173 protein-coding genes, 5 tRNA genes, 1 pseudogene and 1 riboswitch are annotated in these 187928 nt (G+C 60.6%); of the genes and pseudogenes, 49 read left to right on the forward strand and 130 right to left on the reverse strand.

Annotated features, from left to right (window positions below):
• Nucleotides 1-150: 150 nt before the first annotated feature.
• Nucleotides 151-1071 carry a class I SAM-dependent methyltransferase gene (locus AC07OF_RS21195; RefSeq protein WP_495073411.1) on the reverse strand — a complete coding sequence of 307 codons (921 nt, stop codon included), beginning with the start codon at nt 1069-1071 and terminating at the stop codon, nt 151-153.
• 133 nt (nt 1072-1204) lie between these two features.
• On the opposite strand from AC07OF_RS21195, the gene AC07OF_RS21200 reads away from it, so the two are divergent.
• Nucleotides 1205-1897, forward strand: a complete 693-nt coding sequence (locus AC07OF_RS21200) for an alpha/beta hydrolase (RefSeq protein ID WP_157193451.1) — start codon at nt 1205-1207, stop codon at nt 1895-1897.
• On the opposite strand, the gene AC07OF_RS21205 is transcribed toward AC07OF_RS21200, so the two are convergent.
• Nucleotides 1884-2789, reverse strand: coding sequence for a DMT family transporter (locus tag AC07OF_RS21205; RefSeq protein WP_476445798.1), 906 nt, complete (start codon nt 2787-2789; stop codon nt 1884-1886). The two genes, AC07OF_RS21200 and AC07OF_RS21205, sit on opposite strands and share 14 nt — an antisense overlap.
• 130 nt (nt 2790-2919) lie before the next feature.
• Here AC07OF_RS21205 and AC07OF_RS21210 point away from each other — a divergent pair, with 130 nt between their 5' ends.
• Nucleotides 2920-3357: an Lrp/AsnC family transcriptional regulator gene (locus AC07OF_RS21210; RefSeq protein ID WP_157193453.1), complete on the forward strand. Its 438-nt coding sequence runs from the start codon at nt 2920-2922 to the stop codon at nt 3355-3357.
• Between the two features lie 84 nt (nt 3358-3441).
• On the opposite strand, the gene AC07OF_RS21215 is transcribed toward AC07OF_RS21210, so the two are convergent.
• From AC07OF_RS21215 to AC07OF_RS21225, 3 genes are read right to left on the reverse strand one after another with little or no spacing between them, the layout of a single operon-like run.
• Nucleotides 3442-4338, reverse strand: a complete 897-nt coding sequence (locus tag AC07OF_RS21215; protein WP_495073412.1) for a transporter substrate-binding domain-containing protein — start codon at nt 4336-4338, stop codon at nt 3442-3444.
• Between the two features lie 9 nt (nt 4339-4347).
• Nucleotides 4348-4698: a RidA family protein gene (locus tag AC07OF_RS21220; protein WP_157193455.1), complete on the reverse strand. Its 351-nt coding sequence runs from the start codon at nt 4696-4698 to the stop codon at nt 4348-4350.
• Between the two features lie 35 nt (nt 4699-4733).
• Complete coding sequence (locus AC07OF_RS21225) at nt 4734-5975, reverse strand: D-amino acid dehydrogenase (protein ID WP_157193456.1); 1242 nt, start codon at nt 5973-5975, stop codon at nt 4734-4736.
• A 105-nt stretch (nt 5976-6080) separates the two neighbouring features.
• Between AC07OF_RS21225 and AC07OF_RS21230 the strand changes: the two genes are divergently transcribed.
• Complete coding sequence (locus AC07OF_RS21230) at nt 6081-7025, forward strand: LysR family transcriptional regulator (protein WP_157193457.1); 945 nt, start codon at nt 6081-6083, stop codon at nt 7023-7025.
• Nucleotides 7026-7064: 39 nt separating this feature from the next.
• On the opposite strand, the gene AC07OF_RS21235 is transcribed toward AC07OF_RS21230, so the two are convergent.
• The 4 genes from AC07OF_RS21235 to AC07OF_RS21250 form a co-directional block, all read right to left on the reverse strand.
• The gene (locus AC07OF_RS21235) at nt 7065-7331 is read right to left on the reverse strand and encodes an immunity protein (protein ID WP_157193458.1); all 267 of its coding nucleotides are present in this window, start codon (nt 7329-7331) and stop codon (nt 7065-7067) included.
• A gap of 248 nt (nt 7332-7579) precedes the next feature.
• Nucleotides 7580-8242: a histidine phosphatase family protein gene (locus AC07OF_RS21240; protein ID WP_157193459.1), complete on the reverse strand. Its 663-nt coding sequence runs from the start codon at nt 8240-8242 to the stop codon at nt 7580-7582.
• A gap of 210 nt (nt 8243-8452) precedes the next feature.
• Complete coding sequence (locus AC07OF_RS21245; protein ID WP_157193460.1) at nt 8453-8791, reverse strand: FKBP-type peptidyl-prolyl cis-trans isomerase; 339 nt, start codon at nt 8789-8791, stop codon at nt 8453-8455.
• Nucleotides 8792-8830: 39 nt separating this feature from the next.
• On the reverse strand, nt 8831-9772 hold the full coding sequence (locus AC07OF_RS21250; protein WP_157193461.1) for a DMT family transporter: 942 nt from the start codon (nt 9770-9772) through the stop codon (nt 8831-8833).
• Between the two features lie 154 nt (nt 9773-9926).
• Here AC07OF_RS21250 and AC07OF_RS21255 point away from each other — a divergent pair, with 154 nt between their 5' ends.
• Complete coding sequence (locus AC07OF_RS21255; protein WP_157193462.1) at nt 9927-10820, forward strand: LysR substrate-binding domain-containing protein; 894 nt, start codon at nt 9927-9929, stop codon at nt 10818-10820.
• Here the strand turns inward: AC07OF_RS21255 and AC07OF_RS21260 are convergent.
• Entirely contained in the window at nt 10813-11220 is a 408-nt protein-coding gene (locus tag AC07OF_RS21260) for a GFA family protein (RefSeq protein WP_157193463.1), read from the reverse strand. The two genes, AC07OF_RS21255 and AC07OF_RS21260, sit on opposite strands and share 8 nt — an antisense overlap.
• A 243-nt stretch (nt 11221-11463) precedes the next feature.
• Here AC07OF_RS21260 and AC07OF_RS21265 point away from each other — a divergent pair, with 243 nt between their 5' ends.
• The 5 genes from AC07OF_RS21265 to AC07OF_RS21285 all read left to right on the forward strand — a co-directional run bounded on the left by AC07OF_RS21265 (nt 11464) and on the right by AC07OF_RS21285 (nt 21526).
• A complete protein-coding gene (locus tag AC07OF_RS21265) occupies nt 11464-14196 on the forward strand; it encodes a hypothetical protein (protein WP_495073413.1) in 2733 nt (910 codons plus the stop codon).
• 314 nt (nt 14197-14510) lie between these two features.
• The gene (locus tag AC07OF_RS21270) at nt 14511-16769 is read left to right on the forward strand and encodes an autotransporter outer membrane beta-barrel domain-containing protein (RefSeq protein WP_157193465.1); all 2259 of its coding nucleotides are present in this window, start codon (nt 14511-14513) and stop codon (nt 16767-16769) included.
• A gap of 251 nt (nt 16770-17020) precedes the next feature.
• Nucleotides 17021-19066 (forward strand): hypothetical protein, encoded by a 2046-nt coding sequence (locus AC07OF_RS21275; protein ID WP_157193466.1) that lies wholly within the window; start codon nt 17021-17023, stop codon nt 19064-19066.
• A 158-nt stretch (nt 19067-19224) separates the two neighbouring features.
• On the forward strand, nt 19225-19953 hold the full coding sequence (locus AC07OF_RS21280) for a hypothetical protein (RefSeq protein WP_157193467.1): 729 nt from the start codon (nt 19225-19227) through the stop codon (nt 19951-19953).
• A gap of 133 nt (nt 19954-20086) precedes the next feature.
• Nucleotides 20087-21526 (forward strand): immunoglobulin-like domain-containing protein, encoded by a 1440-nt coding sequence (locus AC07OF_RS21285; protein ID WP_157193468.1) that lies wholly within the window; start codon nt 20087-20089, stop codon nt 21524-21526.
• A gap of 42 nt (nt 21527-21568) precedes the next feature.
• On the opposite strand, the gene AC07OF_RS21290 is transcribed toward AC07OF_RS21285, so the two are convergent.
• The 11 genes from AC07OF_RS21290 to ccmA are packed head-to-tail and all read right to left on the reverse strand — an operon-like array spanning nt 21569 to nt 29905.
• The gene (locus AC07OF_RS21290) at nt 21569-22501 is read right to left on the reverse strand and encodes a 2-hydroxyacid dehydrogenase (protein ID WP_157193469.1); all 933 of its coding nucleotides are present in this window, start codon (nt 22499-22501) and stop codon (nt 21569-21571) included.
• A 45-nt stretch (nt 22502-22546) separates the two neighbouring features.
• Nucleotides 22547-22963, reverse strand: a complete 417-nt coding sequence (locus AC07OF_RS21295; RefSeq protein ID WP_157193470.1) for a superantigen-like protein SSL4 — start codon at nt 22961-22963, stop codon at nt 22547-22549.
• Between the two features lie 10 nt (nt 22964-22973).
• A complete protein-coding gene (gene ccmI / locus AC07OF_RS21300; protein ID WP_157193471.1) occupies nt 22974-24179 on the reverse strand; it encodes a c-type cytochrome biogenesis protein CcmI in 1206 nt (401 codons plus the stop codon).
• Nucleotides 24172-24648, reverse strand: coding sequence for a cytochrome c-type biogenesis protein (locus AC07OF_RS21305; protein WP_157193472.1), 477 nt, complete (start codon nt 24646-24648; stop codon nt 24172-24174). The genes ccmI and AC07OF_RS21305 overlap by 8 nt, the downstream gene beginning before the upstream one ends.
• Complete coding sequence (locus AC07OF_RS21310) at nt 24645-25181, reverse strand: DsbE family thiol:disulfide interchange protein (RefSeq protein WP_038613304.1); 537 nt, start codon at nt 25179-25181, stop codon at nt 24645-24647. Before AC07OF_RS21310 ends, AC07OF_RS21305 begins: the two co-directional genes overlap by 4 nt.
• Entirely contained in the window at nt 25178-27151 is a 1974-nt protein-coding gene (locus AC07OF_RS21315; RefSeq protein WP_198325438.1) for a heme lyase CcmF/NrfE family subunit, read from the reverse strand. Before AC07OF_RS21315 ends, AC07OF_RS21310 begins: the two co-directional genes overlap by 4 nt.
• A gap of 11 nt (nt 27152-27162) precedes the next feature.
• Entirely contained in the window at nt 27163-27618 is a 456-nt protein-coding gene (ccmE, locus tag AC07OF_RS21320; RefSeq protein WP_038613308.1) for a cytochrome c maturation protein CcmE, read from the reverse strand.
• Nucleotides 27615-27791, reverse strand: a complete 177-nt coding sequence (ccmD, locus tag AC07OF_RS21325) for a heme exporter protein CcmD (RefSeq protein ID WP_157193474.1) — start codon at nt 27789-27791, stop codon at nt 27615-27617. Before ccmD ends, ccmE begins: the two co-directional genes overlap by 4 nt.
• Nucleotides 27788-28564: a heme ABC transporter permease gene (locus AC07OF_RS21330; protein ID WP_157193475.1), complete on the reverse strand. Its 777-nt coding sequence runs from the start codon at nt 28562-28564 to the stop codon at nt 27788-27790. Before AC07OF_RS21330 ends, ccmD begins: the two co-directional genes overlap by 4 nt.
• Nucleotides 28565-28607: 43 nt before the next feature.
• Nucleotides 28608-29276, reverse strand: a complete 669-nt coding sequence (ccmB, locus tag AC07OF_RS21335; RefSeq protein ID WP_038616869.1) for a heme exporter protein CcmB — start codon at nt 29274-29276, stop codon at nt 28608-28610.
• Entirely contained in the window at nt 29273-29905 is a 633-nt protein-coding gene (ccmA, locus tag AC07OF_RS21340; RefSeq protein WP_038613313.1) for a cytochrome c biogenesis heme-transporting ATPase CcmA, read from the reverse strand. The genes ccmB and ccmA overlap by 4 nt, the downstream gene beginning before the upstream one ends.
• A gap of 163 nt (nt 29906-30068) precedes the next feature.
• Here ccmA and fliK point away from each other — a divergent pair, with 163 nt between their 5' ends.
• The 3 genes from fliK to AC07OF_RS21355 are packed head-to-tail and all read left to right on the forward strand — an operon-like array spanning nt 30069 to nt 34787.
• The gene (fliK, locus tag AC07OF_RS21345) at nt 30069-31637 is read left to right on the forward strand and encodes a flagellar hook-length control protein FliK (protein ID WP_157193476.1); all 1569 of its coding nucleotides are present in this window, start codon (nt 30069-30071) and stop codon (nt 31635-31637) included.
• Nucleotides 31634-31963: an EscU/YscU/HrcU family type III secretion system export apparatus switch protein gene (locus AC07OF_RS21350; RefSeq protein WP_157193477.1), complete on the forward strand. Its 330-nt coding sequence runs from the start codon at nt 31634-31636 to the stop codon at nt 31961-31963. The genes fliK and AC07OF_RS21350 overlap by 4 nt, the downstream gene beginning before the upstream one ends.
• Before the next feature lie 52 nt (nt 31964-32015).
• Nucleotides 32016-34787 carry a dermonecrotic toxin domain-containing protein gene (locus AC07OF_RS21355; RefSeq protein WP_157193478.1) on the forward strand — a complete coding sequence of 924 codons (2772 nt, stop codon included), beginning with the start codon at nt 32016-32018 and terminating at the stop codon, nt 34785-34787.
• A gap of 39 nt (nt 34788-34826) precedes the next feature.
• Here AC07OF_RS21355 and AC07OF_RS21360 read toward each other — a convergent pair whose 3' ends face one another.
• From AC07OF_RS21360 to AC07OF_RS21685, 66 genes and pseudogenes are all read right to left on the reverse strand, one after another.
• A complete protein-coding gene (locus AC07OF_RS21360; RefSeq protein WP_038613318.1) occupies nt 34827-35222 on the reverse strand; it encodes a DUF2802 domain-containing protein in 396 nt (131 codons plus the stop codon).
• Between the two features lies 1 nt (nt 35223).
• Nucleotides 35224-35703 carry a chemotaxis protein CheW gene (locus tag AC07OF_RS21365; protein ID WP_028945467.1) on the reverse strand — a complete coding sequence of 160 codons (480 nt, stop codon included), beginning with the start codon at nt 35701-35703 and terminating at the stop codon, nt 35224-35226.
• Nucleotides 35704-35764: 61 nt separating this feature from the next.
• Entirely contained in the window at nt 35765-36637 is an 873-nt protein-coding gene (locus tag AC07OF_RS21370) for a CheW domain-containing protein (RefSeq protein WP_495073414.1), read from the reverse strand.
• The gene (locus AC07OF_RS21375; protein ID WP_157193480.1) at nt 36637-37425 is read right to left on the reverse strand and encodes a ParA family protein; all 789 of its coding nucleotides are present in this window, start codon (nt 37423-37425) and stop codon (nt 36637-36639) included. The genes AC07OF_RS21370 and AC07OF_RS21375 overlap by 1 nt, the downstream gene beginning before the upstream one ends.
• A gap of 44 nt (nt 37426-37469) precedes the next feature.
• A complete protein-coding gene (gene motD / locus AC07OF_RS21380) occupies nt 37470-38357 on the reverse strand; it encodes a flagellar motor protein MotD (protein WP_157193481.1) in 888 nt (295 codons plus the stop codon).
• A gap of 3 nt (nt 38358-38360) precedes the next feature.
• Nucleotides 38361-39101: a flagellar motor protein gene (locus AC07OF_RS21385; protein ID WP_038613323.1), complete on the reverse strand. Its 741-nt coding sequence runs from the start codon at nt 39099-39101 to the stop codon at nt 38361-38363.
• Nucleotides 39101-40211, reverse strand: a pseudogene (locus AC07OF_RS21390) (protein-glutamate methylesterase/protein-glutamine glutaminase). The gene AC07OF_RS21385 and the pseudogene AC07OF_RS21390 overlap by 1 nt, the downstream one beginning before the upstream one ends.
• Nucleotides 40212-40256: 45 nt before the next feature.
• Nucleotides 40257-42470 carry a chemotaxis protein CheA gene (locus AC07OF_RS21395; RefSeq protein ID WP_157193483.1) on the reverse strand — a complete coding sequence of 738 codons (2214 nt, stop codon included), beginning with the start codon at nt 42468-42470 and terminating at the stop codon, nt 40257-40259.
• A 12-nt stretch (nt 42471-42482) separates the two neighbouring features.
• Nucleotides 42483-43271 (reverse strand): protein phosphatase CheZ, encoded by a 789-nt coding sequence (locus AC07OF_RS21400; protein ID WP_157193484.1) that lies wholly within the window; start codon nt 43269-43271, stop codon nt 42483-42485.
• Between the two features lie 19 nt (nt 43272-43290).
• Nucleotides 43291-43665 carry a chemotaxis response regulator CheY gene (locus AC07OF_RS21405; RefSeq protein WP_036990294.1) on the reverse strand — a complete coding sequence of 125 codons (375 nt, stop codon included), beginning with the start codon at nt 43663-43665 and terminating at the stop codon, nt 43291-43293.
• A gap of 104 nt (nt 43666-43769) precedes the next feature.
• On the reverse strand, nt 43770-44510 hold the full coding sequence (gene fliA / locus AC07OF_RS21410) for an RNA polymerase sigma factor FliA (RefSeq protein WP_157193485.1): 741 nt from the start codon (nt 44508-44510) through the stop codon (nt 43770-43772).
• Complete coding sequence (gene fleN, locus AC07OF_RS21415; protein ID WP_038613333.1) at nt 44507-45340, reverse strand: flagellar synthesis regulator FleN; 834 nt, start codon at nt 45338-45340, stop codon at nt 44507-44509. Before fleN ends, fliA begins: the two co-directional genes overlap by 4 nt.
• 119 nt (nt 45341-45459) lie before the next feature.
• A complete protein-coding gene (flhF, locus tag AC07OF_RS21420) occupies nt 45460-46770 on the reverse strand; it encodes a flagellar biosynthesis GTPase FlhF (RefSeq protein ID WP_157193486.1) in 1311 nt (436 codons plus the stop codon).
• 11 nt (nt 46771-46781) lie between these two features.
• Nucleotides 46782-48911, reverse strand: a complete 2130-nt coding sequence (gene flhA, locus AC07OF_RS21425; protein WP_157193487.1) for a flagellar biosynthesis protein FlhA — start codon at nt 48909-48911, stop codon at nt 46782-46784.
• A gap of 197 nt (nt 48912-49108) precedes the next feature.
• On the reverse strand, nt 49109-50242 hold the full coding sequence (gene flhB / locus AC07OF_RS21430) for a flagellar biosynthesis protein FlhB (protein WP_157193488.1): 1134 nt from the start codon (nt 50240-50242) through the stop codon (nt 49109-49111).
• Nucleotides 50243-50244: 2 nt separating this feature from the next.
• Nucleotides 50245-51021 carry a flagellar biosynthetic protein FliR gene (gene fliR / locus AC07OF_RS21435; protein WP_157193489.1) on the reverse strand — a complete coding sequence of 259 codons (777 nt, stop codon included), beginning with the start codon at nt 51019-51021 and terminating at the stop codon, nt 50245-50247.
• A gap of 7 nt (nt 51022-51028) precedes the next feature.
• Entirely contained in the window at nt 51029-51298 is a 270-nt protein-coding gene (fliQ, locus tag AC07OF_RS21440) for a flagellar biosynthesis protein FliQ (protein ID WP_038613343.1), read from the reverse strand.
• 21 nt (nt 51299-51319) lie between these two features.
• Nucleotides 51320-52072 carry a flagellar type III secretion system pore protein FliP gene (fliP, locus tag AC07OF_RS21445; protein WP_157193490.1) on the reverse strand — a complete coding sequence of 251 codons (753 nt, stop codon included), beginning with the start codon at nt 52070-52072 and terminating at the stop codon, nt 51320-51322.
• Nucleotides 52072-52524 (reverse strand): flagellar biosynthetic protein FliO, encoded by a 453-nt coding sequence (gene fliO, locus AC07OF_RS21450; RefSeq protein WP_157193491.1) that lies wholly within the window; start codon nt 52522-52524, stop codon nt 52072-52074. Before fliO ends, fliP begins: the two co-directional genes overlap by 1 nt.
• Complete coding sequence (fliN, locus tag AC07OF_RS21455) at nt 52525-52992, reverse strand: flagellar motor switch protein FliN (RefSeq protein ID WP_476445813.1); 468 nt, start codon at nt 52990-52992, stop codon at nt 52525-52527.
• Nucleotides 52993-53040: 48 nt separating this feature from the next.
• Entirely contained in the window at nt 53041-54009 is a 969-nt protein-coding gene (gene fliM / locus AC07OF_RS21460) for a flagellar motor switch protein FliM (RefSeq protein ID WP_038613349.1), read from the reverse strand.
• Between the two features lie 9 nt (nt 54010-54018).
• Nucleotides 54019-54516: a flagellar basal body-associated protein FliL gene (gene fliL / locus AC07OF_RS21465; protein WP_157193493.1), complete on the reverse strand. Its 498-nt coding sequence runs from the start codon at nt 54514-54516 to the stop codon at nt 54019-54021.
• Nucleotides 54517-54700: 184 nt separating this feature from the next.
• Complete coding sequence (locus tag AC07OF_RS21470) at nt 54701-55999, reverse strand: flagellar hook-length control protein FliK (protein WP_476445814.1); 1299 nt, start codon at nt 55997-55999, stop codon at nt 54701-54703.
• A gap of 82 nt (nt 56000-56081) precedes the next feature.
• Nucleotides 56082-56429: an Hpt domain-containing protein gene (locus tag AC07OF_RS21475; protein ID WP_198325374.1), complete on the reverse strand. Its 348-nt coding sequence runs from the start codon at nt 56427-56429 to the stop codon at nt 56082-56084.
• A gap of 25 nt (nt 56430-56454) precedes the next feature.
• Nucleotides 56455-58155 carry a fused response regulator/phosphatase gene (locus tag AC07OF_RS21480; RefSeq protein ID WP_476445815.1) on the reverse strand — a complete coding sequence of 567 codons (1701 nt, stop codon included), beginning with the start codon at nt 58153-58155 and terminating at the stop codon, nt 56455-56457.
• Nucleotides 58156-58163: 8 nt separating this feature from the next.
• Nucleotides 58164-58463: an STAS domain-containing protein gene (locus AC07OF_RS21485; RefSeq protein WP_203475747.1), complete on the reverse strand. Its 300-nt coding sequence runs from the start codon at nt 58461-58463 to the stop codon at nt 58164-58166.
• Nucleotides 58464-58556: 93 nt separating this feature from the next.
• Complete coding sequence (gene fliJ, locus AC07OF_RS21490) at nt 58557-59009, reverse strand: flagellar export protein FliJ (RefSeq protein WP_038613361.1); 453 nt, start codon at nt 59007-59009, stop codon at nt 58557-58559.
• A 6-nt stretch (nt 59010-59015) separates the two neighbouring features.
• Complete coding sequence (fliI, locus tag AC07OF_RS21495) at nt 59016-60380, reverse strand: flagellar protein export ATPase FliI (RefSeq protein WP_157193496.1); 1365 nt, start codon at nt 60378-60380, stop codon at nt 59016-59018.
• Nucleotides 60370-61131 (reverse strand): flagellar assembly protein FliH, encoded by a 762-nt coding sequence (gene fliH / locus AC07OF_RS21500; RefSeq protein WP_476445816.1) that lies wholly within the window; start codon nt 61129-61131, stop codon nt 60370-60372. The genes fliI and fliH overlap by 11 nt, the downstream gene beginning before the upstream one ends.
• An 89-nt stretch (nt 61132-61220) precedes the next feature.
• The gene (gene fliG / locus AC07OF_RS21505) at nt 61221-62240 is read right to left on the reverse strand and encodes a flagellar motor switch protein FliG (RefSeq protein ID WP_038613367.1); all 1020 of its coding nucleotides are present in this window, start codon (nt 62238-62240) and stop codon (nt 61221-61223) included.
• A complete protein-coding gene (gene fliF, locus AC07OF_RS21510; protein WP_157193498.1) occupies nt 62233-64011 on the reverse strand; it encodes a flagellar basal-body MS-ring/collar protein FliF in 1779 nt (592 codons plus the stop codon). The genes fliG and fliF overlap by 8 nt, the downstream gene beginning before the upstream one ends.
• 15 nt (nt 64012-64026) lie before the next feature.
• Entirely contained in the window at nt 64027-64353 is a 327-nt protein-coding gene (gene fliE, locus AC07OF_RS21515) for a flagellar hook-basal body complex protein FliE (RefSeq protein WP_010224994.1), read from the reverse strand.
• Nucleotides 64354-64473: 120 nt separating this feature from the next.
• A complete protein-coding gene (locus AC07OF_RS21520) occupies nt 64474-65853 on the reverse strand; it encodes a sigma-54-dependent transcriptional regulator (RefSeq protein WP_495073415.1) in 1380 nt (459 codons plus the stop codon).
• Nucleotides 65850-67064: a sensor histidine kinase gene (locus AC07OF_RS21525; protein ID WP_495073416.1), complete on the reverse strand. Its 1215-nt coding sequence runs from the start codon at nt 67062-67064 to the stop codon at nt 65850-65852. Before AC07OF_RS21525 ends, AC07OF_RS21520 begins: the two co-directional genes overlap by 4 nt.
• A 204-nt stretch (nt 67065-67268) precedes the next feature.
• Nucleotides 67269-68744 (reverse strand): sigma-54 dependent transcriptional regulator, encoded by a 1476-nt coding sequence (locus AC07OF_RS21530; protein ID WP_495073417.1) that lies wholly within the window; start codon nt 68742-68744, stop codon nt 67269-67271.
• A gap of 170 nt (nt 68745-68914) precedes the next feature.
• Nucleotides 68915-69211, reverse strand: a complete 297-nt coding sequence (gene fliT, locus AC07OF_RS21535; RefSeq protein ID WP_495073418.1) for a flagellar protein FliT — start codon at nt 69209-69211, stop codon at nt 68915-68917.
• A 9-nt stretch (nt 69212-69220) separates the two neighbouring features.
• A complete protein-coding gene (gene fliS / locus AC07OF_RS21540) occupies nt 69221-69616 on the reverse strand; it encodes a flagellar export chaperone FliS (RefSeq protein WP_495073419.1) in 396 nt (131 codons plus the stop codon).
• Between the two features lie 126 nt (nt 69617-69742).
• Nucleotides 69743-71128, reverse strand: a complete 1386-nt coding sequence (fliD, locus tag AC07OF_RS21545) for a flagellar filament capping protein FliD (protein WP_157193503.1) — start codon at nt 71126-71128, stop codon at nt 69743-69745.
• Nucleotides 71129-71197: 69 nt separating this feature from the next.
• Nucleotides 71198-71554, reverse strand: coding sequence for a flagellar protein FlaG (locus AC07OF_RS21550; protein ID WP_157193504.1), 357 nt, complete (start codon nt 71552-71554; stop codon nt 71198-71200).
• A 72-nt stretch (nt 71555-71626) separates the two neighbouring features.
• Nucleotides 71627-72475, reverse strand: coding sequence for a flagellin domain-containing protein (locus AC07OF_RS21555; RefSeq protein ID WP_157193505.1), 849 nt, complete (start codon nt 72473-72475; stop codon nt 71627-71629).
• A gap of 256 nt (nt 72476-72731) precedes the next feature.
• Nucleotides 72732-73667, reverse strand: coding sequence for a ketoacyl-ACP synthase III (locus AC07OF_RS21560; RefSeq protein ID WP_495073420.1), 936 nt, complete (start codon nt 73665-73667; stop codon nt 72732-72734).
• Nucleotides 73668-73901: 234 nt separating this feature from the next.
• Complete coding sequence (locus tag AC07OF_RS21565) at nt 73902-74819, reverse strand: class I SAM-dependent methyltransferase (protein WP_495073421.1); 918 nt, start codon at nt 74817-74819, stop codon at nt 73902-73904.
• Nucleotides 74820-74879: 60 nt separating this feature from the next.
• Nucleotides 74880-75851 carry an NAD-dependent epimerase/dehydratase family protein gene (locus AC07OF_RS21570; RefSeq protein ID WP_495073422.1) on the reverse strand — a complete coding sequence of 324 codons (972 nt, stop codon included), beginning with the start codon at nt 75849-75851 and terminating at the stop codon, nt 74880-74882.
• Complete coding sequence (locus AC07OF_RS21575) at nt 75848-76984, reverse strand: FkbM family methyltransferase (protein ID WP_157193509.1); 1137 nt, start codon at nt 76982-76984, stop codon at nt 75848-75850. The genes AC07OF_RS21570 and AC07OF_RS21575 overlap by 4 nt, the downstream gene beginning before the upstream one ends.
• A complete protein-coding gene (locus AC07OF_RS21580) occupies nt 76977-78821 on the reverse strand; it encodes a thiamine pyrophosphate-binding protein (protein ID WP_495073423.1) in 1845 nt (614 codons plus the stop codon). The genes AC07OF_RS21575 and AC07OF_RS21580 overlap by 8 nt, the downstream gene beginning before the upstream one ends.
• 2 nt (nt 78822-78823) lie before the next feature.
• Nucleotides 78824-79933, reverse strand: a complete 1110-nt coding sequence (locus AC07OF_RS21585) for an N-acetylneuraminate synthase family protein (protein WP_157193511.1) — start codon at nt 79931-79933, stop codon at nt 78824-78826.
• Nucleotides 79934-80104: 171 nt separating this feature from the next.
• Nucleotides 80105-83554, reverse strand: a complete 3450-nt coding sequence (locus tag AC07OF_RS21590) for a glycosyltransferase (protein ID WP_232478201.1) — start codon at nt 83552-83554, stop codon at nt 80105-80107.
• A gap of 244 nt (nt 83555-83798) precedes the next feature.
• A complete protein-coding gene (gene rfbH, locus AC07OF_RS21595; protein ID WP_157193513.1) occupies nt 83799-85121 on the reverse strand; it encodes a lipopolysaccharide biosynthesis protein RfbH in 1323 nt (440 codons plus the stop codon).
• Entirely contained in the window at nt 85118-86182 is a 1065-nt protein-coding gene (rfbG, locus tag AC07OF_RS21600; protein WP_157193514.1) for a CDP-glucose 4,6-dehydratase, read from the reverse strand. Before rfbG ends, rfbH begins: the two co-directional genes overlap by 4 nt.
• Nucleotides 86173-86943: a glucose-1-phosphate cytidylyltransferase gene (gene rfbF / locus AC07OF_RS21605; protein ID WP_157193515.1), complete on the reverse strand. Its 771-nt coding sequence runs from the start codon at nt 86941-86943 to the stop codon at nt 86173-86175. The genes rfbG and rfbF overlap by 10 nt, the downstream gene beginning before the upstream one ends.
• Nucleotides 86944-87146: 203 nt before the next feature.
• The gene (locus AC07OF_RS21610) at nt 87147-89930 is read right to left on the reverse strand and encodes a glycosyltransferase (RefSeq protein ID WP_495073424.1); all 2784 of its coding nucleotides are present in this window, start codon (nt 89928-89930) and stop codon (nt 87147-87149) included.
• A gap of 82 nt (nt 89931-90012) precedes the next feature.
• A complete protein-coding gene (locus tag AC07OF_RS21615) occupies nt 90013-93588 on the reverse strand; it encodes a glycosyltransferase (RefSeq protein ID WP_157193516.1) in 3576 nt (1191 codons plus the stop codon).
• Nucleotides 93589-93653: 65 nt separating this feature from the next.
• Nucleotides 93654-95222, reverse strand: a complete 1569-nt coding sequence (locus AC07OF_RS21620) for a flagellar hook-associated protein 3 (protein WP_495073425.1) — start codon at nt 95220-95222, stop codon at nt 93654-93656.
• 13 nt (nt 95223-95235) lie between these two features.
• Entirely contained in the window at nt 95236-97272 is a 2037-nt protein-coding gene (flgK, locus tag AC07OF_RS21625) for a flagellar hook-associated protein FlgK (RefSeq protein ID WP_495073426.1), read from the reverse strand.
• A 10-nt stretch (nt 97273-97282) separates the two neighbouring features.
• Nucleotides 97283-98488 (reverse strand): flagellar assembly peptidoglycan hydrolase FlgJ, encoded by a 1206-nt coding sequence (gene flgJ, locus AC07OF_RS21630; RefSeq protein ID WP_476445830.1) that lies wholly within the window; start codon nt 98486-98488, stop codon nt 97283-97285.
• Nucleotides 98489-98498: 10 nt separating this feature from the next.
• Nucleotides 98499-99608 carry a flagellar basal body P-ring protein FlgI gene (locus tag AC07OF_RS21635; RefSeq protein WP_495073427.1) on the reverse strand — a complete coding sequence of 370 codons (1110 nt, stop codon included), beginning with the start codon at nt 99606-99608 and terminating at the stop codon, nt 98499-98501.
• A gap of 12 nt (nt 99609-99620) precedes the next feature.
• Nucleotides 99621-100316 (reverse strand): flagellar basal body L-ring protein FlgH, encoded by a 696-nt coding sequence (gene flgH / locus AC07OF_RS21640; protein WP_038613403.1) that lies wholly within the window; start codon nt 100314-100316, stop codon nt 99621-99623.
• Between the two features lie 54 nt (nt 100317-100370).
• The gene (gene flgG, locus AC07OF_RS21645) at nt 100371-101156 is read right to left on the reverse strand and encodes a flagellar basal-body rod protein FlgG (protein ID WP_157193521.1); all 786 of its coding nucleotides are present in this window, start codon (nt 101154-101156) and stop codon (nt 100371-100373) included.
• A 45-nt stretch (nt 101157-101201) separates the two neighbouring features.
• Entirely contained in the window at nt 101202-101942 is a 741-nt protein-coding gene (locus AC07OF_RS21650) for a flagellar basal body rod protein FlgF (RefSeq protein WP_157193522.1), read from the reverse strand.
• 190 nt (nt 101943-102132) lie between these two features.
• Nucleotides 102133-102321, reverse strand: coding sequence for a hypothetical protein (locus AC07OF_RS21655; RefSeq protein ID WP_495073438.1), 189 nt, complete (start codon nt 102319-102321; stop codon nt 102133-102135).
• Nucleotides 102322-102393: 72 nt separating this feature from the next.
• Entirely contained in the window at nt 102394-103719 is a 1326-nt protein-coding gene (flgE, locus tag AC07OF_RS21660) for a flagellar hook protein FlgE (RefSeq protein WP_157193523.1), read from the reverse strand.
• A gap of 30 nt (nt 103720-103749) precedes the next feature.
• Nucleotides 103750-104478 carry a flagellar hook assembly protein FlgD gene (flgD, locus tag AC07OF_RS21665; RefSeq protein ID WP_157193524.1) on the reverse strand — a complete coding sequence of 243 codons (729 nt, stop codon included), beginning with the start codon at nt 104476-104478 and terminating at the stop codon, nt 103750-103752.
• A 15-nt stretch (nt 104479-104493) separates the two neighbouring features.
• Nucleotides 104494-104937, reverse strand: coding sequence for a flagellar basal body rod protein FlgC (gene flgC / locus AC07OF_RS21670; RefSeq protein WP_028945514.1), 444 nt, complete (start codon nt 104935-104937; stop codon nt 104494-104496).
• Between the two features lie 3 nt (nt 104938-104940).
• Nucleotides 104941-105348: a flagellar basal body rod protein FlgB gene (gene flgB, locus AC07OF_RS21675; protein ID WP_495073428.1), complete on the reverse strand. Its 408-nt coding sequence runs from the start codon at nt 105346-105348 to the stop codon at nt 104941-104943.
• Nucleotides 105349-105520: 172 nt separating this feature from the next.
• Nucleotides 105521-106348 carry a protein-glutamate O-methyltransferase CheR gene (gene cheR / locus AC07OF_RS21680; protein ID WP_107025153.1) on the reverse strand — a complete coding sequence of 276 codons (828 nt, stop codon included), beginning with the start codon at nt 106346-106348 and terminating at the stop codon, nt 105521-105523.
• Between the two features lie 51 nt (nt 106349-106399).
• Nucleotides 106400-107329: a chemotaxis protein CheV gene (locus AC07OF_RS21685; RefSeq protein ID WP_038613417.1), complete on the reverse strand. Its 930-nt coding sequence runs from the start codon at nt 107327-107329 to the stop codon at nt 106400-106402.
• A 71-nt stretch (nt 107330-107400) separates the two neighbouring features.
• On the opposite strand from AC07OF_RS21685, the gene flgA reads away from it, so the two are divergent.
• From flgA to AC07OF_RS21705, 4 genes are all read left to right on the forward strand, one after another.
• On the forward strand, nt 107401-108153 hold the full coding sequence (gene flgA, locus AC07OF_RS21690; protein WP_495073429.1) for a flagellar basal body P-ring formation chaperone FlgA: 753 nt from the start codon (nt 107401-107403) through the stop codon (nt 108151-108153).
• 168 nt (nt 108154-108321) lie between these two features.
• Nucleotides 108322-108636 carry a flagellar biosynthesis anti-sigma factor FlgM gene (flgM, locus tag AC07OF_RS21695; RefSeq protein ID WP_157193527.1) on the forward strand — a complete coding sequence of 105 codons (315 nt, stop codon included), beginning with the start codon at nt 108322-108324 and terminating at the stop codon, nt 108634-108636.
• Nucleotides 108637-108681: 45 nt separating this feature from the next.
• Entirely contained in the window at nt 108682-109149 is a 468-nt protein-coding gene (locus tag AC07OF_RS21700) for a flagella synthesis protein FlgN (RefSeq protein WP_038613423.1), read from the forward strand.
• An 80-nt stretch (nt 109150-109229) separates the two neighbouring features.
• Nucleotides 109230-109973 carry a flagellar brake protein gene (locus tag AC07OF_RS21705; protein ID WP_038613425.1) on the forward strand — a complete coding sequence of 248 codons (744 nt, stop codon included), beginning with the start codon at nt 109230-109232 and terminating at the stop codon, nt 109971-109973.
• A gap of 70 nt (nt 109974-110043) precedes the next feature.
• Here AC07OF_RS21705 and AC07OF_RS21710 read toward each other — a convergent pair whose 3' ends face one another.
• From AC07OF_RS21710 to bkdR, 3 genes are all read right to left on the reverse strand, one after another.
• Entirely contained in the window at nt 110044-111375 is a 1332-nt protein-coding gene (locus tag AC07OF_RS21710) for an MFS transporter (RefSeq protein ID WP_476445832.1), read from the reverse strand.
• Between the two features lie 93 nt (nt 111376-111468).
• Nucleotides 111469-112710: a glutamine synthetase family protein gene (locus AC07OF_RS21715; protein WP_476447497.1), complete on the reverse strand. Its 1242-nt coding sequence runs from the start codon at nt 112708-112710 to the stop codon at nt 111469-111471.
• A gap of 228 nt (nt 112711-112938) precedes the next feature.
• On the reverse strand, nt 112939-113424 hold the full coding sequence (gene bkdR, locus AC07OF_RS21720; RefSeq protein WP_038613431.1) for a Bkd operon transcriptional regulator BkdR: 486 nt from the start codon (nt 113422-113424) through the stop codon (nt 112939-112941).
• A gap of 202 nt (nt 113425-113626) precedes the next feature.
• Here bkdR and AC07OF_RS21725 point away from each other — a divergent pair, with 202 nt between their 5' ends.
• The 7 genes from AC07OF_RS21725 (at nt 113627) to AC07OF_RS21755 (ending at nt 124616) form a co-directional block, all read left to right on the forward strand.
• Nucleotides 113627-114859, forward strand: coding sequence for a 3-methyl-2-oxobutanoate dehydrogenase (2-methylpropanoyl-transferring) subunit alpha (locus AC07OF_RS21725; protein WP_038613433.1), 1233 nt, complete (start codon nt 113627-113629; stop codon nt 114857-114859).
• Between the two features lies 1 nt (nt 114860).
• Complete coding sequence (locus AC07OF_RS21730) at nt 114861-115919, forward strand: alpha-ketoacid dehydrogenase subunit beta (protein WP_191833297.1); 1059 nt, start codon at nt 114861-114863, stop codon at nt 115917-115919.
• Complete coding sequence (locus tag AC07OF_RS21735) at nt 115920-117203, forward strand: dihydrolipoamide acetyltransferase family protein (RefSeq protein ID WP_495073430.1); 1284 nt, start codon at nt 115920-115922, stop codon at nt 117201-117203.
• A gap of 2 nt (nt 117204-117205) precedes the next feature.
• The gene (lpdA, locus tag AC07OF_RS21740; protein ID WP_495073431.1) at nt 117206-118591 is read left to right on the forward strand and encodes a dihydrolipoyl dehydrogenase; all 1386 of its coding nucleotides are present in this window, start codon (nt 117206-117208) and stop codon (nt 118589-118591) included.
• A 230-nt stretch (nt 118592-118821) separates the two neighbouring features.
• Entirely contained in the window at nt 118822-119964 is a 1143-nt protein-coding gene (locus AC07OF_RS21745; RefSeq protein ID WP_157193533.1) for an efflux RND transporter periplasmic adaptor subunit, read from the forward strand.
• A 6-nt stretch (nt 119965-119970) separates the two neighbouring features.
• Nucleotides 119971-123051: an efflux RND transporter permease subunit gene (locus tag AC07OF_RS21750; RefSeq protein ID WP_157193534.1), complete on the forward strand. Its 3081-nt coding sequence runs from the start codon at nt 119971-119973 to the stop codon at nt 123049-123051.
• Between the two features lie 38 nt (nt 123052-123089).
• On the forward strand, nt 123090-124616 hold the full coding sequence (locus AC07OF_RS21755) for an efflux transporter outer membrane subunit (RefSeq protein WP_157193535.1): 1527 nt from the start codon (nt 123090-123092) through the stop codon (nt 124614-124616).
• 39 nt (nt 124617-124655) lie between these two features.
• Here AC07OF_RS21755 and AC07OF_RS21760 read toward each other — a convergent pair whose 3' ends face one another.
• Complete coding sequence (locus AC07OF_RS21760) at nt 124656-125561, reverse strand: LysR substrate-binding domain-containing protein (protein WP_157193536.1); 906 nt, start codon at nt 125559-125561, stop codon at nt 124656-124658.
• A gap of 132 nt (nt 125562-125693) precedes the next feature.
• On the opposite strand from AC07OF_RS21760, the gene AC07OF_RS21765 reads away from it, so the two are divergent.
• From AC07OF_RS21765 to AC07OF_RS21775, 3 genes are all read left to right on the forward strand, one after another.
• The gene (locus AC07OF_RS21765) at nt 125694-126329 is read left to right on the forward strand and encodes a glutathione S-transferase family protein (RefSeq protein ID WP_495073432.1); all 636 of its coding nucleotides are present in this window, start codon (nt 125694-125696) and stop codon (nt 126327-126329) included.
• Between the two features lie 24 nt (nt 126330-126353).
• Nucleotides 126354-127400, forward strand: coding sequence for an LLM class oxidoreductase (locus AC07OF_RS21770; RefSeq protein WP_476445839.1), 1047 nt, complete (start codon nt 126354-126356; stop codon nt 127398-127400).
• A gap of 80 nt (nt 127401-127480) precedes the next feature.
• Nucleotides 127481-128020 (forward strand): methylated-DNA--[protein]-cysteine S-methyltransferase, encoded by a 540-nt coding sequence (locus AC07OF_RS21775; RefSeq protein ID WP_157193539.1) that lies wholly within the window; start codon nt 127481-127483, stop codon nt 128018-128020.
• 78 nt (nt 128021-128098) lie between these two features.
• Here AC07OF_RS21775 and AC07OF_RS21780 read toward each other — a convergent pair whose 3' ends face one another.
• Complete coding sequence (locus tag AC07OF_RS21780; RefSeq protein WP_495073433.1) at nt 128099-129112, reverse strand: diguanylate cyclase domain-containing protein; 1014 nt, start codon at nt 129110-129112, stop codon at nt 128099-128101.
• Nucleotides 129113-129349: 237 nt separating this feature from the next.
• Between AC07OF_RS21780 and AC07OF_RS21785 the strand changes: the two genes are divergently transcribed.
• Nucleotides 129350-129931 carry a hypothetical protein gene (locus AC07OF_RS21785; protein ID WP_157193541.1) on the forward strand — a complete coding sequence of 194 codons (582 nt, stop codon included), beginning with the start codon at nt 129350-129352 and terminating at the stop codon, nt 129929-129931.
• Nucleotides 129932-130002: 71 nt separating this feature from the next.
• On the opposite strand, the gene AC07OF_RS21790 is transcribed toward AC07OF_RS21785, so the two are convergent.
• Nucleotides 130003-130079: transfer RNA gene (locus AC07OF_RS21790), tRNA-Arg, on the reverse strand.
• A 301-nt stretch (nt 130080-130380) separates the two neighbouring features.
• Between AC07OF_RS21790 and AC07OF_RS21795 the strand changes: the two genes are divergently transcribed.
• Complete coding sequence (locus AC07OF_RS21795; RefSeq protein ID WP_157193542.1) at nt 130381-130596, forward strand: hypothetical protein; 216 nt, start codon at nt 130381-130383, stop codon at nt 130594-130596.
• A 3-nt stretch (nt 130597-130599) separates the two neighbouring features.
• Here the strand turns inward: AC07OF_RS21795 and phnN are convergent, their stop codons facing one another.
• Nucleotides 130600-131196: a phosphonate metabolism protein/1,5-bisphosphokinase (PRPP-forming) PhnN gene (phnN, locus tag AC07OF_RS21800; protein WP_495073437.1), complete on the reverse strand. Its 597-nt coding sequence runs from the start codon at nt 131194-131196 to the stop codon at nt 130600-130602.
• 344 nt (nt 131197-131540) lie between these two features.
• Here phnN and AC07OF_RS21805 point away from each other — a divergent pair, with 344 nt between their 5' ends.
• The gene (locus tag AC07OF_RS21805) at nt 131541-131867 is read left to right on the forward strand and encodes an Arc family DNA-binding protein (RefSeq protein WP_038616878.1); all 327 of its coding nucleotides are present in this window, start codon (nt 131541-131543) and stop codon (nt 131865-131867) included.
• Nucleotides 131868-131935: 68 nt separating this feature from the next.
• On the opposite strand, the gene mgtE is transcribed toward AC07OF_RS21805, so the two are convergent.
• The 8 genes from mgtE to alaS form a co-directional block, all read right to left on the reverse strand.
• Nucleotides 131936-133378 carry a magnesium transporter gene (gene mgtE, locus AC07OF_RS21810; RefSeq protein ID WP_157193543.1) on the reverse strand — a complete coding sequence of 481 codons (1443 nt, stop codon included), beginning with the start codon at nt 133376-133378 and terminating at the stop codon, nt 131936-131938.
• A gap of 332 nt (nt 133379-133710) precedes the next feature.
• Nucleotides 133711-133787: transfer RNA gene (locus AC07OF_RS21815), tRNA-Arg, on the reverse strand.
• A 77-nt stretch (nt 133788-133864) separates the two neighbouring features.
• Nucleotides 133865-133941: transfer RNA gene (locus AC07OF_RS21820), tRNA-Arg, on the reverse strand.
• Nucleotides 133942-134018: 77 nt separating this feature from the next.
• Nucleotides 134019-134095, reverse strand: a tRNA-Arg gene (locus tag AC07OF_RS21825).
• Nucleotides 134096-134203: 108 nt separating this feature from the next.
• Nucleotides 134204-134294 (reverse strand) — tRNA-Ser (locus AC07OF_RS21830).
• Between the two features lie 72 nt (nt 134295-134366).
• Complete coding sequence (gene csrA / locus AC07OF_RS21835) at nt 134367-134555, reverse strand: carbon storage regulator CsrA (protein ID WP_002554426.1); 189 nt, start codon at nt 134553-134555, stop codon at nt 134367-134369.
• Nucleotides 134556-134739: 184 nt separating this feature from the next.
• Entirely contained in the window at nt 134740-135975 is a 1236-nt protein-coding gene (locus tag AC07OF_RS21840; protein ID WP_157193544.1) for an aspartate kinase, read from the reverse strand.
• Between the two features lie 88 nt (nt 135976-136063).
• Nucleotides 136064-138682 carry an alanine--tRNA ligase gene (alaS, locus tag AC07OF_RS21845; protein ID WP_157193545.1) on the reverse strand — a complete coding sequence of 873 codons (2619 nt, stop codon included), beginning with the start codon at nt 138680-138682 and terminating at the stop codon, nt 136064-136066.
• A 294-nt stretch (nt 138683-138976) separates the two neighbouring features.
• A riboswitch (FMN riboswitch) is annotated at nt 138977-139129 on the forward strand.
• A 93-nt stretch (nt 139130-139222) separates the two neighbouring features.
• Here alaS and AC07OF_RS21850 point away from each other — a divergent pair.
• Nucleotides 139223-139729: a 6,7-dimethyl-8-ribityllumazine synthase gene (locus tag AC07OF_RS21850; protein ID WP_157193546.1), complete on the forward strand. Its 507-nt coding sequence runs from the start codon at nt 139223-139225 to the stop codon at nt 139727-139729.
• Between the two features lie 85 nt (nt 139730-139814).
• Here the strand turns inward: AC07OF_RS21850 and astE are convergent, their stop codons facing one another.
• From astE to acs, 13 genes are all read right to left on the reverse strand, one after another.
• A complete protein-coding gene (gene astE, locus AC07OF_RS21855; protein ID WP_157193547.1) occupies nt 139815-140822 on the reverse strand; it encodes a succinylglutamate desuccinylase in 1008 nt (335 codons plus the stop codon).
• Nucleotides 140823-140832: 10 nt separating this feature from the next.
• Entirely contained in the window at nt 140833-141123 is a 291-nt protein-coding gene (locus AC07OF_RS21860; protein WP_038613463.1) for a hypothetical protein, read from the reverse strand.
• 14 nt (nt 141124-141137) lie between these two features.
• A complete protein-coding gene (gene astB / locus AC07OF_RS21865) occupies nt 141138-142487 on the reverse strand; it encodes an N-succinylarginine dihydrolase (RefSeq protein ID WP_495073434.1) in 1350 nt (449 codons plus the stop codon).
• A gap of 24 nt (nt 142488-142511) precedes the next feature.
• Nucleotides 142512-143978: a succinylglutamate-semialdehyde dehydrogenase gene (gene astD, locus AC07OF_RS21870; protein WP_198325442.1), complete on the reverse strand. Its 1467-nt coding sequence runs from the start codon at nt 143976-143978 to the stop codon at nt 142512-142514.
• Nucleotides 143975-145000 carry an arginine N-succinyltransferase gene (gene astA, locus AC07OF_RS21875; RefSeq protein ID WP_157193550.1) on the reverse strand — a complete coding sequence of 342 codons (1026 nt, stop codon included), beginning with the start codon at nt 144998-145000 and terminating at the stop codon, nt 143975-143977. The genes astD and astA overlap by 4 nt, the downstream gene beginning before the upstream one ends.
• 74 nt (nt 145001-145074) lie before the next feature.
• Nucleotides 145075-146094, reverse strand: coding sequence for an arginine/ornithine succinyltransferase subunit alpha (aruF, locus tag AC07OF_RS21880; RefSeq protein ID WP_157193551.1), 1020 nt, complete (start codon nt 146092-146094; stop codon nt 145075-145077).
• A 133-nt stretch (nt 146095-146227) separates the two neighbouring features.
• Entirely contained in the window at nt 146228-147448 is a 1221-nt protein-coding gene (locus AC07OF_RS21885) for an aspartate aminotransferase family protein (protein WP_476445858.1), read from the reverse strand.
• 281 nt (nt 147449-147729) lie between these two features.
• A complete protein-coding gene (gene argR / locus AC07OF_RS21890; RefSeq protein ID WP_157193553.1) occupies nt 147730-148710 on the reverse strand; it encodes a transcriptional regulator ArgR in 981 nt (326 codons plus the stop codon).
• A gap of 98 nt (nt 148711-148808) precedes the next feature.
• The gene (locus tag AC07OF_RS21895; protein ID WP_045189755.1) at nt 148809-149573 is read right to left on the reverse strand and encodes an ABC transporter ATP-binding protein; all 765 of its coding nucleotides are present in this window, start codon (nt 149571-149573) and stop codon (nt 148809-148811) included.
• A 66-nt stretch (nt 149574-149639) separates the two neighbouring features.
• Nucleotides 149640-150338: an ABC transporter permease gene (locus AC07OF_RS21900; protein WP_038613479.1), complete on the reverse strand. Its 699-nt coding sequence runs from the start codon at nt 150336-150338 to the stop codon at nt 149640-149642.
• On the reverse strand, nt 150335-151024 hold the full coding sequence (locus AC07OF_RS21905; protein ID WP_038613481.1) for an ABC transporter permease: 690 nt from the start codon (nt 151022-151024) through the stop codon (nt 150335-150337). Before AC07OF_RS21905 ends, AC07OF_RS21900 begins: the two co-directional genes overlap by 4 nt.
• 90 nt (nt 151025-151114) lie before the next feature.
• Nucleotides 151115-151900: an ABC transporter substrate-binding protein gene (locus AC07OF_RS21910; protein ID WP_038613483.1), complete on the reverse strand. Its 786-nt coding sequence runs from the start codon at nt 151898-151900 to the stop codon at nt 151115-151117.
• Between the two features lie 565 nt (nt 151901-152465).
• The gene (gene acs, locus AC07OF_RS21915) at nt 152466-154427 is read right to left on the reverse strand and encodes an acetate--CoA ligase (RefSeq protein WP_495073435.1); all 1962 of its coding nucleotides are present in this window, start codon (nt 154425-154427) and stop codon (nt 152466-152468) included.
• A gap of 405 nt (nt 154428-154832) precedes the next feature.
• Here acs and AC07OF_RS21920 point away from each other — a divergent pair, with 405 nt between their 5' ends.
• Entirely contained in the window at nt 154833-155093 is a 261-nt protein-coding gene (locus AC07OF_RS21920) for a DUF2790 domain-containing protein (protein ID WP_038613487.1), read from the forward strand.
• Nucleotides 155094-155215: 122 nt separating this feature from the next.
• Here AC07OF_RS21920 and AC07OF_RS21925 read toward each other — a convergent pair whose 3' ends face one another.
• Nucleotides 155216-156775 carry a sigma-54-dependent transcriptional regulator gene (locus tag AC07OF_RS21925; RefSeq protein WP_157193555.1) on the reverse strand — a complete coding sequence of 520 codons (1560 nt, stop codon included), beginning with the start codon at nt 156773-156775 and terminating at the stop codon, nt 155216-155218.
• 292 nt (nt 156776-157067) lie between these two features.
• Between AC07OF_RS21925 and phhA the strand changes: the two genes are divergently transcribed.
• The 4 genes from phhA (at nt 157068) to AC07OF_RS21945 (ending at nt 159798) form a co-directional block, all read left to right on the forward strand.
• The gene (gene phhA / locus AC07OF_RS21930) at nt 157068-157856 is read left to right on the forward strand and encodes a phenylalanine 4-monooxygenase (protein WP_038613490.1); all 789 of its coding nucleotides are present in this window, start codon (nt 157068-157070) and stop codon (nt 157854-157856) included.
• 42 nt (nt 157857-157898) lie between these two features.
• Nucleotides 157899-158255 (forward strand): 4a-hydroxytetrahydrobiopterin dehydratase, encoded by a 357-nt coding sequence (locus AC07OF_RS21935; protein WP_038613492.1) that lies wholly within the window; start codon nt 157899-157901, stop codon nt 158253-158255.
• Nucleotides 158255-159448 carry an amino acid aminotransferase gene (locus AC07OF_RS21940; protein ID WP_157193556.1) on the forward strand — a complete coding sequence of 398 codons (1194 nt, stop codon included), beginning with the start codon at nt 158255-158257 and terminating at the stop codon, nt 159446-159448. Before AC07OF_RS21935 ends, AC07OF_RS21940 begins: the two co-directional genes overlap by 1 nt.
• A 221-nt stretch (nt 159449-159669) precedes the next feature.
• On the forward strand, nt 159670-159798 hold the full coding sequence (locus AC07OF_RS21945; RefSeq protein ID WP_256584467.1) for a hypothetical protein: 129 nt from the start codon (nt 159670-159672) through the stop codon (nt 159796-159798).
• Between the two features lie 100 nt (nt 159799-159898).
• On the opposite strand, the gene arfB is transcribed toward AC07OF_RS21945, so the two are convergent.
• From arfB to AC07OF_RS21980, 7 genes are all read right to left on the reverse strand, one after another.
• Nucleotides 159899-160312 carry an alternative ribosome rescue aminoacyl-tRNA hydrolase ArfB gene (gene arfB / locus AC07OF_RS21950; RefSeq protein WP_157193557.1) on the reverse strand — a complete coding sequence of 138 codons (414 nt, stop codon included), beginning with the start codon at nt 160310-160312 and terminating at the stop codon, nt 159899-159901.
• Nucleotides 160313-160396: 84 nt separating this feature from the next.
• A complete protein-coding gene (locus AC07OF_RS21955) occupies nt 160397-161815 on the reverse strand; it encodes an amino acid permease (protein WP_157193558.1) in 1419 nt (472 codons plus the stop codon).
• Between the two features lie 628 nt (nt 161816-162443).
• Entirely contained in the window at nt 162444-163583 is a 1140-nt protein-coding gene (gene rluB / locus AC07OF_RS21960) for a 23S rRNA pseudouridine(2605) synthase RluB (protein ID WP_157193559.1), read from the reverse strand.
• A gap of 150 nt (nt 163584-163733) precedes the next feature.
• Nucleotides 163734-164507 carry an SMC-Scp complex subunit ScpB gene (scpB, locus tag AC07OF_RS21965; RefSeq protein ID WP_157193560.1) on the reverse strand — a complete coding sequence of 258 codons (774 nt, stop codon included), beginning with the start codon at nt 164505-164507 and terminating at the stop codon, nt 163734-163736.
• Nucleotides 164508-164521: 14 nt separating this feature from the next.
• Nucleotides 164522-165352 (reverse strand): segregation and condensation protein A, encoded by an 831-nt coding sequence (locus tag AC07OF_RS21970; protein ID WP_157193561.1) that lies wholly within the window; start codon nt 165350-165352, stop codon nt 164522-164524.
• Nucleotides 165349-165978, reverse strand: coding sequence for an L-threonylcarbamoyladenylate synthase (locus AC07OF_RS21975; RefSeq protein ID WP_157193562.1), 630 nt, complete (start codon nt 165976-165978; stop codon nt 165349-165351). The genes AC07OF_RS21970 and AC07OF_RS21975 overlap by 4 nt, the downstream gene beginning before the upstream one ends.
• Nucleotides 165979-165991: 13 nt before the next feature.
• Nucleotides 165992-166855, reverse strand: coding sequence for a PHP domain-containing protein (locus tag AC07OF_RS21980; protein ID WP_157193563.1), 864 nt, complete (start codon nt 166853-166855; stop codon nt 165992-165994).
• 66 nt (nt 166856-166921) lie between these two features.
• Between AC07OF_RS21980 and AC07OF_RS21985 the strand changes: the two genes are divergently transcribed.
• The 6 genes from AC07OF_RS21985 to AC07OF_RS22010 all read left to right on the forward strand — a co-directional run bounded on the left by AC07OF_RS21985 (nt 166922) and on the right by AC07OF_RS22010 (nt 170947).
• Nucleotides 166922-167518, forward strand: a complete 597-nt coding sequence (locus tag AC07OF_RS21985) for a septation protein A (RefSeq protein WP_157193564.1) — start codon at nt 166922-166924, stop codon at nt 167516-167518.
• Nucleotide 167519: 1 nt separating this feature from the next.
• The gene (locus tag AC07OF_RS21990) at nt 167520-167819 is read left to right on the forward strand and encodes a YciI family protein (RefSeq protein ID WP_038613510.1); all 300 of its coding nucleotides are present in this window, start codon (nt 167520-167522) and stop codon (nt 167817-167819) included.
• A 119-nt stretch (nt 167820-167938) separates the two neighbouring features.
• A complete protein-coding gene (locus AC07OF_RS21995; RefSeq protein WP_157193565.1) occupies nt 167939-168343 on the forward strand; it encodes an SH3 domain-containing protein in 405 nt (134 codons plus the stop codon).
• Nucleotides 168344-168350: 7 nt separating this feature from the next.
• Complete coding sequence (locus tag AC07OF_RS22000) at nt 168351-169028, forward strand: response regulator transcription factor (protein WP_157193566.1); 678 nt, start codon at nt 168351-168353, stop codon at nt 169026-169028.
• 119 nt (nt 169029-169147) lie between these two features.
• The gene (locus AC07OF_RS22005; RefSeq protein ID WP_157193567.1) at nt 169148-169561 is read left to right on the forward strand and encodes a Spy/CpxP family protein refolding chaperone; all 414 of its coding nucleotides are present in this window, start codon (nt 169148-169150) and stop codon (nt 169559-169561) included.
• 66 nt (nt 169562-169627) lie between these two features.
• Nucleotides 169628-170947 carry a sensor histidine kinase gene (locus tag AC07OF_RS22010; protein ID WP_157193568.1) on the forward strand — a complete coding sequence of 440 codons (1320 nt, stop codon included), beginning with the start codon at nt 169628-169630 and terminating at the stop codon, nt 170945-170947.
• An 84-nt stretch (nt 170948-171031) separates the two neighbouring features.
• Here the strand turns inward: AC07OF_RS22010 and AC07OF_RS22015 are convergent, their stop codons facing one another.
• Nucleotides 171032-171586 (reverse strand): nitroreductase family protein, encoded by a 555-nt coding sequence (locus AC07OF_RS22015; RefSeq protein WP_157193569.1) that lies wholly within the window; start codon nt 171584-171586, stop codon nt 171032-171034.
• Nucleotides 171587-171686: 100 nt separating this feature from the next.
• Here AC07OF_RS22015 and AC07OF_RS22020 point away from each other — a divergent pair, with 100 nt between their 5' ends.
• Nucleotides 171687-173141 carry a TrkH family potassium uptake protein gene (locus AC07OF_RS22020; protein WP_157193570.1) on the forward strand — a complete coding sequence of 485 codons (1455 nt, stop codon included), beginning with the start codon at nt 171687-171689 and terminating at the stop codon, nt 173139-173141.
• Here the strand turns inward: AC07OF_RS22020 and AC07OF_RS22025 are convergent.
• The gene (locus AC07OF_RS22025; protein WP_157193571.1) at nt 173098-174189 is read right to left on the reverse strand and encodes an AraC family transcriptional regulator; all 1092 of its coding nucleotides are present in this window, start codon (nt 174187-174189) and stop codon (nt 173098-173100) included. The genes AC07OF_RS22020 and AC07OF_RS22025 overlap by 44 nt on opposite strands.
• Nucleotides 174190-174349: 160 nt before the next feature.
• Here AC07OF_RS22025 and AC07OF_RS22030 point away from each other — a divergent pair, with 160 nt between their 5' ends.
• The gene (locus AC07OF_RS22030) at nt 174350-174661 is read left to right on the forward strand and encodes an Mpo1-like protein (RefSeq protein WP_038613526.1); all 312 of its coding nucleotides are present in this window, start codon (nt 174350-174352) and stop codon (nt 174659-174661) included.
• A 98-nt stretch (nt 174662-174759) separates the two neighbouring features.
• Complete coding sequence (locus AC07OF_RS22035; protein ID WP_038613528.1) at nt 174760-175353, forward strand: HD domain-containing protein; 594 nt, start codon at nt 174760-174762, stop codon at nt 175351-175353.
• A 1-nt stretch (nt 175354) separates the two neighbouring features.
• Here AC07OF_RS22035 and AC07OF_RS22040 read toward each other — a convergent pair whose 3' ends face one another.
• A complete protein-coding gene (locus AC07OF_RS22040; RefSeq protein ID WP_157193572.1) occupies nt 175355-176173 on the reverse strand; it encodes a UDP-2,3-diacylglucosamine diphosphatase in 819 nt (272 codons plus the stop codon).
• 137 nt (nt 176174-176310) lie between these two features.
• On the opposite strand from AC07OF_RS22040, the gene AC07OF_RS22045 reads away from it, so the two are divergent.
• Both AC07OF_RS22045 and AC07OF_RS22050 read left to right on the forward strand, forming a co-directional pair.
• Nucleotides 176311-177075: a helix-turn-helix transcriptional regulator gene (locus AC07OF_RS22045; RefSeq protein WP_157193573.1), complete on the forward strand. Its 765-nt coding sequence runs from the start codon at nt 176311-176313 to the stop codon at nt 177073-177075.
• A 134-nt stretch (nt 177076-177209) separates the two neighbouring features.
• Entirely contained in the window at nt 177210-178094 is an 885-nt protein-coding gene (locus AC07OF_RS22050; RefSeq protein ID WP_157193574.1) for a DMT family transporter, read from the forward strand.
• A 6-nt stretch (nt 178095-178100) separates the two neighbouring features.
• Here the strand turns inward: AC07OF_RS22050 and AC07OF_RS22055 are convergent, their stop codons facing one another.
• Entirely contained in the window at nt 178101-178385 is a 285-nt protein-coding gene (locus tag AC07OF_RS22055) for an Rdx family protein (protein WP_157193575.1), read from the reverse strand.
• Nucleotides 178386-178454: 69 nt separating this feature from the next.
• On the opposite strand from AC07OF_RS22055, the gene AC07OF_RS22060 reads away from it, so the two are divergent.
• A complete protein-coding gene (locus AC07OF_RS22060) occupies nt 178455-180644 on the forward strand; it encodes a patatin-like phospholipase family protein (RefSeq protein ID WP_157193576.1) in 2190 nt (729 codons plus the stop codon).
• A gap of 6 nt (nt 180645-180650) precedes the next feature.
• On the opposite strand, the gene AC07OF_RS22065 is transcribed toward AC07OF_RS22060, so the two are convergent.
• Both AC07OF_RS22065 and recQ read right to left on the reverse strand, forming a co-directional pair.
• Complete coding sequence (locus AC07OF_RS22065; RefSeq protein ID WP_157193577.1) at nt 180651-181085, reverse strand: MarR family transcriptional regulator; 435 nt, start codon at nt 181083-181085, stop codon at nt 180651-180653.
• A 117-nt stretch (nt 181086-181202) separates the two neighbouring features.
• Entirely contained in the window at nt 181203-183338 is a 2136-nt protein-coding gene (gene recQ, locus AC07OF_RS22070; protein WP_157193578.1) for a DNA helicase RecQ, read from the reverse strand.
• 245 nt (nt 183339-183583) lie between these two features.
• On the opposite strand from recQ, the gene AC07OF_RS22075 reads away from it, so the two are divergent.
• Both AC07OF_RS22075 and AC07OF_RS22080 read left to right on the forward strand, forming a co-directional pair.
• Nucleotides 183584-184177, forward strand: coding sequence for a UPF0149 family protein (locus tag AC07OF_RS22075; protein ID WP_157193579.1), 594 nt, complete (start codon nt 183584-183586; stop codon nt 184175-184177).
• A 10-nt stretch (nt 184178-184187) separates the two neighbouring features.
• The gene (locus AC07OF_RS22080) at nt 184188-184553 is read left to right on the forward strand and encodes a YbaN family protein (RefSeq protein WP_157193580.1); all 366 of its coding nucleotides are present in this window, start codon (nt 184188-184190) and stop codon (nt 184551-184553) included.
• Between the two features lie 12 nt (nt 184554-184565).
• Here AC07OF_RS22080 and AC07OF_RS22085 read toward each other — a convergent pair.
• Nucleotides 184566-187928: cadherin-like domain-containing protein (locus tag AC07OF_RS22085; protein WP_495073436.1), on the reverse strand; the 3363-nt coding region annotated here is incomplete at its 5' end.

Raw genomic sequence — 187928 nt, forward strand, 5'->3', positions numbered from 1 at the left:
CTGGTGGGGCGAGAATTTTTTGCTTACTTTTTTTTTCGACTGAAAAAAAGTAAGCCGCCGTAAGGGCGGAAAGGTGACTCAGCGCCACCACTGCCAATGGATATGCCCACAAACCGAGGGGCCTCATCGCGGGACAAGCCCGCTCCCACCCTAGCGGAACACCAGCGCCTTGAGCCCACCCTCGGGATCGTTATCGGGAAACTCCGGCGGGTTGGCCAAACGCTCGACAAACGCCAACCCCGGCGCCTCCTCAGCCATACCGTCAATCAAAAACCCAGGCCCGATGGCCGGATCATTGACACACGCCAACACCGTCCCACCCTCAGTCAACAACTCAGGCAACCGGCGCAAAATCTTGCGGTAATCCTGGGTCAACACAAAGCTGCCTTTCTGAAAGGTCGGCGGATCGATAATGATCAGATCATAAGGCCCGGACTTACGCACCTTGCCCCACGACTTGAACAACTCATGCCCGAGAAAACTCACCCGCCCCAGGTCATGACCATTGAGCCGATGATTATCCCGCCCGCGGCTCAACGCCGAACGCGCCATATCCAGATTGACCACCTGCTCGGCCCCACCGGCAATCGCTGCCACCGAAAACCCACAGGTATAGGCAAACAGATTCAGCACCCGCTTGCCCGCCGCCTGCTCCCGCACCCAGCGCCGCCCGTAGCGCATATCGAGAAACAACCCGGTGTTCTGCTTCAAACCAAGATCCAGCTGATAGCGCAAACCGTCTTCATCAATCAGCCAGTGCTCACTCGGTGAGCCCAGCAGCCACTGCCCGGGACTGTCGGGCAGGTAGCGATGCTGGATCAGCATGGCCTGCCCACTCCAGCATGGCGCCTCGGCCAGCGCCAACAGCATCTGCTCCAGCTCCGGCAATTGACCTTCCGGTGGCTCGCGAAACAGCGACACCAGCAGCACACCCTGCAACCAGTCCACGGTGATCTGCTCAAGCCCCGGCCAGCAGCGCCCGCGGCCATGAAACAGCCGACGGGTTTCGGCCGGCGCCGGGTCAAGCGCCGCAAGCAGGTGTTGCTGGAGAGTGTCGATCACAGAAGTCATGGCCAGGTTCAATACAGGAAAGCCGCCTATTCTACCCTGACCAGGCCCGCTCGGTAGCGCAACCGGTACGCCACCCGAAACCACCGGGAGCATCTACACTGCCTATCCCACCCTCATCTGCTGGACAACCACCATGAGCGAAAAACCTAGCATTGTCCTGGTCCACGGCTTCTGGGGCGGCGCCGCCCACTGGAGCAAAGTCATTCTTGAATTGTCGCGCCTGGGTTACCGCGACCTGCATGCGGTGGAAATGCCCCTGACCTCGCTGGCCGATGATGCCGAACGCACACGCAAAATGGTCGCGTCCATTCCCGGCAAGGTCCTGCTGGTTGGTCACTCCTATGGCGGCGCGGTAATAACCCAGATGGGCAATCTGCCCAATGTCACCGGCCTGGTGTACATCGCCGCCTTCGCCCCAGACGACGGCGAAAGCCCAGGCAGCATTACCGGACAAAACCCGCCTGAGGCAGCCGCCAACCTGCAGCCGGATGCGGACGGCTACCTGTGGATCAAACCGGACAAACTCCACGAAAGCTTCTGCCAGGACCTGAGCAAGGACGAAGGGCTGGTCATGAGCGTGACCCAGAAAGCCCCGCTGGCCAGTACCTTCGGTGACACCATCAGCAACCCGGCGTGGAAGCACAAACCTACCTGGTATCAGCTCTCCACCCATGACCGGATGATCGCCCCGGCCAATCAGGAAATGATGTCCAAACGCATGAACCCGAAAGAAGTGCTGCGTCTGGACGCCAGCCACGCCTCGCTGGCCTCCCGGGCTGCCGAAGTGGCAGCGCTGATCGACCGCGCGGCGCTCAGTCCGGCTTGACCGCCGCAACCTTGACCGCTGGTTTGAACCACCAGCCTTGCTGCATACCGGCGGCGGCCAGCAGGATCGTCGCCACTCCCAGCCACTGCAGCGGCGCCAAGCGGTGGTCGAAGGCGAACCAGTCAACGAAGATCGCCGCGATCGGGTAGATGAACGACAACGCCCCGGTCAATGCGGTCGGCAGTTTCTGAATGGCACCATACAGCAGCACATACATCACCCCGGTGTGAACAATCCCCAGCGTGACCAGCGAAGCCAGCGCACCGGCCTCGCTGGGCAGGCCCGAGGTATTGGCCCAGGGCGCCAGCAAGAGGATGCCGGTGCACACCTGGATCAACGCGATCAGGTGCGGTGGCGTGCCGCTCAAACGCTTGATGATCAACGCCGCCACCGCATACAGGAACGCCGCACCCAGGGCCAGGCCGATCCCCAACAGATAGTCATTGCCGCTGCCGCCCTGGCTGCCGTGAGCGCTGACAATCGCCAGCATCCCGGCAAACGACAGCACCAGCCAGAACAGCTTCTGCACGGTGATCTTCTCACCGAGAAACACTGCTGCCAGCCCGACCAGCATGAACGGCTGGACGTTGTACACCGCCGTACCGATGGCAATCGAAGCCCGCGAGTAGGAGGCGAACAACAACACCCAGTTGCCGACGATCGCCACACCGCTGAGCACCGCCAGGGCGAAGGTGGCCAAGGTCAGAATGCCGGGCTTGAGAAAGCCCATGGCCAGGCAGATCAACAGCAAGGTGCCAGCGCCAAACACACAGCGCCAGAACACCACATCCAGCACCGGTTGCCCGGACACCAGCACAAACCAGCCAATAGTCCCCGAGATCAGCATCGCGGCGACCATTTCCAGCGAACCACGGCGTATTGAACTGTCCATCACTCACCTCCTGAACGATGGCTAAATTATGCGAGCCTGGCGCTGTCTGCTCCAGTGGATTAAACAGGCTAAACTGCAAAGACACCTTTACTATCAAGGCAGATTCCGCAATCTGCCTAACGAGGCTGTGATGACCGACGATATCGACCAGTTGTTGATAAAGGCGCTGATGGAAGACTCGCGCCGCTCGCTCAAGGCCCTGGCGCAGCTCAGCGGTTTGTCTGCACCCAGCGTCAGCGAACGCCTGCGCCGCCTTGAGGAACGAGGAGTGCTCAAAGGCTATACGGTCGAAATCGACCCGCGCTGCTTTGGCTATCAGCTGCAGGCAATCGTGCGGGTGCGACCGTTGCCGGGGCAGTTGCAGGAAGTGGAGCGGCAGATCATGGCGATCCCCCAGTTCACCGAGTGCGACAAGGTCACCGGTGATGACTGCTTTATCGCCCGCCTCCACGTGCGCTCGATGGAAGAGCTGGATACGGTGCTGGACAAGCTCAATAGCCATGCCGAGACCAACACCGCAATCGTGAAAAAAACGCCGGTCAAACGCCGATTACCCCCTATGGCGTGATTCCCCCGGTGGGAGCGGGCTTGCCCCGCGATGCGATTTGTCTGACACACCGCAATCGCGGGGCAAGCCCGCTCCCACTCGTTTTTACTGCACTGGCTCACTCGACGGCTTGGCAATCAAACCCTTCAGTTCACTGGTCATCGGAAACTCCAGGTTCAACCCCTTGGGTGGGATCGGCTGCTCGAACCAGCGCTTGTAGATGCCGTCAATCCTGCCGCTGCGGTAGACATCCGCCAGCGCCTCGTTGACCGCTGCCAGCAGCTGGTCATCACCCTTGCGCACCATGCAGCTGTAGATCTCTTTCGACTGCGCTTCACCGACCACCACCCAGTCATGCGGATCGCGCGCCTTGGCCCGCTCGCCATAGAGCAGCGCGTCATCCATGTAGAACGCGGCGGCCCGACCGGACTGAAGCATCATGAACGCCTCGCCATGATCCTTGGCACTGATCACAAAGGCACCGAGGTTGTGCTCCAGGTTGTAGTTCTTCAGGTACTTCTCATTGGTGGTGCCGGCAGTGCTGACCACGTTCTTGCCCTTCAGATCATCCAGCCCCTTGATGCCGCTGCCCTTCCTGGTCAACAGCTGGCCCTTGACGAAAATGAAGCCATAGGAGAAGTCCACCTGCTTCTGCCGCTCGGCGGTGACTCCGGTGGTTCCGCACTCCAGGTCGACCGTGCCGTTCTGCACCAGTGGAATCCGCGTCTGCGAGGTGACCAGGTTGTAGCGCACCTTCAACTGCGGCACCGCCAGCTTGCTCTGCAGATGCTTGACGATTTCGCCAGCGAGATCCACCGAATAGCCCATGGGCTTGCCGCTATGGTCGCCGATATAAGAAAAAGGAATGGAGGAATCCCGATAACCCAGGGTGATGCTGCCTGAGTCGGCGATTTTCTTCAGGGTGCCGGAGAGAGGCGGCGTATCGGCCAATGTCGAATGAGCGAACAGCAGCGCCAGGGCAACCAGTGTGGGTTTGAACATGACGAGCTCCTAGCCGCGCACGGCAATGACAGTGATTTCCACACGCACGCCGGGACGCGCCAGTTCAGCCTGCAAGGTGGTTCGGGTCGGTACGTGGCCCGGTACAAGCCAGGCCGACCAGACCTCATTCATCGCCTCGAAATCCGCGGCGATGTCCTTGAGATAAATGGTCGCGCTGAGCAGCTGGCTTTTGTCGCTGCCCGCCTCGGCCAGCAAGGCATCGATCTTGCCCAGCACCTCGCGGGTCTGTTCACGGATATCGCGGGCCAGGGTCGGCACCTGGCCAGACAGGAACAGCAGTTGCCCGAACAGGGCGGCAGCACTCAAGCGCTCATTACTGTGCAAACGGGTTATCGACATCGGGACACTCCTTGCGGTTGTTGTTTTTGTGAAGGTCAGGCGGCCCGGGGGGACAGCCCGTGCAAGTCGATCGACGGCGCACGGCCGGCGAGCAGTTCGGCCAGCAGTGCAGCGCTGGCACAAGCCAGGGTAAAGCCGAGGGCGCCATGACCGAGGTTGAGCCAGAGGTTGCGGTAGCGTGTCGCGCCCAGCAGGGGAACACCGCTGGGCGTCGCCGGACGCATACCGGCCCACTCCCGGGCCTGTGCGTAATCGGCGGCATCGGGCAAGGTTGCGACCGCCAGCTGGCGCATACTGGCCAGCCGCAGCGGGTCCAGGGACTCGTCGAAGCCGACAATATCGACCATGGCGGCAACCCGCAGTTGATCCTCAAGGCGCGCATAGACGATCTTGCGGTCGTAGTCGGTGATGCTCACCTGCGGCGCCTGCTGCCCCGCCAGGATCGGCGCGGTGAGGCTGTAGCCCTTGAGCGGATAGACCGGCAGTTGCAGGCCCGGCAGACCAAGACTGGCGCTGCGGTGCCCGGCGCACAGCACCAGGCGCTCCACTGCCAGGTGCTGCTCACCCATCTCCAACCCCTGGATCATGCCGTCAGCATGGCGGATGGCGGTGACACGCTGACCGAGCATCAGCCGGCAGCGCCCGGAGGCCTGCAAGCGCTCGGCCAGGGCCAGGCAGAAGCGATGGCAATCGGCGACTTCTTCATCGGCGGTAAACACACCGCCAATGAACGGCGCATTGGCCAGTGCCGGCTCCAGTGCGGTGATTTCAGCGGCATCGAGCACCTGCTGCCCCTGCGGATCGAGGAGATGGCGGCGAGCCTGGGCGAAACTGGCCGGGTTACGGAAAGTCACCAGCTTGCCATTGCGCCGCCAGGCGAAATCATCCAGCCGGTCGACCTCACGCCACTGCGTCAGAATGCTCTGGCTGTGCAGGGCCAGGCGCAACAAGTGGGCGGCATTGCTGCGGTTGACCGAAGTCCGGCAGGCAGCCATGAAGGCCCCCAACCAGCGCCACTGAGCCAGGTCCAGGCGTGGCCGCAGCTTCAGTGGCGACTCGCTGCGCAGCAACCAGCCCAGGGCCTGCAGCGGTACACCGGCATCGGCCAGCGGCGACACATAGCGGTAGGACAATTGCCCGCCATTGGCAAAGCTGGTGCCCTCGGCCAGGCGCTCGCGCGCTTCGATCAGGTCTACTGCAAAGCCTTCGCGCACCAGGGCATAGGCTGTTGCCAGACCGATGACGCCCCCACCAATGACCGTTACCCGCTGTGCCATGTGCTTTCATCCGCAAATCCGAAGGCGTTCAGGTTAGGACCGATGACAGCCGCCGGATAATGAATAAAAATGCACCGGCCATAAACAAAGGTTATGGGGTCAAGCATGCGTTTGCGTCACATCGAAGTGTTCCAGGCCATCCGCCAGACCGGCTCGATCAGCGGTGCGGCGCAGTTGCTGCACGTCACCCAGCCTGCGGTGTCGAAGATTCTCCAGCACGCTGAAGCCCAACTGGGTTTCCCGCTGTTCCTGCGGGTGCGCGGCAAATTGCAGATCACCCCGGAGGCCCTGGCCCTGGAGCGCGAGGTGGACAAAGTCAGCGACAGCGTCGAAGGCGTACGCCGCCTGGCCGCCAGCCTGCGCCGCCAGCCGGGCATCACCCTGCGCATCGGTGCCACGCCGGCACTGGCCCTGTCGTTGTTCCCAGCGGTGATCAGCCAGTGGGCGGAGCGTCATCCGCAGTCAGAATGCGAGCTGTCCAGTTACCACAGCCGCGAACTGGTGCAGCAGTTGTTGATGCGCGAAATCGATGTTGCCCTGACCTTGCGCCACCCCGAGCACCCCGGTCTGAATGTCCAGCCATTGGCCCATGGTGTGTTGGTGGCGCTGGCGCCGACAGGCTACTGGCGCGAAGAAAGCCAGGGGCTGCCGCTGACGGTCGACGCCCTGGCCGGTGCGACATTGATCGGCCTGAGCAGCAGCGACCCACTGGCGGCGCAGGTGAACAACTATCTGAAAAACCTTGAGCCGGCACCGCGCATCGGCATTCGGGTGCAGACCTACTCCCTGGCGCGGGCCATGGTCGAGGCAGGTGCCGGGCTGGCATTGATCGACCCGTTTACCGCCCTGGGTTCACAACACACCGTAGTGCGCCCCTTGAGTCCGCCACTGCCGATCACGTTGTATGCGCTGACCCGTGCCAACGAAAGTCATCCGCATGCGATGGAGGAGTTGCTGGGGCATTTCGCTACGCGTGCGCGGGAGCGGATCGCATCAGTCAGCAAGGGAGTGGGGCTCGAAAAGGCCCAGCCTAAGCAGGGCCTCATGTAGGCGCGGGAATCCAGGAGGGGCTTCTAATAGTGCGTCAGGTCACTCTTCTGTCGCATATTTTTTGCTGGTCACGAAGCTAGGTTCTCTCCAATTCGGACCTTTGATGGTATGACCGTTCTCCCCTGTGGCAAATACTCCATCTTCATAAAGCTTTTGAAACGTACTCACCAACTCACCATTGGCGATGACATCGAATTTATAGTCAACGTACAGCCGGTCAATACGTGGATAGGATGAATTCGGAATGAGTGCCGTCAGCACATCAGCTACCGACTCATTGAGGATAATGTCCTTGATGGTACTCATTGCGGTCTCTCCATTGCTTCTCTGTACTCCTGCTTGTCGCCAGCCTCTTTTGCCTCCGGAGTATAGAGGTGGCTTGACCGAACATATTTAGGTCTGAGAAAGTCCATGCAACCAGCCCTGATGAGTGCCCACCATTGGAAATGGTTGTTAAATGAAATTACTCGGACCAGGCAAGGGTTCGGCTATGCGCTTTCAATGGTTCTTTTCAAAGTCCAAGGAACGGTGCGAGGCGCCGGTGTGACTCAATATCAACTCGGGCAGGTGTGCGCGCCGTTATCCAGGCCTTGCTTGTAGTTGCGGCTAAGCAGACTGGCCTTGCCGTCGTGCCAGGTCAGGGTCAGGACATACAGCGAGTCAAAATCGCCGCCATCCCAATCCTCTGTAATCACTCGCTTCTCACCCAGGGCCTTGCCGGCCACGGTATTGATCAGTTCGGGCAGGTAACCGTGAGACCAGGCGGTGTAGACGGTGGCGTTGCGGTATTTGTCCTGCAGCAACTCGTCGGCCAGTGCGCCGGTGTCGTTGGCGCCAAAGTCGATGTTCACCGGCAGGCCAAGCTTGATGGCGCTCGGGCTGATGGTCATCAACGGACGGATGTAGCTGTAGGCGTCGTCCTTGCTGCCTTCTTCAACGTGACGAGACGGATTGGCGGCGAACACATAGTCGGCCTTGCCGAACTTCTCAGGGAGCAAAGTGGCCAGGTCAAGAGCGCGATTCAGGCCTTGGCAGTTAAGCTGGCCCAGACCTTCCCCCGGTTTTTCCGCATGGCGCAGGAACACCAGGGTCTGGATGCCGTCCACTGGCTCGGCGCGGCTTTCGACGGCCTCCACGGCCAGCAGCGTGACACCACCGAGCAGGGCCATAGAACACAAGGCATGGCGGTGGCGTTTGAACAGGGTCGACAACTTCATGGTGCGGGCTCTTTACGGCAAAAAGGGATAACGCTGGCCCGCGTATGACACGCCGCGGCCGAGGCCGCGGGTGATCCCTGTCTTTTGTTCCATCCGTGGAGCGGGCTAACTGAGAGTGCGAGAATCCCGTTTGGTTCGATCCCTGATTGCTCAACCCTGAGCACGAGTGACTTTAGTGCCGTGATGTTGCCGGATTAAGACAGGCGCCTGTCACTCGTCGCGGGTCAGGACTTGCAGCAACTCGATCTCGAACGTCAGGTTCGAATGTGGCGTGATCGCCCCCATGCTGCGCTCGCCATAAGCCAGGTGAGACGGCACCACCAGCTTGCGCTTGCCGCCGACCTTCATGCCCATCAGGCCCTGATCCCAGCCCTTGATGACCCGGCCGGTGCCGATCACACACTGGAACGGTTTGCCGCGATCGTAGGACGAGTCGAATTTCGTGCCGTCTTCCAGCCAGCCGGTGTACTGGGTGGTAATCAGCGCGCCCTTGACCGCTTCCTTGCCTTCGCCCAGCTGGATATCGATGATTTGCAGTTCGCTGCTCATGCGTGACCTCGTTGATGCATGTTTCGAGGCTGCCTTTTCTCAGGAATGCACGGGTTTGGCAAGGTTTGTCGGGGTGCCATGCTGACGCATCGACCAGCAAACGCCGCCGATCACCAGGAGGATTGCCGCAGCCTCCAGCAGGCTCGGCCCGCTTTGCCGCCAGATGAAGGCATAGAGCAAGGCAAACAGGGTTTCGAAGACGATCAGTTGGCCGCTCAAGGTCAACGGCATGCGTTTGGACGCGGCATTCCACAGCAGCGCCGCCAGCCACGAGCCAAAAACCGCGCAGCCCAGACTGTAGAGCCAGAACAGCCACCAGCGCTCGGCCGACGCCTGCACCTGCAGCTGTGACGGCTGCCACAAAGCGATTACCGCCACCAACACCAGGCTGAACACCCCGGTCATCACGCCGCACAACACCGACCACTGATGGCTGTCGAAATGCCCGCACTGTTTCAGATAACGGCTGTTGTTAACCGCGTACCAGGTCCAGCAGGCCAGAGCTGCCAGGGCGTAGAGCACACCCGCGACTTTGTCGCCCACCGCGCCCGGCTCAACGGCAAAGGTCTGCAGGTTGATACACAGCATCCCGGCAAGAATCAGCAACAGCGGCGCGAACAGTTGTTTGAGCGCTACCCCGCCGCTGTCATGGCGACCATAGAGGGTGATGGTCAGCGGCAACACACCGACAATCAGCGAAGCGGGCGCCACCCCGAGGCGCTGGATAGCCGCCACCAGGCAGATGAAATACAGCAGGTTGCCGACCAGGGCCAAACGCCCCAGCATCCACAGGTCGGCCAGGGTCAACTTTCCGAGGGCCTTGCGCATCGGCAGCGCGAGCACCAGCGTCACCATCCCGAACAGCACAAAGCGCGCACAACTGAGCAACACCGGACTGAACTCTGGCAACAACTGCGGCACCATCAGCACCAGCCCCCACATCGCCCCGGCTACCCCGGCGTAGGCCACACCCTGTTTCACTTGCACGCTCCTGTTCAAAGAAGTGCGCAGGCTACCGTTTGGCCGTCGTCCGGACAAAAGATCATTAGGCATGCAGGCATTCCTGTGGGGAATGTCTTTCAGCCTGAAAGCATCGACTTTATGATGCAGCCATTCCTCAGAATGGATTGCCAGCATGAGTCGTTTCAGCCGCCACCTGCCCCCGCTGGACACCCTGATCGCTTTTGAAGCAGTGGTGCGCACCGGCAGTTTCACCCGTGCCGCCAGCGAGCTTTACCTGACGCAAAGCGCGGTGAGCAAACAGATCAAGCTGCTGGAACAACACCTCGGCGCCGTGCTGTTCGAACGCCGGGCCCGCGGCATTGCCCTGACCTCGGCCGGAGAAGGCTTCAACGCGATTGTCGAACCTATGCTGGAAAGCCTGCTGGCCAACGTGCTGCGCCTGAAGGCCGGCCATAGCAGTCGCAACGTCAGTGTCATCTGCACTCATGCCGTTGCTCAGTACTGGCTGTTTCCGCGCCTGCTGCGCTTCAACGAGCAACACCCTGAACTGACCGTGAACATTCACGCCAGTAACGAGATCAGTGAAAGCGATATCGCCCACTACGATTTCGGCATTCTCTATGGCCACGGCCACTGGAGTTCACTCAAGGCCGACAAGCTGTTCGACGAAACCATCTACCCGATCGCCAGCGTCAAGCGCGCCCTGCCGGCGATCGACTCGCTGCAGGCGCTGCAAACCTTGCCGCTGATACAACTGGATGCTTCGGCCTGGAACTGCCTGGACTGGCAGGACTGGTTCAGCCACCAAGGGCTGCGCTACCGGGCGCCCGCCGATGCGGTGACTTTCAACCAGGTCAATCTGGTGTTCGAAGCGGTATTGCAAGGCATGGGGGTGGGGCTTGGCTGGGAGTTCATGGCCCGTGAGCGCATCGAGCAGGGTTCGATCCGCCAGGTATCGGCGTTTGTCGTGCACACCGGGCAAGCCGACTATCTGGTGCACGACAAACAGGCCCCCTGCTCGCCATCGGCGCAGGTGTTTGCAGACTGGTTGCTGGCGCTCAGCTGAACAGCGCTTCGACTTCGGCCCGGGTCATGGTTTTCGTCTGGTTGGCAAAGCAGTAGTACGCCGGCTTCTCGTCGATGTACACCTGCAGGTCGAACACCCAGTCGGTGTCGCCCTCCAGTACACCCACCGATAGCGAATCGAATTTGCCGTTTTTCAGGCGATACAGCAGATGCGTGCCGCACTTGCCACAAAAGCCGCGCTCAGCCCACGCGGAAGACTCATAGAACACCGGCTGCCCGGCCGTGAACGTTACCGGCTCGGCGCAGATCACCGATAACAAGGGCCCACCGCCCCATTTGCGGCACATGCTGCAATGGCAGGCGTCGACGCTGGCTTTCTCCAGGCGGACACTGAGTTTGACAGCGCCACACAGGCAGCTGCCGTGTTTTTCCAGGGACATGGTCAAGGCTCCTTGCGGGGATGGTAGGCGACCAGTCTAGCAGCATCGCGGGGCAAGCCCGCGCCCACAGATCCTGAAGCTACCTAGCATTTTTGTCAGTTGTTACCTACCCCGCGCTTTCCTAAGCTGGCGCAGTATTCCTGACCCGCTCACTCCTGCTGACTCACCGCGCCGAGCATTCAGACCTGGCGGTATCAACTGGATTGGCTGCCTGAAGCGCCCCCTCCAATGGAGAGTTGAATCATGCCACGTGACACAGAAAGCACTGCAAGCCAGCCGTCCACTCTCGACAAACTGCCTGCCCCCACGATTGCAGCAGCGCGCGACGGTAGTCTCAGCTATGACGATACTGAGCGGGACCTCGAGGATATAGTGGCCATCACGGCAGATCCCCGCGTGGAGATGAAGCCTGGGAATCTCATCGAATTTTTCTGGGGCAAACATCGAGTCGGGTCAAAAAGCGTGCTGCCTGGCGATACCGGGGCCGTCACCATTCATGTGAGCAAGTACCGCATCAAGAAATTGGGCGATGGCGATCAAGCCGTTACATACACCATAACCACTCCGAGACCCCATAAAAAAATTGACTCCTTGCCCACGAAGATTCGGGTCAAAAAAGATACACCGCTCCTCCGCAACGAGGAACTACCTTTCCCCTCGATTGCAGCGGCACGCGACGGTGGGCTCGGCTATGAGGATATCGAACGCGACCCTGAGGGCATGGTGACCATCACGGTAGGCCCCTACCCCCGTATTGCGTCAGGAGACCTCTTCGAAGTCTTCTTCGGCGATCCCCAAAAACCCGAAAATCGTGTCGGTTTCAAGAACGCGGAGTCTGGCGATACCGGAATCGTCAACATTTACGTGGGCAATGCCACCATCAGCAAATTCAGCGATGGCGTCCATGCTGTCAGCTACACCATTTTCACCTCCATAGGCCAGGAAACGATTTACTCCTTGGCCACCAACGTTGAGATCAAGCGCTCAGTGCCTGGCGGCCCGGACCCCAGGCCAGACACACCCTATTTGAACGAGAACCTGGCCCCGCCTGGCGTGACCCCCTATCCCGTCCCGGCGGACGCGCAGTTCGCCAAAGTCACGGTCCCAGCCTGGCTCAACATGGCCGTGGGAGATGTACTGACAGTCATCTGGGCGGGACACAGAATACCCCCCCTCACCGTGGCGGACGGACAGGTCGGGCAGTCACTGGTGGTAACCGTCGATCGCGCGACACTCGAAGCGGCTGGCGGCGGCAGGATACCGGTGACCTACGAAATCCGTGACCGGGTCTTCAACTGGTCTCTCCTGGCCCCTTACACAGACGTTGATGTAGAAATCGAGGACCCGAATGCGCCTGATGCACCGCAGGTCGTGGACAACGGCACGCCGCTCTCGCAGATCGATCTGGCCACGCTCGGTACCCGGGATGCCACCGTATGGGTGCCCCGCTATGCCGGTATCCAGCCTGGTCATTCGGTGGTGGTGGAATGGCGCGGTCTTACTGCATCAGGCCAATCGGTTGAATATATCTCCCCCCCACTGCAAGTGCCCAATCCAGTGCCATTCGTCCTGGTATTCACAATTCCGAACAACCAGGTCACCCCGTTGGGCCAGGGTTCGGTGCGCGTGGCCTATCTCGCCAATGGACGCTTGTCGAGAAGAACACAGCTAGCCGTGATAGGCGAACCGTTGGCGCTAAGCGCTCCACAAGTGCCGGACGCGGTCGCTGGCGTGCTCGATCCCGCCAACGTACCCAATGGTGCCCGCTTCATTGTGCCGTTCTGGCCGGGGATCAAGATTGGCGACAGGGTCGACATCTTCTGGGACGGTTTGACGTCCACGGGACAGCCTCACAGGTACACCGCTTTCCTTATGGTGACGAATACAACAACCCCGCTGAACTTCACGATTGCGCTGAGCGACATCACAGCGATTGCCGGTGGCAGCGCCGAGGCCCATTACACGGTCACCACGACTACCGGCACCGTGCTTCCCTCGCCGAAACTCCCGCTGCAAATCAGGGCGGTCCCCACACAGCCCTTGCCCGCACCTACAGTGGATGGTGTGCGCAACGGTGTGATCGACGCGTCGCTGTCATCGACTAACGTCCAGATCCCTCATTTTGCCAGCATGGCCTTGAACGACCTGATCCGGATGATCTGGAACGCCCCGCTTCCAACGTTTGCCGAGGTGACAGTTTCCACGCTGGGACCGCAGACATTGCCAGTGGCCGGTACCTTCATCGCTGGCAACCTGAACGCCTCGGTATCGGTCAGTTTCTCGGTAACGTCATCAACGGGCCAGGACAAAGGAACCTCCCCTTCGTTGACCTTCCGGGTGGAGGCTGCAGCGATCATTCCCGGCCTGCTGCGCATTCCGAAAGCGCCTGCGGGCCGCCTGAACGTTCATAACGACTTCTACCGCGACGAGTATCTCATCATCGAGATCCCGCAATTCCCCGGCATGGCAAGCGGGCAGTCCATCGTGGTGGAGTGGGCCGGGCCCTATTTCACCTGGTCAAGCCAGCCACAGCAGGTCACGACGCCCGGCCTCCTGCAGTTTCAGGTACCGCGGCTCGAGGTCATCGACGCCATCGGCCGCTCCGTCCAGGTGCGCTACAGCGTCAATGGCACAATCCTCTCCCCCACCTTTGTCCTGAATATCGACAGCCAGGGCATAGAGATGCCGCCACCGCGGTTCTTCTATCAGAATGGTGCGACCGATGCGGTTTCGATTCTGTCTCCAGGCCAGCAGACCGGCCACACCGGCCGTGTGCGCTGGAGCGGCGTAGTGACCCGCGACTCAAGTGATCAACATCTTGAGGCTGGCAGGGCGGAGTACTTCCAGATTCCGAAACACTGGAGCGACGAAAACAAAGGCCGTGAAGTGTTGATCAACCACACCATCCATCGCCAAGGCATCGACGACCCTGAAACTCCTCTGAGGTTCTCGCGCGTACTCAGGCTGCGATTCTAAGAAGCAGGCAATAGATTGCCCTGCCCCCTCTGGGCAATCCATTGTGTTTTGCTATCACGAAACGTCATCAAAATCCGTGAAGTAATTGCGAAACAACATAAAAAACTATCATTTTTGTCAGGTTACCGTTTCAACGCCGTCGTTCAAGCTCAGACCTGAAACCTGAGCCTGAGCCTGCCACCTTTGAGCACTTCATCCTCATACTTTTCCTGCGCCCTATCAGTTTATTCCTACAGTCGCGCCTCCCGCCTTACTGCATCCTCCCGCCATTGTGAAATTCAGCACTCGCTGCATGATCTAATTCAGGAGAAACCATGGACAAGCCGATCAACGTCCTGACGCGCAGGCAACGCTGCGCCTGCATACTATTGCTCACCTGCTCGGTGCCGGCTGCATTTGCCGCAAGGCTGGACGGCCCTGACGCGCAAGCCGTCGTTGAAAAAAACGACCCTGTCGAACTCTGGGAAGTGCGCAATGGCGCCACCCTCACCCTGCGCCCAGGCGGCCAGGCCACCAACACCACGCCGAATCGCGCGGCTATTACCCTGTTCAACGGCGCGACCCTTAACGCCGAGGGCGCAACCGTCAGTGCAACAGGACGCGGCATCCTCAACAACCGAAGCACCATGAACCTTACCGGCAGCAGGGTTACTGCAACCGACCCTGGCGATACGGGTCGCTTCGCCGAGTACACCTCGGGAGTGGCCCTGCATATCCTGGGAGGCACATCCAGCGTGACAGGCTCGGTGCTTGACGGTGAACGCCATGCCATCGCCATTGCTTCCGACAGGGTAAGCACTCTGGACTACACCTCTACCCTCGATATCGCTGGCAGCCAGTTGATATCCGGCAGCGGTAGCGCCATTTATGTCGGCAACCCGGAGACCGCCATTCCGGAAACTCACATTACCTTGCGCGACGGCACGACCGTGATTGCCGGTAACGGCAATCTCCTCGAAGTGCATGACAATGCCAGGGCATTTCTGACCGTCGCCAACAGCGACATCACCGGCAACATTATCGTCGAGGACACTGCACACGCTGAAGTCAACCTGCAGAACCAGGCGATTTTGCGCGGCCGTATGCAAGGCGTGCAAAGTGTCTCGGTCGGTGACAGCGCCAGCTGGATCATCAATGGCGATTCCAGCATCGGCCAGCTCAGCAACAACGGCACTGTAGCGTTTTCCGACGGCGCGGCGGGTCGTACCCTCACCGTCGAAGGCAACTATGTCGGCAATGGCGGAACCCTGGTGTTCAACTCGGTGCTGGCGGGCGATGACTCGTTGACCGACCGCTTGGTCGTCCAGGGCGACACCAGCGGTTCGACCGGGGTGCGGGTCAACAACCTCGGTGGCTCGGGTGCCAAGACCTTGAACGGCATCGAGCTGATTCGTGTCGAAGGCGACTCGGCCGGCGAATTCAAGCAGTCAGGGCGGATTGTCGCCGGAGCCTACGATTACCATCTCGCCCGGGGACAGGGCGCCAACAGCGACAACTGGTACCTGAGCAACGAACTGACCCCGGTTGACCCTGTCGATCCAGTTGACCCAGTTGATCCGGTTGACCCAGGCCCCGGTCCTGGCCCTGGTCCAGCACCGCTGCTCATCGTCCGTCCCGAAGGCGGCGCTTACGCAGCCAACCTGTACGCCATGAACACCCTGTTCGACACCAGCATCAGTCAACGCACCGGGGAAACCGAACTCACCGATACACTGACAGGCGATGGTCACTCCACCAACCTGTGGATGAAACACAGTGGCGGCCACACCCGCAGCACAGACAACAGCGGTCAACTGAACACCCACGCCAGCCGCTACTCGCTGCTGCTGGGCAGCGACCTCGCAGGTGGCCTGACCGAGCATGGCGGTTCCTGGCGTGCGGGCGCATTTGCCGGCTACGGCTACAACCATGGCACTACCACTTCGCAAATCACCGATCACAAGGCAAGCAGCCAGGTGAAGGGCTACACCACCGGCGTGTACGGCACCTGGTATGCGTCCGGTAGCAGTGAGCGAGGCTTGTATGCCGATGCCGTGCTGCAATACAGCTGGTTCCATAACGAGGTGAGCGGCGAAGGGATTGCCAAAGAGACCTACAATGCCCAGGGCGTTTCCACCTCATTCGAGACGGGCTATGTTTTCCGTAATGCGCTGAATGCGCGCGACGCCTGGTACCTGCAACCCAAGGTCAAGGTCTTCTGGTCCGGGGTCACACCTGACGACCACAGGGAAGACAACGGCTCGATCGTCTCCACCGATGGCAGCGATACGCTAAGCACCAGTATCGGCGCCAGGGCCTTTCTCAAGCTGAACTACGCCAACGATGATGGCATCGTCGACAGTTTCAAACCCTTTATCGAGGCGAACTGGATTCATAACAGCCGCCAGGCCGGCGTCACCCTCGATGGTGTCAGCGTCAGCCAGGTGGGTACCCGCAACATCGCCGAAGTAAAAGCCGGCGCCGAAGGCCGGATCTACAACAACCTGACTGTCACCGCGGCTATTGCCCAGCAGTCAGGGGGAAATGACTTCTCCGATACCGCCGCCTCGCTCGGCCTGCGCTGGTCCTTCTGAACCCTTGCCGCGCGTGGCAATGCCACCGCGCGGCACCTCGCTTTCCCCTCTCCCCCTCCTCTCCCTGACTGTCGGGCCGAGTCGGCCTCGACTGCGCAACATCAGTGCAACCTAGCATTTTTGTCAGGTTACAGAAGCGCTCGAGTCGTTAATCATACCCCTGGCGATTCGAACAGACTCAAAGCAAGCGCCGCCATTTTAAACAGGACTGTGTTGTTTCCATCCCGCACTACTTGCCATTGGAAAAAATCATGTCGAAAAATAACTCACGCGCCACCCCCCTTTCACCCAGTACACCTTCGATCAACTCTATTGCGTCTATTACGAAGAACCGCTGCAGTTGCCTGCACCCTGCCTATCAGGCAACTGTCACCAGAAAGGACGACAGAAAGCTCCCCACCAACCCACTGGTCTTCCCCCCTTCAGCCCTGGCCCCAGCGCCGGCGCCCCCGGCCCTCGCTGACAACCTGCTGTTGGCGAGCGTCAGCAATGACGATCTCACGCTGACGTTTGTCGTCAACGACAACCTTAACCCCAGGGATGTGGCGATACTCGTCATCGATGGCGTGGAGGTTGGTGACGCAGTCGCAATTGGTGATACCGCCCCCGGCGCAAACTTCAACATTGTCCTGAAAGCCAGCGACCGCGTTGAAGGTGCCCACCAGATCAGCTACCGGATTTACTACTACCCGGGTGCAGGGGAAGACGATGGCCCAAGCATCCCCTTCAGAGTCGACCTCACTCCAGCGGGCCAACCTTTCCTGGCAGAGTTGACAGTAGATCCAGCGATCAGGGAAAAGGGACTGACGGCCGATAAGCTCCTGGGCCCAGACGGAGCGCAATACATGCTCAGTTTGGTGGCAAGCTATAAAAACCCAGAGCTTGGCGACATCATCCAAGGCTTTATCAACAACAAACCGGCACCCAATAGTTTTACTGTAGTCACCAATCCTGATTTTACCCTGAATGTAGAGCTGCGCTTCACCCGTGAAGACATTGAAGAGCCAGGCGATGGTACGCAGGAGTACAGCTATCAAATCACAGACCGCGCTGGTAACGTCTCGCTGATGTCCCTCCCGCTCACACTCAGCGTCCTCCTGGAAGGGGAACTGACTGATCTGCTCCCCCCTGAAGTACCCGCCAATGCTGATGACGGCATTATCAGCGAATTCGATGCTCGCGGCCCGGCGCTTGTGATCATTCCCGGCAATATGAGGCTGATGCCGGGTGACACTGTCATGGTCGACTGGGGAGGCATCAGGTTCACAGAAGTGGCCATTCCAGTGGGCGGGGTGACAATACAGGCGCCCTATGCGGCACTCTATGACGCCTGGAAAGCCGTGACCGGTGGCGCCAACAGGGTTGCCGACATTGATGTGCGCTACTACATCCTCCGTAATGGCCTGTCTGCCGGACAATCACCCGCTACACCAGTAAGAATCAACCTGTTCCAGGCTGGTGGCGATCCTGATCCGGAGGTCCCTGTCCACCCGAATTTGAGAGAAGCTACACTGATCGCTAACAGTGGCGCCGAGAACGCTATCATTGGCGAAGATTACTTTGAAAATGCATCAATCAGGGTGTCATGGTTTTCCAGGAACGACCCGGCCGCAGCCGTATTCCTGCTGGACGACATACTGAATGTGAAGTACGGAGCGACCGATCTCGCGCCATACACGATCACCGCTACAGATGTAGCCAACCAGAGGGATCTGGTACGTGTATTGACAGCTGCACAGATCGCTGAAGAGCTTTCAGGCACCAAGGTTCTGCAGTACACCATCACCCGCAAAGTTGCTGGCGACATTGAAAACACGTCCTTTGCGCCTGGGCAAAATGTCCAGGTCGTAGGCAACGACCTGTTGCCTGGCCAAGGCCATCTTGAAGTAGGTCGCTTCTATCCATTGAACCGCTTCGATGCCATTGGACCACAGCAGATCAAGGATGGCGTCACATTCGAAACGCCATACTATGAAAACAAATCGCTTGGCGACCGCATTACCATCAGTATCGTCCAGGTGCTAGGCATTCCACACACGCCGAATGACCCGCCTATCGAGGGGTCACGTATTGAAATGAGTAGTATTGTCGGCGGGAACGATGTGGGCGGCGTAACCAGTTTCACTCTGCCACGCGACAAACTCTCGTTCCCGGTCGCGGTTTGCCACGCCGATGTAATTTGGACAGCGACAAATAGCCATGGGCCCGCCAACAACATAGAAACCACAGTCATCATCGACAGTCGCGGCACTGTCAAAACTGTCAACAGTGAGGGGGACAAGGAAAACAAGGAATAACCCCCCATCTACTGAGCGGTAACCGGGGCGTCCCAAGGACGCCCCGGCTTTCTAATTAGCAGAATTGACCACAACGCAACCGCATCAACTTTAAGCTATCACCATTACCCAGCACACCTGACTACCAAGGTATCTGCCACATCACCTAGAGGTGAATCATGGGAAACATCGAGATGACAAAACTGGCGTGGTCTGCGCCACGCCTGAGAGAGGCATCAGAAGACACAAGTAATCCATCAGGCCAATATCTGACAATTGACAGAATATATGGCATCAGCGGCGAAACGCTCATTTGTGATGTTTCCATTTCAAGTGGCATGGAGGCCGGCGACATCGTTCGGGTACGAGGTCAATACGGTGGTGTCATCTATGATGCGCCTACATTCAGGTTAGCTTCGCCCCCCCGCAACTTTACGATACCCTTCCCAAAGTTCATGCTTTACGGCAGCTCGGGTGCTTCACTAAACCTGAACTTTGCCTTACGCAGGCAGGGTGCTGGTGACTGGCTGATTTCCCAAAGCCGTTTAATCCGTATCCAGGCGCAACCTCTAGAACCACAAGCCCCCGTCCTGCCTCGTGGCAGCAGGAGACTGGTGATCCAGTACACTGGCATGGCGTCCGGGCATACAGTACGTGCCCGACTGTACTCATCCGCTACCCAGTTTACTGATACCGCGGAAGTAACAGTCAGTGGCGGAACAGCCTATATCGATATTCCTTACTCATGGTTCGTAGCCAATAGCGGTAGAACCGTCTGGATAAACTACGCGGTAAACAGGCGTGGCGATACCCGACGAATATTTTCCCGCCTGCTCTACATTGAACGACTAGAAGTCCCGTCCCTGTGGCGCTGGCTATCTAAAAAATTAGCGTATTTTTTTAGATAACTTATCACTGAACTTTACAGCTCAATTTTCTTACTTCTGATCCGATAAGCATACCGCCAACCCAAACATCTGGCCCTCACGCGAACAAGAGGACCGGGCACTCACACGCCCATGAAACTACAAGGAACGTAACATGAGAAAGTACCTGCTCCTGATGCTTTCAGTATTTCTGGCCTCGTGTACAACAACACCGGAACCGCCGCCTCCAACAGCCCCGCCAGCCAGCCGGTCAGTTCTAACCATTATCGATGGTCCCGCAACAGCAGCAGCATTGAACACGCGCTACCAGGACACCCGGCAAAATTGTGGGTCCGCCAGTACACCCGCATTTTTATGCAGCGGGGTTATTGTTCGGGTGACAACTTATTCACCCGACTATGATTCCTGGGACCCCAGTGACACCGCCATCGCAAAGAAAGGCCTGTCCTTCTCCTATCTGCGCAAAGACAGCAAATTCTCTCGCATGCCATGGGGAGGGGAAAATGGATTCCTCCTCTATCCCATCTTCAGTGCTCCGCCAGACAAGATGGACCCAGACGTACTCTGCAACTACCCCATTGATGGCCATACCGACGACCGAGATGAAAAGTGTGGCAGCTTTGCCATTAACCCGACCAGCCGTCCTTGTGAGCTTCAGGGCATCACCACTGCTGCCCAATGGCTGAGCCTTTACCAACAGCAAGCTGGCAGCAACCGACATCTTTGTGCTTTTAATGTTCGCGACGATACGAATCACCTTGCCGGACCTGCCTTCTATGCAAGCCTGGTTGCCAAAAGCCAAGGCGCCCCCACCGATCAACGGTTTACCCAACACAACGAATTGGTCCTTGGGGTATGGGCGAAAGGTCTGGCCAGGACACTCCCCATCCAGGCGTTTTTCTACACAACCGCTGCCGGACTGGCGAGTGCTAAAAAGGACAGGGCTAATTTTCTGCAACAAACCCAGGTCACCCTCCCCCTGATAAAAATCACCTTACCGACAAGCCAAGCGCAGGAGGCCTCATTCCAATACATTGAAAGCGACAACGCAGAGTCTGGCTTTGAGTTTGATACCTCGACGGCGAGTCTGGCTGGCAGGACCTACATTCTCCCCGGCTACCCCAACGTACTCCCCACTTACAATTCGGGTAACGCCCTCACTCGCCAGGCCAGTGGAGGTCAGCCGCCCTACGCTTATACAAGCGCCAACAGCGCTATCGCGGCGGTGGATAACAATGGTTGGGTAACCGCGCGTGGAAATGGTTCGACCCAGATAACGGCGACTGACTCAACGGGACAATCAAAAAGCTTCACCGTCAATGTATCGAACGTCGTACAGGCCCATGGCTTCGGAAATTCGACATGGAACCAGGCATCGAGCACGGTGGCCGCATCAGGCGCTCGCTTACCCAGCATGGCCGAATTGGCCGAGCTGGAAGTCAGCTACGGCAGCAGATGGCCCATGGGTCTTCACCATTACTGGAGCACGGAGTCATGCGGGCTGAACCAACGCAGGTCACGTTACATCCATAATGGTGGCCACTACTGCTATCGCCAAACTGGACAATACGCCAATGTCGTTGGCTTTAAATAAACCCTCTCGAGAGTGGCCTGAACAGTACACGCACATACCACACTAGACCGGCGTCAACACCGGCTCACCGGCAAAGTACGCCTGCAGGTTGCGTAGCACCAAGGCCACGGTGTCTTGCGCAGCTTGCGGCGACTGACCGGCGACGTGGGGGGTAAGCACAGTGTTGCCCAAGGCTTTGAAGGCGTCCGGGACCTTGGGTTCGTCGTCGAATACATCCAGTGCGGCACCGGCGATGCGGCCCTGCTGCAGCGCCCGAGCCAGCGCATCGGTATCGACCACACTGGCGCGGGCGATATTGACCAGGTAACCCTCACGACCCAAGGCATCAAGCACCTGCGCATCCACCAGGTGCTGGGTGCCAGCCCCGCCCGGGGTCGCGACCACCAGGATATCCACAGCTTCAGCCAACTGCAGCGGGCTGCCGCAATAGGTGTAGGGCACACCGTCACGCGGGTTGCGGCTGTGATAGCTGACGCTCATGTCGAACCCTTGCGCCGCCCGTTTGGCAATCGCCAGACCGACCGCACCAAGGCCGATGATGCCCATGCGCTTGCCCGACACCGACGGGCTGATCACCCGGTTCCATTCACCGCGACGGGTACTGGCGTCGGCGCGGGGGATGTCGCGCAGCAGCGCAAGCAGCATGGCCATGGCGTGGTCGGCGACTGCCGTGGCGTTGGCGCCGGCACCGTTGGTCACGGTGATGCCACGGGCGGCGGCGGCGGCCAGATCGACCTGCTCATAACCGGCGCCAATCACGCAGATGATTTTCAGATTCGGCAATACCGCGATTTCATCGGCGGTCAAGCCCAATGGCCCGCGAGTCAGCACTGCGTCGATTTCGTTGGCGTGGTGAGTGATGGCCTCGGCGCGCCGTTGTGGCGTTTGCGCGCGGATCAGGCGATAACCCGCCTGTTCCAGCAACGGCAGGTAATCGTCAACGGTTTCCACCAGTACCAGGACTGTCTTGCTCATGCCACCCTCCGGCTCAATGCGAGGGGGCATTATGCGCAGCTTGGGCTATTGCGCGAAAGCCCGGCCCAGACCGCCTGGCACACCGCTGCTGTCGGTTTCCTGCCAGGGGCCGTTGAGGTTGGTCGACCAGCTCCAGCCGTTGTTCCAGCGATAGTAGGTACGCTGGCGGTAGAAGGTGTTGGTCTGGCCTTCGAGCACGTATACGCCCAGGCGCGGATCCCAGTGGCTGGCACCACCGGGTGGCGGTGCGAAGCTGGCAGAAGTGCGCGGCATGGGTTTGGGCGCCGGGGTGCTTACCGCCGGTTTGCTCGGCACCGTGCTCGGGCGCGGCGCCGGCTTGGTGCCTGGCCCCGGCGGCAGGCTTTCGATCGGTGGCGCCGTCGGTTCGGAGGGCTGATGAACAGTACACGCGCTCAGGCCCACGGCCAGGGAAAGAAGGGCAAGGCGTGCGATGCTGTTCATAGTGATTCTCTTACTGGTCCGGGCTGTCGATGGTCAGGTGCTGCGCGGCAGTGGTGCTGCTGGCCAGCGGGCTGCTGTGACCGATCCACTCGCCCTGGGTCGGCTTGCCAGCACGCGAGACGCGCGCAACCAGTTGGACTTCAGGAAAGCTCGACAGTTTCATGCTCGGCATCATCGCATCGCTGTCGCTCAGTTCCACTTCGATCGGCAACTGCGCCACGGTCACGCGCTTGGCCGCCAGCGGCATGGGCGGGCCGGAGCTGGCGCGAGCGAAGATGAACACCGTGTCGTCAGGCTTGACCTTATCTTTGAGCGCTGGCGCCAGTTCTACCCGCACTTTCAAGCGGGCACCCGCTGCAGCCACTGCCGGCGCAGACGCGACCTTGCCTTCGCCCGCCTTGAGTTTTTCCTGGGCGCGTTCGATACCGCCCTGCAGCGCAGCCCGAGAGGCATCGCCCTCAGGCAGTTGCACCAACAGACGGTTCCAGTAGTCGATGGCTTGCTGGTAAAGCTCGCCCTCGAAGGCCGCGATACCCAGCAGTCCCAGGCTGGTGACCTCGTTAGGGTCGGCCTTGAGTGCCTCGTCGGTCAGCGACTGCAGCTGCGCAGTCCACTGCTTGCCGTTGGCGAAGTACAGCGCCTGGGCCCATTGCCCGAGCAGCTCCGGCTGCCGATCAGCCAGGCCGGCGGCCCGTTCGAAGACCTTGGCGGCATCGGCTGGGCGCTCCTGGGCCATATAGGCGCGCCCGAGGAAGTACAGGCCTTCGGCCGAATCCGGTTGCGCTTCGACGGCACGCTCAAGGCGCGTGGTCATCTCTTCCATGGACTGCGGCGCCTTGGCGAACTGCTGGGTCAGCTCGACCTGCTCGCTGGCACCGAAATGCAGGTACAGACCCAGGCCCATCAGCGGCACCAAGACGGCGGCCAGCAACGGCAGCGGCTTGCCCAGACGGCCCAGGCGCTGAGGTTCGGCGTTTTCGGTGTCGGCCAACAACTCGCGGGCAGCTTCATCCCGGCCCTTGGCCAGTTGCGCCTGATCAAGCACGCCAGCCGCCTGTTGGGCAGTCAGCTCGGCAACGCGTTCCTGGTACAGGGCGACGTTCAGTGCGGTGCGGTCTTCTTCCAGTTGCGCACGACGGCCGCGCAACACCGGGATCAGCAAAAAGCTCAGGGCCACCAGCAACAGCAGGCCTGCAGCAAGCCAGAAATCAGTCATGGGTCTGTTCTTTGTCCAGCAATTTGGCGAGGCGCTCGCGCTCCTCGGGGGAAAGGTCGACAGGGCCACCAGTGCTCTGCGCCCGACGCTTGCGCACGATCAGCGCGAGCAGGCCGAAGCCGCCCACCAACAACACGCCAGGGCCGAACCACAGCAACCAGGTGCGGGCGCTCAGCTCGGGCTTGTAGCGCACGAAATCACCGTAGCGATCGACCATGAAGTCGATGATCTGCTGGTTGCTCTTGCCTTCGCCGAGCATCCGGAAGATCTCCCGGCGCAGGTCGGCGGCAATCGGCGCGTTGGAGTCGGCAATGTCCTGGTTCTGGCACTTGGGGCAGCGCAGTTCCTTGGTCAGGTCGTGATAACGCTCGCGTTCGGCGTCATCGGCGAACTGATAGGTATCGATCGCCGCCTGGGTCACCCCGGCCAGGCTCAGGCCGAGCACAGCGGCTGCTAGCCAGCGCTTCATGGTTTGGCCTCATCGACCAGGCCCTGGTACAGCGGCGCCAGCTGTTCACGCCAGACCGTAGCATCGACCACACCGACGTGCTTGTAACGGATGATGCCCTTGGCGTCGACCAGGAAGGTTTCCGGCGCGCCATAGACACCCAGGTTCAGGCCCAGGCTGCCTTGGTCGTCGCTGATATTGAGCTGATAAGGATTATGGAACTCGGCCAGCCACTTGATCGCGGCCGCGTTGTCATCCTTGTAATTGACCCCATGGATGACCACGCCCTGCTCGGCCAGCTTGTTCAGGTACGGGTGCTCGACCTTGCACGACGGGCACCAGGTGGCCCAGACGTTGACCAGCGCCGGCTTGCCGATCAGGTCGGCCTGGGTCAGGGGCTTGCCGTCCTGCACCGTTTTCAGCGCAAAGGCCGGGAACGGCTTGCCGATCATTGCCGAGGGCAGCTCGGTGGGGTCGAGGAACAGACCGCGGTAGAGAAACACCGCCACCAGCAGAAACACCGCCAGCGGCAGCACCATGATCCAACGCTTCATGCAGTTGCTCCAGACATGCCCAGTACTTCACGCACCCGGGCTTTGACCTTGACTCGATAACGCCCGTCCATGGCCGCCAGCAGGCCGCCCAGGCCGGTCAGCAGACCGCCCAGCCAGATCCAGCGCACGAAGGGTTTGACGTGTACGCGCACAGCCCAGGCGCCGTTGTCCAGCGGCTCGCCGAGGGCAACGTAGAGGTCGCGGGTGAAACCGGCGTCGATGCCGGCCTCGGTCATCATCGACTGCTGCACGGTGTACAGGCGTTTTTCCGGATGCAGCACGCTGATTTCGCGGCCGTCTTCAACGACCCGCACGGTGCCTTTGTCAGAGGTGAAGTTCGGCCCTTCGAAGTGCTTGGCGCCTTCGAAGATGAACTGGTAACCGGCCAGCTCAACCGACTCGCCCGGCGCCAGGCGCAGGTCGCGCTCGGCACTGTTGTTGCTCGACAGCACCACGCCCAGGGCACAGACCGCCAGCCCCAGGTGCGCGACGTGCATGCCCCAGTAGCTGCGATTGAGACCGCGCAGGCCTTTGAACAGCCCCTTGTGGCGGGTCTTGTCGAAGATGTCGCGCACACCGGCCAGCACGATCCACGCAGCCAGGGCGAAGGTGGTCAGCACTTGCCAGTCGAAGTCGTCGACCAGCAGGCCGCCGATCGGTGCCAGCACGGCACTGGCGATCAGCACCGGGGTCAGCATGCCCAGCAACCATTTGCTCGGCGTGTCTTTCCAGCGCACCAGCACGCCGATCGCCATCACCGCCATGAGCAAGGCCATCAGCGGGATGAACAGCGCGTCGAAGTACGGTGGACCGACCGACAGTTTGGCACCGGTCAGGGCATCGAGGATCAGCGGGTACAAGGTACCGAGGAGGATCATCGAGGCGGCGACCACCAGCACGATGTTATTGGCCAGCAGCAGCGTTTCACGCGACCACAGGGCAAAACCGACCTGGCTCTTGACCACCGGTGCGCGCAGGGCGAACAGGGTCAGCGAGCCACCGACGACAAACAACAGGAAGATCAGGATGAACACGCCGCGCTCCGGATCGGAAGCGAAGGCGTGCACCGAGGTCAGCACCCCGGAACGAACCAGGAAGGTACCGAGCAGGCTCAGCGAGAACGCGGCGATCGCCAGCAGCACGGTCCAGCTCTTGAACACACCGCGCTTTTCAGTAACCGCCAGCGAGTGAATCAGTGCGGTGCCTACCAGCCAGGGCATGAACGAGGCGTTTTCCACCGGGTCCCAGAACCACCAGCCGCCCCAGCCCAGTTCGTAGTAAGCCCACCACGAGCCGAGGGTGATACCGATACCCAGAAAGGCCCAGGCAACCAGGGTCCAGGGCCGCGACCAGCGCGCCCAGGCGGCGTCCAGACGACCACCGAGCAAGGCGGCGATAGCGAAGGCAAAGGCCACCGAGAAGCCCACATAGCCCATGTACAGCATCGGCGGGTGAACGATCAGGCCGATGTCCTGCAGCAGTGGATTGAGGTCGGCGCCGTCAGTCGGCACCTGCGGCAGCAGGCGCGTGAACGGGTTGGAGGTGACGATCAGGAACGACAGGAAGCCGACGCTGATCATGCCCATCACCGCCAGCACACGGGCCAGCATCACCTGTGGCAGTTGTCGGGAAAACACCGATACCGCGAAGGTCCAGCCGCCGAGGATCATCGCCCAGAGCAGCAAGGAGCCCTCGTGCGCGCCCCATACCGCGCTGAACTTGAAGTACCAGGGCAAGGCGCTGTTGGAGTTGTTGGCGACATAGGCGACCGAGAAATTGTCGGTCATGAACGCATGGGTCAGGCAGGCAAACGCAAACGCCAGGAAGGCGAACTGCCCCCAGGCTGCAGGCCGTGCCAGGCTCATCCACAGGCTGTCGCCGCGCCAGGCGCCAAGCAGCGGCACCGAGGCCTGTACGGCGGCAAAGCAGATCGCCAGGATCATGGCCAGCTGGCCGAGTTCGGGAATGATCAGCGCGGCGTTCATGGCTTGGCTCCCGCATCGGTGGCAACCTGACCGCTTTCCTTGAGGGCTTTGGTTACCTCTGGCGGCATGTACTTCTCGTCGTGCTTGGCCAGCACTTCATCGGCCACCACCACGCCCTCGGCATTGAGTTTGCCCAGGGCGACGATGCCCTGCCCTTCACGGAACAGGTCGGGGAGGATGCCGCGGTAAGTGATCGGCACCGACTTGTTGAAGTCGGTGACCACAAAGCGTACGTCGAGCGAGTCGCCGGAACGCTGCAACGAGCCCTTCTCAACCATGCCGCCGGCGCGAATGCGGGTATCGAGCGGGGCTTCGCCGTTGGCGATCTGGGTCGGGGTGTAGAACAGGTTGATGTTCTGCTGCAGGGCGCTCAAGGCCAGGCCTACGGCAATGCCAACCCCGGCCAGCAGGCCGAGGATGATGAACAGGCGCTTCTTGCGTTGCGGATTCACTGGTTGTTCTCCCGGCGCAGACGACGCGCCTCTTCTTGCAGGTAACGGCGCCGGGCCAGCAGCGGCGAGGCAACGTTGACGGCCAGCACCAGCAGGCAGATGCCGTAGGCCGACCAGACGTACAGGCCGTGATGGCCCATGGCGAGAAAATCACTGAAAGAGGCAAAACTCATCGTGCCATCTCCCGACCCAGGCTGCTCAATACCTCCTCCCTGACCCAACTGGTGCGCGCTTCGCGCTTGAGCACTTCAAGGCGCATGCGCAGCAACAGCACGGCACCGAAGAAGCAATAGAACCCCAGCACCGTCAGCAACAACGGCAGCCACATCTCTGCCGGCATGGCGGGCTTTTCGGTAAGGGTGAAGGTGGCGCCCTGGTGCAGGGTGTTCCACCACTCCACCGAATATTTGATGATCGGAATGTTGATCACCCCGACAATCGCCAGCACCGCGCAGGCCTTGGCCGCGCTCTCGCGATTGCTGATGGCCTGGCCCAGGGCGATGAGACCGAAATACAGGAACAGCAGGATCAGCATCGACGTCAGGCGCGCATCCCAGACCCACCAGCTGCCCCAGGTCGGCTTGCCCCAGATCGCCCCGGTGACCAGCGCCACGGCGGTCATCCAGGCGCCAATGGGCGCCGCACACTGCAAAGCGACGTCGGCAATTTTCATCTTCCACACCAGCCCGACCACCCCGGCCACGGCCAGCATCACGTAGCAGGACTGCGCCAGCATGGCGGCCGGTACGTGAATGTAGATGATGCGAAAACTGTTGCCCTGTTGATAATCCTGAGGGGCGAAGGCCAGGCCCCAGATCACGCCGATGCCGATCAACAGGATCGCGGCCACCGTCAGCCACGGCAGCATGCGCCCGCTGATGGCATAGAACCACTTGGGCGAACCCAGTTTATGAAACCACGTCCAGCTGATTACGCTGCTTTTCATCACGGTACATCCAGGGTCTTTGCTGGGCAGGGCCCAGACCTCATTATTCGCCGACGCTGATCTTCAGGCCAGCCGCTATTGCAAAGGGTGCCAGAGTTACTGCCAGGGCGGTCAGGCTACCAAGCCAAAGCAGATAACCGGTCGCCGGCATAGCTTGCAATGCCGCCTGCAAGGCGCCACTGCCCAGGATCAATACCGGGATATATAACGGCAGAATCAGTAACGCCAGCAGCAGGCCGCCACGTTTCAGACCGACTGTCAGGGCTGCACCCACAGCGCCGAGCAGGCTCAGTACCGGAGTACCGAGCAACAACGATGCCAGCAGCACCGGCAGGCAGGCCGAAGGCAAACCTAGCATCAGTGCCAGCAAGGGTGCCAACAATACCAGTGCCAGGCCGGAAAAGGCCCAGTGTGCCAGTACTTTTGCCAGTACCAGAAGAGGCAGGGGGTGCGACGAAAGGACCCACTGCTCCAGCGATCCATCCTCGAAATCACTGCGGAAAAGCCCGTCCAGCGAGAGCAGAACCGATAAAAGCGCCGCTACCCAGACCAGTCCCGGAGACAAGGTTTGCAACAATTGAGTCTCGGGACCGACTGCCAACGGGAACAGCGCAATGACAATGGCGAAGAACACCAGCGGGTTGGCCAGCTCCGCCGGACGGCGGCACAACAGACGTGCTTCACGACGCAACAACAGGACAAAGACACTCATGCGGCCCACTGCCCCAGGTTCAGTTCACGGTAACCGGACGGTTTGCGTTCCAGCGTGTGGTGGGTGGTCAGCACGACCATCCCGCCCTGCTCGCAGTGGGCCGCCAGGTGCGCCTCAAGCTGGGCCACGCCCTGCTTGTCGAGGGCGGTAAAGGGTTCGTCGAGGATCCACAACGGCGGACTGTCCAGATACAGGCGGGCCAGCGCCACCCGGCGCTGCTGGCCAGCCGACAGGGTATGACAGGGAACATCCTCGAAACCGCGCAGGCCGACCGCCTCAAGGGCTTTCCAGATCGCTTCAGGTTCGGCCGGGCGATGCAGGGCGCAGAGCCAGGCGAGGTTCTCTTCGGCGCTGAGCAGGTCTTTGATACCGGCGGCATGGCCGATCCACAGGAGGATTTTCGCCAGCTCGTGGCGCTGTTCAACCAGGGGTTTACCGTCGAGGCGAATCTGCCCGGCAGTCGGGCTCATGAGCCCGGCCAACAGGCGCAACAAGCTGGTTTTGCCACTGCCATTGGGGCCGCTGATCTGCAGCATGTCGCCTGCAGCCAGGTGCAGTTCGAGGTTTTCGAACAGCATTCGCCAGTCGCGCTCGCAGGCCAGGCCCACGGCTTCGAGATGAGGGGTCACAGTTTCGCCTTATGCTTGGGATGCCTGTCTCAAGTCGGCCCCGGCGCTGCCGTTATACTGGCAGTGCAGATACAGCCCGGCCGCTCTGATCGCGAAAGATCGGGCGGCATTATACATGTGATGTCCTACTGCAAAGAGGGCTATTTCAACAGGTTGCCAGCTGATGACAGGCGAAATTAACAACCTTGGCGCACAGATTCCTGCCGCCCCCCAGTTGCGTTCGGCGATGACCGGCGAACTGTTGCGTCTGCTGCAACCGCAACAAGCCTTGCTGGCCCCCGGAGAAACCGCCAAGGCCGAAGTGCTGGCGCTGCGTCAGGTTGGCCAGGACTTCCAGATGCTGCTCAAACTGACCCAGGACAACGGCAAGCAGACCAACGTCCAGGCCAGCAGCAACCAGCCACTGGCGCAAGGCAGCCAGCTGGCGGTGAGCCAGAGCAGCAGCTCGAACCTGACCATCAGCGTGCAACAGGCGATCGCCAGCAACGTTGCCAGCCTGACCCGTATCGATACCCGGGAAATGCCCGTCGGCACCTTGCTGCAAGGCAAGGTCCTGACCAGTCAGACGCTGCCTCAGGTGGTCGGCCAACTCGCCCAGTTCCGCTCGCTGGTGAGCCTGCTCAGCGGCCCTCAGGCAGGCGCCACCCTGACCATCGACAGCCCGCGCCCGCTGCCGGTGGGCAGCCTGCTCAGTGCCCGGGTGCAGGGCGATCAGTCGTTGACGTTCGTGCCGTTGAGCGGGCGCCAGGAGCAGCTGGCTATCACCCAGCACTTGAGCACCCAGCAGAGTCGCCAGGCGTCGCTGCAAGGCTTGCTCAGCGCCCTGCAGCAGGTGCGCGACGACAACAGCTCGTCCAGTGAATTGCGCGCCACGGTGGACAAGCTGCTGGCCAGCCTGCCGGACGTGCGCCAGCTCAGCGACGCCAAGGGTGTTGCCCAGGCCTTGAGCAACAGTGGCGTGTTCCTGGAGGCCAAGCTGGTTGCCGGCCTGCCCGCCAACCTCGCCCCCGACCTCAAGGCGCAGGTGGTGCGCCTGGTAGCCCAGCTGTTGCCGGGGTTGCCTGGTAACGCCCAGTTCAACCCGAGCGCCGCCGCCAGCACCCTGGCCCAGGTGATGCCCGGTATGGTCCGCAACGCCCTCGGCATGCTCGGCCAGGTCAGCCCGCGCCCGCAGCCCGGCGGCTTTCCCCTGCCCTCGCGGCTGCTGCAGAGCCAGGACGGCGAAGGCGACCTGGAGCACCTGCTGCGCCTGGCCGCTGCGGCAATTTCCCGCCTGCAAAGCCATCAACTGGCCAGCCTGGAACAAACCGGCACCACCGCCGATGGCAACCTGCAGACCACCTGGCAATTGGAAATCCCCCTGCGTAGCGGCCAGGATTTCCTGCCCCTGCAAGTCAAACTGCAACGCGAAGAAACCCCGGAGCAGCAAGCCGACCCTGAGCGCGAACGCCGCGACCCGCTGGAAATGCTCTGGCGCGTCGAGCTGTCCTTCGACCTGCACCCACTGGGGCCGCTACAGGTTCAGGCGCAGGTCAGCCAGGGCGCCTTGTCCAGCCAGCTGTGGGCAGAACTGCCGAGTACCGCGCAACTGATCGAAGGTCAGCTGGGTAACTTGCGCGAACGCCTGCTGGCACGCGGCCTTAACGTGACCGAACTGCATTGCCATCACGGTACCCCGCCGCAAGGCACAGGTACCCGATTGGAACAACGCTGGGTAGATGAAACCGCATGATCGATAAGAACCCTCGCCAGGCCATTGCCTTGAGCTACGACGGTCAACAGGCCCCGATCCTGAGTGCCAAAGGTGACGACGAGCTGGCCGAAGCCATTCTGGCCATTGCCCGCGAACACGAAGTACCGATCTACGAGAATGCCGAACTGGTGCGCCTGCTCGCGCGCATGGAGCTGGGCGAGCGGATTCCCGAAGCGCTGTATCTGACCATCGCCGAGATCATCGCCTTTGCCTGGCAGCTGCGCGGCAAGGTACCCGAGGGCTTCACCGACACGCCCGCGCCAGAGCGCGACATCACCCCGTCACAGCATTATCTACCACCCTGAGTACGGCACGGCGGGCAAGTCTGTCGGTTCCATTCGCATCACGGTGACCGACATGCCCACAACCTGTATCAACACCGCCGGCGTGCAATACGTACGCAAGCATCTGGCCAACTTTCCCCGCCCTGACCGCGAAGCCACCCGGGCCATCCGTGGCTGGGCAGCGACACACAATCTGACGCTCGATCCCGACCAGGTCGATGTGGTGACCCTGCATTACCACCCCGATGGCGCCTATGGCTATCAGGCCGTGGTCATCAGCCGCATGAGCCTGACCCAGGCCGTGCTGTCCAACTGGCAAGGCGAGTCCAATAACGATCTGTTTGGCGACTTGTTTTCGGCGCCCTGGGCCGGGACGTTCCCCGATGGACCGGTCAAAATCGTCGAGCGCCTGCCCGCACCTGAGCTGATCCAGTACGGCGCGTCCTTTCAGGTCTTCAACGGGCTGTTTCGCCGCACCGAGCCTGCCCGCTATGACCATTCGACGCACCTGCAGATCCCGGCCGAAGGCTTCCAGCGCTTCATCGAACAGCTGGACTTTCACAGCCGCTACAAAGCCCTGCTCGACAGCTACTGGCGCGACCACCTGGATGGTCACCGCATGTCCGCCAAGCTCGGCTTTGTCGCGGCCTGTAACAAGCAGGTGGCCGAAGGCAGCCTCAGCGATGCGGCAAGGAAACTGGCCTGGCAAGCGGCCGGCCTGATGCCGCGCAGTTCCAGATTGCGCCTGAGCACCCTGAGTATCTATGGCTATGCCGCCACCGACCTGCTGTACATCAACGACGCCGACAGTGACCTGACCTTGCTCTATATGCCTGGCAACAGCTCACCGCTGCTGGAGTTCGCCAGCGCAGTCCAGCTCAAGGACTGGGTCGGCCGCCAATGCCAGGACCCGCTCAAACGTGAGGCGCTGAAGCAACACTTCAACCTCGCCGATGCGCCCGATGGCCTCGACTTCAGCGGCCTGGATACCGCCCTCGCAGGATTGGGGGAATACCCTGCGGTACACCGGTTGTCCTCGAATCGCCCCGGCTTCACCACCGACGGCCGCTGGTCGCCGCGCGACTACGTCAACTATCGACCGAAAAAATACAACCCGCGGCTCAGCGGTGATGTGTTCCAGGCCCTGGCAGAACGTCAGCGTCAACGCAGCTACGCCGACGCTGACTTCATCATCACCAGCAACAGCGAAGTGACCAAGGCCAAGTGGCGCGGTTACCTGACCTCGGCACTCAACCTGCTGACCCCGCTGGCCTTCGTGGTACCTGGGCTGGCGCCGCTGCTCGCAGTCGGCGGGATCGCGCAGCTGGGCCTGGGCCTGGACCAGGCGATCAACGGCAAAACCCTGCAGGACAAGGCTGACGGTGTCGGCAACATTGCCTATGGCCTGTTCAATGCCACGCCTCTGGTTGTAGAAGGCCTGGCCAAAGGGAGTGCATTGTTCCGGGTCAAGAGCGACGGCTTCGTCTTGCCTAGCCGGGTCAACGACCAGCTGGGCTACCCGCTCGGCCCGGTCGACCCGCCACGCCTGCCGGAAGTGGAGGTTGCCCCCTACTTTCACCGTCCAGAGCGTATTGCCCCACTGGATAATGGCAATGCCGCCGTCACCAGCTCAGTGCACCGCTACCCTCGATACACTGGCCAGCCAGATCATCTGGCCGGTTATTTCCTGCCCCATCCAGACTACGTGGAGGAGCTCGATCTGGCCTACGACATGGAATTTGACCTGTTTCTCAAAACCGATAGCCTGAACAACGTAGACCCCACCTACTATCAAGCCCAGGCCGGCAGCGACGCCCTTGTGCCCACCGATCCCTATGCCCGCGCAGTCACCGATCAGATGCGTTCGTCCACCCTGCGTGCCTTGGGCATCGACCTTCCCCTACCGGTCGAACTGCCCGTCCCCACGCGAGGCGTCCGCCCGATTCCAAAAACGATTACCGCCCTCTGGGTCGGTGACAAGGCCATCAGTGCCGAACTGGTGGAAAACCTCGGTAAAAACGCGAACAAGTTGAAGAACAGTCAATACCAGTACCGTTTGTTCCTGTCCCGCAGCAACCCATCGATGTACGCGCAAAACTTGCGTCAATTGCAGCTGAAGGCACCCGGACTGACCGTGCTGCCGCTGGAGGAACAGCCGTTCTTCAGGGCATTCGAGCAAAGCAGGTACTTCGACCAGTACCAGGCTGCCCTGGACGGCAATGGCGGCGTGGCCACCAACTACGCCTCGGCCTCGGACGTGTTGCGCTATCCGATGCTGCATCATGAAGGCGGCTTGTACATCGACGTCGACGACGAGTTGCTCGCGCCGGGCAGCAACCGCTCCGGCTGTATCGGTTGGTTGACGCCGTGCGGGGCACAGGGTGTCGATGAGGTGGAACTTGCTGCCAGCGAGGATGGCCTGCTGCTGCACCCGGCCATGTCCAATGAAAAACTGAGCATGGACCAGCAGTACAACACCAGCATGATCGGCAGCCACCCTGGCAACCCGACGCTGATCGCCATTTCCGAGGAAATGCACGGGCGCTATCAGGCCGAACCGGACTTTTACCAATCCAGGCCGGACAAAGACGACGACCCGGCAGGTTTCTACGCTTATGCCAGCCGACTGAACCGGCTTACCGGCCCGGGCATGCTGACCGCCGTGGTCGACCGCCTGCTACCGGACCTGTACCGCTTGCGCCAACTCAGAAACCTTTACGCCATACCGCGAACCAAAAGCTGGCTGTACGTCGACCTGCAAGCCTGGAGTGCGGTCGAGCGCGAGCTGCTGCCCCTCGGCCGTTTCGCCAAGGTTGGTGGCCAGCATTCGTGGGCGCATACCTGAGCCACGAAAAAGGCGACCTGATGGTCGCCTTTTCTTCTCTCACTCGCTGCGGTGCACCTTGCTCATCAGCTCCGCCTCAGCCTGGGTCAGGCCGCAGGACTGGGTGAGTTCGTCAACGCTGGCACCCATGCCCACCAGCCGCGCCGCCTGGGCGAACGACAGGCTGTTGGGGTCGCGCTGCTCCAGTTGCAGGAGCTTGTCCGGCAAGGGCGCCACCGTCGCGCGCAATTCGTGCAGGGCTTCGCCCATGCGCACGCTGCCGTTCTGGTAGTCGTCCAGACGTTTGGCCAGGTCTTTGATGCGTTGATCACGCAGCGCATCACCCTGGGCCTGCTGGGCGGCCAGCTCGCGCTGACGCTTGCTGTAGTTGAGGAAAAACCACAGGCTCAGCGCCCAGAGCAGCGCCAGAAATATGACTGCAACCTCAAAGATCAACTCAGATGTTCTCCAGCTCGGACCACTCTTCCTCGGTCATCATCTTGTCCAGCTCGACCAGGATCAGCAGTTCGTTGTTCTTGTTGCACACGCCCTGGATGAACTTGGCCGACTCTTCGTTACCGACATTCGGTGCGGTCTCGATTTCCGACTGACGCAGGTAAACCACTTCGGCAACGCTGTCGACCAGGATGCCGACCACTTGCTTATCGGCTTCGATGATGACGATGCGGCTGTTGTCGGTGATTTCACTCGACATCAGGCCGAAGCGCTGACGGGTATCGATCACGGTGACCACGTTGCCACGCAGGTTGATGATACCCAGCACGTAGCTCGGCGCACCCGGGACCGGGGCGATCTCGGTGTAACGCAGGACTTCCTGCACCTGCATCACATTGATGCCGTAGGACTCGTTGTCCAGCTTGAAGGTTACCCACTGCAGGATCGGATCTTCGGAACCTTGTGCAGACGACTTTTTCATTCCCCTATCCCTCAAAATCCGCCTTTGGCGGAGTGCTCAGTGCGATCGCAAGCGCGACCGATTAGTTATGCTTGGCGTGCAGTTGCTTGACCGCGCCACTGGCGATCAACTCGGCCAGTTCGGCAACGTCGAGCAACGCGCACATGTGTTCGATAACGGTACCGGCCAGCCACGGGCGTTGACCGCGCTGGCTGCGCCATTTGATCTCGTTGGGGTCCAGGCGCAGCGAACGGCTGACCTGATGCACCGCCAGGCCCCACTCATAGCCCTGAACCGAAATCACGTATTGCAGGCCCTGGCGAAAGTCCTCGCGGTAGCGGTCGGGCATGACCCAACGCGCAGTGTCCAGCACCTTGAGGTTGCCGCTCTGGCTCGGCAGAAGGCCCAGGAACCAGTCTGGCTGGCCGAACAGCGGCGTCAGCTCGTGACCCGCCAGCGAATAGATCGAACCCAGGCACACCAGTGGCACCGCCAGGGTCAACCCGGCGACGTCGAACAACAGGCATTCGAACGGCTCGGCAGCCCAGGCCGGGCGCCCGTCAACGGTGGCCGGCGGTACCGGCTGGTTGGGCGCTGGAGGCAGGTGGACTTGCACCAGCGGCTCGACCGGTGCAGGCAGGTCAGCAGCAACTTCGATACTGACCGATTCAGGTTCGGGCTCAGGCGCGGGCGCTACAACCGGCATGACCGCCGGGAGCACCACGGGCGCAGGTTCGGCGAAAGGCAAAGGCGCTGCCTGGACTGCCACCGGCTTGTGCAGACGCGCAACCTGGGCATCACGTGCCTGTTCCTCAAGCACCGCCGCCTGGAACTCATCGATCTCAACCAGCGGTTCGGCCAGTTCAAGCACTTCGGTGGCTTCGTGCAGCAAACCGTCAAGGTACGACTGCAGCGCCAGTTGCGGGCCGGTAGCAAGCTTTTGCGGACGATTCATCAGGCCACCTGCTGGGCGATGTTGTGCGTCAGCAGGTGCTTGAGCAGCGCCCGGTAGGCCACCACCCCACGGCTCTTGCCATCGAACTGCGACGGCGTCAGCCCGGCGCGGCTGGCATCACGCAGGCGGGTATCGACCGGGATGTAACCTTGCCAGATGTTCTCCGGGTAAGCGTCGCGCAACACCCGCAAGGTGCCCATGGAGGCCTGGGTGCGGCGGTCGAACAGGGTTGGCACGATGTGGTAGGGCAAGGCCTGCTTGCGCGAACGGTTGACCATCGCCAGGGTGCTGACCATGCGCTCCAGGCCCTTGACCGCCAGGTACTCGGTTTGCACCGGGATCACCAGTTGCTGGCTGGCCGCCAGCGCGTTGACCATCAGCACGCCAAGCAAGGGCGGGCTGTCGATAATGGCGTAGTCGAAATCCTGCCACAGCTGCGCCAGAGACTTGGCGATCACCAGGCCCAGGCCGCTTTGCCCCGGCGACTGGCGTTCGAGCACCGCCAGCGCGGTACTGGACGGCAGCAGGGATATTTTTTCGTCACTGGTCGGCAGCAGCAGTTGCCCGGGCAAGCCTTCGGGAACCGTACCCTTGTGCAGGAACAGGTCGTAGCAACTGTGCTCCAGCGCGTCCGGGTTGTGTCCGAAGTAGCTGGTCATCGACCCATGGGGGTCGAGGTCGACCACGACCACGCGCTTGCCCGCCTCGGCCAGCAAGCCGGCCAGGGCGATGGACGTGGTGGTCTTGCCGACACCACCTTTTTGATTGGCTACTGCCCAGACTCTCATTCGTTGCTTCCTCCCGGTACGGCAACCTGCCCTGCCGGGAACGGTTATAGGGTCGGTGACGGAGGATTGACGCGATTGCCCCCCACCGTCGGTGATAGCGCTGGCGGTGCAGTTTGTGTGCCAGCCCGCTTCATTGCCGCATCTGGCGTGGCGTTGGCGCTGCCGGTACCGGTCAGGCTGCGGCGCACTTCGAGATTGCGTGAAATCACCAGTACCACCCGACGGTTGCGCGCGCGGCCCTCGGCGGTGTCGTTGCTGGCAATCGGCTGGAACTCGCCATAGCCGACCGAGGCCATGCGCGCCGGGTTGACCCCTTCCATCGCCAGCAGGCGGACAATACTGGCGGCACGTGCCGAGGACAGCTCCCAGTTGGTCGGGTACTGCGCCGTGCGGATCGGCAGGTCATCGGTGAAACCTTCGACATGCACCGGGTTGGCGAAGGGCTTGAGGATCTTCGCCACCTTTTCGATGATGTTGAACGCAACATCGCTGGGCATGGCATCACCACTGCCGAACAGCAGCGAAGAGTTGAGCTCGATCTCGACCCACAGCTCGTTACCGCGCACGGTCATCTGGTCGGACTTGATCAGGTCGCCAAAGGCGTCGCGCACGTCATCGGTGATGGTTTTCAGCGGATCGCTGCTGGTTTGCGCCAGGCCGGCATCGACCTGGTCACTGTCCTTGATCAGCGGCTCGGCCGGTTTTACGGTCAGCGGCCGCTCATCGCCGATGGGGATCGGGCGCATGCTCTTCTCGGGGTCATTGAACACCCCGATCAGCGCCTGGGAGAGGATCTTGTACTTGCCCTCGTTGATCGAGGAAATCGAGTACATGACCACGAAAAAAGCGAACAGCAAGGTGATGAAGTCCGCGTAGGACACCAGCCAGCGTTCGTGGTTTTCGTGTTCCTCAGGTTGTCGACGGCGTGCCATGTGTTACTCCATGAAGCCCTGAAGCTTCAGCTCGATCGAGCGCGGGTTCTCGCCCTCGGCAATCGACAGCAGGCCTTCCAGGAGCATTTCCCGGTAGCGCGACTGACGCATGGCCAGCGCCTTGAGCTTGTTGGCAATCGGCAGCAGGATCAGGTTGGCACTCGCCACACCGTAGATGGTGGCGACAAAGGCGACGGCAATACCGTTACCCAGTTGCGAAGGGTCGGCCAGGTTGCCCATGACGTGAATCAGGCCCATGACCGCACCGATGATACCGATGGTCGGCGCATAGCCGCCCATGCACTCGAACACCTTGGCAGCCTGGATATCGCGGCTTTCCTGGGTGTAGAAATCCACTTCGAGGATGCTGCGGATGGCTTCAGGTTCGGCACCGTCGACCAGCAGCTGCAAACCCTTGCGCGCGTAAGGATCGGGCTCGGCATCGGCCACGCCTTCCAGGCCCAGCAGGCCTTCCTTGCGTGCGGTCATACTCCAGTTGACCACCCGGTCGATACCGCCAGCCAGGTCGATACGCGGCGGAAAAAGAATCCAGCGCACGATCTGCAGCGCCCGCTTGAAGGCACTCATGGGTGACTGCAGCAGCGCCGCAGCCAAGGTGCCGCCGAGCACGATCAAGGCCGCAGGACCGTTGATCAGCGCCGAGAGATGACCACCCTCGAGGTAATTGCCGCCGACAATCGCGACAAACGCCAGGATGATCCCGATAAGGCTCAAGACATCCATCAGACGCACGCCTCGACCAGGTGCTTGCCGATCTCGTCCAGGCTATAGACCGCGTCGGCCAGGTTGGCTTTGACGATGGCCATGGGCATGCCGTAGATCACGCAGCTGGCTTCATCCTGGGCCCACACCGTGCTGCCACCCTGCTTGAGCAGGCGTGCACCTTCACGGCCATCGGCGCCCATACCGGTTAGTACCACCGACAGCACCTTGTCGCCGTAGGATTTGGCCGCCGAGCCAAAGGTGATGTCCACACACGGTTTGTAGTTCAGGCGCTCGTCACCCGGCAGGATCTTCACCGCACCGCGGCCGTCGATCATCATCTGCTTGCCCCCCCGGGGCCAGCAAGGCCAGGCCTGGACGCAGCATGTCGCCGTCTTCGGCTTCCTTGACGCTGATCTTGCACAGCTTGTCGAGGCGCTCGGCAAATGCCTTGGTGAAAGCAGCGGGCATATGCTGGATCAGCACGATCGGCGCCGGGAAATTGGCTGGCAGCTGGGTCAGGACCCGCTGCAGCGCCACCGGGCCGCCGGTGGAGGTACCGATGGCCACCAGTTTGTAAGGCTTGCGCTTGGGTGCAGGCGAGGCAGCGGATGCCGCCGCCCGTACCGGTGCCGCAGCCCGTGGTGCCGGGCTGCTGCCCAGGCTGCTGACACTTGGCTGGGTGTGGCTGGCCGGTTGCGGCACTGGCGCGGCATAGCTGATTGAACGGCGGTTACTGCGGGAAATGGTATGCACCTTTTCACACAGCATCTGCTTGACCTTCTCCGGGTTGCGCGAGATGTCTTCGAAGTTTTTCGGCAGGTAGTCGACGGCACCGGCATCCAGGGCATCGAGGGTCACCCGCGCGCCTTCGTGGGTCAGCGAGGAGAACATCAACACCGGGGTTGGGCAGCGCTGCATGATGTGACGTACAGCGGTGATGCCATCCATCATGGGCATTTCGTAGTCCATGGTGATGACATCGGGCTTGAGCGACAGTGCCTGGTCGATCGCTTCCTTGCCGTTGGTCGCGGTACCGACGACCTGGATAGTCGGGTCCGCTGAAAGAATTTCCGAGACTCGGCGGCGGAAGAAACCGGAATCATCCACCACCAGGACCTTGACTGCCATAAACACTCCATTAGGGGGCGCGGCGTGCGGGCCGCGCCACCAGAATCAAATACGCCGGGCGGCGTAACGCTTGAGCATGCTCGGAACGTCGAGGATCAGCGCGATGCGCCCGTCACCGGTAATGGTGGCGCCCGACATGCCCGGCGTGCCCTGGAGCATCTTGCCCAGCGGTTTGATGACCACTTCTTCCTGGCCGACCAACTGATCGACGACGAAGCCGATCCGCTGGGTGCCGACCGAAAGGATCACCACGTGCCCTTCGCGTTGCTCTTCATGAGCGGCGGAACTGACCAGCCAGCGCTTGAGGTAGAACAGCGGCAAGGCTTTGTCGCGAACGATGACCACTTCCTGGCCGTCGACCACGTTGGTGCGCGACAGGTCCAGGTGGAAGATCTCGTTGACGTTGACCAGCGGGAAGGCGAACGCCTGATTGCCGAGCATGACCATCAGGGTCGGCATGATCGCCAGGGTCAGCGGTACCTTGATGACGATCTTCGAACCCAGGCCCTTGGTCGAGTAGATATTGATCGAGCCATTGAGCTGGGAGATCTTGGTTTTCACCACGTCCATGCCCACGCCACGCCCGGAGACGTCGGAGATCTCGGTCTTGGTCGAGAAACCCGGGGCGAAGATCAGGTTGTAGCACTCGGTTTCGCTCAGGCGGTCGGCGGCATCCTTGTCCATCACCCCGCGCTTGACCGCAATGGCGCGCAGGACGTTGGCGTCCATGCCCTTGCCGTCATCGGAGATCGACAGCAGGATGTGATCGCCTTCCTGCTCGGCCGACAGCACCACTTTGCCGCCGCGGGATTTACCCGCCGCTTCGCGCTCTTCCGGGGTTTCGATGCCGTGGTCGACGGCGTTGCGCACCAAGTGCACCAACGGGTCGGCCAAGGCCTCGACGAGGTTCTTGTCGAGGTCGGTTTCTTCACCGACCAGCTCCAGGTTGATCTCTTTCTTCAACTGCCGGGCCAGGTCGCGAACCAGGCGCGGGAAGCGCCCGAAGACCTTCTTGATCGGCTGCATGCGGGTTTTCATCACCGCGGTCTGCAGATCGGCGGTCACCACGTCGAGGTTCGACACCGCCTTGGACATGGCTTCATCGCCGCTGTTCAGGCCCAGGCGCACCAGGCGGTTACGCACCAGCACCAGTTCGCCGACCATGTTCATGATCTCGTCCAGGCGCGCGGTATCGACCCGCACGGTGGTTTCCGTTTCGCTGGCGGCCTTGTCGGCAGCTGGCGCGGCCTGGCGCGCCGGGGCTGGCGCCGCGGCTTTGGCCGGTGCGGCGGCAGCGGGGGCGGCGGCAGGTTTGGCGACAGCTGGCGCTGGCGCTGCAGCAGGCTTGGCGGCAACCGCGGCAGCTGGCGCAGCGGCCGTTGCAACGCTGTCCGCGGCGAACTTGCCCTTGCCGTGCAGCTCATCGAGCAAGGCTTCGAATTCATGCTCGGAAATATGATCGCCCGACGCCGCAGCGGCCGGCTCTGCAGCGGGTGCTACAGCACCCGGCAAGGCATCGACGGCGAAGCTGCCTTTGCCGTGCAACTGGTCAAGCAACGCCTCGAACTCGTCATCAGTGATTTCGTCGCTGGCGCTCTGGGAGGATTGCGCCACCGGCGCAGGTGCGCTGACGCTGTCGGGAGCAAACTGGCCCTTGCCGTGCAACTGATCGAGCAGCGACTCGAACTCGGCATCGGTGATTTCGTCGCTGGCCGCAGCCGGTGCCTGCACCTGGGCTTCGGCCTCTGCCTTGACCGCATTGAGCGAGTCAAGCAGCTGTTCGAATTCGGTATCGGTAATGTCCGCTTCGGCGGGCGCTTGCGGCGCCTGTTCCAGCACCGGCTCAGGTGCGGCAACCGGCTCGTCAGCGGCAGGCTCGGCCAGACGCGACAAGGCCGCCAGCAGCTCAGGCGTGGCCGGCGTGATATCGCTGCGCTCGCGCACCTGGCCGAACATGCTGTTGACCGTGTCCAGGGCTTCCAGAACCACGTCCATCAGTTCGGCATCGACGCGTCGCTCACCCTTGCGCAGGATGTCGAAGACGTTTTCGGCGATGTGGCAGCACTCCACCAGCTCGTTGAGCTGGAGGAAGCCGGCGCCCCCTTTTACAGTGTGAAAACCGCGAAAGATCGCATTGAGCAGATCGGCATCATCCGGACGGCTTTCCAGCTCGACCAGTTGCTCGGACAGTTGCTCAAGAATCTCGCCGGCTTCTACCAGGAAATCCTGAAGGATTTCTTCATCGGCGCCGAAGCTCATTAAACGTGCTCCCTAAAAACCCAGACTGGACAGCAGATCGTCGACATCGTCCTGACCGGACACAACGTCTTCACGTTTATCGGCATGAATCTGTGGACCTTCACCCCGAGTCGGATGTTTTTCTTGATCTTTTTCAGCGCGCAGCTGCTGGTGGTCATGTTCGATACCGGCAAAGCGGTCGACCTGACTTGCCATCAGCACGAGCTTGAGCAGATTGCTTTCTACTTCGGTGACCAGTGCCGTGACACGTTTGATCACCTGACCGGTCAGGTCCTGATAGTCCTGAGCCAGGAGAATGTCGTTGAGGTGGCCGGCGACCTTGCGGCTGCCTTCCTCACTACGTTCCAGGAAGCGGTCGATGCGGTGCATCAGCTCGCGGAACTCCGGCGCAGCCACTTCACGGCGCAAGAAGCGCTGCCAGTCGGCGCGCAGATCGCGGGCTTCGTCACTCAGCTCGTGGAGGACCGGGGTGCTCTCCTCGACCAGATCCATGGTCCGGTTCGCCGCGCCCTCGGTCAGCTTGACCACATAGGACAGGCGCTCGGTCGCATCGGTGATCTGCGAGACTTCCTCGGCCTGCGGCATTTGCGGATCGATCTGGAAACTGACGATCGCACTGTGCAGCTCACGCGTAAGCTTGCCGACTTCCTGGTACAGGCCACGGTCACGGGTCTGGTTCAGCTGATGGATCAGTTGCACCGCGTCGCCGAATTTGCCCCGCTCGAGACTGTCGACCAGTTCGTGGGCATGCTTCTTCAGTGTCGACTCGAAGCCGTCCAACGATGAATGTGTTTGCTCCATAGCGCCCCCGTGGCGTGTCTTAGCTGTTGACGCGCTCGAAGATCTTCTCGATCTTTTCTTTCAGCACCTGGGCAGTAAACGGCTTGACCACATAGCCGTTGACGCCGGCCTGGGCCGCTTCGATGATCTGCTCGCGCTTGGCTTCGGCAGTTACCATCAGCACCGGCAGGTGCTTGAGGCGCTCGTCGGCACGCACTTTGCGCAGCAGGTCGATACCGGACATGCCCGGCATGTTCCAGTCGGTCACGAGAAAATCGAAATGACCGCTTTCGAGCATCGGCAGCGCCGTGTTGCCGTCATCGGCTTCCTGGGTATTGGTGAAGCCCAGGTCACGCAGCAGGTTCTTGATGATCCGCCGCATCGTCGAAAAGTCGTCGACGATGAGGATTTTCATGTCTTTGTTCAATTAGACCTCCAAGCAGTCTTTAACGCGCTCAGCGCTGAACGCGCATTCAATCAATTCGGGCACTACATTTCGCGACTGCATTGAACCTGCGTTCAACGCGCCCGCCATTCCCCCAGGCGACCACGCAAACGCGCCGCGCACTGGCTGTGCAACTGGCTGACGCGCGACTCGCTGACACCCAGGACCTCACCGATTTCCTTGAGGTTCAGCTCTTCGTCGTAGTACAGCGCCAGGACCAGACGCTCGCGTTCAGGCAGGTTGGCGATGGCATCGGCCAGGGCTGCCTGAAAACGCTCGTCTTCCAGATCGCGCGAAGGCTCGAGCTGGGCACTGGCGCCGTCCTCGTGCAGGCCTTCATGTTCGCCGTCCTGTAACAGGTCGTCGAAACTGAACAGGCGGCTGCCCAGGGTGTCATTCAAAATCCCGTAGTAATCATCGAGACTCAATTGAAGTTCGGCAGCAACCTCGTGATCTTTAGCGTCACGGCCGGTTTTTGCTTCAATTGCACGAATCGCGTCACTGACCATGCGGGTATTGCGGTGGACCGAGCGCGGTGCCCAGTCCCCTTTACGTACTTCGTCAAGCATTGCCCCACGGATACGGATACCGGCGTAGGTCTCGAAACTGGCACCCTTGCTCGCGTCATACTTGTTGCTGACTTCGAGCAGGCCGATCATGCCGGCCTGGATCAGGTCCTCGACCTGGACACTGGCCGGCAAACGCGCCAGCAAGTGATAGGCGATACGCTTGACCAACGGCGCGTAGCGCTCGATCAACTCGTACTGACCATTGCGAGACGCGTTGCTGTACATCCGGTATCCGCTGGCGTTCATAGCACAGGTCCCGCGCTCGTCGGCTGCACCAGGCGCTCGACAAAAAACTCCAGGTGACCACGCGGGTTGGCAGGCAACGGCCAGGTGTCGACCTTCTGGGCAATGGCCTTGAATGCCAGCGCGCACTTGGAACGCGGAAAGGCTTCATAGACCGCTCGCTGCTTTTGCACCGCCTTGCGCACACATTCGTCGTAAGGCACCGCGCCGACGTATTGTAGGGCGACGTCGAGGAAGCGATCAGTGACCTTGGTCAACTTGGCGAACAGGTTGCGCCCTTCCTGCGGGCTTTGCGCCATGTTGGCCAGGACCCGGAAGCGGTTCATGCCGTAATCGCGGTTGAGCAGCTTGATCAGCGCGTAGGCGTCGGTGATCGAGGTCGGCTCGTCGCACACCACCAGCAGCACCTCTTGGGCCGCGCGGACAAAACTGACTACCGAGTCACCAATACCGGCAGCGGTATCGATCACCAGCACATCGAGGTTGTCGCCGATCTCGCTGAAGGCCTGAATCAGACCTGCATGCTGGGCAGGCGCCAGGTGCACCATGCTCTGCGTGCCGGAAGCGGCGGGCACAATGCGCACGCCACCCGGCCCCTGCAGCAGTACATCGCGCAGCTCGCAGCGGCCCTCGATCACGTCGGCCAGGGTGCGCTTGGGCGTCAGGCCGAGCAATACGTCGACGTTGGCCAGGCCCAGGTCGGCATCCAGCAGCATGACCCGACGGCCAAGCTCTGCCAGCGCCAATGACAGGTTCACCGACACATTGGTCTTGCCGACGCCACCTTTGCCGCCAGTCACGGCGATCACCTGTACGGGATGCATGCTACCCATGTTTGTTCATTACCTTGTCTTGCTTAGACCGAGGCCACATGACCGGCTGCGCTTTCAACACCTGAAAAATGCCTGGCAGTCCATCAATGCAGATACTTTGCAACGTCTTCACAATCACCTCAGCCAACACGCTTGCCGGGGCTGTGGTAGAGATCAGCGAACATATCGGCCATCGCCTCTTCGCTGGGCTCGTCCTGCATCTGCACACTCACCGCGCGGCTGACCAGCTGGTGCCGGCGCGGCAGGTGCAGATCGTCAGGAATGCGCGGCCCATCGGTAAGATAGGCCACTGGCAATTCGTGACTGATGGCCAGGCTCAGGACTTCGCCGAGACTGGCCGTTTCATCAAGCTTGGTCAGGATGCACCCGGCCAGCCCGCAGCGCTTGTAGCTGTGATAGGCGGCGGTGAGCACCTGCTTCTGGCTGGTCGTCGCCAGCACCAGATAATTTTTAGACGCAATACCGCGTCCTGCCAGGGTTTCCAGCTGCATGCGCAAGGCCGGATCACTGGCTTGCAGGCCAGCGGTATCGATCAGCACCACGCGCTTGCGCAGCAACGGCTCCAGCGCCTGGGCCAAAGACTGGCCGGGATCGACGTGGGTCACCGAGACATTGAGGATCCGCCCCAGGGTCTTGAGCTGCTCCTGAGCACCGATGCGGAAACTGTCCATGCTCACCAGCGCCAGGTTCTGCGCGCCATACTTGAGCACATAGCGTGCTGCCAGCTTGGCCAGGGTGGTGGTCTTGCCCATGCCCGCCGGCCCGACCATGGCGATCACGCCGCCTTCTTCGATCGGCTCGACTTCCGGCACATCGATACGCCGTGCCAGATGCGCAAGCAGCATGCGCCAGGCATGACGCGGCTCTTCGATGCCGGCAATCTGCGCCAGCAGTTCATGCGCCAGCGGCCCGGACAGACCGATACGCTGCAGGCGGCGCCAGAGGTTGGCCTGCTGCGGCTGGTTACCCTGCAGCTGACTCCAGGCCAGCGAACCGAGCTGCACTTCGAGCAGCTCGCGCAGACCGCTAAGCTCCGAGCGCATGGCATCGAACAGGCGCGGGTCAACCGGCGCGGCAGCCGCGGCAACCGGTGCCGCCGGCGTCTCCACAGGGGTCTCGACCAGCGGCTCGGAGGCGGTCAGCGGCAAGCCGGCAAACAGCTGGCGGTTGCCGTCTTCGCTTTCGCTGCGGCTACTGAGCTCGGCCTGGGCGGTGACGATGCGCGACTGGGTCTTGCGCAATTCATCTTCGAGCTCGACATTCGGAACCCGTGGCGCCAGGGCGGACAGCTTGTAGTCCAGCGCAGCCGTCAGCTCGACACCGCCAGCAATCCGTCGGTTGCCGATGATGGCGGCATCAGCCCCCAGCTCATCTCGAACCAGCTTCATGGCCTGACGCATATCGGCGGCGAAAAAACGCTTAACTTGCATAACCCACTACCTCAGCCGTTGGGGCCTACTGTGGCAACGATGGTAACTTGCTTGTTGTCAGGTATTTCCTGATACGCCAAAACATGCAAATTCGGTACAGCCAGGCGACCGAAGCGCGACAGCATCGCCCGTACCGGTCCTGCGACCAGCAGGATCGCCGGTTGCCCTTGCATCTCTTGACGCTGGGCTGCCTCGATCAACGAACGCTGAAGCTTTTCGGCCATGCTCGGCTCAAGAAGAACACCGTCTTCCTGACCTTGCCCGGCCCTTTGCAGACTATTGAGCAAAATCTGTTCCAACCTTGGCTCAAGGGTGATCACAGGCAGCTCGGACTCAACGCCGACAATGCTTTGCACGATAGCGCGACACAATCCGACGCGCACCACCGCCACCAGCGCGGCGGTATCTTGACTCTTGACCGCATTGTTGGCGATAGCCTCGGCAATACTGCGTATATCACGCACCGGCACCTGCTCGGCGAGCAACGCCTGCAGGACCTTGAGCAGCCCCGACAACGAAATGACGCCCGGCACCAACTCTTCGGCAAGCTTGGGCGAGGCCTTGGCCAACACCTGCAGCAGTTGTTGGACTTCCTCGTGGCCAATCAGTTCGTGGCAGTGCTTGTGCAGAATCTGGTTCAGGTGGGTCGCAACCACGGTGCTGGCATCCACCACGGTGTAACCCAGCGATTGCGCCTGACTACGCTGATTGACGTCGATCCACACTGCTTCCAGCCCGAACGCCGGGTCGCGGGCGGCAATGCCGTTGAGGGTGCCAAAGACCTGTCCGGGGTTGATGGCCAGTTCGCGATCAGGATAGATCTCGGCCTCGGCCAGGATCACCCCCATCAGGGTCAGGCGATAGGCACTGGGCGCCAGGTCGAGGTTGTCACGGATATGCACCGTGGGCATGAGAAAACCCAGGTCCTGGGAGAGCTTCTTGCGCACCCCCTTGATCCGCGCCAGCAGTTGTCCACCCTGATTGCGGTCGACCAGGGGAATCAGCCGGTAGCCGACTTCCAGGCCGATCATGTCGATCGGGGTGACATCGTCCCAGCCCAGCTCCTTGGTTTCCATGGCGCGCTGCGGCGAGGGCAACAGGTCCTGCTGGCGCTGAACCTCTTCCTGGGCTTTGACCTTGGCCAGGTTCTGCTTGCGCCACAGCCAATAGGCACCGCCAGCGGCCACCAGCCCCAGACTCAGGAAGGCGAAGTGCGGCATGCCCGGCACCAGGCCCATGACGATCATGATCCCCGCCGATACCCCCAGCGCCTTGGGCGAAGTGAACATCTGCCGGTTGATCTGGTTACCCATGTCTTCGGAACCGGAGGCACGGGTCACCATGATGGCTGCAGCGGTGGACAACAGCAGTGATGGCAATTGCGCCACCAAACCGTCACCGATGGTCAGCAAGGCATAGACTTTACCGGCATCGCCGAAGCTCATGCCGTGCTGGAACATACCGACCAGCATGCCGCCGATCAGGTTGATGAAGAGGATCAGCAGGCCGGCGATGGCGTCACCGCGAACGAACTTGCTGGCACCGTCCATCGAACCGTAGAACTCGGCCTCCTGGGCTACTTCAGAGCGTCGCGCCTTGGCCTGGGCCTGATCGATCAGGCCGGCGTTGAGGTCGGCGTCGATGGCCATCTGCTTGCCCGGCATTGCATCGAGGGTGAAACGTGCGCTCACCTCGGAAATACGCCCGGCACCCTTGGTCACCACCACGAAGTTGATGATCATCAGGATCGCGAACACCACGATACCGACCACGTAGTTGCCGCCGATCACCACCTCACCGAAGGCCTGGATCACTTTACCGGCGGCAGCATGGCCATCTTGCCCATGGAGCATGACCACCCGTGTAGAGGCGACGTTCAGCGCCAGGCGCAGCAAGGTAGCCACCAGCAGGATGGTTGGGAACGCAGCGAAATCGAGGGGGCGCAGGGCGTAGACGCAGACCAGCAGGACCACGATCGACAAAGCGATGTTGAAGGTGAAGAACACGTCGAGCAAAAACGGCGGGATCGGCAACATCATCATTGCCAGCATCACCAGCAGCAACAGCGGCACACCCAGGTTCCCCCGGCCTAACCCGGCCAGGTTGTTACGGGCATTGCTGATTAACTGAGAGCGATCCACCGGTATTCCTCGTCTAGCTCAAGCAAAACTTTGACGCGTTTCTGACGCGCGCTGCGCTGCCTTTGCAAGAAGCTTTCCAACTTTGAGGAATGCGGTGTTTTTGTGTGAAAGCGGGTTTACTGTGGGAGCGGGCTTGCCCCGCGATTGCGATCTTTCAGTCACATCGCATCGCGGGGCAAGCCCGCTCCCACCGCTTCTTAATCGTGCTGCAGGTCCGGCGGGATTGGCAGGTCTTTGAGTGGCTCCGGCGGCTTGCCCTTGCCTGCCCGGTACTGGCGGATCTGGAAGACATAGGCCAGCACCTGGGCCACCGCCAGGTACAGCCCGGCCGGAATCTCTTCCTCAAGCTCCGTTGAGTAATAAATCGAACGGGCCAACGCCGGCGACTCAAGCACCTGGATCTTGTGCTCATTGGCAATTTCACGAATCTTCAAGGCAATGAAGTCGGTACCTTTGGCCAGCAGCAAAGGCGCAGCGCCCTTCTCCGGGTCGTACTTGAGCGCCACGGCATAGTGGGTGGGGTTGGTAATGATGACGTCCGCTTCGGGGATCGCCGCCATCATCCGCCGCTGCGACGCTTCGCGCTGGAGCTGGCGAATACGCTGCTTGACCTCCGGCTTGCCTTCACTGTCCTTGTACTCGTCACGCACCTCTTGCTTGGTCATCAGCATCTTTTTGTGCGTCTGCCACAGCTGGATCGGCACGTCCGCCGCTGCGATCAGCAGCAAGCCGGCAGCCATCCACAACGCACTCCAGCCCACCACCTGAACGCAGTGAATGATTGCCTGATCCAAGGGCTCGTTGGCAATCGCCAGCAGGTCGTCACGGTCCGCCGACAGCACGGCCAGAGCGACGATCAGAATCATGAAGAACTTGGCAAACGCCTTGAGCAACTCGGACAAGGCGTTGACCGAGAACATTCGCTTGATCCCGGACAGCGGGTTCATCCGACTGAACTTGGGCTGCAACAGACTGCCGGAGAACAGGAAGCCGCCCAGCGCCACCGGGCCGACGATCGATGCCACCAGCAATACCAACAACACCGGCTGCACCATAAGCAGAGCAGACTTACCGGCTGCCATGAGGAAAATCCCCATGAAGCGCTCATCAGTGATCACTTCGCGAGTCAAAATGAAGTTGCTGCGCATCAACTCCATCATCGCCTGAGCCATACCTCCGCCAAATGCCAACAACGCGCCTGCGCCGGCCAGGGTCACCGCTACCGTATTGAGTTCCTTGGAGCGCGCGATCTCGCCCTTTTCCCGCGCGTCCTTCTTGCGCTTGTCGGTGGGGTCTTCTGTTTTGTCCTGACCGCTTTCGCTCTCTGCCATGCTTAGCGCGCCCGTGCCAGCTCACGCATCCATTGCAAGGCCTCGGAGGCCAGTGCCTGGTAATGCGGAAGAATGTCAGCCAGGACTATCCAGAATATCCCGAGCCCCAGCACCAGTATCAGCGGAAAGCCGATGGAAAAGATGTTCAGTTGCGGTGCCGCACGCGTCATCACACCAAAGGCGATGTTGACCACCAGCAATGCGGTGATGGCCGGCAGCACCAGCAACAACGCAGCGCCCAGCACCCAGCTCAGGCGCCCGGCCAGATCCCAGAAATGATTGACCAGCAAACCACTGCCCACCGGCAAGGTGGTGAAGCTCTCGGTGAGCACCTCAAAGACCACCAGGTGACCGTTGATGGCCAGAAACAACAGGGTCACCAGCATGGTCAGGAACTGGCCGATCACCGCCACGTTGACGCCGTTGGCCGGGTCGACCATAGAGGCGAACGCCATACCCATCTGGACCGCGACAATCTGCCCGGCAATCACGAAGATCTGGAAAAACAGTTGTAGCGACAGGCCGAACAGCGCGCCGATGATGACCTGCTCAGCAATCAGCAGCAACGCACTGAGGTCAAGCGCATGGACCTCAGGCATCGGCGGCAAACCGGGGACGATCACCACAGTAATTGCCAGGGCAAAGTACAGGCGAACGCGCGCCGGCAGCAGGGTTGTACCGAACACCGGCATGGTCATCAGCACGGCGGTCACGCGAAACAGCGGCAGGATGAAACTGGCCACCCACGTGCTTATCTGCGCATCGGTCAGCTCGAGCATGGACACGTCAGCCGATCAGCTGCGGAATGCTGCCGTACAACGACAGAATGTATTCCATGAACTTCTGTACCAGCCACGGCCCGGCCACGATCAGCGTCACCAGCATCACCAACAGACGCGGCAGAAAGCTCAAGGTCTGTTCGTTGATCTGCGTGGCCGCCTGGAACATCGCCACGATCAAACCCACCAGCAGGCTCGGCACCACCAGCACAGCAACCATCAGGGTGGTCAGCCACAGCGCATCACGAAACAGATCGACGGCCACTTCAGGGGTCATGGTCTACTTCTCCTTGCGGCGTCAGACGCCGCCGAAACTGCCGGCCAGGGTACCCATGATCAGGGCCCAGCCATCGACCAGTACGAACAGCATGATCTTGAACGGCAACGAGATGATCAGCGGCGAGAGCATCATCATACCCATGGCCATCAGCACACTGGCCACCACCAGGTCGATGATCAGGAACGGAATGAAGATCATGAAGCCGATCTGGAAGGCGGTTTTCAGCTCCGAGGTGACGAACGCCGGCACCAGGATGGTCAGCGGCGCCTGATCGGGACTGGCAATGTCGGTGCGCTTGGACAGGCGCATGAACAGGTCCAGGTCACTCTGGCGGGTCTGCGCGAGCATGAAGTCCTTGAGCGGCACCTGCGCCTTGGCGATCGCCTCCTGGGCCACCATCTGTTCATTCAGGTAGGGCTGCAGGGCATCCTTGTTCACCCGGTCGAACACCGGCGCCATGATGAACATGGTCAGAAACAGCGCCAGGCCGGTGAGGATCTGGTTCGACGGCGTCTGCTGCAGGCCCAGGGCCTGGCGCAGGATGGAGAAGACAATGATGATGCGGGTGAAGCTGGTCATCAGGATGACGAACGCCGGAATGAAACTCAGCGCCGTCATGATCAGCAGGATCTGCAGGCTGACCGAGTATTCCTGCTGCCCGTCCGCACCATTGGACAGGGTGATGGCCGGGATCGACAACGGATCGGCAGCCAAGGCCAGTGGCGCTGCCAACAGCAACAGCAGCGTCAACATCATGCGCAATGCGCCCATTACGACCTACCCTTCTGATCCTTGCCCATCAGCTCCATCAGGCGCTGGGCGAATTCTGGTGTTGCCTGACGCGCACCGGCAGGCACCTCGACCGGTTCGGCCAAAACGTGCAACGCCTCGATGCTGCCAGGCGTATGACCAATCAGGATCTGCTCCTTGCCGACCTGTATCAGCAACAGGCGATCCCTGGGGCCCAAGGTGCGACTGCCGAGAATTTCGATGACCTGACCCGAGCCCGGCGCGGCGTTCTGCACCCGGCGCAACAGCCAGGCGAGCAGAAAAATCAGCCCCAGCACCAGCAGCAATCCCAGCACCAGCTGGGTCAGTTGCCCGGCAGCGCTGGTGCCACTGCCCGGTGTCACCACAGCGGCAGCCGGCTGCACAGTGGCCAGTGCCACGTCCACATACAGGGCGCCAGCCAATGCCAGACTGCGGTGCAAGAGCCTTCTCATTCAGCGCAGCTTCTTGATACGTTCGCTCGGACTGATCACGTCAGTCAGGCGAATGCCGAACTTTTCGTTGACCACTACCACTTCACCGTGGGCAATCAACGTGCCGTTGACCAGCACGTCAAGCGGTTCACCGGCCAGACGATCCAGCTCGATCACCGAGCCCTGGTTGAGCTGCAGCAGGTTGCGGATGTTGATCTCGGTACTGCCCACTTCCATGGAAATGCTCACTGGAATATCCAGGATCACGTCCAGGTTCGGGCCATCGAGGGTCACCTGCTCATTGCTGCGCGGCGAGCTGCCGAACTCTTCCATAGGCAGGCGGTTGGACGCCGGTGCGCCGCCGACGTCTGCGGCCAGCAAGGCGTCAATATCGGCCTGACCGGCGTCGCCGGTTTCTTCCAGGGCAGCCGCCCACTCATCGGCCAGAGCCTGCTCTTCCGGAGAGGTGATGTCGTTTTCGTTAGCCATTTTGTCCTCGACGGGCAATCAATTCGGAGTTGGAACAACCGGCGCCACTCAGCGGCGCTCGATCGGATCGATAATCTGCAGGGCCAGGGTGCCTTTGTGCGAACCCAGCTTGGCCTTGAACGACGGCACGCCGTTGGCCCGCAGGATCAGCTCATCAGGCAGCTCGACCGGAATCACATCACCGGGCTGCATGTGCAGGATGTCGCGCAGTTTCAGCTGGCGGCGGGCGACCGTGGCGCTCAGCGGTACGCTGACATCCAGCACGTCTTCGCGCAGGGCCTTGATCCAGCGCTCGTCCTGGTCATCCAGGTCGGACTGGAAGCCGGCGTCGAGCATTTCGCGTACCGGCTCGATCATCGAATACGGCATGGTCACGTGCAGGTCGCCGCCACCGCCATCGAGTTCGATGTGGAAGGTCGAGACCACCACCGCCTCGCTCGGCCCGACAATGTTGGCCATCGCCGGGTTGACCTCGGAGTTTATGTACTCGAAGTTGACCGGCATGATCGCCTGCCAGGCTTCCTTGAGATCGACGAACGCCTGATCGAGGACCATGCGCACTACGCGCAGCTCCGTCGGGGTGAACTCACGCCCCTCGATCTTGGCGTGACGACCGTCGCCGCCAAAGAAGTTGTCCACCAGCTTGAACACCAGCTTGGCGTCGAGAATGAACAGCGAAGTACCGCGCAGCGGCTTGATCTTCACCAGGTTCAGGCTGGTCGGCACATACAGCGAATGCACGTACTCACCGAACTTCATCACCTGCACACCGCCAACCGCAACGTCGGCAGAGCGACGCAACAGGTTGAACATGCTTATACGGGTGTAACGGGCGAAACGTTCGTTGATCATCTCCAGGGTCGGCATGCGTCCGCGAACGATGCGATCCTGACTGGTCAGGTCATAGCTTTTGACGCTGCCAGGTTCGGCGTGGCTCTCGGTTTGTACCAAGCCATCGTCGACACCATGCAGCAAGGCATCGATTTCATCCTGGGACAGCAGGTCCTGCACGGCCATCGGTGGCTCCTACTGCAATACGAAATTGGTGAACAGCAACTGGTCGATGACCGGTTTGCCGACTTCCTTCTGGGCGACTTCCTGAATGCTGGCAGTCGCCTTCTGCCGCAACATCTCCTGGCCTACAGGATTTGCCAGCGCGTCGAAACCCTGCCCGGAAAACAGCATCACCAGGTTGTTGCGGATCACCGGCATATGCACCTTCAAGGCGTCCAGTGCGGCCTGGTCGCGCCCCTGCAGGGTGATGCTCACCTGCATGTAGCGCTGACGACCGTTCTGGTTGAAGTTGACCACGAAGGCTGGCGCCAGGGGCTCATAGATCGCCGCCGGCTTGAGGTTGCCGGCCTGCGCCGGATCTGCCGCCGGCTTGTCCTCGGACTTGTGCAGGACGAACCAGGTAGCGCCTACCGACAGACCGATAGCCAGCAGCAATGCCAGCACCAGCAGCAGGATCAGCTTGATTTTGCCTTTAGCGGCGGGGTCTTTCTCTGCGTCGCTCTTCGCCATGCCAATATTCCGTCATTCATCGGAGAATTCAGTCACATGGCGTGGGTTGAGCAAGTGTTATGCCAGATCCGGCAAAAACTGCTGTAGGAGCGGATTCATCCGCGAGGGCCTGCACAGCAGGCCCGGCTTATGGGGCCGCGCGGCGGCCCATCGCGGATGAATCCGCTCCTACAGAGGTACCCAATCAGGCGTAGTAGTCGACCGCACTGGAGCCGATCACGCTCTGCTGCTCGACAGGGGCAGTGCTTGCAGCAACCTCGCCTTCTTCGCCCGCCGCATTGCGCCGCGCCGCCACACCGCTCAAACGCGGCGAGTCAGGGCTGCCCTGCTGTTGCTGCTGGCCACGCGATTGGTCGGCGACATTCACATCCGGCTGTCCGAGCCCTTGCTGGGCGAACATTTCCTTGAGGCGATGCACCTGGTTTTCCAGCGCTTCGCGAACGCCGACATGACCACTGGTGAAGGTGATCTGCGCCTGCTGCTCAGGCGCGAGGTTGACGCGGATGTCCAGGCGCCCCAGCTCTGCTGGCTCCAGCTGGATGTCGGCGGACTTGAGGCTCTGGCTGGACAGGTACATTACCCGGTTGACCAAGCCCTCGGTCCAGCCACCCTGGTTCATCGCCAAGGGCTGATGCAGGGGCGCCGCCGCTACCGGCACGGTATTGGCGGTTTTCGCCGTGGCCGCCTGGGTCAAGGCACTCAGGCGTTCGGCAAAATTATCCACCCGGGTATCGCTGGAAGCACTCTTGAGATCCTTGAGGCCATCATCGAGCAACCCGGAAAACGCTTTCTCACCTGCCTCGCCCTGCTCGGCATCAGCGCCCGGCTTATCAATCAGTGCCGCCAGGGTATTGACGGCAGGCTGGGCTGGAGCCGCCTCAGGCTGAGTGCTCGCCGGTTTAGTGGCAGCATGTGCCGAGGTGGTCCCCTGCGCCTGCGCGCTCTGCTCAAGTGCCATGCGCAAGGCGGGCAGATCAGCCAGCGGATCGGCCTCCGGATCGAACTCAGGTGCTGCAGGGAGGGTAGCTGCCGGTGCAGCCTGGGCTTGTAGCTGCGCCGCCTGGACCACCGGCGCTACCGCCTCGGCCTGGGCTTGAATCAATTGAGCACCCGGCTGCGCATCGGTCACTTGACCGGCCACCAGATTGGGATCAAGCAGCGTCGGATCTGTACTTTCACCGTCAACGGCAAGCGTGCTGTCCTGATCCTCAGGCAAAGCATTGCCGCTGTCGGCAAGCTTCGGCTTTTCAGCGGCAGCGCCTTTGCCGCCGGTAACCTCTTTCCCAGCCGGGACGTTCTTGTCGCGATTCAGGGCGTCGGCGGCCGTAGCAGGCTTTTCCCTGGACTGCTGCGCATACACGCTGGAAAAGCCCGAGGCCTTGTCGTTCGCCGTCTGCAGCGGTTTGTCCGACTGGCTGGAGGCAGCGCGCGAAGCCTTTGTTGCAGTACTGACCTGCAGCAATGGATTGGAAGCAACCGGCATGTGGGATTCTCCGCGACAGAGGGTCTGGAATGTTGATTAACGTAGATCTAGCAAGAGTCGCGCCAAATTCAACGAAACGGCCTTAACCAATCGACACGCGCTGACGCTCTTCGCTATACAAGGCACGAACAGCCTCATACTCGCGGTCGATCTGATTGATCAGATCCTCGATATCGTTCAGCGGTGGTTGCTTGACGCGCTCCTCCAGCTGCCGACACAACTCGGCCAGGGCTTTGGCCCCCATGTTGCTGCTACTGCCTTTGAAGCTGTGCGCGGCATAGCCGAGCTCTTCAGGGCTGGTCGCCTTGTGCAACTGGCTGAGGCGGACTTCGGAGTCTTTGAGAAAGGTATCGAGCAACGTCAGGTAGTCATCTTCCATGACCTCCTGCAAACCGCTTAACACCTCGTGATCGATGTGGATATTGGACACTTGCTCACTCCTTGATCAAGCTGGATTATGCCAGAGCCTCCCAGGCGAACTCCACGCATACGCGGCGCCCTTCGTCAGCCCACTCGGCACGTCGGCTCAGCCGGCGTATCAGGTTCAGTCCACGTCCATACAAGCCCTGCTCCACCAGCGGACGGGCGAGCACTGTACCGACATTGAAGCCCTTGCCGCTATCTTCGACCTCAATGCATAGACGCCCGCCCAAGCCTTGTGGTTCAACGCGCAAGCCTATTCGAATATAGCCGCTGCCCAGCGCCTGCAAACGCTCATTGCGCTGGCGATAGTATTCGCCGAAGCCCTGGGCATCGCGCTTTAGCCCTGAATCAAGCCCCAACACCCCATGCTCCAGGGCATTGGAATACAGTTCGCTCAGCACGCTGTGCAACGCCCCGCTCTGGGCCCGCAAGCCATGTATCTCCTGGAGCAGTTGCAACAGATACGGTAACGGGTTGAAACGCTTGAGCGTCTCGGCGCGAAACTCGAACTGCAGCGACCAGTCCAGCGGTGTGGATTGCCCGCTGTCAGAATAAATCACGGGCGGTGGCGCCAATGCATCCGGCTCGACGACGGTAATCTCCAGCAGGCTCACATCATCACGCGAGCAACCGCGGAACGCCTCCAGTGCCTGACTGATCTCCTCGAACAATCGATCCGGCTGGCGATTATCGCCAAGCACCTGCAGCAGCCGCTCGACCCCGAACAGCCGGTCGTACTCGTCACTGGTATCGACCACGCCATCGGACAGCAACAACAGGCGTTCGCCCAGCGCCAGAGGCAGGACCTGAGTTGAATCGTCGAAGCGCTCCGGCGCCAGCACACCCAGCGGCAAGTGCCGGGACACCAACGGCAACGGCGCACTACCGTCAGCAGACAGCAGGTAACCATCGGGCATGCCGCCGTTCCACACCTCGACCATGCGCCGCTGAAAACTCAGATTGAGCAGCAGCGCGCAGCAGAACATATCCACCGGCAGGATGCGTTTGAGCTTGGCATTCATCTCGCGCAGGGTTTCGGCCAGGCCATAACCCTTGGCCGTCATGCCGTAGAAAACCTCGGCCAGCGGCATCGCACCGACAGCAGCGGGCAAACCATGCCCGGTGAAGTCGCCGAGCAGCACATGCATGTCACCGGACGGGGTAAACGCTGCCAGCAGCAGATCACCGTTGAACAGCGCATAAGGTGACTGCAGGTAGCGGATATTAGGGGCATTCAGGCAACCGGCGTGGGCGACTTTGTCGAACACCGCCTTGGCCACCCGCTGCTCATTGAGCAGGTGATGGTGATGCCGGGTGATCTGGTCACGCTGCTCAAGCACCGTGGCCTGCAGGCGGCGCAAGCGATCCATGGCCTTGATCTTGGCGGCCAGGATCACCGGGCTGTAGGGCTTTGCCAGAAAATCGTCGCCACCCGCCTCCAGGCAGCGCACCAGCGCCTCGTCTTCACTGAGCGAGGTCAGGAAGATGATCGGCACCAGCGCCTCACCGGCCAGCAGCTTGATCTGCCGCGCCGCTTCGAAACCGTCCATCACCGGCATCAGTGCATCGAGCAGCACCAGTTGCGGACGCCGTTCAGCGAACAATGCCACCGCCTGCTCGCCGTTTTCAGCGGTGAGCACGGCGTGGCCCTGCTTGCTGACGATGCGTGCCAGCAGCAGACGATCCGCCGCGCCGTCTTCGGCGATCAGCACGGTCAGGCGTGACTCAGGCATGGCCTGGATCAACTGATGTCGAACAGTTTGTCGAAGTTGGAGATGGCGAGGATCTTGCGCACATCCGAGCTAGTGTTGACCACCCGGATGTCCGATTCTTCACCGCCAACGTGATCGCGCAGCATCAGCAGCATGCCGAGCGCCGAGCTGTCGAGGTAGGTGGCCTCCTTGAGATCGACCACCACGGAGTCGGGATGATTGTGCTCATAGGCATTGCGAAATTCCTGATGCTTGCCAAAGTCAAAGCGCCCCTTGACCTGGATCGTCAGCTTTTTCCCATCCTGGGAAATCTCAGCATTAACTGCCATGTTGGCGATTCCTTCCATTACGACGATTACAGACATCAGGAAGGTTTAGCAGTCCGACAGCCCGGCGGCAAGCCTTCCCGGTCAAAGCCTGGGTCAATAGCGATCATGCCGCGGCAGGCGCTGGGACAACTCGTCGAGCAGCTTCTGCTCGCGCTTGTCCTCGATCATCCGCGCCTCGTCGATATAGCGCTGCACCAGCTTGCGCAGCCCTTCGACCCGGGCATAGGCCTGCTGCCAGGTGCCACGGGCATTGTTGAGGTTGTTCTGGTGCCAGGCCAGACTCTGGCGCTGCTGGGTCATGGCGCTCTCCAGTTGCCCGAGAAAGCGCTGATAGTTGACCAGCCAGCTGCCGGACACACCCTGCCCGCCACGGTCGATCCATTGCAGCTGGTAATCTTCACGAAAGCGGTCGAGCTCGGCGAGCTTGGCCTGCGCCAGATTCACCTGTTGCTGGAACTGCCCCAGGCGCTGAGCAGCCTGACGCTCGGCATTTTCGGCCATCTCCACCACAGGGGTCAGACGCGCGGCACGACTGGGCTGAGCCATGGCCTATCAGCCCGCGTCGGACTTAGGCTGGGTGAACACACTGGCCAGGTGCTCACGACTCTGCTGCATACCCACATTGTCGTTCAGGCCCTGACGCAGGAAATGCACCAGTTTTGGTTGCAGCGCGATGGCCAGGTCGGTCTCGGCATCACCACCGGCCACGTAAGCGCCAACGCTGATCAGGTCACGACTCTGCGACAGGCGCGACCACAGCTGCTTGAACTGTTGCGCCTCGCGCATCTGCTCAGGGCTGACCACCTGGGGCATGACCCGACTGATCGAAGCCTCGATATCAATGGCCGGGTAATGCCCTTCTTCAGCCAGGCGCCGGGACAGTACGATATGCCCGTCGAGCACACCACGCGCCGAGTCGGCGATCGGATCCTGCTGGTCGTCACCCTCCGACAGCACGGTATAGAACGCAGTAATCGAACCTCCGCCCGCCTCGCCATTACCGGCTCGCTCCACCAGCTTGGGCAGCTTGGCAAACACCGAGGGCGGATACCCCTTGGTCGCTGGCGGCTCGCCGATGGCCAGGGCGATTTCCCGCTGGGCCTGGGCGAAACGGGTCAGCGAATCCATCAACAACAGGACGTTCTTGCCCTTGTCGCGAAAGTATTCGGCAATTCGCGTGCAATACATGGCGGCACGCAGGCGCATCAACGGCGCATCGTCAGCCGGCGACGCTACGACCACCGAGCGCTTGAGGCCCTCGGTGCCGAGAATATGCTCGATGAATTCCTTGACCTCACGGCCCCGCTCGCCGATCAGGCCGACCACGATGATGTCGGCCTCGGTGAAGCGGGTCATCATCCCCAGCAGCACACTCTTACCCACGCCGGTACCGGCGAACAGGCCCAGGCGCTGACCACGACCTACGGTCAACAAGCCGTTGATGCTGCGGATACCGACATCCAGCGGCACACTGATCGGGTCGCGATTGAGCGGGTTGATGGTCGGGCCATCCATCGGCACCCAGTCTTCGGCCTTCATCCCGCCCTTGCCATCCAGCGCCCGGCCAGCACCGTCGAGGACCCGACCGAGCATGCTCATGCCCATCGGCAGGCGGCCGTTGTCGGCCAATGGCACGACCCGCGCCCCAGGCGCGATCCCGGCGACACTGCCGACCGGCATGAGGAACACTTTGCTGCCGGCGAAGCCCATGACTTCCGCCTCGACCCGCACCGGGTGGTAGCTGTCGTCGTTGATCACCACGCAGCGGCTGCCAATCGCGGCACGCAGGCCTTCGGCCTCCAGGGTCAAGCCGACCATGCGCAGCAGGCGGCCCTCGACGACGGGCTGGGCAGGCAGCTTTACGGTGTCGGCATAGGTACCCAGGCGCTTGCCGAAACTGGTGCGTTCAAGGCGCATCGGTGTCGTCCAGATCGACCGTCAGATCAGGCGCCGCAGGATGCAGGCCCTGGTCATGCAACTGATCGAACAGTTGCGCCAGGGCCTTGTCGATACGGGTTTCCATGGTTGCATCGATGCGGCTATGGTCGGTTTCGATACGGCAGCCACCCGGCAGCAGTGCCTCGTCTTCGAGCAGCTTCCAGCGCTCTTCGTGACGCTCGCGCAAGGCCTTGGCCTGCTCGAAGTCCTGCGGGTTGATATGAATACGGATGTTGTCAGCGCCCATGGGCAGCAGTTTCAACGCTTCGCGCAAGACCTGAGCGATCTGGCTGGAGTCGCTGCGCAGCTCGCGGCCGATAACTTCACGGGCCATGTGCGCAACCAGGTTGACCAGGGCTTTCTCGATCTGGCTGTCCTGCTCGGCAATCGGCTCCAGCAGGTTGCCCATCAGTTGCTCGAGGCTGGCCAGTTTGGCCGCCAGCGCGACTTCAGCCTCCTGACGGACCTTGAGCTGGGTGCTGTGGAAGCCTTCACGCTCACCGGTGGCAAAGCCCTCGTTGTAGGCTTCCTGACGAATGCTTTCGAGCTCTTCGAGGGTCAGCGGCTGGACTTCCTCCAGCGGCACTTCCTCGACTTCTTCCTGAACCACTTCAGGTTCGGGCTCCGGCTCAGGCTCGGGCTCCGGGTCAAAGCTGGGCAGCGCCCAGCGATTGAAGGCCTCGACTTCAGCGGCGCGAATCAGCTCACTCAGGTGCTCGTTGGTTGACATGATTGCACGCACTCAAAAAAATCGCGGGACAAGCCCGCTCCCACAGAGCCCTCTCCCTCTGTGGGAGCGGGCTTGCCCCGCGATGGACTTTAGATCATCTCTTCGCCGCCCTTGCCACCGAGCACGATCTCTCCGGCTTCGGCCATACGGCGGGCGATGGTGAGGATTTCCTTTTGCGCCGTCTCGACATCGCTGACCCGTACCGGCCCCTTGGCCTCCAGGTCGTCGCGCAGCAGCTCCGAGGCACGCTTGGACATGTTCTTGAAGATCTTGTCCTTGACCTTCTCGTCGGCACCCTTGAGGGATACCACCAGCACGTCGGAGGAGACCTCGCGCAGCAGCGCCTGGATACCGCGGTCGTCGACATCGGCGAGGTTGTTGAAGACGAACATCAGGTCTTCGATCTGCTCGGAGAGATCGCCGTCGATGTCGCGGATCGCGTCCATCAGCTGGCCTTCCACGGAGCTGTCGAGGAAGTTCATGATGTCAGCAGCACGCTTGATACCACCCAGGGTGGTACGCGCAGCGTTGGAGTTGCCGGAGAACTGTTTCTCGAGGATCTGGTTGAGTTCCTTGAGCGCCGCCGGCTGCACGGTGTTGAGCGAGGAAACGCGCAGGATGATATCCAGGCGCACCTTGTGGTCGAAGTTACCCAGCACTTCACCGGCCTGATCAGGGTCCAGGTAAGCCACCACGATGGCCTGGATCTGCGGGTGTTCGTAGCGGATGACGTCAGCCACGGCACGCGGCTCCATCCACTTGAGGCTGTCCAGGCCGCTGGTGTTGCCACCGAGCAGGATGCGGTCGATCAGGCCGTTGGCCTTGTCTTCACCCAGGGCCTGGGTGAGCATCTTGCGGATGTAGCCGTCGGAGCCGACACCCAGGCTGGTCTGGTCGCCGACGATCTCGACGAACTCGCTCATCACCTGCTCGACCTGCTCGCGATGGACGTTGCCCATCTGCGCCATGGCCACACCGACCCGCTGCACTTCCTTGGGCCCCATGTGGCGCAATACCTGGGCAGCGTCGGTTTCGCCCAGGGACAAGAGCAGGATTGCAGCCTTGTCGACCCGGGTCAGTTTCGCGGTAAGGGCTCGGTTATCACTCATCGGCGTTGATCCACTCTTTCACGACCTGGGCCACACGACCCGGATCTTCGGCCACCAGGCTCTTGATTGCGTTGAGCTGCGCATCGTAGCCCTCGCTCGGGCTCGGCAGCAGAATGCTTTGCGGACCACCCAGGCTCACGCGGTCGTTGGCCAGATCGCCATCCAGACCGAGCACGCCCAGCTCCATGTCGCCATCGGCACCGGCGTTTTGCTTGCCATTGCCGGTGATGTTGTTGAGTACCGGGCGCAGCACGCCGAACACCAGCACGAGGATGAACAGTACACCCATGACCTGCTTGATGATGTCCCAGAACCACGGCTGCGAGTAAAACGGAATCTCGGCGATCACCTCGCCACGGTCAGCGGCGAACGGTACGTTGATCACGCTGACGCTGTCGCCACGGCTGGCGTCGAAGCCCACCGCGTCCTGCACCAGGCGGGTGAAGCGCGCCAGATCTTCGGCGCCCCAGGGAGCACGGGTGCTGTCACCGGTGGCCGGGTCGATCTTGACCTGGTCATCCACCACCACCGCCACCGACAGGCGATTGAGGCGACCCTGTTGCTGACGGGTATGGCTGATGGAGCGATCCAGCTCGAAGTTCTTGGTCGACTGCAGGCGCTTGTCCGCAGGATAAGGTGCAAGCATCGGCTGGCCAGTCGCCGGATCCATGATCTGCTGACCGTTGGCATCGAGCAGCGGTTGACCTGGCTGGATGGCCGCTGCGGCGGTTTGCGCGCCACCGGTGGTTTGCGGTGCGGATGCCGGGCCAGGCGGCTGGTTGCTCAGCGCCCCCGGCACACCTTGCGGGCTCATGCTGCTGGAGCGTTGTTCATTGACTGACTGCTCGCTGCGCAGCGCCGGCTGATCCGGGTTGAACTGTTCGGAGGTGGACTCGACGGCACTGAAATCGACATCGGCCGACACTTCGGCCTTGTAGCGATCATTGCCCAGCACCGGCTGCAGAATGTTATGCACCCGCTGGGTAAGCATGCCTTCCATGCGCCGACTGTAGTCGAACTGCTTGCCGGCCATGGTCAACTCGGAGTTGTTGATCTGGTCGGAGAGCAGGTTGCCCTTCTGATCCACCACGGTGACCTGGGACTTGTCCAGTTCCGGCACGCTGGTTGCCACCAGATTGACAATCGCCATCACCTGGCCGGCTTCCAGGGCGCGGCCCGGATACAGCTCGACCAGCACCGAGGCACTCGGCCGACGCTCGTCACGGACGAACACCGAGCTCTTCGGAATCGCCAGGTGCACGCGTGCGGCCTTGACGTTGTTGAGGCTGGAGACGGTACGTGCCAGCTCACCTTCAAGACCACGGCGATAACGGGTGGCCTCCATGAACTGGCTGGTGCCCAGCCCCTGTTCCTTGTCGAGAATCTCGAAGCCGACATTGCCGTCGCTCGGCGCCACACCGGCGGCGGCCAGTTTCAGGCGGGCACGGGAAAGGTCGTCAGCCTTGACCAGCAAGGCGCCGGAATTGGGTTCGACGTTGTAGGGAATATCGGCGGCGGCCAGGGTTTCCATGACCTGTTTGGTGTCCATACCCGCCAGGCTGCCATACAGCGGACGGTAGTCGGGCTGCTGCGACCAGAGCACCACGGCAAAGCCGATGGCCACACTCGCGGCCAGACCGACCAGCAGGCCAACCTGCCGCAGCATGGGCATCTGCGAGATGTTTTCCAGGAACGACATGCCGAACAACGGCGGCTTGGGCGCTGATGCGCTGCCTTTGGCGGGCACGTTATCGACGACTGCTTCGGCCATGACTCAATCTCGCCCTTATACCGGCATCTGCATGATGTCTTGATAGGCCTGGACCAGCTTGTTACGCACCTGGGTCAAGGCTTGAAAGGATACCGAGGCTTTCTGCGAAGCAATCATCACGTCGGTCAGGTCGACGCCGCTCTTGCCGATCTCGAAGGCGTTGGCCAGTTGCGTGGAAGCCTGCTGGGTGTCGCTGACCTTATTGATGGCCTGCCCCAGCATGTCGGCAAAATTGCTTGAACCGAGCTCAGGCGCAGCTGCCGCTTTCGGCATCGACATAGCGTCCATTTGCATGGCCCGCATGTCCAACATCAATCGATTAAACTCAACACCTTGGCTCATGAACTTCTCTCTCCGACGGCCCGCATTTTTTTGACACTCACGCAGCGGATACGCAGGACTTAGCAACAAAAGTGCCAGCTATGCGTAAAAGCCGAACAAAAAAACGAATATTCCTACCCTTCAACTGGCGTACAGACTGGCCTCGACATCCATCCCGGCATCACGCATCTGCGCCAGTTTGTAGCGCAGGGTCCGCGGGCTGATGCCCAGGCGCTCAGCCGCTTCCTTGCGCCGCCCGCGCTCGGATCGCAAGGTATCGATGATCATCTGGAACTCGTGACGGCGCATGTCATCACCCAGACCACCCACCGCCTCAGCCACCGGCTGCGCTGGCGTTGCGCTGCGCGGAGCAGCGGTGAACATCGGCATGGCACCGGCCAGACAAAAATCTGCCGCTTCGATCACCCCGCCCTGCTGCAGGATCAACGCCCGCTGAATGGCGTTATCCAGCTCGCGCACGTTACCCGGCCAGGCATATCCCTGCAGACAAGCTTTGGCCTCAGGTGACAGGCGCACCGGTGCATGCTTCATTTTATTGACGTGACGCGCCAGCAGGCGCTCGGCCAGCGGCAGAATATCGGCGCTACGCTCGCGCAGCGGTCGCCACGCCAGCGGGAATACCGACAGACGATAGAACAGGTCTTCACGGAAACGCCCGGCCGCCACCTCCTCCGCCAGATCACGGTTGGTGGTCGCAACGACACGGATATCCAGGGCAATCGGCTTGCGCCCACCGACCCGCTCCACTTCCCGCTCCTGCAATACGCGCAGCAGCTTGGCTTGCAGCCCCAAAGGCATTTCCGAGATTTCATCGAGCAGCAAGGTGCCGCCATCGGCCTGCTCGAACTTGCCCGCCTGGGCGGCGATGGCACCGGTGAAAGAGCCCTTCTCGTGACCGAACAGGGTCGCTTCGAGCATGTTGTCCGGAATCGCTGCACAGTTGATCGCCACGAACGGCTGGCTGGCCCGGGTTGATTGCTGGTGGATGAAGCGCGCCAGCACTTCCTTGCCGGTACCCGACTCGCCGGAGATCAACACCGTGGAGTCGCTGCGTGCCACGCGCGTGGCCAGCTCCAGCAATTGCGCACTGGCCGGCTCGCAAGCAACCGGGCCTTCGTCAGCCACACCGGCGACCACACCAAGGGCATGGCGCGTCACCAATTCAAGCAACGCCCGCGGCTCAAACGGCTTGACCAGATAGTCCACCGCGCCCTGGCGCATGGCTTCGACCGCACGCTCGACGGCCGCATGAGCCGTCATCAACAACACCGGCAATTGCGGCTGACCGGCGCGCAACAGCGCCAGCAACTGATGCCCATCCATGCCCGGCATATTGACGTCGCTGACCACCAGGCTGAACGCCTCTTCAGCCACAGCCTCCAGCGCCTCTTCGGCCGAGCCGACCGCACGATAAGCAAAACCACCCAGCTCCAGGGTATCGCCCAAGGCCTGACGCAGTGCCCGATCATCCTCGACCAGCAGCACCTTGATTGCCTTCATTGCTCATTCTCCATTTTCAGCGCGTCAATCAACGGCAATGTAACCAGCGCGCAGGTGCCACGACCCGGCCGCGAACGTATCTGCAAAGTACCCTGATGCGCACGCGCCACCGCCTTGACCACCGCCAGGCCAAGGCCGGTACCGGTGGCTTTGGTGGTGAGGAACGGCTCGCCCAGGCGCGCCAGCAAAGCACTGTCGATTCCCGCACCGGCATCACTGACACACAGGCGCAGCAACTGCCCACGGCGGTACAGGTGCACCTTCAGACGCACCGGCTCGCTGCTGGCCTGCAGGGCATTTTCAATCAGGTTGAGCAAGGCGCCGACCAAGGTGTCGCGATTGCACAGCAACTCCCCCAGGTGACTGTCGCACTGCCAGCGCACCGCGTGCCCCTGGACGTGGGTCTGGGCGGCCTGCTGCAGGGCCTGAAACAGCGCCTTGGGAGTCACCCGGTCAGTCAGCGGCAGCTCGCCGCGCGCGAACACCAACATGTCGCGCACCTGATGCTCAAGCTCATGCAGACGCTCTTTGAGACTGCCGGCAAAGCGCTGCTGGGTTTCCAGCGGCAGGCTCTGCTCGGCCAGGTGACTGGCATACAGCAAGGCCGCCGACAACGGTGTGCGGATCTGATGCGCCAGCGAGGCGACCATCCGCCCCAGCGACGACAAGCGCTCATGGCGGGCCAGCTCACCCTGCAAGTGACGGGTTTCGGTCAGGTCGTTGAGCAGCACCAGCTGGCCAGGCTCAGCATCCAGCGAACGGGTGGCGATCGACAGGCGCCGGCCATCGCGCAGCGACACTTCGTGACCGTCATCCTCACGCGGAGCGAAACTGCGGGCGATCACCTGGCGCCACAGCTCACCCACCAGCGGCTCGCCAAGCAAATCACAGGCGGCAGGATTGGCCTCGCGCACACGGCCCTGGCCATCAATGACAATGACCCCGCCCGGCAACAGATCAAGCAGGTTCTGCAGACGGTTGGCCAGGCGCTCCTTCTCGGCAAGCTCGGCCATGCGCTGGGCACTGACCACCGCCAGCTCGCCTTTGAGCTCGGTAACCCGGGCTTCGAGCAGGTTATAGGATTGATTCAGCTGACTGGAGACCTGGTCGAACAGGGCGAAGGCCTGTTCCAGGCCAAGACGACTTTCCTGCTCGGCAGCGTTCTGCCCCTTCGATTTGGGGACACTGGAGATGGGGGCGGCCTGGGGCATCATGCTCTCTCGCGTGGCTGACCGTCATAAAACGGTATGTTGCCTGCGTTATAGCAATAGCCGTGCCGGATAACCTGAGGCTTTGTGCCGTAAACCGCCAGACAGAGCAGCAAAGGCCGATGAGACGGGCGCTACAGCCCTTTGAATGGTAGGGATATTGTGCACAGCGGAGCATCCTTGCTCTCCACTGCGGCAAGACAGGCGTCAATCCTCCGCCTGTTCTTCCCCATCACGGCGGCTCATACCGTACTTGCGCATTTTTTCCACCAGGGTCGTGCGGCGGATGCGCAGACGCTCGGCGGCGCGCGCGACGATGCCATTGGCGTCATCCAGCGCCTGCTGGATCAGCCCCTGCTCCAGCCCGCCCAGGTAGTCTTTGAGGTCCAGGCCTTCGGGCGGCAGCATGGCGTGGGTAGCGAAGCTCGGCGAACCACCGTTGATTGCCACACGCTCTTCCAGGTCCGAACGCAAGCTGTCGACCAGATGCTCGTCTTCGTCATCGACGTAGCGGAATTTCTTTGGCAGCTCCGTCACGCCGATTACGCCGTAGGGGTGCATGATCGCCATACGCTCGACCAGGTTGGCCAGCTCGCGGACGTTGCCCGGCCAGCCATGCCGACACAGGGACATGATCGCCGCCGAGTTGAAGCGGATCGAACCGCGCTTTTCATGCTCCATGCGCGAGATCAGCTCGTTCATCAGCAACGGGATGTCCTCGACACGCTCACGCAGCGGGGCCATCTCGATGGGGAACACATTGAGGCGGTAGTACAGGTCTTCGCGGAAGGTGCCCGCCTCGATCATGCTTTCCAGATTCTTGTGGGTCGCGGCGATGATGCGCACATCGATACCCTGGGTCTTGTTGCTGCCAACCCGTTCGAAAGTCCGCTCCTGCAGCACGCGCAGCAGCTTGACCTGCATCGGCAGCGGCATGTCGCCGATCTCGTCGAGGAACAGGGTACCGCCGTTGGCCAGCTCGAAGCGCCCGGCACGGCTGGTGATGGCGCCGGTAAAGGCACCCTTCTCGTGACCGAACAACTCGCTTTCCAGCAGCTCGGCCGGGATCGCTCCGCAATTGACCGGCACGAATGGCGCTTCGCGGCGCTTGGAATGGTAGTGCAGGTTACGCGCAACCACTTCCTTGCCGGTGCCCGACTCGCCGAGGATCAGCACGCTGGCATCGGTATCGGCCACTTGCTGCATCATCTGGCGTACGTGCTGGATGGCGCGACTGGTGCCCACCAGGCTGCGAAACAGGTTCGGCTCGCGTTGGCGACCGCGCTCACGGGCCTGGTCGTACATCTCGCGATAGACCTGGGCACGGTGCAGCGAATCGAGCAGTTTGCTATAGCTCGGCGGCATTTCAAGGCTGGAAAGAACGCGGCGGCGCAGCTCTTCCGGCAGCTCGGCAGAAGAAATTTCACCAATTAACAGAACTGGAAGGAACTCATCCCACGCAGCCACTGTCTTAAGCAAGCCCATTAGACTTGCCGGAGCGTTCACGGTCCCGATCAGGACACAGAGTACTTCACGACTGGATGACAACGACTCAACCACCTGCTGCCAGTCTTGGCTTGAGCAGGTTAGATTTTCTTCGCCAAGAAAATTCAAAACCACCGCCAGGTCGCGGCGGCGGACGCTATCGTCATCGATCAGCAGAATTTTGGTTTCACGCCACATGCAATAGCAACTTCCCTAGTCATCTCGGCGCCCTATTGTGGGCAAGCTCGACATCATTCCGACTGAACGGTCAGTGTTCGGACGTCTGAAATTTGAAAACAGCCACTAGTTAAGTCAAAAAACCGCACAGAGTCAAATTTATGGCGCCCTGTTTCTGGTTTTGCCCAGCTTCAGCTGAACAAATGGTATACCTTTGCCGCGTTTTTGGCTTGCCGGATCTGCGTCATCTCATCGACTATTGTTTGACGCTCGTCACTTGCAACCTCAATTAGTTGCCGATAGACCCTGAGCAACTCTTCAAGGCTGCTACGCAATACCTCTTCGTTGACCGATGCCTCGGCCAGCACATCATCGACACACAACCGGCAGTTGACGTCGAGCTCGCTGATCGCCTCCCAGTCGCGAGTGGCCAGGGCACCCAACAATGCTTCACGGGTTTGTTCGATACGCTCGAGCACGACACTCATCACAACCTCCTAGACGTCGGCGGATTGATCGCCGATTGCGTCCCAGCCTTCCTTGACGGTAATCAGCAAACGGGCAACTTCATTGAGGATTTCCGGATCGTTTTTCACATTGGCCTCGACCAGACGCTTGCTCATGTAGGAATACAAGTTATCCAGTTCGGCCAGCGAGTCGGCATGATTTTCCAGATCCAGACCTTCGCGCAGACCACCGACGATACCGATAACCTTACCGATCAGAATGCCGCGCTGGGCAATGTCATTGCGCGCTATGGCGCCTTTGGCCTGGGCAATGCGGTCAAGACCACCCTGCATCAACATTTGCACCAGACGATGGGGGCTTGCCTCAGAGGTCTGCGCCACGCCATTGACTTTCTGGTACTGCCGAAGGGCCAACATAGGATTCATGTTCTACCTCGTCACAACTAAAAGGTTTCATATACCGCCTATATCGCCTAGGCGTCAAAAAACTTTAGAGGAAAAGAAAAAGCCCGGCGTATCCAAAGGATGCTGCCGGGCTTTTGGCAATCAATATCACTTCTTGGCTTGAGCATTCATGGCGTCGAAAAGCGAAGTAATACCAGCTGCCTGAGATTTGAGCTTGCCGACCGCAACGTCCATGGCAATGTATTTCTTGGTCAGTGATGTCGTCAGACTGTCGATTCGAAAATTCAGCGCCTGCTGCTGCGACTCCAGGTATCGCTGCGAGCGATTGAGTGCATCATTACGCTTGTCCAGCGAACCACCCGATTGCAGGAACGGATCAATGGCCTTGTTCATTCGCGCAATCACACCATCGTCTTTGGTGAACAACGCTTGCACTTCACTGCCCAGCTTCTTGTCGTTCAACGCCGCCTTGAACTTGGTGTCGTTGAATTCCAGGGTACCGTCTTTGGCAGTGTTGATACCCAGCTGGCTCAGCGAGGTCAACCCACCACCGGTTTGCGCAACAGCCAGCTCGGAGCGCAGCGAAGCCAGCAACGAGCGAGTGGTCGGGTCGCCAGTCAGAGGACCGAGCACGGTATTACCGTCTTCATCCTTGCTGGTGGAAGTCAGGCTGTTAACCGTCTTGACCAGGTTGTTGTAGGCATCGACAAAGGTCTGCACGTCTTTTTTCAGACCCTCGGTGTTGAGCCCGACCGTTACCGTCGACTTTTCACCTTCAGCCTTGAGCTCCAGCGTCAGGCCGCTGACCGTCTTGTCCAGCTTGTTGGACTTGCTGGTAACCGTCATGCCATCGATCTTGACCTCGGCATCGATGGCCAGCTCGCCCACTCGGCCAGCCGCAGTGCCCGCCATTGGCGTAGTATTGCTGATGACCAGCTCGGGAATACCGCCTACAGAAATGTCCGAGCCCTTGCCCGTGGTAGTCGAACCGAACACCAGTCGCGCACCCTTGCCATCATCGATGATGTTGGCTGTGATGCCATCCTTGCCCAACGTACTGTTGATGCTGTCACGCACCGACTGCAGGGTGGCATTGGCACCCACTTCGACGCTGTAGACTTTGCCGTTCTGGGTGATTTCCAGGGTACCTTGGGAAATCGGCGCATCAGCACCAGAGAACACCTTGCTCGCGACACGTGACGACGTCGCCAGCTTGACCACCTCAACCTGATAGCTACCCGGCACCGCTGTGTTGTTGGCGGTTGCAGCAACAGCCTTTTCATTGCCACTGGTTGCGGCGAAGGCAAGGAACGATGGCGCGTCCTTGTTATTGAGCCCTTTCAAGGCTGCCTGATAGGTCGACAGCGCACTCTTGAGCGAGGCAACCCCGGAGATCATCGCCGTGTTGTTGGCGGTCTGGCGCTTGATCTGACTCGACTTGGCTGCGGTATCAGCATCGACCAGCACTTTGACGATAGCGCCAATGTCCATGCCTGAACCGGTGCCGATGCTCGCTGTAATTGGGCTTGCCATGAGTAACTCCCTCTCCGTTGCGCTGCTCCCTAGCGAACAACTCTAGCGAACATTTGAATCTTTAAGGTATCAGACCTTGGCGTCGAACAGCAGACTGTTCACATCGCTGAGGCTGTGGGCGATGCGCAGCACTTCTTCTGATGGAATCTGGCGGACCAGCTCACCGGTTTCGCTGGCGATCACTTTGACGACAATTCTGCCGGACTCTTCATCCGTGGAAAATTCGAGATTGCGGCGGTTTGAGGCGAGAAATTTCTCGATATCCTTGACCGCGGTTTTCACTTGTTCAGTTTCAGATGTTTTGTCCCGGGCAGGGGCCTGGGCTTCATTAGCCGCCTGGACCACCTGGGTCGCCGACTTGTCGGTGGCCTGCTCGGCCGGGCGCGCGGCCGGATAAGACAAGTTCAGCTTGACGCTCATATCCATGTCTACCACCTCTCAATGCAAAAGGCGGAGGAGCGCAACAGGTGCACTCCTCCGCCGATAACCATCAGGCGATTACTGAAGCAGTTTCAGTACGGCGGATGGCAGCTGGTTAGCCTGGGACAGAATCGAAGTCGAGGCTTGTTGCAGAGTCTGCTGCTTGGTCAGCTGGGCAGTTTCAGCAGCGAAGTCGGTGTCCTGTACACGGCCACGAGCAGCTTCGGCGTTTTCGTTGATGTTCTGCAGGTTGTTGATGGTGCTGGTCAGACGGTTTTGTGCAGCACCGAGGTCAGCACGGCTGGTGTTGATCTTCTGCAGAGCGGTGTCGATAGCCGAAACAGCGGCGCTGAAGTTGGCTTCGGCAGCGGAGCTGGTAGCACCAGTGATGGCGATGCTGCTGGTAATACCCAGGTCGCTGGCGGTGAACTTGGCGCTCAGATCGATATCGATCTGGTTCATGCCACCGGTGTTGGAACCCACCTGGAAGGTCATGGTGCTGGCCGAGCCGTCGAGCAGGTTTTTGCCGTTGAGCTGAGTGGACTGAGCGATACGGGTCAGTTCCGAAGCCATCGACTGGAACTCTTTGTTCAGCGCGTCACGGTCGTTGGCGCTGTTGGAGTCGTTTCGCGATTGAACAGCCAGTTCACGCATACGCTGCAGAATGTTGGTCTGCTCTTGCATCGCGCCTTCAGCGGTCTGGGCGATGGAGATACCGTCGTTGGCGTTTTTGATTGCCATGGTCTGACCACGGATCTGCGAGGTCATGCGGGTAGCGATCTGCAGGCCAGCGGCGTCGTCTTTGGCGCTGTTGATTTTCAGGCCGGAAGACAGACGGGTCATCGAGGTGCTCAGTGCATCGGAAGCACGGTTCAGGTTTTTCTGAACGCCCAGAGAGGTGGTGTTGGTGTTAACGGTCAAAGCCATGACGAATTCCTCGTTGGATTGGGTACTACGGCTTCCGGCCTTGGCAATTCGCCGAGGGTGGCACAGAGAACCTTCGTAATGGTTATCGTCGTCAGGGCGGGTTGCTTTAGCGGATTTTCAAAAAAAATTACTGGCATCCTGCCACCCCAATGAAATCAGGGCTTTCTGCCTCCTTTACTGCTGGAGCATCCTGCAGTTGAGCCACAAATAAAAACGCCGCCCGGGAAACGGCGGCGTTTTTCATTGCATACGACTGTCAGTCGCGTCGCTCGATGATCGCAGAGCCCCACGACAGCCCCACACCAAAGCCACTCAAGGCAACGCGCTTGTGCTGCGAGCCGAGCACATGCTTTTCCAGCAGCAACGGGATGCTGGACGATACGGTATTACCGGTCTCAACCATGTCCTTGACGAACTTTTCCCGCTGTTTGCCTTCATTGAAGCGCAGAGATACTGCATCGACAATCGCCGCGCTCCCCTGGTGCAGGCAATAAAGGTCGATATCCTCAGGTTGCAGCTGGCTGGCTTCGAGCAGTTGCTGCAGGTGCGCCGGCACCTTGACCAGCGCGAAGTTGTAGACCTGGCGACCGTTCATGAAGAACTTGCCCTCGGTCGTACGCAGGTGCTCCGCCCCCGCCCCATCGCTGCCAAACAGTGACTTGCCCAATTGCCAGGGCGCGCCCTCGCCCATCCAGGTGGCAGTGGCGGCATCACCGAACAGCATGGTGGTGTTGCGGTCTTCGGGGTCAACGATCTTCGAGTAAGGGTCGGCAGTGATCAGCAGGCCGTTTTTCAGGCCCGCAGCCTCCATGAATCCCTTCATCGCGTAGATGCCGTACACATAACCGGAGCAACCCAGAGAGATATCGAACGCTGCGATATGGGTCGGCAGACCGAGCTTTTGCTGAACGATGGCCGCGGTGTGTGGCAGCCCTTCTGCATCACCGTTCTGGGTGACGACGATCAGTGCATCGATTGACGACATGTCCAGCGATGGGTTGGCGGCGAACAACGCTTTAGCTGCCTCGACACAGAGATCGGAGGTTTCCTGGGCAGCGTCCTTGCGCGGCAAGAACGTAGAACCGATCTTGCCGAAGATGAATTCTTGATCCTTGCCGAATTTCGCACCTTGGGCGTAGTTGTCGACACCCTCCACAGGTACGAAACTGGCGATGCTTTTAATGCCAATCATTGTCGCTTCCCGGTAGACATAGCGGATATTGCGGGATCAGGCCCTGCTGCGCAGGCCTGGCAAGCCTCGTCGACGTGGCTGCCCGCTGACTCGATAGATAAGAGATGCACTTTCCGACTGCTAAGTCACGGTTATACGGCCAAAGTGGCCAATACGGCAACGTAACGTCCGCTTTTCTCCCATTCCGCTCACCCGGCATAAAGCCAGCACCGTGTCTGGCTCGACGACTGCTGGTTACCTGATATCGGTCTGAGTGACCTGCTTGGTTTTTTTCACCACCGCTTGCAGGATGCGGGATGCGGAGCTCAACCTTGCATCACTCACGATCGGGGTTGACTGAATGTCCAAGACCTTAAACCCACAGGCGCCAAACAAGTTATTGAGGGCCTCAATCGAAAAGAAGTTGATGTGCTCGTGCCAATGCCGCTTCTTCCCGGATGAGAGATCGTCATCACCCACCATCAGCGCTTCATGCGGCACCTCGATGTAAAGCAAGGTGTCGTCACGCATGCATTGATGTATTTCCCCTAGAGCATCCGACGGATAGGGAACATGTTCAAGAACATGGCGACAAACGATCAAGTCGTAGGTGGACGTGCTGACCTCTTTCTTCGATACGCCACGGGTGCCCGGCACGGTTGGCTTTTTGTCGATATCGAAGATATCCGTGTCGTACCCTTGCCCCTTGAACGGGGTATTCATGCCATCTCCCCCACCCCAATCCAGGATGCGGGTCGGCGTCGTATGCTGAAGAATGAAATCCCTTGTCAGCTCAATCAACTCACTTGGCGTTGTCAGTGTTTTGTTCCGCTCGCGAAATCCAGGCTCATAATGCTCGCGCAGCGCCTCATATTCCTCACCATAATAGCCATCGTACAACTGCTGCATCTCGCGATCACTGAAGCGGATATCAAGAAACAGAAATTCGCAGCGCACGCAGTGAAGTGTATTGCACACGCAGTATGCCATTCCCTGAGGAATGGTTTGCAGCCCCCACTCGGCATCGATGACCGCAGGTGGCCAACCCAGTGCCCGGTGTGAAACAAACGGCATGAGAATGGCCGGGGACTTTTGCAACGCGGTGCTGCCACAACAGACACATTGCGTTGCGATGTGTTCACGCTGCAACGAGGACGGAAAGTCGTTGATCATGTTTTCGTTCCTGAAACACCGGATAAATGATTGAGTGTCCATGGGCTGTGCGGCGGCGACTCATCCAACGGATCGTAGCTGCCCGGCAGCACTTCGAATCGACTGCTCAAGGGTATATTGCAACCGCAAACCCAGCTCGGTGCGCGCCCTGTGAATGGAGGGCACATAGCGATTGCGAAAGCTTCCGGCTGCCGCGGCAGCGCAGGCGATGTGTACTGGCTTTTGCGGTGCCAATATGTCGCGCACCAGATGCGCGAGTTCGCCAATCGTGACAGCCACATCCGAGCCGACGTTGTAGGCCTGCCCGGCCTGACCATGGCGCAGGAGAACGTCCAGCCAGTGCGCCAGATCGCGCTGATCCATGTAAGAGCGCACCGGCGTTCCGTCGCCATTTACCGTGATAGCAGGCGCGACGAGAGCATCCCGGATGAAGTTGCCGATAGCGAAATGCGCATCCAGCGGCAGATCGCGACCCACGAAGGCGAAGCAGCGGGCAATCACAACCTGGAGGCCGTACTGTTGCTGGTACAGGGCGCACAGATGCTCGGCGCAGCGCTTGGCGACGCTGTAGGCATGCGCTGCATCGAGCGGGTCCGGCATGGCGTTATAGCGCTCGCAGATGGCGTCCATGTCAGGTGGCTGGGGGCCATAGACACCACCGGAGCTAGTCAGCAGAAAGCGGGGAATGCGATGAGTGGCGGCATAGTCCAGCAGGTGACGGGTACCGTCAACAATCTGGGTATACCGCTGCAGAGGGCTGAGCTTCGGACCTGCCGTAGAATCCGCTGCGGCGTGAAGTACGTGCGTAAACCCGCCCGCCCCGGGCAGCGAAGCCGGTTCCAGGATGTCGCCCTGATGCAGGCGCAGCCACGGCTGGCTCGCAAACTCGGGGTGCCGCGCCAGGAAGCCCTGCGGTGATCGGCTCAGTACGGTGACCGCAGGCACTTGCTCGCCTGCCTCGGCGGATGCCAACCAATGCCGCAACAGCGCCCGCCCAAAGAAGCCAGTCCCTCCAGTCAGCAGCACGTTCATGGGTTGGGCACTGCGTACAAGACGGAGTCGAACGTGTTAGGACAATGCTGCCGGACATAAAACCGGTAGTTGGGGCATAGATCGAACAGCAACTCCGGCAACTCCCAAAGGTCCTGCGGGTTATGGTACAGCGATACGATCAACACAGGGCGGCTGCGTCGGATGATCTGCTCGGCTCCACGCAACACCTGAGCTTCCACACCTTCGACGTCGAGCTTGATCAAATCAACGGGCATGCCGGGCAACAGCTGATCCAGCGCCACCGCCGCAATGGACGTTCCACCGCCTTCATGACTGATGGAGCAGGCTTCGCCCTGCCCGGCATTGAATGTCAGGATGCTATAGGTCTCGGCGGCCGCTATCGGCAAGCACACCGCATTGCTTTGCTTCAGCGCCACCCGGCTAACCAGACGGGCAAAGTTCTGCGGATCGGGCTCCAGCAGAAAAGCCTGCTTGCAAGATATCTGCGGGTGTCCGATCAGCTCCTCATAGCTATCGCCATCGTAGGCGCCGCAGTCGACATATGTAATGTCGCGGCCCTGCAAGGCGGGCAAGGTCAGCTCATTGATGTACTTGGTTTCACTGGATAAGAAGCTGGAATACGCCATATCCAGGCCAAGACGAAAAGCGCACATGCGATACAGTGTTTTCCTGCTTTCCTGATCCGCCAATGCCTCGGCAACGCTGGCGACTCTACCCATTGCTTCAAGTAGAAAGGAACGAGCACTCAACCAGAAGCGCCACCCCAGCGCCTGGGAGAACTGCTCATAGAGCATCCAGGGCATCAATGGCGGAGCAAAACCGGCACCGGCTGCGAGGCTTAGTAACTGGTCGAAAGGGGTGTCACGACTGAATATACCGAGCGCAAGTTGCGCCTGTGGGTGCTCGCTCGCAAGCTGGTTCCAGTTCAACACTGGCAAACCAAGGGCCGAAGTAACGCGAGGAGACGTTTCAACAAAACCTTCAACGACAACACCCTGCGCCTGCATAGCCGTTGCAAGGCTGCGACCAAAGTTCCCGGCGCCGAAAATCCAGATGTGCCGGCCAGGTTCGATGTGGACGCCCGGCAAGTCACTTGCCTGGTCACGCAGGGTAAAAAAGTCAGTGGCGCTATAGGTCGTCGTGTCAGCCATTGGTGTTGGCCCCGGAATCGTCTGTTGAGCGGGAACGCGCGCGTATCGCCAGCGCCTCACTGCGGATCTGCTCCAACACGGTCTGCTCCAGGAACGGATGCATGTCGTCAAGTTCCGGGGTGACGAAAGCGCCTTGTGCATCGACACGAGACTTGATGCGTGGCACGAACTCCTGTCGTGGATCGACATGCAGATCGATCAGCAGTGGCCCGTTGGTTTCCAGCAGGCTATCGAGCCTGCCCAGATCGTCTTCCGATGCTATGGACTCGGCACGCAACCCATAGGCACGGGCCACAGCGGTAAAGTCGGGGAACTCCACCCCCGACTCCGGCGTAGCGCCGATGACCCGGCCAAAGAAGTTCTCGTGGGTCTGCCAGATCGACAGATAACCGCGATTGTTGAGCACGATCACGATCACATTGACGCCGATGGTTTTCAGCGTCTGCAGTTCCTGAATGTTCATTTGCAGGCTGCCGTCGCCGGCAAAGCAGATCACGCGCCGCCCGCCCTGCGTTCGAGCGGCCGTCGCCGCGCCAATGGCGGCAGGCAGGTCGTAGCCCATGGAGGCTGAGCCTGAGTTACTGAACAGTCGCTGGTCTTTCTGCAGGCCACCCACCTGGAACGGCAAGATGCAGGCAGACGCATTGCCGCACACGACAATGTCATCAGGGCGCATCTGTCCGAAGATGCGCTCGACCATCACGTAAGGGTTAAGCGCAGCGCCTGCTATTTGACGATGCTCTGCCGCAGCACGATAGGTGGTTCCGATGTGCTGGCACCACTGTACCCAGGCGCCGAAGTCAGGAAGGCATGCGCGTGCCAGCTCTTGTTCCAGAACATCGAGGAAATCGCCCAGATCGGCAGCCACTCCCAGGTGCGGCTGGACGGTGGGCTTGGCCAGCTCGGCCGCATCGATATCCACCTGAGCGATCCACGCATGCTTGGCGAAGGCCTGCCAGTTGTAACTGGTCTGGCGCACATTCAGTCGGGATCCCAATACAAGGACGAAGTCGGCAGCCTGCAGGCAGAGATTGCCCGCTCGCGTGCCAATGGTCCCAGGCCGACCGGCGAACAGCGGGTGGTCCGAGGCGATCAGATCGTGCGTCCAGGCCGTGGCCAGTGGAATACGGTAGCGCTCGATCAACGCCAGAAGGCGCTTCTCGGTACGCGAAAGCCGCACCCCCGTGCCCCCCAGGATCAGCGGACGATGCGATTGCAGCAGCTTGCCGGCGATATCCCGGCAGGCGGCGCGCAGACCTTCGGCTGCAGGCGGCTTGGACAAGTCAGGTGCGGGTATGGCAATGGCAGTCGTGGATTGCTGGATATCCAGAGGAATGTCGAGCCAGACAGGGCCCGGGCGGCCACCGACGGCCTCGGCATAGGCCTTGGGCAACATCACTTCCAGATCTTTTTCCGAACGCACCAGCTGCGCGTACTTGCAGACCGGACTGGCCATCGCGATGGTGGGGCCTTCCTGATCGCCCAGCTGCCGCAGCCCCGGCACATCACGGAAGGATGTGCAGGTTTCTCGCTTGATCTGGCCCGAGAGGACGATCATCGGGATGGAATCAGTGAACGCACCATGCACGCCGTTGAGCGCGTTGATAGACCCTGGCCCCGTGGTCAGCATCACCACCGCCGGTTTTCCGGTAATGCGCGCGTAGCCTTCGGCAGCCATTGCACAGGCCTGCTCATGGTGCATGAAGGTGCAACGCAGCCTTTCATGCCCCCCGAGCGCCTGATTGAGGAACATGGCACCACCGCCGGTGACAGTGAAAACCTGTTCGACCCCTTGCTGCACCAGCCATTGTGCGATTTGCTCGGCGACACGCGTCATGGTCAGAGCCCCCGGCTCAAGATGAGATTTTTGAGGGCGGGACTTTCGCTGTAAGGACCGTCGATATGCTCGATGGTCAGACGTTCGTTGGCTTTGATCGGTTGCAACAGCCGTTCGCCATTCATCACCTCGCGACAAGACAGTTGCCCCTTGTGCAGGGGAATGGCGAGGTAGAAGTCCTTCTCGAAATCATCCCGGCCCAGCACATAGCCAGGTTCCAGGTCACGGCGTGCGTAGGCGCCGCGCACCAGGGCATTGAGGTATTCGGTTTCCTTTCGCGAGATGATGCGTCGGCTGGCGCTGACGCCACCGCACATTTCCTTGGCCTTGTGGAAGGCTTTGTACCAGGCATCGCACTGTTCCGGCAGCGAGCAGTAGTTGGAAACCGGGACGCCTTCGTACTGGATGTCGATGTGCCGCTCCCAGGTGCGCACACCCTTGCCGTAGGAGATCAACATGGACGAGTGCCAGTCATGGTACTCGTGGGTGGACAAACCAATGACATGGCCCGGGTAGCGGTTACGCAGGTAGTCGATCTGATCGAGATGCAGTTCGTCATCCTCGCTGGGGTAGAGCGAAACGCAGTGGTTGATGGACAACGGGATATCGCGCTTTTCAAAGTAGCGGACAACGTCATCCAGATCCTTCTCCGATGCACCACCGGTGGAGATGATGGTCGGACGGCGCGTCGATGCAATTTTCTCGATCAGCGGCCAGTCGTTCATGTCGGAACTGGCGATCTTGAGGATGGGCATGTCGAACTCGACGCACAGATCAACAGACGCTTCGTCGAACGGCGTAGCCATGGGGATGCAACTCAGACTCCTGATTTCCTCGACCATTCGCGCAAATTCAGCCTTGCTGAGCTTGGTGTCTTCGGTTTTCTTGATATAGCGCAGCTCAGAGTTGCCTTTGAAATCAGGATGAATGAATTCATCCACATCACGAAACTGCAGCTTGATGGCCGCCTTGACGTTATTGAAACGCGCAATTGCACCGTGATCACGGATGATTTTCAGCCCGCGCTCCAGCCTGCCCCAGTGATTGTTGGCAAGTTCAAGGACGAACAGGTTTTCAAATAAATCTTTATCACGCTGGCTGATGGTTTTCATTGAATACTCCGCACTCTTTTGCCTTGCTCAATTGAAATTGGCGCCAGGACAGGTTCCGGCCCTGGTCGCCGCAAATCCGCATTTCAGGCCGCAGCAATGACCGCCCGCCGATCCCGAAAGCGCTGTATGAATGTTCGGTAATACGCCGCTACCAATGCTCCGGCACACGCTTCAATCAGGAAGCCACGCCTTCAACCACTGCTCCACATACCGCTCATCCAGCATCCACTGGCTCAATACCGCTTGACGCAGCACATCCCCTTGTCTGCCGGTGGCATCAAGATCAGCAAGGTGCATACGAATCGCGTTCAGCCAATCCCTGGCGATGTTGTTTACACGGGTCACAGGCAAGCCCTGATAGGGCTGCACATCACTGCACACCACCGGATAGCCGCAGGCAGCGAATTGCAGCAGCGGCACATTGCTTTTGCATGCGTCGAACAGACCGTGCCCCAACGGAGCGAGGGCCAGATCAAGGTGCAGCGACGCCAACTTCTGCGGGTACTGATCGAACGGGACAGGATCGTGCAGCTCATGCACGTAGGGGCGCATCTGCTCCGAACAGTTGCCGAGGCATACCCAGTCCACCTCACCGGCCAGTGCCTCAACGACATCCATCATCAGCGCCCGCACATCTGGATCACTGAGTTCGTCAACCCATCCAACGCGAGGGCGCCCACCCGGTGTCCGGCGGCACTCCAAAGCACCCCAGCGCGCAGGATGCAGACGATCGGGCAACACTCGAATGTCCTGATTCGAGCCTCGTAGCACTTCGGCCAAGGCTTCAGTGGGCACCACCAGCCGATCAGCCAGCCCCACAAAGCGTTGCAATGCAACTTGGATATCTCCAGGTACGCTGGCACGCAGCACATGGCCCTCGGGTAAAGCGGGAAGGTAAGCGTCCACCTCTGCCACTTTGAAGGCACTCGAGAACTGGGCAGTGCGGCGTAACGATTCAAGTCGCGCCTCGGTGGTCTGCCCTTGCAGCACCCAGGCATCTGGCTGCAGCCGCTCCAGCTGCGCCGGCAAGTAGTCACGCAAACTCAAGCGTACATCGGCCACACTACTGATATTCATCGACAGCGCTGGATCAATGATACGGCCGTAGCCGCTCCCTTCGAGGTCGTTGGGCATCGCCAGCACCACTGGCAACGGCCGCCATGCAAGCGGATTCCAGGTCAGTCCCGAATCAGCTTCCAACTCGAACCCCGCCCCCTGGAGAGACAGATTCCGGTTGTAGGCCGGATCACGGGCAATGAGCGGCAGCCACTTGCGGTACATCGCTTCCTGTTCCGCGACACCTGTCTCTTGAAGCGAGGGCGCGGACTGTTCCTCAACGGCGCCCCCCTCCTGCAACACAACGGCGTGCGGCGTCCAAACCGTGAGATAGCCCGCCTGGCCTGCTTTAAGGCACAGATCGATATCCCCGTAAGCCTCTTGCAACTGTGGCATGTCCATACCACCCAACGACTCATAAAGCGTTCGGCGAATCATCAGACAGGCCCCGGAAACAGCACTGTAGTTCTGATCCATTTCCAGACGCTGCATGAAGCCGCCGTTATCAGCCTGGCCAGAAAATGCCGAATGGGCCGGACCGTTCAACCCCAGTACCACGCCAGCACCTTCGACCGTGCCGTCGGGGCGCAGCAACTTGGCACCGACGATGCCCACTTCCGGACGCTGTGCGTGATTGAGCAAAGCATCCAGCCAGTCTTCCTGGACAATGACGGTATCGCTATGCAACAACACCAGATAGTCGCCACGAGCATGCCCAGCCGCCATGTTGACAGCGTCGTAATCGAACTCGGACGGATAGCGCAGCACGCGGATGCCAGATGCCTCCAGCGCCGCCATACCATCAAGCCAGGCGCGGGTGGCCGGGTCAGTGCTGCCGCTGTCCAGCAAAAGGATTTCGTAGTTTCGGTAGGTGGTTTTTTCCATCAGCGAGGTGACACAACTGCGTACCCGGTCGCCCCGCCCCCTGACGGCAATGACAATCGACACCCGCGGCGTATCCGAATGGCCGTAGTGAATGCGATGAATACCTGGCCGATGCATCTGGACCCGGGCCTGAAGATAGCCGCGCCGATGCAGATGCCGCTCCAGAACAGCCTGTTCCTGAGGGTTGTGAACCAGATCGGCCGCGGCACTGATGCACACAGGTTCACTGATATGTGCCAGACCATCCAGCCCGTCAGACTCTTCGATCAGCCGCAACAGCAAGCCGAATTCAACGGCCCCGGCGCATTCCGGATCGAGTCCGCCCGCTTCCAGAAAAACATCCCGACGATAGAACCAGTGACGTGCCATGTTCGCCGGACAGGACAGGAACATGTCCAGATTGAAATCAGGTCGCAGCAGGGTATCCAGCTCACCTGTGGACGCGCGGACGATCTCGTCCGCATACACCGCCCGGACAGCTGGCGCATCGAGCAGCTCCAGTGCCAGTACAAACAACCCGAATGGAGTGAATGTAGTGCCCGCACGTACAAAACACAGCCACTGGCCTTCGACTATTTGCCAAGCCAGATCATTGAGCGTTGCAACATCAGCATCAACGGCAACGTGGATATCGATGAAATGATAACCTTGCCCTTGCAGACTCTGCCGTGTGGTCTCGGTGGAAGCTGACTGCCCATCCGGCACAATGATGAAATTGAAACGTGGCAAATCATGCCAGCGCTCCTCAAGGCGCCGAGTCATCAGTTCCGCTTGCCCTTCGGTGGGGAAACGTTGCCGCAGCCAATGCTCAATGGACAGGCTACGTTCGCGGATGCGCTGTTGCTCGGCGGATTCTGCCTCGCCCACCGTTGGATTATCTGCCCCCCAGGTCGTGCTGGGCATCGCCTGGGTCTTCTCGATGAATGTGCCTAGTTGCTCCCAGAAGCGGTTCTGCAAGGCGGTATATTTTTCCCCGACGATGGGTATCCCGGCCATCGCATGCTCGATCGCCGCTGGCGTATCCTCGAATGCCAACCCATGCGTCCCGAACTCTTCGATTCCAAGCGGAACACCGTCGAAGAACGGCGACTTCAGGACAACGGCAGGGCAGCCACACAATATCGCCTCCAGGGCAATGGCCGTGGACGCGAAGCAATAGACCCGCTCGCTTCTTCGGAAAAGCTCGGCCATTTCCTCTGGGGTGGCGGGCCACTCACCGGTAATGACTGTACAATTTGCTGCAAGCTCAGGGTGTTCCTTCAAAGCATCTACATGTCGCCCTGGATACAACAACCAGCCTTTGCGCTGTCGGTCATAGGGGTTATCCAGGTTATTGAATATCGAGGTATCGATGGGAGGCATGAACAGGAGGTGTTCCGGACTCTCGCCCTCCGGCAACAAATTCTGCGTGTAGGCAAAAATCATGTCCGTGCTTGCAAACTCCGTATCGCCGCCAAGCAGACCCGGTACGTTCAGAAGATAGCGCACCACCGATTGTGCGTTGGCAGGATTGCCCCGGACCACTTCAGGGTACACCACGATCGGCCGGCGCCCCGCCTGTGCGTGTTGCTGCTGCAGGTCCCCCGTCAGCAGCGGCGTATGCCACAGCGGATTGGTCTGAGCGGGAAACATATAGGCATCCTGACCGCAGCGATTGAGCAGATGGCAGAGCATGTGCATCACACGTATGCCTGCCGAATTGCGGCGATAGTCTGGCGCGAGTAGGTAGTAGGGACGCGTAGGCGCAACAAACAGAGGTGGAAAGGACTGATTGGCCATAGACTTTTGAAACCCTGAATTAACGCAGAACGTTCGACGTGTCGGGTGGACTACTCAAGACCTGGCCTCGGTGGCGGCGCGCAGGCTCCTTGAGTCCACAGCGTTTGAACGCACACCAAGGCCACTGAACAGCATTGAGCACCTGTCAGCGCAACCTGCGCACGTAGCTTTCTATGTTGCAGGCAGCATGCTCGAGGTGCTGTTCGGAAAGTCCTGGCCACAGGCCGATCCAGAAGGTGTCCTTCATTACCTTGTCGGTCACCGTCAGCTCGCTCGCCACTCGGTATTGCTGGTCCTTCATGTAAGGCTGGCGAGTCAGGTTGCCTGCGAACAGCAGCCGCGTACCGACCTTCTGCGCATCCAGGTGACGCAGAAGATCCAGGCGCTCGACCCCGCAACCATCGCGCAGGGTGAGCGGAAAACCGAACCAGGACGGGTCACTGTTGGCGGTGGCGTGCGGCAGGATCAATTGATCGGTGCAACCACTCAGACGCTCGCTAAGCCAATCGAAATTGCGCTTGCGTGCAGCGATGAAGTCATCGACCCGGTCCATCTGCGCCAGTGCACAGGCGGCCTGCATGTCAGTGATCTTGAGGTTGTAGCCCAGGTGCGAGTAGGTGTACTTGTGATCGTAGCCTTGCGGCAGATCACCCAATTGCCAGCAGAAACGCTTGCTGCAGGTGTTGTCCTCGCCCGGTCCGCAATAGCAGTCACGCCCCCAGTCACGGAACGATTCGACGAGACGCTTGAGCAGCGGCGAATCGGTGAACACAGCACCGCCCTCGCCCATGGTGATATGGTGGGCCGGATAGAAGCTCAGGGTGCCCAGATCGCCGAAGCTGCCTACCTGACGACCATCGTAAGTGGCACCCAGGGCATCGCAACAGTCTTCGATCAGCCACAGACCGTAACGGTCGCACAGCTCGCGCACCACTTTGAGATTGAACGGGTTGCCCAAGGTGTGGGCCAACATGATCGCCTTGGTCCGCGGACCAATCGCCGCTTCGATCAGGGCCGGATTAATGTTGTAGGTCCCAAGTTCGATATCGACGAACACAGGTACCGCACCGAACTGCAGGATCGGGTTGACCGTGGTTGGGAAGCCGGCGGCCACGCCAATCACTTCATCGCCCTTGCCAATCGCACGATCGCCCAGACGTGGCGAAGTCAATGCCGAAAATGCCAGAAGATTGGCAGATGAACCAGAGTTGGCAGTCAATACACCGCGCCGCCCCAGGTAGCGTGACAAGCGTTTTTCGAAAGCCTGATTGAAACGCCCGGTAGTCAGCCAGCCGTCCAGCACCGCCTCAGTCATGGCTTGCAACTCGGGTGCACCAATGACCTTGCCGGAAGGAGGCACAGTGTCCTTGCCTGCTACGAATGGCGAGGTGGCCAATTCCAGTTCCGCATAGCGGCCTACCAGCTCGGCTATCTGCTGGCGCAGCTGTTGCGCCGTTTGTTCACTCATGGGGTCCCGCCTTGATAGGCCGCGATCTGCGCGCGGCTGAATGCATGCATGTCCTGACCGGCGTGCCAGGCACGGTGCCAGTCGAGGGTTTGTTCCAGGGCTTGTGCCAACGTCCAGCGCGGCCTCCAGCCAAGTTGTCGACGTGCCTTGCTGGAGTCCAGCGACAGCAATCCCGCTTCATGCGGTTGCCCTGCCGCATCGACTTGCCAGTGCGCGTCACCAGGCCAGAGCCGGGCAAGCTGCTCGACCAGCTCACCGACGGTGGCCACGCCATCTGCGTCCGGGCCGAAGTTCCAGGCCGACGCCACGGCATCGCCGCGCTCTACCAATGCCTGAGCCAGATGCAAGTAGCCCTGCAACGGCTCAAGCACGTGCTGCCAAGGACGGATAGCCTGTGGGTAGCGCAAGGTCAGCGACTCCCCTGCCTGCCAGGCACGCAGGATGTCGGGCACCAACCGGTCGCCGGACCAATCGCCGCCACCAATGACATTGCCCGCCCGGGCAGTCGCCAGGGCGATACCCGACTCGCGCAGGAAAGACTCACGCCAGGAGGTACACAGCACCTCCACACATGCCTTGCTGCTGCTATAGGGATCATGACCACCCAGGGCATCTTGCTCGCGGTAAGGCCAGAGCCATTCACGGTTGTCGTAGCATTTGTCACTGGTGACCACCAGCACGGCACGTACCGACTCGCACTGCCTTGCTGCTTCAAGCAGATTGACCGTGCCAATCACATTGGTCGTATAGGTATCCAGCGGTGTGCGGTAGGACTCACGCACCAGCGGCTGGGCGGCCAGGTGCAGAACAATCTCGGGCCGGGCCGCATTCAAGGCTTCGGTCAGACGCTGCACATCCCGGATGTCGGCCAAGGCGCCAGGAACCCGTCCGGCAAGCGCAGCGACATCCCAGAATGCAGGCTCGGTATTGGCCGGTAGCGAATAACCGTGAACGTGAGCGCCCAGCTCGCGCAACCACAACGCCAGCCAGCCTCCCTTGAAACCGGTATGTCCGGTCAGAAGCACCCGGCGTCCTGACCAGAACGATGGACTTACGACCATAGCCGCCACTGCGCCTGGCCAGTCTTCCAGCGATCTTCCAGCAGGACTCGGTCGCGCAGGGTGTCCATCGCCTGCCAGAAGCCTCGGTGCAGGTGGCTCATGAGTTCACCCTGCCCGGCCAGCGCACGCATCGGCTCGGATTCCCAGGTGGTGTCATCACCGTCAATGAAGTCGAATACGCCGGGCTCCAACACGAAGAATCCACCGTTGATCCAGCCGCCATCGCCCAGGGGCTTCTCCTGAAATCCTCGGACCTGCTCCCCGCGTATATCCAGGGCACCGTAACGTCCCGGCGGCTGTACACCAGTGACTGTGGCCAACTTGCCATGGCTGCGGTGGAAGTCGATGAGTGCAGGAATATTGACGTCGGCAACGCCGTCGCCGTAAGTCAGACAGAAAGTCTCGTCCCCCACATAGTCGCGTATGCGCTTCAGACGACCGCCAGTGGCAGTGTTCTCGCCGGTATCTACCAGGGTTACGCGCCAGGGCTCGGCATGGCGGTTATGGATGCACATCTGGTTCTCTGCCATGTCAAAAGTGACGTCGGACATGTGCAGAAAATAGTTGGCAAAGTACTCCTTGATCACATAGCCCTTGTAGCCCAAGCAGATGACGAAGTCGTTGATGCCAAAGTGCGAGTAGATCTTCATGATGTGCCAGATGATCGGCTTGCCGCCTATCTCGATCATCGGTTTTGGCCGCAGGTGGGATTCTTCGCTGATACGCGTACCCAGGCCGCCGGCCAGAATGACTGTTTTCATTATCTGCTTACCTTAAGGGCTTTTGCCACGATCCGAGCCGACAATTTACTGACCAAAGCAGTGGCTGAGCGGACTAAAAGCAAGAATGTTGCCAACTTGTAAAAAGCAAGAATCATGAGCAGCGCCAAGCCGACCACTACCTCGAACGTGGCGTAGAAACGACAAGGCCGGGCATTAAGCCCGGCCTTGTCGTTACACCTGCATCAAGCCAGCTCGCTGACCCATTCGAGTACCACCGGCTCGTCTGAACCCGCGCCCCTCGATACGTCCACACCAAATTGATCACAGGCCGCCACCCGCGTCGTGAACGCCGATGGCCAGCGCGCTGACAATGCCTGCTGTTGCTGTTGCCCAAGCGCCGGAACAGCGTCATTGAGCATTTGCGCCTGTGGCGTCCAGATCACCAAAAGACCCGCTTGCGCAGCTCTCAGGCACAGATCGATATCGGCACCGGCAACCGCCTGCATGCCGCCGCATTGGCTGAACAGATCCTTGCGCACCATCAGACAATCATCGGACACCGCCTGACAGCTACGCACCTGTGCCAAGCCAAGAACCGGCTCAGGTGCGAACCTGGACACTCCCAGCAATACGCCCTGGACCTGACCGGAAACCAGCAGCTCGTAGCCGGCATGGGTCACCCTCTCCTCGCGACCATGCATCAGGCAACCCACTACGCCCACCTCAGGCCGTAGCGCCTGATTGAGCAACGCCTCGATCCAGGCTGCCGAGGCTACCTGGCTGCGGCTGGACATCAATACAAGGTATTCACCGCGAGCCTGTGCGGCCGCCTGATTGATCAACTGCGAACGAGAAGCCCCCGGTTCGCCCGCCAGCACGCTGACCCGCCCCCCTGTCTGGAGGCTGGCAAGCTCGCCCGCCAGTGCGCTTGCGTTGCTTCCATCGGCGACCACGATCACTTCGTATCGAGGATATCGGGTACGCTGCACAATGCTCACCAGGCAAGCCTTGAGTTGTGCCAGGTCGCCGTCGACCGGCAACAGGATGCTGACCTGCGGTGTCACAGGGTGACGGAAATCGATCTGGAATGCCCCGTCGACACTCTCACTGACCTGACCATTGTAACCAAGCCCGGCCAGGTGACGCTTGAGCGTAGCCAGCGCACCCACCGACATGGCCTCACGCCTTTGCTGACCAATGACCAGATACTCGTCAAGATGCGCCAGCCCGCCCATACCTTGCTGCTCAATCAACCTGAGCAACAAGTCAAACTCAAGGGCCTGAGGATACGCCTCACTGTACCCCTCCAGGCCGACTACGCTCTCACGGCGTAGCAACCAATGCCGGGACATCAGGTCGGGACGACTGCGCAACAGATCCAGGTTGGCGCCGGGTCGAACAACGCTGAGCAGACGACCATCCCCCGCTCGCTGTACTTCATTGGCACAAATTGCCAGACAGCCCTCTGCCCCCCCAAGTTCTGATTGCAGACGCAGCAGTCCACCCGGGGTCAATACATCTCCGGCCTCAAGCAACATCAGCCAATCACTGGACAGTTGCCGTACTACCTGGTTGAGGTGAGCAACCACGTTGCCAGCAGTGACCTTGATAAAATGCAAGGTATCCCGTGGCGTGGTAATCGCCGGCAGCTCACCGGCCTTGAGCACGACAATCTTGAAGTCCCGCAACCCACTGGCCAGCAAGCTGTCGAACGTGCTCTGCAGGGCAGCATCATCGTTATCGAGATCCATCAACACGAAAGCGATCTGCGGCAAGCGATTTTTGCTCAAATGAGCGAGCACACGTTTTCTGGCGGCATCGTCAGGCGTTGCTGCGGCAATCGCCGCAAGAATCCTGCCTGACGGGGTAGACGCCAGGCGTTCCTGCACCGAAGCCCCACCGAGCGCATCGAGCCGTTCAAGCCACCCCTCCAGCTCGCGGGCCTTGACTGCGTCATCCTTGCCATCCAGTACTTCGACCAGACGCCGGCATACCTGGCTATTGAACAAACCCAGGGACAGCGCTTGCCAGTAACGATCCTTGAGACTGTCCGCCGAATCGTTGGGGTGAACCTCGAGCAAGGCCTGCTGGCGAACCCAGCATCCTTCGAGGGCCTGGATCTGCCGCTGCCCCGCTGGCCAGGCATGCAACAGAAACTCCAACGCATGCAATTGCTCAAACACCGCAGCATTGTAGTAAGGCATTTCGACGAACTGACGTGGTTCAAATGTCCGCTCCGGGTCTTTCAGCACCCCTCCCCAGCATGACTTGAACAACAACCGCGCCTCACACCCCTCGTGAGTGTTACGAACAAATCTGCTCAACACATCGAAGTCGATACTGCCTTGGCCCGCTTGCCCTGTTTCAGCATTCCATTGATGCAAACTGCGCACTGTCTGGTTGAGGCATTCTTCATAGGCAACAGGGTTCTGCTGACTCGGCCGATACTCGACCACGGCACTGGTCTGCGCCAAAACCCGACCCGCCCCCTGCCTCAGCAGCGCATAGGCTATTGCCACACACCAGCCTTCGAATGGCAAATCTGCAGGCGCATTACGCACGGCAGCCTTCAAGGCTTCGACTCTTACCAGCGAACGCCATGCTTGCAAGCCGAGACGCGCGTACAACGCCACACGCTCGCACGGATCAACGGCATGAGCGTTATGGTTGCGGGCTGATCCGAGCTTGTAGTAGTCGACCTCGTTGCCGCCTGATGAATACCCGATTGAATAGCCCTGAGCCAGGGTGAAATCAGGATGATTCTGGAGAAAGTCCACCCCCGCAGCCAAGGCATCGGCGAGCAGAAAGTCACTGTCCGGCGTCAGGATTGCAAATGGCGTTTCTATTTGCTCAAGCGCAGCAAGCAACTGCTCCTGCCAGAGTTGAGAAGATGCAGACCGGGTTGCAATGTCGACGTTCAGCAACTGGCAAAAGTGCTGTTTGTAGTAATAGCGTGCACGCCCCTGGTATTCAGGGTCACTTACCCCCAGCAAGACAACCGTTACGTTGTTCAGTGATGTCGCCAACTCAACCGCTTTCTCGCCCATAGCGCACCTAGTACTCATAAAATTCGAATTCGGGCAGGCGCCGATTACCGATCGGGTGTGATCAATCAGCCAGCCAGCCATTTGCCCAGTGCTGCAATTTATCTGCTGTCAGCACATAGTCACGCAACACCACTTCGCGCAACTCATCGCCTTGTCGATAGCTGGCTCGGGGATCGGCCAGGTGCATCCGTATTGCTTGCAACCATTCGTCAGTGGTGTTGCTGACCACGCGAGTACAAGGCAAATAACCTCGATAGGCCCTGGCATCGCTACAGATCACCGGATAACCACAGGCACCATACTCAAGCAATCGCAAGTTGCTCTTGCAGTCGTTGAACAGGTTGGACTCCAGCGGTGCCAGCGCCAGGTCGAGGTCCAGACTGGCTAACTTGCGCGGATACTCAAGCAGCGATACCCCCGGATGGAACTCATGGACATAAGGACGAAGCAAATCCGGACACATGCCAAAGAAGACCCACTCGACCTCGTTCGCCAGTTCCTTGACGACATCGACAATAAGCTCGAGATCGCCGCGGTGACTGGTGCCCCCCGCCCAACCCACCCGCGGCTTGAGCGAGGTCTGGCGACGACTGTGCAGACCGTGCCACAACTGTGAAGCCAGCATGTTCGGAACCACGCAAATATCCTGGTTCATGCTCGACAACACTTCAGCCAGCGGCTCAGTAGAGACCACCAGTCGATCGCAAAGGGAAATGCCCCGCGTCACCATTTCACGCATGTTGGCTGGGAGGTTGCGGCCGTGAGCGTTCTTTTTCGGCACATCGAGGATGTAGTCATCGATCTCGTAAATACGCCGAGCATTGGAGAAGCGCTTGATACGCTCTATTTCCTCGAGCGCGTTGGGGGTGTAGCGGCATTGCAGGATGACCACATCCGGCTTGTCGCGCTCCATCTCAATGTGCCCCGGCGTGGTGTAGGTCAAACGCCCCTGGATCCAGCCTGCCCTTTCCAGCTCGGAAAATGGCTGTGCCACCCGGTAATGCCCTACTGCCGACGTGTTGATCGGCAATGCAAGGACAAAGGGTAACGCTCGACTGACAAACGGATCCCAGCCAACGCGCAAGCCAGGATCGAGGGTGAAGCTGGACATTTTCAGGTTGAGATTACGATTGTAGGCGGGATCACTGGCCACACGAGACAACCAGCGCTGGTAAAAAGCCTCTTGATCCCGACCGGCTTTGACCTGCCCTGCCCGCACTTCACTCGGAACGCTCAAGCGAGCGACCATGGCAAAAGGCGTCCAGACAATCAGATAACCATGATCGCGAACTCGCAGACAGAAGTCCGCATCGATCCATTGATCCTGATAAGCGTCCTCCTCAAGGCCATCCAACTCGGTGAAGATGCTTCGACGCACCAGCAGGCAATCACCACTGACTGCGCTCCAGTTCTGCACAACACTCAAGCGGTTCATGTACCCGCTGGCATCAGCCGCATGCCCGACGAATGGGCTGCTGGCGGCCCCCTGCAGACCCAGGACCAGTCCAGCTCCCACCACGGTACCGTCCGGAGCGCAGAGTTTCGGACCTGTTACGCCGACTTCTGGACGCTGGGCTTGGGTCATGAGCTCGCTCAGCCATTGGCCGTCAAAAATCATACACCCGGGGTCAAGCAACAGCAGATAGGTGCCCAGTGCTTCGTGACTGGCCTGATTTATCCGTTGTGCGGCATTGCGTCCCGCAACCTCGATAATCCTCAATTGCTCGCTACCCAGCCCTTGCATGGCAGCAAACCAGTCCTTCATCGGCGCAGGCTCACCACCGCCGGTCACGATCAGGACCTCGTATGGGGCATAGGCCGTATATTCGAATATCGACTCGACACAATGGCGCAGCAACTGCAGGTCTTGGCCGGCATCAATAATGATCGACACCCCTGGCCTCTCATCATGCTGATAGCGAACGCGCGCGAGCATGGTGCCTGGCGCCGAAGCGAGCTCGAACGGCACACCCAGTCGCTGCAGATGCGCCTTGAGTATTTGCGGCGCCTGAAGCACACAGTCCGGTTCAACCAACCAATCCGCGTAACTGGCCTTGCACTGCACGAGCAGCTCAGCGACATGCCCGACGACTTGCAAGCCATCCGCTTCGACCATCCGCCAGAGCAGGTCATGGGGCGCCAGCACGCCGAACTCCGGAGCAAATCCGCCTAAACGGGACAAGGCCTCGCGCTTGAAGGCAAGCATGCGTCCGACATAGGGAAAACTACGCATCAGGTCGAGATTGAAGTCCGGCTTGAAGATCGGGCTGGAGGCTTGCAGATTGTCGTTCGCCCCTTCATCGGCGTAGAAGCAGTTCCTGTCGGCATACAACGCCATACGCTCAGCCATGATCACCAATGCATGCGGATGCAAACGGTCGCCGGCGCGCAACAGGAAGATCCAGTCAACATCACCTGCCGATTGCAGTCGCGCGTTGATCTGTTCGAAGCCGTCCCCACGCAAGGTGGTTGCCTGCACATTGGCAGTGTCTGGCACTTGCGCCGGATCACCGGCAAATACCCACACCTGAGCGGCGGCATAGGACTGCAGCGCAATGCTCTCCAGCGTTGCCTTCAATGCCAGCGCATCCCCTGCGGGATCCATGACCACCGGAACAATGCGTGGTGTGCTCGGCCATTGCTCGATCCGCCTGGCCATCAGACGAGTCTGCGCAACAGACAATGTTCTGCACTCCAGCCACTGAGCATAGAGTTCGGCAAAGCTCAAACTGTCGCTACCCACCTGCTGCTGGTAGTTGGCAATTTGTCCGGAATACAAACGAGTAAGTTCATACTCCTGCCAGTCCTTGTCCGGGCCCTCACAGTACTGCTCGAACGCTACATGGCGCACCCAGCCGGCAGCCGGCGCCGGTTCACCTGTTCGCGAAGCGAGCATCTGCAACAGCCACTCGGTCTCCACCCTGAAAGCGATTTCCATGCTGGTGTGATGACTCAAGCGACCGGCATGCATCCGCTCGATGCTGAGCATTTGCTGGAGGTACCCCAGATGCCCTCGGCGCAACAGGCAAATGTACAACGCCATGTCCAGGCGAGCACTGAATCCCTGCCCCTCCTGTACCAGCATCGCCAGCGACTGCTCCACCAGTGCCCGACGCAACAGAACGTGGCTTAGACCGCCAAACAGGTTCGGCGCATTGGTAGCCACAGCGTCCAACAGGTCGCCGCCATTGAGCACCGCGCTTTCTACGGCGATAAAACAATTAGTTGCACGTGGTGGTAGCAACGAGTCGTTGGCATCACACAAAAAGCGGTGATTGGTCACCATGCTGACGTCGGGGCAGTCTGCCAGGACTTGCGACTGAAGCCGGATGCTGGTTGACAGCAACCAATCATCATCACAGAGAAACTTGATGTACTCGCCCCGGGATTGCTCAAGGCACACCAGCAAATTACGTGAGAACCCCAGGTTCGTGGCATTGCGCACATAGCGCAGTTCACAGGTTGCCTGAGCGGCCAGTTCGTCAAAGATTACTTTGATCTCATCCCCGAGACTGTCATCACAGACGATAACCTCAAGACACCCGTAGTCCTGTGAGATTGCGCTGAGCAGTGCCCGGCGAAAAAACTCGGGATTGAAAGCCGGGATGGCAATACTGACTAAAGCTAGGTGGTTCACGATGGGAAACCCGGAGGGAGGCGCTTTGCCAGAATCTACCGTTATCTGTCAAAGCGCCGAGTCAATCAAAGCTGGTTGAACAAGCTCAGCGAGGAAATTTTCGAGAAAGCCAGCTGAGATGCCTGCAGCATGGTCTGTTGCAGGTTCAATCGAATCAGCACCTCGGCCGGGTCCGCATCACGGATCGAGCTCTGGGTCTTGGTGTTGGCCATTTTCAGGCTCTCGTTGGTTTCCGCCTGGACATCCAGAGCGGCACCGCGAGCACCGATCGAGCTGATGGCTTCAGCAACTTTGTTGGCACCGCTTTCCAGGTTGCCAATCGCCGAGTCCAGGGCGGCCTGGTACTTCTGGCGTGACGCCAGATCAGTGTCGACCGGCATTTCCAGCGCCTTGCGGAACTCGGAGATGGTGTCGAGTATGTTCTGGGTCTGGTGAGTATCGACCTTGACCGAGAACTGGTCCCCCCCGGCTGGCGGCTCAGAGAAGTCAAAATCGACACCGGCGATGTTGGCCTTGGTCGCAGGCGTTCCGGTCAGCGCGCCACTGGCCACAGGGCGGGCATCCGGCAGCATGGGCTGGGCGTAAACTTCAAAGTTGGTGGCGCTGGTGAACTTGATGATCGCACCGCCACCCGGGAACGCGTCGCTGTAGGCCGACTTGTCAGTGATGGTGGCGCTGTTGATTTGCGCCGACGAGGTATTGCCCGGGCTGCGCGAACCGCTGACCTCATCGGCTTTGGAGGCCAGATTGAAGGTGTACCCGGCGATTGCGGTGTCCGGATCGTCACCCTCCTTCAGGTTGACGTCCAGGCGCATCTCGACACCGCGGAAACTGATGCTGCCATCCTTGCTCGGATCAAAGGTGCCGCCACCGGTGGCCTCCAGGGTCACGTCATTGTTGGCTGCGTCAGTGATCTTGAATTCGGTGTTGCTGGTGAAGGTGATGGTGTACGGCTCACCGCCACGGAAACGATCATTGTACTGGGTGCTGCCGGACACCTGTCCGTTGGACAGGCTGACCCGACCATCATCCACTGCCGGAAAGGTCAGGGTCGTCTGGCTGCGACTGGTATTGAGCGCTTGCTCGAATACGTTGTAACCACTGTCGTTGGTGGCCATGCTGAGCATGTCGCCAACCTGCAGGCTCAGAGTGCTCTGGTCACCCTGGTAACTGTAAGTACCGTCAGCGTTGCGCACGTAGGGCTGGGTATCGCCACGCGAACCGGAGAAAATGTACTTGCCGTTCTCGTCACGGCTGTTCATCAGGCTGTAGAGCTGTTCTTCGAGCTGGGTCAGCTCCTGGGCATTGGCTTTGCGGTCGGCATCGGTATAGCCGCCGTTACCGGCACCGACGGCTAGTTCCTTGACCCGCGCCAGCACGTTGGTGATCGAGTTCAGGGTCGACTCGGCAGTACCCAGGCTATTGCGCACGCTGGTGATGTTGCCGTCGAACTGATCGAGCAGATTGCTCTGCTGCTGCAGTTGCAGCAAGCGCGCCGCCCCCACCGGGTCATCAGCAGCCGTGCGCACACGAATGTTGTCACTGGCCTGCTGGCCGGTCTTGACCAGATTGGAGAAGTTGTTCGAGTAGTTCGAAGCACTGGTCTGGTAGAACTGGGAAGTAGAAATACGCACGGTCTACCACTCCTTAAAGGGCGTTGATCAGTGTGGAGAAGATGTCCTGCGCCGCTTTGATGATCTGCGACGAAGCCGTGTAGTACTGCTGGTACTTGATCAGGTTGCCGGCTTCTTCATCGAGCTGGACACCCGACAGCGAATCGCGCGAAGCCTTGGCCGATGTATTCAGGGCCGTGGTCGAATCGACATCCATCTGCGCCTGGGCGGTCTTGCCGCCGACGTTTTCCACCAGCTTGCCATAGGCGTCGGTGAGGCTGATGCCCTTGCCGTTGGCGCCGACTTCAACCGTACCCTTGGTCTGCAGGTCGATCACCGCCTGGCCGTTACGGTTGTTGTCCGAGCCTGGACCGGTCAGGGATATGGTGTAGTTGTCACCTTCCTTGGGCGATCCGGACACTTCCATCTCGAAGGTGAATGTCTTCTGGACACCGTTGGCATCGTTGATCGGCGCTCCGGTGGAATCGACCATCGGCACCGAGAATTGCAGCTTGTTGGCCTGGCCCGGAATGATGGTGCCGGAACCCAGCGGATCACCCTTGGCGTCGAGCAGCTTGTAGGTCTGCGGGGTGGTTTTTTCGTCACCGAACACCAGTTTCACCGGCGTCGAATACTTCAGGCCGTTCTGCAGATCCAGGCGCTGGGCCGGATCGTAGATATCCAGCGACGAAGTCAGATTGGGCTGACCGATGATGCCGGTGCCCTGGTTGCCCGAGCCGCTGTTAGCGGTCAGCGGCGAGGCCAGCGCCAGGCGCTTGGGATCGGTGAGGACGGTGTCGAGGTTGCTCGCGGCATTGCGGGTCGGGGTGATCTTGAAGCTGTCACCGGCGCTCATGCCGCCGCTATTGAGCTTGAGGGTGAAACCGTCGATTACCTTGGGCGGATCATCGTTGATATCGAAGGTACCCATGTCGGTACCTTCCGGCAGCTTCTTGACGTTGTAGCCGGTAGCGCTGGTGAAGGTCACCTGGTAGTCGCTGGTACTCAGCTTGCCGGTGTCCTTGATAACCACATCGAGCATGCCGTTGCCGGTATTGCCGGCTTTGGCAATGCTGCGCTGGCTGATCAGTTCAGGACTGTTGATGTCGTTGAACAGCGCGGCACCGAACTCACCGTTCTTGTCGATACCCTGGGCCAGCTGGCGGTTGATCTGATCGGCCATGACCAGGGCCACACGCCCCAGTTCGTTGAGCGACGGGTCGAGCACTTCACTGCGATAACGCAGCAGGCCGCCGATCTCGCCGCCGTTGAGGCTGGAGGTGACGTCCATCACCGTGCTGCCACGGTTGAGCTGGATGCTCACCCGGGTCGGGTCGTTCTTGCTCGGCACGGTCTGCAGGGTGTTGATGGTTTTACCCATCACCAGCGGCTGGCCGTTCTCCAGGTAGATATCCAGGTTGCCTTCACGTTCAACCACCTGGGTACCGACCAGCTCGGACAGCTGGCGCACCGCTTCGTTGCGCTGGTCGAGCAGGTCGTTCGGGGTGCCCTGCATCTGCGAGATCTGGTCGTTGTACTGGGCAATGGTTGCCGACAGTTTATTGACCTGGTCGACCATCGACGACAGGTTGCCGTTGAGGTTGCTGTTCTGTTCGTTGAGCTGGCTGGCGATGGTGTTGAAGCGCTTGCTCAGCGATTGCGCACTGGTCAGCAGCAACTGGCGCGAGGCATCCTCGTTGGGCTTGGCGGACGCGCTTTGCATGGCCGTGAAAAAGCTCTGCAACGCGGCGGTAATGCCAGTGTCGGCACCGGAAAGCAGGCTGTCGATCGGTGCCACTTGATTAAGGTACGCCGCCGCATCGCTGCTCAACGAAGTGGTGGTACGCAACTGGCTTTCCAGGTAACCGTTGTATACCCGGCGCACATCGGACAGGGTGGTGCCGGTGCCGATGAACACGTTGCCATTCTGCTGCGAGCCATTGGCCCGCTGCACGTTCTGCTGGCGCGAATAACCAGCGACATCGGCGTTGGTAATGTTGTTACCCGTAGTGAACAGGCCCGACTGACTGGCGCCGAGCCCCGACATTCCGATGTTGATCAAACTCGCCATGGTTCAAACCTTATAGTTGCGTAGTGGTGCCAATCGCTGCATAGCTTTCGTAGGATTTCATTTGCCTGGCGATCTGCGAGATCTTGCTCGCGTAATCCGGGTCGGTTGCATAACCGGCCCGCTGCAGCTCGCGTACAAACTGTTCCGGTTTATCGGCAGCCTTGACCGCTTCTTTATAGCGAGCGTTGTTCTGCAACAGGCTCACCAGATCATGGAAACTGTCCTGATAGGAATCGTAGGAACGGAACGCCGCCGTCTCCTTGACGAATTGACCATCACGAAACTCGCTGGTGATCGCCCTTGCCTGTTCACCCTGCCAGTTGCCGGTAGCCTTGATGCCAAACAGGTTATGACTGCTGCGACCATCAGCCTGGCGCATGACTGACTTGCCCCAGCCGGTTTCCAGCGCGGCCTGTGCCACCAGGTAACGGGGATCGACACCGATGCGCTTGGCAGCCTGCTCGGCCATCGGCAGCATGGTGGCGACAAAGTCATCCGAAGAACTGAAGGCACGCTTGGCCGGCGCCAACGGCGGCTGGGCCATGGCGCGACCGTAAATACGCAGGTTGCCTGGGGCGGCAAAGGCTTGCGCCGGTTGCCAGTCACCTTTGACCACGGCGTCGCCAGCCAGGGTCGAACGCCCGGGAATCGGCGCCGTATTGGTGGTGGCCGCCACAGCGCCTGCCGCCGGCACCAGGCCCGCCAGCAAGCGATCGGTGAGCTTGCCCGGCAACGCCAGACGACGGGAGTTGAGCGCCGCCACATCGTTGCGCGTGACCGCGGTTTCCTGCGGCCGCTCAGGCACGCCGACTGCCGTCGCGCCCAGTGGCCGCGGCTGGATGTCGAAGCGCGGGAACGGACTGTTGTTGCTCGCCGCCGACGCAGCTTTCTGCTTGGACAGCTGACGCATCAGCACCTCCTGCAGGCCGATACCGCCGCCTTCGCGGGACATGCTCACCGCCAGCTGCTGGTCGTACATCTGCTGGTACTGCTTGGTGGTTTCGGTGTTGAGCGGATTGTCCTTGGCCAGCACATCGCTGGCCGAACGCATCGACTTGAGCATCTCGTTGAGAAACAGCGATTCGAATTCCTGGGCCACTTTGCGCAGGTTGGCGTCGCTGTCGCGGTCGCCGACCTTCAACGAACTGAGTCGATTGAGGTCGGTGTAGGCACCGCTGTCAGCCGTGTTGGCTATCGGGTTTTTCGGCATATCCATGCGCCAGTCCTCAGATCACGATCAGGTCGGCTTGAAGCGCACCGGCCTGCTTCAGGGCTTCGAGGATTGCCATCAGGTCGCTCGGAGCTGCACCCACCTGATTCACCGCACGGACGATTTCATCCAGCGTGGTACCCGGGCCGAACTTGAACATCGGCTTGGCTTCCTGCTCGGCATTGACCCGCGAGCGCGGCACTACTGCGGTCTGGCCATTGGAAAACGGCCCCGGCTGGCTGACGATCGGATCTTCGGTGATGGTCACGGTCAGGCTGCCGTGGGTAACCGCCGCAGGCGACACTTTGACGTTCTGGCCGATAACGATGGTGCCGGTGCGCGAGTTGATGATGACCTTGGCCACCGCCTGGCCCGGATCGATTTCCAGGTTCTCGAGGATCGACAGGTAATCGACACGCTGGCTCGGATCGAGCGGCGCGGTAACGCGCACCGAACCACCGTCCAGGGCCTGGGCCACACCCGGGCCGAGCAGTTCGTTGACTTTGTCGACGATGCGCTTGGCGGTGGTGAAGTCCGGGCGATTGAGGTTCAGGGTCAGGCTGTTGCCCTGGTTGAATCCGCTGGGAACGGCACGCTCTACCGACGCACCGCCAGGAATACGCCCCGCCGACGGTACGTTGACGGTAATCTTCGAGCCATCGCGGCCTTCGGCGTCAAAGCCACCGACCACCAGGTTGCCCTGAGCGATCGCATAGACGTTGCCGTCGATACCCTTGAGCGGCGTCATCAGCAAGCTGCCACCGCGCAGGCTCTTGGAGTTACCGATCGAGGACACGGTGATGTCGACCACCTGCCCCGGCTTGGCGAACGCCGGCAGGTCGGCATGCACCGAGACCGCCGCGACGTTTTTCAGCTGCACGTTGCCCGAGCCTGCCGGCACCTTGATGCCGAACTGCGACAGCATGTTGTTGAAGGTCTGCAGGGTGAACGGCGTCTGGGTGGTCTGGTCACCCGTGCCATTGAGCCCCACCACCAAGCCGTAGCCGATCAGCTGGTTGCTACGCACGCCGGAAATGCTGGCGATGTCTTTCAGGCGTTCGGCCTGTGTGGCGAACGCGACGGACATCAGAAGCGCGGCGGTGATCAGCTGCTTGAAGTTGAACATGGTCATCCGAACCTAGAAAGGCCAAAGCGGGCTGAGGAAGAAACGGTCGAGCCAGCCCGGCTGGCTGGCATCGGCAAACGAGCCGGTTCCCGAGTAGGTGATGCGCGCATCGGCAACCCGGGTCGAAGGCACGGTGTTGTCGGTGGCAATGTCGTCGGCGCGGATCATGCCGGCGATACGCACCAGCTCGTCGCCGGTGTTGAGGGTCAGCCACTTCTCGCCACGCACGGCAATGATGCCGTTGGGCAACACATCGGCAACGGTCACGGTGATCGAGCCGGTCAGGCTGTTGCCCTGTCCTGCCTTACTGTCGCCTTTGGTTGCACGGTCACCGCTGTACCCGGCACTCAGACTCAGATCGCCATCGCTGAACGGATTGTTGGTGGTCATCGAAGAGCCAAACAACGAAGTCAGGCCGATATCGGCCTTGCTGTTCTTGGCGATCTGCGAGTTGGCGTTCTTGCTCGCCTGGGTCCGCTCGTTGAGGGTGATGGTGATGATGTCACCGACCCGGAACGCCTTGCGGTCGCTGTACAGGTTCTGATCGAAACCGGCCTGGTAGATCGAGCCGTTGTTGGCCGCTGCCGGCAGTGGCGTACGCGGCAATACCGGCGCGTAGTACGGATCATTGGGCTTGGGCGGCGGCGCAACGCAGCCGGCCAGCACGCTGATCCCACTCAGGGCAAGTACGCAAAACAAACGACTCATGACTCTGACCTCACGGTGTAACAGGCGCCGTTAAAGCGACCTCGAAGACTTCACTTACAGGTTCTGGGTAACGAACGAGAGCATCTGGTCGGCGGTGGAAATGACCTTGGAGTTCATCTCGTAGGCACGCTGGGTGGTGATCATGTTGACCAGTTCTTCCACGGTGCTGACGTTGGAGTTTTCCAGGGTCTGCTGCTGGACCACACCGAAACCGTTGAGGCCTGGAGTACCGACTTGCGGCGCGCCGCTGGCGGCGGTTTCCAGGAACAGGTTGCCACCGGTGGCCTGCAGGCCCGCCGGGTTGATGAAGTCGGCCGTCTGGATGTTGCCGATCACCTGCGCCGCCGGGTTGCCTGCGGTGGTGATCGAAACGGTGCCGTCACGGCCCACGGTGAAGGTCTGCGCTTCAGGCGGCACGACAATCGCCGGCTCCAGGGCGAAACCGCTGGCGGTGACGATCTGGCCGTCGGAGTTCAAGTGGAAGGTACCGTCACGGGTATAGGAGACGGTGCCATCAGGCTGCAGGATCTGGAAGAAACCGCGACCATCAAGCGCCATGTCCAGCGGATTTTCGGTGGTTTGCAGGCTGCCGGCGATAAAGCTCTTCTGGGTACCGACGATGCGCACACCAGTACCGGTTTGCAGACCCGAAGGCAGCTCACTGTCCTGGGTCGATTGCGCACCCGGCTGGCGCTGGGTTTGGTAGAGCAAGTCCTGGAACTCGGCACGATCACGTTTAAAGCCAGTGGTCGAAACGTTGGCCAGGTTGTTGGAAATGACGGTCAGATTTTTGTCCTGTGCGGACAGACCGGTTTTACTGACATAAAGTGCTGGAAGCATGCCGTTCTCCTCGCGCGCCTGTATTCCGGCGCTACGCCTGTGTAATTAGCCGATCTGCAAAACCCGAGCCATGGCTTCGTCGCCTTCTTTGGCCGTGGTCATCATCTTGACGTGCAGTTCGAATTGCCGAGACAGCGCCAGCACCGAGGTCATTTCCTCGACGGCATTGACGTTACTGTTCTCAAGGAAGCCCGACACCAGCTTGACGTTGGCATCGGCCGGCGCAGGTTGGCCGGTGGTGGTGTGGATCAGACCATCCAGGCCTTTGGTAATGGTCTTGAGATCCGGGTTGACCATCTTGATCCGGTCGACTTCAGCCATTACCTCTGGTCCCTCGCCCATGGCGCGGATGGTGATGGTGCCGTCTTCACCGACCTCGACCTTCTGCTCTGGCGGCACGGCAATCGGCCCGCCGTTACCCATGATCGGCATGCCGTTGGCGGCACGCAGCACACCCAGGGCATCGATATTCATGCTCGCGGTACGCACATAGGCTTCGCTGCCATCCGGTGCCTGCACGGCGATAAAGCCGTCACCACCAACGGCCACGTCCAGGTCACGCCCGGTTTCCAGCATCGAGCCCGGCGAAAAATCCGTCGCCGGGCGTTCGGTCATGGCGTAGGCACGCGCCGGAAAGCTGTCACCAAACACCGGCATCGAGCGCGCCTGCTCCAGGTCACGCTGAAAACCGGTAGTGGAAATGTTCGCCAGGTTGTTGGCATGCGCCTTCTGCGCCAGCGCGTTCTGGCTGGCACCGGTCATGGCCACGTACAGCATCTTGTCCACAGTATTTCTCCCCTGCGCTGGCGAACACTTGCCGCTCGCCGCTGCTTTGCAGTGCTTGAAGCAAGTTTCAAACCAACTTTGCAGAAGTGGCCAAAAGCCCCGCCAGACAAGGACTTGATCGCCGCACAGGCGTGCAGCCGGGAGAAGCGCCGTCGAAATTACGGCGCCAGCTTGCCGCTAGCGGCAAGCCTCAGTAGTCGCGGCACGCCGCGTTGTTGAAGGGACCGGCAAAGCGCTTCCAGCCATCGCCCGGAGAAAACTGGGCACAGACCAGGCGCCCATCTGCCTGGCTTTCCCAGCGATACCAAGGTGCGGCATCAGCCTTGACTTGGGTCATCAACAGCACCGCGAACACCGCTAACGCCAATCGTTGCAACATGATCGATACCTCTGAAACGACAGACCCCTTCCGAGAAAGGGGTCCGTCCACGCCTACCGCCTCACAGCAGCATCAGGTCATCTGAATGATGGTCTGCATGATGGTGCTCTGGGTAGAGATAGTCTTGGCGTTCGCCTGATAGTTGCTCTGCGCCTTGATCAGCTCAACCAGCTCAGTGGTCAGGTTGACGTTGGAGGCCTCCAGCGAGTTGGAGGCGATAGCGCCCAGGGTACCGGTCTTCGGCGCATCGATGCCCGGAATACCCGAGGAGTAAGTCTCGGCCCAGCGCGTACCACCCATAGGCTGCAGGCCCTGCTCGTTGGCGAAGGACGCAATGGCAACCTGACCGATAGCACGCGACTGCTGGTTGCTGAAGCTGGCGAACATCACACCACTGGAGTCGATGCTCAGGCTCGACAGAATACCGGTAGCGTAACCATCCTGGCTTTGCGACAGACGCGTGGTCGGGGTGTTGTAGGAGGTGGTATCGGTCATGTCGATGGCGATACCACCGGCACTGGCCTCGGAACCGTTGGAACCCCACACCGGCGGCTTGGCAGTCGGATCGGTAACGGTGGCAGGAATCCAACCGGTCAGCTTGAAGACCTTGTTCACTACTTCGTAGCCAGAACCCGCAGCACCCGCGGTCATGGTGTCGACACTACCGTCAGGCTTGAAGGTGATGACGCCCTCCAGTGGCTGCGGCGGCTCCTGGGTAGGATCGAGCGGGTTACGACCATCGATCAGGGTGTAAGACTTCCACTCATTGGTGTCGGTCTTGACGTAGTACTGATCCATGATGTGCTCGTTACCCTGGCTGTCATAGATCTTGGTGGCGAAAGTCTTGTTCCAGGTGGTGTCGTCGCTTGGATCGAACGTGGTGGTGCTCGGGATGACCTTGTCCGACGAGTTCAGGTTGATGCCCTGATCAATCGAGGTGGTGGATTTTGGCGCCAGCGCCGAGGTATCGATCTTCAGGTCGGTCAGCACGCCATTGATGATCTTGCCGTTCTCGTCCACACCGTAGCCGCGCAGACGCAGGCCGTCGGAGGTCACCACGTAATTGTCTTTATCGGTCTGAAACGCACCGGCACGGGTGTAGCTGAGCGAGCCGTTGTCGCTCAGGACGAAAAAGCCCTGACCCTGGATACCCATGTCCAGCACGTTGCCGGTGTTGGTGATATCACCGTTGGTGAACTGCTGCGATACCGAGGCCAGACGCACACCGTTACCAACGCTCTGGCTACCGACGCCGAGCTTGTTGGCCGAGTAGACGTCGGCGAATTCCGCACGCGACGACTTGAAACCGGTGGTGGCAACGTTGGCAATGTTGTTGCCGGTCACGTCCAGTTGTTTGTTGGCTGCATAGAGACCGCTAAGGCCGATATTGAATGACATCTTTCACTCCTTGTGCCGCGCTAGCCGGCTCTATATACCGATGGTTTGGACTTTGGACAGCGCAATGCTGCCCAGGCCGGCAAGATTGAGCATCATCTCGCCGCCGGTCTGACTGAGGGTTACGCTGCTGACCGTGGCCGGCAGCATGGTGTACATGTCATGCTGCTTGCCATCGATGGTGGTCTTGGCGGCAAAGGTATAGGTACCAGGATCGACCTTCTCACCCGCGTCATTGGTGCCATCCCAGACGAAGGCGGCATTGCCGGCCTTCTGCTCGCCCAGGTCGATGGTCTTGACCACCTTGCCATCCTTGTCGGTGATGGTGACGGTGGCATTGCTTAGCGACTGCGGCACCACCACCGAACCATTGAAGCTCTTGGTGGTATCGACCACGGCCTTGTCGGTCTGGACGACCACCGAGCGACCGACCAGGGACGACGCCTGCAGCGCCTGGGACGATTTGAAGTTGCCGGAAATCGCCGTCACCGTCTCGTTGAGCGTGGTGATGCCTTCCAGGCTACTGAACTGCGCCAACTGGGCAACGAACTCACTGTTGTCCTGAGGATCGAGCGGGTTCTGGTTCTGCATCTGGGTCACCAGCATCTGCAGGAACGCATCCTTGCCCAGCGCCTGATTGCCGGTCTTGCTGTTGGTCGCCGTAGCAACGCCCGTGGGGTTGGTATCGGAAGTCTTCTTGACCGACGCCTTGAGCACGTCGTTCAGGTTTACACCGGCGGTGGTATCGTTAACGCTTGCCATTGGCTTCGTCCTTTATCACTGACCCAGGGTCAGGACCTTCTGCATCATGGTCTTGGCCGTGTTCATCAGCTCGGCGTTGGTCTGGAACGAGCGGCTGGCAGAGATCATGTCGGCCATCTCCTCGACCACGTTGACGTTCGGGTAGTAGACATAACCGTCTTTGTTCGCCGCCGGATGGTTCGGCTCGTAGCGCGCCTCAAGGTTGCTTTGATCCTCCACCACACCGAGCACCTGAACACCTTGACCGGCCTCGCCCTGATCCTGGAACAGCGACTGGCTGACACCGCCCTGGGCTTGCTGGAAGGTGGTGGCGAACACCGGGTGACGGGCACGGTAGGTCTGATCGATACTCGACGAAACCGTCTCGGCGTTGGCAATGTTCGAAGCGACGGTGTTCAGACGCGTGGTCTGCGCACTCATGCCGCTACCGGCAATGTTGAAGACACTGGCGAGGGACATGACTTACTCTCCGCGCAGGGCCGATACCAGCCCTTTGAATTTACTGTTGAGCAGCGTGAAGCTGGCCTGGAAACCTACGGCGTTTTCCGCGTAGCTCGACTGCTCGAGCTGGGCATCGACGGTGTTCTGGTCGATCGACGGCTGCATCGGCGTGCGGTACTGCAGGGTTTCATCACCCATGCTCAGGCCTTCAGCCTCGATGTGCCGGGTGTTGGTACGATCCAGGGCAAAATGACCCTTGCTGGTCTTCTCGGCCTGGGCCGCCAGGACTGAGGCGAAGTCCATGTCACGCGCCTTGTAGTTCGGCGTGTCGGCGTTGGCGATGTTGTTGGCCAGCACCTCGGCGCGCTGGGCGCGAAAGCCCAATGCCTTTTCGTGGATGCCGAGCGCTTTGTCGAAGCTGATGCTCATGTCGGGGAAACCTTCGAAGGTTTTTCGTTGACTGAGCTAGAGCAAGAGCCATGCCAAAAAACAAAACCCCGTAAATACGGGGCTTTGAGTGATTTGCCGCTGGCGGCAATGCCAGAAAAGCGGCAAAGGATTTCCGCTGAGCGCCAGCAAAGCGGCAATTTTCGGAAGCGGTTTACTTGGCCTGGTAGATGATCCCCGGGCTGCACTGCACCATCTGGTAATGATCCGGCAAGCCATTGAGCGCTTCGGACGCCCCGAGGAACAGGTAACCACCCGGCTTGAGCGTGCTGTGGATACGCAACAGGATGTCTTTCTTGACCTGGGCCGAGAAGTAGATCAGCACGTTGCGGCAGAACACGATGTCGAACTTGCCCAGGCTTGCGTAACTGTCGAGCAAGTTGAACGAGCGAAATTCCACACGACTGCGAATCGGCGCCTTGATCGCCCAGCGCCCGGGCGCCTTGACATCGAAGTAGCGCTGCAGACGCTCCTGGGACAAGCCACGGGCAATCGCCAGGCTGTCGTACTCACCGCTCTTGCAGTTATTGAGCATGGCGCCGGACAGGTCGGTAGCAACAATCTGCGCACCCATCTTCAGCTGGCCGATGTTGCTGCGCTCGAACTCATCGATCGCCATCGAGATCGAGTACGGCTCCTGCCCCGAGGAACAGGCGGCCGACCAGATACGCAGGCGCTGCCCGGGATTGGCCTTGATCTGCTCAGGCAATACCTTGTTCTTCAGCACTTCGAAGGGATAGGTGTCACGAAACCACAGGGTTTCGTTGGTGGTCATGGCATCCACCACCTGCTCGCGCAAACCGCTGCGCGGCTGGCTCTGGATACGCTGTACCAGTTCGGTCAGGGACTTGATGCCCTGCTGCTCCATCAGCTTGTTGAGACGGCTGGAGACCAGGTACTGCTTATTTTCGCCCAGCAGGATGCCACAGGCTTTTTCCAGGAAGACCCGGAACTGTTCGAAATCCAAATTACCCGTAGACAAAGATGCCGCCTCTTAAATCGTGTGAACCGCCAGGGGCACAGCCCCCGGCCGTTAGTGCGTGGCCTTGATGCGATCGACGACGCGCTGGGCGAGGTCGTCCGGCTTGAACTTGGCCAGGAAATCATCGGCCCCGACCTTCTTGACCATCGCCTGGTTGAACACTCCGGAAAGCGAAGTATGCAGGATGATGTGCAATTTTTGCATGCGCGGGTCGCTGCGGATTTCGGCCGTCAGGGTGTAGCCGTCCATCTCTGGCATCTCGATATCGGAGATCATCATCAGGAATTCTTCCTCCGGACGCTTGCCCTCATCCACCAGCTTGCGCAGGTACTCGAGTGCCTGGCGGCCATCATTGAGCGCCACCACTTCCACCCCGACCGTCTGCAGGCAACGACTGACCTGCTTGCGCGCCACCGACGAATCGTCGACCGTCAGCACCCGCAACAGCACCGCCTTGTCCTGCACCTCGGCATCGACCACCCCGGCAGAAATCGACTCGGACGTCGGCGCAACTTCGGCGAGGATCTTCTCCACGTCGATGATCTCGACCATCTTGTTGTCGACCCGGGTCACCGCCGTCAGGTAGTGATCACGCCCGGTGCCCTTGGGTGGCGGATGGATCTCCTCCCAGTTCATGTTGACGATGCGCTCCACCGAGTGCACCAGAAAGCCCTGAGTCTTGGTGTTGTACTCGGTGATGATCACAAAACTCTTGCTGACATCTTCACTCAGACCGGGCATACCGGTCGCCATCGCCAGATCGAGGATCGGGATGGTTGCCCCACGAATATTCGCGACACCGCGCACTACCGGGTTGGACTTGGGCATCACGGTCAGGGGTGGACATTGCAGCACCTCCCGCACCTTGAACACGTTGATCCCGTAGAGCTGCTCGCCATTGAGACGAAACAACAACAGCTCCAGGCGATTCTGCCCCACCAATTGCGTGCGCTGGTTCACTGAATCCATTACACCAGCCATGCAAGACTCCTTCACCAAACGCTTCGAACTTCGTACCCAGTCTCGGCACGCGCTTTGCTTTTTTTAATCGTATGAACACGAAAACGACATTTTTCCGACGCCGGACCGGCCGCCTGACCAGCTATCTTGCTGCGCTGTGCCTGCTGATTCCCGGCACCCGACTTCTGGCTGACGCTTTCACCTTGCCTGAACAACTTATCGGCGTCACCCAGGGGTTTCTTGAATTCACTGTTGAAGACTACCTGGCCAACAGCCAGACCCAAGGCCGCTACGAAATCCAGGTCAACACCCTCGACCCGCGCCTGCGCATGCCGCAGTGCGACCGGCAACTGGACGCCAATCTGGAAAGCCCGGCACAGCCGCTGGGCCGCGTGACCGTAAAGGTGCGCTGCAACGGCAGTTCACCTTGGACGGTGTTCGTGCCCGCCCAGGTACGTCTGTTTCGCAATGTTGTCACCGTGGTACGCCCGCTCAAACGCGAGAGCATTGTCGGCGAGCAGGACGTCAGCCTGCGCGAACGTGATGTCGGCGCGCTGAACCAGGGGTTTCTGAGCGATCTGGAACAAGCGATCGGGCTCAAGGTTATCCGACCGACGGTCATGGATCAGGTGCTGACCCCCCAACACCTGGAACAGGCCGAAGTGGTCCGCAAGGGTGATCAGGTGGTCATCACCGCCCGCAGCGGCACGCTCAGTGTACGCATGCCAGGCGAAGCCCTGAGCAAAGGCGGTCTGAGCGAACAGATCCGGGTGCGCAATCTCAATTCCAAACGGGTGGTCAAGGCCAGGGTAACCGGGCCCGGCCAGGTCGAAGTGTCCATGTAAACGGGAGAACCACGAAGAACTCTGGCGATAAGGAACCGCTTTTCCTAAACTGTGTCCCATTGGGTGCCCGGATCCTGCTGCGCAGTCTGCACTGCAATTGCGCCTAAAGTTTCTTTCGGGTTGGCCGAAAACAAGGCAAGCGTCCCTATACCCAGAGGTTTTCTGATCATGGTCATCGACTTCAGTCGTTTGAATAACTCTCCGTCGGTTGCCGGCGTGCGTACTGGCAACAGCCAGGAAAGCACTGCCAGCAACAGCGCAGCCAAGGCCGACTCCGTCGCCCAGGGCAGCACCAGCGGGGAAGCCGTACACCTCAGCCACGAGGCCCAGCAGTTGCAAAAGGTCAGCGACAAGCTGCGCGACCAGCCGATTGTCAACAGCGCCCGAGTGGCGGAGTTGAAGCAGGCGATCGCCGACGGCAGCTACCAGGTCGACAGCAACCGCGTCGCCAGCAAACTGCTTAATTTCGAAGCTCAGCGCTAGCCCCTGGCGCGCTGACTTCAGGACGCTTGAACCAAAGAGCCAGCCATGCACGACACTACCTTGCTGCAATTGATCGAAGATGATTTTGCTCCAGCGCAACAATTGCTTGAATTGCTGCAGACCGAGTCGATCGCCCTGCACGGCCGTGACATGCCGCTGCTGGAAGACATTCTGGCGCGCAAGCAATCGCTGGTAATCCTTCTCGATCAGCAAGGTCGGCGGCGCAGTGAACTGCTTGCCAGCCTTGGTCTGAGCCAGGACCGCGAAGGTGTCGCACAACTGGCCAGCCAGTCATCGCTGGGCGAGTTGCTGCTGCAACAGCTGGATGTACTGGGCAAACTGCTTGCCGACTGCCAGGCCGTCAACGAGCGCAATGGCCGCTCGATCCAGCTCCAGCAAAGCACCACAGCCAATCAGATCAGAATCCTCATGGGCGGCGAATCACCGTCGCTGTATGACGCTCGGGGGTCGACCTCGCCCCTTGCCAAGCCGCGGGCGCTTAGCCAGGCTTGATTCCCTGTATCAAGGCACGGAACATACTGGCAAAATGCCGTTACTTGCGTGTGTCGTTTTTGCCTGGAGATTGATTACCCGTGTTCAATGAAGCAGAAGCTCCGCAGCCACCAAAGGTGCTCACCACTCCTTTGGAAATCGCCGCCAACTTGCGGTCGCTGCAAGAGAGCCATGACCCGCTGATCATCACCTTCCACGAACGCAGCCAGCGCTTCCAGAGCTATGTGGTCGAGGTCGACCGCGAAAGCAATCGCCTGGCGCTTGATGAAATGGTCCCGCGCGACGGTGAGCGCTACCTGGAGAACGGCGAGCCGTTCCGGGTCGAGGGCTTTCATGATGGTGTGCGTATCGCCTGGGAGTGCAATACCCCGCTGAGCATCAGCGAAGTTGACGGCCATCGCTGCTACCGCGGCGCATTGCCGACCGCAGTGGCCTACCACCAGCGCCGCAATGCCTTCCGTGCCGCACTGAAACTGTCGCAACTGGTCGACGTCAAGCTCGATGGCGACAAGCTCAAGGGCAATGGTGAATTGCGCGGCAAGTTGCTGGACATCTCCGCTACCGGCTGCAAGCTGCGCTTTGAAGGCAATGTCGAAGAGCGCCTGCAACTGGGCCAGGTCTACGAGAAATTCGCCTCCGGCGCACCGCTGGGTTTGTCCCAGGTCGAGGTGGAACTGCGTCATCTGCATTTCGAAGAGCGCGTCAACACCACCTTTGCGGGTGTGCGCTTTCACAACCTGAACGGGCAAATGCAGCGCAAGATCGAAACTTTTGTCTATCAGCTGCAGCGTGAAGCGCGACGGTTCGATAAAGACGATTACTGAGTTTCACAGCATCGCGGGGCAAGCCCGCTCCCACAGAGCCGGTGGGAGCGGGCTTGCCCCGCGATGACGTTCACACCGACGCCGGCTTCTCCCCCACCTCACCAGCATCACCCTCTTCTTCCACTTCAGTATCCTCAGCCGCCACCGGCGCCTGCATCTGATCCTGCACGCTCTGCTCATCAACCCGCGGATCGAGTGCGGCCGACAAAGGCGAACCCGCCGCCGGCATGGCCACGTGATTGAGCGGCGCATCGTCGACCTGGTGCAGCCCGGTGACTGCCTTCGGCCGAATCCGCCAGACCAGCACCAGGGCAAAGAACACAAAGAAGGCATACAGCATCTGGTGGCCGAGCATCTTCATCAGCACCCCTGCTGCCAGCGGCCCGATACTGGCGCCGACACCGTAGGTCACCAACAGCATGGCAGTCAGCGAAACCCGCCGCTCGCTTTCCACATGGTCGTTGGAAAAGGCCACCGCCAGGGGATACAGACAGAACTGCAGCAACGACACGGCAAAGCCGGCAGCGAACAAGACAACCAGCGGCACCGTCGGCATGATCGCCAGGGGCAACGCGGCAATCGCCAGGCCCACGGCTACGCTGCGGATCAATACCGCGCGATCGTAGCGATCCGACAGCCAGCCCAACGGCCACTGCACCAGCAGGCCGGCAAAGATGCAGCAGCCCATGAACAGACCGATGTACTCGGTGCTCAGCCCTTGCTTGGCTGCATATAACGGTGCCAGACCATAGAAGGAGCCAACGATCAGCCCCGAGCCCAGCACCGTGCTCAAAGACTGCGGTACCCGCTTGATAAAGAAGCGCGGTTCCATCGGCGCCGGGCGCAACGGTGCCGGGTGAATGCGCCGGGTCATCGCCACCGGTACCAGACACAAGGCAAAGCACATGGCCACCAGCATCAACAGTTCCGGCCCCAGTTGCGGATGCGCGACCAGTATCAACTGCCCCAGCACCAGACCCAGGTAGGAGGCAATCATATAGCCGCTGAACACCGCGCCACGCTGTTTGGCATCGGCCTGCTCGTTGAGCCAGCTTTCGATGACCATGTACTGGCACATCATCCCCAGACCGACGATCACCCGCAGCACCACCCAGGCCGGCAACCAACTGACCAGGCCATGCCCGAGCACCGCCGCACCGACGATCCCGGCACAGGTGGCATAGGCACGGATATGGCCAACCCGGGCAATCAGCCGGTGACCGATCTTGCCGCCCAGGGCCAGACCGAAATAGTTGGCCGCCATCAGCGCACCGACCCAGAGGCTGTCGACATGATCGGCAGCCAGGCGCAAGGCCAGGTAAGTACTCAACAAGCCGGAACCAATCAACATCATCAGCGCAGCGAAATACAGCGCGCGAAAAGACTTCCAGATCTGTCGCATCAGCGTCCCGAACGGCCCCTTGAGCAGGTGGAAAAACTGCTTGAAAGCATAAGTGAAAATAACCGTGCTGCAGGCCCGGGGACTAAAAAAACACTAGGCCTGAGCCGCCAGCACGCGACGCTCCCACGGGGTGATTTCATCGAAGAAACTGGTCAGCTCCAGGGTCTTGGTGGCGATGTAGCCTTCAATGAACTCGGTACCGAACAACTCCCGCGCAAGCGCACTGTGCTTCAGACGCTCAAGGGCCGCATGCAAGGTACATGGCAGGCTCAAATGCTCCGGCACCTCGAACTCACCCTGGATCGCCGGCGCAGGTTCCAGTTGCTGCTCGATACCATACAGACCGGCGGCAAGGCTGGCGGCGATGGCCAGATAGGGGTTGCTGTCGGCACCGGGCAGACGGTTCTCAACCCGCCGCGCCACCGGCGAACTGGCCGGAATGCGCAGGCCGGCAGCGCGATTGTCTTCTGACCAGCAGGCATTGTTGGGCGAGGCGTAAGGGTGACACAGACGCTGATAGGAATTGACGTTCGGCGCAAACAACGCAGTGAAGTCCGCCATGCAGGCCTGCAAGCCACCGATGAAATGACGGAAGGTCGCGGTCGGCTTGCCGTCGGCGTCGCTGAACACATTGCGGCCGCCGTTGATCTCTACCAGGCTCTGGTGAATATGCATGGAACTGCCCGGCGTGTGCGCCAAGGGTTTGGCCATGCACACCACGGTCAGGCCATGCTTGAGCGCAACCTCTTTGAGCAAATGCTTGAACAGCAAGGTCTGGTCGGCCAACAACAACGGATCGCCGTGCAGCAGGTTGATCTCGAACTGGCTGACACCCATTTCATGCATGAAGGTGTCGCGCGGCAAGCCCAAGGCCTCCATGCAGCGATAGACCTCGCTGAAGAACGGTCGCAGGCCATTGTTGGAGCTGACGCTGAACGCCGAATGCCCCTCTTCGCGACGACCATCCTTGCCCAGTGGCGGCAGGAACGGCTGGTGCGGGTCGGTGTTGGGCGCGAAGACAAAAAACTCAAGCTCGGTCGCCACCACCGGTGCCAGCCCGCGGGCTGCGTAACGCGCAATCACCGCCTTGAGCAAACCACGCGTGGAAAGGCCTGAGCTTGCACCACTCAGCTCGACCGCATCACAAATCGCCAGAGCACGCGGCTCGTCGCTCCAGGGCAGACGGTGGATCTGCTGATCATCGGCTACCAGGGCCAGGTCGCCATCGTCGCTCCCGTAGAAGCGCGCCGGCGGATAGCCACCCATGATGCACTGCAGCAGCACCCCTCGGGCCATCTGCAAACGCCTGCCTTCGAGAAATCCCGCGGCAGTCATTACTTTGCCGCGCGGCACGCCATTGAGGTCCGGTGTAACGCACTCGATCTCATCAATGCCGCTCAATCGCTCCGCGAGCGCACACTGGCCACTGGTCGTCATGACACTATCCTTATTGTTTTCGCATGCCGTGAAAGGCGATAGCTACAACATAGGCACCAGGCGTTCGGAATTTCAAGCACCCAGAGCGGACATGATCGAAATTTTCTACAGGCCTGATTTCTGCAGTCAGCCCGGCAAGGTCATGCCATTGGCTGGCAGCGGCAAAGCGGTCTTGTAGCGCACCTGCTTCAAGGCAAAGCTGGAGCGGATGTTGGCCACTCCGGGCAAACGCGTGAGGTAATCAAGAAAACGTTCCAGCGCCTGAATGCTCGGCAGCAACACCCGCAACAGGTAATCCGGGTCCCCGGTCATCAGGTAGCACTCCATGACCTCCGGGCGTTCGGCGATTTCTTCTTCAAAGCGATGCAGGGATTGCTCCACCTGCTTTTCGAGGCTGACATGAATGAACACATTGACGTCCAGCCCCAGTACTTCCGGGGCCAGCAAGGTCACTTGCTGGCGTATCACGCCCAGCTCCTCCATGGCCTTGACCCGGTTGAAACAGGGCGTCGGCGACAGGTTGACCGAGCGCGCCAGCTCGGCGTTGGTGATCCGGGCGTTTTCCTGAAGGCTGTTGAGAATACCGATGTCGGTGCGATCCAGTTTACGCATGAGAAAATTTCACCTGTTTTTTGTCTTTATAAAGAATGTTTATCCGCAAGCCCGAACAAAGGCAATGAACTTGAGAGAAATATTCTTCAGGCGCCCGAATATCATGTAGGACAAGACTGACTCCCTGGTCACAAGCCGGGGTTTCAGCAGCGACCGCTTCAAAGCTCAACAAAAACACAAGACAGAGCGAGCGTAAAAAAGCATGAACGAGTACGCCCCCCTGCGTCTGCATGTGCCCGAGCCTACCGGCCGGCCAGGCTGCCAGACTGATTTTTCCTACCTGCGTCTGAACGATGCCGGCAAGGTCCGTAAACCTCCCGTCGATGTAGAAGCCGCCGATACCGCGGATATCGCCTATAGCCTGATCCGCGTACTGGATGACAAAGGCAATGCCCTGGGCCCATGGGCCGAGGACATCGGTCCCGACGTCCTGCGCCAAGGCATGCGCACCATGCTCAAGACCCGGTTGTTCGACAGCCGCATGGTGGTCGCCCAGCGCCAGAAGAAAATGTCCTTCTATATGCAGAGCCTGGGCGAGGAAGCCATCGGCAGCGGTCAGGCCATGGCCCTGAACCGCACGGACATGTGCTTCCCCACCTACCGCCAGCAAAGCATTCTCATGGCCCGCGACGTGTCGCTGGTGGAGATGATCTGCCAGCTGCTGTCCAACGAGCGTGATCCGCTCAAGGGCCGCCAGTTGCCGATCATGTACTCGGTACGTGAAGCCGGTTTCTTCACCATCAGCGGCAACCTCGCGACCCAGTTCGTCCAGGCTGTCGGCTGGGCCATGGCCTCGGCGATCAAAGGCGATACCAAGATCGCCTCGGCCTGGATCGGTGACGGCGCCACCGCCGAATCCGACTTCCACACCGCCCTGACCTTCGCCCACGTATACCGCGCGCCGGTGATCCTCAACGTGGTCAACAACCAGTGGGCGATTTCCACCTTCCAGGCCATTGCCGGGGGTGAATCGACCACCTTCGCCGGTCGTGGCGTCGGTTGCGGCATCGCTTCGCTGCGGGTCGACGGCAACGACTTCATCGCCGTCTACGCCGCCTCGCGCTGGGCCGCCGAACGCGCCCGCCGCGGCTTGGGCCCGAGCCTGATTGAATGGGTCACCTACCGCGCCGGCCCGCACTCGACTTCGGACGATCCGTCCAAGTACCGTCCCGCCGACGACTGGAGCCACTTCCCGCTTGGCGACCCGATCGCCCGCCTCAAGCAGCACCTGATCGCCATCGGCCACTGGTCCGAGGAAGAGCACCAGGCGGTTACCGCCGAACTCGAGGCCGAGATCATCAAGGCGCAGAAAGAAGCCGAGCAGTACGGCACCCTGGCCGGCGGCCAGATGCCAAGCCCAGCGTCCATGTTCGAGGATGTCTACAAGGAGATGCCGGAGCACCTGCGCCGGCAGCGCCAGGAACTGGGGATCTGACATGAACGATCACACCACCACTATTCAGTTGGAAACCGCCATGGCGACTACCACCATGACCATGATCCAGGCCCTGCGCTCGGCCATGGACATCATGCTTGAGCGCGATGACAACGTGGTCGTCTATGGCCAGGACGTTGGCTACTTCGGCGGCGTGTTCCGCTGCACCGAAGGCCTGCAGACCAAGTACGGCAAATCACGGGTCTTCGATGCGCCGATCTCCGAAAGCGGCATCGTCGGTACCGCCGTGGGCATGGGCGCGTACGGCCTGCGCCCGGTGGTCGAGATTCAGTTCGCCGACTACTTCTACCCGGCTTCCGACCAGATCGTCTCCGAGATGGCGCGCCTGCGTTACCGCTCGGCGGGCGAATTCGTCGCCCCGCTGACCCTGCGCATGCCCTGTGGCGGCGGCATCTACGGCGGCCAGACCCACAGCCAGAGCCCCGAGGCGATGTTCACCCAGGTGTGCGGCCTGCGCACGGTGATGCCGTCCAACCCGTATGACGCCAAAGGCCTGCTGATCGCCTCGATCGAAAACGACGACCCGGTGATCTTCCTCGAACCCAAACGCCTGTACAACGGCCCGTTCGACGGCCACCACGACCGCCCGGTAACGCCGTGGTCGAAACACCCGGCCAGCGCCGTGCCGGATGGCTACTACACCGTGCCGCTGGACAAGGCCGCTATCACCCGTCCCGGCAATGACGTCACCGTGCTCACCTACGGCACCACGGTTTACGTGTCGCAAGTGGCCGCCGAGGAAACCGGTGTCGATGCCGAAGTCATCGACCTGCGCAGCCTGTGGCCGCTGGACCTGGAAACCATCGTTGCCTCGGTGAAAAAGACCGGCCGCTGCGTGGTCGTCCACGAAGCCACCCGCACCTGCGGATTCGGCGCCGAGCTGATCTCGCTGGTTCAGGAGCACTGCTTCCATCACCTCGAAGCCCCGATCGAGCGCGTCACCGGTTGGGACACCCCCTACCCGCACGCGCAGGAATGGGCGTATTTCCCCGGCCCTTCACGTGTGGGCGCGGCATTGAAACGGGTCATGGAGGTCTGAATGGGCACGCACGTCATCAAGATGCCGGATATCGGTGAAGGCATCGCACAAGTTGAACTGGTGGAATGGTTCGTCAAAGTCGGCGACACCGTCACCGAAGACCAGGTCGTGGCCGATGTCATGACCGACAAAGCCACCGTGGAAATCCCCTCGCCGGTCAGCGGTAAAGTGCTGGCGCTGGGCGGGCAACCCGGTGAAGTCATGGCGGTGGGCAGCGAGCTGATTCGCATCGAAGTCGAAGGTGCGGGCAACCTCCAGGAAAGCGCCAGCAAACCAGCTGAACCTGTACCTCCAGTGCCTGCTGCGGCACCGGCTGTGGGAGCGGGCTTGCCCCGCGAAGAGGCCAGCAAACCCACTCCACCAGCTCCTTCCGCACACCAGCCCGCCCCGATCGTCCCGCGCGAAGCCAACGAGCGCCCTCTGGCCTCGCCGGCCGTGCGCAAGCGCGCGCTGGATGCCGGTATCGAACTGCGTTACGTACACGGCAGCGGCCCGGCCGGACGCATCCTGCATGAAGACCTGGATGCCTTCCTCACCCAGCCGACCCTGAGCACGCAAAGCGCACCGGGCGGTTACGCCAAGCGCAGCGACAGCGAGCAGATCCCGGTCATCGGCCTGCGCCGCAAAATCGCCCAGCGCATGCAGGACGCCAAGCGCCGTGTCGCGCACTTCAGCTATGTCGAAGAGATCGACGTCACCGCCCTGGAAGAGCTGCGCCTGCACCTGAACAAGCAGTGGGGCGACAGCCGCGGCAAGCTGACCCTGTTGCCGTTCCTGGTGCGCGCCATGGTCGTGGCCTTGCGCGAGTTCCCGCAGATCAACGCCACCTATGACGACGAAGCCCAGGTCATCACCCGCCACGGCGCGGTGCATGTCGGCATCGCCACTCAGGGCGACAACGGCCTGATGGTTCCGGTGCTGCGCCACGCCGAAGCCGGCAGCCTGTGGAGCAACGCTGGTGAAATCGTGCGCCTGGCCAATGCCGCACGCGGTAACAAGGCCAGCCGTGAAGAGCTGAGCGGTTCGACCATTACCCTGACCAGCCTCGGCGCCTTGGGCGGCATTGTTTCCACGCCGGTGGTCAACACCCCGGAAGTGGCCATCGTCGGCGTCAACCGCATGGTCGAACGGCCGATGGTGATCAACGGCCAGATCGTCATTCGCAAGATGATGAACCTGTCCAGCTCGTTCGATCACCGGGTGGTCGACGGGATGGACGCGGCACTCTTCATCCAGGCCATCCGTGGCCTGCTCGAACAACCTGCCAGCCTGTTTGTGGAGTGACCATGCAACAGACTCAAAACACCACTCTGCTGATCATCGGTGGCGGCCCTGGCGGTTATGTCGCGGCCATTCGCGCCGGCCAGCTGGGCATTCCCACGGTTCTGATCGAAGGCCAGGCCCTGGGCGGCACCTGCCTGAACATCGGCTGCATTCCCTCCAAGGCGCTGATCCATGTCGCCGAGCAGTTCCACCAGACCCGACAGCACAGCCAGCAGTCGAACCTGGGCATCAAGGTCTCGGCACCGAGCCTGGACATCGGCCAGAGCGTGGCCTGGAAAGACGCTATCGTTGATCGGTTGACCAGCGGTGTCGCCGCCCTGCTGAAAAAGCACGGGGTCAAGGTGATCCATGGCTGGGCGAAGATCCTCGACGGCAAGAGCGTCGAAGTCGACGGCCAACGCATCCAGTGCGAGCACCTGCTGCTGGCCACCGGCTCCAGCAGCGTCGAATTGCCGATGCTGCCGCTCGGCGGCGCGGTCATCTCTTCCACCGAAGCCCTGGCGCCGAAAGAGCTGCCCAAGCACCTGACCGTGGTCGGCGGTGGCTACATTGGCCTGGAACTGGGTATTGCCTACCGCAAACTCGGCGTCGAGGTCAGTGTGGTCGAAGCCCGCGAGCGGATTCTGCCGACCTATGACAGTGAGCTGACCGCGCCGGTAGCCGAGTCGATCAAAAAGCTCGGCATCAAGCTTTATCTCAAGCACAGCGTCGAAGGCTTTGATGCCGGCAGCCAGCGCCTGCAGGTACGTAACCCGGACGGCGAATTGCTGCAACTGGACAGCGATCAGGTCCTGGTCGCCGTGGGTCGCAAACCGCGTACCCAAGGCTTCAATCTGGAAAGCCTGGCGCTGAAGATGAACGGCGCGGCCATCGCCATCGACGAACGTTGCCAGACCAGCATGCGCAATGTCTGGGCCATCGGCGACCTCAGCGGTGAACCGATGCTCGCCCACCGGGCCATGGCCCAGGGCGAAATGGTCGCCGAGATCATTGCCGGCAAAACCCGGCGCTTCGAACCCACTGCCATTGCCGCAGTGTGCTTCACCGACCCGGAACTGGTGGTGGTCGGCAAGACCCCGGAACACGTCGAACAGGAAGGCCTGGACTGCATCGTTGCGCAGTTCCCGTTCGCCGCCAACGGCCGGGCCATGACCCTGGAATCAAAAAGCGGTTTCGTGCGCGTGGTCGCGCGTCGCGACAATCACCTGATCCTCGGTTGGCAAGCCGTCGGCGTCGGCGTCTCGGAATTGTCCACGGCGTTCGCCCAGTCCCTGGAAATGGGCGCCCGCCTGGAAGATGTGGCCGGCACCATCCATGCCCACCCGACCCTCGGCGAGGCGGTCCAGGAAGCGGCATTGCGGGCACTCGGTCACGCCCTGCACCTGTAACACACTGAAGCGGCTGCGGCCGATTTGACCCGCTGCGCGCAAGTGCAGCGGGTCTTTTTTTGCTTGTTCAACTGACAGTCAGAAGAGCTTCCGCCTCAGCTACAGAGTTTAGAAAATCTATCCTTTACCCTCAGAGATCATCGTTTCTCTTTAAGCAGAAAGCTAAATAGTATCCAGGCCACACATCCTGTTGAGCTTTAGCAAATCTCACCTTTCTGCCGGGGAAAACCATGAACCATGCCTTCTCGAGGCCACTGACACTAGCAGCCCTTGCCCTGCTCTGCGGCATTGGCGGACTTTACTTCTATGACAGCCATCGCAAACAGGCAGCTGGGCAGGCCGCGCTGGCTAGCGGCGAGGCAGATCCGGTTCCTGTGGAAGTCGCCTCGGTGCGCAGTGAGGTGCTGCCGACCACAGTCAAGGCCATCGGTACCGTGGTCGCCGATCATCAAGTGCTGGTCGCCGCTGAAGTGGCCGGGCGCATCACCAAAGTGCATTTCACCAGTGGCCAGATCATCAGTGCCGGCACCCCCCTGGTACAACTGAATGACGGCCCGCTGCGCAGTGAACTGGAACGTCGCCAGGTCGCTTTACGCCTGGCCCAGACTCACCTGGAACGGGCCAAGCGCTTGCGCGGCCAAACCCTGTCCAACGCCGAGTACGAACAGCACGTGGCCGCCTATGACGAAGCCCGCGCGCTAGTCGCCCAATCACAGGAAGACATTTCCCAGCGCCTGGTGCGTGCACCGTTCGCCGGTGAGCTCGGCCTCAGGCGCATCAACCTTGGCCAGTACGTGGAAGCTGGCACGCCGATCGCCACGTTAACCGACAACCGCGTGCTGCACATTGATTTCACCGTCCCCGAGCGCAATCGTGCAGCACTGAAGACTGGCCTGCAGGTACGGGTCAAAGGTGATGGCGACAGCGCCTGGATCATCGCCGGACAAATCACTGCCATCGACCCGCAGGTGGACAAGGAAAATCACGCCATACGCGTACGTGCCACCCTGCGCAAGGATGCCCAAGACGCCTTGTGGCCTGGCAAATTTGCCCACGTCGTACTCGAACTGACGCCTGGGCTTGCCGTTACCACCATTCCTACCGTAGCCCTGGAATCGTCGCTGTCCGGCCAGCGCATCTATGCCCTGCGAGAAAGCCAGGGAGCGTTGCGCGCGCAGCTGGTTTCCGTGCGTACCGGCGCGCAATCGGATGGCCGCACCGAAGTGCTGGGCAACACCTTGAACGAAGGCGATCTGGTGGTCATAGCCGGTCAGATCAACCTGCAGGACGGCGTCCTGGTTGCGCCCCGGCAAACCGAGGCACTCGCCCCCGGGAGCGAAACTGTCGGCTCCTACACCGGTAAAAAGGAATAGACCGCCATGGCTTTCACCGACATTTTCATTCGTCGCCCGGTGCTGACGCTGGCCTTTGCCTTGCTGATCGCCCTGGTTGGCATTCGCGCGCTGATGGACCTGCCCCTGCGCCAGTACCCCAAGATTGAAAGCGCCGTGATCACCGTCACCACCGAGTACCCGGGCGCGCCGGCCGAGCTGATGCAAGGCTTTGTCACCACCACCCTGGCCCAAGCGGTCGCCACCACCCAGGGAGTCGAGTACTTGAGCTCATCCTCGGAACAGGGGCTGAGCACCATCACTGCCTACCTGCGACTGAACGCCAACTCCGATGCGGCCCTTACCGAGGTGCTGGCCAAGGTCAACGAGGTACGCTACCTGCTCCCCGAAGAAGCCTACGACCCGGTGGTGGTACGCCAGCCCCCCGGTGCGATCGGGGTGATCTATGCCGGTTTCAGCCCTGAGCAAGGCGAACCATTGACCGGCATCACCGACTACCTGATGCGCGTCGCCCGCCCCATGCTGACCACCGTCGAAGGCGTGGCGGCCGTCAACGTACTGGGCGGACAGAACCTGTCGATGCGTATCTGGCTCGATCCACTGCGCATGGCAGCGCACGGCATTACTGCTGCTGACGTTGACCGGGCCATCGAAGAAAACAACTACCAGGCAGCACCCGGACAGATCAAAGGCGCCCTGGTGGTTGCCAACGTCCGTATCGACACCAACCTCAACACGGTCGAAGGCTTCAAGCGACTGGTCGTGAAGAAAGGCGAAAGCCTGGTGCGCCTCGAAGATATTGCCACGGTCGAAATCGGCACCCAGAGCCGCGACCAGATCACCGGCATGAACGGAGAAGCAGCGGTGTACCTCGAGGTGATGGCGACGCCGGGCGGCAACCCGCTGACCATTTCACGCCAGGCCAGGCAGGTACTCGACAAACTGAACCTGCCACCGGGGGTGAAAATGGCGATCCCCTACGATGTCACGGTGTTCATCGATGCTGCGATCGACAACGTACTGGTCAAGTTCGTGATTGCCGGCCTGGAAGTGGTGCTGGTGATTTTCCTTTTCCTCGGCTCCATGCGTGCGGTCGCTGTACCGGTGCTGAGCATTCCGCTGTCGCTGCTCGGTGCGGCCGCGATCATGCTCGCCCTCGGCTTCAGCCTCAATCTGTTGACGCTGCTGGCGATGGTCCTGGCCATCGGCCTGGTGGTCGATGATGCGATCGTGGTGGTGGAAAACGTCCATCGACGCATGGAAGAAGGCGAATCATCATTACAGGCCGCCAGGAACGGCGCCCGGGAGATTGCCGGCCCGGTGCTGACCATGGCGGCAACCCTGGTAGCGGTGTATGCGCCGCTGGGACTGATCGGTGGACTGACCGGTGCCTTGTTCAGCGAGTTTGCCTTTACCCTGGCCGCCGCCGTCGCGGTGTCGGCAATCGTCGCCCTCACCGTCTCACCAACAGTGGCTGCCAGGCTGCTCAACCACGGCTCACCCAGCCGCTTTGCACGCGGTGTCGAGTCCGTCACCAAACGTGTGGTCGATGCCTATGACCGCGTGCTGGGCAAGGTACTCAAGGATGTTCGCCTGGCGCTGGTGATTGGCCTGGGGGCCATGGCAAGCCTGCCCGTACTGTTCAATGGCCTGCAGTCGGAGCTGGCTCCGGCCGAGGACCAGGGCGAAATCGTCGTCGACATGAAGGCGCCGCAAGCCAGCAGCCTGGAGTTCCTTGAAGCGCAGGCCAAACGAGTCGAGGCGACCTTGCTGGCGATTTCAGAGACCGGCACGGTGTATATGGTGGCAGGCGTTGGCGCCTCGCTGAACAAGGGCTGGGCCGGGGTCATGCTCAAGCCCTGGAGCGAACGTGAACGCTCGGCCGAAGATATCATGGCCGAACTGCAAGGCAACCTGGCCTCGGTAGAAGGCATTGCCGGATCGGCCTTCCTGCCTGCGCCACTACCGGGATCGGTAGGTGGTTTTCCTGTGCAATTGGTGGTGACGTCTGCCGCCAGGCACGAGGAAGTCTATGAACACATGGAGAAGGTCAAAGCCGCGGCACGTAACAGCGGACTGTTCGCCTTCGTCGACTCCGACCTGACCTTTACCAACCCCACCGTGCTGGTGCGTGTCGACCGCTCCAAGGCTCACGACCTGGGCCTGAACATGAAGGAAATCGGCGATACCTTTGCCCGTCTGGTGGGCGAGTCCTACGTCAACCGCTTCGGCGCCCAGGGCCGCTCCTACGATGTCATCCCACAAGCGCCGCGAGACCAGCGCCTGACCGCAGAGCTTCTCGAAAGCTACTACATCCGCACAGCCAGCGGCGGACAGGTGCCGCTCTCGACAGTGATCAGCCTGGAGCGCGGGGTCGAGGCCAACGCCCTGACCCAGTTCAATCAACTCAACAGTTCGACCCTGGTGGCGATTCCGGCACCCAACGTCACCCTCGGCCAGGCCGTGGCCTTCCTGCAGCAAGAGGTCGCACAGTTGCCGGCAGACTACCAGCATGACTTCCTCGGTGAATCACGCCAGTACCTGCAAGAACAGGGTGGCTTTGCAATCACCTTCGCCTTTGCCCTGGCCTTCATTTTCCTGGTGCTGGCAGCGCAGTTTGAAAGCGTTCGCGACCCATTGCTGATCCTGACCACCGTCCCGCTGGCGGCCTGCGGAGCGCTGACGGCGATGTTCTTCGGTTTTGCAACACTGAACATCTACACCCAGATCGGCCTGGTAACACTCATAGGCCTGATCGCCAAGCACGGGATCCTGATCGTCGAGTTCGCCAACGCCGCACAGCGCAGCCTGAACCTGGACAGGGTCGAGGCCGTACGTGCCGCTGCCCGCACCCGTATCCGCCCGATCCTGATGACCACTGCGGCGATGATTGGTGGGCTGCTGCCACTGCTGTTCGCCAGCGGCGCCGGTGCTGGCAGCCAGAGCTCGATCGCGGTGGTGCTGGTGGCGGGCCTGATGGTCGGCACCTTGTTCACCCTGTTCGTCCTGCCTGCGGTATACGCCCGCTTTGGCCGGCAATTGGCAGCCACAGCCACACAACCACAGGCGCACGAACAACCGCTGCAGGCTGCCCCTGATCATCTCTGACCCATGCCTTCAGGACCGCTCAGCGAAAAGGATATCCAATGACAATCATCGAAAAAATTTCCACTCCCACCGGCGCTCGATTATCGCTGACCCTGGGCCTGCCCTTGGCCCTGGCAATACTCAGCGGCTGTTCGCTCACCCCCGACTACTCACGCCCGGACGACGCCGGGAACTGGGTGTACAAAGAAGCGCCGGCACTCCCACAGCATCAGGCTGGTTCCTGGAAGCAGGCGCAACCGGCTGAAGAGCAGCTGCGCGGCCAGTGGTGGCGAGTGTTTGGCGACCCGCGCCTCGACCAGCTTGAACAACAGGCCGCACTGGCCAACCCCGGACTGCAAGCCGCCGCTGCGCGGCTCAAGCAAGCGCGCGCCTTGCAGCGCGATGCCCGGGCAGAAAAAATGCCACGCGTCGATGCCGCCTTCGGCCCGTCGCGCCAGCGCGAGTCCCCGGCCTCTCAGGACCTGCCCGACGGTGGCCCGGCCAACACCTTCACACTGTGGCGCGCAGAGCTGGGTATCAGCTATGAAGTAGACCTGGCCGGAAGGATCGACGCGCAAGTTGAAGCGGCCACGGCCGAACTGGAGAAAAGCGGCGCACTGTATCGCACAGTGCTGCTGGCTTTGCAGGCCGATGTCGCGGAAAACTACTTCCTGATTCGTGAACTGGACACACAGCTGTATGTCTATCGACGCACCCTGGAATTGCGCAATGACACCTACCGCCTGATCAAGCACCGTCACGACAATGGCGATGCCGGCGAGCTCGATCTGGTCCGCGCGCACAGCGAACTTGAGGCCGCACGCTCCGAAGCGCTGGGTGTCGAGCGCAATCGCGCCTCGGCAGAACACGCCCTGGCCATCCTGCTCGGACTTGCTCCGGCAACGTTCAGCCTCGAACCCCAGTTGCTCGCAGCGAAAGACATCGAAATCCCTCCTGGCCTGCCCTCTTTCCTGCTCGAACGCCGGCCAGACATCGCCGCCGCAGAACGTGCCATGGCGGCTGCCAACGCGCGCATCGGCATCGCTAAAGCAGCGTTCTTCCCGAAGCTGGAACTCACGGCCTCCGGTGGTTTCGAATCTAGTGAACTGGGTAATCTGTTCGAGTGGTCCAGCCGCACCTTTCTGCTCGGTCCACTGGTAGGTGCCGCGATGACACTGCCCTTGTTCGATGGTGGTCGTCGCCAGGCCGGCGTCGACTACTCACGCGCAGCCTATGAGGAGGATGTGGCGCGCTACCGGGAAGTGGTGCTCAAGGCGTTCGCGGAAGTCGAAGACAATCTTGCGCTCTTGCGCATCATGGCCGAACAGAGCCGCGCGCAGCAGATCGCCTTGTCAGCGTCGGAGCGGGCAGCACAGCTTTCCCACCTGCAATATCGCGAAGGCTCGCATACACAGCTCGACACCATTGATGCCGACCGCACCCTGCTCGCCCAGCAACTGGCAAGTGCCCGCCTCAACGGCGACAAGGCGCGCTCAACCGTGCGCTTGGTCCGGGCGCTGGGTGGCGGCTGGGAAGATGCGCTGCAAAAGCAGCACGCCATTGTCAGCAACATCCGCAGCGAATGATCAAGCGCCGCCCTGGCTATCAGCAGGGGCGGCGTTTTCTTACAACGCAGGAAGCGTTGCCATACTGTTGGCCTCGGCAACGACCCAGTCGATAAACGCCTGCACCTCGGGACGTTGCGTGGCATCCGGACGCGTGACCACGTAATAGGCAAAACGTGACGGCCAGGGCTTGTCCAGCGCCACAACCAGTTTGCCGGAGTCGATATCTTCCTGGACATGAGTGTCCTGGACCAAGGCAATACCCTGCCCTGCTGCGGCTGCACGCAACAACAACAGATCCTCTTCAAAACTCATCCCGCGCCGCGCCTCGTCTCCCACTTGCACGCCATGGGCTTGCAACCAGAGCACCCAGTCGGCGCGATCACCGTCTTGCAGCAGTGGGTAATTAAGACAGTCGATCGGCTCACGAATCAGCGGCCCCTGGGCGAGCAATTCCGGACATGCCACCGGCAGCAACACCGGCGCCATCAGCCGGATCGACTCCAATCCCGGATAACTACCCAACCCGTGACGCAGCGCCACATCAATCCTGTCGCGCTTGAAGTCGACCATCTTCGCCGAAGCTTCCACACGCACCTCGATCTCCGGGTGCAATTCACTGAAGCGCCCGATGCGTGGCACCAGCCAGGCCGAAGCGAACGAAGGCACCGTGCTGATGGTTAGGGTTTTTTCAACCGCCAGGGATTCTAGGGTTGAAAGCGATTTCTCGATCTGATCAAAGCCGCGCAACAAGCCAGGGTGCACACGTGCGCCCGCTTCGGTGAGATAGACCCCATGACGCCCGCGCACAAACAGCGCAACCCCGATGCGCTCTTCCAACAGACGAATCTGCTGACTGACCGCCCCCGGCGTGACCCCCAGGCTTTCAGCTGCCGCCTTCAGGCTTCCCAGGCGCCCCGTTTCAGTAAAGGCACGCAGTGCGAGCAAGGGTAAAACGGCGCCCATGTATCCATCCTCAGTTTAGATAATCTAACGCCACGGAGGAGAATTCATCGTTTCTCAATCAGGCGGCTGCTGACTAGGATAGCAACTGAGGAACTGACTAGAAAGCAGCTAATCCAAGGCAGGCAGTGGACAATGAAAACCCCGGATTTGACCCTTTATACAGATAGTTCACCTAATGGATTCAAGATCACCATTGCCCTTGAAGAGCTAGGCTTACCGTACGTGCTCAGGCACGTGCATATCGATCAAGGGGAACATCGCCAACCTGATTTTCTTCAACTCAATCCCCACGGTCGCATTCCCGTGCTGGCTGACGAAGATAGCGGCGTCACGCTGTTCGAGTCTGCAGCCATCCTGTTGTACCTGGCGGAAAAAACCGGCCGCCTGCTACCCGGCAATCCGGTCATGCGTTGGTCGGCGATCAAATGGTTGATGTTTCACGCCTCGAGCATGGGCCCGATCCTCGGCCAGCGCGTGCATTACGAGCTGTTCGACAGCAAACCAAACCAGGCGGTGATCGAACGCTATCGGGGCCTCACCGAAGACACCTTCGCCACGCTCGATAACCAGCTCAAAGACAACTACTGGCTGGCCGGTTCGGAGTACAGCATCGCCGACATTGCCACCTTCGGCTGGATGCACATTGCTCACATCATCGATTTCGATTTCAAGGATTTCAGCCACCTGAGCGCCTGGTTTGAACGTGTCAGCCAGCGCCCCGCAGTGCAGCGCGGTATCAGCCTGCCGCAACCAGCGACCGGCCCCTGACCCTTACCACAGAAGAGAATCGGCATGAACGCGACCGTGATACGCACCGACCGCGCAACCACCCGAGGCGCCAGCGCGCCAGCATTTGCCAGGCACCCTGGCTACAACCGGATGTTCGCGGCAGATCAGCTGACGCTGGGCATCTTTCTGCCATTGCGCTTCTACGAAGGCGACATGAGCGTCCTGGTCGGGCAGGCCGACCTTGTCAGCGAGATTGACCGGCACGGGTTCGCTGCCGTCTGGGTCAGGGATGTGCCGTTGTTCGATCCGTACTTCGGCGATGCCGGTCAAGTCTTCGACCCCTTCACCTACCTGGCCTACCTGGCTGCCAGGACCAAACGAATCAGCCTGGCCACCGGCAGTGCGATTTTCTCCCTGCGTCACCCGATCGACCTGGCCAAAGCGGCTTCGACTATCGACCAGCTGTCCGGCGGGCGCCTGGTCATGGGGATTGCATCGGGTGACCGGCCTGTCGAGTTTCCAGCTTATGGCCTGGAGCACAGCGAACGTGGCGAACACTTCGCCGAAGCGGTGAGCTACTTCCGGCAGTTACTGCAAAAGGAAGAGACAACCATCGTCTCTACACTCGGCCACCTGAGTGGGGCGCTGCTTCTACCCAAACCTGCCACAGGCAACATTCCCTTGCTGGTCACCGGCTCCTCACGCCAATCCATGCAATGGCTGGGTGAACAGGCCGATGGCTGGCTGACCTATCCGCAATCAACGCAAAACATCGAGGGCCCGAGGCAACTTGCGCAGAAAATCAGCGCCTGGCGCGGCCACATTCCAGACCAGGGTTTTCGCCCCCACGCGACCAACGAATGGATCGACCTGGACGAGAATCCGAACTTTCCCCGTACCTCGCAGCGCGGAGGTTATGTACTTAAAACCGGGCGCAACGGCCTGATCGAGCTGCTCAGCGAATGGCGCGAGGCCGGCGTCAACCATGCGGCGATCGGTATCCACCTGGCACAACGTCCTGCGCACGAAATCATTCAGGAACTGGGTGAAGAGGTGCTGCCATTGTTCCCTTCCCACGAAGGACCAAAGCCTCTTCCACAGCACTGGTAAACAACTTGCGCGCAACTGCCGGAGTGCCCTTGCAACGCCGGCAGCCTGCAATCCCTTCACCCATCACAAGGACCACTCGGATGCACCTTGCCAGGACGACCTTCTACCGAGGTCACTTCGACAGCCAATTGGGACGGATAAACCTTCTGGTCGATAGCAACGGTGCACTGTTGCGACTGGACTTCGCCTTACCAGGAGCACTTCGCACACGCGCTGAATATGCCAGTGCCATTTTCCAGGAGGACGCAGTCAGCCACATCAGTCAGCAATTGAGCGAGTATTTCACCGGCAGCAGAACCGATTTCGATATAGAACTGGCACCGACCGGCAGCAGCTTTTTACATGAGGCCTGGGCGCTGCTCAGGGCGGTGCCCTACGGCACCACCACTACTTATGGCGCACTTGCCAAGACCATGGGCAAACCCGGATTTGCGCGCGCCATCGGCATGGCCAACGCGGTGAACCCGATCTCGATCATCGTCCCCTGCCATCGGGTCATCGCCGCCAGCGGCGCCCTGACCGGTTATAGCGGCGGCCTGGATAAAAAGCGCGGCCTGCTTGTGCTGGAAGCCGAGCACTCGGGCAACGACCTGGCGTGCGCACCCAACAGGCAAACCTGAAGGCAAGCGCGTCAGCGCCTGCCATTTACTGACAGCTAACACTTTTTCTACCCACCGTGCGCATCGCGGTGGGCTTTTTTATTCACACACCCGATCCTTGCCCGTGGTCTTGGCCCGATACAACGCTGAATCGGCTCGTGCCATCAACTGCGCCTGATCCTCGCCGTCCAGGCGCTGTACCACGCCATAGCTCATGGTCAATTGGCACTCGCCTATCGGCGGCGCCTGCTCCAGCGCCTGGCGAATGGTCATTGCCAGCCTGCGCGCATCGTCAAGTGACGCGCCGGCCAGCACCACGGCAAACTCGTCGCCCCCCCAACGCGCCAGCAGCTGCGACTCATGCAGACAACTTCTGATTCGCTCCACCAGGTCGACCAGGGCGCTGTCACCCCGCGCGTGACCGTAGCGATCATTGATCGGCTTGAAGTCGTCCAGATCCATAACGATCAGCGACAGTGGCTGACGAAAACGCCGGGCACGTTCACATTCTTGCTGCAGGACTTTTTCCAGGCGATAGCGGTTGGCGACCAGGGTCAGGGCATCACGTTCAGCCAGGTCGCGATTCTCGTCCAGTTGACGCTGCAACTGCTGATTGACCCACGACAGCTCACGCGTACGCTCGGCGACCAGCGCCTCGAGTGAATGATTCTGCTGCTCCAGTTGCTGCAACAAACGCTTGCTGGCGTCGATGTTGCGATGGGCGCCAAGCATCCGCGCCACCGAGCCATCCGGGTTGCGCGCAATGACATGGCCGCTGTCTTCAATCCACAGGTAGCTGCCATCCGAACATTTGCAGCGGTATTGCACTCGATACTGTTCAGCGCGCTGGGTGATGTAGGCCTCAAAATGCTCCATCACCCGCGGGTAGTCGTCGGGATGGATGACGCTCTCCCAGGTGAACACCGAGTTGTCCAGTGAGTGGCTGGCATAGCCAAGCATCTTGTACCAGCCCGGATTGCGGTAGACGTATCCGGTGTTGGCATTCCAATCCCAGATACCGTCACTGATCAGATCCAGCAGGGTTTGCAGTTGAGCGCGTTCAAACGTTACAGAGGGAACCCCCGGTCCTGCCGATTCAGGTGCTTGACTCATGGACTTTCTCCCTTGTCCGGACGTCGTCGTCCCAGTCTTGCCTAATCACTGCCTAGCTTATCTGTTTGCCGTCGACGGCAAGGAATTTCCCCTTCAAGGCAAACATGCTCCGAGGCTGCGCCGACCGCACCGCTGTGCACCCCTAATATAGTAGAGCCTAACGGTATGTTGACCAGCTGGCACAGGATTTGCCCTTGATGGAGCGTGTACCTGTATTCATTCAAGGAGATCGATCTGGTGAACATCGTCAATGGAGTCGGCTGGCAACAGCAGGTAATCAATCCTCTACGCGGCACTTCCGAGGCAACCGCTGAGTTGCAGGCCCAGTTTCGCGCCCCGGTTGCCACCAGCGGCGCGGCCGCACAACAGCAAAATCGCGGCAATACTGCGCAGCAGAACGCCGACGATGCCCGCGAAGAAGCCTTCGCCAAGCTCAAGGTACAGTTGCAAAACCCGGATGTTGCCCGACGCGAACAGGCCAGTGTCGCCGCCGCTGATGCCCCGACCACGAGTGCCGCCCAGGAGTTTCGCGACTACATGGCCCTCTCGCCTGCCGAGAAGATCAAACTCAAGCTGCTCAACGACCTGGGCATCACTGAGGAAGAGTTCGACGCCCTGCCCCCAGAGCAGCGGGAGATAATCGGGCGGAAAATTGCCGAGCTGCTGAACAAGGAAACCGAACTGCAATCACTGGCCACGCTCAATGCGCATATTCAGGGGCCTGAATTGTCGGCGAACCTGGTGGCGCAGCTGACGACGACGGACTCCGCACAGACCAGTACCGCCGACGAAACGCAGGAAAAAGATCCCCATCTTTGAGCGGAAATCGGAAAGCGATTAGCCAGCCAGTTGAAAGGCCCGTCGGTGAGGCGGGCCAGCCTTGAATTGTATGGTGTCCCAGGGCAGGTTCGAACTGCCAACCTTCCCCTTAGGAGGGGGATGCTCTATCCAATTGAGCTACTGAGACACAGGGTCGGCAACGAGCGTTGCACGACGGAGGACGGCGTGCATGTTAACCAGCATACCGGCATTTGTCATGTCATCCGTGGGGCTTTTTGCCTGTAGCTTTTAGCCTACTGGCGATGAGGATCGTGCATTTTGCAACAAGGCAGTGAGCCATTATTGCAGAATGCACGGAAAACTCGCACAAAAATCAATACAAGTGATTGATTTCAAAGGATTAAAAACCAAAAAAAGACTGGCATGCGGCGTGCAATTCGATAACAAAGTGCCCGGCAACCGCCCTTCACCGCTGTGGAGTATGCCTGATGAACCGCACACTGCTTTTGCTCAACGCCCTGGCATTGGCTGTACTGCTGGCCTTGATTCTGCAACCGCAAGGCGCGGTGGCAACCTCCCCGGCCGGAACAGCACCGGCAATGGCTCCACAGCTGACAGAATTCGACACCGCCACAGAGACGCTGCCGGCCTCGATCCAGCCGCCCAGGCTACAACCCACAGCCGAACAGCGGCTGATCTTCTGAACCTCAACGGCCAGCAAGCAGACCCTGTTGACGCAGAAACTCGAGCAATCGTTCCACGGTGTCATCGAGTCGGGCGGAGTTATCCAGCACGTACACATCCTCACCAGGCAGCTGCAGTTGCTGGCTGCGCGCCAGGCGACGCTCGATATCCTCCAGGCTTTCCCGGCCACGGGCGAGCAGGCGCTGGCGCAATACCTGCGGCTCGACAGTCAGCAGCACCGCCAGAAGATCAGGATATCGTTGTCGCGCCTCGGCCAGATGCGCGCGCGAGCCATTGACCAGCACGCTCCGCCCCTGCTGCAACCAACGGTCGATCTGCACCGGGATGCCGTAGTCCAGACCATTGGCCCGCCAGCTCAGGGCAAAGTCGCCTTCGGCACGCATGTGTGCAAAACGCTCGGGCGAAACACCGACGGCATCCTCACCCTTGGCCTCAGCCGAACGGGTGATCACCCGCCGAGCGACTGCCACGTGGTGAGCGGCCAATGCTTCGCGGGCAGCATCGATCAATGAGTCCTTGCCGGAGCCAGAAGGCCCCATCAAATAAACCAGGCGCCCAGGGAGTGCTGTACGGGGTTCGGCGCTTGCGTCATGCTGCATAGCCACTATGCTCATCGGTAAGGAAGCCTGCGCATTCTAGACGCTTTCAACGGCCTTTTTCGCCTGTTACTCACAGGTAATAACAACGGTACTGACGAACCGCTAAATGAAAAAATGAAAACTTTTCAAACCAGTCCTCATTTCTGATAATTGGTACTGGCAAAACGCCTCCACCCGGTTCAATATTTGTCACAGAATTGACGCCAAGGAACCGGCGACAATGAGGCATGATTCACACCTCATTCACAATTCAGGTTGAACATTTTGTCGCCGTGATGGTCGTACTGAGATCGTGCGGCCAATTTCGAGAACCGCTTCCCCCTGAACTAAAACCGGTCAATTATATGCGCCCAATGAAACAGGCTGTTTACTCTAGCCGCACCGCTGACAAATTCGTCGTCCGCCTCCCCGACGGAATGCGTGAGCGCATTGCCGAAGTAGCGCGCCACCACCATCGCAGCATGAACTCGGAAATCATCGCCCGCCTGGAGCAGAGCCTGATCCAGGAAGGAGCCCTGGGTGACGAGCTGAGCATGCGCCTGGACAGCCCGGAGCTGTCGCTGCATGAACGTGAATTGCTGCAACGCTTCCGCCAACTTTCCCATCGCCAGCAGAACGCGCTGGTGGCCTTGATTGCTCACGACGTCGAGATGGCTGCAGACGCTTCCTGATTCACTGCCCGTCGCAATAAAAAAAGCCAGCGAATGCTGGCTTTTTTGTGTCTGGGCTGCAGCAGCCCTTACAACAGGAAGATGGTCGCAAGACCAAGGAAGATAAAGAACCCGCCACTGTCGGTCATGGCAGTGATCATCACGCTGGCACCCATGGCCGGGTCGCGCCCCAGGCGTGCCAGGGTCATTGGAATCAACACGCCCATCAGTGCCGCAAGCAGCAGATTGAGGGTCATTGCCGCGGTCATCACCACGCCCAGCGACCAGCTGCCATACAGCAGATAGGCCACCACACCGATCACTCCGCCCCACACCAGGCCGTTGATCAAGGCCACCGCCAGCTCTTTGCGCATCAGCCGCGTGGTGTTGCCCGGACTGACCTGGTCAAGCGCCATGGCACGCACAATCATGGTGATGGTCTGGTTGCCGGAGTTGCCGCCGATACCCGCCACGATCGGCATCAGTGCCGCCAGCGCCACCAGCTTCTCGATCGAGCCCTCGAACAGGCCGATCACCCGCGAGGCCACGAATGCGGTAATCAGGTTGATCGCCAGCCACGCCCAACGGTTGCGTAACGAACGCCAAACCGAGGCAAAGATGTCTTCCTCTTCGCGCAGACCGGCCATGTTCAGCACTTCGGTCTCGCTTTCCTCACGAATCAGGTCGACCATCTCGTCAATGGTCAAACGACCGATCAGGCGACCGTTCTTGTCCACCACCGGCGCCGATACCAGGTCGTAACGCTCGAACGCCTGCGCGGCGTCGTACGCATCTTCTTCCGGCTGGAACACCACCGGGTCATCGGCCATGACTTCGGCCACCTGCTTTTCGGGGTCGTTGACCAGCAGACGCTTGATCGGCAGCACGCCCTTGAGGATGCCGTCGTAATCGACCACGAAGAGTTTGTCGGTATGCCCTGGCAGCTCCTTGAGACGGCGCAGGTAACGCAATACCACTTCCAGGCTGACGTCTTCACGGATGGTGACCATCTCGAAGTCCATCAGCGCACCGACCTGCTCCTCGTCATAGCTCAGCGCGGAGCGGACGCGCTCTCGCTGCTGGGCATCGAGGGTTTCCATCAACTCATGGACAACGTCGCGCGGCAGCTCTGGCGCCAGGTCGGCCAACTCGTCGGCGTCCATCTCCTTGGCGGCGGCGAGCAGTTCATGATCGTCCATGTCGGCGATCAGGGTTTCACGAACCGAGTCGGATACTTCCAGGAGGATGTCGCCGTCGCGCTCGGCCTTGACCAGCTGCCAGACAGTCAGGCGATCGTCCAGGGGCAAGGCTTCGAGAATGTAAGCGACGTCAGCGGAGTGCAGATCATCGAGCTTGCGCTGCAGCTCGACGAGGTTCTGGCGGTGAACGAGGTTTTCTACCAGGTCATGGTGATGACCTTCCTGACGGTGAGTCAGGTCTTCGACCACGCGTTGACGCTGCAGCAGCTCGACCACCTGAGCCAGGCGATCCTGCAAGCTCTCTTGCGTCTTTTTTACTTCGATTTCAGTCATAGGCGAACTCCACTCCCAGCAGCGGAGCACGCCGGGAGAATCAATCAGTCAGATCTTGATTGGCAAAACTTGCTATTGAGTAACTACTGGGTAAGTCCATGGTGGTTTTCCACAAGCCCCGGCGGGGCTGACGGGCGCAATCATACACCGCTTGAGCTGTCAGGGTGCTGAAAAAATCGTGGCTAGAACAATCGTTTGCGAGACATAGCTATGACAACCTGTGCCGCTATCAGTGCGACGGCGGCCAAGGTAAAAAAAACACATGTCAGGAAGAAAAACACAGAACGCAGAAAAGCAAAAAGCCCGCCTTGGTAGGCGGGCTTTCTGTTGTATGGTGCACTCAGGAGGATTCGAACCTCCGACCGCTCGGTTCGTAGCCGAGTACTCTATCCAGCTGAGCTATGAGTGCAGGGTTGGCGCTTGATGGACCAGATCACCTCTGGTTGAAGCTGAAACAACTTTCAAGATGAAAACTGTTTCGTCGTATGGTGCACTCAGGAGGATTCGAACCTCCGACCGCTCGGTTCGTAGCCGAGTACTCTATCCAGCTGAGCTATGAGTGCAGGGTTGGCGCTTGATGGACCAGATCACCTCTGGTTGAAGCTGAAGCAACTTTCAAGAAGAAAACTGCTTCGTCGTATGGTGCACTCAGGAGGATTCGAACCTCCGACCGCTCGGTTCGTAGCCGAGTACTCTATCCAGCTGAGCTATGAGTGCATTTGTTACCGCGCATTATAGGCCGCTAAATCTTTTTGCCAACCACTTTTTCGTTTAATTTCAACGACTTAGGCGATTCAGGCAGATTACAGCGTCCTACATGAATAATGGCGGAGAAGGGGGGATTCGAACCCCCGATACCCTTGTGAGGTATACTCCCTTAGCAGGGGAGCGCCTTCGGCCACTCGGCCACCTCTCCGCAACACGGGGCGTATAATAACCAGAGCTTTCCCCGTTTGCAAACTCTTTTTTGAAAAAAACTCGATAAAAATTAATGGCTTGGTTCTTCGTCCTTCTCTTTCTTGATCCGCAGGTAGATTTCCTCGCGGTGGACGGCCACTTCTTTAGGGGCGTTTACACCGATTCGCACCTGGTTTCCTTTGACGCCGAGCACGGTCACAGTGATTTCGCCATCGCCAATGATCAAGCTCTCGGCGCACCGACGAGTCAGAATCAACATACCTTTCTCCTCACGAAATTCAGTTCAGGGACAACAGTCTGCAAAAAAAAAGGGCTTCAGCCAGCAACCTGTGACGGCCACCGACCTACGCCTAAGTATTGACTAGCGCGAGTAAAACGACAGATTTCTCACACCCGCCAGAAAAGCGAAGGGCGCGGCTTAGCCGCGCCCTTGAGGCAACGCCTTACTCACCCTGTCGGGTAGGGGCGTCCAGTTCGAAAGCGGTATGCAGGGCGCGTACCGCCAGTTCCAGGTACTTCTCTTCAATCACTACCGAGACCTTGATCTCGGAGGTAGAGATCATCTGGATGTTGATGCTCTCTTTAGCCAGGGCTTCGAACATGCGGCTGGCCACACCGGCGTGGGAGCGCATGCCAACGCCAACGATCGAGACCTTGGCAATGTTGGTGTCGCCCACCACTTCGCGAGCGTTGAGCTCCTCGGCGGTTTTGTCCAGGACCTTGTGGGCCTTGTCGTAGTCGTTGCGGTGCACCGTGAAGGTGAAGTCGGTGGTGTTATCGTGCGAAACGTTCTGCACGATCATGTCGACTTCAATGTTCGCGGCGCTGATCGGACCGAGGATCTTGAAGGCAACGCCCGGGGTATCCGGTACGCCGCGAATGGTCAGCTTGGCTTCATCGCGATTGAAGGCGATGCCGGAAATGATCGGCTGTTCCATGGATTCCTCTTCATCAATAGTAATGAGGGTACCCGGACCCTCCTGGAAGCTGTGCAGCACGCGCAGCGGAACGTTGTACTTGCCGGCGAACTCGACGGCACGGATCTGCAGGACCTTGGAACCGAGGCTGGCCATTTCCAGCATCTCTTCGAAGGTGATCTTGTCCAGACGCTGAGCCTGGGACACCACACGCGGATCGGTGGTGTAGACACCATCGACGTCGGTGTAGATCTGGCATTCGTCCGCCTTGAGCGCAGCCGCCAGGGCAACACCGGTAGTGTCGGAGCCACCGCGACCGAGCGTAGTGATGTTGCCGTGCTCGTCCACACCCTGGAAGCCTGCGACCACGACCACGCGACCGGCCTTGATATCGGCACGAATCTTCTGGTCGTCGATCTGCAGGATGCGCGCCTTGTTGTGCGCGCTGTCAGTGAGGATGCGCACCTGGTTGCCGGTGTACGACACCGCAGGAATCCCCCGCTTCATCAGGGCCATGGCCAGCAAGGCGATGGTCACCTGCTCGCCAGTGGACACGATCACATCCAGCTCTCGCGGAACCGGCTGATCACTGATCTGCTTGGCCAGGTCGATCAGGCGATTGGTTTCGCCACTCATCGCCGATAGCACAACCACCAGGTCATCGCCGGCCTCGCGGAATTTCTTGACCTTTTCGGCAACCTGCTCGATTCGCTCGACCGTGCCGACCGAAGTGCCGCCAAATTTCTGTACGATCAACGCCATTTCAAAGCCGCCTCAGCCCATGAAGGGCACCCAATAAACATTCAAACGACGCCACGGCCCGCCACTAGACGACGGGCCGAACAGCGCCTTAAACGCCCTGCTCCACAAATGGCACGGTCAGGGCCAGCGCGTTGTCCAGCGCGGCGGTATCAACGCCACCACCTTGCGCCATGTCCGGACGACCGCCACCCTTGCCGCCCACTGCGGCAGCGGCTTGCTTCATCAAATCACCGGCTTTGAGTTGGCCAGTCAGGTCTTTGGTCACACCGGCAACCAGTACGACCTTTTCCTCATGGACACTGCCGAGCAGGATCACTGCGCGGCCGAGTTTGTTCTTCAGCTGATCGACCAGCGCCAGCAGCGCCTTGCCGTCCTGACCATCCAGGCGTGCAGCCAGGACTTTAACGCCCTTGACCTCAACAGCCGAGTTGGACAGGTCGTCACCGGCAGCACTGGCGGCCTTGGCCTGCAGTTGCTCCAGTTGTTTTTCCAGCTGGCGGTTGCGCTCGAGCACGGCCGAAAGCTTGTCGATCAGGTTGTCGCGACTGCCCTTGACCAGTTGCGCGGCTTCCTTGAGCTGCTCTTCGGCAGCATTGAGGTAAGCCAGTGCCGCCTCGCCAGTGACCGCTTCGATACGGCGCACGCCGGAGGCCACACCGCCTTCGCTGATGATCTTGAGCAGGCCGATATCACCGGTACGCTTGGCGTGGATACCACCGCACAGCTCGACGGAGAAGTCGCCGCCCATGCTCAGTACACGCACGCTGTCGCCGTATTTCTCGCCGAACAGCGCCATGGCGCCCTTCTGCTTGGCGGTATCGATATCGGTCTCTTCGGTTTGCACCTCGGAGTTCTTGCGCACTTCGCGGTTGACGATGTCTTCCAGGGCCTTGAGCTGCTCCGGCTTGACCGCTTCGAAGTGACTGAAGTCGAAACGCAGGCGCTGGCTGTCGACCAGCGAGCCTTTCTGTTGTACGTGATCACCCAGCACCTGACGCAGCGCTGCATGCAGCAGGTGAGTGGCGGAGTGGTTCAGCGAGGTGGCGTGCTGGACATCGGCGTCGACCTTGGCCTGAACCTTGGAGCCGACCACCAGGGTGCCGCTGGCGACCACGCCGTGGTGCAGGAAGGCGCCGCCGGTCTTGGTGGTGTCACGCACGTCAAAGCGTACATTGCCAGCTTGCAGGTAACCGGTGTCACCCACCTGGCCACCGGATTCGGCGTAGAACGGTGTACGATCGAGGATCACTACGCCCTGCTCACCTTCAGCCAGTTGCTCGACGACTTTGCCGTCCTTATAAAGAGCAACGATGCTCGCTTCACCTTCGGTGCTGGTGTAGCCGGTGAATTCGGTGGCCACATCAACCTTGACCAGGGTGTTGTAGTCCAGACCAAAGGCGCTGGCGGAACGCGCGCGCTCACGCTGCGCTTCCATTTCCCGCTCGAAGCCTTCTTCGTCGATCGTCAGTTCGCGCTCGCGAGCGATGTCGGCGGTCAGGTCCATCGGGAAGCCGTAGGTGTCGTAGAGTTTGAACACCACATCACCTGGAACCACGCTGCCTTTGAGCTCGGCCAGATCCTGCTCGAGGATCTTCAGGCCCTGCTCCAGGGTCTTGGCGAACTGCTCTTCTTCAGCCTTGAGCACGCGCTCAATGTTGGCTTGCTGCTGGGTGAGCTCCGGGAAGGCTTCGCCCATCTCGGCGACCAGCGCCGCAACGATCTTGTAGAAGAAGCTGCCAGTGGCGCCCAGCTTGTTGCCGTGACGGCAGGCGCGACGAATGATCCGGCGCAGTACATAGCCACGACCTTCGTTGGACGGCAATACGCCGTCGGCAATCAGGAAGCCGCACGAACGGATGTGGTCGGATACCACCTTGAGCGACGACTGCTCTTCGTTCTTGCAGCCGATGGCCGCAGCAGACGCTTCGAGCAGGCTGCGGAACAGGTCGATCTCATAGTTCGAGTGCACGTGCTGCATGACCGCACTGATGCGCTCCAGACCCATGCCGGTGTCCACCGACGGTGCCGGCAGCGGGTGCAGTACGCCGTCGGCGGTGCGGTTGAACTGCATGAAGACGTTGTTCCAGATCTCGATGTAACGGTCACCGTCTTCTTCCGGCGAGCCGGGTGGGCCGCCCCAGATGTCCGGGCCGTGATCGTAGAAGATCTCGGTGCAAGGACCGCACGGGCCGGTATCGCCCATGGTCCAGAAGTTGTCGGAGGCGTACGGCGCGCCCTTATTGTCGCCAATACGCACCATGCGCTCGGCCGGGACGCCGATTTCCTGGGTCCAGATGTCGTATGCCTCGTCATCGCTGGCATAGACGGTAACCCAGAGTTTTTCTTCCGGCAGGTTCAGCACCTTGGTCAGGAAGGTCCAGGCGTAGGTGATGGCGTCTTTCTTGAAATAGTCACCGAAGCTGAAGTTACCCAGCATTTCGAAGAAGGTGTGGTGACGGGCGGTGTAGCCGACGTTTTCCAGGTCGCTGTTCTTGCCACCGGCGCGCACGCACTTCTGGCTGCTGGTCGCGCGGGTGTAGGCGCGCTTTTCCTGGCCAAGGAAGCAGTCCTTGAACTGGTTCATCCCCGCGTTGGTGAACAGCAGGGTCGGGTCGTTGCCCGGAATCAAGGAGCTGGAGGCAACTCGGGTATGTCCCTGCTCTTCGAAGAAGCGAAGGAAGGCTTCACGGATTTCTGCGCTTTTCATAGGTTCTTCCACGGAAACGGCGGCCTTACGGCAAATGCTTGCGTCAAATTGACGAAACGACGGCAAAGGGCCGCATTATATCGGGCCTTAGGCTCGGATGCAGTGTGTTTATGCTATAGAAACCGTCAATTGGACGCTCTGCAACCTTCAGCTGATCTCGTATTACTGGGGATGCGAGGTGGAATTGGCAAGGTTTCCCGGATGAAATGCCATTCATCCGCAAAAAAATCGTTAGCAGCCTATACGTTTGCTTCACATATGTGCTAATAATTCTCCGCCGCCGACGCCCGGTGGCAACGTTCTCAGGGCGGGGTGCAATTCCCCACCGGCGGTAATTGCGCAACCTGCGCATAGCCCGCGAGCGCTTGCAGGCTTTTCTTGCAAGGTCAGCAGACCCGGTGTGATTCCGGGGCCGACGGTCATAGTCCGGATAAAGAGAGAACGGGATAGGCACGCCTGTGCCTGTCGTTGCGCACCTGCGCGGCGAAATCCCCTTCGATCCAGATGCCCTGTTTCTCATACAAACAGGAGTCCGTTTCAATGCAACCTACCGCAATCGATAGCAAAAACCCTTCCCACGAGCGCATCGCCTTCATCCAGGCCTGCTGGCACAAGGATATTGTCGATCAGGCACGTAAAGCCTTCGTCGAGGAAATGGGCGTTTTGGGCTATCAGGCAAGCGATATCGATTTCTTTGAAGTCGGTGGCGCCTTCGAAATCCCCCTGCACGCCAAGCTGCTGGCCCGTAGCGGTCGCTATGCCGGCATTGTTGCCGCTGGCCTGGTCGTCGATGGCGGCCTGTACCGCCACGAGTTCGTTGCGCAGTCAGTGATCAGCGGGCTGATGCAGGTTCAGCTGGAAACCGAGGTACCGGTGTTCTCGGTGGTCCTGACCCCGCATCACTTCCACGCCGGTGATGAGCATCAGAACTTCTACTTCGAGCATTTCCTGGTCAAGGGTGCCGAGGCGGCGAAGACCTGTGCCGATACGCTGCAGAAGTTGCGCGCCCTGCGCCGCAATGACCTGGCGCAGAAACGCGTAGGTTGATACTGGTAGGAGCGGGCTTGCCCCGCGATTGCGGAGTGTCAGTCACTCTGAATCGCGGGCAAGCCCGCTCCCACCAAAGCCCGATTCAGGCCAACTGATCGGGCGTGGTCGGCACGATCAGAATCCCTGCGCGCAAGCCATTCTTGACCTTGGGATTGGGGAAAATGATCCGCGCCCCCTCCTCTTCGACGATCCAGCGCGTGCTGCTCAGGTCTTCTGCCAGCAGATAGCCCTTGGACAATTCTGAAAAATTCTCGATATCCGCCGGCAGATGCAAGTGGAAGCTGTCGCTGTGCTTGATGATCTCGCGAGCTACGCTAAACAGCTGCAAGCCATCCAGCGCTTCAGGTTCTTCAGGCTCGTTGCCTTCGATGATCTGCTTGAGGCGGGTTTCCAGGCGCTCAAGGTTGACCTGCGCGTTCTGCCCAAAAGGCCGCGCCTTGCCCAGCTCCAGGGTAAAGGCTTCAGCATCGAGCGTTTCGTAGGTGTAGGCGGTAAAGGTGACCGAGGTCTTGCTTTGCAGCAACACAGCCTCCATGCCTGCCGCACGCAGGCGCGCCAGCTCGCGACGAGAATGCTGGCGACCTTCCTTGAACGGATACAGTGCAAACTGTTCGATCTTCGAACCGCGAATGGCGGTGTGCAGATCGTAGTGCAACCGGGTACGCCCGGGCACACTGAAAAAGGTGGTGGCCAGACGCTCCAGCTCGCAAGCGCGCAACGCTTCCGAACCACTGGAGAGCTCATGCCGACCATTGAACAGACGGTTGACGTCCTGCTCCAGATAACGCTCGCCCTTGCGGATCGCCTCGGGGTTGCCAAACAGGAACAGAATCCGCGCCCGCGGCTTGATCTCGCCCTTGGCGATGCCATGCAGCAACTCGTCGAGCAACTCGATGGGGGCGGTTTCGTTACCGTGGATACCTGCAGAAAGCAGCAGGTCCATGCCGTTGTCACGCGCTTCAGGAGGGCGCACTTCAAGCGCCCCCTCGCCAAGCCAGCGCATGCGCACGCCGTCGACAGTCAGCTGGGTCTTCTCTGCCGGTTCACGACCGGCAAGGGTCAGTTCGAGCAGTTTGCCGAGGGCGAGCATGGGCTATTCCTTAGTGATGGTGGCCGCAATCAGGACCATGTACGTGATCATCATCGCCGCCGGCGTCAGCCGGTTCCATTTCCAGCTGCAGGCTGACCAGGTTGGTGGCCAGCGGGCGCAGCAACAGATTGGCGTACTCTTCGTCGTCTTCTTCGACGTCGACACCGATCAGCAGCTGACCACGGCCATCCTGCTGAATCCATACCTCCTTGCCTTGCCAGACCACCGCAAAGCGGGTGCAGGAAGTTTCCAGCTGGGTACCATCGTCATCTTCAAGGATCAGCTGCAGGGTGTCGGACATAGTCGAATTCTCTCTCAAGGTTGGAGTTGGAACGGATAGACCGAACCCAGTTTGAGGATCTGGGTCAGCTCATCCAGTGCCGTACGGCACTCCAGCAACAGTTGCGGGTCCGCCAGGTCGGCTTCGCTCAGGCGGTCGCGGTAGTGCTTGTCGACCCACTGGGTCAGGGTGTCGTACAGCGGCGCCGTCATGATAACCCCTGGATTGACCGCTGCCAGTTCAGTTTCATTGAGTGCCACGCGCAAACGCAGGCACGCCGGGCCACCGCCGTTCTGCATGCTCTGCTTGAGGTCGAATACCTTGACCTCGGCAACCGGACCGCCCTGGCCGGTCAACGCCGACAGGTAGGCCCAGACCCGCTCGTTGTTGCGGCACTCTTCCGGGACGATCAGCAGCATCGAACCGTCGGCACGGGTCAGCAGCTGGCTGTTGAACAGGTACGAACGCACCGCATCCTCTACCGTGACAGCCGAGCGTGGCACGCAGATCGCCTTGAAGTTGCCACCCCGTTTAGCCAGTTTAGCTTGCAGTTGGCCAAGCATCGCCTCGGTCTCGAGGAAGGCGTCTTCGTGGTAGAACAGCACCTCGCCGTTACCCACCGCGATCACGTCGTTGTGGAACACACCCTGGTCGATCACCGCCGGGTTCTGCTGGGCAAACACTACCCCCTCCTCGCTCAGCCCGTGCAGCCGGGCGACCGCCTGGGAAGCCTCGAGGGTCTGGCGCGCCGGGTACTTCTGCGGGGCCGGGTAGCGGGTGTCGAAGGCGCTGCGGCCGTAGACGAAGAACTCCACGCCAGCCTCACCGTAGCTGCGGCAGAAGCGCGTGTGGTTGGCGGCGCCTTCATCACCGAACTGCGCCACCGCCGGCAACGCGGCATGGTGGGCAAAGTGCTTGTTGTCGGCGAACATCGCCCCGAGCACACGACTGGTGGTCGGGTGCTCGATGCTGCGGTGATACTTGCAGTTGAGGTTGGCGGCGGTGAAATGCACGCGGCCGTCGGCGGTGTCGGCACTCGGACTGACCGTGGCGGCGTTGGCCACCCACATGCTCGACGCCGAGCAGCTGGCGACCAGCAATGGCATCGCTTCTTTGGCGGCGCGCTGGATCACCTCGGCATCAGTGCCGCAGAAGCCCAGCCGGCGCAGTGCGCCAACGTCCGGACGCTCCTGCGGGGCGAGAACACCCTGCTGGAACCCCATCTCCATCAACGCCTTCATCTTCGCCAGGCCCTGACGCGCGGCTTCGCGCGGGTTGGAGCCCTGCTGGCTGTTGCTCTGCGAGGCAACGTTGCCGTAGGACAGCCCGCCGTAGTTATGCGTCGGTCCCACCAGACCATCAAAGTTCACTTCAAACGATTTCATCGGCAAGGCTCCGTGGACCTTTTGTTATAGGGAGACGCCTGGCGTCAGCGTGGCAGGCAGGGTCAGGCTGGCGGTCTCCAGCGAGGCTACCGGGTAAGCGCAATAGTCGGCTGCATAGTAGGCACTGGCGCGATGGTTGCCGCTGGCACCCACACCACCGAACGGCGCACTGCTGGCAGCACCGGTCAATTGCTTGTTCCAGTTGACGATGCCCGCGCGGCTTTGCAGCCAGAAGTACTGATAACGGGCATGCGAGTCGGACAGCAAACCGGCGGCAAGGCCGTACTGGGTGTTGTTGGCTTCGGCAATCGCCGCGTCGAAATCGCTGTAGCGAATGACCTGCAGCAGCGGGCCGAAAAACTCTTCGTCCGGGCGCTCGGCTACAGCGGTTACATCGACGATACCAGGGGTCAGCAAGGCAGCAGAGGCTTGCGGCTGGGTCATGCCCAGCAGCGACACGCCACCGTTGCTCAGCAATTGTGCCTGGGCATCGAGCAGCGCCTTGGCGGCCGTCAGCGAGATGACCGAACCCATGAACGGTGCCGGTTGCTGATCGAAGGCGCCGACGGAGATGGTCTTGCACACCTCGACCAGACGCTTGAGCAGTGAATCGCCCCACGCGCCTTGCGGTACCAGCAGTCGACGCGCGCAAGTGCAGCGCTGACCGGCAGAGATGAACGCCGACTGGATGATGGTGTAGACCGCCGCATCCAGGTCCTTGACCTCATCGACCACCAGCGGATTGTTGCCGCCCATTTCCAGGGCCAGGATCTTGTCCGGACGGCCGGCGAACTGCTGGTGCAGCAAGTTGCCGGTACGGCTGGAACCGGTGAAGAACAGGCCATCGATGCCCGGGTTGGCAGCCAGGGCCACGCCGGTTTCACGCGCACCCTGAACCAGGTTCAAGACGCCCGCCGGCAGGCCGGCTTCGATCCAGCACTTGACCGTCAGCTCGGCAACCTTGGGGGTCAGTTCACTGGGCTTGAACACCACAGTGTTACCGGCCAGCAGCGCCGGTACGATGTGACCGTTAGGCAGATGGCCAGGGAAGTTGTAGGGCCCGAACACCGCTACCACACCATGAGGCTTGTGGCGCAATACGGCGGTGGCATCGGCCAGCGGGCCGCTCTTCTCACCGGTACGCTCGCGGTAGCTCTGTACCGAAATGGCGACCTTGTTGACCATGCTGGTCACTTCGGTAGCGGACTCCCACAGCGGCTTGCCGGTTTCTTCACCAATGCAACGGGCCAGCTCGTCAGCGTTAGCCTTGAGCGCTGCAGCAAAGGCTTCGAGCACACTGATGCGAGCCTCCAGCGACTGCAGCGCCCAGCCGGCAAAGGCCTGGCGCGCTGCCTTGACGGCGCTATCGACCTGCTCGGCACTGGCACCCTGGCCTTGCCAGATAACCTTTTGACTGACCGGATCCAGCGATTGCAGCGCTTCGCCCTGCCCTGCCTGCCAGCTGCCGGCGATAAAGTGAGTCGTCATTATTTGGCCTCCCGGGCAGCAGACAGCGGCACGGCTCGCACCTGGTCACCGGCACTCAGGCGCAAGCGTTTTGCGGTCAACGGATCGACCACCAGGGTACCGGCCGCCAGGCGCGCCGGCGCCGCGGTGATGCGGCACTCTTCGCGCTTACGGTTATGGATGATGAAGGGCGTGGCATCGTCGCCCGGCGTGCCAACGGCCAGTACCAGCGCCTGGCTGTCGTGCACCGCACGAATCTTGCTGGTTTCGCATTCCACAGCGGGGCCTGCGTCGAAAATGTCGACATAGCCCTGATAGCTGAAGCCTTCGCTCTTGAGCATGGCCAAGGCCGGCTCGGTGTCGGTGTGGACGCGACCGATCACGCCACGAGCGGCTTCGGAAAGGAAACAGGTGTACAACGGAAACTTGGGCATCAGCTCGGCGATGAACGCTTTGTTGCCGACACCGGTCAGGTAATCGGCCTGGCTGAACTCCATTTTGAAGAAATGTCGACCCAGGCTCTCCCAAAACGGTGAACGCCCCTGCTCATCAGACATGCCGCGCATCTCGGCAATGATCTTGTTGCCGAACAGTTCGGCAAACTCGGCGATGAACAGCAGGCGCGCCTTGGCCAGCAGACGGCCGTTGAGGCCACTGCGATGGTCGCTGCGCAGGAATAACGAACACAGCTCGGAATTGCCGGTCAGGTCGTTGGCAAGGAACAGCGTCGGGATCTCGCGGTAGATGTTCAGCTCTTGCGAGGCGCTGACCGTCAGGCCGACCCGGTAGTTGTACCAGGGCTCACGCAAGCCGACCGCGCCGGCGATGGCGGAAATCCCGACCACCACGCCTTCGTCGTTTTCCAGCACGAACAGGTAGTCAGCGTCGCCACGCTCCGCTTCGCCACGGAAAGTTTTCTCGGCCCAGCTGACCCGGTGCGCCAGGCGCTCCTCGTTGGCCGGCAATGTGGTCAGGCCGGTGCCGGTGCTGCGCGCCAACTCGATCAGCGCCGGTAAATCGCTGCTGCGTACGGGACGAACGATCATGCTATCTCCTCGGGCGGCGGCCTTTGGCCTGCCGCGAAACTCGACCTGGGGGCTCGGTTATCGAACCGCAGGAATCAAACCGCGACCAAGCGCACACTGGCGCCTTCACCGACGCCCAGGGCTTCGGCGGCTTCAAGACTCAGGGTGACCGGTTTGCCAGGCACCCAGTCCAGTTCCAGGAGCACGGCACGGTAATCCTGCAACTGGCCATTGCACACCAGGTAAGGACGCCCGCCCTTGACCACGGCGCTGTCGAGCTTGACCGGCACCACGCGGCTCTGGGCAATCGAACGGATACTCGAGACCCGCGCATGCAAGGTCGGGCCACCGTCGAAAATGTCGATGTAGTGATCGGTCTCGAAGCCTTCGCGCATCAGGATGTCGAAGGTGATCTGCGCACGCGGATGCACCTGGCCCATGGCCTCTTGCGCGGCATCCGGCAGCAGCGGCACGTAGATCGGGTAATGCGGCATCAGCTCGGCCAGGAAGGTCCGGCTCTTGAGGCCACACAGGCGCTCGGCCTCGGCGTAGTTGAGGTCGAAGAAGTTACGCCCGATGGCATCCCAGAACGGCGAATCACCGTTCTCGTCGCTGTAGCCGACGATCTCGGTCACCACCGAGTCGGCGAAACGCTCGGGGTGAGCGGCCATGAACAGCAGGCGACCACGGGAGTTGAGCTCCGACCAGCCGGTGCCGACCAACTCTGGCAGGACGTAGAAGCTGGTCAGCAGGCTGTTGCCGGTCAGGTCATGGCACTGTGAAAGCACATGGATCTTGTTGTGGATCTTCAGCTCGCGCGAAGCATGCACAAAGGTCTCGTTACGGAAGCTGTAGAACGGTTCGGAATAACCCGCCGAGGCGACGATCGCCGAGCAGCCGACCAGCTTGCCGGTGCCGCTGTCTTCAAGCACGAAGAAATAGCTCTCTTCGCCGTTGAAACTGACTTCGGCAGCGAAGGACGTCTCCGAAGCGGCAATCTTGTCGCTCAGACGCTCGGCATCATCCGGCAAGGACGTGACACCAATGGGGCTGTCCGCTGCCAGACGCTGTACTTCGCCCAGATCAGCCATTTGCGCGGGGCGCATCACCAGCATGGTGTCACTCCTTTCGGGAAAACAGGCCAGCCATCGCCGGCACAGGAAAAATCAGCAAGCGCCCGCTGGGCACTGGCTCTGGAATTCGGATTCACCGGCCCCGAAAGGCCGGCGAAAGGACCGCAGGCGCTTATCAGGCCTGGGTCAGTTTTGCCGCAGCACGTTCGAAACGGTCCAGGCCTTCGTCGATATCGGCATCCTCGACCACCAGGCTCGGGGCGAAACGCACCACATCGGGACCGGCTTGCAGCACCATCAGGCCTTCTTTCTCGGCGGCGTTGAACACGTCCTTGGCCTTGCCTTTCCAGGCGTCGGTCAGCACGCAACCGATCAGCAGACCAATGCCACGCACCTGGGTGAACAGGCCGTACTTCTCGCCGATCTGCTCGAGGCGGGCTTTGAACTTCTGGTGCTTGGCCTTGACGCCCGCCAGCACCTCAGGGGTGTTGACCACGTCCAGCACGGCATTGGCCACGGCGCACGCCAGCGGGTTGCCGCCGTAGGTGGTGCCGTGGGTGCCGACGGCCAGGTGCTTGGCCAGGGCTTCGGTGGTCAGCATGGCGCCGATCGGGAAGCCGCCGCCCAGGCTCTTGGCGCTGGAGAGGATGTCCGGGGTCACGCCGTAGTGCATGTAGGCGAACAGCTCACCGGTACGGCCAACGCCGGTCTGCACTTCGTCGAAGATCAGCAACGCGTTGTGCTTGTCGCACAGCTCGCGGGCACCTTGCAGGTAAGCAACGTCTGCCGGGACCACACCGCTCTCGCCCTGGATCGGCTCGATGACCACGGCGCAGGTCTTGTCGGAGATCTGCGCCTTGAGTGCTTCCAGATCGTTGTACGGCACATGGCTGATGCCGGTGATTTTCGGGCCGAAACCGTCGGAGTACTTCGGCTGACCGCCGACACTCACGGTGAACAGGGTACGACCGTGGAAGCTGTTAACAGTGGCGATGATTTCGTGCTTTTCCGGGCCGAAACGGTCATGGGCGACACGACGGGCCAGCTTGAAGGCGGCTTCGTTGGCTTCGGCGCCGGAGTTGCAGAAGAACGCACGCTCAGCGAAGGTCGCGTCGACCAGCTTGTGGGCCAGACGCAGGGCGGGTTCGTTGGTGAATACGTTGGACACGTGCCACAGCTTGTTGGCCTGCTCGGTCAGCGCGCCAACCAGCGCCGGGTGTGCATGGCCCAACACGTTTACGGCAATCCCGCCCGCGAAGTCGATCAGCTCGCGGCCCGACTGATCCCAGACTCGGGAGCCAGCACCACGAACGGGGATAAAGGCCGCCGGTGCGTAATTGGGAACCATTACCTGGTCGAAATCGGCGCGTTGCACCGGAGCTTGCTCAACGGACATCGGAGTCTCCTGAAGAGGAACGCCTGCCTGAAACTGGCGAGCGATGGGGGGATTGTAAGGACAGATCGGCGCCCGGCCTTGTCGCCAAGCGACAACTTCTTATAGCGCCAAACCCTGTTTTACCAAGGCTTACGGCAATGCGACAAATAGGGTCGCAAAGGCGCAGTTTAAACGGTGTGCGGGGATGGGTGGGAGATTCTGTATGGACGGTTCGATCGCGGGACAAGCCTGCTTCCGCTGTCATGAAATCTGCGGGAGCCGGCTGGCCCCGCGATTAAAAATCAACCGCGCTCGGCAGGCACCGAAGACAACTCAAAAGGGCTGCTGCTTCGTCGCTGGTTGCGATCTTCCCGCGGCGTTGCGCCGAAGAAATTGCGATAAGCGCTGGAGAAGTGCGGCCCCGATGAGAAACCGCAAGACAGACCGATCTGGATGATCGACTTGCTGGTCTGCATCAGCATCTGCCGCGCCTTGTTCAGGCGCAGCTCAAGGTAGTACTGACTCGGCACGCGATTGAGGTATTGCTTGAAGATTCGCTCCAGCTGACGCCGCGAAACGCACACATGCTGAGCGATCTCATCGGTGGTCAACGGCTCTTCGATGTTGGCCTCCATCAACAGCACGGCCTGGGTCAGCTTCGGATGACTCGAGCCCAGGCGGTTCTGCAACGGAATACGCTGGCGCTCACCGCCCTCGCGAATCCGCTCGACCACCAATTCTTCCGACACCGCGCCGGCAAGCTCGGCGCCATGATCGCGGGCCAGCACCGCCAGCAACAGGTCGATCACCGACATTCCACCACAAGCAGTCAGGCGATCACGGTCCCAGTCGAACAGATGGCTGGTGGCGATAACCTTGGGGAAACGCTCGGCAAAATCATCCTGCCAACGCCAGTGCACTGCCGCACGATAGCCGTCGAGCAAACCCAGCTGGGCCAACGGGTAAACCCCCGCCGACAAGCCACCGACGACACAACCAGCACGGGCCAACTGCTTGAGCGCACTGGCCAGCCCGGATGCCACCGCCTGGGGCGGCTCGTCGGCCAGCAAAAACAGTTTCTGGAGACCCTCCAGGCGCCCGGCCCACGGCTCGCCCGGCAAGCGCCAGGCGCCTTCGACCGCAGGCTCGGCCTGCAGGAACGCCAACTCATAGACCACCTCTGGATGGACGCGCTGGGCAACCCGCAAAACCTCTTCGGCCAGCGCCAGGGTCAGGGCTTTGGTGCTGGGCCAGATGAGAAAACCGATGCGCTGGGTGGTCATGGGGTGCGGTCCGAAACCTGAGAGGGGTCAAGAAGATGGAGCCTGGTCATGCGGCGACGAGCTCGCAGCATGACCCATTTTGGTGCGGATCAGCAATCTTACTTGAGGCTGCCCGAAAGGAATTGCTGCAGACGCTCGGATTGCGGATTGACCAGCACCTCGCGTGGGTTGCCGCTCTCTTCCACCAGGCCTTTATGCAGGAACACCAACTGGTTCGACACCTCGCGGGCAAAGCCCATCTCGTGGGTCACCACCACCATGGTCCGGCCTTCCTGGGCCAGCGCCTGCATGACCTTGAGCACATCACCGACCAGCTCGGGGTCGAGCGCCGAGGTCGGCTCGTCGAACAGCATGACTTCCGGTTCCATGGCCAGCGCACGGGCAATCGCCACACGCTGCTGCTCACCACCGGACATATGCCCAGGGTAGGCGTCCTTACGATGAGCAACACCCACCTTGGCCAGGTAATGCTCGGCTTTTTCCAGGGCGTCCTTCTTCGACATGCCCAGCACGTGAACCGGTGCTTCGATGATGTTTTCCAGCGCGGTCATGTGCGACCACAGATTGAAGTGCTGGAACACCATCGACAGCCGCGAGCGCATGCGCTGCAGCTGCTTGGGATCGGCAGCCTTGAGCGCGCCGTCCTTGTTGGCCACCAGCTTGAGCTCTTCATTGTTGAGCAGGATCTTGCCGGCATGCGGCTGCTCAAGCAGGTTGATGCAGCGCAGGAAGGTACTTTTTCCCGAACCGCTGGAGCCGATGATGCTGATCACGTCGCCTGCCTTGGCCGCCAGGGACACGCCCTTGAGCACTTCGTGACTGCCGTAGCGTTTATGCAGATCTTGGATTTCGAGTTTGTACATGCTGTCGATTCTCACAAAGCAGTCAGTCTTGAGCTAACGCTCAGGGCGAAAAAGTTGGCGCAGGCCTCAGTGCTTGCGCGGCGCCAGGTAGCCGAGCCAGCGGCGCTCAGCCAGCTTGAACAGGCGCACCAGAATGAAGGTCAGGCACAGGTAGAACACGCCGGCGGTGATGTAGGCTTCGAACGGCAGGTAGTACTGGGCGTTGACCGTGCGCGCCGCACCGGTGATGTCGATCAGGGTAACGATCGACGCCAGACTGGTGGTCTGCAACATCATGATCACTTCGTTACTGTACTGCGGCAGCGCCCGGCGCAGGGCCGATGGCAGCAGGATGCGGCGGTACATCTTGACCCGCGACATGCCCATGGCCTTGGCTGCTTCGATCTCGCCATGGGGCGTGGCCTTGAGGCTACCGGCAATGATTTCCGCCGTGTAGGCACTGGTATTGATGGCGAAGGCCAGGCAGGCACAGAAGGTCGCACTCGACAGCCATGGCCAGAGGAAGCTTTCACGCACGGCTTCGAACTGAGCCAGACCGTAGTAGATCAGGAACAGCTGCACCAGCATCGGCGTGCCGCGGATTACGTAGGTGTAGAGCCAGGCGGTCATGTTCACCAGCGGCTGCTTGGACACCCGCATCAACCCCAGCGGGATCGCCGCCAGCAAACCGAACAGCAGCGACAGCGCCAACAGCTTGAGGGTGGTCAGCAAACCGCCCAGGTACAGCGGCAGCGCTTCCCAGATGACGTTGTAGTCGAAAATCATAGTTCAGCCGCCTTTACGCCAACCGAGTAGCGCTTCTCGAGGTAACGCAGGGCCAGCAGCGAGACACTGGTGATCACCAGGTACAGGGCCGCGACCGCCAGGAAGAAGGTGAAAGGCTCGCGGGTGGCATCTGCCGCCTGCTTGGCCTTGAACATCATGTCCTGCAGGCCGACCACCGAAATCAGCGCCGTGGCCTTGGTCAGGACCAGCCAGTTGTTGGTGAAGCCTGGAATCGCCAGGCGAATCATCTGCGGCACCATGACCCGGAAGAACACCTGCAGGCTGCTCATGCCGTAAGCCATGCCCGCCTCGGCCTGGCCCTTGGGAATCGCCATGAAGGCACCACGGAAGGTTTCCGAAAGGTAGGCACCGAAAATGAAGCCCAGGGTACCGATACCCGCCATCAGCGGATTGAGGTCGATGTAATCGTCATAACCGAGCAGCGGTGCTACGCGGTTGAGCAGGTCCTGACCACCGTAGAAAATCAGCAGGATCAAAACCAGGTCGGGGATCCCGCGGATCACCGTGGAATACAGGTCGCCCAGCCACGCCAGCCAGCGCACTGGCGACAGGCGCAGGGCCACACCGATAAGGCCGAGTACAATGGCCAGGGCCATGGACGACAAGGCAAGCTGCAGCGTAAGCCACACGCCGTCGAGGATAACTGCCCCGTAGCCTTTCAACATGATGAGGTCCTCGACCTTAGGGATGAAAAAATGGTGCAAACCTCAGAGTCTCTGCTGCTTGCACCATTACACAGGTGAAACGTCGACGATTTACTTGGCTTCAGGGCCGTAGATGTCGAAGTTGAAGTACTTGTCCTGGATCTGCTTGTACTTGCCATTGGCGCGGATAGCGGCGATGGCAGCGTTGATGCGATCCAGGTTGGCTTTGTCGCCCTTGCGCACGGCAATACCAACGCCGTCACCGAAGTACTTCACGTCAGTGAAGGACGGACCGACGAAGGCGTAACCCTTGCCAGCGTCAGTCTTGAGGAAGCCATCTTCAAGCAGCGTAGCATCGGCCACGGTGCCATCCAGGCGACCGGCTGCAACGTCCAGGTAGATTTCGTTCTGGGTGCCGTAAGGAACGATGGTGGCGCCTTGCGGAGCCAGAACTTCCTTGGCGAAACGGTCGTGGATCGAGCCACGCTGCACACCGATTTTCTTGCCCTTGAGCTCAGCCAGGTTGTCGCTGACAGTGGTACCTTCCTTCATCACCAGACGCGCCGGGGTCAGGTAGTACTTGCCGGTGAAGTCCACGGACTTCTTGCGATCTTCGGTGATCGACATGGACGAGAGGATGGCGTCGATCTTGCGCACTTTCAGTGCTGGGATCAGGCCGTCGAATTCTTGCTCGACCCAGGTGCACTTGACCTTCATCTCTTCGCACAGGGCGTTGCCGATGTCGTAGTCGAAGCCGACGATGCTGCCGTCTGGCGCCTTCGAGGCGAACGGTGGGTAAGCGGCCTCGATACCGATTTTCAGCGGTTTCTCATCAGCCAGCGATGCCAGGGAAAACACGGACAGCGCCAGTGCGCCAAGCAGTGCGAGTTTCTTCATCTGGAACTCCATCGGTAAAGGGCAATTCAAGGCAGAACGTAGAGACTGCCCGATATGCGAATGGGTACAACGCGAGCTGCGCAGGGGTCGACGAAGGTCGAACGCCACGAGCGAGTGATCGGCATTTTAACGACAGCTCCGAAGCCGATATTTCCTCAATGCGACAACTAGTTATAGAAGCGCAGGAACGCGGGGCCGGAGATATTGACAGCTTTCGCGGAATATGCAAAAGCAAAAGACAAATAACCAATCAATGAAGCAATAAGCGGGCCTATTATTGGCAAAGCCTTCTAATCCGGCAAGCGTAGCGTTTCAGCGGGTTGAAATCAGCCCAGGAAACGCCCTGTTAGCGGGCGAAAACGTTTCGCTTTGCCCCGCTGGCGAGCCATTGCGGTGACAGAAAGGTTACCGATGATTGTCGGAGTAACAGAAAGCACAAAGCCCCGCCGGTAGATTTCCGACGGGGCTTTTGAGTACACATAAGGGCCTCATCGCTGGCAAGGCCAGCTCCCACAGCGCATGCAGCACCCCTGTGGGAGCCGGCCTTGCCGGCGATAGGCCAGACTCAGGCCGAAACCTTGCTCATATCCTTATGCGTATCGATCAGATGCTGAACCACGCTCGGATCGGCCAGGGTCGAGATATCGCCCAGGGCGTCGTACTCGGCAGTGGCAATTTTGCGCAGGATGCGACGCATGATCTTGCCCGAACGGGTCTTGGGCAGGCCCGGCGCCCACTGGATGACATCCGGTGAGGCAATCGGACCGATCTCTTTGCGCACCCAGTTTTTCAGCTCCAGACGCAGCGCTTCGTTCGGCTCTTCGCCACCGTTGAGGGTGACGTAGACATAGATACCCTGTCCCTTGATGTCGTGCGGCACACCGACCACTGCAGCCTCGGCGACTTTCGGGTGGGCAACCATGGCGCTTTCGATCTCAGCGGTACCCATGCGGTGCCCGGAAACGTTGAGCACGTCATCGACGCGGCCAGTGATCCAGTAGTAGCCGTCTTCATCGCGACGGGCGCCGTCACCGGTGAAGTACATGCCACGGAAGGTCTTGAAGTAAGTGTCGACGAAACGATCGTGATCGCCATACAGCGAACGCGACTGGCCCGGCCAGGAATCGAGGATCACCAGGTTGCCTTCGGCAGCGCCATCGATCAGGTTGCCCAGATTGTCCACCAGCGCCGGCACCACACCGAAGAATGGACGGGTCGCCGAACCCGGCTTCAGCGCGGTAGCACCTGGCAGCGGGCTGATCAGCACGCCACCGGTTTCGGTCTGCCACCAGGTATCGACGATCGGGCAACGTGCTTTGCCAACGGTCTGGTAGTACCAGTTCCAGGCTTCCGGGTTGATCGGCTCACCCACCGAACCGAGCAAGCGCAGGCTGGAGCCATCGGCGCCCTCAACCGCAGCCTGACCTTCAGCCATCATTGCGCGGATGGCGGTCGGGGCGGTGTAGAGGATATTGACCTTGTGCTTGTCGATGATCTTCGACACACGGGTGATGTCCGGATAGTTCGGCACACCTTCAAACAGCACCGTGGTCGCACCATTGGCCAGCGGGCCGTAGACGATATAGCTGTGACCGGTCACCCAGCCGACGTCGGCGGTGCACCAGTAGACCTCACCCGGACGGTAGTCGAACACCCGCTCATGGGTCAGCGCGGCGTAGACCATGTAGCCGCCGGTGGTGTGCAGCACACCTTTGGGCTTACCGGTGGAGCCGGAGGTATAGAGGATGAACAGCGCTTCTTCGGCACCCATCTCTTTCGGTGCGCAGTGACTGGAAGCGACCTTCATCAGGTCTTCGTACCAGATGTCACGATGCTGGTGCCAGGCGATGTCGCCACCGGTGCGCTTGCACACGATGATCTTCTGCACGCTGGCGGTTTCCGGATTGGTCAGGGCCAGGTCAACGTTGGCCTTGAGCGGCGTGCGACGACCACCACGCAGACCTTCGTCGGCGGTGATCACCACTTTCGACTTGCAGTCGATGATGCGTCCGGCCAGTGCCTCGGGAGAGAAGCCACCGAAGACCACCGAGTGGATCGCGCCGATACGGGCGCAGGCCAGCATCGCGACTACGGCCTCGGGAATCATCGGCATGTAGATGGTGACCACGTCACCACGGTGCACGTCCTGACCGCGCAGGGCGTTGGCAAATTTGCACACCTGCTCGTGCAGTTCGCGGTAGGTAATGTTGCGGTGCTCGGAAGGATCGTCGCCCTCCCAGATGATTGCGACCTGATCACCACGCTCGGCAAGGTGGCGGTCCAGGCAGTTGTAGGAGACGTTCAGAGTGCCGTCGGCAAACCATTTGATATCGACATGGTGGTCGTCGAAGGAGGTCTGTTTGACCTTGGTGAAGGGCTTGATCCAGTCCAGGCGCTGCGCCTGCTCACGCCAGAAGCCGTCCGGGTTGATCACCGACTGCTGGTACATGGCCTTGTAGGTCGCCTCATCAGTCAGGGTGGTGGCCGCAACCTCGGGACGAACGGGATACAGGGGAGCCGCACTCATCTTTATCTACCTCGGTGTAATAGTTGTTTTTGTATGACCTCGTTGTAACTGTACCAGACCCGCTAGGCCATTCGACGTTGGTAGTAACGCCCTGCTCTTTTGCCCCCATGCAATTGACCGCAGGCTCAAGACCGGGCATGCGCGCAGAAAAAATAAATCCCGAAGATGTCAAGCAAGCGATTGTTACAGTTTTCGCCAACAGTGTTTATCAAAACATCATCTGTTTAACGCAAGCGCCCGCCCCTAAAATTCGCCCCGCCAGCAACGGCATCGCGATTAACTTCTTGTTACAGCCCCCACGAAGGCCGTTAATCCCGAGATAACTGTGATAGTTGAACGTTAGTTGTACACGCGGCGCCACAAGCGCTGCGTGCCCCCTTACGACCTTAGACAGGTAAAATGAAAATGAAAGCTTTACTGGTATTGGCACTTGGCAGTCTTTGCAGCGTGGCGGTGGCCGACGAAGTTGCAAACGGCGGCGCCGAGCAGATTCCGGTTGAACAGTACAGTTACTCGCAGCACCTGGACATCGCCAAAGTCATTTCCATGAGCGAAGTCCCGAACGTCTGCGAAGTGGTCCCGGCGCGCATGACCTATGAGGACTCGCAGGGCCAGCGGCATATTCTCGAGTACCGTGTAATGGGTAACGGTTGCTCCAACGGCTAATCTGAAGATTACCGCTCGCCGCGCCTCGATCGCCGCTGACCGAGGCGCGCGGTTCAAACAATCGATATTGAATCGTTGCGCTACAACTAATTCACGCTGACATTTCTGTCATTACAATTTATTTATTCCGCCGACTTGCCAACACCATGTTCGCGCAACTTGTTGGCTATTGTGGTATGTGAAACACCGAGGCGCTTACCCAACGCCCGGCTGCTCGGATATTCACTCATCAATTGTTCCAGCACCGCTTTTTCAAAGCGCCCGACAATCTCGCCCAGGTCACCCTCAAGGGAAAACTCACCCAGCGGTTGCCGCGCACCATAGTCCGGCAAGCGAATATGTTCGCTTTTAACCACCCCGCCATCACACAGCGATACCGCCTGGAACAATACGTTCTCCAGCTGACGCACGTTACCCGGCCAGTGATACTGGCTCAGGCGCTCCATGGCCGCCGGGGCCAGGCGCGGCAACGGGCAACCGATCTGGCGACTGGCCTGATCGAGAAAGTGCTCGACCAGCGGTGGCAGGCCATCCAGGCACTCGCGCAGCGGCGGGATATGCAGCGAAAGCACGTTGAGGCGATGGTAAAGGTCCTGGCGGAACTCGCCGCGCGCGCAAAGCTCCGAGAGGTCGACCTGGGTCGCACAGATAACCCGCACATCCAGATACACCTCCTCGTCACTGCCGACCCGACGGAAGCAGCCATCCTGCAGAAAGCGCAACAGTTTGACCTGCAAGCGCGGGCTCATTTCGCCCACACCATCGAGAAACAGCGTGCCGCCTGCGGTCAGCTCCAGCAGACCCAGTTTGCCTTCAACCCGCGCACCTTCGAATGCACCCGGCCCGTAGCCGAACAACTCGGTCTCGGCCATGGATTCCGGCAGGCCGGCGCAATTGAGCGCCATCAACGGCGCCTGCCCGCGCGGGCTGGCCAGGTGACAGGCACGGGCCAGCAGTTCCTTGCCGGTGCCAGTCTCCCCTTCAATCAACAGTGGCGCGTCCAGTGGCGCCATACGCCGAGCCTCGCGCACCACTGCAGCCATTATCCGCGAGCTCTGGAAAATACTGTCAAAGCCGCGCAACTCCTGCTTGCGCACGTTATAGATACGCTCACCGATGCGATCGGCACGATGCAGGGTCAACACTGCCCCTGCCAGAGCCTCACTGTCGTCATGCTCGGATTGCAGCGGCGCGATGTCGGCCAGGAACACGTCGCCCTTGACCTTGACCCGCAGGCCGTTGATCCGCGATTTGTTGGCGCGCACCAGCTCCGGCAAGTCAAAGTCTTCGGCATAACGCGACAGGGGGATACCCGGCACCTCATCCACCCGTACCCCGAGCAACTGCGCCGCCGCCCGGTTCGCGGCGACGATGGAACCGCCCATGTCGATCGACAGCACCGGGAAATCCAGCGCCCCCAGCAAGGCATTGAGTTCCATATGCCGCCGTTCGCTCGGCATCAAGCCCACTCGCTTGACCCCGAACACCCCGGCAATCGACTCGAACTTGGGCCGCAAGGCCTGGAACTGCAAGTTGATCAGGTTGGGACAGTGCAGATAGATGGCATTGCCATGCTCGCCGCCGACCTCGCCGCGGGCGACGTTGATGCCGTATTCCACCAGCAGGTTGAGGATGTCGCGCAGAATGCCGATGCGGTTCTGGCAATGCACTTTGATACGCATGAAGTGTCCTACAAATAGGTCTGGAACGAACCCTGACAGCCATCGGGCCGGGAACTTTCTACCAACCCGAAAGAATTTTCGTAAAGATTACGTGACAAAACGCCGGTTACCGAGGCTCATCACCCCTCGATTTTTCGGCCTTTCGCCAAATCCGTAAAGTAATCGTTACAGAAAACACACCGTTTAGCCAGTCCCAGACGCTGGCGAACCGATGCAAAGTGCGGCGCAGCGGGTTATCTCTTAAGCAACGGCTTGATCACATAACAAGAACGGCCCTCAGCAGGAGAGCAGTATGAAACAGACGCAATACGTGGCTCGCGAGCCCGATGCGCAAGGGTTTATCGACTACCCGCAACAGGAACACGCGGTGTGGAACACCCTGATTACCCGCCAACTGAAAGTCATCGAGGGCCGCGCGTGCCAGGAATACCTGGACGGCATCGAACAACTGGGCCTGCCGCACGACCGCATCCCGCAGTTGGGCGAGATCAACAAGGTGCTCGGCGCTACCACCGGCTGGCAAGTCGCCCGCGTGCCTGCGCTGATTCCTTTCCAGACCTTTTTCGAACTGCTGGCCAGCAAGCGCTTTCCGGTGGCGACCTTCATTCGTACCGAAGAAGAGCTCGACTACCTGCAAGAACCGGATATTTTCCACGAGATCTTCGGCCACTGCCCGCTGCTGACCAACCCCTGGTTCGCTGAATTCACCCACACCTACGGCAAGCTCGGCCTGCAGGCCACCAAGGAAGAGCGCGTCTACCTGGCCCGCCTGTACTGGATGACCATCGAGTTTGGCCTGGTCGATACCCCGCAGGGTCGCAAGATCTATGGCGGCGGCATCCTTTCTTCGCCGAAAGAGACCGTCTACAGCCTGTCCGACGAGCCCGAGCACCAGGCCTTCGACCCGCTCGAAGCCATGCGCACGCCGTATCGCATCGACATCCTGCAACCGCTGTACTTTGCCCTGCCGAACCTCAAGCGCCTGTTCGACCTGGCCCACGAAGACATCATGGGCATGGTTCACACAGCGATGAAGATGGGCCTGCACGCACCGAAATTTCCACCTAAGGTTGCTGCCTGAGCCACCTTGCAAACCAATAACAAACCACTTGCGGAAAACCTTATGAACGCCTTGAACCAAGCTCACTGCGAAGCCTGCCGTGCCGATGCTCCACAGGTCAGCGATGAAGAACTGCCGGTACTGATCAAGCAGATCCCGGATTGGAACATCGAAGTCCGTGACGGCATCATGCAGCTGGAAAAAGTCTTCCTGTTCAAGAATTTCAAACACGCCCTGGCCTTCACCAACGCCGTCGGCGAGATCTCCGAGGCTGAAGGCCATCACCCTGGCCTGCTGACCGAATGGGGCAAAGTCACCGTGACCTGGTGGAGCCACTCGATCAAAGGCCTGCACCGCAACGACTTCATCATGGCCGCGCGTACCGACGAGGTCGCCAAAACCGCCGAAGGCCGCAAGTAATGCACTTCAGCGCGATCGGGCGCGTACCCGGTGATCCGATTCTGGGACTGATGGAGGCCTACGCCAACGACAGCAACCCGGACAAGTTTGACCTGGGTGTGGGCGTCTTCAAGGACGCCCAGGGCCTCACGCCGATTCCAGCGGCAGTCAAACTCGCCGAACAGCGCCAGCTCGACCAACAGTCGAGCAAGAGCTACGTCGGCGGCCATGGCGACGCTGACTTCGGTCGTCTGATCAGTGAACTGGTGCTGGGTAGCGGCTCGCCCCTGCTGGCCAGCAAACGCGCAGGCGCCACCCAGACACCGGGCGGCACCGGCGCCCTGCGCCTTGCCGCGGAGTTCATCGAACACTGCCTGCCGGGCCGCGGCATCTGGCTGAGCGATCCGACCTGGCCGATCCATGAAACCATCTTCGCCGGTGCCGGCCTCAAGGTCAGCCACTACCCTTACGTCGGCGCGGATAACCGCCTCAACGTCAGCGGCATGCTGGCTGCGCTGGAATCGGCGCCCAAAGGCGACGTAGTGCTGCTGCACGCCTGCTGCCACAACCCGACCGGCTTCGACCTGTCCCAGGATGACTGGCGCGCCGTACTGGAAGTGGTCCGCCGCCGCGAGTTGCTGCCGTTGATCGACTTCGCCTACCAAGGCTTTGGCGATGGCCTGGAAGAAGATGCCTGGGCGGTACGGCTGTTTGCCGCTGAACTGCCCGAACTGCTGATCACCAGCTCCTGCTCGAAAAACTTCGGCCTCTACCGTGACCGCACCGGCGCCCTGCTGGTATGCAGCCATGATGCCGAGAAGCTGCTGGATGTTCGCAGTCAACTGGCCCTGCTGGCGCGCAACCTGTGGTCGACGCCGCCGGATCATGGCGCTGCGGTGGTCGCACAGATACTCGGCGATGCAGCGCTCAAGCAGCTGTGGGTCGAAGAAGTCGAGGCCATGCGCCAACGCATTGCCCGGCTGCGGCTCGGGCTGGTCGAGGCACTGGCACCTCACGGCCTGAGCGAACGCTTTGCCCACATCGCCGCGCAACGCGGGATGTTCTCCTACACCGGCTTGTCGCCAGAGCAGGTCAAGCAACTGCGTGAGCGGCATAGCGTGTATATGGTCGGCACTGGCCGAGCGAACATCGCGGGTGCTGATGCGGCACGCCTTGAGGCACTGGCTGCGGCTATCGCTGACGTCTGTCGCTAAAAAGCATCGCTGGCAAGGCCAGCTCCCACAACAGCCACTGTGCTGCAGACTGTGTGGGAGCCGGCCTTGCCGGCGATGGGGCGCACAGCAACCGCTGGCCTCAACACCAATCGGCAGGAAAACTCATACTGTCATTCAGACTCCTGTATCCTGCACGAGCTTTTTACAAGCCATGCGCGCCTTGCGCAGCCTTTCCACACTCACTTGCGAGGAACGACGAGATGCATGAAATCCCGAATCTTCCCTTCCCAAGCCTGAACCCAGAAGAGCAGACACCTGCCACTCACAGCGCCGAACCAGCCCAGGCTGACCACGACGGCGACGAAACTTCCAGCGCCGACCAGGAATAACCGCGCAACAGTCAGACTGTGTGAAAACGGCTGATGCAGGGACCACCCCGTCAACACGTTTTCACACCGTCAAGAATTCCCCGCCAACACTCTCCACGCCTCAGTAATCGACCTTGCCGCGTCCGGCCTTGATCGTTCCACGTTTGCTCTTGGTGTCCAGCCGCCGGGTTTTCGAACCCAATGTCGGGCGGGTCGGACGTCGCGCCTTCTCCACCTTGACCGCCGCCAGGATCAACTCACGCAAGCGCTCCAGCGCATCGGCACGGTTCTGCTCCTGAGTGCGGTATTGCTGAGCCTTGATGATGATCACCCCGTCACGGGTAATGCGACTGTCGCGCAACGCCAGCAAGCGCTCTTTGTAGAACGGCGGCAAGGATGAGGCCTGAGTATCGAAACGCAGGTGCATGGCGCTGGAGACCTTGTTGACGTTCTGCCCACCTGCGCCCTGGGCGCGGATAGCCGTCAGCTCGATTTCCTGGTCGGGGATGTGCACGGAATTGGAAATGATCAACATGGGTCACAGGCCTGATAAGGCCATGAGGATACCGCAAAAACAAAAAGCCCGGCGCAAGGCCGGGCTCCTTCAACACACTGCGCCTTACTTGGCCGCAGTGTTCGCCTCAGGCAGGCGACGGGCCTGGCGATTGTTCTTCAGGCCGTAGCAGGCAAACATCACCACCAGCCACACCGGAATCGCGTACACCGATATCTGGATGCCTGGAATCTGCAGCATGATGCCCAGAATCAGCACCACAAAGGCCAGAACGACGTAGTTGCCGTAGGGGTACCACAGCGCCTTGAACAGCGGCTTCTGGCCAGTCTTGTCCATGTGCTGGCGGAACTTCAGGTGCGAGTAGCTGATCATCGCCCAGTTGATCACCAGGGCCGCCACTACCAGCGACATCAGCAGCTCAAGCGCATGCTGCGGGATGAAGTAGTTGAGCAGCACGGCCACCAGGGTCACGGCCGCCGACGCCAGGATCGAACGTACCGGCACACCGCGCTTGTCGATCTTCGCCAGGCCGGCCGGGGCATCGCCCTGCTCAGCCATGCCGTAGAGCATGCGGGCGTTGCAGTAGGTGCCACTGTTGTACACCGACAGCGCTGCAGTCAGGACCACGAAGTTGAGGATGTGTGCAGCAACATCGCTACCCAACAGCGAGAACACCTGCACGAACGGGCTGGCGCCATAGGTGCCACCGGAGGCATCGAGGCTGGCCACCAGGCTGTTCCATGGAGTCAGCGACAGCAGCACCACCAGGGCGCCGATGTAGAAAATCAGGATACGGTAGATCACCTGGTTGATCGCTTTCGGGATCACGGTTTTCGGCTTGTCGGCTTCTGCTGCGGTGAAACCGAGCATTTCCAGACCGCCGAAGGAGAACATGATGATCGCCAGGGCCATGACCAGGCCGCTCACCCCGTTAGGGAAGAAGCCGCCGTGCTCCCACAGGTTGCTCACCGAAGCCTGAGGACCGCCGCTACCGCTGACCAGCATGTAGCTGCCCAAGGCAATCATGCCGACGATGGCCAGGACCTTGATGATCGCGAACCAGAACTCGGCCTCGCCGAACACCTTGACGTTGGCCAGGTTGATCGCGTTGATCAGGATGAAGAAGGCTGCAGCCGAGGCCCAGGTCGGGATCTCCGGCCACCAGTAGTGCACGTACTTGCCGACGGCGGTCAGCTCCGACATACCGACCAGGATGTACAGCACCCAGCAGTTCCAACCGGACAGGAAGCCAGCGAAACCGCCCCAGTATTTGTGGGCAAAGTGACTGAAGGAACCTGCCACCGGCTCTTCGACGATCATCTCGCCGAGCTGGCGCATGATCATGAAGGCAATGAAGCCACAGATCGCATAGCCGAGAATCATCGACGGGCCCGCCGACTTCATCACCCCGGCCGATCCGAGAAACAGCCCGGTACCAATTGCACCGCCCAGGGCGATCAACTGGATATGGCGATTTTTCAGGCCGCGTTTCAGCTCGCCTGAATGCGTGTTTTGTCCACTCATGAACGAAGTCACCTGCATTGTTTTTATCTGTGACGGAATCGGACCCACCGCGCTCGTGGCGCAGCGGAATTAACAAGGTGGTTACCTTGAGGATCTTGGCCAACTGCTGCCCATCCAGGGCAAACGCCGTGGGTAAATCAGCCGGGTGTCAGCAAGAGTGCGCGGTACGCATTGGGGTCACAGGTAAAACGCGGCGCATTGTATACCCCTGCAGACGCGCAGGGGTCAACACGTTGCGTGATTGTCTGATGACAAAACGCACCGTTCCTGAGGAAAGAATGAAGCCTGGGAGGGTAATCGGCGTACATGGCGCCTCCATTTGTTCTTATTGAATGCCCGGCTCTCCGGCCCGGCTTTGCACACGGCAATGGCATACATCTCACCGTCCCCAAGGGTTGCGGGCAAGCACTTGACGTGCACGTAAATCGCACTGGGCCGGGCTTTGCGGCAAGTTCTGTTTACAGCGGCGGCAGATCCCGGAAACCACCTTGCCGGGCGGGCGGCTTTGTAACGATTTGTTTACGTGGCGGTGTAAAAACTTTCCAGTGCTTACGGAGACGTCTGTAACACACGGTTTTTACAGACAAAAAAAAAGCCAACCCGAAGGTTGGCTTTTTCGTTCCAGCCCTTAAGGGCGAGGCTTGTTGCGGGTGCTGCCTGGACGCTTGGGCGCTGGCTTGCCACGCTTGTTCATCTCGCTCGGGCGCTCCGCCACGGTGCTGCGACCACGGCCGGTGTCCTTGCGCGGTGCTTCGCCACGAGGCTGGCGAGCTGGACGCTCGGCTTCAGCGCCACGCGGCTGACGGGCTGGGCGCTCGGCCTCACCACCACGCGGTTGACGGGCCGGACGCTCGGCTGCAGCTGCACCGTCCTGAGCCGGACGCAGGGTACGCACGCGCTCACCACGACCCAGCGGACGGGTGGATTTGCGCTGCAGACGCTCCAGTTTGTCCTTGGACTTGTGGTTCAGGACTGGCATCGCCACCGGGGTCAGACCAACTTCAGCCGCGAGAATGTCGACTTCCTGCTGGCTCATTTCGCGCCAGCGCCCCATCGGCAGGTCGGAGTTGAGGAACACCGGACCAAAACGCACGCGCTTCAGGCGGCTGACCACCAGGCCCTGGGATTCCCACAGGCGACGAACTTCACGGTTACGGCCTTCCATCACCACGCAGTGGTACCAGTGGTTGAAGCCTTCGCCACCAGGCGCCTCCTGGATATCGGTGAAACGCGCAGGACCGTCTTCGAGCACGACACCGGCCTTGAGGCGGGCAATCATGTCTTCGTCGACTTCACCACGCACACGCACCGCGTATTCACGGTCCATTTCGTAGGAAGGATGCATCAGACGGTTGGCCAGCTCACCGTCAGTGGTGAACATCAGCAGGCCAGTGGTGTTGATGTCCAGGCGACCGATGTTGATCCAGCGGCCTTCTTTCGGCCGTGGCAGGCGGTCGAACACGGTCGGACGGCCTTCCGGGTCGTCGCGGGTGCAGATTTCGCCATCGGGTTTGTTGTACATGATCACCCGGCGCACGGTCTCGGCGGACTCTTCGCGCTTGATCAGGCGGCCATCGACGGAAATCGCATCATGCAGATCGACGCGCTGACCCAGGGTGGCATCCACGCCGTTGACCTTGATCCGGCCCTGGCTGATCCAGGCCTCGACGTCACGACGCGAACCCACGCCGATACGTGCGAGAACTTTTTGCAGTTTCTCGCCTGATGGCGGCAATGGCTGGGTTTCTTGCAGGTCTTTGTCACTCATGCTGGGCACCTCCCGGTGTAAGTATTGAAAGCTGATTGGGCGAACAAGCGCCAAAAAGGTCGCGAATCATACGCTGATCACGCGCCGAGCGCACCTGAGACTAGTTGAAATTCTCCAGGTCGACGGTTATTTCTGCCCGAAGGCCAAAGCTTACTGCCTTGGCGTTTCGGGCTCCGGATCAAGGGCTTCGGAGTCTTCAGCCGCAGGTTCTTCATCCAGCAGGTCGTCAAAGTCGGTCTTGAGGCCCTCCTCCATGGAGTCGAGCTCGACCAACAGGCTACGGAAGCTGGTTTCTTCCTTGGGTTCCTGCGGCTCGGCGCTTTCATCGGCGAGGGCCTGCAGATGGGCCGGCACCGGGGCATCATCCAGTTCCAGCACCGGCTCCGGTTCCATTTCGCGCAGATCGGCCAGGGCCGGCAGATCATCGAGGTTCTTCAGGTTGAAGTGATCGAGGAAGGCCTTGGTGGTGGCGAACATCGCCGGCTTGCCCGGCACTTCACGGTAGCCAACGATGCGGATCCATTCACGTTCGAGCAGGGTCTTGACGATATTGGTGTTGACCGCCACGCCTCGCACGTCTTCGATTTCACCGCGGGTGATGGGCTGACGGTAGGCGATCAGAGCCATGGTCTCCAGCAGCGCACGGGAGTAACGCTGCGGTCGCTCTTCCCACAAGCGGCCCACCCAGGGGGCATAGTCTTCGCGAATTTGCAGGCGATAGCCCGAGGCCACCTCCTTGAGTTCGAAAGCGCGGCCGTTACAGGACTTGCGCAACACCTCCAGGGCTTTCTTGAACACGGCAGGCTCGGGGCGCTCGGCTTCTTCGAAGAGCTCGAACAGCCGCTCCAGCGATTGCGGTTTTCCCGAGGCCAGCAAAAAGGCTTCAAGCAGGGGCGCCAGGTCGCGCGGATCATTCAGGTTCATGGCGTTGCTCGTTGTCACTCAGCCCGGGCGCGGACGTGGATCGGCGCAAAGGGCTCATTTTGCACCAGTTCGATCAAGGATTCCTTCACCAGTTCAAGAATTGCCATGAAGGTCACCACCACGCCCAGTTTGCCTTCCTCGGCAGTAAACAGCTCGACGAACGGCACAAAGCCGCCACCCTTGAGGCGTTCGAGCACTTCACTCATGCGCTCGCGGGTCGATAACGCCTCACGGCTGATCTGGTGACTTTCGAACAGATCGCCGCGGCGCAGCACCTCGGCCATCGACATCAGCAACTCTTCCAGGCTGACTTCCGGCAACAGTTTGCGCGCCTTGGCCTGGGGCGCATCGAGGCGCGGCACAATAATCTCGCGTCCGACCCGGCTAAGACCGTCAATGCCCTCGGCCGCGGCCTTGAAGCGCTCATACTCCTGCAGGCGGCGAATCAGCTCGGCGCGCGGGTCACCCTCCTCTTCCTCGATCTCGGCCGATCGCGGCAAGAGCATGCGCGACTTGATCTCCGCCAGCATCGCCGCCATCACCAGATACTCGGCCGCCAGCTCCAGGCGCACGGTCTTCATCAGCTCGACATAGCCCATGTACTGACGGGTGATCTCGGCCACGGGGATATCGAGGATGTCGACGTTCTGCTTGCGGATCAGGTAGAGCAACAGGTCCAGCGGCCCCTCGAAGGCTTCGAGGAACACTTCCAGGGCGTCCGGTGGAATGTACAGGTCCACCGGCATTTCGGTCATGGCCTCGCCATAGACAAGCACCAGTGGCAGTTCCTGCTGGGCGCCTGCTTGCGGATCGCTGTTCGGCTCGGTGCTGGATGCCTGGCTCACGCTTCAACCATGAACGGTGCCGGATCACCGCAACCGACGCGGATCACCTCAGGTTCATCGCCACTCAAGTCGACCACGGTGGAGGCCTTGAGGTCGCCGTAGCCGCCGTCGATGATCAGGTCTACCTGCTTCTCCAGGCGTTCGCGAATCTCATAAGGGTCAGTCATCGGCTCTTCATCGCCCGGCAGGATCAGGCTGACGCTCATCAGCGGCTCGCCAAGCTCTTCGAGCAGTGCGAGCAAAATCGGGTTCTGCGGCACACGCAAGCCAATCGTGCGGCGCTTTTCGTGCAGCAGCAGCCGCGGCACTTCGCGGGTGCCGTTGAGAATGAAGGTGTAGGGGCCAGGAATGTGCGCCTTGAGCAGCCGGAAGATCCCCGTATCGATCTTGGCGAACAGGCCCATTTGCGACAGGTCGCAGCAAATCAGCGTGAAGTTGTGGTTCTTGTCCAGTTGTCGCAGGCGACGGACCCGCTCCACGGCGTTTTTGTCACCAATCTGGCAACCCAGCGCGTAGGAGGAATCGGTGGGATAGACCACCACCCCGCCCTTGCGGATGATCTCGACCGCCTGTTTGATCAGGCGCGGTTGCGGGTTTTCCGCATGAATCTGGAAAAATTGACTCACATTCTCTTCCTGGTCAGACGGCCGCGTTTGGCTGCTCATGTTTGAATCGACGCCACAAAGGTGGCAGGTCCTCTGGCAATGGCCGGTAGGCACCGATCTCACCCCAGGTGCCAGGGCCATGGAAGTCACTGCCGGCACTGGCCAGCAGGCCGAATTCACGGGCCAGGATGGACATGGTGCCCACCTGTTCGGCCGGCATCATGCCGTTGACCACTTCCAGCGCCTGGCCGCCTGCTTGAATATAGTCGGCAATCAGCCGGCGGCGCTTGCTGCGTGTTAATTCATAGTGCATCGGGTGCGCCAGGCTGACCCAGGCATTGGATTTGCGCAGGGTTTCCACGGTCTCGTCGAGGGTTGGCCAGTGCAGCTTGACGTCACCCAGCTTGCCGGCGCCCAACCACTTGCGAAAGGCCTCGGCGCGGTCTTTGACGTGGCCTGCACGCACCAGGAACTCGGCAAAATGCGGACGTGCCGGGGCGTTGCCGCTGTCGCCCAGCTCCTGCTGGATGGCCCGTGCGCCCTCCAGCGCGCCCGGCATGCCTTTGGCTGCCAACCGCCGGTCGATTTCTTCAGAGCGCAACCAGCGCCCGCGGTGCAACGACTCGACGGCGTCGAGCAAAGGCGCGGCGTCCAGGGCAAAGTTGTAACCCAATACATGGATGGTCGCGCCGCCCCAGGTGCACGACAACTCGATCCCGCTGACCCACTGCATACCCAGCGCCTGTGCAGCGGCGCGGGCCTCAAGCTGGCCTTCAAGGGTGTCGTGGTCAGTCAGCGAGAGCATCCGCACGCCGTGCTCATGGGCCCGGGCGACCAGTGCCGTCGGCGACAGGGCGCCGTCGGAGGCCGTACTGTGGCAGTGCAGATCAACATTCATAGGTGGCGCTTTCGCTGTCATTGATGTTTGTTATTATGCCGTCACATCCTGCTTCTGGCTGCCACTGTGAAACAATTCATCGATTTCATCCCGCTGCTCCTGTTCTTCATCGTCTTCAAGCTCGATCCTCGTGCCGTCGAATTTGCCGGTCACAGCTTCGAAGTCGGAGGTATCTTCAGCGCCACAGCGATGCTGATCATCAGCTCGGTGGTGGTCTACGGCGCACTGTTCATTCACCAGCGCAAACTGGAAAAAGGCCAATGGTTGACCCTGCTCGCCTGCCTGGTGTTCGGCGGCCTGACCCTGGCCTTCCACAGCGAAACCTTCCTCAAATGGAAGGCGCCGGTGGTCAACTGGCTGTTTGCCCTGGCATTCACCGGTAGCCACTTCATCGGTGACCGGGTGCTGATCAAGCGCATCATGGGCCATGCCATCAGCCTGCCGGAGGCCGTCTGGACCCGTCTGAACGTTGCCTGGATCGCCTTTTTCCTGTTCTGCGGCGCCGCCAACCTGTTCGTCGCCTTCACCTTCCAGGAGATCTGGGTCGACTTCAAGGTGTTCGGCAGCCTGGGCATGACCGTACTGTTCCTGGTGGGCCAGGGTGTCTACCTGTCCCGCCACCTGCACGACAGCGACCCCACCACTCCCAAGCCTGAGGATTGACATGCTCTACGCCATCATCGCTACCGACGTTGCCGAGTCCCTGGAAAAACGCCTGGCCGCCCGCCCGGCGCATATCGAACGCCTGCAGCAACTCAAGGAACAAGGTCGCGTGGTGCTGGCCGGCCCGCACCCGGCCATCGACAGCAATGACCCAGGCGCAGCCGGCTTCACTGGCAGCCTGATCGTCGCCGAGTTCGACTCCCTGGCCGCGGCGCAAACCTGGGCGGATGCCGACCCGTACATTGCCGCTGGCGTGTATGCCAACGTCATCGTCAAGCCGTTCAAGCAAGTCCTGCCGTAAGCCGCTGCACGCGGTGCGCCACGGTGCGCACCGCGCTCGCGCCTTTTACTGACGCTACTGCTCATTATTCTCGTCTGCCAGCCGACAACCTGCTGAATCGACAAGAATCAGGAGTCCCCATGCGTCAAGGTCCGTTGTCCCTGCTGCTGTGCCTGTTGTTGCTGACCCCGCTCGCCCAGGCCGAAGCACCCGGCGCCGCCAGCACCCCGCTGTCACTCAGTGCCGGCAGCCAGATCACCGAGCTGCAGCAGCGCCTGCAGGAAAGCGAGCGCCTGCGCGAAGCGCTGACCCAGCAACTGCACAACGCCGACAGCGAACGCGAAAGCGCCCAGCTCACCCGCCTGCGCCAGGAGAACCAGCGCCTCAAGCTGACGCTCAAGGAACTTCAGGCCAATGCCCCGCAACGGCTGATCACCGACCAGCAACAATGGTTTGTGATTGGTGGTGCAGTTGCCCTCTTGGCGGCACTCTGCGGTATCTTTGCCAGCGGCGGACACAGAAAGCGTCGGCAATGGTTGAATTGAGTGAGTCATGAGCGAGCTGTTACTGATTGATGATGACCAGGAACTCTGCGAGCTGCTCGGCAGCTGGCTGACCCAGGAAGGTTTTGTGGTTCGTGCTTGCCACGACGGCCAGAGCGCGCGCAAGGCCCTGGCCGAGCAGGCCCCGGCGGCGGTAGTACTGGACGTAATGCTGCCCGATGGCAGTGGCCTGGAGCTGCTCAAGCAACTGCGCAGCGAGCATGCCGAGCTGCCGGTGCTGATGCTCTCGGCCCGCGGCGAGCCGCTGGACCGCATTCTTGGTCTTGAACTGGGCGCCGACGACTACCTGGCCAAACCCTGCGACCCGCGCGAGCTTACCGCCCGCCTGCGTGCAGTGCTGCGACGTAGCCACCCCAACGCCACGCCCAGCCAGATCGAAATCGGTGATTTGTGCTTCAGTCCGGCCCGCGGCGTGGTCAGTATCGACGAACATGAACTGACCCTGACCCTCTCCGAAAGCCGCATTCTCGAAGCCCTGCTCAAGCAGCCGGGCGAGCCGCTGGACAAACAGGAGCTGGCGCAGATCGCCCTGGGCCGCAAGCTCACCCTGTATGACCGCAGCCTGGACATGCACGTCAGCAACCTGCGCAAGAAAATCGGTCCGCACCCTGACGGCCGCGCGCGCATCGTTGCCCTGCGCAGCCGCGGCTACTACTACAGCCTGTAATGTCAGCACGGCTCCCGGCCATCTTTACCTAAGCTTTACCCTTGCCTGACCGCCGTTGACCTTGATCTCCCTAAACTGGGCTCATCCGGTAATCACCGGCCCCTGAAAGGAGAGACACCATGCGCAAGACCCTTATCGCCCTGATGTTCGCTGCCGCACTGCCGACCGTCGCCATGGCCATGCCAGAAGGCGGCCCGCGCCACGGCGATCACCACCGCGGTGGAGCGCCTTTCGCCCAGCTGGACCTGAGCCGCGAACAGCGTCAGCAGATCGGCAAACTGATGGGCGAGCAGATGAAGAGCCGCCAGGAAATCACCAAACGCTACCTGGAAAAACTCCCGGCAGCCGATCAGAAAGCCCTGAAAGACGAGCTCAAAGCCAAGAAGGACAAGACCCAGGCCGATATCCGCGCCCTGCTCAAGCCTGATCAGCAGAAGAAATTCGATGAGCTGAAGAAAGAGCAGGAGCAACGCCGCGCCGAATGGGACGAGTTCAAAGCCTGGAAAGCTGAAAAAGCCACCAAGGCTCAGTAAGCTGTCAGCCACCCACCCGGCCTGCCCTTGTGCAGGCCGGGCTTTTTGTCGTTGAAGGAGCCTCCCTTGCGTTCATTGTTCTGGCGCATCCTGGCCAGCTTCTGGCTGGCCATTGCCCTGGTCGCAGGCCTGTCGATCCTGCTCGGGCACATGTTGAACCAGGATGCCTGGATCCTCAGTCGTCACCCGGGCCTCAATACCCTGGCGCAGAAATGGACCCAGCGCTACGAACAGCAAGGGCCGGATTCGGCGCAGCACTTTCTGGAAAGACGCAAACGCCACTACAACATTGACGTACAGGTACTCAACGACAGCGGCGAAGCCGTGGTTCCGGGCACCTTCCCGCGTCGTGCGGCAGCCTTCGAGGCGCGTCGGCACAACGACGACCGACGCCTGCCCTGGCGCCGCCTGACCGAGGAGTACACCAGCCCCGAGAGTGGCGAAACCTACCTGCTGATCTACCGTATTCCGCACCCGGAGCTGGATGCCTGGCACCGCGACAGCCTGCTTTGGCCGTTGAGTGCACTCGGTATTGCCCTGGTGGTACTGACCTTGTTCAGCCTGTTCGTGACGCTCTCCATCACCCGGCCACTGAGCCGCCTGCGTGGTGCGGTGCATGATCTTGGGCAGACCACCTATCAACAGAACAGCCTGGCACGTCTGGCCAACCGCCGCGACGAGTTCGGGGTGCTGGCCAATGACTTCAACCGCATGGGCTCGCGCTTGCAGAGCCTGATCGGCAGCCAGCGCCAGCTGTTGCGCGATGTCTCCCATGAACTGCGTTCGCCGCTGGCCCGCTTGCGCATCGCCCTGGCCCTGGCGGAACGCGCCGAGCCGGAACAGCGCCAGGCGCTGTGGCCGCGCCTGACCCGCGAATGTGACCGCCTGGAGGCGTTGATCAGTGAAATCCTGGTGTTGGCACGGGTCGATGCCGAACAGGCGCGTGCAGAGCCGGTGGACCTCGATGCGGTGCTGCAGTCGGTGCACAAGGATGCCCAGCACAGCGCGCCGGAACAGCAAATTCTGCTGCATCACGAAAGCGGACTGAGCCTGCAAGGCTGGCCAACCCTTATCGAGCGAGCGCTGGACAACCTGCTGCGCAATGCCCTGCGCTTCAATCCACCTGGGCAACCGATCGAAATCACTGCGGTGCGGGACAACGAGCGCATCGTACTTAGCGTGCGCGACCATGGGCCGGGGGTGGCTGAAGAACACCTGGCACAACTGGGCGAACCGTTTTTCCGTGCACCTGGACAGAGCGCGGCAGGCCATGGCCTGGGGCTGGCCATTGCGCGCAAGGCGGCGGAGCGCCATGGTGGGAGTCTGACGCTGGAGAATCACCCGCAGGGCGGGTTTGTTGCCAGGCTGGAGTTGATGAGTGCCTGACCTGGAATCGCATCGCGGGGCAAGCCCGCTCCCACCGGCTCTGCATCGCCCGGTGGGAGCGGGCTTGCCCCGCGATAAAGCCAGTTACCCCCAGGCTGTCACAAAGTCAGCCGTGGCCAGTACCGGCGCCGTACGCGGCTCGTTCAGCGGGGTCCCCAGGTACAGGAAGGCGATGATCTCTTCGTTATCCGCCAGACCCAAGCCCTTGGCCACATGCTTGCTGTATGCCAGATCCCCGGTACGCCAGACCGCACCGATACCCTGGGCATGAGCCGCGAGCAGAATGCCATGCGCGGCACAACCGGCCGCCAGCCGCTGCTCCGAGGCAGGGACCTTGAAGTGATCCTGTAAACGCGCAATCACCACCACCAGCAACGGCGCACGCAATGGCATGGCCCGGGCCTTGTCCAGAGCCGCCTCACTGGTGTCACCTTCAATTTTCACCGCTTCGGCCAGCAGCGCGCCCAGCTTTTCACGCCCCGCCCCTTCAACCGTCAGGAAGCGCCACGGCCGCAACTGGGCATGGTCCGGCGCCCGCAACGCGGCCTGAAACAGAGCCTCGCGCTGTGCGGCATTGGGCGCGGGTTCCACCAGGCGTGGTACGGAAACACGGTTGAGCAATGCGTCGAGAGCCTCCATCGGCTACCCCCTAAAGAGAAATGTGCAGCTATTCTAGCGTTTACTTAAAAAGGTCCATAGGTAGAATGGCGCCCTTCGTTTACGAGTCAGAGCAGATCACATGGCGTTGCCGACCTTAAGGATCATTGGTTTCATCATCGGCATCTTCCTGATCACCCTGGCGATCAGCATGGTCGTGCCGATGGCCACCCTGGTGATCTTCGACCGCACCGGCGACCTGCCGTCGTTTCTCTGGGCCAGCATGATCACCTTTGTCGCCGGCCTGGCCCTGGTTATCCAGGGGCGCCCGGAACATGTGCACCTGCGCCCGCGGGACATGTACCTGCTGACGGTCAGCAGCTGGCTGGTGGTGTGCATCTTCGCGGCCCTGCCGTTTCTGCTGACCCAGCACATCAGCTACACCGACGCCTTCTTCGAAAGCATGTCCGGCATCACTGCGACCGGCGCTACGGTGCTCAGCGGCCTGGACAACATGTCGCCGGGCATCCTGATGTGGCGCTCGTTGCTGCACTGGCTCGGCGGCATCGGCTTTATCGCCATGGCCGTGGCGATTCTGCCACTGCTGCGCATCGGTGGCATGCGCCTGTTCCAGACCGAATCCTCGGACCGCTCCGAAAAAGTCATGCCACGTTCGCACATGGTCGCCAAGTCGATCGTTGCGGTATACGTCGGCTTTACCGCCCTCGGCGGCCTGGCGTTCTGGCTGGCTGGCATGAACGTGTTCGACGCGATCAACCATGCCATGTCGGCAATTTCCACCGGTGGTTTCTCCACCTCCGACCAGTCCCTGGCCAAATGGGACCAGCCTGCGGTGCACTGGGTTGCGGTGGTGGTGATGATCCTTGGCAGTATGCCCTTCGCACTCTACGTGGCCACTCTGCGGGGTAACCGCAAGGCATTGATCAAGGACCAGCAGGTCCAGGGTCTGCTGGCCATGCTGCTGGTCACCTGGCTGGTGCTCGGCACCTGGTACTGGGCCACCACCAAACTGCACTGGCTGGACGCCTTGCGTCACGTAGCGCTGAACGTCACCTCGGTGGTGACCACCACCGGTTTTGCCCTGGGCGACTACAGCCTGTGGGGCAATTTCTCGCTGATGCTGTTCTTCTACCTGGGCTTTGTCGGGGGTTGCTCCGGCTCGACTGCCGGCGGGATCAAGATCTTCCGCTTCCAGGTGGCCTACATCCTGCTCAAGGCCAACCTTAATCAGCTGATTCACCCGCGGGCGGTGATCAAGCAGAAATACAACGGCCACCGTCTGGATGAAGAAATTGTCCGCTCGATTCTGACCTTCTCGTTCTTCTTCGCCATCACCATCTGCATCATCGCCCTGCTACTGTCGTTGCTGGGCGTGGACTGGATGACCGCGTTGACCGGCGCCGCCAGCACGGTCTCCGGCGTCGGCCCGGGTCTGGGTGAAACCATTGGCCCGGCCGGTAACTTCGCCACCCTGCCGGATGCGGCGAAATGGATCCTCGCGGCCGGCATGCTGCTCGGACGCCTGGAGATCATTACGGTGCTGGTGCTGTGTATGCCGGCGTTCTGGCGTCACTGACCGCGGCTTCGTCACCCTCTGCACACGGCGGGGCCACTGCACTGGCCCCCATCCGTGTCCGGTACTCGCCGGGGGTGGCATCGAACCAGCGGCGAAACGCCCGGAAAAAGTTGCTCGGATCGGCAAACCCCAGCAAATACGCAGTTTCCAGCAGGGTCATGCTGGGCTGCGCCAGGTACTGTTCGGCAAGCTCCCGGCGGGTATCGTCGAGCAGGGTCTGAAAACTGGTGCCCTCTTCCTGCAGACGTCGCTGCAAGGTGCGCTGGGAAAGATGCAGGGCCTGAGCCACCGTCTCGCGCTTGGGCTCACCCTGGGGCAACACCCGGCACAGCACCTGGCGGGCACGGTGAGTCACCCGGCTTTCGGAAAAACGCGCCAGGTATTCACCGGCAAAGCGGTCATGCAAGGTGGCCATGGCTTCGTTGGCGGTCGGCAGCGGCGCTTCCATGTCGGCACGTTCGAACACCAGCGCATCGTAGGCAGCGCCAAACACCAACGGCGCATGAAAGGCGGTTTTATAGGGCGTCACATCCATTGGCTGCGGCCCCTGGATCAATACCCGCCGTGGTTGTATCACCCGCCCGCTGAGCCAGCTGCACAACGACAATGCACACGCCAGCGAGGCTTCGGCGCTGTGCCGGGTGGGCGGCAGATGGTCGCCATGAACGGTGAGGATCAACGCGTAACCGTCCGGCTCCAGACGGAAACTCAGATCGGAGCTTTCGGCAATGATGCGCTGGTAGCGCACCAGGCGCTCGAACCCTTCGGCCAGGGTGCGGCTCGACATCAAGGCGTATCCGACCACGTGGAATGACGCCGGACGGACCACCCGGGCCATGTTCAGGCCAATGGCCTGGTTGCCGGAAAGATCGACTGCCAATTGCCACAGACGGGTCATGGAGTCTTGGGTAAAGCGTGCGTCGGGGTCGTCCAGCGCGGCGAAATCCAGGCCGAGTTGTTTGAACATGGCACGGCAATCCAGCCCTTCCAGCTCGAGTGCCTTGACGATCCCTGATGCCCAGCTTGCTGACGTGGTTCTCTCGCTCATGGCTGGCTTCTTATGTTCGAACTGACCGCTCCTGCGGCGAACTCAAAGGATACTCAATTGGCGCTTATTGTCACTGTCTGACAATTTAACTCACTCTAGACTCAGTTCAGGCTCCACGCCGTCTATCTTCATCAGTATCGAGCGCTTCAGGAGCTGGGTCGTGAACAGAGATCAGCCATTTCGCAGTTTTTCCGAGTTCTATCCGTACTACCTGCAAGAGCACAGCAACCCGACGTGCCGGCGCCTGCACTTCGTCGGTACCACCCTGGTCATCGCCCTGCTCGCCTACACCCTGGGCAGTGGCAAGTGGGCGGTATTGTTGGCGCTGCCGTTTGCCGGCTACGGATTTGCCTGGGTCGGCCATTTCTTTTACGAGAAAAACCGCCCCGCCACCTTCAAACACCCGCTCTACAGCCTCATTGGTGATTTCGCCATGTACCGCGATATGTTGCGCGGCAAAATAACGTTCTGATTTCGGCCCACAAGGCCAGAAACGCGTCCTCAGCGGCCACTGCCCCGACAGACGGTAACGGTAGAGTGGGTTGCACAGCCCCTACACCCGGAACGCCGATGAATCAGCAGGCCCGCTTCACCCACATGCAGGATGGCACCCAGCAGGACTGGGCGATCATCGCCAGTGATTTTCGGGCCTACGCCAGCCAGCTTGCCGAGCGGATCCTTGCTCACCTGCGCCTGCTCGATGGCGATTTCGGCGGTTTCCCCATCGATCGTCTCAGCCATTCGCTGCAAACCGCCACCCGCGCCTGGCGCGACGGACGTGACGAGGAATACGTGATCTGCGCCCTGCTTCACGATATCGGCGACACCCTGGGCAGCTACAACCACGCCGATATCGCTGCCGCCATCCTCAAGCCTTTCGTCAGCCCGGAAAACCTGTGGATGGTGGAAAAGCATGGTGTGTTCCAGGGCTACTACTTCTTCCACCACCTGGGCATGGACCGGCACCTGCGCGAGCAATTCCAGGCGCATCCGCAGTATCAGCAGACCATCGAATTCTGTGCCCGCTACGATGCCGCTGCCTTCGACCCCGGCTACGACAGCCTGCCGCTGAGCTTTTTCGAGCCCATGCTCAAGCGTTTGTTCGCCCAGCCGCGCCAGTCGATCTACAAGGCCGCGTTGCAATCGTTGAGCGCGGACGCCTGAGTCAACGCGGCTCGAGCCATTGCACATCGGCCAGACGCTGCGCTTCGCGCGCCTGAGCGTCGGCCAGGCGGTACAGCTCGATGCTGCCGTCCCAATGCTCGATCAACGCCGTGCACGACTCGACCCAGTCACCACAGTTCAAATAGTCGACTTCGCCGACCTTGCGGATTTCGGCATGGTGAATGTGCCCGCAGACCACACCATGAAAGCCGCGCTTGACGCACTCATGGGCAATCGCCTCTTCGAAATCACTGATAAAGCTGACTGCGGTCTTGACCTTGTGCTTGAGGTACGCCGACAACGACCAGTAGCCATAGCCATAACGGGCGCGCCAATGGTTGAGCCAGCGGTTGAGGGTCAGGGTGAATTCGTAGGCGGAATCGCCGAGAAAAGCCAGCCAGCGGTGGTAACGGGTGATCACATCGAACTGGTCGCCGTGAATCACCAGCAGGCGCCGGCCATCGGCGGTCAGGTGCTCGGCCTGATCGACCAGGCGGATATTGCCCAGTACCAGCTTGGAGTAACGCCGCAGGAATTCGTCGTGATTGCCGGTGACGTAGATCACCTCGGTGCCGCGCTTGCTCATGGTCAGCAAGCGGCGGATAACGTTGGTGTGCGCCTGCGGCCAGTACATGCCGCTGCGCAGCTTCCAGCCATCGATGATGTCGCCGACCAGGTAGATCTGATCGGCCTGATAGCCCTTGAGGAACTGCGACAAGTGCTCGGCCTGGCAATCGCGCGTTCCCAGGTGCACGTCTGAAATCCATAAGGTGCGCACACGTTGCTTACGCGAGGGTTTGACTAGCTCGGCATGGCTCATGGACTGGCTCCGGGGCAGTTTTGCCGAGCGTGCCAGCGGGCAATGAAACCAACGTGACGAAAACACGTCGATCTGATGACCCCCCCGGCGCCTTGCCTGACCCTGTACACTGCGGCCACTGCCTGGAGGACACGGCAATGAGCAGCGGCTCGATTCTCTCCCTGCGTCACTACACACACGACCTGATCGCCCACAGCCATGAGCATTCGCAACTGGTGTTCGGCTTGCGCGGGCAACTGGACTTCGAACTTGACGGTCGCGGCGCACGGATCGAGCGTCAGGGTTTGATCGTGGTGCCGGGTGGTGCCCACCATACCTGCGGCAGTGCCACTGGCAGCCATTGCCTGGTCTTTGATGTACCGGGTGACGCCTGGCTCGAACGCAGCCTGGGCGAACAGGCCGCAGCCAGCCAGCGGCTGCTGGAGCACTGCGGGTCGCTGATGCTGAACAACCACCAGCAGCAACTGGTCGACTGGCTGGCGGCCGGCCCGGTGAACAACCCGCTGATAGCCCAACAGGGCGCAGTGTTGCTGCTGGCCAGCCTGAGCAACACACCAGCCCCGGTCACCGTACAGCAGCAACTGCCCTTTGCCAGCTTCGACGCCTACATCGAGCAAAACGCCGCTTACCCGTTGCAGGTTGCCGACCTGGCCCGTCTGGCCGGGCTTTCCAGTGCTCGCTTGCATGCGCGCTTCATCGCCGAAGCGTCGATGACGCCCATGGACTACATCCGGCAACGCCGACTGCTCAAAGCACGCACGTTGCTGGCCGAGACGGACCTGGCCATCGGCGAAATCGCCAGCCGGGTCGGCTACAGCTCGCAGAGCGCCTTCTCCGCCGCCATGCTCAAAACGTTTGGCCGCGCACCTCGGGCACTGCGCCGCGAGTCTGGCGACAACTGACGCGAGGAACGCGACAGACACCGAGGGCATTGTCCTCTTACACTTTTATCGCGGGGCAAGCCCGCTCCCACCGGCCTTACATCGGCCTGTGGGAGCGGGCTTGCCCCGCGATATCATTGTCTCAAGGGATCACCATGAACCATCGCACCGCCCTCGGCGCCTTGCATATCGGCGCACTGTTCTTCGGCCTGACTGGCGTCTTCGGCAAACTGGCCCAGGCGGCACCGTCGATCATCGTTTTCGGCCGCGCGGTCTTCGCCGTACTGGCGCTCGGCCTGTTTGCCCGTTTTGCGCAGAAAGCCTGGCAACCGCTGCAAGCTCAGGACTGGCGGCGTCTGCTGTTGGGCGGTGTGTTGCTGGCCGGGCACTGGGTGAGCTTTTTCATTGCCGTCAAAGTCGCCGGCGTGGCGATTGCCACCCTGGGCTTTGCCAGCTTTCCGGCCTTCACCGTAATCCTTGAAGGCCTGTTGTTTCGTGAGCGGGTTCGCACCAATGAAATCATCCTGGTGCTGCTGGTAAGCATCGGCCTGGTGCTGGTCACCCCCGACTTCGACCTGGCCAGCCAGGCCACCGGTGGCCTGCTCTGGTCCTTGCTGTCAGGCTTGCTGTTTTCGTTGTTGTCCTTGACCAACCGGGCGTCCAGCGCCCGCATTCCGGCCGTGCAGGCGGCGTTGTGCCAGAACGCGGTGGTCGCTTTGTGCCTGTTACCGGCCGCTGCGCCGGCACTGACCGAAGTCGCGGCAATGGACTGGCTGTGGATCGGCTTGCTCGGCGTGTTCTGCACCGGCGTTGCCCACAGCCTTTTCGTCGCCAGCCTGGCAGTGATCAAAGCGCGTACTGCGGCGGTGGTGTTCGCTCTGGAGCCGGTCTACGGTATCGCCCTGGCCTGGTTGATCTTCGCCGAAGCACCAACCCCGCGCATGCTCTTCGGTGGCGCACTGATCATCCTCGCCATCGTCATCTCCAGTCGCCTGGCCGCCAGCAACCAGGTCAGCAAGGCGGCTACCGCCGAAGGCTGATGCCGATCACGGGCGGTCGTTGTGACCCAGGTCGCGCTGCGGATCGATCTGGTCGCGTACGCGCTGCTTGAGCACCTTGGCTTCAGGGAAGCCGCCGTCGGCCTTGCGCTCCCAGATCTGCACACCATCGCAAGTGATGCGGAAGTTACCGCCTGTGGCGGGCTCAAGGGCCACCCGGGCGAGGTCGTCGCTGAATGTGCTGAGCAGTTCCTGGGCCAGCCAGGCGGCACGCAGCAACCACTGGCACTGGGTGCAATAGGTAATGACAACTTCGGCTTTATGGGCATTCATGGGTGACAGACTCCTGACAGGCGGGGGCGCTTATACTAGCGGTCTTTAGCCTTAGCTCCGAGAGCCAAGATGCACCGTTTGCTGTTGAGTCTGTTGCTGATCGTCGTTTCCTTCCCGCTCCTGGCCGCCGAGCCACCACGACCGAAAATCGGCCTGGTGCTGTCTGGCGGTGCCGCCCGTGGCCTGGCCCATATCGGCGTACTCAAAGCCCTGGAAGAGCAAGGCATCAAGGTCGATGCCATTGCCGGCACCAGCATGGGTGCGGTGATTGGTGGCCTGTATGCCTCCGGCTACAAGGTCGACGAGCTGGAAAAACTCGCCCTGGGCATCGACTGGCAACAGGCACTCTCCGATGCGCCACCGCGCAAGGACGTGCCGTTCCGACGCAAGCAGGACGACCGCGACTTCCTGGTCAAACAGAAGCTCAGTTTCCGCGACGACGGCAGCCTCGGCTTGCCGCTGGGGGTGATCCAGGGGCAGAACCTGGCCCTGTTGCTGGAAAGCCTGTTGGCTCACACCAGCGATACCCGCGACTTCGACAAGCTGCCGATCCCGTTCCGCGCGGTGGCCACCGACATCGCCAGTGGCGAGAAAGTCGTGTTCCGCCGCGGTCACCTGCCCCAGGTGATTCGCGCCAGCATGTCGATTCCCGCCGTATTCGCCCCGGTCGATCTGGATGGCCGGCTGCTGGTCGATGGCGGTATGGTCGACAACATCCCCCTCGATGTCGCCCGCGAGATGGGTGTGGATGTAGCGATTGTGGTCGACATTGGCTCACCGCTGCGTGATCGCAAGCAGCTGGCAACCGTGGTCGATGTACTCAACCAGTCGATCACCCTGATGACCCGACGCAACTCCGAGGAGCAACTGGCCCAACTGCACCGCGACGACATCCTGATCCAGCCGCCGCTGGCCAGTTTCGGCGTCACCGATTTTGGCCGTGCCGAGGAAATGATCGATGCCGGCTACCGCGCCGCCCGTGCCCTGGACCCGCGCCTGGCTGCACTCAAACGCCCCGACGGCAGCGATGCCGAACTGAATGTCGCGCGCTCGCCGAGCCAGCGCACGCCGGTCATTACTGCCATCAGGATCGAGAACGACTCGAAGGTCAGCGACGACGTGATCCGCTTCTACATTCGCCAGCCGATCGGCGAACCCCTGGAGCTGGGGCGCCTGCAGACCGACATGGGTACCCTGTACGGCCTGGACTACTTCGACCGGGTTCAATACCGGGTGGTGCACAAGGGCAGCGACAACACCCTGGTGATCAACGCGCGCGGTCGCCGTGGTGGCACCGACTACCTGCGCCTGGGCCTGAACCTGTCGGATGACATGCGCGGCGACAGCGCCTTCAACATTGGCGCCAGCTATCGGGTCAACGGTATCAACGAACTGGGTGGCGAGTGGCTGACCCGAGCACAGATCGGCGATCAGCAAGAGCTGTACAGCGAGTTCTATCAACCGCTGGATGCCGGCTCACGCTACTTCATCGCGCCTTACCTGGACCTCGGTTCGCAGAACATCGAGTCCACGCTGGACGACGACCCGATTGCCGAATACCGCCTGGAACGTTACGGCTTCGGCCTGAACCTGGGGCGCCAGATCGGCAACAGCGGCGAAGTACGCTTCGGGGTCGGCCAGGCCTGGGGCAATGCCGAAGTGCGCATTGGCGATCAGGATCTGCCGCACTTCAGTTTCAACGAAGGTTTCTATGAGCTGAAGTATTCGTTCGACACCCTGGACAACGTCTACTTCCCGCACAGCGGTGAAGACATCAGCCTGACCCTGCGCCAGTTCGAACCGGACCTGGGCTCCGACCAGCGCTACCGGCAGTGGAACTTCAAGCTGGACAAAGCCTTGAGCAGCGGCGCCAATACCTGGGTACTGGGCACCCAGTACGGCCGGACCCTGGATGACGCCGAAGTGGTGACCTCAAGCTTCGTGCTCGGTGGCGCCCGCCAGCTGTCAGGCTTTCGCCAGGACTCGGTGTCCGGGCAGAACATGAGCCTGATGCGCATGGTCTACTACCGCCGGCTGACACCACGCGCCTACCTGCCGCTGGACTTCCCGCTGTACGTGGGTGGCTCGCTGGAGCGCGGACGGGCCTGGAACAATGACAACGAATTCGACAGCGGCTACATCAATGCCGCCAGTGTTTTCGTCGGTTTCGAGACGCCACTGGGCCCGCTGAACTTCAGTTACGGGGCCAACAGTGAAAATCAGAAGGCGTTGTACCTGAACCTGGGTCACACCTTCTGAGGCAGGTCAGGACTTTTCCAGGTTGGCCAGGATGCGCGCGTGGACCTTCATGCACACGCGCAATTCCTCTTCGTCGACACCGCTGAAGAGTTCGACGCGCAAGGCATTGGCAATGGTTTCGATCTGCTCGATCAAGGGTTTGGCCGGAGGGCAGAGGAGGATCTTTTTTGCCCGCCGGTCTTCCACTACGGCCTGACGCCGCACCAGCCCCTGGGACTCGAGGCTGTCGAGCAAACGCGCCAGGGTCGGCCCCTCGACACCCACACTCTGGGCCAGTTCGCGCTGGGTCGGCGCCTCGTCGAATCGGGCCAGGTGCAGCAACACCAGCCAGCGGGCCTGGGACAGGTTGAGGCCGGCCAGGCGGCGGTCCAGTTCGGCACGCCAGCCCCGCGACATCTGGGCCAGCTGCATTCCGAAGCGGTGGTGATCGGTCAACGGCATAGAAAACTCATCATCAGAACTAATTATTAGTCAGCTAACCATGCTCCTGCGCAACAGGCAAGGCTCCTCACGGTTCAATCTGTCTGACAATCGTTATAAAAGATGACAAAACACCGTTTACATCTCGAATTCAGCGGCTAACGCCGCTCGAACGCAGTATAGAACCCCTTCCGGTACACGGGCACCGAACTGCTCGGCAATCGCCGATACCGGGGGTAATTCGCCCTCGCCATCAAGGAAGGCATCCTGCACTTCGGCGAGCAGGTCTTCCGGCAGGTCCAAAGCCTGCTCCAGCGACAGCTGCTGACGGCCAATGGCTTCGGCGAGCATGCTGTAGACGTTCTTTTCACTGCAGTTCAACTGCCCGGCGATTTGCGCCGGGGTCATACCGGCACGGGCCAGGCTGGTGAGCTCGTGGCGCAGGTCGGCAACCTGCGGTGGCGCCTCGGCAGCACCACCCAGTACGTCGAGGAACGCCGCGCCGTAGCGCTCCAGCTTGCGCGCTCCGACGCCACTGACCTGGGCCATTTCGCTGAGGCTGCCCGGCTGGCTGCGCAGCATCTCCAGCAAGGTCGAATCGGGGAAGATGACGTAAGGTGGCACGCCATGCTCCTCGGCCAGCTTACGCCGCAACGCACGCAGCGCTTCCCATTGTTCGCGCTCCTCGCCACGCACCAGCTGACTGGCCGGGCTGCCGCCGCTGCCGCTGCTTTTGCTGCTGGTCTGCGGCTTGAGGTCGCGGCGCAATTCCAGGCTCACTTCGCCGCGCAACAAGGGTCGGCAACTGTCGGACAGGCGCAGGCCGCCGTAACCTTCCAGGTCGATATCGGCCAGGCCGCGGGCGACCAGCTGGCGGAACAACGAGCGCCACTCGCCCTCGGAGCGGGCCTTGCCGACGCCGTACACGGCCAGTTTCTCATGACCGAAGTTGCGGATTTTCTCGTTGTCGCGCCCCAGCAATACATCCACCAGGTGGCCGACACCGTAACGCTGGCCGGTGCGGTACACCGCCGACAGGGCCTGGCGTGCCGGTTCGGTGGCGTCCCAGGTCTGCACGCCATCGATGCAGTTGTCGCAATGCCCGCAAGGCTGTGGCAGCTCTTCATCGAAGTAGTTGAGCAGGATCTGACGGCGGCAGCGGGTTTCTTCACAGAGCGCGAGCATGGCGTCGAGCTTGTGTTGCTCGATGCGCTTGTGGCGCTCATCACCCTCGGAGTTCTGCAGCATCTGCTTGAGCATCACCATGTCCTGCAGCCCGTAGGCCATCCAGGCATCGGCTGGCAGGCCATCGCGGCCGGCGCGGCCGGTTTCCTGGTAGTAGGCTTCCAGCGACTTGGGCAGGTCCAGGTGGGCAACGAAGCGCACGTTGGGTTTATCGATGCCCATGCCGAAGGCGATGGTGGCGACCATGATCAGGCCTTCCTCATTGAGGAAGCGGCGCTGGTTCGACGCGCGGGTCTCGGCAGGCAGGCCGGCGTGATACGGCAGCGCCGGGAAACCCTGGTCACACAGGTAGGCCGCAACATCATCGACTTTCTTGCGGGACAGGCAATAGACAATACCGGCGTTGCCGCGACGCTCAGTGAGGAACGCCAGCAACTGCTTGCGCGGCTGCTCCTTGGGCACGATGCGGTAGAAGATGTTCGGCCGGTCGAAGCTCGACAGGAAACGCTCGGCATTCTGCAGGTGCAGGCGCGTGACGATTTCTTCGCGGGTACGCATGTCCGCGGTGGCGGTCAGGGCAATACGTGGCACCTGCGGAAACAGCTCGGCCAGCTGCCCCAGTTGCAGGTACTCGGGACGGAAGTCGTGACCCCATTGCGATACACAGTGGGCTTCGTCGATCGCGAACAGGGCGATGTCCAGGGTACGCAGGAAATCCAGCATGCGCGGCTGCACCAGACGTTCCGGTGCCAGGTAGAGCATCTTCACTTCGCCACGGCGAATGCGCCCGGCAAGCTCACGCTGCTGCTCAGCGCTCAGGGTCGAGTTCAGCGAGGCGGCGGCCACACCCAGTTCATCGAGGGTTGCCACCTGGTCTTCCATCAGCGCGATCAGCGGTGACACCACCACCGCCAGGCCCGGGCGCAACAGTGCCGGGACCTGGAAGCACAGGGACTTGCCGCCCCCGGTGGGCATCAGTACCAGCGCATCGCCACCCTTGGCCACGCACTCGATGATCGCCCCCTGGCGTCCCCGAAAGCTGTCGTAGCCGAAGATGTCCTTGAGGACGCGCTGAGCCTGTTCGAGCATAAAAACTCCATAAATCGCAGAACCATCCTGGCCACAGGCTGGATGAAAACCTTCCCCGCCACACCTGAAAATGCGTAAGCGGCTTTTACCTGACCTGCCGTTTCAGCATGGCCAGATACAAAAGCCGGGCATTATACCCGAGCGTCGCCTCGCACAGGGCGCTCTGCGATAGGCGTCATCTTTGCCTCGCAAGCGCCGCAAGATGCTAGAATTCGATCATCGTTTATTCCCAAGGTAGCCCTGTAATGTCCTTCGCCGAGCAATTGAACCGCCTGCAAGCCTTCCTCGACGCCGACGAGCTGCACGAAGAAGCGCTGGACTACGTTGCCGCCCACGGCTACCTGACTGCATTGTCGATTGGTACCGAGGTGGTTCCCGAGCGCGAATGGATCGACGCGCTGTTCGCCGAAGAGCCGCATTACAAGGACGCCGCCCAGCGTGAAGAGATCGAAGCCACGCTGATCCAGCTCAAGGCGCACATCGCCCGTCAGCTGGCCAGCGACGATGAATTCGAACTGCCATGCGACCTGGACCTGGGTGATGAGCCGGACGATTCCGACCTGCGCGGCTGGTGCATCGGCTTCATGGAAGGCGTGTTCATGCGCGAAGAAGCCTGGTTCGAAACCGCCGAGGAAGAAGTCAGCGAGATGCTGCTGCCGATCATGGTCGGTTCCGGCCTGTTCGACGAACAGCCTGAATTCGCCGACATCGCCAGCGACGCCAACCTGATGGACGACATGATCGTGCAGATTCCAGAGGCGCTGACCGCGCTGTACCTGCTGCAGCATGCGCCTGACGAAAAACCTGCACCTGCATTGCTCAAGCCACGCCACCACTGAGTCGGCGTCAATGCGCTACCTGCTGCTGGCCACCGGCTGGCTCAGCGTCGCGCTGGGAGTGATCGGCATCTTCCTGCCGGTGTTGCCGACCACTCCTTTTCTGCTTCTGGCAGCGGCCTGTTTTGCCCGCAGCTCTCCGCGCTTTCACCATTGGCTGGTCAATCACCCGCAGCTTGGGCCGTGGATTCGCGACTACCTCAGTGGCGAAGGCATCCCGCTCAAAGGCAAGGTCTATGCGATCGCCTTGATGTGGCTGAGCATTGGCCTGTCCTGCTACCTGGTGCCGTTGATCTGGGCGCGCGGGTTCATGCTGACCAGTGCGGTACTGGTCAGCATTTACATCCTGCGACAGAAGACCCTGCGTCGACCGTCCTGATACGCCTTGCCGTTACACCGTATCCACCTTCAACGAATGGTCATTGAGCATCCCGTTGATGATGGTCGCGGTATCCTGACCGGCGGCAATCACACCGCCCGCTCCCGCCGTCACCCCATAGTGCTGAGCCAGGTTGACCCCCGCCAGGTCAATGATCTGGGTCGGCGCAGCCCCCGCCACCGCACTCACCTCGATGGTCGATACCACCCCGGCGCCACTGCCGGTGACCTTGAAGTGCAGATAATCATCCAGTGACGCCGAAGTTGCGTTTTCTCCCTGGAGCAACTGCGACAGGTCGAGCCGATCTGTACCCGGGGTGAAATCGGTGACGACATCACGCCCGCTATTACCCTGTTGCCAGAGGAAAATATCGTTACCATCGCCGCCCGTGAGGGTGTTGTTCCCCGACCCGCCGATCAGCACATCGTTACCGCCTCCCCCGTTCAACGCATCGTTGCCCAGGCCACCTCTGAGCAGGTTGGCATTGCCATCGCCGGTCAAGCTGTCGTTGTAGTCCGAACCGATCAGGTTCTCGATACCGTTCAAGGTATCGGTCCCCGCCCCGCCGGTATTCTGCGCGGCAAGGTTCGCCAGGCTTACGGTCACTCCGCTACTGGCACCGGCGTAACTGGCGGTATCAATACCGGCGCCACCGTTGAGCTGGTCGTTGCCACTGCCTCCGATCAGCAAGTCATTGCCGTCACCGGCGTTGAGGATGTCGTTACCGTCGCCACCGATCAGCACATCATTGCCGGCGCCGGCATTGAGGGTGTCGCCGCCCGCCCCGCCGAGCAAGGTGTCATGACCATCGGTCCCTGTCAGGACACTGCCTTGCTGGTAAGTGATATCGACATTGCCAGTGCCGGTACCGCCATGCCCATCACTGACCGTGTAGGTGCCGTTGTAGGTTTCGTACTGGGCATTGGCGTAGTCGACGGTCATGGTCAAGGCATATCTTTCCAGGCCGTCGGGGTTGCCCCCGGCAAGATTGAGCAGGTTGACCACATGGATGCTGTACACCCCGTCATGGCTGGCGGTAAAGCTACTGCCATCGGCAACGGTCTGGTAAATGCCATTCTCATCCTTCCACTCCATCAGGATGTTGCCGGCCGGCCGGTCGTGATCGAGCTTGAGTGACTCGCCTTTTTTCAGGGTGACGGTCAGCACGTCCTCGGCATTGGCACCACTGGAGAGCGTGCCCAGATAACCATTGATCAGCAGCGCTGCCGTGGTGGTGTTCGACGCGGTGCGGAACGAACTGCGCGGCAAGTCCTTCAACTGGTTGGCCAGGTTACTGCTCGTTCCCGAGAAAGTGACCGTAGGCGTGCCACTACCCACCGTGAACCCCGCCCCCTTGGCCGCCCAATTGGTCGTGAAACTAATCGGCGATGCGCTGAGCAAATCGTTGTTGGCATCGCTGTCGTTGGCCAGCAGCGCTTCAGCCGGCACAGTGATGGTGCTGGAGAGGATGTTGGTGATGATATGGTCAGCGCCGACCACTGGCGCGGCGTTGGTGTAGACATTGACCACCAGGTTGGCGCTGCTCAGGTCGCCATCGTTGTCACTGGCAGTGAAGCCGAAATTCTCCGTCACGGTAGTACCGGTGTCTTTCGGCGGGGTATAGGTGAACTCGCCAGTATCCATGTCCACCAGCAAGGTACCGCCCTTGATGGTTTTGATGTTGAAGGTATTGGTTGCCGTGTCGAAGGAGCCGCGATCGACGCCACTGGCGCTGTAGCTGCCCTGGCCTTGCGGGTTATAGGTATAGGTCGTCCCGTCGACCAGCAATGCTTTGATAAAGCCGCCATCGGCGCCGAACGTGCCGCCGCTCATCAGGCTGCCGGTAATCGGCGCACCTTGCACCGTACCGGACAACACCTGATTCAACGCATTCAGGTCGGTAACCACCACAGCGTTGGTATTGGTATGCGTGCTGCCGTCATACGCCAGCGGGTTGAGATTGCTGGCGTTGACGCCGTCACCCAGGCCAATGGCGTAGGACTTGATCCCGTTGCTGTCGAGGAAGGACTTCCAGGCAGTCTCGTCGTCGGTACCGATGCCTTGTGAGGACGAGGACGGGTTGCCGTCGGAGAAGAAGTAGCCGATGTTCTGCGCACCGGTCAAACTGCCAGCATTGGCGAAGGCCGACTTCGCCTCGGCCACCGCATTATCGTAGTTGGTGCCACCACCTGCCGACAGGCCGGCAACGATCTGCTTGGCCTGGGCGACCGATACCCAGACTTCGGATTGTTCAGATGCTGAGGAACTGAAGGTGACGATCTGGACTTTGACGTCGCCCATTTCGTCATACTTGTCCAGCAAAGCGCTGATGGCATCCTTGGCCAGCTGCAGACGGGTCTTGCCCTCGACACCGGACTGATCGTTCATGCTGCCGGATACGTCGACGATCAGCAGCAGGTTGGAATCGACCTGCCCCGGCGTCACCGAACGCTCGGCCCCCACCACCGCGGCTACATCGTCAACGATGTTTACATCCAGGGTTGCCTGGGCAGTGCTGCCGTCTTTATCGGTTGCCGTGACAGTGATGGGCTCGTTGAGGTTGTTGATGCCATTGGCATTCGCATGGTTTTCGCTGTCCAGCAAGGTGTAGGTGTAACTGACCACGCCGGTACTGGCGTTGTACCCGGTGATGGTCAACGAATTGCCCAAGGGCGTCGTACCCGTTTGCGGGAAGACGGCAACATTGCCGCCGCTGACCACGGTAATGCCGCCAACAGTCAGGGTTTGCAGACCATCCGCGGCAGTCACGGTGAAGCTGCCCGTGTGGGTTAACGCTGGCGAATCCGGGCTGCTGCCGTCGCTGAGGTTTTTTTCGTAGACGGTCAGTTCGCCACCGTTGACGCTCAGACCATCGATGACCACCGGGTGGTCCACGCTGCTGACATCAATCTTCAACGTCGCGGTGCTGCTGTCGCCGTCGGCGTCCTTGAGGGTGTAAGTGAAGTTTTCGACACCCGTACCGCCGCCTTTCAGGTTGATGAAATCCGGGTCCTGGGCGTTCAGGGTGTAGGTGTAGCTGCCGTCGGCGGCCAGGACCAACGTGCCGTAAGTACCAGTGATGGTTTGTGGAGTGATGGGACCGCTGACGATGCGGTCGGCGCCTTGCACATCGTTGCTCAGCACGTTGCCGGTCAGGGTCAACTGCGTTTCCGTGGCGGTAGTGGTGTTGCTGTCGTCGTACGCCTTGGGCGCGTCGTCGACGATATTGATGTCGATGGTGGCGCTGCCGGTGCTGCCATCGGTATCGGTCGCGACCACCTCGATTTGCTCGACCAGGGTGTTGCCGCTGGTGTGGCTTTCATTGTCCAGCAAGGTGAACGTGCCGACGATTACCCCGGTGCTCGGGTCGTAGCT

It is taken from the genome of Pseudomonas sp. GW821-FHT10B02, assembly GCF_059415665.1.

Excerpts from the sequence above, each read along its gene's own strand:
- AC07OF_RS21195 (WP_495073411.1), bottom strand. The coding sequence starts at position 1,071 with ATGACTTCTGTGATCGACACTCTCCAGCAACACCTGCTTGCGGCGCTT.
- AC07OF_RS21200 (WP_157193451.1), top strand. The coding sequence starts at position 1,205 with ATGAGCGAAAAACCTAGCATTGTCCTGGTCCACGGCTTCTGGGGCGGC.
- AC07OF_RS21205 (WP_476445798.1), bottom strand. The coding sequence starts at position 2,789 with ATGGACAGTTCAATACGCCGTGGTTCGCTGGAAATGGTCGCCGCGATG.
- AC07OF_RS21210 (WP_157193453.1), top strand. The coding sequence starts at position 2,920 with ATGACCGACGATATCGACCAGTTGTTGATAAAGGCGCTGATGGAAGAC.
- AC07OF_RS21215 (WP_495073412.1), bottom strand. The coding sequence starts at position 4,338 with ATGTTCAAACCCACACTGGTTGCCCTGGCGCTGCTGTTCGCTCATTCG.
- AC07OF_RS21220 (WP_157193455.1), bottom strand. The coding sequence starts at position 4,698 with ATGTCGATAACCCGTTTGCACAGTAATGAGCGCTTGAGTGCTGCCGCC.
- AC07OF_RS21225 (WP_157193456.1), bottom strand. The coding sequence starts at position 5,975 with ATGGCACAGCGGGTAACGGTCATTGGTGGGGGCGTCATCGGTCTGGCA.
- AC07OF_RS21230 (WP_157193457.1), top strand. The coding sequence starts at position 6,081 with ATGCGTTTGCGTCACATCGAAGTGTTCCAGGCCATCCGCCAGACCGGC.
- AC07OF_RS21235 (WP_157193458.1), bottom strand. The coding sequence starts at position 7,331 with ATGAGTACCATCAAGGACATTATCCTCAATGAGTCGGTAGCTGATGTG.
- AC07OF_RS21240 (WP_157193459.1), bottom strand. The coding sequence starts at position 8,242 with ATGAAGTTGTCGACCCTGTTCAAACGCCACCGCCATGCCTTGTGTTCT.
- AC07OF_RS21245 (WP_157193460.1), bottom strand. The coding sequence starts at position 8,791 with ATGAGCAGCGAACTGCAAATCATCGATATCCAGCTGGGCGAAGGCAAG.
- AC07OF_RS21255 (WP_157193462.1), top strand. The coding sequence starts at position 9,927 with ATGAGTCGTTTCAGCCGCCACCTGCCCCCGCTGGACACCCTGATCGCT.
- AC07OF_RS21260 (WP_157193463.1), bottom strand. The coding sequence starts at position 11,220 with ATGTCCCTGGAAAAACACGGCAGCTGCCTGTGTGGCGCTGTCAAACTC.
- AC07OF_RS21265 (WP_495073413.1), top strand. The coding sequence starts at position 11,464 with ATGCCACGTGACACAGAAAGCACTGCAAGCCAGCCGTCCACTCTCGAC.
- AC07OF_RS21270 (WP_157193465.1), top strand. The coding sequence starts at position 14,511 with ATGGACAAGCCGATCAACGTCCTGACGCGCAGGCAACGCTGCGCCTGC.
- AC07OF_RS21275 (WP_157193466.1), top strand. The coding sequence starts at position 17,021 with ATGTCGAAAAATAACTCACGCGCCACCCCCCTTTCACCCAGTACACCT.
- AC07OF_RS21280 (WP_157193467.1), top strand. The coding sequence starts at position 19,225 with ATGGGAAACATCGAGATGACAAAACTGGCGTGGTCTGCGCCACGCCTG.
- AC07OF_RS21285 (WP_157193468.1), top strand. The coding sequence starts at position 20,087 with ATGAGAAAGTACCTGCTCCTGATGCTTTCAGTATTTCTGGCCTCGTGT.
- AC07OF_RS21290 (WP_157193469.1), bottom strand. The coding sequence starts at position 22,501 with ATGAGCAAGACAGTCCTGGTACTGGTGGAAACCGTTGACGATTACCTG.
- AC07OF_RS21295 (WP_157193470.1), bottom strand. The coding sequence starts at position 22,963 with ATGAACAGCATCGCACGCCTTGCCCTTCTTTCCCTGGCCGTGGGCCTG.
- ccmI (WP_157193471.1), bottom strand. The coding sequence starts at position 24,179 with ATGACTGATTTCTGGCTTGCTGCAGGCCTGCTGTTGCTGGTGGCCCTG.
- AC07OF_RS21305 (WP_157193472.1), bottom strand. The coding sequence starts at position 24,648 with ATGAAGCGCTGGCTAGCAGCCGCTGTGCTCGGCCTGAGCCTGGCCGGG.
- AC07OF_RS21310 (WP_038613304.1), bottom strand. The coding sequence starts at position 25,181 with ATGAAGCGTTGGATCATGGTGCTGCCGCTGGCGGTGTTTCTGCTGGTG.
- ccmD (WP_157193474.1), bottom strand. The coding sequence starts at position 27,791 with ATGAGTTTTGCCTCTTTCAGTGATTTTCTCGCCATGGGCCATCACGGC.
- AC07OF_RS21330 (WP_157193475.1), bottom strand. The coding sequence starts at position 28,564 with ATGAAAAGCAGCGTAATCAGCTGGACGTGGTTTCATAAACTGGGTTCG.
- ccmB (WP_038616869.1), bottom strand. The coding sequence starts at position 29,276 with ATGAGTGTCTTTGTCCTGTTGTTGCGTCGTGAAGCACGTCTGTTGTGC.
- fliK (WP_157193476.1), top strand. The coding sequence starts at position 30,069 with ATGACAGGCGAAATTAACAACCTTGGCGCACAGATTCCTGCCGCCCCC.
- AC07OF_RS21350 (WP_157193477.1), top strand. The coding sequence starts at position 31,634 with ATGATCGATAAGAACCCTCGCCAGGCCATTGCCTTGAGCTACGACGGT.
- AC07OF_RS21355 (WP_157193478.1), top strand. The coding sequence starts at position 32,016 with ATGCCCACAACCTGTATCAACACCGCCGGCGTGCAATACGTACGCAAG.
- AC07OF_RS21365 (WP_028945467.1), bottom strand. The coding sequence starts at position 35,703 with ATGAAAAAGTCGTCTGCACAAGGTTCCGAAGATCCGATCCTGCAGTGG.
- AC07OF_RS21370 (WP_495073414.1), bottom strand. The coding sequence starts at position 36,637 with ATGAATCGTCCGCAAAAGCTTGCTACCGGCCCGCAACTGGCGCTGCAG.
- AC07OF_RS21375 (WP_157193480.1), bottom strand. The coding sequence starts at position 37,425 with ATGAGAGTCTGGGCAGTAGCCAATCAAAAAGGTGGTGTCGGCAAGACC.
- motD (WP_157193481.1), bottom strand. The coding sequence starts at position 38,357 with ATGGCACGCCGTCGACAACCTGAGGAACACGAAAACCACGAACGCTGG.
- AC07OF_RS21385 (WP_038613323.1), bottom strand. The coding sequence starts at position 39,101 with ATGGATGTCTTGAGCCTTATCGGGATCATCCTGGCGTTTGTCGCGATT.
- AC07OF_RS21395 (WP_157193483.1), bottom strand. The coding sequence starts at position 42,470 with ATGAGCTTCGGCGCCGATGAAGAAATCCTTCAGGATTTCCTGGTAGAA.
- AC07OF_RS21400 (WP_157193484.1), bottom strand. The coding sequence starts at position 43,271 with ATGGAGCAAACACATTCATCGTTGGACGGCTTCGAGTCGACACTGAAG.
- AC07OF_RS21405 (WP_036990294.1), bottom strand. The coding sequence starts at position 43,665 with ATGAAAATCCTCATCGTCGACGACTTTTCGACGATGCGGCGGATCATC.
- fliA (WP_157193485.1), bottom strand. The coding sequence starts at position 44,510 with ATGAACGCCAGCGGATACCGGATGTACAGCAACGCGTCTCGCAATGGT.
- fleN (WP_038613333.1), bottom strand. The coding sequence starts at position 45,340 with ATGGGTAGCATGCATCCCGTACAGGTGATCGCCGTGACTGGCGGCAAA.
- flhF (WP_157193486.1), bottom strand. The coding sequence starts at position 46,770 with ATGCAAGTTAAGCGTTTTTTCGCCGCCGATATGCGTCAGGCCATGAAG.
- flhB (WP_157193488.1), bottom strand. The coding sequence starts at position 50,242 with ATGGCAGAGAGCGAAAGCGGTCAGGACAAAACAGAAGACCCCACCGAC.
- fliR (WP_157193489.1), bottom strand. The coding sequence starts at position 51,021 with ATGCTCGAGCTGACCGATGCGCAGATAAGCACGTGGGTGGCCAGTTTC.
- fliQ (WP_038613343.1), bottom strand. The coding sequence starts at position 51,298 with ATGACCCCTGAAGTGGCCGTCGATCTGTTTCGTGATGCGCTGTGGCTG.
- fliP (WP_157193490.1), bottom strand. The coding sequence starts at position 52,072 with ATGGGCGCATTGCGCATGATGTTGACGCTGCTGTTGCTGTTGGCAGCG.
- fliO (WP_157193491.1), bottom strand. The coding sequence starts at position 52,524 with ATGAGAAGGCTCTTGCACCGCAGTCTGGCATTGGCTGGCGCCCTGTAT.
- fliN (WP_476445813.1), bottom strand. The coding sequence starts at position 52,992 with ATGGCTAACGAAAACGACATCACCTCTCCGGAAGAGCAGGCTCTGGCC.
- fliM (WP_038613349.1), bottom strand. The coding sequence starts at position 54,009 with ATGGCCGTGCAGGACCTGCTGTCCCAGGATGAAATCGATGCCTTGCTG.
- fliL (WP_157193493.1), bottom strand. The coding sequence starts at position 54,516 with ATGGCGAAGAGCGACGCAGAGAAAGACCCCGCCGCTAAAGGCAAAATC.
- AC07OF_RS21470 (WP_476445814.1), bottom strand. The coding sequence starts at position 55,999 with ATGCCGGTTGCTTCCAATCCATTGCTGCAGGTCAGTACTGCAACAAAG.
- AC07OF_RS21480 (WP_476445815.1), bottom strand. The coding sequence starts at position 58,155 with ATGCCTGAGTCACGCCTGACCGTGCTGATCGCCGAAGACGGCGCGGCG.
- AC07OF_RS21485 (WP_203475747.1), bottom strand. The coding sequence starts at position 58,463 with ATGGCAGTTAATGCTGAGATTTCCCAGGATGGGAAAAAGCTGACGATC.
- fliJ (WP_038613361.1), bottom strand. The coding sequence starts at position 59,009 with ATGGCTCAGCCCAGTCGTGCCGCGCGTCTGACCCCTGTGGTGGAGATG.
- fliI (WP_157193496.1), bottom strand. The coding sequence starts at position 60,380 with ATGCGCCTTGAACGCACCAGTTTCGGCAAGCGCCTGGGTACCTATGCC.
- fliH (WP_476445816.1), bottom strand. The coding sequence starts at position 61,131 with ATGTCAACCAACGAGCACCTGAGTGAGCTGATTCGCGCCGCTGAAGTC.
- fliG (WP_038613367.1), bottom strand. The coding sequence starts at position 62,240 with ATGAGTGATAACCGAGCCCTTACCGCGAAACTGACCCGGGTCGACAAG.
- fliF (WP_157193498.1), bottom strand. The coding sequence starts at position 64,011 with ATGGCCGAAGCAGTCGTCGATAACGTGCCCGCCAAAGGCAGCGCATCA.
- fliE (WP_010224994.1), bottom strand. The coding sequence starts at position 64,353 with ATGAGCCAAGGTGTTGAGTTTAATCGATTGATGTTGGACATGCGGGCC.
- AC07OF_RS21520 (WP_495073415.1), bottom strand. The coding sequence starts at position 65,853 with ATGAAGGCAATCAAGGTGCTGCTGGTCGAGGATGATCGGGCACTGCGT.
- AC07OF_RS21525 (WP_495073416.1), bottom strand. The coding sequence starts at position 67,064 with ATGCCCCAGGCCGCCCCCATCTCCAGTGTCCCCAAATCGAAGGGGCAG.
- AC07OF_RS21530 (WP_495073417.1), bottom strand. The coding sequence starts at position 68,744 with ATGTGGCGTGAAACCAAAATTCTGCTGATCGATGACGATAGCGTCCGC.
- fliT (WP_495073418.1), bottom strand. The coding sequence starts at position 69,211 with ATGAGTGTCGTGCTCGAGCGTATCGAACAAACCCGTGAAGCATTGTTG.
- fliS (WP_495073419.1), bottom strand. The coding sequence starts at position 69,616 with ATGAATCCTATGTTGGCCCTTCGGCAGTACCAGAAAGTCAATGGCGTG.
- fliD (WP_157193503.1), bottom strand. The coding sequence starts at position 71,128 with ATGGCAAGCCCAATTACAGCGAGCATCGGCACCGGTTCAGGCATGGAC.
- AC07OF_RS21550 (WP_157193504.1), bottom strand. The coding sequence starts at position 71,554 with ATGGATATGAGCGTCAAGCTGAACTTGTCTTATCCGGCCGCGCGCCCG.
- AC07OF_RS21555 (WP_157193505.1), bottom strand. The coding sequence starts at position 72,475 with ATGGCTTTGACCGTTAACACCAACACCACCTCTCTGGGCGTTCAGAAA.
- AC07OF_RS21560 (WP_495073420.1), bottom strand. The coding sequence starts at position 73,667 with ATGATTGGCATTAAAAGCATCGCCAGTTTCGTACCTGTGGAGGGTGTC.
- AC07OF_RS21565 (WP_495073421.1), bottom strand. The coding sequence starts at position 74,819 with ATGATCAACGACTTTCCGTCCTCGTTGCAGCGTGAACACATCGCAACG.
- AC07OF_RS21570 (WP_495073422.1), bottom strand. The coding sequence starts at position 75,851 with ATGAACGTGCTGCTGACTGGAGGGACTGGCTTCTTTGGGCGGGCGCTG.
- AC07OF_RS21575 (WP_157193509.1), bottom strand. The coding sequence starts at position 76,984 with ATGGCTGACACGACGACCTATAGCGCCACTGACTTTTTTACCCTGCGT.
- AC07OF_RS21580 (WP_495073423.1), bottom strand. The coding sequence starts at position 78,821 with ATGACGCGTGTCGCCGAGCAAATCGCACAATGGCTGGTGCAGCAAGGG.
- AC07OF_RS21585 (WP_157193511.1), bottom strand. The coding sequence starts at position 79,933 with ATGAAAACCATCAGCCAGCGTGATAAAGATTTATTTGAAAACCTGTTC.
- AC07OF_RS21590 (WP_232478201.1), bottom strand. The coding sequence starts at position 83,554 with ATGCACATGCTCTGCCATCTGCTCAATCGCTGCGGTCAGGATGCCTAT.
- rfbH (WP_157193513.1), bottom strand. The coding sequence starts at position 85,121 with ATGAGTGAACAAACGGCGCAACAGCTGCGCCAGCAGATAGCCGAGCTG.
- rfbG (WP_157193514.1), bottom strand. The coding sequence starts at position 86,182 with ATGGTCGTAAGTCCATCGTTCTGGTCAGGACGCCGGGTGCTTCTGACC.
- rfbF (WP_157193515.1), bottom strand. The coding sequence starts at position 86,943 with ATGAAAACAGTCATTCTGGCCGGCGGCCTGGGTACGCGTATCAGCGAA.
- flgK (WP_495073426.1), bottom strand. The coding sequence starts at position 97,272 with ATGGCGAGTTTGATCAACATCGGAATGTCGGGGCTCGGCGCCAGTCAG.
- flgJ (WP_476445830.1), bottom strand. The coding sequence starts at position 98,488 with ATGGATATGCCGAAAAACCCGATAGCCAACACGGCTGACAGCGGTGCC.
- AC07OF_RS21635 (WP_495073427.1), bottom strand. The coding sequence starts at position 99,608 with ATGTTCAACTTCAAGCAGCTGATCACCGCCGCGCTTCTGATGTCCGTC.
- flgH (WP_038613403.1), bottom strand. The coding sequence starts at position 100,316 with ATGAGTCGTTTGTTTTGCGTACTTGCCCTGAGTGGGATCAGCGTGCTG.
- flgG (WP_157193521.1), bottom strand. The coding sequence starts at position 101,156 with ATGCTTCCAGCACTTTATGTCAGTAAAACCGGTCTGTCCGCACAGGAC.
- AC07OF_RS21655 (WP_495073438.1), bottom strand. The coding sequence starts at position 102,321 with ATGTTGCAACGATTGGCGTTAGCGGTGTTCGCGGTGCTGTTGATGACC.
- flgE (WP_157193523.1), bottom strand. The coding sequence starts at position 103,719 with ATGTCATTCAATATCGGCCTTAGCGGTCTCTATGCAGCCAACAAACAA.
- flgD (WP_157193524.1), bottom strand. The coding sequence starts at position 104,478 with ATGGCAAGCGTTAACGATACCACCGCCGGTGTAAACCTGAACGACGTG.
- flgC (WP_028945514.1), bottom strand. The coding sequence starts at position 104,937 with ATGTCCCTCGCCAGTGTCTTCAACATTGCCGGTAGCGGCATGAGTGCG.
- flgB (WP_495073428.1), bottom strand. The coding sequence starts at position 105,348 with ATGAGCATCAGCTTCGACAAAGCGCTCGGCATCCACGAAAAGGCATTG.
- AC07OF_RS21685 (WP_038613417.1), bottom strand. The coding sequence starts at position 107,329 with ATGGCTGGTGTAATGGATTCAGTGAACCAGCGCACGCAATTGGTGGGG.
- flgA (WP_495073429.1), top strand. The coding sequence starts at position 107,401 with ATGAACACGAAAACGACATTTTTCCGACGCCGGACCGGCCGCCTGACC.
- flgM (WP_157193527.1), top strand. The coding sequence starts at position 108,322 with ATGGTCATCGACTTCAGTCGTTTGAATAACTCTCCGTCGGTTGCCGGC.
- AC07OF_RS21700 (WP_038613423.1), top strand. The coding sequence starts at position 108,682 with ATGCACGACACTACCTTGCTGCAATTGATCGAAGATGATTTTGCTCCA.
- AC07OF_RS21710 (WP_476445832.1), bottom strand. The coding sequence starts at position 111,375 with ATGCGACAGATCTGGAAGTCTTTTCGCGCGCTGTATTTCGCTGCGCTG.
- AC07OF_RS21715 (WP_476447497.1), bottom strand. The coding sequence starts at position 112,710 with ATGACTGCCGCGGGATTTCTCGAAGGCAGGCGTTTGCAGATGGCCCGA.
- bkdR (WP_038613431.1), bottom strand. The coding sequence starts at position 113,424 with ATGCGTAAACTGGATCGCACCGACATCGGTATTCTCAACAGCCTTCAG.
- AC07OF_RS21725 (WP_038613433.1), top strand. The coding sequence starts at position 113,627 with ATGAACGAGTACGCCCCCCTGCGTCTGCATGTGCCCGAGCCTACCGGC.
- AC07OF_RS21730 (WP_191833297.1), top strand. The coding sequence starts at position 114,861 with ATGAACGATCACACCACCACTATTCAGTTGGAAACCGCCATGGCGACT.
- AC07OF_RS21735 (WP_495073430.1), top strand. The coding sequence starts at position 115,920 with ATGGGCACGCACGTCATCAAGATGCCGGATATCGGTGAAGGCATCGCA.
- lpdA (WP_495073431.1), top strand. The coding sequence starts at position 117,206 with ATGCAACAGACTCAAAACACCACTCTGCTGATCATCGGTGGCGGCCCT.
- AC07OF_RS21745 (WP_157193533.1), top strand. The coding sequence starts at position 118,822 with ATGAACCATGCCTTCTCGAGGCCACTGACACTAGCAGCCCTTGCCCTG.
- AC07OF_RS21750 (WP_157193534.1), top strand. The coding sequence starts at position 119,971 with ATGGCTTTCACCGACATTTTCATTCGTCGCCCGGTGCTGACGCTGGCC.
- AC07OF_RS21755 (WP_157193535.1), top strand. The coding sequence starts at position 123,090 with ATGACAATCATCGAAAAAATTTCCACTCCCACCGGCGCTCGATTATCG.
- AC07OF_RS21760 (WP_157193536.1), bottom strand. The coding sequence starts at position 125,561 with ATGGGCGCCGTTTTACCCTTGCTCGCACTGCGTGCCTTTACTGAAACG.
- AC07OF_RS21765 (WP_495073432.1), top strand. The coding sequence starts at position 125,694 with ATGAAAACCCCGGATTTGACCCTTTATACAGATAGTTCACCTAATGGA.
- AC07OF_RS21770 (WP_476445839.1), top strand. The coding sequence starts at position 126,354 with ATGAACGCGACCGTGATACGCACCGACCGCGCAACCACCCGAGGCGCC.
- AC07OF_RS21775 (WP_157193539.1), top strand. The coding sequence starts at position 127,481 with ATGCACCTTGCCAGGACGACCTTCTACCGAGGTCACTTCGACAGCCAA.
- AC07OF_RS21780 (WP_495073433.1), bottom strand. The coding sequence starts at position 129,112 with ATGAGTCAAGCACCTGAATCGGCAGGACCGGGGGTTCCCTCTGTAACG.
- AC07OF_RS21795 (WP_157193542.1), top strand. The coding sequence starts at position 130,381 with ATGAACCGCACACTGCTTTTGCTCAACGCCCTGGCATTGGCTGTACTG.
- phnN (WP_495073437.1), bottom strand. The coding sequence starts at position 131,196 with ATGCAGCATGACGCAAGCGCCGAACCCCGTACAGCACTCCCTGGGCGC.
- AC07OF_RS21805 (WP_038616878.1), top strand. The coding sequence starts at position 131,541 with ATGCGCCCAATGAAACAGGCTGTTTACTCTAGCCGCACCGCTGACAAA.
- mgtE (WP_157193543.1), bottom strand. The coding sequence starts at position 133,378 with ATGACTGAAATCGAAGTAAAAAAGACGCAAGAGAGCTTGCAGGATCGC.
- csrA (WP_002554426.1), bottom strand. The coding sequence starts at position 134,555 with ATGTTGATTCTGACTCGTCGGTGCGCCGAGAGCTTGATCATTGGCGAT.
- AC07OF_RS21840 (WP_157193544.1), bottom strand. The coding sequence starts at position 135,975 with ATGGCGTTGATCGTACAGAAATTTGGCGGCACTTCGGTCGGCACGGTC.
- alaS (WP_157193545.1), bottom strand. The coding sequence starts at position 138,682 with ATGAAAAGCGCAGAAATCCGTGAAGCCTTCCTTCGCTTCTTCGAAGAG.
- AC07OF_RS21850 (WP_157193546.1), top strand. The coding sequence starts at position 139,223 with ATGCAACCTACCGCAATCGATAGCAAAAACCCTTCCCACGAGCGCATC.
- astE (WP_157193547.1), bottom strand. The coding sequence starts at position 140,822 with ATGCTCGCCCTCGGCAAACTGCTCGAACTGACCCTTGCCGGTCGTGAA.
- AC07OF_RS21860 (WP_038613463.1), bottom strand. The coding sequence starts at position 141,123 with ATGTCCGACACCCTGCAGCTGATCCTTGAAGATGACGATGGTACCCAG.
- astB (WP_495073434.1), bottom strand. The coding sequence starts at position 142,487 with ATGAAATCGTTTGAAGTGAACTTTGATGGTCTGGTGGGACCGACGCAT.
- astA (WP_157193550.1), bottom strand. The coding sequence starts at position 145,000 with ATGATCGTTCGTCCCGTACGCAGCAGCGATTTACCGGCGCTGATCGAG.
- aruF (WP_157193551.1), bottom strand. The coding sequence starts at position 146,094 with ATGCTGGTGATGCGCCCCGCGCAAATGGCTGATCTGGGCGAAGTACAG.
- AC07OF_RS21885 (WP_476445858.1), bottom strand. The coding sequence starts at position 147,448 with ATGTCCGTTGAGCAAGCTCCGGTGCAACGCGCCGATTTCGACCAGGTA.
- argR (WP_157193553.1), bottom strand. The coding sequence starts at position 148,710 with ATGACCACCCAGCGCATCGGTTTTCTCATCTGGCCCAGCACCAAAGCC.
- AC07OF_RS21895 (WP_045189755.1), bottom strand. The coding sequence starts at position 149,573 with ATGTACAAACTCGAAATCCAAGATCTGCATAAACGCTACGGCAGTCAC.
- AC07OF_RS21900 (WP_038613479.1), bottom strand. The coding sequence starts at position 150,338 with ATGATTTTCGACTACAACGTCATCTGGGAAGCGCTGCCGCTGTACCTG.
- AC07OF_RS21905 (WP_038613481.1), bottom strand. The coding sequence starts at position 151,024 with ATGTTGAAAGGCTACGGGGCAGTTATCCTCGACGGCGTGTGGCTTACG.
- AC07OF_RS21910 (WP_038613483.1), bottom strand. The coding sequence starts at position 151,900 with ATGAAGAAACTCGCACTGCTTGGCGCACTGGCGCTGTCCGTGTTTTCC.
- acs (WP_495073435.1), bottom strand. The coding sequence starts at position 154,427 with ATGAGTGCGGCTCCCCTGTATCCCGTTCGTCCCGAGGTTGCGGCCACC.
- AC07OF_RS21920 (WP_038613487.1), top strand. The coding sequence starts at position 154,833 with ATGAAAGCTTTACTGGTATTGGCACTTGGCAGTCTTTGCAGCGTGGCG.
- AC07OF_RS21925 (WP_157193555.1), bottom strand. The coding sequence starts at position 156,775 with ATGCGTATCAAAGTGCATTGCCAGAACCGCATCGGCATTCTGCGCGAC.
- phhA (WP_038613490.1), top strand. The coding sequence starts at position 157,068 with ATGAAACAGACGCAATACGTGGCTCGCGAGCCCGATGCGCAAGGGTTT.
- AC07OF_RS21935 (WP_038613492.1), top strand. The coding sequence starts at position 157,899 with ATGAACGCCTTGAACCAAGCTCACTGCGAAGCCTGCCGTGCCGATGCT.
- AC07OF_RS21940 (WP_157193556.1), top strand. The coding sequence starts at position 158,255 with ATGCACTTCAGCGCGATCGGGCGCGTACCCGGTGATCCGATTCTGGGA.
- AC07OF_RS21945 (WP_256584467.1), top strand. The coding sequence starts at position 159,670 with ATGCATGAAATCCCGAATCTTCCCTTCCCAAGCCTGAACCCAGAAGAG.
- arfB (WP_157193557.1), bottom strand. The coding sequence starts at position 160,312 with ATGTTGATCATTTCCAATTCCGTGCACATCCCCGACCAGGAAATCGAG.
- AC07OF_RS21955 (WP_157193558.1), bottom strand. The coding sequence starts at position 161,815 with ATGAGTGGACAAAACACGCATTCAGGCGAGCTGAAACGCGGCCTGAAA.
- rluB (WP_157193559.1), bottom strand. The coding sequence starts at position 163,583 with ATGAGTGACAAAGACCTGCAAGAAACCCAGCCATTGCCGCCATCAGGC.
- scpB (WP_157193560.1), bottom strand. The coding sequence starts at position 164,507 with ATGAACCTGAATGATCCGCGCGACCTGGCGCCCCTGCTTGAAGCCTTT.
- AC07OF_RS21980 (WP_157193563.1), bottom strand. The coding sequence starts at position 166,855 with ATGAATGTTGATCTGCACTGCCACAGTACGGCCTCCGACGGCGCCCTG.
- AC07OF_RS21990 (WP_038613510.1), top strand. The coding sequence starts at position 167,520 with ATGCTCTACGCCATCATCGCTACCGACGTTGCCGAGTCCCTGGAAAAA.
- AC07OF_RS21995 (WP_157193565.1), top strand. The coding sequence starts at position 167,939 with ATGCGTCAAGGTCCGTTGTCCCTGCTGCTGTGCCTGTTGTTGCTGACC.
- AC07OF_RS22000 (WP_157193566.1), top strand. The coding sequence starts at position 168,351 with ATGAGCGAGCTGTTACTGATTGATGATGACCAGGAACTCTGCGAGCTG.
- AC07OF_RS22005 (WP_157193567.1), top strand. The coding sequence starts at position 169,148 with ATGCGCAAGACCCTTATCGCCCTGATGTTCGCTGCCGCACTGCCGACC.
- AC07OF_RS22015 (WP_157193569.1), bottom strand. The coding sequence starts at position 171,586 with ATGGAGGCTCTCGACGCATTGCTCAACCGTGTTTCCGTACCACGCCTG.
- AC07OF_RS22020 (WP_157193570.1), top strand. The coding sequence starts at position 171,687 with ATGGCGTTGCCGACCTTAAGGATCATTGGTTTCATCATCGGCATCTTC.
- AC07OF_RS22025 (WP_157193571.1), bottom strand. The coding sequence starts at position 174,189 with ATGAGCGAGAGAACCACGTCAGCAAGCTGGGCATCAGGGATCGTCAAG.
- AC07OF_RS22035 (WP_038613528.1), top strand. The coding sequence starts at position 174,760 with ATGAATCAGCAGGCCCGCTTCACCCACATGCAGGATGGCACCCAGCAG.
- AC07OF_RS22040 (WP_157193572.1), bottom strand. The coding sequence starts at position 176,173 with ATGAGCCATGCCGAGCTAGTCAAACCCTCGCGTAAGCAACGTGTGCGC.
- AC07OF_RS22045 (WP_157193573.1), top strand. The coding sequence starts at position 176,311 with ATGAGCAGCGGCTCGATTCTCTCCCTGCGTCACTACACACACGACCTG.
- AC07OF_RS22050 (WP_157193574.1), top strand. The coding sequence starts at position 177,210 with ATGAACCATCGCACCGCCCTCGGCGCCTTGCATATCGGCGCACTGTTC.
- AC07OF_RS22055 (WP_157193575.1), bottom strand. The coding sequence starts at position 178,385 with ATGAATGCCCATAAAGCCGAAGTTGTCATTACCTATTGCACCCAGTGC.
- AC07OF_RS22060 (WP_157193576.1), top strand. The coding sequence starts at position 178,455 with ATGCACCGTTTGCTGTTGAGTCTGTTGCTGATCGTCGTTTCCTTCCCG.
- AC07OF_RS22065 (WP_157193577.1), bottom strand. The coding sequence starts at position 181,085 with ATGCCGTTGACCGATCACCACCGCTTCGGAATGCAGCTGGCCCAGATG.
- recQ (WP_157193578.1), bottom strand. The coding sequence starts at position 183,338 with ATGCTCGAACAGGCTCAGCGCGTCCTCAAGGACATCTTCGGCTACGAC.
- AC07OF_RS22075 (WP_157193579.1), top strand. The coding sequence starts at position 183,584 with ATGTCCTTCGCCGAGCAATTGAACCGCCTGCAAGCCTTCCTCGACGCC.
- AC07OF_RS22080 (WP_157193580.1), top strand. The coding sequence starts at position 184,188 with ATGCGCTACCTGCTGCTGGCCACCGGCTGGCTCAGCGTCGCGCTGGGA.